Here is a 230,686-nt window from a genome sequence, read left to right on the forward strand (position 1 = left end):
TTATTGTTTCAAATATATTTGCCGCTATCCAAGCCCGTGCTGGCAACTGTAGGTCTATTTTATGCTGTTGGATATTGGAATACCTTCCAAAGAGCTGTACTTTTCTTACGCGATCCGAATTTATGGCCATTGCAATTGCGACTTAGGGCTTATTTCACATCACCTGAGGAATTGGCGGCGGTCGATCTTATTATGGGAGACTATGATTTTAATACAACCACATTAAAAGCGGCAACGATCATTTTTGCAACGGTACCAATTATTTTGGTATATCCATATCTACAAAGATATTTTGTGAAGGGGGCTGTACTTGGTTCACTTAAAGAATAGTAATATGAATCTATAAAAAAAATCCGAGGGGGAAGGTTTATGTCGAAAATGATTAGCAAACCATTTATCTTATTAACACTTGCTTTGGTGTTTGTTTTTATTACCACTGTGGCATGTAGCAGTAAAACAGACAAAGTAGATAATTCAGCAGAAGGTGATAGTGGAAAAGGTGAAGATCTTGTAAAAATAAGAGTATACAAAAGTCATTTAGGAAAGGGAACCATCCCAGGAAGTGATGACGCACATGTCCAGTATGTAGCTGAGAAAACGGGTGTGGAATATGAATTGATGACTACCCCGGCAGGCTCAGATCCAACTGAACAATTAAATTTGATGATTGCATCGGAGGATATGCCCGATATACTCCGGCCAATAGGCGGTATTGAGCAAACATTAATTAAACAAGGTGGTGCATTGCCACTAGATGAACTCCTACCAAAATATGCTCCACATGTCTGGGAAAGTATACCTGAAGAAGCATGGGATGTAGTAAGGACTGCTTCTGACGATGGCAAAATATATTATATACCAAAAGTATTTCTTGTTCCTGAACGGGCACCATTAATTCGTCAAGATTGGATAGACGCTGTTGGGCTTGAAATGCCAAAATCGATTGAGGATTATAAAGAGTTACTCATTGCATTTCGTGATAAAGATCCAAATGGGAACGGAAAGAAGGATGAGCTACCAACCTCTGGTAGAGAATTTGGCAAATGGATGGATCACCTATTCGCTATTTATGGTGTGGCGATGTGGGAAGGAGTTCCAGAATGGGATATATATGATGGGAAAATAAATTATGCAGGGACTTCAGAAAATATGAAGGAAGCAATCGTATTTATTCGCGAATTATATGAGGAAAAATTACTTGATAATGAAACCTTTTTAAACAAAGGTGAAGTTTGGACCGCGAAAATAAATAATAACGTAGTTGGTAGTTGGTATCACTTACCTGCTAATTTGCGTGATCGTTATAATGCGATGAAAGAAGGAGCACCAGATGCGTACGTGGTAGGTATGCCTTTACCCAAAGTGGAAGGATTTGAGGGATATGTTACCCAAAAGAGCATGGGGGAGGCTGAATGGATGATTCCTACGATTTCTGAGGGGAAGGCTGCTGATGCGCTCAAACTACTAGATTTCTTTTACAATAATGATAATGAAGACTTCCTTCGTTTTGGAATAGAGGGAGCACAGCACAAAGTGGAGGATGGAAAAAAATCGCTAATTCCCGCAACAGATGAAACACCAATCGCATTGGGGATGCGAAATTTAACTACAGACGAAGATATGCAAAAACGGATTGAAGAAACGATCCCAGAAGATCAACAGCAAATGGTAAAAGACATTTTTGTTGTCAGTACTGCAGATGCAAGAAGAATAGCAGGGGATGGTTTGCCGAGTACAGTTTATGAAGGATTCCCCGACATACAATCGCATAAATTATTTCAAGAGTATTTAACAAAAATTATCATTGGTCAATGGCCGATAGAAAAGTTTGATGAATTTGTAGAAAGATGGAAGCAAGCGGGCGGTGATGCTGTAACTGAGCGAGTTCAGGAATGGTATGAAAAAGTAAATTAATATATTGAAGCCTTGATATCTGATTATAATACGGAGATTCACCTGCCGCGGATGTATTAGGAAGGGGATCTCCATACAAAAGTTCACCAATCCATATGAAAATAAAATATATTTTTTAGTGGAGGTATAAAATGAAGAGATCTCTGTTACTAATCTTATCTATTGTTCTATGTTTTTCTTTTTTTTCAATGCCAATTACTACAGTAAAAGCGGATAATAGCTTGCTACCCGCATTTCCGGGTGCGGAAGGGTTTGGATATGCCTCAAAAGGGGGACGTGGTGGAGAGGTTTACCATGTCACTAGTTATGAGCTTACTGGCCCGGGTACATTTTATGACGCACTGATGACAGCAGGGGATGTTCCTCGTACGGTTGTTTTTGATATATCAGGTGAAATTACGATCCCAAAAACGGTTGTAAAGAATAAAGCAAATATCACCATTGCTGGTCAAACTGCACCCGGGGACGGTGTAACAATACGAGGAGAAACGATCCGTTTCATTAATTCTAACGATATCGTTATAAGGTATTTACGTTTTCGCCCGGGATCCCCAGAGAATTTTAACGATGATGCGATGTATATTGAGGATAGTCCAAATGTGATCATCGATCATTGTAGTTTTTCATGGGGAGGGGATGAAGTATTATCCATCAAAAGTAAGAATTATGAAGATCCGAAATCTAAAAATATAACCGTACAATGGACGATGATGTCTGAGGGTCTTCTTACTCACTCTATGGGTGGATTGATTGAGATGAATACGATCACGATGCACCACAATTTGTATGCCCATAATAATGATAGAAATCCAAAAACAAAAGGTCAAATGGACTTTGTCAATAACATCGTTTATAACTGGGGACAATTCGCCTATGTTGCTGGGGGGGAGTCTGGAACGAAAGGCTATGGAAATGTTGTTGGTAATTACTTTATAGCTGGTTTAAATACGAAAGACCCTCAATATGCGATTGTCCGTGGGAATGAAAATTATAATGTATACATGGAAAACAATCGGATAGATAGTAATAAAAATGGAACTTTAGATGGTACTGATACAGGAACAGATATGATTGAAAAGGAAAGACCTGCTAATGTAGTTTCGGAAAGATATGAATACCCATTAGTTCATACCCAAGAACCTCAGGAAGCATATGAATATATTTTGGATTATGCTGGGGCATCTATATTCCGAGATGCAGTAGATGAGCGTGTTATTAATAGTGTAAGAGATCAAACAGGAACGATTATTGGTCATGAAAATGATGTAGGAGGATATCCTGCATTAGAAAAAGGAACCCTTCTTCCAGATTCAGATGGAGATGGGATGCCTGATGAATGGGAGTTAGCAAATGGATTGAATCCTTTTGATCCAGAGGATAGAAATGGAGATATGAAAGGACAGGGTTATACAAATCTAGAATATTACTTGAATGAACTTGCAGAACCAGGATTTCCTTCTGATTATCCAATGTCTCCGCCAAAATGGGATGGTCCAGTATTTACACCACCGACTGAACCGACTACAGATCCTGATCCTGTTCCAGAGACCGTAAAGAGTATGGATGGGGATATTTTAAGAAATGTTATGATCAATGATAATAGCAGTAAAGGAATCGAAAATGCAAAAAAATGGACTGTTGAAAAGAATTTACAGATAGGTGATATTGTCGCAGCAGATCGAGCTACTGGAAGCAATGTTTACAGATTTACCACGATTCCAGATGAAGTTTTAGGTTCAGAATGGATTCGAACAGCGGTTGAATCCAGAGGTGCTACAAGCGATGATTTAATTTCTTTTTACTTGGCAGCAGATGCGGATGTCTATGTTGCACATGATTCAAGGATTACCTCAAAGCCCGAGTGGTTAAAAGCCAACTATGAAGATACTGGCGAGACCATGATTGATAGTCAGCCTGTGAATTTTGAATTATATAAAAAGCATTATCCTGCTGGATCATTTGTTAAAATGGGACCGAATAATAGCACATCTCGAATGAATTATTTTGTGATGATTAAACCAACAGGTTCACAAGGGGAGCGTCCTGTGAATCCACCAATGGATTTGGTAGCTGAAATAACCTCAGATGATTCTATTGCCCTTAATTGGTCACCTGTAAATGAAGCGGAAACTTATTTAATTTATCGTTCTTCAATGGTAGATAACAATTTTAAAGTGATCGGTAGTTCTAAAAATAAGGAATATATAGATGAGACTTTTGAATTAGGAATAACATATAATTACAAAGTTTCTGCAGTAAACGCAGGCGGTGAATCCCCGCAATCTCTATCCGCGGAGGTATTTCCTTTTGATTCAACAGAACCGGTCCCTTCTGCGCCTAAAGGATTAACGGTACCGGTAGTAAAGAGTACGTTTACTGAATTAGATTGGGATTCGGTAGAAAAAGCAGTCTTTTATAATGTATATAGGGCAACAGAACTAGATGGTCCTTATAATAAAATCGCTAGTTCATTTAATCCAAAATATACGGATAAGACAGTTACCCCTTCTACAACGTATTACTATAAAGTATCGGCCAATGGCATTGGTGGAAAGTCGAAAAAGTCAGACAGTGTGGAGATAAAGACAACACAAGCAGTGAATGTACCAGAAGTTCCAAGAGGTTTAGCTGCGAAGAAAGTCGCAACTTCTAGCATTGAGATTGATTGGGATACAGTTAAAGATGCGGAAACTTATAACATATATAGGAAAGCGGATGGCGATGATTCGTTTACGCTAATAAACGAAACTTCATCGACTACCTATATTGACCAATCCATTGATACCAAGAAAACTGGTTACACGTATGTAATCACAGCAGTCAATGAGATGGGGGAATCAGAACCGTCAGAAGAATTAAGTACTACAATGCCATTACCCTTAGCCCCATCTAATCTGTTCGTTGGATTAGCGGGAGAGTCTTTTGTGGGATTAATTTGGCAAGAAGGGGGAGGAGGTAGCCAATATATTATTTATCGGGAAGCGAATGGTAAAGTTGAACAGGTAGGAGCTTCCAAGGTAAATACTTTTTATGATCGGACACCAGAGGTTGGCGTTGAATATACCTATTATATCAAAGCTGAGAATGGAGCAGGTGAATCTGAAAAGTCTAATGCTGTGAAAATTATTCCAAGTGTTGTTAGTGCAGATAGTATGAAGACGCTAGTAGAGCTATTTGAGAAAGAAGGGGAATTCAAAAATAAAGGTTCCGCACAAAGTTTGAAAATGCACCTTACAGCTATTAGCCTTTATGAAAAGCGAGAAGCTAAAGATAAAATAGTTAAGCATATGCAAAGCTTTCATCAGTTAATTAATATGCAAAATGAAAATGCTTTAATATCCAATTCTGCATATAACATTTTGAAACACTATGCGATATCAATGGATAAAAAGTGGCAGTAAAATAATCTTTGATTCTCTTGGGGGCCAAAACCCCCAAGAATTTACTAAAGGGTTCGGGAAAGTCAAATGGAAATGATAGGAAATCAAGTTCATATGTATCCTGATATGAATATTTACCGTATTCGGAAAAATGGGCATGTAGTATAATGTAAAGTACGAAAAGAGGGAAAAATACATGCCTAATTTTATCCGAAGATGGTTTGGATATAATTTACTCAATACTCAGACAAGGCTTTTATTGTTTTTAACCATTGCTATTTTCCTTATCATTTTAATTGTCAGTATTACCTCTTACAAGACATCAAAGTCTGTGCTCCAAGAACAATTAAATGATCCGCAACAGCAGATGCTTCAAATTAGTATGAATTTTATTGATGAAGCAATTAAGGAAAGTGACAGAAGTGCCATTGAAGTCGCATTAAATGATCATGTTTACCGTTTTCTCACGAATAATATGCAAAAAAATCCTTATGAAAACATTACAGAAATTTACAAGTTATTATCAACATTAATCGATAATTCATCGATTATAAAAAGTATATATATATACGATATTGACAAAGGAAGCTTTGTTACTATTCCACAGGGCTATAGTTCGACAAAATTGACATTCATTGATTCCGAATGGACTAGTGTTGCGGCGGCTGATCTTAACGAAAAGATGATGGTAGTGAAAAAAAGAGATGTGCCTGAAGGGGCTAAAAACAGTGGATCAGCAATCACTCTATTTAGAAAAATTATGATTCAAGGTGAGTTTAAAGGAATTGTCGCAATTAACTTAAAAGAAGCAGAATTATTCGCAAAAATTAATCCTCCAGAGCTGACAAATTTGAATAGTATGCGTTTTATCATTGATGAGCAAAAAGAAGTGCTTTACTCTACTTCGAATTATCCTTTTGATAAAGCTGCAATGGAACATGGACTCTCGGAGCTAAGAAAAGAAAGATTAGGTGATTTCACATATAAAGGTGAGACGCTTTTAGCTAGCCAGCTACAATCTTCAATTACGGGCTGGCAATATGTTTCCCTCGTAACACAAGATAGTATCCTTGCTAAATCCAGGAAAGTTGGAAGCGTTGTATTTCTAGTTTCGCTTATTGCCCTTTTCATTGGAGCCATTGTGATTATCTATATTAATGTTAAAGTTTTTCGCCCAGTTTTTCGACTAAAACAGCTATTTAGAACAAAGGGGCAGGATATGAGTCATCATGATTTAAGTTATTTGGAGAATTTAGCAGGTGAGTTATTATATGATCGTGCCCATTTATCTAAATTACTTGACGCTGCTAAAGCAGAGGCTTCTTCAAAATTTATTTACGATATTTATCGAGGAAATATAAAAAATGGAGTCGAAATTAGAGAAAAATGGGGTGGCTACTTTAAAGAATGGAATAATGAAAGCTTGATAGTGGCTATTATATCGATAGACAATTTTACTGAATGGGGAATTCAATTTCCAAATTCAGATCATTCACTGTTAAAATTTGCACTTAAAAATATTATATCGGAGGTACTTACGGATCGGTCGTATAATGAATGTGTTGATTTTGGTAAGGATAAAATCGCAATATTACTTCAACCAAATGGTAGCGATGAGGTGCTATACCACGACTTAATGAAAGCGCTATCCGTTTCAGAGCGCTTGCTAGGCTTTAGCGCTTCAGTTGGTATAAGCTATCCTAAAACGGAACCAGAAGAGATTCAAGGGGCGGTATTTGAAGCTGAAACGGCTCTTGGATATAGATTATATAAGGGTTATGGAAGTGTAATAAAAATTAGTGATTGTAAAATTGTTGATCATAATAATTCAACGGTAAAGGATAATGCCCTAGAACAATTATCTGAGTCAATGATTGGGGGGGATGTATCACGATCATTGAAAATAGTTGAAGATAAGATTCAAAAGCTAAGAAACAATCAATTCTTACCTTCAATTGCTTTATCTTTATTAAATGAAATGAGATCTGTCATTTGGAATATGGAACAGGAAAAGCATGTAGACAGCATAGAGCAACAAGCTTGGAATAGAAAACTAGAATCAATTTCTCTAGATGACGTTGAGATGTTTTTAAGGAAGGGTGTATTAGAAGAGACTGAAAAAAGGAGAGTATTTATTCAGAACAAAGAAATTATATTATGTGAGAAAATGATTACTTATATGAAGGAAAATTTAAATGAAGCAATTGGCATTACTGAAATTGCCGATTCTACCGGAATTAGTGTAAGTTTAGCGAGTCAAATCTTTAAAGAAAAAACAGATGAAACGATCTATGGATATTTTACGAGATTGAGAATAGAGCGTGCCGAAGATCTTTTATTAAATACAGACGAAAAAGTATCGTCCATTGCATTTAAGGTGGGGTACCAGCATGAAAATAGCTTTATTCGAGTATTTCGCAAATATAAAAATATCACACCTGGTAAATATCGTGAAATGTTAAAAGACAAAAAAAGGACCATTGGCTGAGTAAACACATCAGCAAGCTGAAACATCGGGGAATGAATCAGGTGATCATAAACCCTGAGAAAGATTCAAGATAAAATGGTACATAAAAAAATGAGGTGTAATTATGGATAAGAAAAAAATCATTGAAAAACATAATCCTATTATTAATAAAGTTGAACCACTTTCTCCTCTATCAATTGGAAATGGAGAATTTGGTTTTAGCTTTGATTTTACTGGACTACAGACTTATCCTGAAGCATATGAAAGTCCATTAGGAACACAATCAAATTGGGGATGGCATTATTCAGGTGGTCGAGACGTTTTTACAGATAAGGATATTAGATTTCAAAGCTTTGATACTCACGGACGTCAAGTGCCTTACCCAATGAAGCCAGAAGATAAAGAGGAAGCTTATCATTGGCTAAGGCAAAACCCGCATCGATTGCAACTTGGAAGGATATCTTTCCGTTTTTTAAATACAGATCAATGTGAAATACCAGTTGCCGCGATTGAAGGTGTTCATCAGAAGCATGACTTATGGACAGGTGTTGTAGACAGTAAATATACAGTTGATGGCGAACCAGTGATAGTGAAAACCGCATGTCATCCGACACAAGATATCATTAGTGTAAACATAAAATCGCCTTTACTTAGTAAAAATAGACTTCAAGTTTTCACCCTATTTCCCGCACCAGATATTGCTCATAATAGTTGGTCAAAAGCAATTTTTCCTGACTGGGATTGTGATGACAGACATATAACTGAGATTACACAAAGAACTGATAAATCAGTAGTTTTAAGACGAGCCATGGATGATGATTCCTATCAAGTACACTGGCAGTGGGATCATGGAATTTTTGATCAAACAGATACACATGAATTTACTTTATGTTCAAATGGGGAATCAGATGAGTTAACCTTTACTGTAGCATTTTCTGCTGAAGTGCCCACTCCGGTTTGTGCAGGGGAAGTATTTTTAGAAAGTGAACAATATTGGAGAACTTTTTGGGAAAATGGTGGTGCGATTGATTTCTCGGAATGCACTGACTATAGAGCTGTTGAATTAGAAAGACGGGTAATCTTATCTCAGTATTTATGTGCTATCCATAGCGGAGGTTCATTGCCGCCGCAAGAAACAGGTTATATGTATAATAGTTGGTTTGGAAAGTTTCATTTAGAAATGCACTGGTGGCATGCTGCACATTTTCCGTTATGGGGACGTGCTGATATTTTGAAGAAAAGTCTGGATTGGTATGAAACGATTTTATCTTTAGCAACGGAATTAGCAAGCACCCAAGGATACACGGGTGCACGTTGGCCCAAAATGGTCGGTATTGATGGAAAGCAAAGCCCTTCCACAGTTGCTCCCGGATTAATCTGGCAGCAACCACATCCTATAGCGATGGCTGAATTGTACTATCAAGCAAAGCCAGATCATAAAACATTAGAAAAATATAAAAGCATCATATTTGAATCAGCCGACTTCATGGCTTCCTATGCCCATTGGAATGAGATAAGCCAATCATATGTACTCGGTCCACCTTTAATTCCGGCTCAGGAATGTCATTATATTTATGAAAGTATGAATCCACCATATGAATTAGAGTATTGGAAATATGGACTGGAAATTGCAATTAAATGGGCCGAAAGATTAAACGAGAAGGCGAATCCAACCTGGTTAAAAGTTGCTAATGCAATGGCAAAACCCCCACAAGAAAATGGAGTATATCTAGCACATGAAAATTGCCATAACTCCTTCACGGAGAAAAATCACGATCATCCATCAATGTTGGGAGCAATGGGAATCCTTCCTGGTAGCTTAGTAGATCCAGAGATTATGAGGAATACTCTGAATAAGGTGAAAGAGGTTTGGAATTGGGAATCAGCTTGGGGATGGGATTTCCCTATGTGTGCAATGACTGCCGCAAGATTAGGTGAAAGAGAGATGGCCATAGACTTTTTAATGATGGAGGCAACAAAGAATACGTATTTACCAAATGGCCATAATTATCAAAGACCGGGATTGACAGCATATTTACCTGGCAATGGTGGTTTGCTGACCGCCGTTGCGATGATGGCATCTGGCTGGAAAGATTCCACAGATAAAGATTGCCCTGGTTTCCCCAACGATGGTAGTTGGACGATTAAATACGAAGGATTACATGCTTGGTTATAAGTGCGTGTTCAAAAAGGAGCCATATTAGAAACAAGAAGTTCGAGGCGAGAAGGTTTTGAGGATCAGAGCGTATGCATTTAATAAGTGAGAACCGGACTTGCTACACGACGTGCTGACATCTGTGTTACTCACAGGACGCACTTGCACACGATGTGCTGGCCTCTGTATTGCTCACAGGACGTGAGCGATCTTAACAGTGGTTCCTTTCAGAGGATCCTTTTCCTTAGTATAAGTACCTAATAGCCAACGAAGAAATTCGGCGATTATCATTTGGTGACTTTTTGAACATCCTCTATAAGTAAATAAAGCATAAATACTAAGTTGAGAATATAGATACAAATAAATGATCATTAAAGAGTTGATTATATATCGTCAATGTTCTTCCTATCACTTGTCTATGGACAAGTGATATTTTCATTAATTACATGCAAATTTTACCTAGCAGTATGAGAATCCGGAAACAGAACTATCCTTATTTCTTAATCCCAACTAGAGGTTAATCGGAATACTAAATGATGTCACTCCATTCTAGCCAATGGCTAAGGTATTGTAATATGATGAAGGAAGATGAAAGCTTTTCCTTGAAAGGAGAATTATATTGAAATATATCATTATTGGTGGAGACGCAGCAGGCATGAGTGCAGCTATGCAAATTGTCCGGAACGACAAAAAAGCGGAAATAATTACACTTGAAAAAGGCGGGATTTATTCATACGGGCAATGTGGTCTTCCTTATACGATAAGTGGGATTATTCCTTCTACTGATGCGCTTATAGCCCGAAGCTTCGATACATTTCGTAATAAATATGGCATTAATGCAAAGATTTATCATGAGGTAAATAAGGTGGACCCGGAGAAAAAAATTGTATATGGAATTAATACCTTAACATCGGAAAAGTTCAAATATACATATGATAAATTATTAATCGCTACAGGGGCAAGCCCTCTTATACCAGATTGGAAAGGAAGAGAACTCGAGCGTGTACATTCGCTCAAAACTATTCCTGATGCAGAAAAGATCATCAAGAACATACAAGATGATATAAAAGATGTCACGATTGTTGGCGGCGGATATATTGGTTTAGAAATGGCGGAAAGCTTCAAAGAAATTGGTAAACACGTTCGTATCATTCAACGCGGTCAACAACTCGCCAAAATATTTGACGAGGATATGGCATTTCTGATCCAAAAAGAAGCAATGAAACATGAAATTGATGTATTAACAAATGAGAATGTATTGGCACTTAAAGGAAAACAAACCGTCGGCTCTGTTCAAACTGACCGGAACGAATATAATACAGATCTCGTATTAATTGCTATCGGTATGAAGCCTAACACAGGTTTTCTTAAAGATACAGGCATTATATTGGGTGTAAAAGATGCCATTCAAGTAAATCGAAATATGGAAACAAATATAAAGGATATTTATGCAGCTGGAGATTGTGCAGTTCATTATCATATCGTGAAAGAAATGGATGATTATATTCCACTAGGCACAACAGCAAATAAGCAGGGGAGAATTGCAGGATTAAATATGGTTGGAAATCAAAGATCTTTTGCAGGAGTGACTGGTTCATCCATCATTAAATTTATGGATTTATCTCTAGGCAAGACAGGTCTTTCTGAAAAGGAAGCACATTCATTAAATATCCCCTTTGAAATAGTCAAATTGGAAACAAATAATATTGCTGGATATTATCCAGGGGGGAAACCAATTCATATTAAGTTAGTTTATCGAAAAGATAATCATTCATTACTTGGTGGACAAGTGATCGGAGAAGCGGGGGTAGATAAGCGAATTGATGTTTTATCTACTGCACTTTTTAATCGTATGACGATGAGAAGTCTAGAAGATCTAGATCTCTGTTATGCACCTCCTTATAATAGTACATGGGATCCAATCCAGCAGGCTGCAAGAAGACATAGCCCCAAGTGAACTCGTTTCAGTTAACTGAAACATCGGGGAATCAGGTGAGGTCTTTCCTTCACTTATAAAAAGAAAACGCTAAAACATTTTGAATGAAAGCGATTGACATGGTGTATAATTGATGGTATTATCTTCCTTCTGATTGTCATTTAAAGGAGGGGAAATACTTGATTACTATTGATGGTTTAAGTAAGTCTTTCAAAGTTGCGAAGCGCTCCACTGGATTGAGGAATTCAGTGAAAGCGCTATTTCATCGTGAGCATACGATTGTTCAAGCGTTGAATGATATTTCTTTTTCTATTGAACCAGGAGAAATTGTCGGGTATATTGGTCCAAACGGCGCTGGGAAGTCTACAACGATCAAAGTCATGAGTGGTATTTTGGTCCCAGATAGTGGAAGTTGCACAATTATGGGATACACTCCTTGGAAGGAACGAGTACATTACGTCAAAAATATCGGAGTCGTCTTTGGACAACGTTCACAACTATGGTGGGATGTGCCTGTAATTGATTCTTTCATGTTACTTCGCGATATTTACAAAATCCCTCAATCCGAGTACAAGTCAAATATCGATCTGCTCGTCGAAACGCTTGATCTACAAACGCTTATTTATACGCCCGTACGCCAGTTAAGCTTAGGTCAACGGATGAGGTGTGAAATCGCAGCATCTCTTTTACATAGTCCGAGTGTCTTATTTTTAGACGAGCCAACAATTGGACTTGATGCACTATCAAAAATTGCCGTCCGACAGTTTATTAAAACCATCAATAAAGAAAAAGGAGTCACGGTTATTCTTACCACGCACGATATGAATGACATCGAAGCACTTGCTGACAGAGTCCTTTTAATCGGCAAAGGAAGTTTACTGTATGATGGAAAGCTAGAGGAACTAAGGAAAAAATATGGGTCACATAAAATACTTACCGCAGATTATCAGGAAAATTCACAATCATTTGACATTAATGGTGTTACCGTACATTCTCAGACAATAGAAAGGGCTGTTCTTAGCATTGATACGGAAAAAGTAATGATTGCCGAAGTCATCACAAAATTATCTGAAATGGTAGAGTTGTTGGATGTCTCTATCGAAGCACAACCAATCGAAGAGATTATTGTACAGCTCTATAAGGAATACCAAATATGAATGCATACATCTCTGTATTAAAATTGAGACTTCTGAATGGAATGCAGTATCGGGCAGCCGCATTTGCTGGGGTGGCAACACAATTTTTTTGGGGATTTATGTATATTATGATTTTTGAAGCGTTCTACCAACATGCCATCCAAACACCACCTATTTCATTCCAAGCATTGATTACTTATATTTGGTTGCAACAGGCATTCCTTGCATTCATTATGCTGTGGTTTCGTGACAATGAATTATTTGATCTGATTACTAGCGGAAATATCGCATATGAACTTTGTAGACCTTGTGGAATCTATGGATTTTGGTATGCAAAACTACTTGCACAACGATTGTCGAGTGCCATGCTTCGTAGCTTTCCGATACTGATCGTGGCTTTTTTATTACCACAACCATATAAGATGACTTTGCCACCAAATGTAACAACCTTTCTATTATTTTTATCATCTATGATTTTAGGATTATTGCTTTTAGTAGCTATTTCCATGTTTATTTATATTTCAGTCTTTATTACGATGTCTCCAGTAGGATCTTTGCTTGTTTTTGGCGTAATTGGCGAGTTTTTTGCCGGATTAACGATCCCGATTCCGTTTATGCCTATATGGCTTCAAAATATTGCATATATGCTGCCATTTCGTTTAACAGCAGATTTTCCATTTCGCGTTTACTCGGGACATATTCCACAAGATGAGGCAATCAGTGGGATACTTGCCCAGTTAATTTGGCTGCTCGTTCTAGTTTTACTTGGGAGATTTGCTTTTAATAAAGCATTAAAAAGGGTGGTCGTACAAGGAGGGTGAACAGTTTGAATCTTTATTTTAAGTATCTCCAAATTCTCTTTAAATCTCAAATGCAATATAGAACATCATTTTTACTTTTATCTCTTGGTCAGTTTTTCATCCCTCTATCAGTCTTCGCGGGATTATATTTTTTATTCGAGCGTTTTGGACAAATTAAAGGTTGGACTTTTTTCGAAGTTGCACTTTGCTTTGCAGTCATTCATATGGCTTTTTCAATTAGTGAGTGCTTCGCTCGTGGATTTGATGCTTTCTCCAGCCTTGTGAGAGATGGGAATTTTGATCGCCTACTTGTCCGTCCAAGAAGTACAATCATCCAAGTGATGGGTTCACAATTCGAGTTTACGAGGTTTGGCAGACTAATTCAGAGTTTGATTGTGTTAATTTGGGCAATAAGTAATTTGCCTATTGAATGGAGCATTATTAAAGCTTGCATCCTCGTACTAATGATTATTAGTGGCGTATTTATATTCACTGGAATTTTTATCCTTGCAGCAACAATGTGCTTTTGGACGATTCAAGGCCTCGAAGTGGTTAATATATTTACAGATGGTGGAAGGGAGATGGCGCAATATCCACTAAATATTTATCACAAGTGGGTATCAAAGTTTTTTACATTCGTCATCCCTTTTGGCTGCGTCAATTACTTACCGTTAATGTATTTACTAGATAAAAACGAAGGAAATTCCATTGTGTACATGATGGCACCTGTAGCTGGAATTATATTTATTCTTCCTTGTTTATTTGTTTGGGAATTTGGTGTTAAACGTTACCGATCGACAGGGTCTTAACAATATATAGATCTTTAAATCAGGGGGTGTTATTTAATAGCAGAGGGAGACAATAGCAAAAAATCAATTTCCTATAATTCGAAACAACAAGAGGGAACATGCGTTTTAGTGCTTGGAAAGATATAATGAAAAAAGCAATAGAATAGATTTCTCAAGGGTGGTCGGCACATCCCCAAGTGAAAGGGGGTGATGCTGGTGACAGTTTTTCAGGGCATTAATGTTTGGAACGATTAAACAAAAGAAGGGCATGGGAAATAGCCTCCACAAACACTCTAGGAAGTGTATTTTTATAGACCCTTTTTGAAAAGTAAGCTTTTTTCATTCCACGCACATCCTGAACATATATTCGCCAATTTAATTATAACAAAATGGAAACGACTTGAATTGCCTAACCAACATATTTTTCAAGTAATGATAAGCAGCGATTCATCTCCCTCCTAAATCTTTCGGATTTTGAGGAGGGAGATGAATCGCCAAGGTTGATAAACTTTGATATCTTTTATAAATTCTTATTTTAAATCATGTACAATCATCAGTACCATTAATCCAAACTCATTCAACTTATGTTAAATCTTTATTCTTTTTCTTTCTTTTTACACTAAAATAAATAATTGCCCCAACAATTAGCACAATCAAAATAACCGGTAAGTTTCCAATTGAAAATACGATCAAACCAGAAGAAGCGGTAAGGATAAAGTTCATACTTGTAGCAAGTTGTTTTTTCGTTTTTTCCCATGTATTTAAATTTTTACTATCTATACCTGGAACGATCACGCGATTCTCCTGCATTGATATGTCAATGGTAGAATAAGATGTTTGATTCTCTAAAAATTTAAGCTGTCCAACGATCACTTCAATTTCTTCTTGTACAGTAGATAAATCATTGGAAATTTTCAATAAATCTTCTGTTTTGCTTGCCTTGCTCATAAAATCAAGCAATCTTTCTTCCACCACTCGTTTCGATTTCAATCTAGACTCGAGATCAACATACTGTTCTGTAACATCCTGACCAGTTACATTCCGCTCTATCACTTCGGCTGCTTCTCCTTCGGCATCCTTTAGAAATTGTTGAAAATGTTTTTCGGGAATTCGGACTGTGATCATACCACTCATAACGTCCTCATTTTCCCGATATACATTCGATTCTACAATGTACCCACCGTAATCATTTACTTTTTTCTCAAATGTAAGCTGAGCTTTTTCTAGATTTTTCACATTTAAACGTAATTGCGCTTGATGAATAATCATTCTGTTTGAAGTGATTTCATTTGTTTTTTTATCAGCTACTTCTTCTGATTCAGAAAAATTTTTCCCTTGATCCATTTCGGTTTGTATCGCAACTTCTTCAGAGCTTTGAGATGGATCATCCATCTTGGCATTTTCACTCGAATCATTCGAGCTACAACCAGCCAATAATCCAAAAAAGCATGATAATAGTAAAAAAGTAATTCCTTTTCTCATCATTGATTGCCCCCTATCTGTTAAATATGTAGACGTTCACATTTTTAAAAGGTTACATATAATTAATCTTATTAATGCGTTATATCCCGGTGAGGGGGGGAGGAAGCGAGGAGTGCCATTGAACAATGAAACTTTTACAAGATTATATAGCTAACGAAAAAATGAAATTCGATAAATAACTTAATTAATAACTTATTCCACGTTCAAGTGGTGAATTATGAGAATGTGAAAAGAAGCAATGTATTAAATACTATTGCAAGCATATTAAATAAAAAAAATCTTGCAATTATTGGAAGAACGTGTTACATTAGGTTTACAATTTTCTGAACGGGGGATTTTATTAAAATGGCATTTATTAGATTCCGATTTACTTCAACTTTGCTTGGCTAATTGAATAGCTTTGAAAGGCTCTACTTGTGTGTAGAGTATTCGGAATTGGTCTGCCTTTTTAAGAAAAATCCAAATAATTATAATGGGGGAGAGAGACTGCTCTCTCTTTTTGTTTCTTAAAATATCATTATCAGAGTTGTTCATATGAATGTATCTGATTCAATATTTCCTAATTAGGTTAACTCCTTTTCGTCTACTTTTAACACATGTTAGAAATTGTGATTTAAAAACAATGTAGACAGAAGGAGTTTTTTGTATATGAAAGATAATAATAATGAACCAAAGAAATATGAATATTTGGCGGATAATCCAAATTTCAAGGTTTTACCCATTATGCTCTCCCTAATTATCGGTGCTTTTTTTGCGATATTAAATGAAACACTATTAAATATTGCGCTTATTACGTTAATGGACGAATTTTCGATATCGTTAACTACTGTGCAGTGGATGGCAACAGGATTTATGCTCGTGATGGGGGTTGTAATTCCCATATCCGCTTTGTTATTGCAATGGTATACGACTCGACAATTATTTCTAAGTACAATGATTGTTTTTACCATTGGGACAATAATATGTGCTATTGCACCGTCTTTTCCCATTTTGTTAGTAGGACGGTTAACACAGGCTGTTGGAACAGGTTTATTAATGCCAATTATATTTAATGTGTTTCTATTAATTTTTCCACCGCATAAGCGTGGTAAAATAATGGGATTAATAGGTCTTGTTATCATGTTCGCTCCTGCTATTGGACCAACACTTTCCGGGATTATTGTTGAATATTTAGGATGGCGCTATTTATTTATTATCGTTATCCCATTTGCTATATTTTCTATTGCATTTGCTTATAAATACTTAATCAATGTTTCAGAAGTGACAAAGCCGAAGATTGACATATTATCCATTATTTTTTCTTCTATTGGTTTTGGATCCATTGTATATGGCTTCAGTGCTGTAGGAGAAAGTGCCGCTGGATTTTTAAGTCCAAATGTGGCGATTGCGATTACCATTGGAGTCATAGGAATTGTCTTATTTTCAATGAGGCAACTAAAACTTGATGAACCGATAATGGATTTAAGGGTTTTTAAATATCCGATGTTTACACATGCTGTATTGATGTTCTTAATTATCATCATGACAATGTTTGCTTCAGAGATTATTTTACCGATTTATATGCAAGGCCCTTTAGCTTTAACAGCTGCAACAGCCGGACTCATCCTATTGCCGGGTAGTATTTTAAATGGAATCATGTCACCATTTATGGGGCATCTCTTTGACAAATTTGGCCCTAGAGTATTAATGATTCCAGCAACAATTGTATTAAGTGGGACGATGTTCATGATGAGCAGATTAACTTCTGATACAGCCTTATGGGTTGTCATTCTTGGATATATCCTAATAATGCTAACTGTTTCAGCTATAATGATGCCTGCAGAAACAAACGGATTAAATCAGCTTCCTAAACGATTATATCCACACGGAACGGCAGTCATGTCGACGTTACAGCCTGTTGCAGGGGCAATTGGTGTTTCGGTGTTTATCAGTATAATGAACGCAAGACAGCTTAAATTTTTACAAAATGCAGATACCCCTAAAGATCCAGCAACAATAAATGAAGCAATGGTGGCTGGTGTTGAACTTGTATATTTTCTTGCTTTTGCCATGTCTATCGTAGCGGTGATTTTAGCATTTACTGTGTACCGTGCGGAGCCAAAAGAGGATGACCTACCGCAAAAAGAAGGATAAGAATACTATTAACATAAATGATGTAATGAACAACTTTAATTATGAGAAAACTAAATTTAAGTAAAAAAAACGTCATCCAACATTTAAGGGATGACGTTTTTTTATTTCATATCGAATGAAGAATGTAGGCATATTGTTTTCGGGGATACAAGGCGATATACCAAATTGACAATTCAGTTCAAAACACGTTTACCACGATACAATAATCCACCCATCTTTTTGATAGATAAAATAGCCTTCATACTCACTTAATTCCACGTTTACTTCTTCACCTGTTTTTAAGACATGATCAATATTCTCAGATAAATTTTTAAATTCCTCAAATCCTCCCAATGCAAATGCTTCAGAAAGTATATTAACATGGTCAACATTAACTGCTTTAACGCCAGTGCTCATTTGGAAAATCGGGGTTCCATCTTTTACAATTGCTAAACTGCCACTATTTGGTATGGCATATAGTTGCGCATCATTGCTACGTGCAATTTTACTTAAATCTGCAAATTTCTCATCATCCATGATATTAACATATAATTCATCATCGATGATCATCTCGTCTACAGCCTGTTTACTATCAAGGTTAGAACTTTCACGATTTGAATGCTGCATTTCACTATTTTCTTTCTGTTTATCCATATTCTGTTGATTGATAGAAGACTTTTCACCATTATCTATTGCATTAACTTCATCGCTGTTTTCGGTTGCATTGGCTCTGCTTTGCGAACCTTCATAATGAAAGGCACCAGCAGCTAATAAAAATAAAGACATCAAAATAATCGCATAAAATTTATTTTTCATTTTTTATCACCCTTTCAGAGGCTATATATAAATAGACGTTTAACTAATGGAAATAGTTTCACCATACTAACAATCTCTATATTAATTATTACGAAAAGAGATGATTATCAAATCTAAACATAAGACTATTTTTACTACAGTAATCAAGTATACTGCGTTTTCCTTAATCTTTCCCCGCAAATTCTACTATCCAAACATATAAAAGATAAAAAACATGGTTGATCAATAGAATTATTACTAAATAAGACTTACTGGTCTACTAGAAATGATAAGCAAGTCTTATTTCGGTAGCACGGTGCTATTTGTTCAATATCTATTAATTGTGATTTTAGAATAAGTCAAATATTTATGTTAATTACTATTGCTAAATGGCGATATTTATACTAAACTCTAAACAGGAGTGATTATCATTCTCAATTAAAGTGTAAATGTATATAGAACCATAAGGAGGGAAGTAATTATGATGATGCTGCATAATTGCCTAGTGCGGAACACATCATAATAGAGAACTAGATTATATTTATCGAAGAAATGAGAAAGAATTATACATAAAAGGAGAAAGTGAACATGAGGAAGTTATTTATTTTAGTCATTGCTATGTTATTTGCTTTAACAGCATGTGCCGAAAAAGGGCAAGTTGTTAAGGATGATAGTGGAAGTAAAATGGACGAAAAAATTGAAATAAAACACGCTCTAGGTACAGAAACCTTTGATAAAGCACCAGAACGTGTAGTTGCATTGGAATGGAATTATGTGGAGGAACTACTTGCCTTGGATATTCAGCCAGTGGGAGTTGCGGATATCGAAGGTTTTAATAAATGGGTTAAAATTGATAAACAGCTAGACGATGATGTAGTCGATGTCGGCACGCGACAAGAACCCAATTTAGAAGAAATTGCAAAGCTTAAACCAGATGCAATTATTACACTCGCTAATAATCATGAGAGTATAAAGAATGATTTAGAAAAAATCGCTCCTACAATTTTTTATGATACAACATCTAAAAAAGCGTCTAAAGATCTTTATCAAACTTCAATAGATTCATTCAAAACTACATCAAAATTATTGCAAAAGGAAAAGGAAGCCGAAGAAGTTATTAGTCAATTGGAAGATAAGTATGCTAAAGCGAAAAATGAAATAGAGGGACTGAATTTAACAACGAAAAACTTTGTCTTTACACAAGCATTTACTGTAAATCAGGCCCCATCCTTCCGTTTGTTTACTAAGAACTCTATGGTTAGCCATGTGCTAGAAAAAGTAGGTCTTGAAAATCAAATTACAGACAATGAGGATGCGGAATGGGGTTTTATTGAAGCCAATATTGAGGGAGTTTCGAAATATCAGGATTCTCTTTTCATTCATGCCGTTCAAAAAGACGATCCACTTTTTGAAAATGTCAAAAACAATAAAGCTTGGAATGATTTCACCTTTGTAAAGGAAAATCATATCTATGATATTGGCGGTGACACTTGGACTTTTGGCGGAGTTTTATCTGCTAATACACTAGTAAATAATCTGCTTAAAGCTTTAAAACAATAATATGATGAATGACAAATTAAAAATATGGTTGTATATGGTCGGATGTATCATTATATTTTTGATTCTCGCATCCATTCACATAAGTCAGGGACAGTCTTCATCAGGTTATTTTTCCTTTTGGCAACAACTTAAGCATAATAACCAGCAAATGAACTTTTTCTTATATAATCGTTTACCGCGTTTTGCAATAGGTTGTATAGCAGGAGCAGCATTGGCTGTCGCTGGGATGATTATGCAATCTATAACGAAAAATCCGTTAGCAAGTGCAAGTACATTAGGTATACATTCAGGGGCATATTTTTTTGTTGTAGCTTGTGCGATTTTCTTTCCAAAAGCGAGTGGGAATTTCCCTTTAGTTATTGCCTTCGGTGGAGGACTTGTAGCGGCAATGCTCGTATGGAGTCTGGTTGGGAAAACACTTGATCCCGTTCGTGTTGCACTAACGGGTTTGATTGTCAGTATGTTGTTTTCATCTTTTACTGGAGCCTTGCAACTATTTTACTCCAATGAAGTAGCTGGTTTATTTCTATGGGGGTCTGGCTCACTATTACAATTGGATTGGTCAGGAGTTCAATTTGCTTGGCCTTGGTTTACTGTAACGATTATTATAGCATTATTGCTAAGCCGTAAATTAGATGTACTGTTGCTTGGGGAAGAGGCGGCAATAGGTCTCGGAGAGAAAGTTGGAGGCATTAAAGCGCTTGGTTGGATAATCGCCATCTTATTGGCATCTATTACTGTAGCTGTCGTTGGTCCCATTGGTTTTGTAGGCATCATCGCTCCACATATTGTGCGTTTATTAGGATTCAGACTCCACTTTTCTATGATCCTAGGCAATATTATAGTAGGTGCGACACTGTTAATCGGCGCAGATGTGCTTGTTCGTCTAATCACTCAAACTCAAGAATTACCAGTTGGAGCAATGACTGCTATTATTGGTGGTCCCTTACTCATCTATTTAGCTATTAAAATGAGCAAAGGGAAAAGAGAAAAAGCTTCCGCTTTGAATGGACACGACTTTTTCTCCCGGAAATGGCTTGTCGTCCTTTGTATATCATTAATTGCATTACTCGTCTTATTCATAAGCGTCTTATTTGGGGGCACAGAGTTTACTCCGATAAATAACATTGTTCAGGAATTAGCACATAATATATATGTATGGGATTTTCGTGTACCTCGAATACTAGTTAGCTTTCTAGTAGGCATGCTCATGGCAGCAGGAGGTATGATTTTACAATCCGTATTGCGTAATCCTCTGGCCGATGCTTCTGTACTAGGTGTGACTTCTGGGGCAGGTATGGTAGCGATGATCTTCCTCATTATGTTCCCGGGGATTCCATTCTATTTCATTCCTGTAGGAGCAATTATCGGTGCTTTGTTGGCGATGGGGATTATATTAATATTCAGTTTTCGTAGCGGTTTTCAACCAATTATGCTTGTATTAATTGGTATATCGATTTCTGCAATATGCTCGGCCATCATTCAGATACTTGTAGTGAAATCAAAACTGAATGTCACGCAAGCTTTAACATGGTTATCAGGTAGTACATATGGTAGTTCCTGGGATCACGTACTGATTGCCGCGCTTACTTTGATCTTATTTTTCCCGATTATTTATTATTTTTCAAGAACGTATGATGTACTTTTATTCGGAGATGAATTGGCAATTGGCTTTGGTTTAAAAACACAAAAGGTACGTTTGTATATGATTGTCTTAGGTGTTATATTATCGGCAATTAGTGTTGCCATTGTCGGTACAATCGGCTTTATTGGATTGTTAGCTCCACATGCAGCTAGGAGAATGGTCGGAATAAAACATCAGCATATATTTCCTGTTACTGTCTTGCTTGGTGGAATTCTTTTAATTATTGCAGATTTTCTTGGACGTTATCTATTGGCACCGAAAGATGTACCTGCAGGGCTATTGGTTTCCCTTGTAGGAGCACCTTATTTGCTTTATTTATTAAAGATGACTGGGAAAATATCTGTTAAATAATTTGTAATAGCTGTTATATAAAAAATCGACGTTATTTGTTACGTCGATTTTTTTGAAAGCTTTCAGACATTTTCAGATTAATAGACAAAAAAAGGATGTATAGATCTCTCTACAGTTCTCTACAGTTCTCTACAGTTCACTAAATACATATTTTAAAATAAAATACGATAAAAAAATTAAAAATTAATTATATGACATTCTTGATTTTCGCTATGTTGAAAAAAATAGAGCCAATGGAAAATAACCAAGTATTTGAGATCAAGACTGCGTTTTGGGACCTAATTTTATATTTGCAATTGTCAAAGAAAATCATTGAAAACAAATTAAGCATACTGTATACTATTCAATAATGAGAATGATTATCATTATTGAATTTAATCAAGAAAGGTGATATATATATGTCAACTCTTACAGTCGACCAAGTTGCAGTTGGTTATTCAAATACAATGATAATAAACGGGCTAAGTGTTAAGATTCCCGAAAAAAAAATTACAACGATTATCGGTCCAAATGGATGTGGGAAGTCTACATTACTTAAAACGATTGCCCGTATTTTGAAAACACAAAATGGCGCTGTGTTTTTAGATGGACGCGCCATACAACAGTTACCGACAAGGGAAATTGCGAAAAAAATGGCGATCTTGCCACAGGGTGCAGAAGCACCACCGGGCCTTACTATATTTGAATTGGTTTCATACGGAAGATTTCCGCATCAACGAGGATTCGGCACTTTAAAAAAAGAAGATCTAAAGCATATCCATTGGGCTATTGAAGTTACTGGATTAAAAGAATTGCAGGATCGACCTGTAGAAGCTTTATCAGGAGGACAACGACAGCGTGTATGGATTGCGATGGCTCTTGCACAGGATACAGAAATTCTTATTTTGGATGAGCCAACGACGTATTTAGATATGGCGCATCAATTGGATATTCTCTTATTGCTTAAACAATTAAATGAGGAAGAAGGAAAAACGATTGTAATGGTGCTTCACGATTTAAATCACGCTTCGCGTTTTTCACATTATATGATTGCAATGAAAGATGGTGCGATCATTACTGAGGGCTTGCCTGAGAAAGTAATGACATGCGCAAATCTACAATCTGTATTTGATATTAATGCGACAATGATGGCTTGCCCATTTAGTGAAAATCCTATTTGTCTTTCTTATCAATTGAATAAAGAAACGGAATGCTTATTGCGAACTGCTGAACAAACATAAGGAGTAACTATGGCAGTTTCATTAAAAACAAAAAACGCCATGAACATATTTATTGAATCACGTCCAATCGAGCCCCCTCATCCTAATCGAAGGCTTAATCGAAATCTATGATAAGTACTTACATAGATTTCGACGCAGTAGATAAGTTATTATAACCGTGTGTTCTGCTTTGTTCCATTTCAAATCAAAAATGACAAATCACCTAAAGGTTTTGTTGCAAAAATTATATCCGGCTCCATGATGCAAGGGACGCTCTCCCTTGCATCATGGAGCCTTTTAGGTTTAAACCGGAGAAAAAATTAATTTTGAAGAATCTGCGAGATGTGTGAAACAAAAATGATTCCTAGTTCGTGTAAGGGATGAAGAAATAGCTATAAGAGGAGAATTTATATGAATACAGTAAGGATAGATGGATTACAGAAAAACTATCGGAAATTTCAAGCGTTAAAAGATGTTCATCTGCAAATAGATAAAGGATTATTCGGATTACTTGGACCTAATGGCGCCGGCAAGACGACTTTAATGAAAATTCTTAGTACGATCCTTCCATTTAAAGATGGAGAAGTAACGATCTATGATTTTGATTTGTTGAAGGAAGGGGACAAGGTTCGTGAAATTCTTGGTTACTTACCGCAAGATTTCCATGCTCCTGGACAATTTACCGGGAGAGAATTTTTACATTATGTTAGCTCAATGAAAGGCGTCATTGATAAACAAGATAGAAAAACTCAGGTTGAAAAAGTACTAGATGAGGTAAATTTGCTCACACATGCTGATAAAAAAATTAAAAGTTACTCGGGTGGGATGAAAAGAAGACTGGGTATTGCACAAGCATTGCTTGGTCATCCAAAATTAATCATCCTCGATGAGCCGACCGCTGGACTGGACCCATCCGAGCGAATTCGCTTCCGTAATGTCATTGAAAAACTGAGTAAAGATTATTCAATTATTTTATCGACTCACATTATTAGTGATATTGAATCAAGCTGTGAAAAACTGGCAGTTTTAAATAATGGTCAATTGTTATTTCAAGGGACGACCGCTGGATTGGCAAAAAAAGCCGAAAATTATGTGTGGGAGTTTCAAGTGCCATATACTGATTATGATATGGTCGAAAAGGAACATTTAATTATTTCAAGTAGAAGAGAAGCGGGCAATGCTGTCTTTCGCGTCATTGATAAGGAACCTCCACATGAAAATGCAACTGCTATACAGCCTTCGATTGAAGATGGCTATATGGCGGTGATCAACGGGGTGATTCAATGAACATGATTAACCTTATTTATCGCAATGAACTACTGCAATTATCCCGTAATAAATTTTCAGCCATCCCACTTATTATTAATCTACTATGTTGGGGTTATATCATTATCTCATATGAAATACAACCCGTTCATTATGAAGAGCGTGCTGCTGCTTTTTATCAAGGATTTATGTGGATGTTGATGCTTAATCTATTAATGAGCGGCTTGTTTGCTGTATATATGGCAAGTAAAGATCGGGAAAATGAATTTGAATCTTTAGTTGTGACCTATCAGGTGAAAAACGTCGAATGGATTGTGGGGAAATGGTTGGTCGCACAATTATATGGTCTTGGCATCACCTTCATCACAATACTTGTTCAAGTCAGTTGGCTTGTGATAGGAAAAATATCTTTTGGAGATTTAGTTAAAAACGTCATCTATGTATTTATTCAAATGGAAGGCGCATTATTTTTACTCATTTCTCTTGGTTTCTTATTTGGCATCATATTGAAAAATATGTTTGCCTATATTTTTATTCCGGCTATTTTAGTACTAACTTTAGGAGTTCCCTTTGATTATACAGGTGTTGCATCGACATTTGATAATCCGAGATTACACTTATTGACGCCATTCGATTATATGTTTGTTCAATCTCCTTATGAAAGTATGTGGGGAATCGATCGGGTATTTGAAACAACGATATTGCACCAAATCATCGTTTTATTACTCGGGGGCATTTTTATACTTGCGACACTTTTATTATTTCGCTCTAACCGCAGGATACAGAGCGAAAAAAAGATTGTACCCATATTGATTGCAATACTACTCATACCGACAATTATATTAAGTGGTATTCGTTATGTGCAATATGATCAGGCATTTAAACAATATGTCACAACAGGGGAGCATTATGTAACTGGATTTGAGGGTAGGGATGAAAAGGCATTATCTGAATGGGAATGGGAAAATTCATATTATGATACATATCTAGATAATAAAAAATTTGAGTTTTCAATGGAGCAGACGGATTTATCCGTTCAACTGCAAACAGATAATTCGATAAAGGTCAGGAGTCGATTAACGATTAAGCATAACGGTGATGCTCCCGTTAAAGATGTATATCTGACATTACATCAGGCATTAAATGTGACGGAATGCTCCAGCAGTTTAGGTATTACTTGTTCACGTGAAAAGGATTTTATTATTGTCCACTTTGATCAGATGATAAAACCAGATGAACAGTTCGACTTAAACTTGGATTATCACGGAAGTATTTTACAATATCGTGATGAAGGCTATGTGGAGCATGCTTTTATTAAGAATAATAGAGTGTATCTTCCAAAAGAAGCAGGTTGGTATCCACTTATTGGAGAGCGCCAATTGGTGATCGCACGAGAGCATAATAATCGTTATGTGCAATTTGAACTAAGGAATGCCAGACTAGTTGAGGATTTTCCTACGGCATTTACTGTTGAAATTTCCCATGAAAATAGTAAACTGCCACTTGCTCTGACGATTCCTGAAGTAGAAGCTGGCATCTTTCAAGGAACTTCACAATATGGTTTGTCTTTAGTTGGAGGAACTTTGAAAGAAGTGCAGGTTGATCAAATTCGATTGGTTGGTCATCCGGAAGTTCTCAACGGTGCTAAAAAAGTGATTAAGAAATATCAAGAAGCCTGGAACTTTATTGAAGATTGGCTGGATATCCCAATGACACCGTCCATCATTTATATATTAAATGATGATCATTATTATCTTACCCGATCTACACCTAGTCAGGATTTTCTTGTTTGGTATGCTGGAGATCTTAAATATGTGGAGGATTCGATTATTGCCTATAGAGCAGTTGATTATCTAACAAGCGAACATCGAACATGGGATATGGAAAATGATTTGTATTTACTGAATCAGGTAATTACGTGGTCGATTTTAAGTGAATTGCAAGATGAGGTTGGTTTTAAGAAATGGTATTCACCAATGCGAGAACCAATGGAAGAAACAAAGTCGATAGATATTTTAAATGAATATGAAGAACAAGGCATAGACAAGTTTAATGAAGTCGTTAAATTTCTTTACACACAATACGATCAATTTGAAAACAAGAATGAATTTAAGATAGAAGCTGCTTTACAATTGTACGAAGGAGAAACAGATAAATGAGCGGATTTTCGATTAGACAAAGGCTTTTTCTGAAAATATGGTTTACATCGTTCTATTCAATTTTGGTGATGTTACTTATTCCGATTGCAGCGTATGTTATCAATAGTTCGGGATCGTATACAATTGAAGAGTTATCTAGCATAATTTATGAAGAAGCAGCGCCAATCTGGTTTGTGCTTATATTGCAATGGTGTTTTTCGATTGATTTTGATTCGAAATTTTATCATCAATTGATGACATATCCTGTTTCTAGATGGAAATTCATTATGGAAAGATTCCTATTTTCAGCTTTCATTTTTATTGGTTTATTAAGTGTGGTAACACTCGTTTTAACACCGACTATGGGAGTTTTTGTATGGCAAGGCTTAGCCTTTACGATTCCAGTATACATAGCAATTGTTGGATTTGTAGTCGCAGGTACGGTGATTGGAAAACATTCAATTGGCGGTTTATTGGCTGGGATTCTTTTTTGGATGATTTCAGAATTTAGCGGTATATTTTTGGGAGATCTAAATGTGATTTTACTTAAATATGGCAGTGTGTATACATTTGTTCATGGTGAGAGTGCTTTGTTTGCGGTTGAAAATCATTGGATTTTTTACAATCGATTATTTTATATGGGGATTGGCGTACTACTTATTGGATTAGCGATGTTACAATTAAATCGAAAAACTGTTTAGAAATTCGGAGGGGACGGAATGCAAGACGAAGATTATATGCGCCAGGTGTCACATGGTAATGACTCGGCATTAGATACACTTGTTTTCCGGTATCATAAACCTCTATATGGTTATGTGTACCGTCTATTACAGGATGAAAAACTCGCTGAAGATTTCGTCCAGGATACTTTTCTAAAAATCTATCAACAAGGGAAAAAGGGCTTTGTTCCAGATCATTTTAAACCCTGGATGTACAAAATAGCGACAAATAGTTGTAAAGACTACTGGAAAAAGTCTTCTACAAAGCGAGAGTTTTTTACGGACAAGGATGTAGAAGAAGAAGGGCAGATCCATCACATTATCGATCGCCAATTGGAACGGCAATGGATGGTAGATTCTTTAAATCAATTATCCATAGATTATCGAACAGTTCTTTATTTAAGGTTTTACCAAGATTTGAAATATGCGGAAATCGCTTTTACATTAGATATTTCCATTAATACTGTAAAAACCCGCATTACGCGTGGATTAAAGCAGCTTGAGGGCGTATTGTTAGATGATGAGAGAAAAGGAGTGGGGGTAAATGAGTGAAGACCAAGAGTTATCACGCTTAGAAAACGAGTGGAAACAACGTTTTGATCGATATACAGCCCCAGAGCCAACGAGAGAAAATACAATGAATTTGATTCAAAAGATAAAAGAAGTAGAAGAAATCAAGCCTGTCGATTTAAGAGCTGAGTTTGAAGCCACTCAAGCCACACAAACGATGAAGGAAAAAGTGACCAATGCATTTTTATCACAATGGAATTTTCACGGAAGTGCTAGTTGGATACTGACTGGCATTGTCATGCTCGTCTTAACGATCACTATTAGTCAAAATACACAAAATGAAATGACTGGTTTTTTAGCTTGGATTAAATGGATTACACTTATTATAATAGCTGTCATGGGCTATGCCTTTCGCTCTAAAAACGAAGGGAATCAGATCATTGAAACGTTAAGTTATTATCCTTTAATCCAGCAAATGTTTACACGATTTATTTTTGTTATGGGATTACAATTAGTAATCACGCTACCACTAAGTATTTTCATACTTGGAAATGCCAGTTCTGTTCTGTATTTAATTTGTGCGTTTACACCTATTTTTTTCTTTGGTGTATTTGGTTTTGTTAGTACGATGTGGTTCGGGCAAAAGATCGGTGTTTTTCTTACGATATTTGTGTGGTCTACGCAAATCTTAATCGACAAGCAATTCCAGTCAACTTCCTTGTTCCAATTGCCTAAAAATGACTATTTCTTATTAATAAATACTGGCATATTCACAGCTTCTATTCTTTTATTAAGTAGCATATTACTAAAACGACGTTTTCTGAGGAAAGAGCAATGAGGATTACGGTAAACGATGTAACATATGTGAAAGAAAAAATGACAATTATCCATGAGATTAGTTGTACATTTACAGCAGGCATCACGTATGTTGTTGGGAAAAATGGAGCTGGAAAAAGCTCGCTTCTAAAACTGCTTGCCACTGGAGTATATCCCAATAAAGGAATGATCAATTATTCTACGTTGATAAGGGATGATGAGATTGGTAAATATCGTAAACAGTTAAGCGTAGATGAAATAAGAACAATGATTGGGTTCATGCCCCAGCATTTCACAGGTCACTCGGAAATGACCGTCACAAGGTATTTAACATATATAGCGTATCATAAAGGAATACCGCATAAGTTAGTTAAATCTACAGTTGAAAAATGGTTAATTGAAACGAATTTGACTAAATGCAACAGACGGAAACTCGGTAAACTTTCGGGGGGACAATTACAAAAAGTAGGATTGATTCAAGCGCTCATAAACCAACCGAGAATTTGCATTCTTGATGAACCATTTGCAGGATTGGACACGCAAGAAAGCTTATTTTTCAAACGGAAAATTCAAAGACTTTCCTTTCATAGCGTGGTGATCATTAGCACCCATTTACTAGAAGATATTGAGCAATCAGAAGATCTGAGCTTATTGTATATGGAAAATGGGGATTTAAGATATTGCGGAGGAACAAATGAGCTTAATCAAGTAATGGAAGGATTGAACCAAATAACTGAAAATATATGAACCTATATTTGAACGAATCACAAATACTGAATAGATTCTTATTTTAAGGTTGATAAGGGAGGATAAAATGCAGTTTTATATGGATTCCGGTGATACTAATTTTATAGGAGTGGTAAATGCCGAGCAATACAAATCGTTTGTAGATGAGGATTGGGAGTTAGACTCTCTACTGCAGCATTTTACTAAATGAAATGAAGATGGACATATTTTGGTGTTCCAGATGACAGAAGAAGGTATTGAACATTCTTGGAATGTCGAAGTAAAAATAGGAACAAATGTAACAGAGCAAAAATGCTTTAGACAAGCGGAAGGCTATATAAAAGTAACCGATAATCAATTATATATAGTTGATTATGACTGTCTTACCATGGCTGCCCAATTCGAGAGTGAGAAAGTACCTGATATAAATTGTTCAACTTATAAAATTGATATTGAAAATGGAATATATAAAGTCGATATTATTCAATATTATAATGTTAATAAACATGAATACATTGGAAAGAATGACGAAGATATTTTGCTTCATTTTATAAAAGCATCTGACTTCCAACAATTAGTTGAACATGTTTTATGGTGCAACTTTTAACATTCAACAAAAAGTAAAATGTCTACTGTGATAGTAAGGGTGGAGTAATATCTCCCCAAGATAGAAAGCCATGATAACTTTTTAAGCTATTTGCCTCTCATTATCACCATTCGGTCATTTAATAATAATTAAAAGTGAAACCACCCTTAGCTTGGCAGAGCATTAAAGGGCGGTTTCTATAATAATTCACTCTCCCGTTAATTTACAAATGATCAATAATCATTGTATTTACATTCTATAGATTTATCCTGTCGATTAATCCACCCCCTTAAGCCGTGAGTCGAAATTGCATTATACGTCTCCTCAATGAGCGGAGACGCCTTTTTAATATCTGAGAAAAACCCAAACCGTAGTGTATAGAGCTTCCAATTCATAAATTGGCTAATCAGATTGTTTCATTTATGATAGTAATATAACATCGACTTTTTATCTTAAAGGAGACTTAACATTTTGAATGCCAAATGTGTTACATTTTACGAGTTTGGAAGTCCTGAAAATGTATTGAAAGTTGAAAATAAAAATATTCAGCAACCTATGAATGGGGAAGTTCTTGTTCGAATGACCATGCGTCCGATAAATCCATCCGACTTATTACCGATTTATGGTGCATATTCTCATCGTATTTCTTTGCCATCCATACCTGGCTATGAAGGGGTTGGTATTGTTGAAGAGGTAGGATCTTCCGTTTCTCATGAATTAATCGGGAGACGCGTTCTACCTTTGCGTGGGGAAGGCACATGGCAAGATTTTGTAAAAACATCTGCAAATTTAGCAGTTCCCATACCGCGTTCCATTTGTGATGATATTGCTGCACAATTATACATAAATCCGCTAACTGCTTGGCTAATTTGTACAAATGTTCTAGCATTAAAACCGGATGATATATTACTTGTAAATGCTGGGGGATCTTCAATTGGCCGTATCTTAGCACAGTTAGCTAAAATTCTTGGATTTAGACTAATTGCTATAACAAGAAATAATTTATACAGGGAAGAACTACTTCAATTAGGTGCTTCATATGTAATAAATACATTAGATTCATCATTTCGACAAACTATTATGGAATTAACGAAAGGGCGTGGAGCAAGTGCTGCCATTGACTCTGTAGGTGGAATAGATGGTACTGAGTTAGCTTTTTGTCTTAAACCTAATAGTATTCTATTAACCATTGGTCTTTTATCAGGGCACCCTGTAAATTGGGCTAAAGTTTCACAACAAACAAAAGTAATAGTTAAAATGTTTCATTTACGACATTGGAATCGACAAGTATCTGTGGAAACTTGGCAAGATACATTTAACCTTCTAATCACATTAATAAACGATAAAAAGTTGAAACTTATGACACCTGATTCTCATTACGAACTATCGCAAGTACACGAAGCTGTTTGTAATGCTGAATTCTCTAAAGACAATAAAGGAAAAACTTTTCTATCCAGCTAAAGGAACAATGTAAGTTTTGGAAATAGATATACAATTCTAGAGAAAACAGGAAAGTTTTGTCAAAGTATTGTATAATCTTCATATATCTATCAATTTAGGAGGAATTAAATGGCGTTTAGCTTATTTGCTTTTGTACCTATTATTTTATATTTAGCAATTATTGTTTTTGGCATTTATTTTGTTATTAAAGTAATTAAATTCATGAACGAGAAGACAAAATCAGACCGAGAAAAAAATGAAAGGCTTAATGAATTAATTCAAGTTATCAGTAAAAGTGAAAAAAAGAATAATTAAATCTCCCTTTGTAAGAAGGGGGATAATTTTTGTTTTAAACATAAATTGATCACTCAAATAAGGATAATTTGATAGAATTGTAACAACTTATGTTTATATTTTCTATATGTTAAATACAAGGAGGAGTTTGTGATGCTGAAAAATAAAATGACTGAACTTCTGCAAATTGAGTACCCAATTATTCAGGCCCCTATGGCTGGTGGAATCACAACTTCGACATTAGTAGCCGCCGTTTCAAATAGTGGCGGACTGGGAACTATTGGAGCAGGGTATATGAGCCCCGCACACATACGTGAACAAATCAGGGAAGTACGGCAGTTAACACCAAATAATTTTGGAGTAAACCTATTTGTTCCCTATGAATTTAATGCTTCACATAATGAAGTAAAATTAGCTAACCAATTATTACAACCTATTCGTGACCGATTGAATGTAGGTAAAGACCACATTGAACCTCCTACATATATAGATGTTTTGGAAACGTTTAATGAACAAATTAAAGTTGTGGTTGAGGAAAAGGTCCCTGTTTGCTCTTTTACTTTTGGTGTTCCTCCTAAAGAAATAATAACTGAGTTAAAAAAATATGGCATTATTTTGATAGGAACAGCTACAACTGTGAGGGAAGCAATTGAAATAGCGGATATCGGAATGGATTTTGTTGTTGTTCAAGGTAGTGAGGCAGGCGGTCATCGCGGGAACTTTATCAATGATTCCCAGGAAAGCTTCATTGGTTTAATGTCGCTTATACCACAGGTTGTTGACAATGTTAATATCCCAGTGATTGCTGCTGGTGGAATTATGGATGGACGAGGTTTAATGGCATCTATTTGCTTAGGTGCGAAAGGAGTACAAATGGGTACAGCTTTCTTAACTTGTATGGAGAGTGGGGCTCATAAGGAACATAAAGAAGCAATTCTTCATTCTAGCGAGGATCAGACGGTTTTAACTCGAACTTTTTCCGGTAAATGGGCTAGAGGGATTAAAAATAAATTTATTGTTGAGATGCAGGAACACGAAAAGGCTTTTCCGGATTTCCCAATTCAAAATACACTTACTCAATCTATTAGAAAGACTGCCACTTTACAAAATAATCAAGATTTCATGTCACTTTGGTCCGGGCAAAGTCCGAGATTGGCTAAATATCAAACCGCTGAAACATTAATTAACAATATGATCACTGAGGCTATAAAAATAATTAAACTATAATGATTTGCAGACCTCTTTTTTTGATGTGCAAAGTAATCTACACCTAACTCAAATTAAGATTGACTATTTTTATCCTAAACAAGAAGCGTCACTTCTGCTGGCTTCAGATCCCGTCCTAGGGAGTTTTGCAACATTTGCATATAATCCCTTTAAACATACATTACCCACACCTTAAACAAAGCGTTAAAGACCTTAATTAACGCGAATATTATATCTGAATACTAAACTCAAAACCTACATATTATGTTATAATTATAGGAGATAAAATAAAAGGAAAAACTAGACTTTAAAGATGAAAAAGCATAATTTAGCGAAAATATCATTCCAGCTTTTTTATGCATTTTCTTTTATTACAATCTAAAATATAACTAATAGAGGGAGCTAAGTAATTTGAGTTTATTAAAATTTATGAATAGTGAATTTAAGGGTAATGTTGGGGTTCTTAAGGGGGCTAAGTAGTGTCTGTAACGATTATTTTATTAGTAGTAGCTGCAGTATTTGTTGGCGCATTAATGAGAACAATGTTTGGTTTTGGGGAAGCAATTGTGAGCATGCCCCTGCTTGCACTCCTCCCGATTCCTCTAAATACTTCTGTTTCTTTGATTGGACTGGCTGGTCTTACCGTCGCTTCACTTACTGTAGTCAATGGCTGGCGTCATATTGAACGTCCTGTTTTGATCCGATTAGCAGTTTCTACAGTTATTGGAATCCCTGCAGGACTTATCATGCTTCATCTAACTCCTGCAAACGTTATTACGACTGGACTCGGTATTTTTTTGATTGCTTACGGGGGCTATTCAATGATTAAGAAAAAACTTTTAAAAGCGATTGATCGCCCATTACTAAACTCCAAAGGTTGGGTGTTACCGTTCGGTTTTGCTTCAGGAGCATTGGGCAGTGCTTATAACTTTAATGGGGTACCGGTTGTTGTCTATGGAACTTTACGTCAATGGAATCCAGATCGCTTTCGTGGTACATTGCAAGCTCATTTTCTGATATCCGGCGTTCTGGTTGTAACTGGACATGCTCTCGGTGGGCTATGGACGATTGACTCACTAATCCTATTTGGTTATTCTATTCCAGCTATTCTTTTAGCTACAATGCTAGGTATATTTTTTAATAAGCGAATTCCTGCTAAGAAATTTGAAAGTTATTTATTTCTTATTATCACTATACTTGGCATAATATTGTTAGTACCTAACGGACAACACTAATAACATTCTAACAACATAATGAAAACATTATGTCATACATTTAGTTATATAAAAGCCTGTATCAACGTAATCATTGATACAGGCCTTTTCTATTTGTTACAGCTTGATTAAAAGGATGGGCTACAAATAAAATTCGATCTCTACCCTATAAAAATGTTAAAATTCAACATTTATTCACATTTAACATCATAATCACCTTGAATTCATTTCCAAAAACAAATAACCTTAAATGATAGAAGCATTATTTGGTAAGGATTAGGAACAGGAGGTGAAATTATGTTACCAATTGAACGACAACAACAAATTTTAACATGGTTAAAACAAGAGGAGACCCTGCGAATTTCTGAAATTAGCAATAGATTAAACGTGTCTGAAATGACGGTTTATCGGGACTTAAAACCATTAATTGATAAGAAGAAGGTATTAAAAACATCAAACGGGATTACACTTTCAGTAGAAAATTATGCTTCTTCTAACACTTGTACATATTGCCATAAACCTTCAAATTCTCGACTATCAGTTCAGCTTATTAAGGTTAATCAACAAGTGGAGAACACCTGTTGTGCCCATTGTGGTTTATTGCGATATCAAGATATAAAACAGGATGTTGCGCAAATAATTTGCCATGACTTCTTAAAAGACACGACAATAAGTGCAAAGATGGCAGCATTTGTTATGGATGCGGATCTCGCCCTTAATTGCTGTCAACCTCAAGTTATTCCTTTTGATTCTTTACATCAAGCAGAACAATTCCAATTAGGATTTGGAGGAAACATTTACAACTTTGAAAATGCAATTAATGCCATAAATATAGAAATGAATGGAAAAACTTCTTGCCATTCAAAAAAGGAATAAAAATCAATCTTGTCATAAAAAAGGGAAGCAATTGCGGATTGTCCTAGAGATAAAGTTGTCCGATTTTAACAAATCTTAAATGCTATAAAAGCTGCATCAAAAAAGTATGAGATAAATTTTACATTATTGAATAGTATTTATTCCAATCTGATTTAATAAACTAATAGGGTGAGGTAATACATTATGAAAAAAAATATCTGGATGTTTTTGCTAGTGTTCGTTTTAGTTATGTTATCAGCATGTAACGGAAATAAAGTAGAGGAATCTGAAATGCCAGAGATAATAGAAGTACAGCTTGAAGTGGCTGAAAGTATTGACGTAAATGAAAAGGTTATAATGAAAGCAGTTGTTACACAAGGGGAAGAAAAAGTTGCAGATGCAAATGAGGTTGAGTTCGAAGTATGGGAAAACGGAAAAAAAGAAGAATCTAGTTTGATTGAAGCAAAAAATAATAATGACGGCACATATGACGCAGAAACAACATTTGAACATGATGGTGTTTTTACAGTACAAGTGCACGTAACAGCAAGAGGACTTCACACAATGCCGAAAAAAGAGGTAACTGTAGGAACGGGTGCGACGCATGAAGTAGATCATGAAGTAGGACAGGAAGAAACGCATCAGGATCACGGCGAACATGCAGATGGATTCAATATGCATTTTATAAAACCGGAGGACGTAAAAGTTGAAAAAGAAACAGAATTCACTGTCCATTTACAAAATGAAGATGCGCCTCTAGAGAAAGCAAGTGTACGCTATGAAATATGGAATGACGATATTTCCGAAAAACATGACTGGGTAGATACAAAAGAATCAAATCCCGGTGAATATACAACTACGCATACTTTCAAGGAAGCTGGTACTTTCACAGTTCAAATTCATGTCACTAATGATGATGGGTTACACGAACATGAAGAGCATGAAATCGAAGTGAAAAAATAAAATTATAACAATATCCAATGACTAAAATTCCGGTTTGATAATAAAACCGGAATTTTTTTCGTTCACATGAAAGATAGAACAGTTATCATCAAGAAAGATTGCTATAATCTATTTATATAACGTTTCCATTAACAAAGGACAGGGAGTAATAATTATATACATATTTTACTAAATTGGAGTGATTTAAGCCCTTTACGAATAGGTTGTAACTTTTTCCATGTCTAAACAGTCTAAATAATAAAAGGATGTGATGGATTTGATGAAAAAAATGATCGTTCCACTACTATTAGCTAGTACCATTGTATTAGCAGTAGGTTGCGGAACTAAAAATGGCCCAGATAGTTCGGAGGTCTCAAGTAAGGTAGACTTTGGTAAAGAAGATTACAAAAAAATTGTTGCCTCTAACAATGAATTAGGATTCAAATTATTAGGAAAAGTGGGTGCAGATGAAAATGATAACACATTCATTTCACCTACAAGTTTGTTGATGGCATTGTCCATGGTTTATAACGGGGCGGATGGTGTGACCAAAGAAGAAATTGCGAAGACAATACAGGCTGATGGAATTGATGTAAATGAGTTAAATAAAGCGAATCTTTCGTTAGTGACCAAGCTTCAAAAAGACTCAGATCAAATTCATCTGAATGTTGCCAACTCCATTTGGTTAAACGAAAATTTTCATTTTCAAAATGATTTTGCTCAACATAATAAAGATTATTTTAATGCAGAGTTACAGGAAATTGATATATCTGATAGTAAGTCTCCAAAAACGATAAATGATTGGGTTAAAAAGTCGACGAACGAGAAGATTGACGAGGTTGTGGAATCCCCCTTAGATCCTAACTTAGTAGCAATGATTATTAACGCGATTTACTTTAAAGGTGCTTGGACGTATGAATTTGACAAAAGTAAAACAGAGAATCGAACATTCCAGCTAGCAGATGGAACAAAAAAAGATGTGCCATTAATGACGCTGACGAAAGAATTAGATTATATAGAAAACGAAAACTTTCAGGCAGTCACACTTCCATACGGTGACGGAGAGATGAGTATGAAAGTATTTCTTCCGAAAGAAAACTCCAGTTTAGACGAATTCAAGAAATCACTTACAAATGAAAATTGGAAAAAGTGGAACTCGGATTTTCATAAAAAAGAAGGTACGATTATCATACCTAAATTTAAATTGGAATACGAAGTTCTATTAAGTGAATCATTAAAAAGTTTCGGTATGATCAAGGCTTTTGCGAAAGATGCAGATTTCACGAAAATGATTAAAGAAAAAGATCCATTATGGATAAGTGAAATTAAACAAAAAACATTCGTTGATGTTAATGAAAAAGGAACGGAAGCAGCAGCAGTAACTTCCATAGAAATGAGAACAACGTCCATATCTGTAGATGAACCATTCCATATGGAAGTTAATAGGCCATTCTTCCTAGCAATCACGGATGACGAAACAGATACGATCTTATTTATGGGTTCCATCTCCAATCCGCCGGAAGGAAATTAAATACTTAATAAATGGAAAGGGGAATTTAAATGCAAAAAGATTATGTAATTGGATTAGAAGGTGGAGGTACTAAAACTCGCGTGATGGTTGCTGATTTGAAAGGAAATGTGATCGGCTATAAAGAGTCTGGTAGTGCCCACCCAGATAAAGACCCATTTGCTAAGAAACATATACGAGAGTCCGTTTTAGGAGCTTTAAAAAATGCTAAAGTCGAATTAAATCAGGTACAGTTTTTTATTGCGGGACTTCCTGGCTATCATAAAAAGGAAGATCTTGAATGGGCAATACCATTAATAAATATAGATGGATTAACCTCTCCTAGATTAATAGTTAATGATTCTGAAGTGGGTCATGCAGGTGCCTTCTTGTTTGAACCGGGAATTATGACTATATCTGGAACAGGATCGAATATAATGGGAAGTACGGAAAATGGGCGAATCATATTTAATGGTTCTTTTGGTCACTATGCACCCACAGCAGCACGCTTTCTATCTTATGATGCAGTCTATAGAATATTAGCTGGTCAGACTCTACCAGAAGACCAACCACTAGTAAGTAAGTTTATGGATTTTTGGGATATTCAACTGGAGCATGAATTTCGAGAGCGTGCTTCACAACAGTTTATTAACGATCGAATGGAGCGCGACCGCCAATTTGGATTAATGGCACCAATGTTGACTGAAGCGGCCCTCGAAGGTGTACCATTAGCAAAAAAAGTTTGTGAAAATGCGGTTCGATCATTAGAGAACGGTATTCGATTAGTTGGAGGTTCTTTTCATGAACAACGCGTAAAAGTTTGTTTTGTTGGTAGCGTAATTCGGAGTACATATATTCGTAATCAATTAACAACGGTTCTGCAAGAGACTTCAAATAAAGACTATCAAGTCATTGAACCAATACTATCTCCCGTTGCCGGTGCTGTCGCAATGGCGCTTAAAAAGTGCGGAATAAAAATGGGAGAAGATTTGCTCGCTAGTTTATTGCAACATCCACAGTCCAAAGTTGAGTAATCTAAATAATTTCATTTGAACATTCGAGTACAATAGACGAAGTATGTTTAAATTCAAATTCGAAATAAAGACAATATATTGTTTGAAACCCTAAACCTCTATAGTATCTTTTAGGATACTATGGCACTCTCAAGTGCGTTCTTCCCATTTAGGTTTATTTGATCTATAATAACAAAAGAGGAAAGATATAAATCATAATTTAAGGGAGTTTTACAACATGGCAATCAAAGTAAAAGCAATTATCGGTAGTACAAGTTCAACTTCATTCAACTTAAAAATCGTTGAACATATAAGAAATCGATACGCAGACCAATTGGATATTACACCTGTCTATATCAATGACCTTGAAACTTTTTCAATTGATATAGAAAGCGCCCCACCAGCAAACGTAAAAGCTTTTAAAGATAATGTCAAAGATTCGGACGCTGTATTATTTGCAGTACCTGAATATAACTACTCCATTCCAGGGGCTTTAAAAAATGCAATCGACTGGTTATCACGTGGCGGAGATTTCACAATAAAAGATAAACCTGGATTCATCGTAGGATCTTCTATGGGTGTATTAGGAAGTATCAGAGCGCAAATCCACTTAAGAGAAATTCTTTCCAACCCAGCGTTAGCACCTGTTCTACTACCAGGTAACGAAGTTTACATTGGTTCTGTTCACGAAAAAGTAAATGAAGCTGGCGAACTAACTGATCAAAATACGATAAACTTCTTGGATCAAGTAGTTAATAACTTCATTGAATTTTATAAAAAAAAATAATGCAACAGCTCTCGTTTAAGTAAATTAACATCTAAAAAGCTACTCTTCGGGAATGTATAAAAGGCTGTCGAGAAAATCTCGGCAGCCTTTTATACATTTGAGCTATAAGTAGAACTCAGCTTTAGATAACAACCACCTAAACGGCTTTACCTAGTAACAAGAAAACGAATTAGACAGAAAGAAGAAATATTCGACGCCTAATCCGTTATAAAGTTCTACTGGTTATTGCACTTCGCTTATATTCTTGTTATCACTTTTCTTTTGCATGTGAACGGTATGAGCAGTTCCCCACTTATGCATCATATCTAATACTGGCTGCAAACTTCTCCCATATTCAGATATAGAATACTCCACTTTAGGAGGGATCTGTGGATAAATAACTCTGTTAACAATATCTTCATCTTCCAATTCCCTTAATTGTTTGGTCAACATTTTTTGTGTAATATCCGGCATTAATCTTTTAAGTTCACTAAACCTCAGAGTCCCTTCAGTAAGTAAATGCAGTAAAATAATCGGCTTCCACTTTCCTACTAAAATGCCTAAAGCTTCGTTCACATTACATAATTCAGGCTTTATCTCCATATTTACCTCCATTAGTATCTATTTGTATACTATAGCACTTTGAAGCACCTACTCCCCATAATGTCGGGCATATTTATAATAACACATATCACGATTCATTACTTTCAATGCTAGAAAAATCGGTGAGTGCAATTATTGTTCCAAAAGCTGAAACAGTCTTGTATAATTCAGCTTTATCGTGTGATTAATAGCAATTACACTTGCAGTTACCAGTCCATACTGAACAATAACATCAAGTTGATTATGTTTTGATATCAATTCTATACTGGTCATTGTGAGTTATTTCCAGAAATAATTGGGATTCCCGAGGTATTATTAAGTCAAAGGTATCGAATATATGTTATATCAAAATGCGACGCCCAGTATGTACTGGATATTTGATAGGATAGGAATTCGTAAATACTTTGATTCTATAATTCTTTCTGCCATTGCGAATGAAGTAACAGGAAAAGCCAATTATAATATCACTCTCGACCATTTACATCTAAAAAAAGAGAAAAGTGTATTTATTAATAATAAAACTGAAAATATTGAAGGAGCCGAACAGGTTAAGATTAAAGGTCTTTATTTGGTTAGAGAAAAGTTTGATTTCCAAGAAATATTAAAAGAACAAACGTTATTGTAAGTATATAAAAAGAGGCTGTCTCCGAAAAAATATTTAGTTTACGGGCTCTTACTCCAACCAAACTAAGGTAAAGTACCTTTTTCTTATTCAAGGAAAAAGACAGTTTGATTATACAATGAAATTAACCCCTTAATGTCACATTAGCCGTAAAATGTGACATTAAGAAATACAATTAATCCGCAGTATATTTAGTTAATTTATCAAATTCTTTACCAGAGATATACCGATGCTTGTAGGTAATGACACTATAATTGGTATATTTCTCCCCAGGTATGCGAATAGTCATACGAATTAACTTATAAGGCGGGTTAAGTGGTCCTTCAAATCCAATAACTCGTATTGACACATCATATGAATCATTTTCAATATCTCTTGATACTTTTTCAATCCTACTAAAAGTAAATAACTGGAAATCGCCGTATTTATTCATAATTTCGTGTATGGTGGTTACCCCCAAGTACCTTAGATAAGCTAATTCCATTATGGAAGGAGGCTGATTTTGAGGAATTATTTCTGTTGTGGTTTTTGCTTCACTAACACTAGTGTACGAAATGAAAATGATAAGAAATAATAGGGCTGTTTTTCTCATTATTAAGTCTCCCTGTAAATTATTAACTTATTTTTTACAAGAAGATGGATTTTATTCATAAAAACTTTTGGATAGAGGATGTTAAAGCTGAAGAAATTAATTCTGTGATTGGTGAATAAACTTACCCGTCTGCTTTACTATGTAGTGATACAGCCAGCAACTACAAGAAATTTTCTACAAAGAAGTAACTACAACAGGAAACGGTTAATGAATGCAAAAAAGAACGAGTGAAAAAGGGGATTTTAACCGGTAAAAAAGTTGGATGTGCGTTCAAAGTGTGGCGACTAAATATTTGAATAATTACCTTTCTTGTTCTGTTTGCACCATGATTTAGGGAAAATTTTTACATTTGAAAAACTGGTAAAACGAAGGCTTAGTTCAACGTGTCAAAAATGCATATTACTATAGTTAATATATTGAGGAATGCTTAAAATAGACCCTAATTTAAAGGGTTATAGTGAAGTTTAATAATGCCAAGAATTTGGTTGTGTCGCCTTCAAATGTGAAGAAATACGGTCTGTTTTCATCGTCAAAAACCATCAAATATGGGTTTTCTTGACCGGGAAATATGATTATTACTTCATCAGCAAGGTCATTAAACCATTGATTTTTCACCATAATATTAGGTTTTAAAGGGATCTTTATCATAAATCCTTTATTTGGAATAGGGTTGGATTTAACATATACGCCTGTTATTTCTTCGAGAAACTTTTTTACTTCTTGTTGCAAATCGGTATCCGATTGAACACTCATAATAACTGTTCCTCGATCTATATCAAAAATTTCAATTTGTTGATTAGTTTGGGCCGTAGCAATTGTAGAAGTTAATTGAAAAGCTATAATAACTTCTAATACCTTTTTAATCACCTGAACCACCTCAAAGGTATTATCCCCTGATAATCAAGTTGTATAAGAGAAACCAATTATTTTCAAAAATAAAAACGACAACAGTCCTTAATATTAGCGGATAACTGGAAAGAAAATGCAATCCAAACTATTGAAAAAGGCTTTTGACGAAAATGATTTGAATTTATGCAAATGTTATATAGTAGGAGATTGATGAGAGATATGATAACAGTGAAAATGTCGGCATAACAAAAATATTGGTTATAACAGGAAAAGGACAAAGCTCTTGAAAGAGTATCCAACATATATTCAGAAAAACTAACGTCAACAGGTGCAGGAGTTAAGAATGGAACTTTTTGCGACTCTGGCTTACCACATAATACCATCGAACTGTGATTTAACATTCTCTATCTACCAACTTATCAATATGTTAAAATTTACTAATAAGGGTGGTGATAGAGTGAATTCATTTTCTTACAAAATACTAGGATTTATTTTTTTATTAGCATCGGGACTAATCTATGCATTAGAGGACTTATCCTCAGTATTATCTACAAGTATTATCCAAGCTGGGTTCTTTTCTGGACAAATGAGTGGATCAGTACCAGAAGTAGAAAAAGCACATTTATTTGATAACTTATTTGTTCCCTTATTCTTCCTAATAAGTTTGGTTTTATTAGTCTATGGGTTTAAGAAAAGAGAATAGTCGCTGCTTGCCCGCTATTTGCTGGTTTTTTTAATTAAATCTATGAGACTTAATGTGTCAACTGTGCATGCATCTTAAATCCGTCTAGAATGAAGTAAGTGTAAAATCTTGGCTGTGATATAGTGGTAATTTGTCTAGGAGTATTCCTCAGCTAACTGGGAAGGTTACTGCAGTAACCTTTTTCCACGTCAACGAAAGGGCAGGTTAGTTGAATAACCAATTAAAAATAAAATTCCTCCATTTTCAATAAAGATTTTATTAGTCGCTAGTGTAAGGGCTAGAGGAGATCGAACGGTAGCTATTTTTTTCTTATTGTAATAAAGGATGCAGTTTAGTTCAATAACGAATGGATGTTATACTTTAAACGAATTATAAAAATTCGATGCTCAGCTATTTAATAAAGACTAAGATTATTTATGTAAGTGAGGTATTCAAAATAATGATGAAAATAGTACCACCTAAGCCTTTTTTCTATAAAGGTGGAGAGAAAGCCGTATTATTATTACATTCTTTTACAAGCAATACGATCGATATGAAAAAGTTAGGGAAATATTTGCAAAAGGACAATTATTCTTGCTATGCACCATTATACAGTGGACATGGTTTAACAGCAGAAGAAATTCTCACATATAGACCGTCAGATTGGTGGCAAGATGTACTAAACGGTTACCAGTTGTTGAAAAATGAAGGTTTTGAAAAAATAACTGTGATTGGTCTTTCTCTTGGTGGTGTGTTTGCATTAAAAGTTGCTCAAGAGTTGGAGATAAATGGAGTTGTGACAATGTCAGTGCCAATACATAGGGAAGCTACTTTTCTAAAAAAGCGTGTCTTTCATTATGCAAAAAGATACAAACGACTTGAAGGGAAAAATGAAGAACAAATAAATTTAGAAATGAAACTTCTTCAAAATATGTCTATCTATTCATTAGTTGAGTTCCAACAGTTTATTGATATAACGATGGATAAATTAGCTCTTTTAACGTCACCAATTCGTATATTATATGGTGAATTAGATGAACCGCTGTATAAAGAAAGTGCAGAGATAATTTTTCAAAGCGTTGCGACGAATCAAAAAACAATAAAGGGATACCCGAACGCTAAACACTTGATGACATTAGGAACGGACATTAACGACGTGAACAAAGATATTCTTACATTCTTAAATGATTTAACTTGGTAGTTTAAATGAATCTTCAACTAACAGTAGCTTTACTTCAAGAAGGAGTAACGCTGTTTCCTTATTCAACGGGTGCTTTCCTTTAATAAAAAATTCATTTTCTACATTATGGCGGTCTTTTTACTCGGGGCAGGATAGTCAAGGAAAGCTGAAAAAAATAATGATTACGATTATAATTCAAGAATTCAATAAAACACTTGAATAGAAAGCAGGTGATTTAAAATGATAAATGAACGATATTTAAAGTATTTATTGTATCATGAATTTTCCAGAATAGGTAAAAGTATCTCTAGTCCAAAACGATTGGAGATTCTTGATATTTTATCTCAAGGTCCAAAGTCGGTGGAGGCACTATCAAAAGCAACTACTATGTCTGTAGCAAATGTATCTCAACATTTACAAACCCTTTCCAAGTCTAGAATGGTAAAGTTTCAGAAGAAAGGAAACTATGTGATTTACGAACTAGCAGATGTAGCCATTTCAGATTTTTTAAATTCCTTGCATACATTATCAGAAAAACAGTTTGTACAAGTTCAACAAATAAAACAAGATTTCTTAAATGCTAATCTCGGCATGGATGGGGTTTCGCTTTTAGAACTGAAAGAACGGATGGAGAAAGGTGAAGTCATTTTGTTGGATGTGAGACCTAAAGAGGAATATGAAGAAGCTCATATTCCAGGTGCTGTTTCTATGCCTATTGAAGAATTAAGAGAGAAACTTTCTACTTTACCAACCAATTGTGATGTTGTAGCTTATTGCCGAGGCAGTTACTGTTTAATGTCGGTGGAAGCTGTTGAACTTTTAAAGTCCAGAGGTGTTAATGCCTTTCGTTTAGAGGAAGGTGTACATGATTGGATAAAATTAACAGAACTATAAATAACTTGGGGGTTAAAAAATGATATTGGGAATCAAGGTAATAAACAATGTCTAGTAATGCCGATGAATTAAACCAAGGTTATCTAAATTCTCAAGAAAAACAAAAAGCGTTATATAAGCGCACACTAATCATTGTAAGTATTTCACAGATTTTTGGTGGCGCAGGTCTAGCAGCAGGAATTACTGTAGGTGCGCTTCTGGCTGAGCAAATGCTTGGAACTAATGCGTTTGCAGGACTTCCAGCTGCTTTATTTACTTTAGGGTCTGCAGGAGCAGCTCTAATAGTGGGAAGGATTTCACAACGGTATGGACGTAGAACAGGACTTACAACAGGCTTTATAACTGGTGGTATTGGCGCGATTGGTGTTGTGATTGCAGCATTGATAAATAGTATTTTTCTTTTATTTGCCTCCCTTCTGATATATGGTGCAGGTACAGCGACTAATTTACAAGCCCGTTATGCAGGAACTGATTTAGCCAATAAAAAACAGCGAGCAACTGCTATTAGTATTACAATGGTTATGACTACATTTGGTGCAGTTGCAGGTCCCAACTTAGTAGATGTAATGGGAAAATTTGCCCTATCTATTGGAGTTCCTGCACTTGCAGGTCCCTTTATTTTATCAGCAGTAGCTTTTATCTTAGCAGGTCTTGTACTTTTTATAATGCTTCGTCCAGATCCATTAGATATTGCAAAAAGGTTAGACGTTTATAAACAAGAACATGAGTATGAAGATGGTTCAGAACCCGTTGATATCAAAAATAAAAGAGGCGTTATTGTTGGTGCCACTGTTATGGTACTTACCCAAATTGTGATGGTTGCTATTATGACAATGACACCAGTCCATATGAAACATCATGGTTATGCCTTAAGTGATGTCGGTCTTGTTATCGGTTTTCATATTGGGGCAATGTACCTTCCATCACTCTTCACGGGGATACTTGTTGATAAAATCGGTCGAACAGCCATGAGTATTGTTTCTGGGTTTACACTATTACTTGCTGGTTTTATAGCAGCACTTGCACCAAGTGACTCTATGATTCTCTTAGTTATTGCTCTTTCTTTACTTGGCCTGGGATGGAACTTTGGCTTGATTAGTGGAACAGCACAAATTGTTGATTCAACTGAATCTTCTACACGTGCAAAGACTCAAGGTACAGTGGATGTTTTTGTTGCATTAGCTGGGGCTTCTGGTGGAGCCTTGTCTGGAATGATTGTGGCTAATTCAAGTTATTCAACATTATCATTTATTGGAGGTATTTTATCCTTATTACTGATTCCAGTCGTGTTCTGGTCTCGTGGGGATAAAAAATAATTATGAATTATAACCGTTTATAATACCCTCTAATTTAAAGGAGGAAAGGGAGCAAGCAAAGAATAAATCCGGGGAACGACAATATTAAAATTGTACATTAAAGGAAAAGCCCACTGTTCTTGTAGGCTTTGCCACTATGAGCAGTATTACTCAATTCGAAAACTCAAAATGGGCAGCCATGAAGAACGAAATAGACAATTAAGTCTATTTCGTTTTTAGAACGTTTATTTGTAAATATAAATGTCTGTTACCCAATGTGACTAAAGTAATCTGGTTAGTATTACATAGAAAACAATAGACAAGGAGGATACAATGGAGAAATTTTATGTTGCATCAAGTTTTAAAAACATAGTTGCAGTTCGTTGCGTTAGTAAGCAGTTAATAAATAAAGGCTACATTCAAACATATGATTGGACGAACAATGCAAGATCTTCAACACTTGAAAATTTAAAAGAAATAGGACAAGAAGAAAAAAATGCTGTAATGGAGGCAGACTTTATCATAGTTTTATTACCAGCTGGAAAAGGAAGCCACATTGAATTAGGTATTGCACTTGGACAAGGCAAAAGAATATTTCTATATTCACCGAATAACGAAGTAAGTAATTTTGAATCAACCAGTACGTTTTATCATTTACCTGAAATTGAAAAATGCTTTGGAACCATAGATGAGTTGGTAGATTTTGTTGATTTGAAGTCAAAAAGTTTATTAAGCGACGGAAATGATAGTTTGAAAAGGATTTGATGGTGGAAGTCAAAATCGAATAAATCTGAAATTCCTATTCATTCATTTACTATCCTTATCCCTATAAAATATTAATTATTGTTACTAAGGAGTTTTAGAATTAGATTAACCGTTCAAAAATAAGCATAATTATATAAATGAGGAAAGAATAGAAAGAGTGACATTTTATAATAAAATCCACAAAATGCAATTACAAAGAAAAGTTTAAGCTAGTGAAAATTGATATCGAACACTTAAACAGAAGTAATCTCTTTACAAAGAACAGAAATAATAAGCCATCGTCATTTTACAGAGGTTAAAATGTTTGGTGACTAAAATACAGGTTCATACTTAAGAAACACTACATATCATGTTATACGCTGGGCAACATATGGGAGTATAAGCGGTAGCTCTTGGTCCGTTTCTAATTAATTCAGAAGAAGGGATCGTGCATAAAGAAAAGATTGTATAGACGGGAAGATTAGGTGTAATTCGAAGTTCTTGAAGCATTGAAAATGAATAATGACATCTGTTTTTAATTTTTATAGATGTATATCTTAAACATCTCATTTTAAAATATAGCCGCAAATAACTTTCATTCTAGAAAATGTATTATTAATAGCTGCATTTTGTTAAAAATTAGTTTATTATTTAAAAAGTCATAATTAACTCTTAACTGACGTATTGATCCCGTTCGTGAGATAATGCACTAAGAATGTGAGGTTGAATTAGTATGATATTTCAAGACTTTGGTTTAAGTAAGGAGATTACACGGGCGCTAGACGGACTCGGTTATTCTTCAGCAACAGAAGTACAAGAGAAGGTAATTCCCGCTGCGTTAGATAGCATCGATTTGGTCGTTAAATCACAGACTGGAAGCGGGAAGACAGCAGCTTTTGGCATTCCTATTTGTGAATTAGTGAAATGGGATGAGAATAAACCACAGGCACTTATTTTAACACCGACACGCGAACTTGCAGATCAGGTTAAAGAAGATATGACAAACATTGGTCGGTTCAAGCGAATTAAAGCAGCTGCAGTATACGGTAAGCAGCCATTTGCTTATCAAAAGGAAGAATTGAAGCAGAAATGCCATGTTGTTGTCGGAACACCTGGGCGCGTATTTGATCATATTGAGCGTGGAACCATTGCGCTTGAACAAATTAAATATTTGGTTCTTGATGAAGCAGACGAAATGCTTAAAATGGGATTCATTGATCAAGTTGAAGCGATTATCAATAAATTGCCTAAACAGAGAGTGACATTGCTTTTTTCTGCAACAATTCCAGAGAACATCAAAAAACTATGTCATAAATATATGCAGAATCCGAAGAATATCGAGATTGCCTCAACCATCACATTAACTGATAAAATTGACCATTCCCTTATCGTGGTAGAGGAACAGCGAAAATTTGCTTTGTTACGCGACTTGACAGTTGTTGAAAATCCGGATAGCTGTATCATATTTTGCCGTACAAAGGATCAGGTAGATGTGGTAACGGATCAGCTTGAAAAACTTCATTATACATGTGATAAACTGCACGGAGGCATGTTTCAGGAAGATCGATTCGCAGTGATGGAAGAGTTTAAGCTCGGTAAATTCCGCTACTTAGTGGCTACTGACGTTGCAGCAAGAGGAATTGATATTGATAGTATCACGCACGTCATCAACTACGATATCCCTTTAGAGAACGAAAGCTATGTACACAGGGTAGGGCGAACTGGACGAGCAGGTAAAAGAGGGAAGGCGATTTCGTTTGTCACACCATACGAAGATAAGTTCTTAGCAGAAATCGAAGCCTACATCGGTTTTGAAATACAGCGCCGCAATGCACCGTCTCAGAAATCAGTAGACGAAGCGATGGAAGCATTCGTTGAAAAGTTAGAAAGAATACCAGAATTGAAAAAGAACAAAAACGAAATGGTGAATAAAGATATACTTAAGCTTTATTTCAACGGTGGAAAAAAGAAAAAGCTACGTGCTCTCGACTTTGTTGGGACAATCACAAGCATTCCAGGAGTTACTGCTGAAGACATTGGAATCATTAAGATCCAAGACGCCATGACGTATATTGACATACTCAATGGCAAAGGCGGGCTGGTTATGAATAAGATGAAAACGAAAACTGTTAAAGGTAAGTTATTGAAAGTGCATATTGCGAATAAATGATTATTGACCATTTTTATGCTTTACTGCGTGAAAATAGGAATAGCATTCTTTTCAGGAAGATTGGATTTAATCAATCTTCCTTTTTATTTTTTAAAAATCAAGTTGGTTTTAAGGTGAAAACGAGTTAGTGTCGTATATCATTCTATCTTCAACCATATTAAAAATGAATATTATTTTATAAGGCCATCTATCAAAAATGAACCGCCCTTATTCAAGGCGGTTGTCTTTTATGATTCTAGAACATTTGGAACGTTTTTAGGAACCACTTTATTTTTATCTGAGAGAGACTTCAACTTATGATTATAAATGAATAACGCGATAGCAGTTATTGCCTCCGCTATAGGAAACGCGAGCCATATGAAATCTGTACCGAATACAGTTGGTAGTAGCCATAGTAACGGTAAAAATAAAATGATACTTCGAGTTACTATGATAATAGTAGATAATTTGATCTTTCTGACAGCTTGATAAAACTCCGCATAAATTAAGTTATAGGCTAAAAACAAATAGCCAATAAAGTACATGGATATTCCTTTCATTAGATAAGAAGAAACCTCTTTTGATGTCACACCAAATAATGACACAATAAAATCTCCAAATACCCAACCTACAATAAGGATAAGCATTCCTAAAGCAATTCCAGTTTTAACAGCTAACTTTAAAAATCCTTGTAGTCTGTCTAATAAATTTGCTCCGTAGTGGAAACTTACAATGGGCTGAAGGGCTGCACCGATACTAATAAATAACATTAAAAATACGACGTGTAAATAATTCACTACTGCATATGCAGTTACGCCAATCTCGCCTACAAAGTGCATAAATGTAATATTATAAGCAATGATGATAATAGCTGCCGAGCTTTCCACAATAAAACTAGGAACTCCTATTTTTAATATATCGCTCATAATAGAATACTCAAACTTCAAACGGACAAATTTTAATACACTTTCCTTACGCAAGAAATGAATTAAAAGTATAAGTAACCCAATTGCAGTAGAAAGGGCAGTAGCATATGCTACACCACTAACACCTAGCTTATATACAAATATAAATAAGTAATTAAAAAAGATGTTTAAAAGAGAGGTGGTGATCAAACCTAGCATTGCTAACTTTGGATTCCCGTCATTTCTTATAAAGATGCTTAGTACATTTTCAATAACATATAAAATACCGAATACTAATATGATATGAAGGTAATCTAGTACATACGGTAATATTTGATCATTTGCGCCAAATAAATACGCTAATTCTTTTTGTTTCCACAAACCTAAAATGACTAGCACGCCAACAATTAATAGAACCAGAATAAATGATTGGGTAAAGATAGACCTCGCTTTTTGAATATTATTTTGTCCTAAAGAAATCGAATATAATGTTGCGCCACCCATCCCGATCCATAGAGAAATCGAAAGTAAGATCGAAAAGATAGGTACTGAGATATTAATTCCGGCTAGTGCTTCAGGTCCAATTCCGTTGCTAACAAAAATACCATCGACTAATATGTTAATTGCCATCAACATCATACCTAATACTGAGGGAATCAAATAGGAGATAAACAGTTTTTTAGTTGGAGTATTTCTTAATTTTATTGATGTTTCATTCATAAAAATTCACCTTTATATTTCAAGTATTATTTGGACACACTTATTGTTTTCACCATAATCTTTTCATCATTAACATCAGATTCCCCATTTAGATGAAAATCAAATTTTTCATACAAATGAAGTGCCCTTTTATTATTTCCAACTATACTTAGGTACAGTTTCTGACACGAAAATTCCTCCGTGATTTTGTCTATTAATTCTTTCAACAAGATTGTACCTAAACCACAACCTTGATACTTCTTATCAATTAAAAAACGATCTAGCCATATCCTACCATTTTTACTTTCATCTGAAAAAAATCCATACATTGCAAAACCAACAAGATTATTATCTGAATAAAGACCAACTGGTTTGTAAATTGCACACTCCTTCGCTTCTTTTAAACATTGTTCTGTCGTTTCAATGAAAGTTGTTTGTGTTTCATCAACACTTAAACTTAAAATATCTGGAACGATTTCATTCGTCACATCTCGAATAGATATATTCATGACTTCAATTTCCTTTCTATATTTTTAACCACAATTACTAATGCTCATGCACAAACTTATTTCTGAGTCATAGACGCCTTTTAATGGTATAGTTACATCGTAAAGTATACGGTAACCGGATAGTCAAGGGGGGAATGTCGAATGAGTGAAAATCTACGGAAATACTTTACAACGGGTGAATTTGCGAAAATATGCAATGTAAAAAAACAGACACTTTTTCATTATGATGAAATTGGGCTCCTTTCACCCGAATATAAAAGTGAAAAAGGATACCGGTATTATTCATATCAGCAATTTGACGTCTTTACCGTTATTGAACTTTTAAAAGAAGTGGATATGCCTTTAAAAGAGATTAAATTATTCCTTAATAAAAAATCTCCTTCAGAATTGATTGAACTTTTGAAGAAAAAATCGTTGGAGATTGAAAAGAAGATAGAGAATCTAAACAGAATACGAAAGATTATTGATACGAAGATATCTTTAACGGAAAAGGCGTTAACGATTGATTATTCGAAAATAAGATTAGAAATCCAAGAGGAGGAGCAATTGATCCTAAGTAGTTCCATTTTAAATTGTTCTGATCGCGAGTTTTTGAAATTAGTTTCTCAATTTATTTATTTCAGTAATATTAATAAATTATATATTGGATATCCTATTGGGGCTTTGTTAAGTAAGGAAAAGATGATACAAGGGGATTATGAAAACTATTCATTCTTATATACGAAAATAATAGATAATCCCGAAGGTACTATTATAACGATAAAACCAAAGGGACTATATGTGATTGCCTACCATATAGGTAGTTATAAAAAAGTGGCACATACTTATGAAAAAATCTTAACATTTATTGATGAAAATAATCTGGAGATCAAAAGCGGTGCATATGAGGAGTATGTATTAGATGAGATTTCTGTCAGTGGTTATGATAATTACGTAACACAAATAGCGATAAAAGTGGCCACCCTTTAAGTGTATTTTCATGATTTGTCAGTTTTCATATTATATTTAGCGCGATACATATATTAACGATATATAGTAAAGACGACAAAATTTTAAATTAATTGGAATAGAAGGGTGGTACTGATACAGAAGTATCATCTTTGCCTTTTACTATATGAATGGTTATTCCATTAATGCTTCTGTAGTTCAATAATTACCTATACCGAGGTAACTACATATATCAAAAACCCATGCCGACCAAATTGTAATTCTTAACGGCATTCCAAGATCCAGATAAGACATTTTATAAATGTACGCCGTCTTGAAAATTCAACATTTTTGTGTCAAGATATGTATATAATTCTCAAATGATTTTAGAACGCCCGTTTGTTGGTTAAATCTAAACCATAAGGAATGTCTCGAATGAAACAAAATCTTTATTATGTAACGTAAAACACTCCTCAGCTACGCCAACAAATAAAACAGAAAATGTTTCGACTAGAATGGTGAAACAAATAGGAAATTCATAGGTCTAGTGGACAGGACCTAAATCTACGTAGTATTTAGCAAGATGAAACCAATCAAGTTGAAAAAGATGTTCTACAAAATAACAATAACGAGAGAGGATAAATACATGTGCCGAAACATTAAAACACTTTATAACTTTGATCCTCCAGCTACCGAAGATGAAATTTATGCAGCTTCACTTCAATATGTGCGAAAGGTCTCTGGTTTCAACAAGCCTTCAATGGCAAATGAGGACGCTTTTAACCATGCTGTTGAAGAAATAGCTATCATTACACAAAACCTACTAAACATACTTGTATCCAGTGCCGATCCTCGTGATCGAGAAGTTGAGGCCGAACGGGCACGGGTTAGAAATGCAAAAAGATTTGGAACTGAGAAGAATTAAGCGGGGATCGCTTATATCATATGTCTTTTACCCAGGAGATCATTAGAAATGGAAATGATCTCCTTTGGGTCATATATTAAAAAAATTACAGATGTTGACACGTAGTAAATTGCGCGGCGTGGAATCTCTTCCGCATGGGAACGATGGAGACAAATACTGAAAGCACATTGTTATGGTGTACCAATGGTTGGAACATCCTGTAACATTGTCAATAAATTAAAAACGAACTCCGACTGGGTTCGTTTTTTCAATGGTCCTTCAATAATTTTGTATTAGTACACCAAAGCGCAGTAGTAGAACGCCAGGGGTAAAGGAATTTTATGCTTCTATTATGTACATTGGATAATCCATTTATAAAATCTCATTTCCAAGTTCTATAGGTTGCAGTCAATCCGTAACGTTTTAGATGTATTGTTTGTTGTACAAAATGACTTCATAGAAAGAGAGGATGTACTTAATGAGAATCCATCAAAACGGGTAGTAATAGCTGTCACCATTTTATTAATCACAGCTGTTTTTTTTACTGCTTATTACTCGAATAACGACGAAGAACAAATAAAAGATAATAAATATAAGGGTTGGAAGATAGGGAAATCAATTATAAGCTGCTAACGACGAAGAAAATGGAGGTTAGTGATACAAAGCGTAGTGGCTGAATTGGAAAAGGGTAAGGGAGTTGTTGGATTTGTAATGATTTTTACTGATTGAGGGATAATGGGATTATATCCTTTTAAAATTGGAGGTAGAATAATGCCAGAATTACCAGAGATGGAAACATATAAATCCCTACTGCAACAAATGATCGTTGATCATACGATAACAAATGTTGCAATCAATCGGCAAAAATCAATCAATGTGCCAACCGAACATTTTATTCATCATGTACTAAATCAGAAAGTTGAATCCGTTGATAGAAGAGCCAAATATCTGATTTTCAAACTACAAAATGGCTCCTGTTTACTGTTGCACCTGATGCTTGGTGGTTGGATGTTTTATGGGAATGCAGACGACAAACCGGATCGGACGATACAAGTACAGCTATCATTTGGACATTATCACCTTTATTTCATTGGACTTCGATTAGGCTATTTGCATCTTTTATCACATGATATGCTTAATAAAGAATTTGAGGAGATCGGTCCTGAACCACTTGATACGAATTTTTCACTGGATGCTTTTCTCGGTACCATCAAAAATAGAAAAGGTGGATTAAAAACAACATTAATTAATCAAGAATACTTAGCGGGGATCGGAAATCGTTATTCGGATGAAGTTCTCTGGCATGCGCAATTGCTACCAGAAAGAAAGATAATTGAACTAAACCACGGTAATAAAGTTTGTTTGTACGAATCAATTAAATTTATTCTTCAACAAGCCATTCAAAACGGGGGTTATATGGACGAACCTTTTTTCCCCGGGGACAGCAAAACAGGTCGTAACAAAAACAAGATGTACGTGCATGGTCGTGAAGGAAAGGAATGTAAACGATGTCGCTCGCCAATTGTAAAAGTAGAGATTTCCTCTCGTAAAACATTTTACTGTCAAGTCTGTCAACATTAGACTTACCTAAGGAGCATTCATATGAAATTCGGTTGTCATCTTTCTATTAGAGAGGGCTATTTGGGAGCTGCAAAACATGCGTTCGCAATGAAAGCCGCTGCTTTTCAATATTTCCCTAAAAACCCAAAAAGCTTAGCAATAAAACATTTTAGCCATGATGATGCTAGGCTATGTAAGGAATTTTGTGCTGAAAAATCACTTATTTCTGTTAGCCATTCACCTTATCCAACTAGTTTGACACCCCTTAATGAAAAAAAGCGAGACCAGGTGATTCACTCTTTGCTAAATGATCTGGAAATTGCTGAGGCTTGTGGTTCTATTGGCGTTGTCGTTCATTTTGGCAAACAGATTAGCCATACTTCCCCAATTGCAAGCTATCAACTTATCATCGAAATGTTGAATGAAATTCTTCAACTATGGCAAGGAAATGCTAAGGTTTTACTTGAAAATAATGCTGGTTTACCCGGAGCAATTGGAACTACCTTGGAAGAACTGGTCCAAATCCGTAATTTATGTAATGATCCTGAAAAAATTAGATTTTGTTTTGACACCTGTCATGCTTTTGCTTGTGGTTTATGGGATGGCGAAAACTGGGATGATCTACTAATGAAAGGGATGGAACTTGGATATTTCGATGCGTTAAGCCTTATTCATTTTAATAATTCGAAGTATGAAGCCCGGTCGGGAAAAGATCGTCATGCTCCTATTTTTGGACCTGGGTATATAACAGAGACGCAATTTGATCAGCTAATGAAAACATCTCAACTTATAAACGTTCCTTTTATATTGGAAACACCAAAAGAAAATATGTCACACCAAAAGGAACTAAAGCGATTACAGGAAAGATGGGGTGAAATTGAATAGGCGGCTGTACTTGGTACACACCAAGAGCAAAAATTCGGTAAAGAAATTCGGACTTTATTCCGCCACTAGAAGTTGAATAGCTATAATGTTTATACACAAAGGTTAATAGAGTATAAATAGATTACCAAAGGAACTTACTATAAAAAACAATATATTGATGTTATGATAAGGTAAGAAACTTTTATTTCGGGGGTGAAAATATATGGACTCTCGTTTAACAACTAGAGAAAAATTACTTGATTTGCTAAAAAAGGAAACCCAAATGACAGTGAATCAAATGTCTCAACGACTGAATATTACAGAAATGGCCGTGAGAAAGCATCTTAATATTCTTGATCGAGACTCTTTTATCCAAGTCTCTGAAATAAAGCAGCCTATGGGTCGTCCTGTCCAAGTTTTTTCCTTAACAAAGGAAGCGGAAGTGTTGTTTCCTAAAAACTACGAAAACCTTACGGTAGACTTCCTTCATGATCTCCAACAACTTCAAGGAGATGAAATTATAGACCAGCTTTTTGAAAACAGAAGTAAACGATTGGCGGATAAATACGCATCATATGTGAAAAATACCTTATCAAATAAAGAAAAATTAGAGACCCTGACCAACATCCAAAGTCAAAAAGGATATATGGCTGAGCTTAATCAGATAGATACAAATCAATTTGAATTAATTGAGTATAATTGTCCTATTTTTGAGGTGTCAAAGAATTTTAAACAGGCATGTACATGTGAAACGAAGATGTTTAAAAAAATATTGAATACAAAACATGTGCAACGAACCAGTTGTAAGGCTGATGGAGAAAATCATTGCCATTTCCTTATTCATTTTGATGAGCCTAATGAAAATAAAAGCTTACTTATTCAAAAAGATACAAAAGAAAGGTCAACTGTTATGTAAAAACATGACAGTTGCCTTTCTTTTTTGTTATCATATTTTCTCCGTAATGACAGATTAAATCAAGTGGACTTTTTAATTGAGCAAATTAATTGCTTTCTTTAGAGTGTCTATTATACTATCAACTTATACTTAATAAACCATAAAGTATAAAAACTATTAGGAGGAATAAAAATGGCGAAATACACACTACCCGCTTTAAGTTTTGCTTTTAATGCATTAGAACCAATCATTGATCAACAAACAATGGAAATACATCACGGGAAGCATCATCAAACCTATGTAAACAACTTGAATACTACTTTGGAAGGATACGAAAATTTACATAACAAATCTTTGCAAGAACTACTAACAAATTTAGATGCTTTGCCTGAATCCATTAGAACGGCTGTTAGAAATAATGGTGGTGGCCATTTAAACCATTCTCTGTTCTGGGAAATTCTAGCTTCACCTTCAGAAGGCAATGCTCCTACAGGCAACCTAGCAATAGCTATTAATAATAGTTTTGGCAGTTTTGAAAACTTTAAAGATGAGTTTTCGAAGAGTGCTATAAGCAGATTTGGTTCAGGTTGGGCTTGGTTAGCTGTTAACTCCGAAAAAAGACTTGAAATAACAAGTACGCCAAATCAAGATAATCCAATTATAGAAGGAAAAACTGCAATCTTAGGCTTAGATGTATGGGAACACGCATATTATTTAGCTTACCAAAACAGAAGACCAGATTATATTTCAAATTTCTTTAAAGTTATTAATTGGGATGCAGTCTCCATTAATTTTTCAAACACATTGAATGCTTAATCAATAAGGGATAAGGGGATAAGTGATATGGGATAAGTGCCTTAACGCCCTTATCCTATTAGAAAACATTATCAGCTAAAATGTAATGTCGTACATAATTAACCATTACTGTAATCACTATACCAACCAACCATTTTAAATATAAAAGTATAAGGGGGGACCCAGTTGAAAGAAAGTTCACCTAGTGGTCCGCAATTTAATATCCTTAAAAACGATCCTACAAGGGGCGAAGGTGGCTACGGAGTCGGGACAATTTCTTTAGAAAATATTACTCCCGTTATCATCGATCCTGAAGAGACACTAGCGTTTATTGATATCGATGCTTTACATGGTAGAAGTTGTGTAGAAAGAAAAGTTAGATTTGGGCCGACAAAAGACAATTTAATAGAACCGCGATTATACTGGATTGTCTGGGTATCACTTGAACTCGGAGATATTGGCCCATTTTACTCAGGTATAGGTGCATGCGAAATATTAATTTCCAGGGAAGAACGAAGAATCCGACCTGGTTATAAATCTATGCCTGAACATGTCAATACTTTAGATCAGGTATTGAAAAACAAAATTCTAATTAGTCATATGGATGCAAAATCCAAAGAACTACTCAAACGTTTTTTGATAAAATTTAATTATAGCTACTGGGAACATTCGAATGAAGAAGTTAAAAAAAGCTTTTCCTAAGAGTGGAATTAAGTTCTTTAAATTAGTAAAAGGGCGTGATTATAAATGGCTTTTGTAATAACTTCTCCTTGTATAGCTGAACTTGCAGCAGATTGTGTCGAGGTTTGCCCTGTCGACTGTATTGTAAAGGGAGAAGATCAATATTTTATAGATCCTGAAGTATGTATTGATTGTGGAGCGTGTGAGACCGCTTGTCCGGTAGAAGCAATTTATCATGAAGAAGAAATGCTAGAAGAAGATATTGTTTTTGTTGAAAAAGCAAAAAGCTTCTTTAACATATAAATTAACTCTGTCGTATACAATCTTTTTCAAACCCTTACAAGACATAGTCTTTGTCAACAAACGTTGAAGTTAAATAGAAAACGACATTCTATTTGATAATATTTGTGTCACCTGAGGATGACTAAATTAGATATTAATTATGCGAATGATAACAATTACAAAGGAGTACTTATATGGGGAAGAATGCAGAAAATATAACTAGCTTTAAAGAAGCAATGGGGAATTACCCTACAGGGGTGACCGTCGTTACAGCTTTTGATCAGAATGATAACCCTTTGGGGATTACTGTTAATTCATTCGCGTCTGTATCTTTAGAGCCTTTACTTATTTTATGGTCCATTGACAAAAAGGTCAGCACTTATGACGCTTTCCTCCAAACTGATACATTCGCAGTAAATATTTTAGCTGAGGATCAAAGTGAACTATGCACACTCTTTGCTAGTAAAGTAAATGATCGATTCAGTCAATGTGACTGGAAAGAGTCGGATCTCAAACTTCCCATTTTAGCTAATTCTCTAGCGGTTCTGCAGTGTAAAACTTATCAGAAAGTTAATGCTGGTGACCATACGATATTAATTGGCGAAGTTGTAGATATTAAGAACGAAAGTAAAGGACCTCTCATGTATCATAGAAGAGCTATGGGACCAATTCCGAAAGTGTTTTATAACTAGACGAGAACCTAGTAAGAAATGAGGTATCCCGCGCTTCGAATAGAAAGGCATCGCAAAAGACACTAAACTTCGTGATGCCTTTTTTTCAAGGATTTTAGGAACTGTGATTTCTGCTATTTAATAGTTACTAATCTAAATTCTGATTGTGAAAGAAAATCCTCCTGCCGTACAGTTAAGTACATGTATACTCATTAATTATTGAAAGCTTTACTTTTAAAAGATGCAAGGAATAATAGATAAATAAGCAAGGATAACATTAACGCTGACCCTAACTGGAATACTGGATTTGTATTACCGATAGACCTATATATGATTAATCCTCCACAACCCATTAGCATACCTGATAACAAAACTTTTACAAAATCCAGTAGATTTAGATTAAATCCAATTAGTTTTGAAACGGTTATAAGATGTAGTAAGGTACCTAACACTACGCCTACATTCATCGCAATCGCTACTCCTTTGATCTCGAATGTAGGATTAGAGGTTAGGATAAATATAATCGGAAGAGTAATGACTGAAGAAACTAAGTTGTTGAACATAACCGCTTTCGCTTTTCCTAATCCAATTAGTACTGCTTGTAATGGTGCATGGAAATAATGTAAAAGAAAAAATGGTGCCATTATTTTCACAAAGATAGCTGCTTCAGGTGATTTATATATGAGCGTAGTTAATGGTTCCGCAAAAAGATATACAATGATTGTCCAAGGTACGCCGACGATTAACCCAATCCGGATCGCTTGTTGGATACTCCTATGTATGAGCAAATGATCTTTTTTCTCATGGGCTTCACTTATAACCGGAACCAAGGGAACAGATAATGAGTGAGTGACAAATCCGGGAAGTAAAATTAAAGGCGCAGCATAGCCAACCAAAATCCCAAACTGTTTAGTAGCAAGGGGTGTCTCCACACCAGCAATGGATAAACTTTGTGTAATTAGCACGGGCATTGCCATCCCTATGATCGAAAGTATTAAACCGTCTCCGGTTGTGGGAAGTCCAGTTTGCAATAGGTCCGTAAAAATCTTTTTACCATTTCTGGCATGCCTTATGAAGGAATTCCCCAATGTAAAGTTCTTATCTTTTTCCTTTTTAAACAATAATAGTATATAAAATAAAGAAAATATTTCCCCAATAACGCTTCCTAACACTGCGCCAGCTGTTGCAAATTCAATTCCATAAGGTAGTAGCCCTTGGACCAAAATGAAAATAAATCCAATCGTAATAACCTGTTCAAAAACTTGAGAAGATGCAATCGGAGTCATATTTTGTTTTCCGCGAAAGTACCCCTTGAAAACAGCAGAAATCGCCACAATCGGGACCATTGGGATGACGGCAAGAAAAGAATAATACGCTCTTTTGTCCGTTAACAAAATCGAAGATAAAAAGTTGGCACAAAAGAAAGTAGCAATCATGACAACGATACTTAATAAACCAATAGTCGTTAAAGAAACAATGAGAATTTTTTTGACACGCAGCTTGTCTTCTCTTATCTCAGCTTCGGCAACAAGTTTGGATATCGCTAAGGGAAGACCCAAGGTAGTTAAGGTAAATAATAGACCCACAATTGGCATTGCCATCATCATAAGTCCAACGCCTTCAGGTCCAAGAATATTGGCTAGCATAATCCCATTGGCAAATCCCAATAATTTCGTAATAAAGGCTGCTACAGTTAAAATGATCGTTCCTTTTATAAGACTTTGTTTTGTCATATATTCCATCCTTTATCTTGTCTTAGTAAATATATATGCAGTAAAGCATTAATTATTGACGTTTCTAAGATAGGCGGATGAAATATATTATTAAAATAAATGAGCTAGGATACTTTTTTTTCACTAAAAAAGGAAGTGCAAAAGTTTCCTCTTAATTCCCGGCATTTAGTTATTGATACCAATATCTTTACGTTAGCAATGATAATAAAGCCTCGATTGTTAAGTAATTATTTGTTAAACATGAAGTATTGACAAATATTTAAGTGTATTTTTTGTTTTAAAGTTTTAATGAAAGGTATAATGTCTTTTTGATGATAAAAAGAAAGATTGATATGTGCTTTGTGAGGTGGGAACATAATGTTAGCAGAGTTACTTCATGGAATTGTATTGACCTTCGGGTTAATCTTTCCCTTGGTGCACAGAATGTATTTAATTCTAATCATGGGCATCACAATCAATATTCAGACGAGCAATTCCAGTCATTATTATAGCTTCCTTGTGATACTTTACTCATTTTATCAGCAGTGTTGGGAGTTTCCATCATCGTGTTAACAGTTCGGATATTGCAAATAGTCCTATTTTCTATTGGACTATTGTTTCTACTATATTTTGGGTGGTCTATTTGGAATAGTGATCCCGCAAACTTAAGTCAAAAGGAAGCGGCGATGCCAACTAAAAAACAGATCATGTTTGCTGTTTCAGTATCCCTACTTAATCCTCCTAACATCCTTTTTTTTAATAGATGAATAAATAATTCTCATGAAGACAAACTTTAAGTACATTAATAAATATAAATTGAACAAGTTGTGAGCCGATAAAAATATTATTAAAACTTAAACTAAACTATTTACTAGCAATATTGGTGATGATATATCGTAAAAAAGAGAGTTAAAGGGAGGTGCGTGTCTGTGAAGAATGAAAGTTGCAATTTTTCACCAATGAAACAGATATTAAAAGAGGATATTCGCCAAGTAATTACAGCATTACAGAATAACTTAGAAGCAATGGGGAATGAAAACTATTGCCTTCTTGGAAATTTCGAAAAAATTAAAGAAAAGTTTGTGTACATTGAAATGAAAGCTGCTACTTTTTATTTAAACTGTTATTTGTCTCCGTTTACGGACAAGTATCCGGAATTATCAATTTGCGTACAAAACATGTCCAATCTGAGACATGGTGGATTAATTGTGATTCAACGGGAAGATTCTCTTGAATCTTTGATTCAACCGGGTATTTCAATAGGAGCAGAGTTAACCCATTCTTTATTAGAATCAATTTTTTTCCCCGGAAATCCACTCCATGATGGTGCTGTATTGGTAAGTCTAAATCAGATCGATTCCGTAGCAAATGTCCTTCCACTTTCAGACAGATATACAGGTGAAAAAAAACTTGGTACACGACATCGCGCTGCTTTAGGTTTAACTGAACGAAGTGATGCTCTTGTACTAGTTGTATCTGAGGAAACAGGTAGAGTTTCATTTTCCTTAAATGGAAACCTTTACCCAATTACTATTCATGGGTCTCTATAGAGATAATTTTTTTAAAAAGGTATATGTCTTTTCTAATAAAACATTCTGTTTATTAATTACAGTCAATTTGCTCAATGGTCTGTAAAAGCTGGGAAGAAATTGATTTGAAAAAGAGGGTAATCGATATGATCAAAACAATTAGCCTTATTTAGGCAGCTTAAGAAAAGAATCATATATTCAAATCAAAGCTAAGGCATATCCAGACCTGGATGATTCCATATATCAAGTTTATAATAAGAAGAAACCCGAAGCTGCCTGAATATTCCTGTTAAATTAACACCACCTTTTAAAGAAGATGAGCTTAAAAATACTTTTTTTGTAAAAAGCTAATATGTATTTTATCTTACATATTTGAATCAAAATACAAAATAATTCAAAACATTGCAGAGTGATATTCCTTTATTAACAACGAATAAGGTCCGCTTTCACAAGAATAAATGTATATGTAATCACAACATGAAGGAATCTATTGTTAGTTCAAGAAGGGAAAAAAATGCTTATAGGGGAAATTGTTAAGTTCAAATTCGAGATTTTCAGGTTGATACTTTTGTAAATCGAGGAGTTGAAGGATCAATAAAAGATGCAGCGAAGACAGATGAAAAAAAGGCAATTATGTACATTGATCTTGTTAATTTTAAAGCAATCAATGATTCACTAGGACACAATGTTGGAGATGAATTTCTATTACGTCTAAAGAATATTGCGAATTATGAAAAAGTAGAAGAAATCGATATGAGGATGCAATCTATTTTTAAAGTGCATGGGACAATGATAAGATATTTAATTTCCCATGCAGATAAAGCGTTATATAAAGCAAAGGAAAAGGAAAGCAGAAATAAATATGTTTTTTATTCATAGGACAAAGTTGTAATGAGGTAACATATTTTATTGGGAAATAAATCTCGAAATTGAGACTTAAAATTTGACTTCTCGTCAATTGATTGGTAAAGTGATGTTAGATTGAGAGAGAATTTGAAATATATAATAGCACGATGGGGTCGTTAATTTAGTTATCTAATTATGATTTCCGAACGATATTAACTAAGAAAACGAAAGCTATAAGCTTTTAAAAGAAATGTGCGGCGATGTTATCAAATAGGTGTTTTTTTACTCTTTCACTTGATTAATCAAGTAGGAAGAGAGGAAGTCACGGAATATAATCTTAGAAGTAAACGAGGAGCGTATAAATGAATCATTTTTATAGCGATATCATTCAGTTTAAAGGGAATCATTATGATTTCGGCTATATGCAAGGGGAGTTGTTAAAGGAGTCTCCTATCCTGTTCAATCGTGAAAAGCAATGGGCCTCAATGAAAAAACGTCATTTTAATATCAATCAAAAAGACGCGATTCATCTATTCTCCAAATTTATTCCTAGTATGTTGGATGAGCTACATGGGTTAGCGGATGCGCTAAACTGGACGATGGAGGATGCCTTAAGAGACTTTGGAGGTTATTATGTTGAGTATGAGAAAAGTGGATGCTCTATTTTAACAGGATCTGAATTTTTAATTAGAAATTATGATAGCCATCCCGGTTACTATGAAGGAAGGTATACAATTTATAACCCAACAGATACGGGCTATGCTGTTATAGGTCCTTCAATGCAAATAACAGGTCGTACCGATGGAATGAATGAAAAAGGGCTTGCGATGGGCTATAACTTTATTAACCGAGTTGGCTCAGAAAATGGATTTGTATGTAATATGATTGGTCGTATTATTTTAGAAACTTGTGCTAATGTAGGTGAAGCTATCTCTTTATTAAAGGAAATTCCCCACCGAACGTCATTTAGTTATGTATTGTTAGATCCGAGTGGTGAAACATTTGTTGTAGAAGCTTCACCAAGAAAGGTAGTAGCTAGAAAATCGAATATTAGTACGAATCATTTTGAAGTGTTAACAGAAGAAAACCGCTATCGAATGAATGACTCATTAAGGCGAAAGAAGGAATTGGAAGGAAAGCAAAGTGATGATCTAGATGTATATGAGGCATATCGAATATTGAACGATAAAGAAAAAGATATATTTTCTAGCAAATATGCTACTTCGGCCGGAACAATACACACATCTGCTTACATTCCGAGAGAAAGGAAGGTTTTGTTTGCAATTGGCGGCAATCGAATGCCAGTTATCTTTGATTTTAATCGCTATTTAGAAGATGAAAAAATAAATATTAAACAGGTCAAAGGCATTCTTGATTACCATACGCCATTTGTTAATATGGATAGGTTTTAACCTGTACTTGTTATAGTAATATAGTGTTTAATACACAATTTGTATGAATAAATTGATACATCTAGATATTTTTTAATATAAATGTTAGTTATGACTAACTAACATTTATAAAGTAGAACTAAAATGCAAATCTATTCAAAAATTAATTTGGAGGGAAGAGGATGCAAAATACCTCAGATAAAATACTTCAGGCAGCATTAACTCTAATGCAAGATAGAGGCTATCAAACAGTTTCTATAAAGGAAATAGCCCAATATGCTGAAGTAAGTGAAATGACAGTCTTTCGACACTTTAAAACTAAAATGGGTGTTTTTGAATCAGCCGTAGAAAAGTTTTCTTATATTCCACGTTTTGAAGAAATTTTTACGAATCATATTGTTTGGGACTTGGAGACGGATTTGACTTTAATAGCAAAGTCTTACCTTGAGTCGATGAATAGAAATAAATCCATTTTTTTAATTGCGATTCAAGAAAGAAGCGATTTTCCAGAGTTAAATCAAGCAATCGCCAAAAATACAATGAAGCTTAAAAGTTTAATCATCTCTTATTTTACTTCTATGCAAGAGAGAAGCCAAATGAAGGAAGTGAACGTAGAAGCACAGGCCATTATTTTTTTAACAACTTTATATGGTTATTTTTCATCCACCTCTTTATGGAAAGACCATTTCCTGCATGACTGGGAGGAATCTTTTTTACTCAATACAATCGATTTGTTTTGTGAAGCATTTAAAAAATAAGTTTAGTTGATAGGAGCTTAAAATAGATGATATCTGAAAAACAGTCATTTAACCGAAACCTTATTATTGGAATCTTGTTATCCGCGTCTTTTGTTACCATTTTGAATCAAACGTTAATCATTATAGCCATTCCTCCTATAATGAGTGATTTTCAAATTAATCCAAGCCAGGCCCAGTGGCTGACAACGGCGTTTATGTTAACGAACGGAATATTAATACCGGTCACAGCATTTTTTATAGAAAGGTTTTCAAGCAAACATCTTTTAGTTGCTGCGTTAAGTATTTTTTCACTCGGAACGTTGATAGGCGCAATCGCACCTAGTTTTTCTGTTTTGCTTTTAGCAAGAATTGTTCAAGCCGTTGGAGCTGGGATTATGATGCCCTTAATGCAGACGGTTATGCTTACCCTTTTTCCACCTGAAAAAAGAGGAGCTGCAATGGGGCTGGTTGGTCTTGTCACGGGGTTTGCCCCTGCAATAGGTCCATCATTAGCGGGCTGGCTCATTGTTCACTTCTCGTGGCGATCCCTATTTTACACTGTGCTTCCAGTTTCTTTGATTGTTCTACTTTTAGCAATAGTCCTAATGAAAAATGTAACCGAACAAAAGCAAGTACAAATAGATCTTGTATCTGTTGTTTTTTCCACTTTTGGATGGGGAGGTCTACTTTATGGATTTAGTATCGCTGGTACAGCTGGATGGACGAGCGCGCAAGTTATTGGGGCAATTAGCGTTGGGGCGGTAGCATTATTCATCTTTATCTTAAGACAATTGAAGCTGAAACAGCCGATGTTGGAATTCCGTGTCTTTAACTCACCCATGTTTACGGTCACAACAATATTGTCTGTCTTAGTATTTGCGATCATGGTAGGAACGCAAACACTATTACCAATTTACGCACAGGATGTAGTAAGCTTTACCGCTCTTGAATCGGGCTTAATGCTGCTTCCAGGGGCACTGATCATGGGCTTTATGTCTCCGGTAACTGGGAGGATATTTGATAGATTTGGTGGTAAGTGGCTTTCTGTAAGTGGTTTTTCCTTAATTTCGGTGTCGTTGATTTTGTATACAAACTTGTCACTCGATACATCTATCGTATGGATTGCGACGATATTTTTCATAATGATGATTGGTATCTCGATGATGATGATGCCGTTAATGACAGCTGGCATTAATGCCTTGCCGCCCCATCTCATTCCTCACGGTACGGCAATGAGCAATACATTCCGGATGGTTGGCGGATCAATTGGAACTGCAATCCTAGTTTCTGTTATGAGTAATGCATCCTTAAACACATCACTTCAACAACCTAAACAAGCAGCAATGGATGGAATTCAAGATGCATTTATGATTGCATCCATAGTGGGGATTTTAGGTGTTTTATTGTCGTTCCGTGTAAAAAGCAAGAAAGATAAAGAAAAAGTGATAAGCGAATAAAATTGAGTTAGTTTGTTGATATTACATTTAGTAAAGAAGTTTTATTCAAATGAATTTTTTGTGGGTTATAGCAATAAGTAATGAATTAATAATATTGAAATCTGTAGAAGCAACTGGAATGGAAATATTGATTATTGCAGGTAGCTGTATGTGTGTAGTAGTTACGGGGAACAGAGTATGATATAGTTCTATTCGCTAGCGAGATACAAGTAAGCTGGTCGTTAAGACCAGTTTACTAATTTTTTCACATAAATAAAAATGGAATTACAGATAATCACTTGACATATTATCAGTTGAGTAGTAAAGTGATAGTAAGGTTAGTAAAGGGGAGGGGAGTAAAATACGTAATAATACAATTGGATCGTTAATCTGGCTACGTTTAGTACGTTTTACAAACCAAAGTAACCAAATGTCGAATGATTTTTTAAAGCGATTTGATTTAACAACTGCCCAATTTGATGTACTTGTTCAGATTCAAATATATCAGCCACTCACACAAAGCGAGTTAGCAGAGAAGGTAACGGTCACACAAGGTGGTATATCCCGGATGCTCTCAAGGCTAGAAAAAGAAGACTATATTACTCGTAAACAAGACTGGAAAACGAAAACGATTAGTCTAACAGAGAAGGCAGAATTAGTATTAAAAGAGGCAATGCCAGCACAACTTGAATTCCAATCGTCATTTTTTGATGATGTTTTAACTGAAGAAGAAAAGAAAACATTGTATACACTTATAACACGAGTGCACAAACACAGCCAAATAAAAAAATTACCGTCTGAGTAATTTTTTTACATTGTCACTTGATTAGTCAAGTTAAAAAGGAGGAAGCAATATGTTTAAAGTACCTGGTCATCATCATATTTCGATGATGACGAAAAACGCTCAAATAAATAATCAATTTTATCAAAAAGTATTAGGACTACGCAGAGTGAAAAAGACTGTAAATCAAGACGATCCTTCGATGTATCACTTATTTTACGGCGATTTAACCGGTAGTGCGGGAACTGAGCTATCATTTTTTGAAATGCCTCTTGTAGGAAGGACACACCGTGGCACAAATGCTATTACTCAAATCGGCTTACTTGTTCCATCATTTGAAAGTCTCGTATATTGGAAAAAGCGTTTTGAGTCAATGAATGTTAAGCATGATGAAATTACAAAATATGTTGGACGGGATGCGCTCCATTTTGAAGACTCTGAAGGACTGCGAATGATCTTAATAAATAATAACGGTGAATATATTCCTGATTATTGGTCAGCGTGGGGAGATTCTTTCGTCGAAGAAAAGCACCGTATCTTAGGAATGGGGGCAGTCGAAATAACAGTCCGCCATTTGGATAAAACAGCCAAAATGCTACGAGATATCTTTGGTTACTTTGAAGTAAGCCGTTCAGATACAGAAGCAATTTATCAGTCTATTGCAGGGCAATCATTAGGAGAAATTGTCATTAAACAGCAAGATGGGGAAAGAGAAAAACCTGGTAGAGGAAGCATCCATCATCTGGCAATTCGTGTGAACAATGAGGAGGAATTACGTTATTGGGATGGGATCGTTAAAGAGCGTGGCTTTCACTCAACTGGAATTGTCGATCGTTTTTATTTTAAGAGTTTATATTTCCGTGAATCCAATGGCATTCTATTTGAGATTGCGACGGATGGTCCTGGATTTACTGTAGATTCGACAGTTGAAGAATTAGGGAAAATATTAGATTTACCACCATTTTTAGAAAAACGACGTACAGAAATTGAAGCGAAATTAGTACCAATAGATTAAGAAGGAGAGAGTGAACATGGAGCAATATCGTATCAATCAAAGTAAAGGAATTGAATTCGGTTTATATTCGATTGGGGATCATCTATTTAATCCACATACAGGCGCTATGATTAGCGCCGAACAGCGAATTCAAGAATTAATTGACGCTAGTATGCTTGCTGATGAGGCAGGAATTGATGTATTTGCAGTCGGCGAAAGTCATCAAACTCATTTTACAACTCAGGCACATACAGTCATTTTAGGGGCCATTGCGCAAGCGACAAAAAATATTAAAATTGCCAGCTCAGCAACGGTATTAAGCGTATCAGATCCCGTTCGTGTGTATGAAGACTTTGCCACAATTGATTTAATATCAAAGGGGCGAGCGGAAATTGTCGCTGGACGAGGTTCGCGTACAGGGGCATATGATTTGCTCGGATATAATGTACGTGACTATGAGGAATTATTTGAAGAAAAAATGGAACTTTTGATGAAGTTGAATAAGGAAGAAAAAGTTACTTGGGAAGGTCAATACCGTGCACCGCTTAAAAATGCAATGATTCTCCCGCAGCCTTTAAACAGTCATTTACCAATTTGGCGTGCAGTTGGGGGCCCACCTGCTAGTGCAATTAAAGCGGGTTATGCAGGAGTACCGATGATGCTGACAACGCTAGGTGGTCCCGCAATTAACTTTAAGGCTTCAGTGGATGCGTATCGTGGGGCAGCTGAGCGTAGCGGTTTTGATCCTGCGACGTTGCCAATCGCAACGACGAGTTTATTTTATACAGCAGCAACTTCTCAAGATGCACTAAGAGAATCCTACCCACACTTGAATGCTGGTATGATTGCGTTAAGAGGTGGCGGCTATCCAAAACAACAATTTGCGCAAGCTACTGATTATCGAGATGCGCTAATGATAGGCAGTCCACAACAAATTATTGAAAAGATGATTTACCAATATGAACTATATGGTCAACAACGCTTTATGGCTCAGATTGATTTTGGTGGCGTGCCATTTGCTAAGATTGCGAGAAATATTGAGTTAATCGCTACAGAAATTATGCCAGTGGTTAAGAAATATACGAGGGGGGATTAATATTAAAATTGTAGGAATCTCGGGCTCAAATGTTGGATCCAAGACAAGAGTAGCGATGGATCATACACTTAATAAAGCTTCTGAAAAGTACCCAGAAGCGGAGATTACATTACTAGATTTAGCTGAATATGAAATGGTCTTTAGTGATGGGCGTAATTACTGGGAATATGATGGTGATACAAAGTATGTAACGGAGACGATCATGGGAGCAGACGCTATTATTATTGGTACTCCTGTATTTCAAGCATCCATTCCTGCCACTATCCATAGTAACCTGATATTTTGTTGCAATTGAGAAAATGGATTCCCCAATCTTAACTATATAAATAAACATATATCTACCTCTTTCCCAAGCTAGTCATTAAGTTAAATATATATGATGTTTATTGATTCATAACCCATTGAGTTAACCATTGATAATCAAAAAACCACTCAAAAAGGAGAGAGTGGTTAAGTAGCTTATATTTTGTTTTTGATATTAAATGCCAATTTAGTCAGCTGGTCTTGGACCAGCTGACTTTCCAGTATTTTCTACTGTCATAATTGGGCGAACGGTAATATCTCCATTCACAAGAATTTGACATGATAAACGCAAACAATCTTCGAATAATTGGTCATCAATGCCTTTATTCGAAAAGGCTTTTTTTTCGTTATTGGTTACCTCGAAAAAGTCACCTGCCAATACTTCTACTCTGCAAGTTGTACATATTGCTTTGCCTCCGCAGCGATGGAGAATATTTACTTCGTTGTCTTCCAGTGCTAAAACTAACTTTTTTCCCATTTCCACTTCAAAAGTTCCTTGTCCAAATACAGTTACGTAAGGCATTTTGTACCTCCACATATAAAATCATAAATCAAATGGTCTTTAATATAGTTATTCTCTTACCTAGCATCCTGTATACATGAAATGTAAATCATTTCTATAATGTTCAAAAGGTGAAAACGAGGATACAAAAGAGTTTGCGTTTCCAGCTGATTCTTACCTTTATCATTGGTTTTGTAGGATCAGGTGCTGTGTTAAGCGTAACATTCGTCATATTTTACAATATGACGAAAACTCCACGTATAGATTACCAAAGTAGCATGGAAGAAATTGAACGGGAGGCATTGTGGATTGTTGACCTAATTGAGACACAGCAAGAAAAAATCACTCAAGATTCCTTATTTCTTCAGAAAGCGATAAATGATACTGCTGAAAATGAAAATTTAAAAATATTAATCGTTGATAAGAATGGTAGAGTTGTATTTAAACCCAAACATGCACCAGAAATGCAAATTAATATCCATAAAATTATTCAGCAATCAATAAACATAAAACGGAATAAATATATGGACGAAAACTTTGAAAACGGCAAACAACAATTCCATAGTATTTACCCCGTTACGATTAACGATCAAGATGAATATGTAGTTGTCTCTGGTGTTATTAACGGTAGATCAAGCTTTTCAGCAACATCAGGTTGGGAACCGATTCCGTTGTTTTTCGCGCTAATAGCTTTTATTTTCTTATTTTATCTTCTTACCAGAAAAAAAATAAAGTATCTCAAAGAACTAACAGAGGGATTATGGACTATTTCAAAAGGCGATCTTGCTTTTCGAGTGGAACCAAAAAGCAAGGATGAACTAGGTGTATTTGCTAACACCATTAATCATATGGCAGGAGAGCTACAAACAAAAATTGAACGGGAACGACAGCTTGAAAAAACGAAAAGTGTATTAATCACCAACGTATCTCATGATTTAAGGACTCCACTTACATCAATGATTGGTTATTTGAAGCTAGTAATTGATAAAAAATACAAAAATATCAATCAGATGGAATCTTATATTCAGATTGCCTACGGTCAAACAGATAAATTAAAAATGTTGGTTGAAGATTTATTTGAGTATACGAAGCTCACAGATAATAACACTATTCTAGAGAAGCAAAAGATTTGTCTAAATGAACTTTTGGAACAACTTATAGAGGAATTGGTACCTGTTTGCACTGAAAACGACATAGTAATGGTTAAGGAGCTTTACAAAGAAAAAGTTTTTATGCTGGCTGATCCGGATAAACTGGTAAGAGTCTTTGAAAATTTACTAACCAACGCGTTAAGGTATAGCCAGAAGCCTGGAGAAATAAAAGTACGATTGGTAAAAGAAGAAAATAGTATAATTATTTCTATTCATAATAATGGAGAAGTAATTCCAGAAGAAGATTTACCACGTATATTTAATCGATTTTACCGTGTTGAAAAATCTAGAACAGCTTCTCAAGGTGGATCAGGGTTAGGATTAGCCATTTCGAAAAGTATTATTGATCTACACGGGGGGCATATATGGGCTGAAAGCTCCACATGTGAGACCAAGTTTTCTGTACAGTTTAACATAGTTGATTTAAAAACTGAGATTCGAACAACAGAGAACAGCTTTACTTAATAATAATTAATAAATCAGACGAAAAATAGTATCAAATGACATCATGGTAATCTTTATCTTCTTTACTTTTCCGGAATCGAGCGCTTTTCTAAAGTAAGAAACGGGCTTTTTTATAAACTGAACCATTTAAATATTCTAGAAATAACGAAAGGATATTCCAAGAAGAATAGGAAATATGATCAACACACACCGATAAAAATTACAAAAACAAATAAAAAGCTAGATGAAATTTCTTTTAGTTCTTTCATTGATATACCTTCATTCTTTTAAGATTTGTAGATAGTCGAAATTGGAATTAAAATATAATTGCAACTGAACAGGTATCCATGAACGGTTTTATGTGTGTTTCCATTTAATTGGATTGTTTATAATGTACTCAATTTTGTATCTTAATAGGGCAGAGTATAGTTTAGTTTAGACTTTTCAGTCTCAATTGTTTTGCATAAGCGGAAGTTTAGACTTTTTTGTCCAAATTGTTTAGACTTTCTTGTTTTTGTACATGAAAACTGGATGACGGAAAATTAATACATAAAACAATAAGTACAAAAGAACATCATTCAGAAAAACAAATATCAGTCAAGCAGTCTTAGAGTCATTAAAAATAAAAGCTCTGGAACATGATACATATATTAATTATTGATGGAAAATGGATTAGAAAATCTTTTGATACAAGATTTTACTACATGTAATAAAATCGCGAACCTGTAGATCGAATTCAATATAAAACGACATACGATAGGGGCTTATTAGCTGAGTATCCTAAGCTACTCCTTTTGAATTTTTCTAGTTTACATAATATATATTATCGGAAGCTGAAACTAATTAAGAAACAAGGTCTCATATCATAAGTATACTACTAATATTGAGACGGAATTTATTTTATTCTTATATTCATTTTTTTTTAAAAAAATCATTATTCTGGTCACTCAACTTGCGTTTGTTTACGTTTATTTACTCCATAGCGTGTTTAAACCAAATTCTTATACTAATATTAACAGCACTTACAAAATTGGATTCTGGTTATGGTGGTTAGATTTGTTTACAAACCTTTTTATTAATGCCTGTAATCACTATTTTTCACTTCATTAAATGGATTTACATTCATTGATGAACACACTTTTCTGTTAGACAAGCTTTTTTCTCTGTTCCTAACTTCATAACACAAAAAAACTAAACTTACTTATTCATCCACTTTTCTAGAAGTTCATGAAATGTTTCATTTTTCGTTATAATAACATACCAAAGAAACAAACTTATTATTATTGTTAAAAAGCGCGGCTGTCCTTCGAAATAAATTTGTACAGGAATAACATAAACAAGGCTAACTATACCGAATGATATCGCTAATAATTCAATATAAAAACGATATTTTAAAAAATCCATTGGACAGCCCCTTTCTTGTGTCTAATTTACATATGTGAATGTAATCATTTAATAAGAGAGATACAAACCGAGCCTTGGATTTTATGTAATCTATTTGGAAAATACACCACTAAATCACCTTTTATACATACCAATTATTTTAGTATAGCCATTTTTGTACTATTTAGCTACCGCGAACATTCGTTCTCTAGTGGAGTAAATGGCATTTTCTTATGGTCCACCTTTGCTTCAATATATAATAAAAAGCTCAGCACATAACTGAAGCATGTCGCTGAACTTTTTGCATATACTCTAATAATTATTATTTAAATAACTTCGTGGTGTGCCAACTTGCTTTATCACATTATAATGCGGTATATGCGAATCGTATGTTATATAAATTGGTGCATCTAGTAACCACGGAACATGCCTGTAGAGAGCTGAATCTCCTTTAATAAGGGTTTGTATCATTTCTGGAAGATTGTCTTGAAGTTGATTATAACGGTTTAATGCCGCCACTTCATCATACTCATTTCCGCCTATAAATACTTTGCCAGATAAGGTGTATTCTCCGAGCTTTGGCATCCACTCAGCTGTAAGGATGTCTTCGCATCGAACATTTTCCGCATTCATTGCATATTTTGTATCAATTGTCAGTATACGTGATCCATCTGTTTCTTTGCTTGTTAGTGTGTATTTCCTTCCATCGACAGGTCCATACTTCGTTGCAGGTGGCATTATTTTAACAGTGAATAAGTAGGATCGTAGTTTTTCCATCGTGCAGGTCCTCCCTTATATTGTTTACTGTATTATATGGAAAATGCCTACATATGGTGAACCTGCCCCTATTTTATTCTTGCATTAATGCAACCATTATTGCTTTTTGGACATGAAGGCGATTTTCGGCTTCTTCAAAAACAAATGACTGTGGTCCATCTATTACTTCTGCTGTTACCTCTTCTCCACGCTTAGCTGGGAGACAATGCAGGAATATCGCGTCTTGATTTGCATGGCCCATGAGCTCACTATTTACTTGATACGGTTGGAAAGCTTCTAACCTTACCGCTTCTTCCTCTTCCCAGCCCATACTAGTCCAAACGTCCGTGTAAACTGCATCAGCGTCTACTACTGCTGCTTGTGGATCATGTGTAATTTCTATTACGGCTCCTGTTTGTTTCGCGATTTCCTTTGCCTTTTCAATTATTTCTTCCTTAGGTTCATAGCCTTTTGGCGTTGCCACTGAACAGTTTACACCCGTTTTCGCACAACCAAGGATTAAAGAATGAGCAACATTATTTCCATCACCAACATATGCTAGTTTTTTTCCAGTTAATGTTCCTTTTTCTTCGAATAAGGTCAATAAATCTGCAAGTGCCTGACATGGATGATAGTCATCCGTTAACCCATTTATAACAGGAACAGTTGAATTAGCTGCCAAATCCTCTACCGCTTCATGACTATAGGCACGGATCATAATGCCATCCACGTAGCGTGATAACACTTTTGCAGTATCTGCAACAGATTCCCCTCTACCGATTTGAATATCGTCACGACTTAAAAATAGTGCATGCCCTCCTAGTTGGTGCATACCAACTTCAAATGATACTCGTGTTCTAGTCGATGATTTTTCAAAAATCATTCCAAGTGTTTTTCCTTTTAAAAGATGGTGACATTCACCTTGCTTTTGCTTTGCTTTTAATTCTTTAGCGAGCTCCAAAATATCCATTATTTCATCTGTTGATAAATCTATTAAAGTTAATAAATGTTTACTATCTGTTAAAATCGTCATTAAATCACCTTTTCCTTTCCAGATACTTTTTTCTGCCAATCTTGAAGTGATTTGGGACCAACTAGCTGTTCGCTGCACGCGGATAAATACTTTTCCAACGTTTCTATTTCTGTAATTACCATAAATTGTGAAGTGGAAGCAGTCTTTCTATTCGCTTCAGATGTTTCTGTTTGTGCTAGGCTAACTAATATAGAACCGCGGTTTTCTTTCAACCATTGTGAGAATGGGATAGCATCTAGATTTGTCGATACTGTTGCACCGTGTGAATCGAGCAATTCCTTTAACCTTGGAAGCTGATTTTCTTCGACATCTAGATAGACCCCAAGCTTTTCATTAAAATTAGCTTCATTATTCCATTTAATCGCTTTACTAAATGCTTCTATCACACTTTCGCCAAATGCGATTAATTCTCCAGTCGATTTCATTTCAGGTGTTAAAACAGGATCAACACCATCTAATTTTCCAGTTGAAAATACCGGGTTTTTCACTGCGTAATATGTTTGCTTATTTTGTTGCTGTGGGATTAATTTAGAACCAGTTAATATTTTCACACATTCATTAATTAAATTATTTCCCGTGATTTTACTGATGATCGGTACTGTTCGGGAAGCTCTAGGGTTTACTTCTAGTACATATACTTGTTCATTATAAATGACAAACTGAACGTTAAAGATCCCTTTAAAGGCTAGTTTTCTAGCTATTTTTTCTGAAAACAAGTGTGCATCTTGCATATGCTTTTCTGAGATCGATATCGGTGGTGTGATTGCCATGCTATCCCCAGAATGAACACCAGCTTTTTCAATATGTTCAAAATATCCTGGAATGATAATTTCTTCTCCATCTGTAAGTACATCAACTTCCATTTCCGTTCCTGGGTAATATGCATCGACCAACACTGGAAATTTAATTTGTTGTAAGCTTGCTTGCAATTCACTTTCATTATGAATAACAATCATGCCCTGGCCACCAATCACATAGGAAGGCCTTAGTAAAAGCGGAAAACCAATGTCGGTTATTTTCCCAAATAAGTCTTGTTCGTTTTCTGCAGTTACTCCCGGAATATGCGGGATATGAAGCCCTTGAAGTAGTGTATAAAAACGTTCGCGATCTTCTACTATATCAATTTGATCTTGCGTAATTCCCAGTAATGGAACGCCATGATCTTCTAAATCTTTTGCCAGATTAATCGCTGTTTGACCACCAAACTGAACGATTACTCCATCAGGCTTTTCATGTTCTAATATATTAAGCACATCTTCTGTCTGTAAAGGTTCAAAATAAAGTTTATCTGCTATTTGAAAATCTGTACTAACCGTTCCCGGGTTATTATTGATCAAGATTGTTTCATAACCCGCTTCTTTCAATGCAAGTACTCCTTGAACAGTACAAAAATCAAATTCGATTCCTTGCCCGATACGAACTGGACCTGAGCCAATAATAGCAATCCGTTTTTGCTGACTTTGTTTTACCGTATCCCCTTCACCTTTCCAAGTAGAGTAAAAATACGGCGTTTCAGCCGGAAATTCACCAGCACAGGAATCGACCATATTGTATACAGGTAATATATCATGTAATTTCCGTTTATTCCGAATTTGAATCGTTTCTGTTTTCCAAACATCTGCCAACCATTCATCAGAAAAACCATTTATTTTAAGCTGGGTAAGAAACTCAGAACTCACTGTTTCTATCGTTTCTTTTCTAGCTTGATTTTCGAATTCAATTAAATCCGCTAAACATTCTAGGAAATATATATTTATTTTTGTTGTTTCATGAATTTGTTCAGATGTTGTTCCTCTTCTCATTAATTCTAATATCGCAAAAAAGCGCATATCATCCGGTAAGCGTAATGATTCCCAAAGTTTGGTTTCCTCATAAGTAGAAATGCCTATCCATTCTAAACCAATCGTTTTAACTTCTAATGATCGAATGGCTTTTTGGAATGCAGCAGGTAAATGGCTTTCTATAGCCATAATTTCCCCCGTCGCTTTCATTTGTGTTCCTAGTTTTCTATCTGCATTCGGAAACTTATCAAACGGCCAACGTGGCATTTTAACAACAGTATAGTCTAGAACAGGCTCAAAGCTCGCAAATGTAGTACCAGTGACTGGATTGATTAATTCATGGAGTAAATACCCCATGCTCAGCTTAGCGGCAATTTTCGCAATTGGATAGCCTGCAGCTTTGGATGCAAGTGCAGATGAACGACTTAATCTAGGATTGACTTCAATTAAGTAGTATTGATCACTATGAGGATCTTGGGCAAATTGAATATTACAGCCACCGATTATTTTTAATGCACGGATAATTTTCACTGCAGATGTATATAGTGCCTCATACTCATTACCTGATAATGTTTGCTGTGGTGCAATTACAATTGAATCACCCGTGTGCACCCCAACTGGATCGAAATTCTCCATATTACAAATGGTAATACATGTATCGTTTTCATCTCTCATCATTTCAAATTCAAGTTCTTTAAAACCGGCAATACTTTTCTCGATTAAACATTGAGAAATCGGACTAGCATCCAGCCCTTTTTTAACGACCGAAATTAATTTATCTTCATTGGAAACAATTCCTCCACCACCGCCACCTAGCGTATATGCCGGTCTTACTATAACGGGGTATCCTGTCGAATTAGCAAATGCTACTGCTTCATCAACTGTATGGATAATTTCACTATCAGGTACAGGTTCACCTAGCTCATGCATTAATGCTCTAAATGCTTCCCTATCCTCACCTTGAATGATGGACTCTGGTGTAGTCCCCATAACCGTAACATTATATTTATCAAGGATTCCGAGTTGATACAATTCAACGGTTAAGTTAAGGCCTGTTTGCCCACCTACCGTACCGAGAATTCCATCAGGACGTTCTTTTTTAATAATTTCCGTTACACTATTTGCAGTCATAGGTTCAAAATAGACTGTATCTGCAAATTGTTCGTCTGTCATGATCGTAGCTGGATTATTATTTAATAAAATAACTTTGCAGCCCTCTTCTTTAAGTGCCATGCAAGCTTGTGTACCTGCATAGTCAAATTCCGCCGCTTGCCCAATCACAATCGGGCCGGAACCTATTACTAAAACTGTTTTTATGTCACTTCGCTTCGGCATATAACGTTACTCCTTTTTGCTCGTTCAACTGATGGAAGAAAGAGTCAAGTATCATAGATTCGAGCTCTGTATTTTTCCCATCAGGATGGAATTGATAGGTGGTAATTGGGTATTGATCATGAATTAGACCGTCCACAGATCCATCTTGCACAGATTTATATAAAATAGAAAAACCAGTCTCTTTTAGGCTCTGTTCTTCTACGGAAAACCCATGATTTTGAATGGATAAAAACACTTTATTCGTAACTGTATGAATAATAGGCTGTTTAAAACTTCTATGCCCTCTAGTTAGCTTTTTAATCGTTGCCCCAAATGAACTGGCTATAATTTGATGGCCTAGCCCAAATCCAATCGTAGGGTGTTTTTCAGCTATTTTTTTATATTCTTGATAGAATTGCATCCAGAGGTCAGGATTACCAGGTCCTCCTGAAAAAACAATTCCATCTGGATTTAATGCCGACAACTCTTCTACCATGATATTTGGCGCGACGATCGTTAATTTAAAGTTTTCTGCTGTTAGCCAGTTAATCAACGACTTTTTCATGCCAAAATCAATGATAACTATATGCTTATTGCCCGAGTGATTCATTTTTTTATGTGTAGATTCCGATTTGACTTTTGATACATTAGATACAACAACCTTTAATTCATCTTGAGTTACCATCTGCGCTGGCATCTCTCCACCCGTACGCAGGCGTTTCATAATCGCTCGGGTATCCATATTCGCCATGAAAGGTACACCTTGTTGTATGCATAATCCTGCGATACTCTTTTTATCTTGATGGTTTAACGGCAATATTTGTTGCGTGATCACTCCGGCTGCCTGTATATAATCACTTTCAAATTTATTTGCATCAATACTGCCATTCAATATCCCTGGATAGGTAGAAAGAACAATCTTCTCTTTAACAGCGGGGTCTGTTAAAAACTCAAGAAAATTACCCATTCCAGTATAGTGAATAACTTCTCCATAACACTCGTGGATTTCTCCATGCCAATCACCGTTAAATATATCCCCATTCGCGAGTTTCAAGGAACCTTGCATCATCTTTCATCTCCTATCTCCGTATTTTTATTTTAAATAATGCATCTTTATACATTATATTCAAAAAAATATATCATGTTAATTGTTTTAATTCCAATAATGTGTGATGAACAATCTTGAGTGCTTCATTTATTTCCTCATATGTCACCGTAAGTGGAGGCAGTAACCTAATGACATTCGGTCCCGCAGTTATTACTAATAAACCATTTTTTCTTAATAATGATACCACGGTACTCACTTCTGTACTAAATTCGAATCCCATGATCAAACCTTTATGTCGGTTGGCCATAAACTCAGGAATATCAGCAAATATATCAGCAAGTTTTTCAGAGAGATAATATCCTTTTTCTTCTACTTCCGCTAAAAAAGTTTCGTTCATTACAATATCTAATGTCGCATTTGCCGCAGCCATAGCAAGCGGATTGCCACCAAATGTAGATCCATGACTTCCAGGATTAAAAGCTGTTTTAACTTTATCTGTTCCGATCATTGCTCCGGTTGGAAATCCGTTACCGAGACCTTTAGCTGAAGTAATGATATCAGGAGAAATATGATAATGCTGATATCCAAAAGCTTTACCAGTACGACCGATTCCTGTCTGTACCTCATCAACTATAAGTAAGATATCTTTTTCCTTACAAAGTTTATCTACTCCTTGTATAAATGCTTCCTCAGCGGGATTGACTCCACCTTCGCCTTGAATTACTTCCAACATAACTGCTGCTGTTTCATGATCAAGTTCATTTTCTAAAGCTGCCAAATCATTAAAGGGCAGATGGATAAATGTTTCAAGTAATGGCCCAAAACCTTCCTTGACTTTATCTTGACCTGTAGCTGCAATTGTTCCAAGTGTTCTCCCGTGAAAGGACTGATTAAAAGTAATGATCTTCGACTTTCCAGTATACTTCCTAGCTAGTTTGATCGCTGCCTCATTGGCTTCTGCTCCGCTATTACAAAAGAACACCGCAGATCCCATTGAATGTTGTACAAGCTTTCCAGCAACTTCTTCTTGTAGTGAATGGATAAATAAATTAGAAGTATGCCAAAGCTTATTTATTTGTGCTTCCATCGCGGCTACTACTTGTGGATTACAATGACCGACATTACATACGCCAATACCAGATGTAAAATCAAGATATTCTTTCTCTTCCGCATCATAGACCTTTGTGCCACTACCACTAACTATCTCGATATCCCATCTACCATAGTTTTCAAACAGATTGCTCATAAATTTCTTCAACCTCCACTTCTTTTCGGATAATTGTTCCTAGCATATCTGCTCCTTCGATTAGAGGCGTTTTTCCGCTGACAATTACCGCTTCATTCATACCGCCTTCTAAGCCTTGGATAGCAGCCATTACCTTTGGTATCATGCCACCATAAATTGTTCCATCATCAATTAATGCCAATATTTCTTTATTCGTTGCATCTTTAATCATTTCTCCATCTTTTAATACTCCTGGTACATCTGTCACGAATAAAAGCTTATATGCCTCTAAAGCGACTGCAATTTCACCTGCTGCTGTATCCGCATTAATATTATAACAATCGACTCCATCTATACCGATAGCAATCGGAGAAATAACAGGGACCATGTTAATGGATAGTAATTTATTAATTACATCTTTATTAATTTTTGTGATCTGACCTACAAAACCTAAATTATCTTTGTCTTTTGCTTCTGCATATAGGAGACCATTATCAGCACCATTAATGCCAATCGACGGTATTCCATGCGCTTGTAACTGACGAACAAGTTTGTTTGCGATAGAACCTGATAGAACCATTTCAACGACATCCATTACTTCGCTCGTTGTTTTCCGTAATCCATTCACAAATTCTGACTGTATCTTCATTTTATCAAGCATAGAATTGATAGCTGGACCACCACCGTGAACAATAACGGGTTGATATCCAAGCGTTTGTAGGTTTTTGATACTTTCATAAAACTCATCTGTAAGGGATTCAATCATACTCCCCCCACATTTAATAACGATGATTTTTCCCATTTCTCGTTTCCTCCTTTACTTCATTTCGGCGATTATGTTCTGTAACTAGCATTGATTCGTACATAATCATATGTTAGATCACAACCCCAAGCTTTTCCTGCTCCAAAACCAATGTTTAAATTAATGTTAATTATTACTTTTTCATTATTTAAATACTTAGTAAGTTCTGATTCCGCATAATTAGTAGGCTCACTCTGAAATAATAGAGTATGATCGCCTAGTGCAATATCGATTTTATTTGGATCTATCTTAACACCGCTTTTTCCTACTGCCATCATGACTCTACCCCAGTTAGGATCAGAACCAAAGACCATTGTTTTTACAAGATCTGAACCAACAACAGATTTAGCTACTATTCCTGCTTCTTCGTTCGTATGAGCTCCCGTTACTAGAACTTCAATTAGCTTTGTAGCTCCTTCACCATCTCTAGCAATCATGACCGCTAAGTCTTCACATACTTGCTTTAGTAGACGATGGAAGGTTTCCCATTCACTATGTTCAGGTGTAAGTGAGTCATTTCCTGCCATACCACTGGCCATTACAAGAACCATATCATTCGTTGACGTATCTCCATCGACAGTAATTCGATTAAAGGTTTCGTCTGTTACTTCTTTTAATGCAGTTTGTAAACACTCATTTGAGATATTAGCATCTGTAGTAATAAAGCCAAGCATCGTAGCCATATTCGGTGCAATCATGCCTGACCCTTTAGCAGACCCTGCCATCTTTACTTTCACACCATTTATCTCTACTTCATAACATGTAGATTTCATTATTGTATCTGTCGTCAAAATGGATTCATTAAAGGATAATGCGGCTTCGTCATTTTTCTTTGGTAAAAGTTGAGATATACCAGGAGTGATTTTATCCATTGGCATATTTTCTCCAATAATACCTGTAGAGGCTACTGCGACATAATTATTTTTTATTGAAAATTGTTTTGCAACCGTATCACGCATTGTATAGGCATCAAGCATGCCTTGGCTTCCCGTGCATGCATTAGCGTTCCCACTATTAATCACTACTGCCTGGATTTTCCCTTCTGAAGCAATGCTTTCCTTCGTGACTGTCAATGGAGCAGCAATAATTTGATTTAGTGTGTATACTGCTGCTGTTTCAGCCGGTACATCACAAAAAATTAATCCTAAATCTTTGCGCTTGCGCTTCACTTTCGTATGGATGCCTGCTGCGGTAAAGCCAAGTGGTGATACAATTGTTCCTTCTTTTATTTTCGTCATTTGCTGTTGATATTCCATTTGCATTTTCTTCACTCCTTTAAAAATTATGGATATACAGGGCTGTATGTTAGACCGGCAGTCTCTTCATACCCTAGTAATATATTTGCATTTTGAATCGCTTGGCCAGCAGCACCCTTCATCAAATTATCAATAACAGATACAATCGTGACTCTTCCTGTCCGCTTATCCAAAGTCACACCAATATCACAGTAGTTTGATCCTGAAACCTCTTTAGTAGCGGGGAATTTGCCTGGATCTCTCAATCTCACAAATGGTTCATTCTCATAAAAATCTTCGTATAACTTATACAGACGATCTTCTGTTATCGTATCATTTAATGATGTATAAATAGTTGCCATAATCCCTCGAGTCATCGGCACAAGATGGGTATGAAATGTGATTGGAGAAGTTTGGCCCCAATGCTGAAGCATTTGTTCTATTTCCGGTATATGCTGATGTTCATTTACTTTATAAATCTTTAAATTTTCATTTAATTCATTATAAATCGTGCCAAAACTAGCTGTTTGTCCTGCACCAGATACACCAGATTTCGCATCAATAATAATGGAGTCTTCTTTTAGTAGGTTTGCTTTTGCTAAAGGTGCTAACCCCAATAATGTAGCTGTTGGGTAGCAACCTGGATTCGAGATAAATTTCGTATCTTTCAGCTCTTGTCTGTTTAATTCTGGAATGCAATAGACTGCTTGATCAAGCCAAGCTTTAGGAGCTGCTTTTTTCTTGTACCAATTTTCATATTCATCAGACTCTTTCAAACGAAAATCACCTGACAAATCAATGACAGTGCAACCAGCCTCTAAGAGCTGTGGAGCCAAGGTAGAAGCGATACCTGAAGGAACTGCTAAAAAAATGATATCTGTTTGTTGTGCCATTTTTGTCGGGTTAATATCTTCAAGCTTCATTGGAAAGTTTGCCTGAAGATGTGGATAATGATCGGTAATATTTTCACCATTTTTGGTTGAACTATATAATGATGTAACTTTTATATGTGGATGTGTATGCAAAATCCGAAGCAGTTCAGCTCCGCCATAACCTGTTGCACCAACTACGCCTGCTCTCATTACATTCACTCCTATGTTTATTCAATCATTTCTTCTGAAAATACATTTAAATACGTAAAAATGCATAAACGATGTGAAATATGTGATGTTTTCTATTATACGTTGAATAAAAATAAATTCAACAGTATATTTATAATTTTTTCAAAAAAAAGAAAGCCCTTTTTAAAAACAAGGACCTTCTGATAAAAAATAACTAATAATTGGTGGTTATTAGTCAATTTATAGATTTCTTCTTAGTCTTAAAACATCGCCACTAACCGTTTCATCGGTAACAAATGATCCATTTGAATATCGATCAGTGAACCTTAATGAACTTGGGGAAATTTCTTCATCTTTCCCTTTAGTCATTTCTAGTGTAAAACTCAAATCATTTTCGATAATTTTCATGCCTGCTATTCTATGTGGGTTTTTCTTTAGTTCACGTAACATAACAAGCCCGCGTTTATTACGGCTGCCTTTTTCAAACTCAGTTATTTTCATTTTTTTAACTGCTCCACGCTGTGTGGCAATGAATATGGACGTACTGTCTTTAGTTGTAAAGGTTTCCCCGTTAACGACATAGTCATCATCTTTTAAATTGATTCCTTTTACACCTGCTGCCCTTATACCGACAAGGCCAATTTCCTCTTCAGAAAACCACAGACCATATCCATGATGGGTTGCAATAAATATATCCGCGCTACCATCCGTTATGTGAACATCTACTAACGCATCATTCTTTTTCACATTTACAGCAACTAGTGGCCGTGAATAACGTTGTACTTTATATAATTGCAGTTCTGTTTTTTTAATCATCCCATGCTTCGTAATAAAGAGAAGATTAACTTTTTGTTCAAAGTCAGCGATCGGAATGGCTTTTATCACTTCTTCATCATTTGCAATCGGAAGTAAGCTAGCAATATGCTGACCTAAATCCTTCCAACGAATATCAGGAAGTTCATGTACAGGGAAATACAAAAAGTTTCCTTTGTTTGTGAATAATAAAATGGTATCTGTTGTATTTATTTCCGACTGCAGCAATAAGTGATCGGACTCTTTCATCGCTAGGTCTTGTCCATTAGAAGCAGTGTATGACCTTACACTCGTCCGTTTGATATAGCCTTCCTTCGTAACAGTTACAATCACATCTTCACTTGGAATCATTGCCTCAAGATTTATTTTAATTTCTGATATTTTATCTTGAATAATTGTTCGACGCTCATCATTATACTTTTTCTTGATTTCTTTCAGCTCTTTTTTAATGACGTTTAACAATTTTTGCTCGCTTTCTAAAATTGCTGTTAACGATTCTATTGCCTGCGAGAGTTGATCCGCTTCTGCTTGTAATGCCGTAATATCTGTATTTGTTAAGCGATAAAGTTGCAAGGATACGATTGCTTCCGCTTGTTCTTCAGTAAATTGAAATGCTGTGATTAAGTTATCCTTTGCATTACGCTTATCTTTAGAACCACGAATTGTAGCAATAACTTCGTCTAAAATGGAGAGAGCTTTCATTAAACCTTCAACGATATGTTGTCTTTCTATCGCTTTTTCAAGGTCATGGCGAGAGCGGTTAGCAACTATTTCTTTCTGATGAGCAATATATGCATCAAGCAAGTCAAGCAATCCCATTAATTTTGGTCTTTTATTTACAATTGCCACCATATTAAAGTTATATGTAACTTGTAGATCACTGTTTTTAAATAAATAGTTTAGAATGCTTTCTGTATCAGCTTCTTTTTTTAACTCAACAACGATGCGCATCCCTGTTCTATCTGTTTCATCTCTCACTTCAGCGATACTTTCCAGCTTCCGATCTAATCTAAACTCATCCATGCGTTTAACGAGATTAGCTTTATTGACATCATACGGTATTTCCGTAATCACAATTTGCTGACGCCCGCCCCGCATAGTTTCAATCTCTGTCTTCCCTCTAACAATCATTCTCCCTTTGCCGGTTTCATATGCTTTCTGAATGCCATCCACACCTTGAATAATTCCTCCAGTAGGAAAATCAGGGCCTTTTATAACAGTCATCAGTTTTTCCACACTACAATTAGAATGATCCATTCGCATCACTACTGCATCTATTACTTCACCGAGATGATGAGGAGGGATGTCAGTGGCATATCCAGCTGAAATTCCTGTTGAGCCATTGACTAGTAGATTGGGAAATCTTGCAGGCAAAACGGTAGGTTCAGATGAGGTGTCATCGAAATTCGGGATGAAGTCTACTGTACTTTTTTCAATATCTCGTAATAATTCAGATGATACTTGTGACAATCTTGCTTCTGTATATCTCATTGCTGCCGGAGGATCTCCATCTACACTTCCGTTATTACCGTGCATTTCGACAAGCATTTTTCTGCCTTTCCACGATTGGCTCATTCTTACCATCGCATCATACACAGATGTGTCCCCATGGGGATGATAATTACCAATTACATTTCCGACTGTTTTAGCTGACTTTCTAAATCCTTTTTCCGCTGTATTACCTTCTGTATGCATTGCAAATAGAATCCGACGCTGAACAGGCTTTAAACCGTCTCTAGCATCCGGCAAAGCACGCTCTTGAATAATGTATTTACTATAGCGGCCAAAGCGATCGCTAATAACATCTTCAAGCGGTAAATCTTGAAAAATTTCTTCTTTGTTCATAAGAACTTATTGCCTCCTATCGGTAATCAAATTATCGTTTTCTAATATACTTTGATCCTCTTCCATACCAAATTGGACATTACCTTCAATCCATTTCCTGCGGGGCTCTACCTTATCGCCCATCAATGTTGTAACTCTTCTTTCTGCTCGTGCAGCATCATCAATTAACACTCGTATCAGCGTTCTTGTTTCAGGATTCATCGTTGTGTCCCAAAGTTGATCGGCGTTCATTTCACCAAGCCCTTTGTAACGTTGGAGCATATACCCTTTACCAACCTTTTTTATCACACCACCGAGTTCTTCATCTGTCCAAGCATATTGAATCACTTCTTTTTTACCGCTTCCTTTACTGACTTTATATAAAGGTGGTAAAGCGATGAAGATTTTACCTGCTTCAAGTAATGGCTTCATATATCGGTAAAAGAAGGTAAGTAATAGTACTTGAATATGAGCACCATCTGTATCAGCATCTGTCATGATAACAATTTTGTCATAGTTTGTATCTCCAACGACAAAATCAGTTCCAACACCTGCACCGATCGTATGAATAATCGTATTGATTTCTTCATTTTTGAAAATATCCTGTAGCTTAGCCTTTTCCGTATTAATAACCTTACCTCGTAGTGGCAGGACTGCTTGAAAGCGTCTATCCCGTCCTTGCTTTGCTGACCCACCAGCAGAGTCACCTTCCACTAGGTATAATTCATTTTTTTCCGGATTTCTAGATTGAGCAGGTGTCAGCTTGCCAGATAATAGTGCATCTGATTTTCTACGGTTTTTACCACTTCTCGCTGCTTCACGCGCTTTACGTGCTGCTTCACGAGCTTGGGAAGCTTTAACCGCTTTTTTAACGAGTAATGTACTAACAGCATGATTTTCAGCTAAAAAATAGGCCAAATGCTCTGATACAACTGTATCAACGGCTGAGCGTGCTTCACTGGTTCCGAGTTTCCCCTTTGTTTGTCCTTCAAACTGAAGCATTTTTTCCGGGATTCTTACAGATACAATGGCAGCAAGACCTTCTCTTATATCTGAACCTTCGAGATTTTTATCTTTCTCTTTTAATAATCCAGTTCTGCGCGCATGTTCATTAAATACCCTTGTCATTGCCGTTCTAGCACCTATTTCATGTGTGCCTCCGTCTTTCGTACGAACATTATTGACAAAAGAAAGCATATTTTCCGAATATCCGTCATTAAATTGAAAAGCAAAATCCACTTCTATTTCATTTGATTTTCCTTCTAATGATGCAACTTGATGTAGCACATCTTTTTCGCCATTTAAATATTCCACAAATGCTTCCACGCCGTTTTCATAGCAAAACACATCTTGTACATCATTACGCAAGTCATATAATTCTATTTTAAAGCCTTTTAACAAAAAGGCGGATTCTCGTAAACGCTCACTCAAAGAATCATAATTATATACTAATGTGCTGAATATGGATGGGTCAGGTTTAAAATGTATCGTTGTTCCAGTCTGTTTTGTTTTTCCGATCTTTTCTAGCGTTGTTTTCGGTTTGCCACCATGATGAAATTGTTGTTCATATATAACTCCATCTTTTTTAACGGTAACGGTTAACCATTCCGATAATGCGTTTACTACGGAAGCACCAACACCATGTAATCCACCGCTCGTTTTGTAGCCACCTTGACCAAACTTTCCACCAGCATGTAATACAGTCAAAATGACCTCAGTAGTCGGTTTTCCAGTTGCGTGCATTCCCGTCGGCATACCTCTACCATTATCTTCTACACTTATACTATTATCTTTATGAATTTTTATAATAATATCATTTCCATGACCTGCTAGTGCCTCATCTACCGAGTTATCGACAATCTCATATACAAGGTGATGTAATCCCCTTGTATCTGTCGAACCAATATACATCCCTGGCCGCTTTCTAACAGCCTCTAAACCTTCTAATACTTGGATGGATTCATCATTATAGTCAAATTCTATCTTATTTTGTGCCACTCATATTCCCCTTTCAGCAACAGGCTTTCCGCCTTAAAACAAACATTTGTTCGCATAATTATATCACATAATTTTATACATGGTATTTCTATTTTATATCCCAGACGATAGTTTTGGCAAATAGGCACCTTATTATTACTTATCTACGATGATTATTAGCTAAAGAAAAGTATATGGCACCAACTTATCGACGACAAGTATATGTATAGAAAGCCGACTAGAGAACTTCACCCCAAGCATAGTCAACCTATTCGTCAAAATTAGACACGGATTACCTGATTTCTAATTTTATCGAAAGAACATAAGATTCCTATCCAGAAAAAAAGCAAGCGCAGCGTGGCGCTTGCAGTTCCGTTATTTTGTTAGAGCATGTTCCACTTTAATGCATCGATCCATAACAACAGTATAACCTTTCTCTTTCAAAAACGTGTAAGCTTCTTCATTTTCTACTCCGAGTTGTGCCCAAAATACATCTGCATCGATTTCTGAAAACTCTTTTGCAATCTCGGGTAAAAATTCTGAACGTCTAAATACATTAACAATGTCAACATGACCATCTATATCTTTTAATGATGCAACAGCTTTTACGCCAAAGACTTCCTTAACCTGTGGGTTAACCGGAATGATTTCATAACCAACATACTTCATTGCTTCAGATACAGTATAAGATGTCCGATCTGGATTATCACTTAGGCCTACAACTGCAATTCTTTTCGCTTTTTTTAATATTTGACCAAGTTCTTGTCTATCAGGATTTTCTACTGGCATTATTTATTTCCTCCCTTGTTCCACCTTTGTCTCTCTATCGTAAATCAGGATTATCTTTGTTGCAACTAATGATCTTTATTTTTTCGTAAATTGATATAGAGGATGTTCAAAAAGTTACCAAATGATAAGCGGCGAATTTCTTCGTTTGGCATAGGTACAACTTCTACTAAAAGCGCCCACTTCCTGTTGGCAACGTAGAAGTCAGCACATCATGTTGCAGGTCCGATCTTCAAAACCTTCTCGCCTCGAACTTCTTGTTTCTAATTTAGCACCTTTTTGAACACGCACTAAAAAACTTTTTTCATTTACAGAATCTTCATGGTACAATCAATGAACAGGATTCGCGCAAAGGAGTTAAGAATATGTTGTATGCACTCATACTTGTAATAGCTTATTTATTAGGATCAATTCCATCAGGGTTAATTGTCGGGAAGTTATTTTACGGGAAAGATATTAGACAGCATGGAAGTGGAAATCTCGGTGCAACTAATACATTTAGAACATTGGGTATGAAGGCAGGGATAGCTGTCACACTCACGGACATATTGAAGGGTACATTCGCTACATTTCTTCCATTCATTTTTGGCATGGACATGGTTATCCATCCCTTGCTTCCTGGAATATTAGCTGTAATTGGTCATATGTTCCCTATTTTCGCTGGGTTTCGAGGTGGTAAAGCAGTAGCCACGTCTGCGGGCATTCTATTGGGTTTTCAACCACTTCTGTTTTTATTAGTTATTGCCGTTTTCTTAATCAGTCTAAAAATATCCAAATATGTATCTTTATCATCGATCATCGCAGGAATTTTTGCATTCTTATACAGTCTCATATTTGAATTTGGCGAATGGCCGTTAATAGCAGTTGTATCTGCATTAGCTTTTTTCGTTATTTATCGGCACCGCGCTAATATTCAGCGGATTAAAAATAAAACAGAGCCTAAAGTAAAATGGATCTAGACAGAAGGTACATAATAGAGGATTGTTCAAAAAGTGACCAAATGATAAACGGCGAATTTCTTCGTTGCTCCATTTTTCCGGTTCCTAATTTTGCACCTTTTTGATTACGCACTAATAAGAGACTAATATTGTATTAAAAAAACCTACAGAAATGAATGAATAATTATGAAGATGAACCGAAACTTATGGATATTATTAACCATTATATTGTTGGCTTCCATCACTGCTTTATTACTTATTCAAAAGAAACAAGCTTCCACGTCTCAACATGCTTTATCCTTCCATCAAAATAAGGCATTAAAAGTAGCGACGAAAAACTTTTATTCCGAAGCAACCATTGGTGGAATTGGTGATATTTTAATTCATGATACGGTTTATGAAGATGCAAAAACAAATGATGGCTATGATTTTAACCCAGCACTCAAACCCGTCCATTCATTACTTCAAAAACCTGACTTTTTAATTGCAAATCAAGAATCAATACCAGGAGGAACGGAAATCGGAATATCTAATTATCCTTCTTTTAACAGTCCTCAAGAAATAATCGACGCACTCATGAATGCTGGAGTGGATATGGTGACGACCGCTAATAATCATTCCCTTGATAGAGGGGAACGTGCCATTTTAAGTGCAATTAATTATTACGAAAAGAAAAAACTACCTTATACAGGGACATTCAAAAGCCCTGAAGATAAAGCAAATATGCGAGTAATTACTGTAAATGGGATTCGAATAGCGGTCCTAGCATATGCAACTCATTTTAATGGAATAAATATTCCTAAAGGAAAAGACTATCTTGTCAGTGTGCTTGACCGTTCACAAGTACTTGCTGATATCGAAAAAGCGAAACCACAAGCAGATCTAGTCTTATTAGCTCTACATTGGGGTGATGAGTACGTACGCCAACCAAATCAAATTCAAAAAGACCAAGCGAAAGAATTTATACAGGCCGGGGCGGATATCATTTTAGGACATCACCCGCATGTATTGCAACCGATGGAATGGATTGAACAACCCGATGGAAAAAAAGGACTTGTCATCTATTCATTAGGTAACTTTTTATCCGGGCAAATATGGGATTATAAAGATATTGGTGGAATGGTAGAAATAAAGATTAAGAAGGAACATAATGGCAGTGAAACAGTTACTACCGTTCAAGAAGCCGAGCTTCATCCGACATTTACAACTAGTACTAATTTCCGACAATATCGTGTATATCCATTAGATGAGGCAAGAGACAAAGGATTAACGACAGAAACTAGTGAAACCATAAAAAAATTTTTTCAATCTGTACAGTAAATAGTAAAGCGGAGTCGAATAATGATTTGACTCCGCTTTACGTGTATATAAATGCGTATTCAAAAAGGTGCCAAATTAGAAACAAGAAGTTCGAGGCGTGAAAGTTTTGAGGATCACAGCGTATGCTTTTAATACGTGAGAACCGGAAAAACCGAGCAACGAAGAAATTCGCTGTTTATCATTTGGTGACTTTTTGAACATCCTCTATAAGCGATTATTTATATTCATATATTGGACCATCTGTAATCTCATCATAATCAACGAGCAGATCATACTTATCAAAATACCATATATCTCTTTCTTCGACGTAATAAATAATTCCATCTTGTCTATGCTCTACACCTATATCCATAGGCTCTTCTTTATTCACACCAAGGGAAAACCCTTCATGAATGGGACTTGAACCCCCGTACCGAACATAAAAACGAACAAAGTCTCCTTCATTTAGAAACATTTCGTCTTGAAACCATGCAGAAGCTCTAGTTGTCAGTGCAATATTCATTTCCCGTTGCCTCCCATTACGTACGTTTAATTCTTCTCATTTATTTAACAGGTCCTGTAATTGTTCTATAAGTCCTTCGGTTGTTAATACTTCCACTTGCTTTTTTCCAAGCAAGTCAAAATGCGAATAGCCATCTGGGCGAAAATGTATCCATTCATGCTTTAAACCGTGCATTTTCCCCCATTCTATTAGTTGCCGCTCATCACTACAGCCTACTTTTGTTACTGTAGTTATGCCAGGAAAACGTTCGTCGATCCAGAAATGTGTGAGAAAAGCTACATCTCCTTGATCAATGGCACTTTTCCAATCAGTCAATTTTTTTCTTGATATTCCGAAAGCCATTTGATTAATACCTCTCGTTTACCTTTGTTTTTTTTGCATTCTCGTATGCTTCATGCCATTTAGGATTTGTTTTCCGGAGTGACACGGGACGGAAGCTATCACTTTTCACGCATACATGTTCTGTAAACCCAAAAACAGCTAACTTTCCGTCTTCAGTAAATATTTCATAACCGTAAGTAGCTCTTAATCCATCATATTTTTCTATCCAAGTGGTTATACGTACGTTATCTGCATATCTAACCGGATGTTTATATGTAACCCGGACCTCAGTCACAGGAGCTAGTATGCCATCCCTTTCCATTTCCGCATAATTAAATCCGATATCTTCAATTAGTTTCGTTCTTCCAATTTCCATCCAAACTAAATAATTAGCATGGTATACAATCCCCATCTGATCTGTTTCAGCATAACGAACCTCTATCTTAGTTTCAGAAATAACCATTGCTTTATCCACCTTATCTATATAGATATCCTTATCTTATCACTTATTGGCTATCCTTCGAAAGAAAAACGCCTCCCATGTATAAGTTTGGAAACCACATCTCGTGGATAGGAATTAAGGGAATAAAAACGCAAAGTACACTACTAGTACTTAGACAAATTGGATAAAAAATATGAAACTTGAACGTTGAGCACAAAATGCGTTTGCGTGTAACATTCTCGAAGTCTCTATATAGGAATGACTTTATTATGTAAAATATTATATGTAACATGGATAGAGTTAATAAACCGATATTCACCATGTAGGCTTTAACGCATGGAGAATGGCCTGCCCAATTATAGGAAACTGAAAATTCAAAACTAGGATAATTCCAATATGTGGATAGCGCTGAAGCTGAGTGGCATGTTACTACCAATATCATATTCAATATCACGGATAGATGTTGATTACCACATATTTATCATTTGAAAAAGCAAGGATAAGTGCAAATAGGTTTAAAATAGCTGTCGAGACTTTCTCGACAGCCTAAATTGGCTTTAGCTACCTTTTTCTTACTGATATTTATTATTTTGAGCATTCGTTTCATCTTGTATTTCTGCTTTCATTCCTTCTATACTAGCACGGCGTTTTTCATTTTTATCCTTAATTTTTTGGATATTTTCTCCGTCTGAAAATTGAATTGTTTCTTCCGCTTTTTCAATGTTTTCATACGTATTTTGAACCATCTGTTCCAGTTTCTCTGCATTATCACTACGATCATCGGGTTTTGCTTTATTGTAGTCCATCATGAGCACCTCTTAGTTGTTTGTCTATGTTGGTTGTTGGTTTATTCACCTTTCGTTTGGATTACGATAGGTTCTTTATCTGTTTTATTTGCCATTTGCTCTCCTTTATTACTAATTGAGGCATTTCTTTTTTCCCCAAGATTATCAGGAGTATAATTTTGTTGACTTCTTTTTGGATTACCCATCTCTTCACTCCTCCCTTCTATATCATTATTACCGAGCGGGGAGGAATTATGAAAAAATGTTATGCTTTACGTACATGCTTTTCTTCCAGTTTATCTTCTATCTTTTTTAATGCAGTGGCATCATTTAACAGTGCTTGCCGATTTTCTTGAACAAGATCGTTAAAAGTTTTTTTACCTACTCTTCTCATGATTTATCACTCCTTATAAATATACTACTTATAGTATTCGCATAATTCCACTCCATTAAACCAAATTTTCAAACTTTTTGATGTTTTATTATATTTACGACATTTTATGGACATATTTCATTCCAAAACAAAGCAATGCTGCCCTTCAGTTTGCATCTATGGCGTTAACCAAAGACCAAAAAGCACTTCTTAAGATTCTCCTTTTTATAGAATAAAAAAAACACTTTGCTGTTTTATGCAGCAAAGTGTTTTCACTTTTATTAGTTGACAAGTTTTCCACGTAAAACCATCGGCAAAATTCCACCATTACGATAATAATCGATTTCAACATCAGAATCAAAACGAACAAGTACGTCAAATTCCTTTTTATTGCCATCCTCATCTGTTGCTGTAGCTTTGACAATATCACGTGGTTTGATATTTTCATCAATGTGGACATTAATTACTTCTTTACCCGTCAATCCAAGTACATCGGCATTTTCGCCTTTCTTGAATTGAAGCGGTAGAACACCCATTAATGCAAGGTTTGAACGATGAATCCTTTCAAAACTTTCAGCAATAACTGTTTTAATACCTAACAGTGTAGTACCTTTCGCTGCCCAGTCACGTGAAGAGCCCATTCCATAATCCTTACCAGCAAGTACAACAAGATCAGTACCATCATCTTTATAACGCATGCAAGTGTCATATATAGAATCAACTTCTCCAGTTGGCCAATAAGTGGAGAATCCACCTTCTGTGCCTGGAGCAACTTGGTTACGAATACGAATATTTGCGAAAGTTCCACGCATCATTACTTCATGGTTACCACGACGGGAACCGTATGAGTTAAAGTCGCGAGGTTGTACGCCATTTTCTAGTAAATATTTCCCTGCTGGTGTGTCTTTACCAATTGCACCTGCTGGTGAAATATGGTCAGTCGTAACAGAATCGCCAAACTTACCAACAATACGTAATCCTGATAATGGCTTAATTGTATCAAGATCAGTTGATAGGTTTTCAAAAAACGGCGGGTTTTGAATATAAGTAGAATCATTATTCCAAGTATACAATGGTTCATTCGTTGTTTTAATTTCATTCCAACGTTTGTTATCATCAAACACATGCTCATATTCTTTTCTAAACAACTCAGGTGTTACTGTTTTTTGAACAACTGCAACAATTTCTTCTTTAGTTGGCCAAATATCTTTCATAAATACATCATTACCATCTTTATCTTTGCCCAATGGCTCATTATTTAAGTCGATATCTACTGTCCCTGCTAGTGCATATGCAACAACTAGCGGAGGTGAAGCAAGATAGTTTCCTCTTACTAACGGATGGATTCTACCTTCAAAGTTTCGATTACCTGAGAGAACAGATGTAACGAGCAAATCACTTTCAGTAATTGCTTCTTCAATCTCATCTTTCAATGGTCCAGAGTTCCCGATACAAGTTGTACAACCATAGCCAACTAAATCGAAACCAAGTTTTGATAAGTATTCCATTAAACCTGCATCACGTAAATAACCAGTTACTACTTTGGACCCTGGAGCTAAAGATGTTTTCACATACTTAGGAACTTCGAGGCCTTTTTCTACCGCCTTTTGTGCAAGTAAACCAGCCCCCAACATTACGTATGGGTTAGATGTATTTGTACAGCTAGTAATTGCGGCAATGGCTATAGCACCTGTTTTCATCGTTGCTTCATCGCCATTATTAAATTTAACTTTTACTAATTTCGTAATTTCAGCCGGCTCTAAACCAAAACCTTGATTCCCTACAGGAGATTGCATTGCTTCTTTGAAGGACTTTTGCATCTGTGATAGTGGGATTAAATCTTGTGGACGTTTAGGTCCTGATAAGTTTGCTTCAATTACAGAAAGGTCTATTTCTACAATGTCTTTATAAACAGGATCTTCTTTATCCGTCGTAAAGAACATATCATTTTCTTTTAAATAAACTTCTACTAGCTTAATTTGTTCTTCGTCGCGTCCAGTTAAATGTAAATAATTTAATGCTTCTTCATCAACGGGGAAAAATCCGCATGTAGCACCGTATTCCGGAGCCATATTAGCAATAGTCGCTCTATCTGCAAGCGGCAAGCTCGCAACGCCTTCACCATAAAACTCGACAAATTTCCCAACCACTCCATGAGAACGAAGTACTTGAGTAACTTTCAATGCCAAATCTGTTGCTGTAGCACCATTAGGTAGTTCTCCTGTTAATTTTACGCCAACCACTTCAGGAATTGGGAAATATGAAGGCTGACCAAGCATTCCAGCTTCCGCTTCGATTCCACCAACACCCCAACCTAATACACCGATACCGTTAATCATCGTAGTATGAGAGTCTGTTCCAAAAAGTGTATCCGGATATGCTTCATAATCACCTGATGGTGTTTCAATTGCATGTACAACGTTTGCTAAATACTCCAAATTAACTTGATGAACAATACCAGTAGCTGGTGGAACTGCGCGATAATTGTCAAATGCTTTTTGTGCCCAACTTAAGAATTGGTAGCGTTCAGCATTACGTTCAAATTCATAATCCATATTGACTTGTAATGCAGATGGAGATCCATAAGTGTCTACTTGTACTGAGTGGTCAATAACTAAGTCTACAGGTATTTCAGGATTGATTTTCTCCGCATCTCCGCCTAGATCTGACATCGCTTTTCTTAGTGAAGCAAGATCCACAACAGCCGGTACTCCTGTAAAGTCTTGAAGAATTACACGGGATGGTTTAAATGGAACTTCTCCATCTACCACTTCATCAGTAGCCCATTTTGCTAAGTTTTCAACATGTTCTTTCGTAATAACACGTCCGTCCATTTGTCGAAGAACAGATTCCAATAATACTTTAATAGAATAAGGCAAGTTTGAAACTTTTGCCACACCAGCTTCTTCTAAAGCTGCTAGGCGATAATAATGATAACGTTTTCCGCCGACATCAAAAGAAGTGCGTGCGTTAAAAACATCAGTTTTAGATTGTGTCATGCCAATCCCCCTCTTTTAAAATACTCACAATAAATAATCATGTAATAAAACTAATCATTCTTCCCTATTAGTTTATAATAATCTCACCAATAAGTAAATAACGAGAATGTTATGGTTTTTAATAAGTAAATCTTATCAAACCATATTTAGCTCTACATATAAAAATTCCACCTTTAATCATATCAAATAATCCTCAAAAATAATATAATTTAATATGATAAATTGACATATTTCATTTTATTTTTTACTTTTGGGAAGCCCGAAAACCTGCATCTACTGCCTCTTTTTCAGTACAAAACCACATTTCTGGAATAACTTGATCATAATATTGTCCTGTCGGCAAATGATAAATCTTGTCTTTTTTGCTATTAATATTCCCTTTGATTTGACAATCTTTATTTGATGCTATTTCTTTGTCCACCGAATTATAGCCTTTTTCATGGGCATAGTTTTCTAATGACCATATTCCGATTTCTTTTGACCTAGCAATATTTTGTACTTCCTCAAACTCATCTACATACTTAATATCTGGGGGAAATATTGCAACCCGTGCTAATCCTTCCTCTACAAGCACTTTATTGAAATTTTCACCGTCCGCCCAAACATAGGCTAGTAGTCTTCCATATCTATCTCTTTCAGAAACATCGAGTTCTAACCTTACTTCTTTGTCCGTTAAAAATTCTTTTGTAAAATCAGATGCTTCTATACCAAATGGTTGTACTCCTAAACGTGGATGTTTTGTTTCTGGGGTGTCAATTAATATCATTCTTACTTTTTCAATGTCGCCATTATTCATTTTCACTTCGATCGTATCCCCATCTACCGTCCGGACAACGGTACCCATCAAACTGTTTGAATCATTATTTACTGAACATCCTAATAACAAAAAAATACATGAACATAAAAATAAAAGCTTCTTACCCAACTCTTATGCACTTCCTTATACAATTTTTTATTTATATGAACTCCCAAAAATCCATTCGATTTTAAATAAATGTTTATCCAGAGACATAACAGGTAATAATATAACCAAGCAAAAAATTAATGAAATTCAAAAAGGAGATGGATATAAATGGGCTTTTTATTATATCTTATCGTAGGTGGGATAATAGGTTGGTTAGCAGGTTTGATTTTAGGTAAAGATATTCCTGGTGGCATTATTGGGAACATTATTGCAGGTATTATTGGCGCTTGGCTTGGCGGAGCTATCTTCGGAAATTGGGGACCAGATGTCGCTGGAATCGCTATTGTACCAGCGTTAATTGGTGCATTACTACTCGTATTCATCTTGAGTCTAATTTTGGGTTCAATGGCGAGAGGCCGTAAACACAGCTAAGAAATCTATATAAACTTTTTTAAAAAAACGGGAGCATTGCTTCCGTTTTTTTAATTGATCAAATCTTTATATATATTTACGTAATAAAGTACATCATCTACATATTTTTCACTGTGGTTGTAGGCATATATTGCCTTTTTTATGTCCCCATCTGCAGCACCATATTTTGATAAAAAATTAGCTGCACTAAAAATAGCATCTTCAATATCATATGGATCGGCTATGCCATCTCCATTTGCATCCACCCCATACCCACCATATTTTTTAATAATAGCAGGGTCTGATTTTTCTTTTTCAGGAATTTCTCCTTGTCCAAGTCCCTCACAAGTTGGATGTGTCCATCCTACAAAAGTGCAAGGCATAAATTGCATATGCCCTTCTGCTCCCGCAGGAGATAGCAAAGGATCCATCGTAGAAAAAATAGTTTCCACTCGATGATGCGCCGCTAATAAATAAGCAGGTACACCGTACTCTTTTTCAGCTGCCTTATATATTGGAATATATTCAGGTGGAATTTCAGGTGTCTTCACTTGTTCTTTTATTTTGGGATTGCTATACATGATAAAAAATAGCAACAAAATTAACGGAACAAAAAACATCAGCAAAACGAGACGCTTTCTATTGGATTGAGCCCGAGCTGTAGTTGGTCCTTTTTTGCCTGTCTTTTTCATATCGAGTCGTCTCCTTGCATCAAAAAATCCCGGCAGTGTACCCGGTGGTTATTTTCATAATTAAATTCAGTTACAATTTCCGTAAATACATAATAGCTTGATGCAAATGTGCAAAAGTTTTCATCTTTGAAAAATCTACTCCAAGACTTATGCTTGTTTGAGCAATTTCTGGTCTTATCCCAGTAAGCATCATTTCTATCCCTAGTAAATTAAAAGTATCTCCTAATTGGAAAATTTGATTCGCTACCATTGTATCAATTACTGGTACGCCAGACAAATCAAGAATAACATTTTCTAATTGCATATTACTAGCCTTCTGTACACTCTGCTCCATTATTTTAGATGCTCTGTATGTATCAATCTCTCCGACAAGCGGGATAATTCCAAGTCCTTCATCTACTTTGATCACCGGTGTACCTAACACGAGAATCATCTCTTGCTGTGAAGAAAGAATATATTCGTAATCATGAATATACTTTTTTGTGACAAGCTCCGTAGCTTCATCAAATTTGCTACTAATCGCTTTTACCCAACTGATCACCGTTTTACCGGATACCTCATTATTGCTAGATATAAACTGTTCAAGATAGGAATAATAAATACCTCGAAAAAGAGAAAAATTAACTATTACATCATATAATGGCGTCTCTGTGCTTGAACGACTAGATGCAATCGCATCTGCCCATTCCTTTAGATAAGTCTCTTCCCCAAACAAACTTTCCGTTACAGCATTGTTGAATTTGTAATTCATTTCCCTCATTTGTTTATATGTTTCTGAATCCTTTGGTTGTGCATATACACCGACACCACTTGAAAAAACTTGATTAAACCAGTCGGTCGTCATATTTGACACATTATCTTTCATAAACTGATGCAATTTCTTTTCAATATTCTCCATCCCTTTGCTCTGCTCCTTTACTTACGAATAATCCATTTTTCATAAAAACATATTTCATATATAAGTATGGGAAATTCACTTACATTTCGCAAGCTTTAAAGCATTAAATTTAAAAAACAAAGAACACCGCTATTAAAGATTGCGGTGTTTTTTGATGTATTATTGCTGTTACTCTCCATTTTCTAAGAAAAGAATAATCCTGCCTTTATTTAAGTCCTCAATATATTCTTCAGCCGAATATTCATCCATTCCCATCGTCGTAAACATTTTTTTTAGCTCTTCATAACTACCACCAGAGAAAGTCGAGGCTATTGGTCCAGCAGCTACATATGGCCCAATAGCAGGGGTTGCTATTCCGGGGACATATAGACCTCCACCAATACCAGCTAAAAAGCCACCAATTATGCCGAAAGCACCTTCATTTGCGGGCTCTTTTTCTTCTACATCTGTTTTATCATGAATAAATTCTGTTGTATCTTCATCCCTTGCCATAACCGAAAATTGATTTGGATCCATTCCGTCCGATTGATATTGTTTAATTTTAATCACAACCTCTTGTTGATCCTCAAAAACACCTATCACTTTTGCAGCCAAAATGATCCCTCCTCTATATAATATAGAATACCCCATATTATTATCTTCAAAACAAATTTAGTATTTATTACTCTCCAGAAACCAATGTTGAACCCCCACCATTTTTTATTAAAAGTCACTTTTTCTTCCTACATAATTACAATTAGGTTGCACATACTGACAATAGTACAATTTACTACCAATGAGGGATAGAAAATGCCAGTATGGAACCGAAAAAAGTATAGACAGAGCAACAAACAAGAGATAGAGCAAGTTCCACATAAGACACTACAGGAGCTAAAACAGCAAGATTTAAAAGAAAAATTAGAGGATACAATTGATTTTATAAGCAGTTTACTAGGAGAAAGTGACGACTTTATAATCAGGAGATTTTCAATATTTGGAACACAGTCCGCTGCTATATTCTATATTTCAAATTTAGTTGATCATACTGTAATAAATAATGATATTTTAAAACCACTTATGTCATCACCAGAACATGTAAGTAAAAAGATAAATAATCACAAGATCCCTCAAATTTTGCTAGAAGAAGTCCTTTATCACAGTGAAGTACAACTTGAAGTAAATCTAGTAAAACTAGTTGAAGCAATAATTGCCGGCGAAACAGTCATCGTCATTAATGGTGCTTTACACGCTCTCCATGTCGATACACGTAATGTTGAAAAAAGGGCTGTTACTCAGCCTGAAACAGAGCAAGTCATTATCGGTCCACGAGAAGGATTTATTGAACGACTTGGAACTAATATCGGTCTATTGCGATATCGTTTGCCAACATCAGATTTTTGTGTAAAAACGATGAAGGTTGGGCGACTTACAAAATCAAAAGTAGCTATATGCTATATGAAGGGGATTACAAACCAAGCATTGGTAGACGAGGTTGAACATCGTTTATCGAAAATTGATATTGATGCCATACTTGATGTCGGTTATCTGGAACAGTTTATTGAAGATAATCATTTTTCTCCTTTTCCACAAACTTTATTAACTGAACGTCCGGATAGTGCGGTTGGTAACTTGATTGAAGGACGAGTAGCAGTTCTTGTTGATGGATCTCCCTTTGCTTTACTTGTACCCGTTGTCTTTAATCAGTTTTATCAGGCAACAGAAGATTATTCAACTCGTTTTTTACTCGGAAGTTTTACAAGATTGGTTCGTATATTAGCACTCGTCTTCTCATTAATTGTTCCATCCCTATATGTCTCGTTTATTTCGTTTAATCCTGAGTTGCTGCCTACCGAATTTGCGGTTGCGGTTGCAGGCGGACGAGCAGGGGTTCCTTTCCCAGCTGTTGTTGAAGTATTAATAATGGAAGGTGCCATGGAAATATTACGAGAAGCGACCGTGCGCCTTCCAAAACAAATTGGTGGTGCTTTGTCGATTGTAGGTGTTTTAGTAATTGGAGATGCAGCAGTAGCAGCTGGACTTGCAAGCCCTATTACAGTTGTCGTTATTGCAATCACCACGATTGGATCTTTTGCCACTCCTGTATACAATGCGTCATTTGCTTTACGTATGTTACGTTTTCCTTTGGCGATCCTTGCAGGAATCTTTGGTCTTTATGGTGTAATGATAGGTATCATTGTAATCCTCAATCACATGCTTTCATTAAAATCATTTGGCGTCCCATATATGAGCCCAGTCTCTCCCGGGAATGCTCAAGGAATGAAGGACGTTGTGATTAGATTCCCTTTTTGGTGGATGCCAAAAAGGCCTGAATTTCTCCATAGCCCAAATACAATTCGAGCGGGATTAAACAAAGAAACGAAAACAGTACCAACCAATCCATTAGAATCGGCAAATGTAAGCAATGAACGTTCGGAGGTAGACGAAGATGGCACATCTGCGAGAAATAACAATCGTTCAAACGGCAACAATACTAATTAGTACAATCATTGGAGTGGGCGTATTACGGCTTCCACTTATTTCTGTTCGCATTGCCGACACAGGGGCTCCTTTTGTCACATTTTTAGCGGTTATCGTCTTTTTTATTGGACTATGGGTGATTACTAAATTGGGAATACGCTTTTCGAATCAATCCATTATTGAATATAGTGAAGTCATTCTTGGGAAATGGCTAGGTCGCATGTACGGCTTGGCCATAATCGCTTTCTTTTTGATCTTAACGGGATTTGCTTCAAGAGAATTTGGTGCAGTAGTAGTCACTGCTGTTTTGAAAGAGACCCCTCTGGAAGTAACTGTTCTTGCCATGTTATTGTTGGCCGCCATTTTTACTCGCGACAATTTAAATACATTCGCCTATATCCATAATTTTTATGTTCCTGCTATCTTAATTCCTGCATTAGTCATTGTGGCAGTATCATTAAAGAATGCCAATTCTCTTTATCTACAACCACTTTTTGGTAATGGACCAAGCGGAATGTTTTCTGGAGTGATAACCATAGCAGCTTTGTTTCAAACTGCTTTTATTTTGACAATTATTATTCCTCATATGAAAAGACCCGAAAAAGCGATGAAAGCAGCTGTCTGGGGAACCATCATATCAGGAGTCTTATATATAATGATTGTAATAGCAACGCTTGCTGTCTTCGGGCCAGAAGAAATGAAAAAAACCATGTGGCCCACCCTAGAACTTGCAAGAGCCACTTCCTTGCCTGGAAACCTTTTACAACGCTTGGATGTTGTTTTTTTAGCCATTTGGGTGACAGCTGTTTTTACAACAATTTATTCAAGCTATATGCTTACCATACAAGTCATAAAGCAATTATTCGGCTTGAAAGATCATAAAATGTTCTCGTTTTTTTTACTACCTATTGTTTTTGTAATCGCAATGTTTCCTGAAAATACCCTGCAAATGTATGACCTTATTGGTATTGTTGGGAGATTAGGACTTCTTGTCACAATCGTTTTTCCGATATTTTTATTGATTACAGCTAAAATCCGCAAAGTAACTATGAGGAAAGGCGGAAATTAAAATGTTCGGCAAATCGATGTGTCCGTTTTATGTAATTTTATTTTGTATTCCTCTCTTAACTGGGTGTTGGGATAGTATAGATATTGAAAAAAGAGCAACAGTTCTCGGTCTTGCCATTGATGAAGCAGATCCGGAAGCCGCCGAAAAAGAAGATTATATCACCCACTTTCGCCAAAATCTCCCTAGGTCAGATCAGGATATGATTCGTTTGACCGCTCAAATCTCTGTGCCTGGTCGCATCCCTTTAGGTCCACAAACTGGTGGTGGTGGAGGAGAACAAGAACCCGTTTGGGTGCTAAGTAGCTATGGACATACAATTGACGATGCTTTACTAAATTTACAGCAGGAGTTAGCAGATGAACTATTCTTGGGCCATTTACGAATTATCGTGGTAAATGAGAAATTAGCAAAAAAAGGCATTGAACGATTTAATGATTACTTGCGTCGTCAACCAGAAGTCAGACGGACCGCTTGGATGGCTGTTTCGAAAGAGGAGGCATCAAAATATATGGAAATAGCACCGAAGTTAGAACGTGTTCCAACGCTATATCTTACAAGCATGGTTTCAAATGCCGTTGATTTAGGTAAATTTCCACATGATGATGTGGGAATATTTTGGAGGAATCTTTCAAGTAAAGGGCAAGATGGCTATCTTCCATATTTACAAATAAAAGGTTCTGAAAATGTTGAAATTAAAGGTCTTGCATATTTTAATGGAAATAAAATGCAAGGGACGATTGATCCAATTGAAATAGGAGGTCATATGTCTGTCATTGGAGAAAAAGAAGGCGGATACGGGGCCTTCGTTTCAGTCCCCGGTACGGAGGAAAAAGTTTTAGTTCGTGCTGAAAGACGGAAATCTAAAATGAAAACAACAATTAAGGATGGGAAGCCAGTCATTCGAATAAAAATACGGTATGAAAGTGAAATTGAAGAAAAAGAGAATCATAAAATCAAATTAAATGATCCGAAAATCATTCAACAAATTGAAAAACAAGCTACTAAAGATACAACTAAGTCGCTCGTAAATTTAATTAAAAAAATGCAGAAAGAGAAATCTGACATATTCGGTTTTGGCGAACATATTCGCGCCAAACATCCAGCATATTGGCGTAAGGTAGTGAAAACAAAAGAAAATTGGCGCAACATCTATAAAGATGTGGAAGTTCATATCGAAATGGACACACATATACGTAGGGTGGGTATGAAAGCGAAATAGAAAGCGTGGAGAAGTTGTATATGCTAGATATCGGCTATGCTAATTATATTATCGTCCTATTGATCATTACAGGAATTCTCATATTACTCCTTGATGTAAAAGCATTTAATGAGGCTAAAATGAAAAAAGAGAAAAAGTTCTCGCAATTCCTTGGATGGATAAATATTACCATCGGGGTTGGATTATTTGTTGCTAACTGGACATATCAAAACTTGTTGTGGTAATCTATGTGGTTAAATTCAGATAATTTTATTCGTATCCTTTATCACTCTCATTTTAAAACAGAAAAAAATCCGGCTAATATGCCGGATTTAACTTTAATTTAAAACTTTTATTTTTACAGTCTGTACACCGTAGTTTATTGCATCAGATTTCGATGGTATGAATATATCTATCTTATTCCCTTTAATGGCTCCACCTACGTCACCTGCGATGGCTACACCATATCCCTCTACTTCTACTTTTGATCCGAGCGGAATAATCGTAGGATCCACAGCAATTACTTTTTGATCGGGGTTAGCGCGAAGGTCTTGACCAGTCGCTGTTACTCCTGAACACCCTTCACAGGATGCCGTGTATGCTGTAGCACTTACAGTCAATTCTTTTCCCTTAACTGATGTTTCAGCAGGTGGTTGGGTTGCTTCTGCCTTTGCTTGAGTTGCTTCCGCCTTTGGTTGTGTTGATACTTCCTCTTGTGGATTAGAATTCAATGTACTATCAGGTTGCGCTTTAGCACTATTATTGCTTCCTGCACCCTTTTGAACAATCAATGTATCACCAGGGTGAATTAAATCTGACTTTAGCTGATTCAATTGTACGATATCCCCTACTGTAGTACCATAAGCTACCGAAATACCCCACAGTGTATCTCCTTCTACCACCGTATATTTTTCGCTTTCCTTATTTTCGCTAACGACTAGCTTTTGTCCAGGAAGTATCAATTCTGATGTAAGCTCATTTAATGTTTGTATGTGACCAACACTTGAGCCTTGATCTTGCGATATGCTCCACAATGAGTCACCAGGTTGGACTTCATATGTAGTTGCGGATGCTCCTCCAGCTACAATACCTGTAAAAGTTGCTACCGCTGCAAAAGCAATTAGAGTTTTTCTCATTCATATCCTCCTTTTTTTGTTAGCTAAGATTAACTAACACTGTCTAGACTAACAGAAAGTTGTTGCAAAGGAATATCAATCAGATGTTCATCTAATTACAGTTTTATTTCATAGAATCAATTATTGGATTACTGTAGGATTATACCCGCAATCATTTTAGCCATTATTATTTTGAGCAATCCCAATACTTTCCTTACTAGCTCTTATAGTAAAGATAATAACGATTAGGAAAAAACAGCTTGATATTCGAAATAAATGATCAATTCCTACAAAATTTGCAATTCCACCAAAAATTAACCCACTCAAACCAATACCTAGGTCAATTGCAGAATAAAACATACCATTTGCTACTCCTCTTCGTAATCTAGGGGTTTTGGCGAGTACCCACGCTTGAAGCGCCGGGATTAAAGAACCGTAACCCGCTCCAAAGAAAATACCTGAAATGACGATACCAACCCAAGTGGTAGAGTAGGAAAGAACCCACATAGCGATGAATGTAAATAACGAGCAATATATTACCAATCCTTTTGGACCATTCCGATCAAACCATCTACCCGTAATTGGTCGAATGATTGTAGCCATCACTGCGTTTACTAGATAAAAAAGAAATATTTGTTTGATATCTCTTTCTTCCGCAAAAATCACGATAAACGTGACAATTGTTCCATAACCAAAGGTTGCTAATAAAGTTACGAACGCGGGATACCAACTAGATTTCTCAATTAAGGAACCAAAAAAGGAAAACTTCACATCCTTACGCGTCAATTTTTTCACGTCCTCAGGAGTTTTATACTCTATGAGGGATAACAAAATAAATGCAATCGTACCGAGTATAGCCGAAATAACAATAATTACAGAAAAGTTGTAGTTTTGATAAATATAAATGCCTAAACTAGGCGCGATGATCATACCTATTGTCATCGATAATCCAAAATAACCCATGCCCTCTCCTAGCCTAGAGTTAGGCACAACATCAACTGCAGCTGTTCCATTCACAGTTGTCGACCAGCCCCACATCACCCCGTGCGCCATACGGATTAGCATGAGAAGCATGACTATCTGAGTGAGTGGATAAATAATAGTCATTATTAATAATGCTGCGGCACCAAATAAAACAAGGTATTTTCTAGCACTAAACTCTAATAAATACCCAATAAACGGTCTGATGATCACAGCTCCAATCGAAAACATTGCTGTAATAAGGCCAATTTCAAATCCAGATGCACCCAATGATTTCACATACGGAGGTAATGTTGGAATCAACATTTGAAAGCTCATAAACACGAATAAATTCGCGATCACTATCATCGTAAAAGATTTAGTCCATAAACGTGCATTTAATTGTTTTATTCCTTGCATGATAGCACCTACATTTCCTTATAAATCAATGAATCTACTTATTCTTACATCTATTAAACATATAGCGAAAAAATAAAAAAAACAAGCAAACTAATTCGGATTACGGAATATCGATAAATAGCTACATATAAAAAGGCGCCAGCGCCATGTAGGAAAAGGAAAATGCAATATCGGATAGACCGGATGTTCTAACCTGGCTCACACTGCACATCTCAGGTTAGATAAAGATGAGCCGCTTGGCGCGATAACTAAATTATATTTGTATCCCAAAGGTATACCCTTCTACTGGGACTAAATAATACATATTAACCTATTCTATAAAATCAGGGTAAATATACGTATCCATCGTAATTTTTTCCCTTCACGCGCTTGAAGAAGGTGTCTTCTTTCGGTAAACAGATAAATAATAAGACGCGACATCTAAAACATGCTATAATACTTTGGATAATCTATATGGTTAGTAAACGACATTAAATATACTGTTATAAATATTGATGTATCAACGTTTTAAGTAAATTACCTTTTTTTATGCTTTGTAAAATAACCCTATCTTAATTAAGTAATTGGGGGTACTTTGGGGGCAGTTTTGGGTTGAATATATTGTGGGCAGACGCTTACTTAAAATAAAAACCCCCTCTCAATCGAGAAGGGGATTTAATATTCAGGAGTATTTATTTAACTCCTATATAGACACTTGCAACTTTTATTTTGCACTATACACTCTCTTTAAATTCATTAATTAATCCTAAGAATCCCCCCAAATGATACTTTTTTCAAGGAGTAAACTATCTCTTATACTAATATCTAATACCATTGCTGTTACTTGAGATACAGCTAAATCTAATGCATAAGCGAATTGCTTTAGTCTTTCATGGTCGTATCGAGTAAATCGTGTTGATACTCGACTTCTTGTCCCACCAACTTTTATAAACTATCGGTAGCTTAGTATTGAACAAAATATACTTATTCCGATTCCAACACTCTCTTAGTGCCAAAATGGATCCGAATGAGAGTATCTAGACTCACTTTACCATCCCGGATGATGAACTCCTCGAATCCTTTTCCAGTCCTGATATACGTCTCCTGCTGTTCAAACCATTTACAAAATGCTTTTCCTGTCGGCTCCAGCATACGATGAAGCGCAGGCGTGACGACGTACAATCCTCCGTCGCAATCCATCAGGTTGATCCGTGGATCCTCTGTTATCGACACATCTTTCCCTGTAACGTCCATTTGAACCCCGTAAAAGAAGTCCTCGTCCGGTGCACCGCCGTTGTTATACGCCCGAATCCGCAAATCGGAGCGGTCAAATCCTTGCGTTAATGCCCAGGTGATCATGACGTCAAATGCTTCTTTCTTTACCTGATGCCATCTCCTACCCTTTTTGCCAACAGCTTTGTAATAAGCTGCCCGGTACGGTTGCAGTTCAATAATCTCTTTGGTTTCCGTAATGACCGGTTCAATTGGAATGTAGATATCCATTTCGTGCAGCTCCGGCGGTATACCGAGGTGGGTAGCGCAACGCAAGTCATAATGTTCCATGATCGGACCTGAAGCTGTTTGATACGACGAGCTTGGAAACCACTCCTTGAAAATATAGTCATACGTCCGCCCAATTGACTCCCCGACCGGTCCAATTGCCGTAAACCTTGCATACTTCGTTTTTGATATGATCCGTGCTACTGTCCCGGGGGGCACGTGGTCTACACTTGTCACTTCGATTCCGATAAAATAAGTGAATCCGCTTTCGTCACGATCTACTGTCAATGCATAATCCATGTCTTTTTCCGGCTCTACCCGTAGATGTTCGATGCTGCCGAACGTATCCTTCCAATTATCGAAATATTGCTTCCATAAATCAGGCGATGCCAAACCTTCTTCCATTCGGCATTCGATGCCAATCAATTTCATAGCTGGTTTCGTTACAATTACTTTAGGAGTATTATTTTCTACCATCGTTACGGCTCCTTTTCTCTGCTGTGCGAGATTAACAGCGTGGAATGCGGGCAGGAGGAACCGTCTCCTCCGACATTTTTCTGGCGTTATGCCATACGCGCGTTTGAAAGCTCTTCCGAAAACGTCATGGGACTCAAAGCCGTAATCATATGCGATGTCGGCGATTTTGTCCTTGCTTTGGCTAACCCGTTCGGCAGCCAGATGCAGTCTGCGGCCTCTTACATACGCCATGACCGTAGAGCCTGTAAACGCCACAAATACGCGAAAAAAATGTGATTTGGAGAAGCCAGCCAACGCTGCAAGCGTCTCACACGCAATGTCATCCTGCACATGCTCCTCAATATAACGAAGTACAGATTGAATTCTTTGCTCATAATCCATGAATGTACACCTCCACGGTATTGATTGTATCATGGTAAACGATTAGGCTTCTCGATGTTTTTTCTCTTATTCCGTTTTATTTATCAGGGCTTAAATAGTTTTCGTTGCCTTAATGGCAATTATATATCTACCTCAACTTGATAATCTTAGTTCTTTTCTTATAGGAATTGCGTATGAAATGCATCGAGAACTTCTGCTTAATACAAATCAAACCCTAACTGTCTTAATAGTTAGGGTTTGATTTATTCATTTCGGATTCATATATTATTTTCTAACAGTTTCATAAATGATTTTCTGGTTACCATTACTCGGTTGTTTACCATATTCGAAATCCGCAGATATTACAACGTCAGAAAAACCCACACTCTCTAACACGAATTTGAATTCCTCTACTCCATACCAACGTAATGCAAACCGTTGTAATTCAGTTTGAATTAATTCGCCGTAACGCCATTTCTCGTATTTGAGATAAGAAACTTTGTATTGACTAAAAATATCCGATTAAACTTGTTGGATTGTGTACGTTTTAATTTTTAACAAAAAGGCCTTCCAAATTAAGAGGAGGTTATCGCAATGTGAGAAAAAAGGAGGGTTGATAACCGTATTGCTTATAACGTTTTTCTTAAACCTATTCTGGCTATTCTTATGAGATAATAAAGTGTAAGAATATCTTTGTTCAACTAACTGGCAGTTTAGTTGAAGAAAAAGTATTACTATTATTTGTTAATCGATGATAGAATAAATAAAATTTAGGTTTTGAACAGGAGAGTGTTTTATGCGGGAAAATCTATATTTAACAAAACCATCAGTAGATTTAGAGGGGGAATATCTCTCATTTTATAAAGAATGGTTAGATAGTGGGGAGAATATGATACCTTGGGTTATAGAAAAAGACCCATCAAACTTTGAGAAGATGGTTCAGTTTTTAATAGATAACGAAAAGGGTGTAAATCTCCCAGAAGGATGGGTACCTGATTCGACTTATTGGTTACTAAACAATGATAGAAGAATAATTGGGGTTGTAAATATACGTCATCAATTATCAGAGTTTTTATTGAATAGTGGTGGGCATATTGGCTATGGTATTCGGCCTTCTGAAAGACGAAAAGGTTTTGCCACTAAACTCTTGTCTTTATCTCTTGAAAAATCTAAAGATTTAGGCATTAATAAGGTTCTGGTTGTATGCGATAAAACTAATATAGGTTCGTTTAAAGTTATTACTAAAAATGGCGGAAATCCCGATTCGGACTTTATAGAGGAAAATGGAAACATTGTAAAAAGATTTTGGATAGAATGATAAACAATATTTTCTTATTGAACTATCGCGTGCTTTAGTTCAATAAGAAGAGACCGCCAATTAAAAGCTAAAGCGACCCATCCACATAGGACAGGGCGCTTTGTCTTATTTACTGTACATCCGATGTTTTCACCCACGAATAAATCTCTTTAAGTAAAACTCTATCCGGTTTAACTTGCTGGATCGTGTATGTCTTATTTTTTATGAAAAAAAGCCCCCTCAATTAAGAGGAGGCTCGCGCAAATGTGAGAAAAAAGGAGGATTGGTATCAGTATTGCTCATGACGTTTTTCTTAAACCTACCTGGGCTAACAATGTGTAAAAATATCTTTGTTCAACTGACTGGGCTGTTTAGTTCAATAAACTTTTAGAGGAGAATTATGTATAAACACGAATAAATACATTATTACCCTATAACTAAGGAAGGTGACTCTATGTTGGAGTTTATTGAGCTAAATAATGAAGGACTCGAAATTTTAGAAGAGTGGTATAAAGATAAAGAGGTATTGAATAGACTGGGGGGCAAATTACCTTTGCAGCGATGGTTCCAGTATGTGCAACAAAACCCAAATTATTTTGCATGGATGGTATTTGAAAAAAATAGTCCAGTTGGACAAATCGAAGTCGAAATTTATTCTTATAATTCTGCTTCAATAGGTATTATGACGAACCCTCCGTAATAAAGGATATGGTAAGAAGATGTTAAATACCTTGATTCAAAAATCAGAGCTTTCTTCTGTTCAAATTATTAAAGTAAGTATAGAACCTGATAATATAGCAAGTCTCCATTGTTTTAAACAAGCTGGTTTTATCGAAGAAGGCTTAGACAAAGAAGGATTTATAACCTTGTCATTAAACCTTAACAAATAGTCAGAAAGAGGTGTTTCTTCAACTAACGGGTGCGATGCTTCGAAGGAGTAAAGCGTTTTTCTTATTCAATTAACGGGGCAAGATTGTGTAATAAGATTAGTTTATTGAATATTGAAACACCATAGTAATTATATTCGTATATATAAGTAATTAAAATCAGTTTCAAGGGGAGTTGCTGCTTTATTAAAAGGTTTTTATATTATTTCGGTTGGACAGTCGTTATTGGATTTATTATTTACTTGGGAACTAAATATCAGGTTCGATTGGAAGAAGGAGCTAGTAAGTATTTCGATCTAATGCCTGTTGTATTATTTAATTCAATATATCCTTTTGTTATTGGAATTTTTCTGAGATTACCAAAGTTGATAATTGAAATTAAACAGCAAAAACAATGGACATTTGATTGGGTTAAGTTTATTGCAATTGGAATCCCGTCTCTTTATATAGCAATGATACCAATTTTGTCTATTTATTTCGGGATGAATTTATTATTCACAAAAGAGTTTCTGTTTCTGCTGTTAGGAAGTGCTACATTCACATCAACAGCTGGTATTGTATTTGGTTATGTTTTGTTAGATAGCTTAAAGAATAACAATTCCTCAACTAACGGGGCAGGTTTGTAGAAATTAGAACCCTGTAAAAGAATTAGGCTTAATTTAGAAAATCATGAACAACATGGGAGCGTAATAAATGGAGAAAACAAATAGTAAGTCTGTTGCTGCATTAACATTAGGGGTACTTTCATTAATTATACCTTTTATCGGTTTAATTCTCGGGGTAATTGGAATAGTTCTATCATCTAAAAGTATTACGGAAATTGATAATTCAAATGAAATTGGTAGGGGTTTAGCTATCTCTGGTAAGGTTTGTAGCATTGTAGGTATATGTCTTCAAATTATTATGATTTTATTCGTTATTTTATCATTTGTATTATTTAATACTACCACCTTTGAGTTGCAATAATTGCATTAACAGGTGCTTTACTTGAACCAGAGGAGATCATCAATAACAATCTAAAAAAGCGAACCGTCCATATAAGTCGCTATTAACCGTTAAGCCCGGTACAGACTGGGCATTTTTTATACGATAATAATGTGTAAAAATATCTTTGTTCAACTAACGCGGCAGTTTAGTTGAAGAATGATTTGCATCCGAAGTTAAAGAATAACTAATGAAATACATTTTACAAGGAGTAATTTTAAAGTGATTAATGAGGAAGAAATCGTTTCGCTTATTAGAGAAGATAAATGGATGATGGAAATTTTAGAATCTGCCAAATCATTGAATTTGCCTGATTGGTGGATATGTGCTGGATTTATCCGATCAAAGGTCTGGGATGTGTTACACGATTTTAGCGAAAGAACAACTATTCCAGATATTGATGTGATCTATTTTGATTCAACAAATATTGACAAATTAGAAGAAAAGAAAATCGAAAAAAAACTAAAATCCCTTATACCCAATATCCCTTGGTCGGTAAAGAATGAAGCGAGAATGCATGTTAAAAGTAATATGCCTCCTTATTCTTCGTCTGTTGATGCTATATCGAAGTTTCCAGAAACAGCAACAGCTTTAGGAGTAAAGTTAGATGAAAATGACAATGTAATATTAACAGCCCCTTGTGGAATTAGTGATGTAATTAATTTAGAGGTAAAACCAACACCTTATTTTAAAGAGACTAAAGAGCGAGTGGAAATTTACGAAGATCGCATAACAAAAAAGAATTGGAAATCAACTTGGAATAAGATAAAAGTTAACCACATTAAAATCCATTATTAAGCTAACGGAGCAGGTTGAATAAGCATTGTGAGAGATATAAATTGAAATTGATACTTTAAAGGGGGGAAGACGTATGGAAAATGAACAATTAAATATTTTTGATGAATACAGAAATCAAATAGGTGTTGCTACTCGTGCAGATGTACATAGACTTGGATATTGGCACGAAGGTTTTCACTGTTGGTTTATTAGTAAAGAAAAGAGGGCTGATTATCTTTATTTACAACTCCGTAGTGATACAAAAAAGGACTATCCAAATCTTTTGGATATTACGGCTGCTGGGCATTTACTGGATAATGAGACTGTTCAAGATGGTGTAAGAGAAATTAAGGAAGAAGTTGGGATTGATGTTTCCTTTCAGGAATTAATACCGTTAGGAATAATAGATTACTGTGTAATAAAAGAAGATTTTATAGATAAGGAATTAGCAAACGTATTTTTGTATAAAAGTGAAAAATCTTTTGATGACTTTACTCTTCAAAAAGAAGAAGTTGCAGGCATTGTGAAAGTTGAATTTAACCATTTTGTTGAACTCTGGTTCGGTGAAAGAGAAACAGTAAGGATAAGAGGATTTAAAATAAAACAAAATGGCAATAAAACTTTAATTGATGAAAATGTAGGGAGGGATAAATTTGTACCTCATCAATTAAAATTTTATAAGACTGTTATTCAAAAAATTAAAGAAAAGATTTAATTGCCAAACCTTCTTCAGCTAACGAGGCAGTTTAGCAAAAGAAGGAAATAATAAAATCTGAAAGATATTTAGTATGTAAATAGTAATCCCAAGGGAGGAACAAGATGAACTTACCAAATAAGATAACGATAACTAGGATATTTTTTATTCCTATATTCCTAATTTTTTTGTTAGCTCCAATTCCTTTAGGAGAGGTACAAATAAAAGGAATAGATATTCCCATAGCACATTTTATTGCAGCAATACTTTTTATTATTGCGTCAATAACTGATGGATTAGATGGATACTACGCCCGGAAATATAATTTAATTACAGACTTAGGTAAGTTTTTGGACCCATTAGCGGACAAGCTATTAGTAGCCGCAGCATTAATAGCTCTAGTGGAGCTACAAATAGCACCAGGTTGGATTGCTGTCATTATTTTAAGTAGGGAGTTTGCAGTTACAGGACTTAGACTGATTGCAGTTCAAGAAGGAATAGTAATAGCTGCGAGTAACATTGCAAAATGGAAAACTCGAATTCAAATAATTTCTATCTCAGCCTTACTCCTGCATAATTATCCTTTTATGTATATTGGTATTCCTTTTGATATTTTATCTTTATGGATAGCAATGTTTATTACGCTATATTCGGGATGGGATTACTTCGTTAAAAATAAACATATTTTTCTTAAAAGTATTTAGTGATAGCTTGTTCAACTACGGGTGCTTTAGTTAAAAAGAAGAGACCGCCAATTAAAAGCAAAAATAGCGACCCGTCCACAAAATGGATAGGTCGCTTTTTTAAAAATGCCGGAAGTAATACTATTATTGACTAATTACATTTTATTTAATCACTGCACAAGTATCTTTACCCACATAAATATTTCGTTTACCACGACTTGTATTGATCGTAACCACATCAGCATATGGCCTACCCACAATATCGTATGTTAAGCCACCGAATGCACTAGGAGTTAAACTCCAATCGCTATTAGCTTTAACGGGCTGTACATTTGTTTTATATGTGCGCCATGTTTTAGCGCTTTTCGGCAAATGCACAGTGTTTTTCTTTTGTACTGGTTTTGTAACTGATTTATCCACTGGCTTATTGACAACACCCCTGCCTTTCAATATATTCAACAACTCCGTATTTTGATCCGCAGATCCACTGTAGTTCTCAATGTCGTACTTTTTAGCAAGTTTTGCACGATTGCTATAGCTAGAATCCATTTTGTTGATATTCATCCAATCAACAATACCGTGACCTGTATTAGGTGTAGACGGCTTTCCTGCTGATGGTTTATTTTGCACTGGACCAGATTCGCTCTTAGGTGGGGTAACGCCTACAGGCTTATTCTCTACCGGCTGCTTTAGTTCAATTAATTTCATAAATCCTAGCCAGTTAATCCCCTTCGATCCATTACGTAAATTTGTAGGACAATTTTTTCCGCTCCATCGATTGTGCTGTACAACATTAGTAAGTGGGATGTTATGCTTTTTCATTAAGTGTTTAACAAGATCTGCTGCATTCGCAACTGCCTTCTTAAAGTCACTATCTGGATTAACGCAAATTTCGATACCTATGGATTCCATATTCCCTTTGCCGCCGCCATCCCCTGCATGCCAGCAGCGTACGCTATCCGGATATGATTGTATAATCTCTTTATCATCGACCTGATACTGCCAAGATGCAGTGAATCCATTAGTCTGTAGATCGGCATGCCTTTGAGCGCCAACGCCTTTATCATAATTTCCTGTTTCGTGAATTGTAATGAAATTGCAGGGATTACCCTCACCTGATGTGATTGTTCGACTTGATACTAATTGCTGTATGATTGCTACCATTGACTATCATCCTTCCAAATTTAAAATAAAAAAGAGCAACGATTTACTCGCCGCCCTCTAACTCATTTTTCCTATTTGCCGCCCGTTTCAATTTTGATTCCAATTCTTCTTTAACCCAATCTGTTATTCTTGTAAGTATCCAGTCTGGAAAAGAATCTCCCCATCCTGCACGTATTGCATTTGCTGTCATCGATTGCAAGGTGTGATATAAAACGCCAAATGCCAACATGCCAAAAATAACATCCGGCGCACCGAGCACTACATCTAATAAATGACCACCTGCAGGTAGTGCCAAAACAAAAAATGTGCGGAATATACCGTCGATACCGTATTTACTCACATACGTATTATCTTTCTTTGCTGCTCTCGTTCCTGATATCCAATCCATCACGATAAAAAATATCAACGCCGTCATGACCGATGCAACAACGTGGCTGTCTCCGTATAAAAATTTAAAACCAGGTCCGATAATTGCACCAATAACACCCGATATAATTGCTCCTGTTTGTGTATATATTTTATCCATTTCAACACTCCTCATTTACTTCAAAATAAAAAGGACTGAATATCAGCCCTTGAGTAATAAAATAAAAAAGCCTACGCTTCGTATGGCTCTTCCTGTTCATCTCTCGCTTTTTGTTCTGCTATTTCTTGTTCCACAATATTTGTGATAACTGTGATCATATCCTCCTCTGAAGCTTCTAAACCTAAAACATCTGGAGTTAGTCGGAATAGCCTCTCTTCTCCTTCAACACTTGCAGTAATATTCCTCCCGAAGAAATGTTCCGGTATTGCCTTCGATGCTTTACCTATCTGCGGGTTCTTAAATTGAATGCGTGTACTTTTAATGATAATATTCATCATATTGCCTCCTCAGAAATTTCAGTCACTTCCACGATTTCGTCTAGTTCGAACACATAAGTTTCGCCTGTCCACGATTCTCCGATCTCACGCTCTACACCTTTTATGTGCCAGTTCTGTACGCTATCGTGCTTGTCGTTCCTTGTGCCAATAACCAGCACTTTGTATTCCCCAGCTAGCTCACAGGTTACTTTCAGTGTATCGCCTTCTACTTCACCAAACGCTCTTCCAAAGTGACGGTGCCCATTTACCCAAACATCGACGTCCTTGTTAAGGTACTGGAAGTAGTCAGGCAACTCCAGCACTACTGTTTCATTAGGCGAGGTTGCTTCAATGGTGAAACGGTATAAAGTATCCCCCGCTGTTGGACTCTCTACTGCACCATGCCTAAGTACGTGAGTATCTTCTTTATCAGGATGAGGGTGAGGTATTTCAAAGTTCTTAGTACCGCCAACAGAGAATGAGCCTGGGACTTTCCAAATATTAGTATCGAGTGAAGAAGAATCACCGAGTATTCCTTCACTTTGATTAAGCGAAGAGACACCTCTGCCTATCGCTATTGAAGATCGCGCAGAGGCTTTGGCTCTAAACCCAAGAGCGATACTACCATATTCCAAAGCCTCAGAATATGTCCCTATTGCTATGGCCCCCTCTTTTAGGATCGTTACTCCTGTGCCTAGTGCGACACGGAAGGCTTCTCTTTCTGTACCGCCATCTATATCAGCACCTACTAGAGTACTCCCAGATCCGGAGAATCCTTGTTTGACGAATCCGATTTTGACTTCATTCGAATCAGCTGCCCAATGCCTGCCTAAATGAATTCTCTTTATGCTTTCGTTTATCCTTAAAGCCTTAGAGGGATAAGTTATCCCAGTAATATCCATTATTCCCAGCATCGCGTACTGTGCGGCTGATAAATGTATTGTAGTATTACCAGCATGAGCATCTACCTTCGCTTGTGCATCTGTCGGCATTTCTTTAGAGTTAATTTCTTGACCAATTTGATTCATATCCTCAGGTTTTACAATTTCACCATACTGCCAATCTGTCTTTGCCACCTTATACCCCCTCCCTTACTAATATCGATTGAACTATCACAGTATCCGTCGTAATCGGGACATTGACATCATTTGTTGAGATTACGATGTTTTGAGCCCCCATTAACTCAATCTTTGTAATAGTAGTCAACGCACCAAACGGGACGATATAGTTCAATAATGCGGACGATCCATTCACTTCTTTGATAGTAAAATCTGGTATTTCATAGACTCCATTTAACATCACTTTTTCAATACTATGGTTAACCTGACCGGCTATATCGATTAAAAAATCAGTAGCAATCATTTAATTACCTCCCCCGGACCAAGAGTCGCAAAAGGTTTTTCACCTAGCCCCCATGACCCATCGAGTGTGTAGTTCCAAAGCAAATCGTATTTTTTTACACTTTCTTTTAGTTCAATGACGTCCTCTATACCAGTGTTGTGTTGATAAATAAGGTTTGCGGGCTTGATTCTATTTACTGTAAATTGCACTTCTTTAAACACATTTGCATCATCAATATTTGCTGTAATAGTAAATATAAAATGTTGAGCATCGACAATGACTACCGCTTTTCCTTCTCCAACCAAGAAATCGAGTTGTTGTTGTAAATACCGAATAGTAAAAGGCGGCTTTGTTTGATAACGGTTAAGAATCCTTTTTTTACGAAAGTCTAAACTTTCGGCAGATGGATCCGCCTGTATTCTAAGCATTCGTTCTCTACGTTCAATGGCTATCTCACTTGCACTAAGCACAAATTGATCATTATAGATCTGATCAATAGCAGCTGATACTAGATCAAGTTCAATCGTTTCCGTTTTGTCTATCTCTAAAAAGTCTAAAATGTCTCGGTAAAAATCAGGTAGGTGCCGTATAATACGTTCAGCCATTAATGGTCACCGTCCCTACATTCGGCACTTCCTCTTCTCCGAATGTGATGTTGTCAGCGGATCCGTTTAATTTTGTACTTGAAACATCCTCAATACTAGCAATGGTTAACATTCGAGAATCAATTTGTGAAGTACGCACTACTAATTGCCCTTGTCCTGCCCATTCTTTTCTCAATGTAAGCAAGTATTCCTTGATCACATTTTCGATCTCTGACTGTATCTGACCGATCGTCACACCAGTTTGAAGTGTAACCGTTGTTTCTACATTAATAACTAAGCCTTGCACGCCTGTTATCGTTACTTGATGACCGATTGGAGCAATGCCAATCCCCATACCTTGGTTAACTTCTGGATCAACATACGTTTGAACCGACTCAATCAATTGAGATGTAGGAGTGCTGTAATCACTTGCGATAAAGGTACACTTAACTGTGCCACCACCTTGCCATGCAGGGAAAACTTTCGTGCCGCCCACACCATCTATTGCATTTATCTTCCGTTTATAATCAGAAATATTCCCACCAAATGCTGGTTCATTGACCACTTCGAAGTAGCGGTCCCTGAGATCTTCGTCTGTTTCTTCATCTGCACCAGGTATTAACACTTCAGCTAGCTCCGCACGTCCTAGACGATCGATTGGTTCAACGGGTATTAAATCACCAAAGTCATTATTCCCTATAGCCCCTGCTGTTCTCGCCAGCACTTTATAGTTTCCAGCATCGATCATTTCAGTAATTTGATACGTAATATCATTCAAACGGAAGAGACTTCCGACTGGAACGCTGTCATGGAGACCGCCATCATCATTAGTAATCAAGGCTATTCGAACGGCAAAGGTTGCTTCTTCTCGAATGACCCCGAATTCCCCTACACGCTTATCAAGGTCTTCGCCATCTGCTGTATCTGCAAATGTTCTTTGGAGTAATAAATCCATGTAAAAATAAGTTTCTGCCAATTCCATTGCTGCGGGAGCTAAGGCGTCATAGATGACAGAACCTTCTCTTTTATCCACATCTGCAGTTACGGTGTCTAGCATATCTTGTAAAATATTTTCGAATGTTTTATGTTCAAACAAAAGGAATCCCCTCCCTCAACACCTCCACGTCCTCGTAAATCGTAATCGCCGTGAACGTGACTAATACTTCATCTTTATTAAATTCAAGTTGCATATCCTCAATTGACATGATTCGTTCGTCCTGAAGCAAAGACTCTTCAATTCTTCGTGGAAGCTCGCCTCGAACAAACAATTCTTCATGGCCAATCATATTTTCAAATCCATAATCATCGGAATAGATAAGATGGGCAAAACGTATAGTTTGCAGAATTTTAAAGATTGCCTGTTCCATTGCTTCTCGACCATCTACCATGCCTACGCATCTTCCTCGATGAAAATCCAGGTTATACGTTAAAGTAGGAAGGTCCGCTTCTTCAATAACTTCCAGATCTTCCGTGATTAATATGTCACCTACTGGTAGAACCATGATTAAACCACCACCTTATCTAGCACTACGAATTGATGGCCCCCTTGCACCCTAATCAGGACAACACGATCACCATTAGATAAATCTTTTGCGGCTTCACTCTGCACTAAAAATTCTTTTGTTAATTTCAACTTTTGGTGGATCTCAACCTCCAACGGTTTTACTTTAACTACTTTTCCGAACAACACATTAACAGGATTGGTGGCATCATTTGCCCCAATGGCTGCTCTCTTTACTAAATCCAACATACTCACCTTTAAATCACCTTCACTTTCAAACTCATCGTGTGGATCCCTTCGGACCACTCGTGAGAACACTCATCAACAAGGAAGTATTCCTTTATGCCAAGCTTTTCGATATAAATATAAACAAAGCAACCGGCTCGTACTTTCCACTGGCCAAGACACTCCAACTCAAGTGTTTTGATTTCACGATTTAATAACTTAATCATCTTATCTGATAAATCTTTGATTTGAGCTGCCGTCATATTCGCATCGACTTTTCTAAATTTCTGCAACCTACCCCACTTGGCAATATTTTTAGAGTCTTGGACAATGTAGACTTCCCTTTTGCTTGTCTTCTCGTTATCATGGACAAGCTTCACACGGTTTGCGGTTTCTTTATCGATAGATTTTGTGTAGTCAAAAGCAAAAAGCAGGCTATCTTCACCAATATAGAAGTCGTCTGCCGGGATAGCTATATCATGAATATTTCGTAAAGCAAGTGCACCAAAATCATCGTAGAGTACGAAGTTTTGATTTGTTGCAATTAGCGTTGAATCTAAGTATTTAGAAACTACGTCAAGCGCCTGTTTATCATCCTCGACGACACCCGGCACCACGTACCCGGTATTCGTGATAGTTCCCAACTTCAAACCAAAATCAGAAGCGATTTTCTTAATCGCGTTAGAAGCTGTTGTTGCTGGTAAAACGAAAGTGTCTTGGTTCATTAAATAACGTAATTGATCATAAGCTTTAACTGACACTTCCCCATCCTTGGTATAATTACTTTCAAATACATAGCCATAGAATATTTTCTGTTTTTTATCCATTGCCCGCAGGACCGCACCATTCACAATAGGGTATTTAGCAGGATCCTCTAATACAAGTGAAGCTTCAAAGGATCCCGCTTTACCGATTCTTTCAGTCTTCCATTCTATCGATGCGACAGGAATATCTAGCACTGTTCCATTTCGGTTATCAATCAATACTTCCATTCAGACACCTCATTTCTTTGTCCAATTAGGAGGTATTTTCAATTTTAATCCGATAGGCAAACGGGTTATTTGACTATTTTTGATACCATTTAGTTTTTGTAGCGCTGGATAGTTGGTACCTTTACCCGTGAATTTTTGGGCTACTTTCCAAAGACTATCGCCTTTCACAAGAGAATATGTTTTCGGCTGTGCTTTTGTATTCTGCCGTGGTGGGGCTTTTTTCTTCACTACTTTTGGTTTCGGGGCTGGCTTTGGTTTTGGTGACGGTTTAGGCTTTGGAGGTAAAGCCACTTTCATCTTCTTCGGACCAAAAGCCACGTATTTTAACAAACTTAATGAGTAGTTTACATCTTTAATGCCGAAAGACTCATCATATTCAAAGGATTCAATGGTAACCAACTCGTTAATAACAAAGGAACCATTTACATACACATAACGAACTGGTAATTTCTTTTCTTGCCAACGTTCAAGTTTTTGAATGTAATACTTCGGTTGCTTGAATTCAGAAACTAGGAAGTGATATTTTTGAGACGGGAAGAAAGATTCAAGTTCAAACTCCTTCAATTCAACATCTTTCGGTATGTTCACACTACCTAGCTTAGCAATTTTAAATTGCTCACCGTCTCCTGCTCTTGAGACACTCACTTTCTCAGGGTTTACCGGGAGACGGAATCCCTCTGAGTCGTTATTTACGCTTAAATAGATACCGTACATCACGGATAAACCCCCTTTGCACTTCTTGAAATTTCTTCTTCGAGCATTTTTTCAATTTTACGGATTATCTTATCAATATCAGCTTCTTCTCTTACTGTCATATCTCCCGAAAACGAGACTTGTGGAGTAAGCGTAACAAAATTCTGGATAGATCGTATATCCGCTAATTCACGAAGCATTTTCAAATCTTCATCTGCGATATTGATTTCATCATCGATTTTACCGACAGAATCTAATTTTCCACCAGTCGGGTTATTCCCTTTCTTCCCTGCTGCACCAGGAGCCTTTTTGCCACCACTTCCTGGGGCTTTTTTATCCGCTCCTCCTGGTGCGGTTGCTCCACCAAGGGTGGGATCGAAATCCCCAATTTTAAAATCATCAGCACTAGGTGGACCAGGTTGATCTTTAGCGCTGAATAGCCCTGTTACTTTATCGACGGCCCCCGTTAACTTTTCTGAAGCTTTCATTGAAGCCTTCGCTCCTGTGGCAAACCCTTTACCATAAGCAGCAGTTGTGTTTTTGTACTCTAAGCGATCAAAAGAAGCTTTTTGCGGTGCCGATGGCATGGTGATATTTTTAGCATAGTTTCCTGCTGAATCTAACCTGCCTAGATTTGTTGATTTTGGCGCTGTGGGCATTGTTACGCTATTCGCATACGCTCCGGCAGTGTTCATTTTTCCTAAACTCACATTAGCCGCCTTTACAGGGGCTGCGAGACTTTTCCCGATATTAGCAGCAAAGTCTGAAACTCCTCCACCCAACTTTAAATCTACGGTACCAATCGTACTAATGTTCACGCCAGGTATATTATTAATCATGCCTATCAAAGAATTAATCCCTGATGCCACTGAATTGATTAAATTCGAAATAGAACTTAGTGCAGCGTTCACCATTCCAACGGAGGCACTTGCGACTCCGCTCGCTATAGAAGTAACAAACGTTCCCATTTGATAAAAAGCCTTTTGGACGTCATACACGCCATCATTCCACGTATTTGCAAACCATTCAGCTGCTTTTATGCCTGCATTTACTATTGCGTCTAGTACCATCCGAGTAAGAAGGTTTAACGCTATCCAACTCATCTGAACGTTATAGATTGATTGGCTCCACGCATTTATGAACCACTCTGCTACCGCTAAAGCATAATTCCCTATAGCGTCGAGTACCATAAAGGTTAGTAACTTTAGTCCAATCCACCCCAATTGAACTATATATACTGCTTGATGCCATGTATTTACGAACCATTCTGCAACCATAATGCCGAAATTGGCGATCCCTATAAGAACGTTGTAGAAAACTGCTCCTAGCCAATAGAGTGAGCCAACGATTGCACCTATAGCAATTGCGGTTTGATCACTCCAAGCGACCATGGCATAGATAACGAGTGCGATAACTCCGACAATGATAAGTAAAATCCATACAATTGGATTAGAGAAATAAGCTTTATTTACAAGCCACTGTACGGCAGCCCATGCTAACGTTGCTAATCGAATAAGACCTAATATTGTGTACTGCACAGCTAGCATTGCGACAAGAGCTGCAAGCATAGATCCCATGACAGTTAAGATGGGTGCAATCCATGACCAGTTATCTGCAAAAATTCCGGCCACCCACAAAGCTGTTTGTCCAAACCGTGATAAAATATGAGCAATTAACGTTATCGAAGCACCGACAGCTGCGAAAATACCATCAAAGCGATTTCCGGCGAACGTTTCGTTGAACATATCGATTAAAGGAAGGAAAGCTGCTACGGCAGGACCAATATAGACGGGAATTTTTTTGATTAAATCAGTTACGACACCGATACCTTTTGTTAAGGGTTCAATGTAGCTTTCCATCATTTTGTCTCCAGCATTTCTGATTGATGACTTAAAGGAGTCAAATGCACCTAATATTGTACCTTTAACGCCAGCCATTCCGCCCTTAAACTGCTTGTTCATGCCTTTAACTAAACCATCGATAGCCTGTCCTGCTCCAATTGCCCCTGAGGATATTTGTTTTTTCATTTCTTCAGCGGAAACACCTGCAGCTTCGCCTAGCATTTTATAACTGTCTACTCCAAAGCGAGCTAAACGATTTACTTCCATCCCCGTGATTCTTCCTTGAGCCTGGATCATACCGAATATGTCTGCTGCGTCCGCGATATCGGCATTACTCCCTCCTACAGAGGCTACTGCATCACCCACTGCCTGCATTATCGGGAAAGTATTTTCCGCTTCAATTCCAAATGCAATCAAATTTCTGCTTGACGAGAGTAAATCAGGATATGCAAAAGGCGTCTTCAAAGCAAATGCATACATATCATCCATATATGCTTTTGCTTTTTTGGCATCTCCTAGGAAGGTTGTGAATGCCGATTGTGATGACTGCTTTAATGCCTGGAACTGTATTCCTTGTGAAAACATATTTCCCAAAAAGTTCTTGGCCGCACCGAAAGCTTTATAGGCCCCAACTACACCTAACAGTCCTGTAGCAAGACTTTTAATTCCTGGTAGCCCTGAATTTACAGATTGATTAAATTTATCTTGCTGACTCGCTGCTTTGTCCGCACTATCCCCAGCACTTTTCATGATGTTCCTTAAACGCTCCAAGATAGACGATGGTCGAAGTTGCTGCATAACTGCATTAAATTTTGATTGTTTTGTTGTCGCTGTATCAGTCTCATTACCCATATTCTTAAACAGGTTTCGTATGCGCTCTAATATTGTAGGTGGCTTCATTGCGTTCAAAGTTTTGTTAAACTGATCTTGCCCTTTAGTCGCCTTCTCCGCGCTTGAAGCAGCTGTATCCATAGCCTTAGCCAGACCTTGCGTTTTAGCAGGTGAAGGGCTGCTGTTCACTGCTGCATTTAGCTTATTTTGCTGTTCCGCCGCTTTCCCAGCGCTAGTCCCCACATTATTAAGAGAAGATTCTAGGCTACCGGCATTTGTTGAAGAGGTAAGCTTTTCGACAGCCCCATTCAATTTGTTCTGCTGTTCTTCAGCCTTCTGTGCACTACCGCCAGCGTTGTCCATTGATGAACGTAAGCGTTCAAAATCTGCTGAAGCATTCGTGATGTTTTTACGTGCATTTGCCAAGCTTTTTTGGTCTAAGTTGTTTGTAGCCGCGTCCATCTGCTCCATGACTCTGACCGTACTGTCCATTGCCTTCATCATTTTCATAAGAGGCCCGGTTAATTTATCCTGAAGCGCCAGCGTTGTTTGTGCTCCTGACATATTCTCACCTACCTTTCTTATAAACAACAGAAAAAAACACCCAGTTGGGTGTTTTTACATGGTTGTACTTATATTCCGAAACTATTCTTCAAAAGCATCAGGGTAAACTACTGTATTAAAGATATTTCCTGTATCCACGTTTTTATAAAAAACGGTAACTTTGTAATCGTCTGAATCCACACCTATAAACGCTTGGTAAAATAGAGCAGATATAGCAAGACCAAATACTGCAATCCCATCAAAACTATCTTCAAATGCTTCTTGATCCACAACCAATGTAAATTCCGAAAAGTCCTTATTATGAGTTATATCTTTGATAGAGGCGGCTTCAGTATCAATTTTTACGTCATCCACATATTCCAACAAATTAGATTCCAACTCTTTTAATATCTCTTTATGTTTCGCTTTAGGCATTTTATAAGTGAGAGAACCATCATCATTAAGTTTTACTTCATTCACACCGTCATTTTTTGCTTCTGCGATAACCTCATCTATATCTTGTCCTTCAAATAGTGAAGGTGGTAATGTGATTTCAACATTTAAAATACCTTTATCTACCTCGATTGCTTGGTCTTTTGATTCCTCTGGATTTTCTTCCAGTAGAACTTCCTTAGATCCCTCTGGTGTTTTCTTCTTGTTTTCGCTTTCTGCTTTTGAATCACATGCTGTCATTACCAATAATAATGTAAGTAACAATAATAGTGTTTTTTTCATCCTGCACCCCCTTAGGTATTCTATACTATTCTACCAAAACACCATAAAGAGTGGAAATATTTACTATCTTTTCCTCTTAATTTGCTTTGCTTCCTCCTTCTCTTCGTCGGTACGTATCTGAATACTAGCAATCACGAAAGCTTTTTCTTTTCGGTCCATTTCAAAAAACTCACGCGGTCTAATTCGTAAACGGTGGAGGGCATAGTGGGCATACACCGCTTCAGTGTCTACCTCATCTTTCCCCCCACCAATTAGTTTTTTGCTTCTTCTATATCTTCATCGATAGTCGTATCTAAACCGCTGATCTCAGAGACCTTTTCAAGAATTTGAGCAGCCTCACCAAGTAAGAATAGGATAGAATATAAATTCTCCGCACCTCTCACACCGTAAGACTCTTGCAGAGCCGCATCGTCTAAATCAGGATATATAATTGAGGCAGTACAAACCCCTCGGTTATATCTTACAACATCAAAGGTACGTTCCATTCTCCCTTTGATTCCGGGCTTATTCACGAAACACCTATCATTGATTTTATCAGCCTCACCAGAAGTAAGCGGGCGTAAAAGAATCTTCTCATCAAAGCGATCAAGCTTCAACGAGACGTTTTCTACTTCTTTTACATTACCTTTCATAAACGCATTAAAATTACTCATTCAAAAAACCTCCAGTTATTTTCTATTAATTATTCAAAACCTTAAATTGATTTAAGAAATCAAAATCATCGAACGTGAAATCAGTCTCATCCTTTAGTAAGTCTTCGCTGTCACCGTCAAGAGCCGCCAATAATGCCCCATCCGGAACAACATTTTTGATAAGCGTTGTTTGTTTCCCTGCTCTTGACGTAATATCAGCATTAATAACTTGGACATCCATCACTGGAGATTTACCTGTCTTCAGGTATTGCAGGGCCATACGGCGCATTTCTGGTCGATGGTAATGAATCTCCATGGAGCCTGTCCCCTCTGCTCCTACAATCTTACTCCCTTTCATCCTTTTCCCTATCGATTTCACATCTGCCTTTGTGTAATCGATACGCGCTTCAAATTTAACTAATTCTGCATACTCATGCACAGTACCATCAATCGTGATAAATACTGTTCCTTCTTTCGCGGAAATCGCATCACTGTTTTGCATGATTCTACCCATTTACTCCACCTCCATTATTTACATTCAACTGTCATATATAGTTTTTCCATCGCGTCATTAAACTTGATAGACAATCGAGCTAGAACGGCATCTTTCTCATTACCTTGCTCCACAATAAATTCATCTGGATCGTAAGGTTCAATCGCCCCTCGGCTAACCAGTCCGTCTAATACTGCGGTCATTACTTGCCCCTTAAATAAATTTCTGCCATCCTCATCGTTATTCACTTTCCCAATAAAGGTACGTGAATAAATGTGCTGCACATTATCACTTAGAATATCAATAGAGCGAATAATCTTGTTTTTCCTAAAATCTTGGTTTTTCTTTACTGTAAACGTTCTGAATGTGTTAATGTCTTGTTCGATAACGATTCGATCAATGCCATCCAAACCTTGTTGGAATGTAAAGACAATGTGACCGTCTTTTAGAGCTTTGACAATCTCCTCATGTGACAAGCGTTCACAGTCAATGGCTCCTGGATACTCCGTATATGTTAAGGAATTAGTATCTGCAGTCGCATATGCAGCCGCGTACCAGTAAACTGCATTTTCTGCCTCAATCACTTCATATCCATCAAGCACGACAGAGTTTTTAACTGAAACCACACCTTCATGATCTGCAGCATTGTAATTATTCGTTACGAAGGTTACGTTTTTGCCTTCATCTTCTCTCCAATGAATCACCTTTGCGGAAAATAGCGTTTTGATAGAATCATCATCTGTCCCTACAGCCACCACCTTAAAGGATTGAGAGTCTAACCCTTCGGCAAAACTAGCATATGAATCATTCGTTGCACCTGTTGTGCTGCCTCCTGATAAGGATAAAGTGGCATCCTCTTCAGGTAACTCCCCGCTAAACGTTACAAAAGCATTTGCTTCTAGTTCAGCTGCACTTTCCACTGTTTGGGCATCCATTTGAGTAGATCCGTAGAATGTTTTAACGGTTGCCCCATCATCTAAACCGACAGACACTGTGACAGTGATTTTATTGCCTTCAATGCCCCCGTATAGAGCCGTGGCTTCAAACGTTCCACTTGTCGTTGTAGCCTTTGTTCCTTCTCCACTTAAATTGTAAATGAGCACCTGACTTGTTCCTTTAAACGCTTCACGAACAGGAATGAGTTCACTTAGACTTTTCCCGAAGAGTTCGATAAAGTTCGTATTCGGACTAACTTCTGTAAATGCTTTAGGTTTCCCCCAATCAAGGGCTAAAGGGATTGCAACAGGACCTGCAGAATCGACCCCAGCACCTGCTAAATCATTTGTTTCGAAGTTGATATATGCACCAGGGCGCACTTTATTTTGAGTTTCCCAATGTCCACCTGTCATTATTTTTTAACCTCCTTATGTTTCCATGCTTTTTCCAGTTTCTTGACTTCTTCTTTTGTGTAACTTTTCTCGTCTTCCAAAATTACACCGAGTAATATTTTCTTGTTCGAGCTGTCCTCTGCTTCAATAAATGCACTCTTACTATATTTCTTTTGTTTCCTTGGCTTTGTTTCCTTATCTATCATTTCTTTACTCACTGGCCACGCCTCCATAATGTAATTCTTCCATTTTTGTCTCTTTAAAGATTTCTTTTACTAATTTCTTTACGGTAAATGAAATTACCAAAGTGCCATCGGACTTGGTAGCTTTTAATCTATTAACATGGAACGTATTCCCTATATATCTGAAATTTTCTTTAAAGGTTTGACTGACTCTATCATTTTCTGTATAAGCGTTCCGATCATCTTCTGGAAAGTACGTTACATTAATTAAGTACTCCCACTCCGACAAGCTCCCGAGCTTTCTTTCTTGCTCATCTTCAACAATAAGCACCAAAAAGGCAGGAGTCTGCAGCCCCTGCCTAACCGGTTCGTCATACACTTTCATTGATGTTCCATAAACTTCTTTAATTTGTTGGATGATGAGTGTTTTCAATTCAGCTTCCAAAGATGCGTCTCATCTCCTTCTCTACTTCAATTTTCCACATATTTGGAGCGATTTTTTCCATTTCATTTTCGGTCAGTTCAAGCATGAAACGCCCTTCGACCCATCCGACAGTTTTCCCCGCAACAACTATCCTGTGACCTTTCTCAACGAATGATGCATACTCTAGTTGGTTGTAAATAACGATGATATACGTATCACCTTTTTTAATCACATCATATTTCCAATTGTTTCGAAGATCGCCATTATCAACAGGAGTCATCTTCTTTACTTTCCGGATAGCAAGTTGGGCGACACGTTTTGCGACTTTTAAATGAATGGCGTGAGAAGCTTTATTCAACTCAATAATATTTGCCTTGATATTAAATACTTCACTGAATTCAAATCCCATTATGCATACCCTTTGTACTCAAGTAGGACCTCTTGATGAGATACATAAACAAAAGGTTTTTTTGTTGATTCGTACTTTTCACCATTAACGATGAGAATATCCCCCGCCCTAATCTCGATATGGCTAGAGAGAAACATTTTTACATCATAGTTAATAGCGTTCGCTTCACCTTGCGCTGTATTGTCTAATTTCGAACTTGAAAGACGGCATGGTACGTCAGAATGTTTCGTTATCCATTCCATCCCATCCGCACCGTTCTGCTTAACTATTTCCTCATAACGTTTTATCTCAGCCTCTTTGTCATACATAAACTCAACTGCTCCAGTAGCTTTCGCCATGATGCTTTGGATGTTCATACTACCACCTCAACTTCCGAAAACTGTTCAGTTGCTTCGAATAATCAAAGATTAATTTTTCAGTAGCTCTTTCACGCGATTCAACCTTTGCAGAGCCGAACGTCACTTGGATGTCACCCTCTTTTATGGCAGATACAGACGATTGACTATCAGGATCCGCTTTTCTTTCTTCACCTGTAATTAAATCAATGACCATATTTGCATGAACGTATCGCAAATCAGAAGGGATATCACTTCTGTTGCAATAAGTCATTATTGACTGGCCAACTTCTTCGATGTACATGTTTAACTCAATATCAGAAGGTTTCGGATCAGTTAATTTCATTTTAACAATATCGATTATGTTCATAATTACTCACTGTCGCCTTCAATTAGAGCGAGTAAGGCATCAACTTGTTCAGGAGTAAATTGTGGTTCAGCGTTTTGACCTGGTGGGCCGTCTGATCCTGTAGGTCCCCTACCACCGGGATCGCCTTTATTTCCTTTTAATGAATCTAACCATTCCTGTTCAGAGCCGCTGAAGCCATTTTCCACAGCGATTTCATAAGCAGATGGTCCCGGTGGCCCTTGTTCACCTGTTCCGCCCCCTCCAATAGGTAAGGGATTCTCTTTAGATACAGTGATGGTCTTCTTCTGCTCCGGATCCCAATATTGCATGACAGACATTACTCATCACCTTCTTGATCATTGCCTTCTGGTTCGTCATTTTCAAAATTTCGAATAGCTTCCAATATTTCTTCTTTCTTTTTGGCATCTTTGAAATCAATGTCATTCTCAGCTGCATACTCTTTTAATTCAGGAACCGTCATTTCTTCAATTGACTTTGGGGCTTGCTCAACTTCTCCGGTAATCTTCACCAGAGTTTCATTTACGTGTTCATCTTCCATTTCAAAAAATTCGCCTGTCCGGTAAGTGACGCCATTATACCGGACAGAGATATCAATAACTTGTACTATTTTCATGATTGTACCTCCTTATGCAATAGGTTGTGCTTGGAACACTTCATCAGCAGCAGGGAAAGATGGAATTGCAGTAGCAACTGCTTTCGTCCACGTACTCACTGGATCAAGTGATTCCTCGTATACCATAGCAAGTACATTCCCAATATTATTTACCTCAACAGCAGGATCACGTACTAAACGATTTTCTTCTGGTGTTGGGCCATATAGCGTTTCACCTAAAGTACCATCACCAAACATAACGAATTTGTTATTTGGGAAGTAACGGTGTTTAGTATACGTTCCATTCGCATTTTGCTTTCGATACTGATTATTGTAAGTGCCAATAACAGGTAGTTCATGTTGCTGCATAAATGCGTTTAAATCCGCACGTGTAGCAACTCGCATGGAGTCTTTGCCAAACAATGCCCCTATGATACGAGGATGGCGCAATAGAGCTGTCAATACCGCACTGGATGTAAGTGCTCTTGTCGGTTTTGCATCTAGCGTGTCAGCCCATCGTAGAAGATCTTCTATCGGATCAGAATCAGGATTCGTCCATAATCCTGTACCTGAAAGTGCTTCTTTATTTTCAGCTGGCACTTGGTAATCAACAGTCATATCAAGACCGTTTTCGTCAAGCGTAACAGTTCCGTTTGCCAATGCTTCCATACGCATTGCTTCAACACGTGCTTTTACACCAGCCACAAGGACATCCACATCGTTAAATACTTCTTTCATCAAATATTCCTGCTCTGCAGCATTACGAGGACTTTCGATCGCAATGATATCTTTTTCTTTCAGTTGCAATTTACGTTTAATAAACGCAAGCTCTATAGCCATCTTACTTGCTTCACGGCTACCGATTTCTGCTTCAGTATCGAACGCATGAACAGAAGCAATTACAGGCAAAGAGCTACCACCCTTAATCATGTCGAATTCTAGAGATTGCTTTTTTACTTCCGGGAAAAGTGTTTCGCCTAAAAGTGCTGGGAATTCACGAGCTTTTAAATAGTTAAGTACATCCTTCTGATTAAATAGTTCTAAAATGCTTGGCATATTATCGTCTCCATTTCTATTCGTTTATCGATATTTAATTTCTGTCATAGCTTCTTTTGCTTCTTCAGATGGCGCAATCGGAAGACGTGCTTCAAGGACATAAGCTTCAACCAAAACGGCACCTGGCTGTGGTCCTTCTGTGACGTCGACATCCGTGTAGATGATACCTTTTGCTGTTGCATCGTTCTTAGGATAGATCGTACCCGCCTTTACGATTTTACGGCCATTAGCATCTGCCGTTACCCCTACGTTGCTAATCTGATGCGTGAACGATTGGACATTGGCACTTGCTAGGAAATTGATTTCTTCTGCTTTTCCGTAGTTTTTTACGTACATGATATATCTCCTCTCTTATCCCCAAATTGTATTTTGTACTGGTTCTGCTTGCTTATTGGCTTGCTGTGCAAATCCTGCACCAATACTAGAAGGTGGCGTTCCTGGTGGATTACCCTCAGCTGGTTTCGCTCCTTTAAATTCAGGAGCCGGATTGCTTTCTGGAACAAACAAAAAGGACTTCGATTCTTGCAGGGTTTTAATCTGCTCATCAAGTCCTTTGGCGACGTTCCCGTCTTTATCTAATTCAATTTTTTCTTTATCGATTTGGCTTATTGCATAATCTGCATCGTGGACCTTCCCTACAAGCGCTAATTTCAAAGCACTAGATAACTGGGTTTCTTTGATTTTTGTTTCATACAAACCCTTATCTGTGTCATATTGTTTTTGCAGATCAGTAAGCTTTGTTTGAAGATCTTCGCTGCCCTCAGCCTGTTTCTTTAAATCCTTCAGGTCCTTGTCCCGTTGGTCCAGTTGCCCTTGTAGATCATCAACGCTGGATGTTAGATCAGCGTTTTTCGCTTTATGAGATTCAACTGTTTTTCCATGTTCAGTCATAATGGATTCAATTTTCCCTTTTTCTAGTCCCAAACCTTCTAGAAATTCACGTTTCATAAATAGATTCCTCCTTGGTTACGATGATTTTACGTGGTTACGTCCACGACCAGCTTTGGTAGTTAACGTCCACAAATGCTAAAAAGACGAGATTTAATTGTTGCTTATAACTCTTTTTCCTCGGCGGGAAAAGTTACATTTACTGAATAACCTACAGAACCATCATCATACTTGGTTCTTTCTAGTTGAACCGTTTCAATGGCCTTAGGGTCAAATGCCGACAAAGTTTGGATAGCGATTTCCAGCATTTTCTCGTTCTCCAAGTTATCACCTACTTTCATGAACTTTTTTTATCGCAACATAAAAAGCACTCCCTACCAGTTACGGTTGAAAGTGCCTTTACTCAATGAATTCAATCTTTTTTACTTCTTTTTCATTAAAGTTAACTAATTGACCTTTAAGCGTTCCTTCTGTTGGTATAATTGTCAATTCCTGAATCAATTCATCGCTGTCGGCTGGCGATGTCCAGTGGTCAACAATGCCAATCAGACTTTGGCCATCAACAAAGGATACACTGATTTTTGTTCCTGAATCATAGTATATATCCACTCCTTACACCTCCTGATCAGTTTTAATAGGTACAATATGTGTACGTTTTTTAGAGTGATGTATTTTAAATTTATTTGTTTCGAATGCTTCATTTCTCGAAACCGCAATACCAATAATTTCATCGACATGAATAACCTCTTTATTAATACGGCTTCCAGTACGATTAGTTTCAACAATTCCAGTACCTGCATATTTATCAAATAGTTTTTGGACATCTACATCATCAAAAAAGTAACTTTTCCCTTCAATGACCGTTGACTTCATATGCGGTGATTGCTTCTCTTTGTTTATTACCGAACCAAACGATCCATTACTTAATCTAGATTTTACATAATAATTATCTTGAAGTTTGCTCCACTCTATAGCTTTAGTATACTTTAATTCTTGGAAGGCTGCAAAAGATCTAGGAGCATCTCCCCCAAGTATGTCCTTGTATTTCTTATGTTGATTCTTATCTGTTGATCGGTTCAGAATCATTTCCTCTGTAGCTACTCTTTCTAGATCATCTTCAACATACTTCTCATGCCACTCTTCATAAGACATAGAATCAATAAGCCCATCCGCCGATTGCCTTTTCTCATCCTGCATGTATTCCGATTCATCAAAATACGGAATGGTCGTGGACCTACATCTTACATGAAAAGGATTCGCTGTTACCCCCGGCTCATAGTCTTTCACATCATAAACTTTACCGTCCTGTTCCCTACAAATGGTAGATGTTCGACTATCCAATGTCGCTAAAACCTCGTACTTTTCAATCCCAGCATCGATGTAGCTGTTTTGTGCAGCCAGGCCATGGAAGAAGTTTGATTCAGTCCTAACTAACGCTTCAACTTTTGATTTACTTACATCTGTCGCATCCATAATTACCTTTGTCGTCTTTTGCATGGATCGACCAGATACAAAACTCTTTTCCAGTTCTCTCTTTATCGTCTGCAACGCACCAGATTGATGATCCCAAATACGTTTTGAAAATTCCTTTCCACTCCAATTATAAGTAAGGAATTCTTTCATTGTCGTATCAGAAACCGCTGCTACCGTACCTGCGATTGCTCCTTGCTTTGCAAGATCAAACATCGATTGATAATATGAATTTTGATATACCTCACCAAGGCCTGTATATGTATATTCCTGCAACCCATTCATACCACCGTACATTTCAATCATTCGCATTTCTATTTGCAGGTTCAATGCCTCTAGTCGAGAAATGCGGGTACGATAACTTATAGCATTCAGCAGCCTGTCGTGTTCAGGATTACTGGATAGTGACATTTCTCTAAATCGTTTTAAATCGATATTCATAAGATCTTTTAATTCTTTTGCTGTGAGATATTTTCGTGCTTCAGCAAGTGTTATTTCATTCTCTTTAGAATAACGACCGTAGAACGCTTCTATTTGCCGTAGGATGTCTTGTTGTGCTTCACGTAGACTTTCATCCATTCGAGCCAAGAACTTACTTGCAATGAGTTGTGATTCCATTTCGCGTTGCGCCGATCGACTTTCCCAATACTTATTCATCGACCTTCACTTCTTTCGGAAACACATCCTCATACCCGTCAATTTCCTTCTGGCGTTCCTTCTTTTGCTCCTCCAGCCGTGCTTCAACTTCTTCTGTATACCAAGGATGATTTTCCCGAATGGTCTTATCATCAAGAATACCGACTGATTTTGAAGTATTGTCAATTGCCTCTGTTTCAGCAATGATAATGTCACGATTGAAAATGATATTGACTTTCTCTTTCGTAAAATCTCCTTTACCTGTCATAAGTAAATGGTGATTAATGAACCACAGCATGTGCTCAATGGATGATTGGAACTCCGATTCAAGAATGTTACAATCCATATCTAAATCGCTGTAACGAAAGCGTAAGGCTACTCCTGAAGCATCTCGTAGGCCTTGCTCTCTTGTATCAACGCCGCGTCCAAACTCATAGATAGAATTACGGTTACGATCAATCTCTTTTTCAACGGCTTCTGTCTGGATATCAGCCTGCAGTTTGTCTACATCTCCATTTTCATCCAACTTAACGGCCATATATTCATTCAAATCTTTGATGAACTCAGCAAGATCAACCCCGCCATAGTTTATAAGTTTATAAATGAATTTCGGAACGTCTGCCAATATATCCGCATTCGTTGAAGCCTGCAGGTTGTAGTTGTCCACCAATGACTTGATGCTATCCACAAGAGGTTGCTCTTCCTCGTTATATTTAAAGTGTATTAATGGGATTCGTTCCCACACATATGGTTTCCCGTTAATTGTGAAATGATGGTTCTGTTCCAAGCCTGCAGGAACATCAGGTATTAGCTTTCCGGCTTCAAAGATGAAGAATTTAATGCCCTTTGATTGGTAATACTCAACCTTCTTCTGTTTAACCTTATCCCCATTCATATAGATACTTACATCGTAAACACGTAAGAATGACAGGACTTCCATATGTTCGTTATCAGCCCAGAACGGAATGATCTGTTCAGATGGGAACTTAGTAAAGGATAGATCTCCCCGCTCGTTAAAGTACGGATGGAGATAGGCAATTCCTTTGTTGATCGCTTCCTTGCCCACGTTCTTAATTTTCTTCAGCAAGCCCCGATCAAACGTATCTGTCATGATGCCACTATACGCTTTATTTTCAGTACCGAATGTTGGTTCTTTGGAAAGTAGATAGCCAATCTTCTGGTCTACAAGCTTTTTCGCAAAGCCATGTGCCAACTTCTGATTCGATTTCCATTTAATCTTTTGTTCTTTTTGAAGGATATCAGCTTTGTTCCGGTAATAGAGTTCACCAGTAAGCATATTCTTTCGAGTCTCACTCTTCTCCCAATCTTGAATCTCTTTTACTAGTATTTCATCATCAGTAATGACGTTATTTACCATGTCGCTTATGACACTCACCATCCTTTCATGCCAAGGTGCACGATACAGGTCCTCTATTAGCATTTACTCACCTCATTTCAACACGGATACAGACGGCCGTTTCATGTCCCTTTCAAATGCATAACGCGTGGCATCAATCGTATGATTGTCCTTATCCTCTAATCTCGGTAACGGATTGCCATCACGATCCGTCTGGTAATCGATGTTCTCAAATTCCCTAGCGATGTTTGGTGTTCGAGTGGGGTCGATGCAAATAAAATCTAAATCATCAAGCCATTCTTCCCCATATTGCACACTGTCAGGTCCCTTCTTAGCCCCTTTAATTCGTCTAATACCATGTTCGATTTTCAGTTCATCAATAGATTTTGGCTCCGCAGAGTCCGCAGTCATTTCTTCGGTATCATAACCCTTTCCCTTAATCCACTTGGCTGCATTCCGATTACTGATTTTTTGTCCATAGTGTTCATCCAATGCATAGATGCCGTTTTTCTTTTTATCGTAATGCCAGCGTACAAAAGAAAACGGATCTGGACCATACCCGAAGTCTAGACCTTGCCTGATATTATCAAACGTCTTCACCATTTCATCTGTGATGCTTCCTGCTTCGACAAGCAAGTTATCGAATGGTACAACACCAGAACCGATTGCCTTCCCACCATACTCCCAGTCATATCGTTGAGGACTTCGCTTCCTGGTCGCTTCTGCCTCTGCTACAAACTGTTTAGAGATAAATGGGTTGTCTAGGTATGTTGAGTGATGCACGAACGTATTTGACGGTTGGAATGATGTCTCATACTTCTTATTCACCCATGATTGTTTACGCTTTGGTGGGTTATAACTAAAGAAAAACTTATAAAAAAGACCATCGCTCAATTCTCCACGTAACAAGGAGTTGGTGATGGTCGTCACTTCATCTTCAGTTTTGAATTCGGCTAATTCTTCTACCCAGGCGAAAGCAAAGGGAAAGTTTGCTGACTTTAATGACTTGATTCGTTCAGGATCCTTAGCGCCACGGAATACCATGTAATTGCCTCGTGGTATGTAAGTGATTCGCATTGGAGACTTATTAACTTTAAATAGATCGGAAACGCCTTGTTCTGATATGGCCCACTTCATTTGTTCAAAGATAGAGAGTTCAATCGTATTGTCTACCTTCCTGATCCCGACTGCATTCACTGCATAGCGCATGAGTAACTGAACTATGATATGTGCAATATCGGATGACTTACCAGAACCACGGCCACCTTTGCAAACGATGTTTAAAATTTCTTCAGCTACTGCGGCTCTCCAAACTGGATGAAATGCTTTCGGAAGGAATTCAGATAACTTACGCTTCATCTTCATCACCAATATCATCAATAAACGTTACATTTACAGCACCTTCTACTTGTTGTTTATCAGTCCACAAGGCATAGCGTTTACCAATTAATTCAGCAGCCTTGATACGCTCAGCAACGGTCGGTTTCATATCCTTTTTCATGTATTGCTCTCCCATACCCATACCTACTAACGCCGCCCCATCTGCCTCACCTCGTAAAACCGCTGTTAATGTTTCCATTATTTCTTGTTGATCTGCGACTCGTTCCGACTTCAACTCTTCCATGCGTTCGGCTATATAGGAAGAAATGTTAGCATATGTTAGCAATCTACTTCCATTTGCTCTTGCTGTTGCTTCCTTCTTCACATTTGGATAAGCCTTTAAATACGCTTCTGTAGCATTCCCCAACTCAATGTAATAATCAGAAAACGCTTGTTGTTTTGGTGTTAGCTTCTTTTGTTTCATTACATATCACCTACACCCCCATATTTATTTTGGGCAAAAGAAAAAGCACCGCCAGGGGTGCTATAACTTGCTAATCAATTCTTTATTTCGTTTATACAAAGTTATATTTTCTAATTCCAACTTTTTAATCTCTAATCTTAGCTTATCATCCAAAATGTTTTCTTCTAATTGTTTTGATAACTCTAGAGATTTTTCTCGATTTGTTATTTGCTTTTCGGTCAACTTTTGCATTTGATGAACAATTTCCAACCGTTCTTCTAAACTCATTCAACCATCCCCTCCCACCGAACCAATTCGACACAAGGAGCCAAATTCCTTCTTTTCACTAATTCCCCTAACTCTACCCTTGTGCTATCATTAGCAAGTTACTTAAAGGAGAGATCATCATCGAAGCAGAAGAAAGGTACGATTTAAACGTAATTTATGATATAAGGAATCATCCCGATATAAACGGCGGCCGTTGCGATAATTGTGATCACGGCGGGTTTGCAAGTTACATCCAAGAAAATAAACTCATTCGAAAATGCAAGAATTGCGGAATGAGGAAAAATGTTTAACCCTATCATTTGATGGGGTTTTGTTTTTAGTATAAAAAAGCACCACGATAATTGCTTAAGTATTGCTTGCTTTGAATGTTGGCAATTTCGTTATTACTGGATGTACTCTGTCTATGAGTAATTGATAATTTCCGAAAATAGTACTGAGATCTTCCTCTGAAATTTTAATCCCTGTAGGATGACCTGATTCATTTCTAACTTGTCTCATAATATCTAAAAATGAAAAATGAAGATTAGAATTTTCTAACCCGATTTGTTTAAAAACATCTTCTGAGTTTTTCGTTTTCCCTAAAAAACCATCAAGTCTTGCATGTGCTTTTTTTGCTTCAACAACTTCAACTTTAAATTTTGTAATTTCTCTTTCACTTCCATTACCATTTTCTAAATAAGATAAATACGCATCACAAAGTTGAATTAGCAATCTTTCCGCCGCACATCCGATCATGGTGGCTGCGGCTAGTCTATAACCTCTTTGCCCACAATAACAAGCTTCTAGAATATAATTCTTTTCTATACTATCAATATGTTGCTTGTGTACTTTGGCTACAAGATTTTGATAAACTCGCCCCCCAGGCATTGAAACATCCGACAAATCCTCTTCTTCAGTCTCATCCCCTGTAAAATCCATTATTTTTACCCCTTTAATGACATTCAGCAAATCATGGTCTTTATCATCCGGGTAAAACTCTTTACTCAACTTAACTACTTCATCCCAAAATTCTTCCACCTTCTTCATAAGGGGTAACGGAATTCTTATATCTAATTCTAAACTAGTTTGATTCCATATACTATAAGTGAATTGACCTGTATCAGTGAGAATGAAATCACAAGATTTCATTATACTCGCTACTTCATTAAGATCTTTATACTCTAAGTATTCAATAAAATTCTTCTTAAATACATCATTACTTAAAACTGTCATGTAAACCCTCCTTTTACATCTACAATTCGACAAAAGTAGATATTTTCCTTCTTTTCATTACTTTTTACCCAATATAAAAACGCCTCCGTAAGGATGGCGCTAATTTACGTAACAACGTTCTCGACCAGAAAACCAAACCTGACCGACCCTCCCTCCATTTTAACCGCATTCCTTTTCTAATTGCAAAATAGCTGTAATCTGTCTACTTTGTCTAATCTGTCTTACGATGTCATTCTTTTGCTTTTGAACAAAATCTTTTGACATGGATAGATGCAGCGCTATTTGTCTGTACGTCATTTCATCAAGAAGGCAATCATAAATGATTTTCTGTCTTTCATCCTCTAGCACATCAATCGCTGTTTCTAGTGCATATACATTTCTTTGATAATCTTCCAACCTCCGAATCTGCTTCTCTTCTCGAATATCCATATCCCTTAATTCCGCATAACTCTTACCAGAACTTCCTCTTGGCATAGCTGCTTCATCACCGTATTGAGCAACACCCCATGATTTCATAGGAGAAGTGGATCCGTAAATGATTCGTTGAAGCCTAGCAATTTCTTTTTTCATCCAGTTATAATCCTTGATAAGCTGTGAAATTCTATCCATCAATGATCCCTCCTCATTTTTGTCTAACTCGACCGCCTACTCTTGTGTGTACTCTCATGTTTGCGCCCATAATATTTTTCCATTCAGAAGTGCTTAAACGCTCCTGTTTGCGCTTCTGCGCCTTTTTAGCCTGTGGTTTAACGTCTATCTGCATTAGTTGAGCTTTCGTTGATAGATTCATAGCTTCATCTCCTTTATAAGAAATAAAAAAAGAGGACAACAAATGACACAGCGTAATGCTGTAATCAATCGTTGTCCTCTGGATGGCCAGGGGGACTTATTAATTCAATTTTAATTCATTAAATAATTCGTCTACTTTCGCTTTATATATTTTATTTATCCTCAAAACATTTTCTTCATCATAAAGTTTTTTATCGCCTAACATCTTGTTTTTCAAAAAAGCATTATCGCTCAATTGTTGAGCAGCTATTCTTATCATCTTGACATCTTGATAATAATCAACCGGTACACTCTCTAAATCTATATTTTCTCTTATTACTCTTACGTGGTTTGAGATATCTCTAATCGTTAAATCAAGATCATCGGGTCTTAAGTCGCCTTTTGCAATTAAATTACTATGGTGACAAACACTCTCCAAATTTTTCTTATGAGTAAGAAGCAACCTTCTAAACTCCTCATAATTCCATAATTTATTTTCTTTTATTGTTAAATTAGCGGCATTAATTGCATATTTCCCTGCTAACCAAGCACCTAAAAAAGCACCACCAAGAGTACCTGTAAAACCTAATAATGAATCATGAAAAGGTTTAAATGAGAAATTGTTCGTAATAATAAATATCGTGAGTGCTAAAATGATTATTAGCAAGCTGCCAAGGACCGCATTATATACCAATTTGTCTATATCTCTCAAAAACCTTCCCCCTTCCTTTATATTTCGTTTCACTCTCCCTCACAAATAATGCTTAATACGTCATTTAGTGTCCTCAAGTGGATAGTAAAACTAATCATTTATATTTTTTATCTAGTTTTATACATTCTGCACTTATCCTATAATAACTATTTATGATATTTTTCTTAACTTCTATAATATTAGAGTAATCATCAATTGAATCTTTGTTAATGCTTCCTTCACTTTTTAAAATTAATGTTAACTCTTGATAATCAAAAGATAAATTGAACAAACTCTCTTTCAATATTAAAAAGTCACTATAATATTTATAAGGTATTGTTTCAACATTAACATCCTTTATAATACCTAAAGTATCATCGATGTGATTAAGAACAGTTAATGTATTGGCTAATTTTATTCTAATAGTATCGTTGGAAATTAAGCTATCCAATTCATCAATAATTAATTTTATATGTGTGCTGAAAGTACTAAATGTCTTTAAAAAACTTTTATTTATGTCATCCTTTAAACGTTTTTCTTGCTTCCTTATTTGTATTATTAGAATAATTATTGCTATTAATCCAGAAAGTAAAGCCCCGAACAAAGATCCCACAAAACTAGCATCATTAAAAAGAATCGAAATATACTCTCTCAAAACTCTCCCCCTCTACCTTCCCTATCCATCTTCCTTCTAAATTTCATTTTGTTAAAAGCTATTATTCTAAAACGTCCAAATCATCAATTTCAACAAATCCATTTCGGTTTGTATCAAGATATTTCACTTTAGCTCTCATCGGATCTTTTTCATCTTTTCGATTGAACCCTAAAATTTGAACGCTACGACCACGATTCCTTGTCGCTCTCTTATTTAAAGGTTGAATCCCTAGGGTACTTCCGACTCGAAATGTAAACTCCGAGATTTTTTCTTGACCAATATACCTTTCGACCTTTACCTTTTCTACCACATTCTCTTCGTTCACATAGAACTTTTTTCTAACGCCTCTCAAAACTCTTCCCCCTCTTCTCTTCTCATGCGCTTCACCTTCCCTTGATGCGTCACAATTTTATATTCACCATGTGGCGGCAATTCTCTTAATTTCGCCTTCCCGTCACAAATCACAATCACACAACTGGTTGGTATTTCCATTATATCAATCTCTAGTCTATTTGTCTCAGTCAATTCTATATCTTGTAGACTCATAGTAGAATCCCTCCTGTATATGGTATAATCAAGTTATCGAAGTTTGATTAGCCGGGAGGAATCCTGGCTATTTTTGTATACATATTTCCTCTTGCACTTTATACACAGGTATATTATCCTATTAAATAAGTAGTTCCTTTGCAGGAGGTGACAATAATGTCTATCAATGATGAAATTTTAATATTGATGCGAGAGCTCAAAAAAGTAATTGATGAATATTACCAAGCTCCAGATCACTTAAAACCTGAAATACAGGAAGATATCCTACTACTCAGTCAAGCAATCGACCCCCAACAACAATGATAATCCCACAACCTTGTCCACCTTAGATAAAATCACAATTTGAAATTGTACTAATTCATGACGCCTTCTTTAATACTGAATATGAGCGATCTATCATTTGAAGGCGTTCAACTTCCTTTTCTAGATCCACTATCCTAGCAACCACATATTGATTATGAATATCATCTGACTTACCCAGAAGATCCTTAATTGCTTCGTTCATTTTAGGATAAGTTTTCATCACCCGGATTCACCCATTCCCAATAGATTTTCCAATCTGGAGGATTCACGTTCAAGCAGCCTATGGTCATCCTTTATATCTTTTTGCAAGCGATCAGCTATAGGGACATGCTGACTGGTCCCTGCATCGCGTTCTGTTTTCAAACGATCAATCACGCTTTGATGTTCTTGGATGACAGCCTCTTTATAAAGCATGGACTCTCTCAATTCTTTAACTTCATTTTCAAGAGCAATCATTTTAGATACTGCAGCTGAACTTTCAACTTTCTTCTCCTTTGTTGAACTCTCACTTTTCAAAGACTTTGTAACATTCATTCCTGATCGCACTTTTTCCACATCCCACTTTTGACGATGATAGTTTATTGCAGATGGACTAACCCCGAACTCTTTTCCGATTTCAGCATATGTCATGCCTTTTGCTCTCATGGCATTGACTGCTTCTTCTGTAATTACGACTTTCACTTTTACAAGTGATTGGTTTTGAGCGCTGGACGCATCCTTCACCTTTGTCACCCACTTCACTTCCTTTACAGTCCTCTTTTCCTTTGTCTTTTCTTCACTTGGTTCTATAGCGTGCTGTATTCCTGAATAAACCATGTATTTCTGCCGTATCCTTTTTATATTTCGCGACACTTGGACTTGGCTTACACCGATCTTTTGAGCAATAATTGCTTGTGTCTGCCCGTCCATCAATCCTTTCGCTATGAATCTTTCCCTGTCGTCCAAACACTTCGAGAAATTCCTGTACAAACAATCTTGTAATATCGTCCGGTTCACCTATAAGATCTGAGACGTTTCTATCACCTTCTGAATCACGTACTGGTTGATCTAAACTACTCGGCTTTCCATGTCTTAAAAAATTCAGTGCATGAATGACTTTTTTTCTACCCTCCTCAAGTTCTGTTGATATTGCATCAATGGATAATTCATCCATTCCATTCGCTCGGATGCTAAAAGCTAATTCCTTAATTCCTCGTGAATAATTAACACCAGTACCACTTCCTCTTAAGACACGTTGAATTTCTCCGCGAATCATAGGTACTGCATATGTGGAAAAACGAACAGGAAATTTTTCCCCATCGAAGTAATCGAACGCTTTTATCAAACCCATAAAACCGATAGAAACAATATCCTCATAATCCTGCCCAACGCCCTTAGCCTGTTTTTTCAATTTATGACATTCCTTATGGACCAGTCCTTTGTGTTTTGTCACTATCGAATCCCGTGTGTGGACCTCCCCATTGATGACCTTTTCCATCTGACCCACCTTTTCAAATTTGCTATGGTTATCTATTGAAGCCCCTTCTGCTTCAAGGCCTGTCCTCTCGTGTGTAATTCATTAAGGAGAACATTCTTCATTTCACTTAAGAACGAAGAGTCATTTCCCTCAAAAACCGTACACATCTTGTTAAGCTTTTCAGTTGAGAATCGTTCAAACACTGTCGACCAAACTTCAAGGAAGGTCGAATCCGGCTGCAAGCTAACTTCTAACTTTTCACAAATATCGAACATCATTTTTCCTGCATACATAACAATCGCATCCTCATGTGTAGCCCAACTATCTGATTTACAGAGCACAAGCTTACTCATAGCTTTCAATCCTTTCTGCTTCCAACTCATGTTTTCGGGCTATTAATTCCATTTTCATAGGTTCATACATTGGAGTGGAGTTAATAACAAATTCCTCATAAAGTGAATAGACGTCTTCTTTATGCATTTGTTTAAGCGAAACTCTCCACCATTCACCAAGATCAGTGGTCGTTGGTATATCAATTCCGAAATGTTTTGAAAAGTTATAAATTGCTTTTGCAACGCGGTATTCAATTGAATTCATATCAATCTCTTTTTCCTTCATTTTTACCACCCTCTCAAAATGGAATATTGTTCATTCTCTTATCCTTGGTTTCTCTGAATACAACAAACTTCGGATTTCTGAACATTCTAGATACAAGTTTTTTGTCGTACATTTTAAATAACGTTTCACTTGATAGATTGGTAGTGATAAATGTTGATTTATCCTGTCTTGTTGTCGTGATTGCATACAGCACACGTTGAACGAAGTCTGTAGCAGTTTTATCCGTGCCGATCGCTCCTGTTTCAGCTCCAATATCATCCAGTGTCAGGTAATCAACCTCTGACATTAATTCCACAAAGTAATTTTCCGTATATTTGCTTTCTTTATTGTTGAACGTATCTTTAATTAACCGAAGCATACTTTCCACGTTTACAAATAAACATGAGGTATCTTGTCCATTCAGTTCTTGCAGCATTGCATAAGCTAAATGACTTTTCCCTGCCCCTTGATTACCTTGAAGCACCACATTAAAAACTTGTCCACTTCTCATTCGATCAATAGCTTCTAAAACAGTATGTTTGTTAGCTATCTCTTCTTTTGCTTTAGCTTCATAGTTTTCAAGAGTAGCTTTTATTAGCGTATTGTCCTGAATGATACTGCGCTTATAAAGAGTGTTATATTTCCGTTGTTCATTAGCTTTGTCATAATCACTCTGTATCGATGCTTGTAATTGCTGTTCTGTCTTTTCAGCTTCACAACGTGGACATAGCACCTCACTGTTAACAATCATCATCTGTATTGGCTTAATGACTTCTTGCCCATCTTTTATATAAGTGTGTTTTTCACAAACTTCAGAATGGAATGCCATTTTCTTTAGCCAATTTTGCGGCATCGTTATTTTTTCCACTTATAGAACCACCTTTCTGATTAAGGTAGGATTCAAACTTTGTACCAAACAGTGTTTCGGGCCTTAGGAATTTGTTCATTTTCTCATCCTTAATCCACTCGGCCGTCTTGGTATCTATTACGCTTTTAAAATCATGTAGCTCAAATCCTTCATTCCAACGTGCTTTTATTAGGTCTTTCGTTTTTCTAGTTGAAGAACGATATTTAGTAGAAGCCACATCGTTGAGATAATTTATTATCTCGACATAAGGTATTACTTCTCTTTCTTCTTTATCTTTTTCTTCTTCTTCTTCTTTATCTTCTTCTTTATCTTCTTCTTGTCCACGTATCGTGAACGTATCGTACAACTCCTTGATACCACTATGTTCTACCTGTTCACCTACGTAACTTATCAAATCTTCATCCTTCACTTCTTTTAGTTCAGAAAGAACACAATCAATCATCGGTTTACCACCACGATTCAAGTTGTATTTGCCCCAATTTCTAATTGCTATCTCTCTTGTTCCAGGGTTATAAACTACAATTTTATGATGTTTAATAAACCGATCTAGTAAAGAATTAATACTCTCCATTGAGTAACCAGTATCAAAAGCCATTTGTTTTTTAGTAATTTGATAGATGCCGATCTGAGTTGCATTGGAATTAGTTAACAAGTACAGGAAGAAGTATTTATCTTCCGGTGTCATTTCCTCAACAACTCGCGGATCGTTCCAAAACTCCGTATAAACCATTCTGAATTTAGCCATTCTTTTCACCCTTTTTATGAACTTTCCTATGGCAAGGTTCGCATAACGTCTGTCCGTTACTAACTTCAAACCTTAATTCTTCGTAACAGGCAAACGACTTGATGTGATGGGCGTTAAGCGATCCGCCTACTTGGTTACACATTTGACAGGTATATTTATCTCTTTCAAAAACGTCGGCTCTCCATAGCTTATATTCCGGTGAATTGCGCAACTCTTGATTAGTACGCCAAAACCGATTAATTTCTATAGTGTCACCATCTATTTTCATTACACCTACTTCAGTAAGCGCTGAAATCATCCTCCAAATAAACTGGATGTCTTTTTTCAATAAAACCGAAAGCAACTCTTCAGTTGAATGAGTATTATTAGCAAAGTTTTTCACTTTAAAGCTTCCATCCTTTGAAGACATAAGGAACAATTTGAACCAACACACTAATATAGTGTCAGCTTCCGGCATATTTTCAATCAGACGGATCTTCTCGTCTTCAAACATTTGAGTGCTTAATTTAATCCATTTCACGTTCATAATTTTTCACTTCCTGTTTATTAATTCTTAGAAGCGTGTTATACTTTCGGTAACTTATATTTACGGTAGTCCATTGTTGGCGCAATGGGCTTTTTTTTATTTCAATACTTTTAAATACTTTGGGCGCGGCTTTGTCACCTTCTCTACTTCCCCGGTGTCATTGTTCGTTAGATATTTATCACCCTTGTCATCCTTAGTCACCGTGTAAGTAGTAACACCTTGGTCTTCGAAAAACTCTTCCATGACCCCCTTACCACCTTCTGCTCGACGGATGGCACTCATTACGCACATTGTTTTAGAAGAAAATCTGGTTAGTTCCCAATTATGATAATCCCAATGGAACCTCGACATTTCTTCACCGATTACTCTGTCTTCGCCAAATTCTTCGATGTACTTTCTAGTAAAAAAGTAATCCTTCAACCCGTATTTCTCACCGTCATACTCTTTGGCTATTGGGAAAACCACTTGCAATTGACGTGGTGTTAAAGTACTCATAACCGCGTTTATCGATGAAATGATGCTGAATGTACTGACTAATAATCCATAATCCATCGAATCAATGTTTGTTGCATTAATTTTTTTCACACCGTACAAAACTAACTTTTTACGAATATCCAAATCTAGATTTTTGAAATCCTCCCATTTGTCCGTAATACTTTTGAGTGTGTTTATGAATGCATTTGAATACAACGAGCGATAATTCAGCTTTTCCTTCCTAATCCCCTCAATCACTTTTAACTTAGCCATTGATTCCACCATCCTGTTCTAAAAGTTGTAAGTGCTGCTGTCTGTTCAAAGTTCTAATTTCAAGACGAGTGCTCGTATCTGGCGACCATTCTTCAATAAAATGAAGTGATTCATCAAATCGAAGTTTCGGTAATTCTCCGTATCTAGGAATCTCAAAGTGTCGCTTGAACTCGTTCCAAAATTGAGAAAAAACTTTCTTACTTATTTCTTGATACGCCTTTGATTCCTTACCGCCTAAACACTTAACAACTTTACCTCTGCCGTTTTTATTAATTCTATGTTCCTGCGCCCCGTCGATCCGCATCGTGTCTTCCAGTGAGTTAATACGTCCCTCGACCACTCCGAGTCGTTGCTCTTGTTTTACGTTGAATTGTGCAATCGCTGCAATTATTTCAGCTTGCGTTTTAGGTTGTTCATCTCGCATTTTGAAGTATCCATCAAGAAGTTCATCGTATTTATCCCAAGCAAGATCGTCATCGAAAACTTTTAATAGTTTTGCGTAGCCTCTTTCGGAAAGTAGATAAATATTTTTAGCTCTATTAATCGCATTTTGAGTTAATATTCCGTTATTGCTCAAAGTGATAACGGAATCAGTTCCGGCTAAATCGAGTATGTCAATTCCATCTTTGAACCTTTTTCGGTTGCGATTGATATTTTGATTAACGAACATCAATTCCTTTTCATGAATTTCTGCAATATGCTGAACAAGCATCGATTTCTTACTCTCTCCAAAACCACCAGCAATGTTTGGAACTGAAATTCCACAAACTTCAGTAATACCTTTAATTGTTATACTATTCATTCTTCATCCTCCTTCAAGGCTGTTGCGAATAAGCACCCAAGACCAAATGATATAAGTATCAACATGAATGTCTCAGTAATCCCCATTTCGATTCCTTCGTTTCACCTTTGCATACATACCTGCAAAAAAAAGGCCAGTCTGTACCTACAACATTTGTGTTTAATATCCGTTCAATCGAGACTTTATGTTGTCCCTCCTAATTTCGAATCTCTATGTGATCAGATACTGTTAATTCGGTATAAACCGTTTTGTCTATAACATCTGACACTAAATGGACCTTGTTACCTTCGACGATCAAACGTCCAGTTAAATATCCATCTAGTCGATCGCTACTTTCTCTCATGTCTTCTGCTACTTTTGCAAACATAACTATCCCTCCTTCAAAACTTTCCTATTGAGCGTCTGTCCACGCATATTTTTTACCACTCGTCCATGATTTCTTGCATTACACCTAAACTAGCTTCATAAAACCAATACCGCTTTCCTTTCTCTTTCCGCCTTTCGATTAACTTCATCCGAGGATCGTGTAAAAATTCATTCTCTAGAAACGACTTACTCATGCATGTTCGCTTGACCATTTGTTCAATGTCCCAGGTAAATAGAGTTTGATTCAGAGCTTCATCCAACTTTTCATGGATATACTTTTTGATTTCATTCTGGTTGATATCAACGTTTATTTTTGCGATTGACAATTAGCTCTCACCTCTCTTTAGTTGAATTCATTTCTTCGCGTTCCATAATCGAACATTCTAGGGAACAATCCTATTACGCTATTTTCACTTCCAGACACTTAAGAAAAAACACGACCACTTACAAATGAATTGTCGTTTTAGGTTTCGGTTGTTGGTATTAATTGATCCGCTTTAATTCCTCCTTTATTTAGTTCCGGTATTTTAAATACCCTAAAAGATAAAAAACAAAATGGTATTGACAATACCACGTTTAGGACTTAAAATGTACATAAGGGTATTAGGAATACGAAATAAAAAATGTTACTTCATTAAGTCTTTGAAAAGGATATCCGGAGTTGAATCCAATTCACTACATATCTTGAACATTAAAGAAGTACTAGGGTTTGCGCGACCATACTCCATACTTCTCACATGTTCAGTGGATATATCAAGCTTTTCCGCGAAAGCAGTTTGGCTGTAACCCTTCTGCTTACGTGCATTGGACAAGGCTGTTCTTTTCATGAGTCTCACCTCACTTGCTTAAGTTGTAACCTCAGTATAAACGGTATTTTAAATACCGTCAAGTATTTTTAATACCATTATGCCATTTTTTTATAATTATACTGGAGGTACTAGAAATGTCCATAGGACAACGTGTAAAAAAATTAAGATTAAAACATAATTTAACGCAACTACAAATGGCTGAATTCCTCGGCATTGGGCGCTCTAATTTAGGTCACATTGAAAACGACCGCGTTGAGTTGGAAAGTAAATACGCTACAAAATTAGCAGAAAAGTTCAATACATCTGTTGAGTATATTTTAACTGGAGAGGGTGAAGCCGAAACAGATCCAGACATAAGAACCCTACATAGGGCGGCAAAAGATATGACTCCAGAACAGAGAAAGAAGGCAATAAAAATACTCGAAGCGACTTTTGAGGATTTATTCGATGATGAGGACTAAACCAAATTACGACAAAGCCAAAAGGGCCGCATATGACGCTTTGGAATATCATAGGATCAGTGATTTCCCTATCGATATTCTTACAATACTAGAATCATATGATGATATAAAGATAATTTCTTACAGTGAGATGGCTAAAAAGAGAGGATGTACTATAGAAGAGATTATTGCAGTCAACTCTTCCGAGGATGGGGTGATTCATTATTCCGGAAATAGGGGCAAATATTTTATAGCTTACAATGATGCAATAGGACATAAAGAGCGCGTATATTGGACTCTAGCCCATGAGTACGGACATTATCTTTTAGGTCATCATAAAGAGTCAAGTAAATCTAGCTTAGCTAGAAATGAAATGGTTGATGCGGAATATGATGTTCAGGAAGTAGAGGCTAATTTTTTTGCTCGATTCTTTTTATCTCCTCCTCCGATAATAGTTGAGGCCAAAATGAACGACCATAAAAAAATAATGGATTTTTTCGGAGTATCATTCACAGCAGCCTCGAACACTTTAAAATACATCGAGGACAGTTATAAAAAGGGCTTTCGATTTAATACACCTATAAAAATAGCAAAGTACATTAATAAATTTATTAGTAAAGTACAATTGGGGAAAACCTGTAGAAATTGTAGCGGGTTCTCTTATATAAGAAACGCCGAACATTGTGGAATTTGTGGCAGCAACGACTTTCATAACATCTATAAAGGAGAAGATATAGATATGATTTATGTAGGTATAAATGTAAATGAAAACGGCAAAGCGTTAGAATGTCCAGTGTGTGAAAACGAAGAAACCCATATAGAAGGGGAACATTGTGGACAATGTGGAACCTTTATTATAAACCTATGTTCAATTGAACTGGATGGTTGGAATGATGATCGTTACAGGCCTTGTCCTGATCCACTCCCCGGTAATCTAAGACATTGCACAAAGTGCGGAGCTGAGAGTACATTCTTAAAAACAGGGATATTGAAACCATGGACTCAAGAAAAAGAAGATATAAAGGAGTTTAATAAGCTGTTTCTTGCTTAATTAATAGTCTTTTAAACTATAAAGGAGGTGATGCCGAGCTATAGTAACTATCCCCCAGTGAGCGTCTGTCCACGCAACGAAAGGGAAATATAACTATGAAACTATATAAAACTAAAAAAGATCCGGAGTTGTACTATTACTATAATGCTCAAAAGCAGAAAAAATGGATGTACCGTCATAGGTATTATGATGATCTAGGATATCGTAGAGAAAAATCCAAACAAAACTTTGAAAAAGAAGCCGATGCATATAGAGAGTTATTAAAAATAAAAACTGACACCGCAAATGGACTTGTAAAGCAAGTTGAATATTCCGGTATATTAATATCTGAGTGGCTAGATATTTGGTACGAAACTAATCAAAATGAATGGGAAATACCAACTAGAATGCATCGTAAAAGAGTCATTACTCTACATTTAAAACCGTTGCTCGGTAAATATAAGCTAGCAGATTTGGATAACGCGACATACAGACGAGTCTTCATTAATAAGACTTTGAAAAGCTTTAAACCAAGCACAGTCGCAGAATATCATCGGCTTTTTAAAATTGCTGTTAATGCAGCTATTGATAATGAAATAATTTCACGAAATCGGTTCAAAAAAATAAAAATTGACCAAGATGAACCAGAAAATAACTTTCTCACTCCTGATGAGTTAAGTGAGTTTCTTTCGTATACAAAAAAGTATGAACGTATAACTATTTACACTTTAACACTTTTGTTAGCTTACACTGGATTCAGAAAAGGTGAAGCTTTAGGACTTACTTGGAATGACATCAATTTCAAAAATAAAACGATCACAGTGAATTGCACAAGAGACCAACATGGCGTACGTTCACCGAAAACAAAAAGGAGTTATCGAACGATCCATGTAGATCAATTGGTATTAGTACAATTGGAAAGTTACAAATTGTGGTCTAAGAAAGTTAAGCTATCATTTGGGGACCACTTGAAAAAAGAGGATTTTATTTTTATTAGTACAAAAGGTGCCCCATTGTATCACAACAATATCAATACGCGATTTAGACGAATTCTTAAGAAGAATCCGGACTTTACGGTTATTACTCCTCATGGATTGAGGCATACACACGCAACAATTTTAATTAGTAAGAGAATACCAGTTAGGACTATTGCCGATCGTTTAGGAAACACACCTCAGATGATTTACGATGTTTACGGACATTCTTTCGAAGCATTAGAATTAGAAAGCGTCAATGCATTTAGTGACAGTCTAAAGGAAGTTGGGGGCACTTCTGGGGGCGGTTTTTAAAACACCCGTGTAAAACTTAATGGTATTAAGGATTTCGGAAACATGCTATAATACTTTGGATAACGTTATATTGGAGGATGTGTTTAAGTTGATTACTGTTAATAATGTTGGTCTACGCTTTGGTGAGCGTAAATTATTCGAAGATATAAATATTAAATTTACTCACGGAAATTGCTATGGCTTGATTGGTGCAAATGGTGCCGGCAAGTCTACCTTTCTAAAGATATTATCAGGAGAACTCGAAGCTCAAACAGGTACTGTTTCTATGACACCTGGCGAGCGCCTTGCTGTATTAAAACAAGATCACTTTCAATATGAGGAAGAAGAAGTGTTAAAAGTGGTTGTTATGGGTCATACTCGCCTATATGAAATAATGCAGGAAAAAGATGCAATCTATATGAAAGCAGACTTTTCTGAGGAAGACGGAATGCGTGCTGCTGAACTAGAAGGCGAATTTGCAGAAATTAATGGTTGGGAAGCAGAGTCTGAAGCAGCCATTTTACTAAAAGGCCTAGGAATCGATGAAACTTTACATGATAAGAAAATGGCTGAACTTTCTGGTTCTGATAAAATCAAAGTATTACTTGCACAGGCTCTATTCGGTAAACCTGATGTCCTACTACTTGATGAGCCTACAAACCATCTTGATTTAAAAGCGATTCAATGGTTGGAAGAGTTTCTTATCAATTTTGACAATACGGTTATCGTTGTATCACATGACCGTTATTTCTTGAATAAAGTTTGTACACATATTGCTGACCTCGATTTCGCGAAAATTCAAGTATATGCTGGAAATTATGATTTCTGGTATGAATCAAGTCAATTAGCACAGCGTATGGCTTCAGATGCTAACAAAAAGAAAGAAGAAAAAATAAAAGAATTGCAGGCTTTCATTGCGCGCTTTAGTGCGAATGCTTCCAAATCTAAGCAAGCTACATCTCGGAAAAAGTCACTTGATAAGATTACATTAGATGATATTCAACCATCATCTCGTCGCTACCCTTTCGTTGGATTTAGCCCAGAAAGAGAAATTGGGAATGATCTACTAAGAATAGAGGGACTAACTAAGACGATAGACGGTGTTAAAGTACTTGATAACATTAGCTTTATTATGAATAAGGATGATAAGATTGCTCTCGTCGGTAAAAATGAAATTGCAAAAACTACGTTATTTAAAATTTTAACTGGGGAAATGGAACCAGATGAAGGCTCCTTTAAATGGGGCATCACTACTTCTCAAGCGTATTTCCCTAAAGATAACTCCGAATTTTTTGAAGGCAGTGAATTAAATCTTGTTGATTGGCTACGTCAATTCTCTCCACAAGATGATAGTGAAAGCTTCCTACGCGGTTTCTTAGGTAGAATGTTATTTTCTGGTGAGGAAGTATTGAAAAAAGCTTCTGTCTTATCTGGAGGCGAAAAAGTCAGATGTATGCTTTCAAAAATGATGTTAAGTGGAGCTAACGTCCTTTTGTTAGATGAGCCTACAAACCATCTAGACTTAGAATCGATTACAGCACTTAATGACGGACTCATTAGCTTTAAAGGCTCTTTGATGTTCGCATCACATGACCATCAGTTTATTCAAACGATTTCTAATCGCATCATTGATCTAACACCAAAAGGAATCATTGATAAATCAATGAATTACGATGAATACCTAGAAGATGCACAATTGCAAAAACAAGTAGAAGAAATGTACGCATAACAAAGAAAAGCGGGGCCGCTGTGCACCCTGAGCTAGACAATAAAGGAACAACAGCTAAGGAATGCCACGTCGTGTGGCAACACCGTTGTGACTCGCATCGTGCGAGCCCCCATTAAGCGCATATAGGCCTACTTAAAACCCTAAAGCATTCTCTTGCTTCTAGGGTTTTAAGTAGGCTTTCTATTCATTGGCAAGTAAGTGTTCCGATTTATTTATCACTTTTTCAAGTATCTCCGCGTTTTTCTTATACATTACTTTGGCTTCTTCTACATCGGTTTGTAGCTCAAAAGCTTCCATATCTGATTGACATTTTTTTAGGGCATTTAATAATTTCTTTCTTGGAGTTGCAGTTGGAATACTTATTTCATCATCGTAAGTATCAACTGTTAATGCTCCATACGAATCAACCTGACCAATATAAACGTTATCAAGTGCGACGTTTAGTTTTTCTAGCTCTACTTCCAGCCAAGCTCGCGTATGTCCCCCAGCAGCAAGTGCTGCATCCACTATTTCACCTTCTAGGATCACCGCTTGTGGTGCTTTTTCAGGAGCGACTTCCATTTGAATATCTTTTGGCGTTAAGGGTTGTTTTTCTTTTTTGAGTAATACATTTAATTCACCATCTGCTTCTAATAAAGCAAACTCAACATCCGTTACCTGAAAAGCATTTTTTTTCCTCAACAATTGCATTAATTCATCTACAGTATATTGTTCTTTCGCTAAATTCTCTTCATGAATCTTACCATTTTGAATTACAATCGTTGACGTACCCTCAATAAAGTTTCTTGCCTTTTTACTCTTTAAACCGATGAAACCGGCAATAAATGGTATAGCAGTCCAAACGATCAAACTATATAAGCCATGTGCAAAGCTATGTTCAAGACCGGTAGACATTTCAGCAGCAATACTACCGATTGTAATTCCCGCTACATATTCAAAGAATGACAAATGGGATAATTGTTTTTTTCCAAGCAATTTCATAAGTAGAAATAAAACAATTACTAAAGTGGAGGACCTGATAATAATAACTAGCCAATCAGGAAGATTCATTATTTCTTGCCTACCTTTCAAGAATTTCTATATTGCAGTTCCTCTGCTTTCATATACTCTATCCTTAAATGTAAATTTTGAACTACCTTTTCTACATCTAACATACATTCATGAAAGATGGCTCTCGCATCTTCATCTGCGGCAACTTGGGCAAGATGTGAAAATTCCGCTTGTATGCCTTTAGCATTTGCATGTGAAGCTTTTATATTAGCGATAATAGTCATTTATTCATCTCCTTTGTTGAAAAAGAACAGAGTGACGATACACCCTGTTCCTTAACAATAAATCATTGATTATATTGCGGCTCTTCTTGAATTACTTGTTGTACCCTAGGTTCCAACGAATTGATGATGGTTTGTGTTTGATCAGCAGCCAGCTTATATAACTGCTTTGCTTGCTCATTATCAGTAGAAAGTGAAAAACCCTCCAAGCTTGCTTGTGCACTTTTTAATCCGGAAACGGTTTGTTTAATATCACTAATTACTGTCATCATCCATCTCTCCATTCGTTTTAAGTTATTTTACAACGTTTCTATTTTATGAAAGATGGACGATATTATAAGTTGAAAAATTTTACAAAAAAAATAACCTGCAAAAGCAGATTATTTATTCGAGTCGAAGATAACGATATAGGTGACTTACAATGACCTTCAGTAATGCATATGTAGGTACAGCTAAGATTAATCCCAATAATCCACCAAACTGACCCGCTACAAGTAAAACAAAGATAATGGTCAGTGGATGCATATTTAATGCTTTCCCCATGACGAATGGTGAAATAAAATTGCTTTCTGTTTGCTGGGCAACAACAGCCACCAGCACAACTAATAACGCTTGTAATGGTGATGTAAATAAACCGACTATTAACGCTGGAAAAGTACCAATCCAAGGACCGACAAAAGGAATAACATTTGTTACCATTGCTAGAACGCCAAGCACAAGCGAATATTCGAGCCCAATAATTAAATACCCAATATATGCGAGCACGCCTACACAAAAACTTACAATTAATTGGCCCTGTATGTAGGAACTTAATGCATCATCCATTTCCTCCAATACATTCTCCGCTTCTTTTTGGTGTTTTTTCGGTAGGATTTTCATTAAAAATTTCGGAGCTTGTTTTCCATCCTTTAACATAAAAAATAAAACAAATGGAATTAAGAGAAGTACCATTACTATATTAGCAATAAATCCTACGGTTCCAGCTATGGTTGATCCAATATTTTGAATCAAACTCTGTGCATTTTTCTCAAATTGTGATGTTAATTTTTCAATGGAAAAGTAATCATTTTGAAGGCGTAAAAACCAATCGTTTTGTGATAAATTCGTCGCTTTTTCCTGTAGAACGTGAGCATAGCTTGGAAAGTTCTTAATTAAGGTATCAAATTGAGTTTGTAATTTAGGACCAACTAAAAACACTAGGCCTGTTATGACTCCACCAATTGCAATAAAAGTAATCAGTATTGCTAAGGTACGCGGTATTTTTTTTGCAATTAAATTTACGACTGGTCTCATTAAGTAATATAGAACACCAGCTAAAATAATCGGTGGAAATAAAGTTTGAAAAATAATAACTAGCGGTGTAAAAATAAAACTCACTTTAGTACCAAGCCAAATAATCAAAAAGATCATAATAATGGCTAAACCAAATTTAAACCATTTTTCACCTTTTTTCATAATTCCCCTCTTTTCTGTCTTTACCATTACTTGTTATTATCGCATGTATGGATTGAATTTCAATATATAACTTTAAAATGTAATAAAATATGCTGTTTAAAGTGACCATTGCTTGAAAAATAAAATCCCTAGCATCCATCAGGTTGGATACTAGGGATAAATCAATTTACAACCGGTTCTTTTTCAAGTAATTGTAGTCTGGCTTGAACCTCTTCTTCTGTTAGTTCATGCTCTTTAATATATAGATTTCTTGGATGAACTCGGCATTCATCTGTACAGCTTCTCATATATTTATGTTCATTCACTTCAGAACTTAAAAATTGTTTATTACATTCAGGATTCGCGCAGTTAATATATCGTTCACACGGTTCTCCATCGAAATAATCATGGCCAACAATAACATGCTCTTTTTGGTTTACAGGTACAGCAATTCTTTCATCAAAAACATAGCATTGACCATCCCATAAGTCACCTTGCACCTCAGGATCTTTACCATATGTGACTATTCCACCATGAAGCTGTGAAACATCTTCGAAGCCTTCTTCAAGCAGCCATCCAGAAAATTTTTCGCAACGAATGCCACCAGTGCAATACGTTAAAATTTTCTTCCCTTCAAATTTATGCTTGTTTTCTCTTACCCATTCAGGTAAATCGCGGAATGTGGCAATTTCCGGACGAACCGCTCCTCTGAAATGGCCAATATCAAATTCATAATCATTTCTTGCATCCAATACTACCGTATCTTCTTCTTGCATCGCATGATAAAACTCTTTCGGGCTTAAATGTTTCCCTGTCACTACTTTTGGATTAATGTCGTCTTCAAGTCTTAAAGTTACAAGCTCTGAACGAGGACGGACATGCATTTTTTTAAACGCATGTTTATCAGCATCATCTATTTTAAATGGCATATCAGCAAAACGTGGATCGTTATGCATCATTTCCATATAATGATCTGTCTGTTCTTGTGATCCCGATACTGTTCCGTTTATCCCTTCAGTCGCAACAAGAATACGTCCTCTTAATCCAAGCTCTTTACAAAATTTTAAATGTTCATTTGCAAATAGTTCCGGATCTTCGATTGTGACGTATTGATAATACAATAGCACTTTAAAATTTACATTTTCTGACACAAACAATTCCACCTATCGATTATATTTGCAAGATATGTTATCGATTGCTATAAAATTATATCAGCTTTTATTAAACCTTGCAAATCAATCAGAGCTTATACTTGGAATTCAAACTGCTTGGAATACAGGTGTGCAAACGCTCCATTGCGTGCAAGTAACGTATCGTGCGTACCTTGTTCCACAATACCGTCTTCCGTTAATACAATAATTCGTTCAGCATTGCGGATAGTGGAAAGACGATGGGCAATGACAATAGTTGTACGCCCTTTTGCTAACAATTCTAGGGATTCCTTGACGATACTTTCACTCTCATTATCTAATGCGCTTGTTGCCTCATCTAAAATGAGAACTGGTGGATTCTTTAAGAATACACGGGCGATACTTAGGCGTTGTTTTTGACCACCAGAAAGTTTGACACCTCTTTGCCCGATCTCAGAGTGATAGCCGTTTGGCAGGCTCATGATAAAGTTATGGGCATTCGCATGCTTAGCTGCGGCGATAATTTCTTCTTCACTTGCTGCTGGATTTCCGTAATGGATATTTTCCATCACCGTGCCCACAAAAAGGTAGACATCCTGCTGCACAATCCCTATTGCTTTTCTTAATGACTGCAAATCGATATCACGAACATTGATCCCGTCTAGTAACACATCCCCCTCTGTTACATCATAAAAACGAGAGATGAGTGAGCATAATGTAGTTTTTCCCGCACCAGACGGACCGACTAACGCAATGTATTCTCCCGGTTGTATGTGAAGAGACATGTTTACGAAGACATTATCCAAATGGCCTTCGTAACGGAAGGTAACTTGCCTGAACTCAATTTCACCGTGTACCTCCAGCAAGACCATGGCATTCAGTTTGTTTTCGATGGTCGGCTTCAGATTCATGATTTCCATAAATCGCTGGAAGCCAGTGATTCCTTCTTGGAACTGTGTGCTCATATGAGTTAGTTTTTGAATTGGCTCAATCATAAAGTTAATATACAGTAAAAAAGTAATTAAATCCGCTAAATCTAACGTGCTATTGACGATACTAGCGCTACCAAAGATAACCACAGTGATCGTAATTAGTTGAATGAACGTCTCAGCGCCATTATAAAAGTACGCTTCAGCCTTATACGTTTTTTTCCGACTATTGAGGAAACGATTATTTTCCTGGTTAAACTTCTCGATCTCTACATGTTCGTTGGTAAATGATTTTACTACTCGGATTCCCGATAGGCTATCCTCAATCTGTGCATTTATGTCCGCAATCCGCTCTTTGTTTCTTCTTAAAGCCTTGTTCAAGATTTTGTTAAAATACAAGGCAAAGACACCTAAGACAGGTAAAAAGCAGAACACAGCGATCGTTAACGGTGCATTAATAAAGAACAAAATGACAAATGCTCCAATAAAACGGACGAGATATTTGATGTAGTCTTCCGGACCATGATGGTACAGCTCTGAAAGCAGTAGCAGATCGTTCGTTATTCGGGACATGAGCATGCCCGTCTTTTCCTTATCGTAAAAGCTAAATGAAAGTTTTTGCATGTGTGCAAACAGCTCGCTACGCATATCAGTTTCCATACGAGCACCGATTTCGTGACCTTTGTAGTCTACAAAATAATTCCCGATATTTTGAATTGCGACTAAAACCAGCATTAGTCCGCCAATCCAGTAGACCTCACTTAGCGCAGTGGACAAATCCCCCGCCAGCACATCTTTCGTAATATGCCTAACGAGCAAAGGAAACGCTAAAGTCACTGTGGATACGATAAATGCGCACGTCAATATCGAAATAAATAACGCTAAGTACGGTTTGTAATAGGAGATAAATTTCTTTATTGGAAATTGCATGAGTTACCCCTTTTTGTGTTATTTAAATAAACACATATAAGGGGGTACACCGCTTACAATTTAAGAAAGTGTTCCACCCTTATATGTTTGTACGGTTTGATTTATCATGTTTTTCATGTTAAATTGCCTCCTTGTTCGTTAATACTTCCATTGTAGACGACTTCATACAGAATGAACAGTATTTTAAATGGAATTAATATCCTTTATAATAGGTGATTTTCAACAGGGGAGCCCCCGTATACTGTAACGGGGAAAAGAGATTTGAAAAAAATTAATCGGTCCTTTTATTGTTTTTGGCAAATTTATTCGAGGCGAAATAGGAAATTATAGCAGAAAGAATAGCAAAAATGAATGTAGAGAATAAGGAAAAGAAATTTTCACCAAAAACAACTTCTTGCGTTAAATTAGTATTCGAATGCCAAACTCCTGCTATATCCGGAATATATGTCAACGTTAGAAACAATCCACTGAAAAGCTGGAATAAGGAAAATAGAAGCAAAAAGCTAGTCGTAAATATGATATATTTTTTCATTTTGACAACTCCTATAATATTAATGTTTGATATAATCAAAACCTGTGGTTCCCTATATCTATTGTACCAACCTTATTAGTTGAGGAAAATGCATATACGTAGCTCGCCTTTCTTTATATAACCATTGCTAATATCGGAGTTTATTCTTTAAGCCACTCTAAAAATTCCATACGATTACCAAATGGGTCTGAAATATATAATCTTTTAGCTCCAGTAAATTTATCGTCTTCAGTAGGAATAACGCCATTTGTTATCAAATGTTTTTTTAATTCCTCTATATTTTCTACTTCAAATGCAGGATGCGCCTTTTTGGCTGGAGAAAACGGTTCTTCTATTCCTATATGTAATTGATAATCCCCAAACCCAAACCATACTCCACCACGTTTCTTTAATTCTTCTGGTTTTTCCATTTCATTAAAACCTAAAACATCCCGGAAAAAGCTTCTTGCAGTATCTTCACTACCTTTAGGAGCAGCCAGTTGAATATGGTGAATTGCTTTAATAATAAAAGACACTTATACCCTTCCTTTCAATTCGTAAATTTATCAAATCTATTCTTCCTCATCATTTTATATTAATTTCAATGATTAATAAATTCTGATTATTTTATCCAAGAACATAAAATTATCTTATTGAGATAACTGTAAACATTCTTATTAAAGTTCTACTCCGATCCCCTACAGCCATCTTTTTGTCTAAACGGCAAAGCCTTTTACCTAGAAATTAATCAGAAATGATTAGTTAATTAGCAGATTGAAAATCAAAGACTATCATCTTTTTTCCAATTAAAGTAGGTATCTTCATCTGTAATATTAATTGTTGTTCCATTGATGACTATAGAATCATTACCTTTCCATTCTATTGATATCTCATCTTCCGAAGGGTTTAACCAATATATAGTCTTATCATTAAATTCTTTCTTATTATCTTCTAAAAATTGGATAGAATACCATTGTCTATATTTTTTTGTATGTAATAATAAAATCCTGCTAATATTTCTGTCGGTAACTTTTCGTAAAAAGAAATCTCGTTAATATCCTGTTTTTTTAGATAACCGGTTCGGATTACTTTATGTAACTCACTAGTCTTTCTACTTTTGATAATGCTGAATACATCTTATGGCTTGAATGGTAAATCGCTAAGCCGAAAACCCATCTCATTTACCACCTTGGCAACCCTTGCAATACTTCCTAGATACACATATCTTTAATGATTTCTTTTAACATATTCACACGATGCCTTCCACCAAATTTTCAAATGCCTGAGGTTTCATAATCTTATTTTTATATGATCAACCGTTATAATGCTTCTCATAATTATCCCTCGTACATGTCAACATTCAACATATACGGAGGACGTTGAAGTAATAGCATTAAACCACAAACAAAATATTTCAGAATGAATGTATTCATATAACGACATTAACATATGCATATATTTTATAAATAACATATATGTGAATTAAGGAGTGGGTGATGAGTGGGTGTTGGTACGAAAAAGTGACAAGGTAAACACAGGTTGGGAACACATTCGAAAATAGTTGGAACTTTTTATTGGATGATATAAGGCTTTAGCTCTTTAACCAAATGATTAATACAATCATTCGTTTTAAACTTATCATCTTCGGCTAGGTATACCGTGAAATTTTCAACCTCATCATTATCGAATGTTAAACTCATTCCATTTAAACGGAGATACGTAATAAACGTAACAAGCGCTGTTCTTTTGTTTCCATTATGAAAAATATGGTCTTTTGCTATTGAATGGTAATAGCAGCAGCCTTTTTCTAAAACTGTAGGATATAACTCTACCCCAAAGTAATCTGATTTAGGCCTCTCTAACATAGACTCAAATCTATCTTGATATTTAATACCTGCTTGTTCTAAATCATTATGCCTGTTCATGGTGGTGTAATGAATGGCTAGTATTTGTTTTCCTGTTAGATATTGTGCTGACACTTCCGCAAATCCCCCTAAGCTCCACCATTTTAAAATTAACGGTCCTTCAGATTTTTAATCGCTTCGTCATAGTCATCTAATACCCCTCCGAGAATATCTAGGAATTCTAAGTCAATTCCGTCAGGTAAACGTTTTTCTTTTTTCTTTCTGAATATGATTTCATCCGAACCTTCCACATATACCGCTTCAAATTCCTGTCCTTTTTTGATTTTTAGATCCTCTACAATTTCTGCGGGAATTCCAACAGATAAGCTATTTCCTTGCTGATGTATCTTCCTTACAAAAAGTTTTTCCTTCGGCATATCATTCACACTCATTTCTGCATATCTCTCCTTTCAGCATTAACTTAATATATGCAGCTCATACGTTATAATGTTACACTACATTAACAGTTGTTACGTCTCTATATTATAGCACGATTGTTTACAAGGCGTCTCCTTTTCTTAGTGACTTAGTAATGTAATTCGATAAATTATCTATCACTCTCATTTATTACAGGGGTGCAGCCAACATTTTTACATAAAACCCACGTTAAGACAATTTTTGGAATAAAAAAGCCGATTTCTTAAACGCTATAGAAGTGACTTTTTTATTTGTCTTCTATTTTAACAGTTGAGGGAAGAAAGAAGATTGCTGGAACTATGCTTTTATGTAACAGGTGTAGCTAATTAAAAAGAATTACTTTTTAGAGAATACTCTCAACTATTAGCCTTGATATAATTAATCAAATACTCCGCATCCTTTCCAACTCCATGAAGGAGCGCAGAACCTCTATTATACTGCCACGGTAAACCTAAAAAATATAAACCGTCCATTAATGTAATACCTCTATGGTGAATTGGTAGACCCTTTTCATCAAATACTTCGGCTATGTCTATCCAACTATAATCAGAAACAAATCCTGTTGACCAAATTACGTTTTTAACCTGTACTTCACTATTATCTTCAAAAGTAATATTGTCATTATGTATTGATATTGTACGTGGCTTTAATATTACTTTTCCATACTTTATTAGGGATCTAAGCTCAAATCCAAAAATCGGGTCGTGTTGTTTTTTTATGTACTGACCTACTTTAGTATTCACACTTGCTGTATATATTCCTAATTGATCGAACCACCAGAAGATGCTTTTATTCATTATATCTTGTGATAAATACTTGATTTTATGACTAACAGATAAATATGTTTCTCTTTCTTTAGACAATTCAACAGCAATTTGTGCTCCGGAATTACCTCCACCAACTACTAATACAGGACCTTCTCTTAGTTGTTTTGGGTTCTTATATTGAGATGAATGAAGTTGTAAAACATTATCAGAAAGTTTATTTGCAAACTCTGGAATAAATGGATTCTGAAACGGTCCTGTTGCTATAACTACATTTTTAGCTATAAGTTCACCTTTATCTGTTATGATTCGAAATCTACCCTCATCTTTATATAAATTTCGAACTATAGTTTTTATCTTTAAGGGAAGTCTAAACATTTCAGCGTATAAAGATAAATACTCGGCTATTTCATCTTTTGTGGGGTAAACGCTCTGATTACCAGCTAACTTTAGTCCAGGTAGGCAACTGTAAGAACGTGGAGTAAATAATTTAAGAGAATCATATCTATTTTTCCAAACCTCTCCAATCCCTTCACTTTTATCAAGAATTAAAAAGGATAAATCAGTCTGCTTCAAGTAATATCCCATCGAAAGCCCAGCTTGTCCTGCGCCAATTATAACTACATCATAATTCATTAAATATCACATCCTATTCGAAATACGAGATGATTAAAGTTATATTAAGTGAAAATTATTTCTTTTAAGAAATCGACAAAAAGGCAATAAAAAATTGCCCTTTTCATTACTTATGTCTTTTTACAAAAACCATACACACGATAATAATAGTAAAGGCTGTTAAAGCTAAAATTGGGATAGTAACAAAGCCCAGCCAATTTATATATTGGGCATTACATGGTACTCCATTAACACAGGGCTTTATTTCAGCAAAACCAGGGACTTTCTGTATCAAATAGTGGTATAAAGAAATGAACCACCCAATAATAGCCATTGGTAATACAAATTTCTTACCAGAAGAGTCATTTTGGAATGTGCAAATTCCCAGTATTAGGGCTAATGGATACATTAAAATACGTTGATACCAACATAGTTCACATGGGATAAATCCACGTATTTCACTAAAATATAAACTCCCAAGTGTAGCTACAGTGGAAACGAGCCATGCTATATAGAGATAAATTTGTTTATTCAACCCTTTACCTGTTTCTTGCATTACTTATTACCACCCTCTAATTCTTTCTCAATAAGACTTTTAATTTTTTCATAATCAAAAGGGTCTTCAAGCTTAGTACCATTAACCATTATTGTTGGAGTCTGTTGTATACTAAACTCTTTAACTAATTCTACATCCTTATCTACTTCTTCTATCGCTGATTGTTCCTCAATATCCATTTTTAATTTTTCTACATCAATACTTGGGGAATTACTAGCTACTTCGAGAATTTTCTCTTGTGTAATCCATAATGCATCATGGTTTTCGCTAGGTTGCTCTTTAAAAAGCCCTTTATGAAAATCCCAATAGGCATCAGGTGAACTTTTAAATACGGATTCTGCTGCTAATGAACCTAATTCTGATTCTTCCCCATGAAATAATACATTTACATAAGAAAATTTAACTTTTCCAGTGTCGACATAATCTTTAACCAACTCTGGGAACACTCTTTCTCCCCATGCTTTACATGCTGGACATTTAAAATCACCAAACTCTACAACAGTTACAGGAGCATTGACTTCTCCTAAAATCGGTTGTCCTTTAGTAGGTGGTAACTTGCCAGAACTAGTTTCATTATTTGATTCTGAGTTCATGTTATTTATTACAACCAATGCTGTCATAAGCCCCAAAATAATAATTGTAAGTATAACTACGATTTTAAATCCCGAACTCTTCCTTTTCATTATGTATCACCTCTTGTATGTATTTAATGAAAATCCTGCAAGCTTTATTGGATGCTTACCATTAATGACAAGTAAGTAGCAACCACAAATAATACACTCATTGAGAAACCTAATAGGATAGGTGCTCTCTTTATATAAGAAACTATTGTTAATCCTAAGAATGATATGGCTGATACCAATAGCATTACACTGTTTAATTCAAGACCAAGAACTATTACTGAATCGCGTGTTATGTTTCCTTGGTAAAATAGGTCAAACAATTTAGATACTCCCGAAGATGCTAAAGTTGTTTTAATATCATGTGGCGGTTCTTGTTGCCCTAATACAGCCGTTGCAGAAAAAATAAGAAAAACTACTAAACTTTCAACTTTCGTCCAACGAATTGGATTAAAATTAGTATTCTTTTTAAGTTCTCTTCTAATCAAAAAACTATTGATAAAAGCATATACCATTAAAGGTATAATGAGCAGATGCTTTATTAAAAGTGCTTGTCCATGAGGAAGCATCCAAGAATTTGCATAATCTTTATAATCGACTACTATAGTCATTAAATAGAGTCCGGATAACACAGTTATCGTGAAACAAATTATTGCTACAGGCGTAAACCACCTTAAGAAGTTTTGCCAATTTAAATAATTTCTTGAAGACCAACTAACTACAAATAGTATTCCTACCCAAATCGTAACGGCAAGAAAATGCATAGTGTGTGCAAGGAATCCTTTCCATTGCTCTATTGAAGATGCATGGCTAGACCAACCTAATGCAAAAATTAACATGAGAGTAATGACCATTCCTATGTATGCATATTGTGGCTTCTTTCGATAATCAAACCAAACAATGTAAATAAATAATAGATTTGAAACAAGATAAGTAAATATCCACGCTTTCCCTACTTCAAAAGTAAAAAGAACCGATTTAAAGGTTTGTGCAAATCCAATATCTTCGTATAGATATAAAATCACTTGTAAAACAGGTACAAATGAAAATATTGCAATACCGGCTGTTGCGACCATTAGAATACCTTTAGGAACGTTAAATTCTGGTCTTGAAGTAGTTGGTACAATTCGCAGAAGAAAACTTCCGATTATGACAGAGAAACAAAGGTATAATAATGGCTCACTGAAGATTCCCATTAACTGCATTTGTTATTTCTTCCTCCTCATTAGCCAAAAGACACTTCCAGCAACTATTACAAATAAAACACCAGTAATGGAGGGAATCACATAAGAAGGCAAGTTACTATGTTCAACTTCCTGTTTTAATGGTTCAGTAGAACTTTCTTGGTTATCTTCTTCTTGTTTTGGGTCCTCTTCTTCAGTTTCAGTCAAATTTTTATCAGATTCTTCTTCAACAGGCACATCTACCGAAAAAGAAAAAGTACCTTCTATGGGATGTCCATCTGCACCAATGATAGACCATTCAACGTCATAGTTCCCATTCTCTAGGGTTGAAGGAAAGTTGTCCACATTTCATCATCTTCTATTACAAAGTTTCCTAGTGTAATAGATTCTCCATCTTTATTTACAACATTAATCTTACTTGTTTGTTCAACTTTTGTTCCAAAAATTAAACTTAATTCTTGTATAGGTTCTGTTACAACTTCACCATCTTTTGGTGTTGATTCTTGAAGCGAAGTGTGTGCTTTTGCTTGATGATTTGCTATAAAAGCGAACAAAATTAGAAATAATATTGAGACTTTTTTGGTCATTTTTCTTACTCCTTTACAGTTTGACACACATATTAGATATTGCTAATATGATGATAACAAAACATATTAGTTCTGTCTAATGTGTTAGGAGGTAAAATATGAAAAGTAAAAATCTTGACACAAAAGTAAAGCTGGTCCATGGATTTTCTAATAAAACAAGGCTTCAAATTCTCGAAAGCATAAAAGACCATGAAAAAACTGTATCTCAAATTGTAGAAGAGATTAATGGGAACCAATCAAATATTTCACAACATCTTGCGTGTTTAAAGGGATGTGGAATTATTGTTGGAAGAAATGAAGGAAAATACTGTTATTACAGCTTACGAAACCAACATATACGTGATTTGTTAACGATGTTCGACGTAGTTCTTGAAGATGTTCAAAATGATGTTGCATGTTGCGACAGTCATATAGAGTAGGGGTGTTTTTAGAATGGCTGATAAATGTTGTAGTACCAATAACAACACCGAAGAAACTAAAAAACAAGTATCAAGTTGTTGTTCAAGCAACAAAGATAAACTTGGTAGTTCTTCTTCAGTAACTGATTTTATAAAAAAAGAAAATAGTTGTTGCAGTAGTGAATCAACAAATGAAGAAGAGAAAGAAGTTGAAAAAACAAGCTGTTGCAGTAGCTCTAATTCAAGCGAAAATAAACAAGAAGCTAGCAGCAGTTGTTGTAGCAAAACGATTAAAGAAAATGGAGATATGGAAAAGTCTAGTTGCTGTAGTAGCAATGAACAAGATATAAAGAAATCAATTCCTGACTCCAATATTTCTGGTGAAAAGAAAGAATTTAGGGTTCACGGTATGGATTGTCCTGCTTGTGCTAAAACAATCGAAAAAGGATTAAACTCTTTAAAAGATATTCAAGAGGTAAAGGTCAATTACAGCACAGCTAAAATGCAGGTAATTGCAAATAACCCTTCTGCTTTTAATCCGATTGAAACTGAAATAAAAAAACTTGGATACTCAGTAGAGCAATTAAATCAAAATAAAAACATTAAAACGTACGATATTGAAGGAATGGACTGTGGCAGTTGTGCTAAAAGCATTGAAAATCATTTTAGTTCCCATCCATCCGTTAAAAACATCAGTGTTAATTTCTCTACAGGGAAAATGAAAATAGAGCATTCCAATAGTATTGAAGATATTATATCTGAGGTTTCTAAAATCGGTTATAAAGCTTCATTACAATCAAAAAATAAATCGACACAGACTCACAAAAATAAAAACGATAATGGATTAATTATCGTTTCTGGTGTAATAATTGCTCTTGGTTTTATTGGTTCTTTCACTGGAATTTCTACCTTGATGTACACATTGCTATATGCAATAGCGATGGTAATAAGTGGTTATAAACCTGTTAAGAGTGCTTATTATGCAATCAAAAGTCGTTCACTTGATATGAATGTTCTAATGTCTGCTGCTGCTATTGGAGCTGCACTTATAGGGGAATGGCTTGAAGGTGCTACCGTGGTTTGGCTATTTGCTATTGGTAATTTCCTACAAACTAAATCTATTGAAAGAACAAGGGATTCTATCCGCAACCTTATGGACTTAGCCCCTCCAGAAGCTTGGGTTAAAGTAGATTCTGAGGTTATTAAGAAGCCTGTTGAAGAAATATCTGTTGGTGAGATCATTATAGTTAAACCAGGAGATAAAATTCCACTAGACGGAGAAATTATTCAAGGAGAATCGAGCGTCAATCAGGCTCCTATTACAGGAGAATCTATTCCTGTAGATAAGGAAATTGGTGACACAGTTTACGCCGGTACTATAAATGAAAATGGGTCCCTTGAGATAAAGGTTACGAAATTAGTTGAAGATACAACCATATCAAAAATCATCCATTTGGTTGAAGAAGCACAAGAGCAAAAAGCACCAACAGAAGCTTTTGTAGATAAGTTTGCTAGTATTTATACACCAATAGTATTTATTCTAGCTTTAGCAATTATAATTTTGCCTCCACTAATTGGAATCGGCACTTGGGGAGATTGGTTTTATAAGGGTCTAGAACTATTAGTTGTAGCTTGTCCTTGTGCATTGGTAATTTCTACTCCTGTTGCAATAGTATCTGCCATAGGGAATGCTGCTAAGAACGGAGTCTTAATTAAAGGTGGAACTTTCTTAGAAATTGCAGGATCCATCAATGCAATTGCATTTGATAAAACAGGTACTCTGACTGAGGGGAAACCTAAAGTCTCAGAATTCAAGGCATTAAACACAACAGAAGAAGAATTGTTTTCAATAGCCTTAACACTAGAAGATTACTCAACACATCCTATAGCAAAAGCGATTGTTGAATATTCCAATGAAAAAGGAATTCAACCTAAAAATGGTGAGTTATTCAAAAGTATTGTTGGAAAAGGTGTTCAAGCCACAATTGAAGGAGACATCTTTTACGCAGGTAACCTTAAGTTGTTTGAAGAAATTAAAGTATCGTTAGATGATGTAAAGAAACGTGTTCAAGATATACAGAACAAAGGGAAAACTGTAGTTATTATAGGGACACAACATCAAATTATTGGTTTAATTGCAGTTTCTGATACAATACGTGAAACAACTTCTTCAGCTCTAGAAGCATTAAAACAAAGTGGAGTTAAACAAACTGTAATGTTGACTGGAGATAATGAAGGAACTGCTAAGATGATTGCATCAGAAGCGAATGTTAGTCGCTATTTCGCAGAATTACTGCCAGAGGATAAAGTAGATGCCATAAAGAAACTTCAAAATGAAGGATATAAGGTGGCAATGGTAGGAGACGGTATTAATGATGCTCCGGCACTTGCAACTGCTGATTTAGGGATAGCTATGGGTGGTGCAGGAACTGACACTGCAATGGAGACAGCAGATATTGTTTTAATGGCAGATAATCTTGACAAACTTCCTCATACAATGAAATTAAGCAGAAAAGCCTTAACTATTATCAAACAAAATATTTGGTTCTCAATAATTATTAAAATCATTGCATTAACCTTAATCTTTCCTGGTTGGCTCACTCTCTGGATGGCTGTATTAAGTGATACAGGTGCTGCCCTAATTGTTATTTTAAATTCAATAAGATTATTAAAATTTAAGAAGTAGATTATTATCGGGGAGTTTCTTCATAGAAACATCCCCTTTTTTACATTAAAGAGAATCTCTTGTTGTACTAACCTTTCAAAGTAAATAAAACATTCCCTAAAACGAACGTTTTAGGGAATGTTTTTCGCATGCTTATATTTACGTAATTTTATACTGTTTATCGTTCCCTAAACTATTCCCTTTAACTTTTTCCCTAAAATTGACGGTTCCGTATTAGGGAATAATTAATTTCAGGAGGGGAATAGAATGGGGAAAATTTTTGGATATGCCCGAGTTTCTACTCAAGATCAAAATTTAGAATTACAAATGGATGCCTTAAAAAAAGCTGGTGCAGTTGTTATCTACAAAGAAAAAATGACAGGAACAAAAAAAGAGCGTTTAGAATTAGTGCAACTCTTAAAAGCAATAAGTGAAGGAGATACAGTGGTTGTCTATAAACTAGATCGTATCTCAAGATCTACCAAGCACTTAATTGAATTAGCAGAAACCTTTGAGGAAAGAAAAGTGAATTTTGTTTCTATAAGTGACAAGATTGATACATCAACTGCAATGGGTCGTTTTTTCTTCCGTACCATGGCAAGTATTGCTGAACTAGAACGTGATATCATCAGTGAACGCACGAAAGCAGGCTTACAATCAGCAAGAATTAGAGGTAGAAATGGCGGTAGACCAATTAAGGATCCAAAATTAGTAGAAAGAGCATTAAAACTACATGCTTCTAAGGAGTACAGTATAAAAGAAATTTCTGATATGACCGGTGTTAGTAAATCCGTGTTGTATCGAGCTATAGATCGTATATAGAAATGAACAGGAGGAACTATCTTGTATTTGAGAGCAAGAGAACTACTTACACCCGAACAACGCATGGATTTCATGACAATTCCAGCTGATGTTAGCGAGTGGGAAATAGCTACCTCCTACACTTTATCCCCACATGATTTAGAAGTGATTAAACGTCGAAGACGAGACTATAATCGACTCGGATTTGCCGTTCAGTTATGTGTGTTTCGCTTTCCGGGATGGACATTATCGGATGTTAAAGAAATACCTAAGTCAGTTATACGGTTTATTGCCAATCAAATTAAGGTAGATCCCCTGGAATTTCAATCGTATGCAGAACGGGAACAAACTAAGCATGAACATATGGATGAAATTAGGAAAGAGTATGGTTATAAGAACTTCTCAGTAAAAGAATATCGAAACATCTCTTCTTCTTTACTAAGTCATGCAATGGAAAATGAGAACTCAATGTACTTGATTAGGACGGCTATCGAAGAAATGAAAAAGCAAAAAAATATTCTCCCAGCTATGTCGACGATTGAACGTCTGGTTTGGCAAACACGCCATCGAGCTGAACAAAAAATATATAAGATATTATCGCGGTCTCTATCCTCTTTACAAAAGGAAAGATTGATCCTAATGACGGAGTCTACTCTGGATAGTGGAAAAACACCCCTTGCTTGGTTAAAAGAAATCCCAGGACAATCTTCACCTGATGCCTTCTTAAAAGTCATTGAACGGTTAGAGTATATTAAAAAACTTGAGTTATCTATTGATTGTAATGACATACACCCGAACCGGCTTCTTCAATTGTCGCGTTTAGGTGCGCGATATGAACCTCATTCCTTCCGAAGATTTAATAAGACTAAAAAATATGCCATTCTTGTGGCTTATCTCTTAAATCTCAGTCAAGACTTAATCGATCAAGCCATTGAAATCCATGATCGCCAAATTATGATCTTGCAGTCAAAGGGCCGTAAGGCCCAAGAAGAAATGCAAAGACAAAACGGTAAATCAATTAATGAAAAAATCATACAGTTTGCTAACATCGGTGCTGCACTTATTAAAGCAAGGAATAAAGGATTGGATCCATTTACTACATTAGATACCGTCATGTCTTGGGAAAAAATGATTACATCGGTGGAAGAAGCCAAACAATTATCACGTCCCAACGACTATGATTATTTAGACTTTTAGAAAAACGATTTTTTTATCTTCGAAAATATACGCCTACCTTACTTAAATCACTAGAATTTCAAAATCGACCCAATCAGCCAAGCCATTAATGGAAGCATTAGATATTATTAAAAATATGAATGATTCAGGTAAACGAAAAGTTCCAGACGGAGCTCCTCTTGGTTTTGTCTCTAACCGTTGGCAGAAACACGTTTATGACGATGATGGAAGCATCAACCGTCATTATTATGAAATGGCTGCATTAACTGAATTACGAAATCATATTCGATCTGGAGATGTATCTGTTCGAGGCAGTAAACAACATAAAGATTTTGAAGAGTATCTAATTCCAAAAGAAGAATGGTTAGAAACTTGTTTACATCATAAAATCGCCTCGCTGTAAGCAGTTCGGCTGAAGAATATTTGACCGAAAGAATGGATTCTCTTCGAAAACGGCTGCAAGCCATGTCCAAAAATGTTGATGAACTAGAGGGTGTCAGTATAGAAAAGGGAAAATTTCGAATTGACCGCCTCGAAAAGGATACGCCCGAAGATGCAAAGGCGTTTAGTTCATCCCTATACAGCATGTTGCCTCGGATAAAACTAACGGATCTGCTAATGGAAGTCGCAAGTTGGACAGGTTTTGACGAACAATTTATTCATGTTTCTTCAAACCGTCCTCCCAAAGGAGAGGAAAAGTCGATCTTATTAGCAGCGCTTATGGCAATGGGGACAAACATTGGCTTAACAAAAATGGCAGATGCTACACCCGGAATTAACTATCACCAAATGGCTCATGCTTCACAGTGGCGTCTTTATGACGATGCAATGAATAAAGCTCAGGCAACACTTGTGAATTTCCATCACCAGCTTGCTTTATCTACGTATTGGGGAGATGGAAGTACTTCCTCTTCAGATGGTATGCGTGTGCAAGTTGGCGTGTCTTCTTTACATGAAGAATCAAATCCTCATTATGGTTCTGGTAAAGGAGCTACAATTTATCGATTCAAGAGTGATCAGTTTTCTTCATACTACACAAAAGTCATTAATACCAATGCTCGTGATGCCGTTCATGTGATAGACGGGTTGCTGCATCATGAATCTGAATTAAATATTGAAGAACATTACACAGACACGGCCGGTTATACTGATCAAGTTTTTGGACTGAGCCATCTACTTGGGTTCCGTTTTGCACCTCGCCTTCGAGATCTCTCTGATACTCGACTCTATGTAATAGATAAACCTGGTGAGTTTCCAACAATAGAAAAATTACTACGAGGACGCATAAATACAAAGGTTATTCTAGAAAACTATGATGACGTTTTACGTCTAGCCCACTCCATTCGGGAAGGGAAAGTTTCTGGTTCACTTATTATGGGAAAATTGGGGTCATATTCAAGGCAAAATCGTTTGGCTACAGCACTACGTGAAATAGGTAGGATTGAAAAAACGATCTTCATATTAGACTATATTTCAAATGAAGCGATACGTCGTCGAATTCAACGAGGATTAAACAAAGGAGAGGCTATGAATGCCTTAGCCCGAGCCTTATTTTTTGGAAAACGAGGCGAACTCAGGGAAAAAGCACTACAAGACCAGCTTCAGCGAGCAAGTGCTTTAAACATATTAATTAATGCGATAAGCGTTTGGAACACGGTTTACCTTACCGAAGCAACAAAAGTCATGAGTGAAAAAGGGGTATTACAAGATCAGATGATAAATCATATTACGCCATTAGGCTGGGAGCATATTAACTTTTTAGGAGAGTACAATTTTGATATAAAAAGAATGACAGGACTCAACTCTTTAAGACCATTAGATCGATAAAATCCTGAGCCGGTATCCTTAGAGTAAGGGATATCGGTTTTTCTATGGTAAAAAATGTCTTAGAGTGGGTTTTATGTCAAAATGTTGGTGTTACCCCTACTATGTAATAAAGAATTTTCATGAAATCACTCCTAAATTATAGTATTATATAATATATTCTAATTCATAATTCATTTCTCTCAATTTTATATCTTTCTTTCCTAATTCTGGATTAACTTTGGTAATACCTTTTTTGAATTTCAGTATTTCACTAACCTGCCCCATTAATTGAAGAAAACCTCTAAGGATCAAATGAATACTTTATACAAATCTAGTTTACATAATAGCATATTACCGGCATTAAAAAAGGATCTTCAATTTGAAGATCCCTTTTAATTGCTTGTTTAACTTTATGAACTTCTTATAAAGTTAGTTAGTAATTCTTTAACTTCTTGTAGAGATACTTCTTGCGTAACTATTTCATATACAAACTCATCTTTTTCTCCTTTAAGATGAATATTTGGTGTCCCGGTTATTTCGAATACACTCCATTTGATTTCTTCCAAAGTAAACTCTTTCTCTTCTCCGAGTTCAGAATTAAAGTCTCCTGTTGTTCTAACTACAGAGTCCCTAGGGTAAATCCTTGTATATAGTAACCGTGAACCCGATCCTTTTTCTGTATCTGGCTTGTCATAGCTATATACTACATAAGCTTGCTGTTGCCCTTTATACTCCTCAATACTAGCCGAAAAAGGCGTTACTATCGTATCGTTGAACTCATAAAAATACGGAATTGTTTCTCGCTGAATTTCCATTACTTTTTGTACACTACTTGGGATAGCATCAGCATGTTCAATAACTTCAATATCATTTTCTCTTTCATCATTTACAGTGGAATTTGGTATATATCTTTCTTTATATTTGTCTAATACAGGTAAAAACTCTTTCTCTCCATATACTTTATTAATAACAAGGGAAGACGGGTGTAAATAGCTTATTACATCTCCTGCATTGTTATAGATTTCCCTTTTCAGAATGATTCCTGTATCTTTGTCAACCCAAATACGAAAGCTTTTTTCATTTGGTTGCGCATAATTAGTCTCTTTAACACTCTCATCTATGTCACCATAAATAACCATCGTATTGTGGCCGAGGACTTCTTCGTTCTGTTTTTCAATCTCCCATTGGTCTTCGTACCTTAAATATTTTGCCACAAATTCATAATAGAATAGATTACCACTGACTGGTGGCTTTTCTCTGAACTCTTCTTCTGAATCATATATTTTATATAAATCAATTTGGAAGATATCATTTGCAATAACTTTATCTTTTTTACCACTTAATTCATAGTTTTGGGAAACATATTCATTCAAATTTAAATCTAAAGTCCACATTGTACCGTTGTTATAATAATACTCATTTTCATAGACTTCAGAATTAGGATTATTTTTATCGGGGTAGTTTATTATTTTTTCATATCCGCCAATTACACCTTTATTACTATATTTGTACTCTACTTTTGTCTTACTTGTTGAACCATCATAAAAAGAATCCAAAGTTTCAAAAGTTCCAGCTGCAGTTTCAAAATAATCTACTGAGTTAAGTAGTCTCGTTAATATATCTTCTTTTGACATATCCTCGAAGTTCTCTTTCGGTTCAGGGTGTGCAATAATCGAGGACTTCTCATTCCCTTTCGTTTCTTCTCTCTTTTCATTAATTGCAAGGTTCTTCTGTTCAGAGAGACCTTGTTTATTTATAACAAAGTAGCCGATACTTCCGAAAAAGAAAGTGGATAAGCATAAACTTAATATCAACCCGATATGCGGAAAACGTCTTTTCTTACTATGTACATACTTGTTACCAAAACTTTTTCTTACTGCTACTTTATTTTTTTCATTGAAATCTAATTCTTTTAGTACAGTATCGTCCATGTCTTCTTTTAAGCTTTTTAATATATCAGTCATTGCTACTACCTCCTTCTAACTTTTTTCTCAAAAGATTCCTTCCCCTATACAACCTAGATTTAATTGTTTGATTACTGATCCCTAATAGCTGAGTTATTTGGTGATAAGTTAATTCTTCATAATAGAATAGAATGATAACTTCACGGTACTTAACTGGTAATTCTAATACACACTGTGAAAGTTCTCTTCTAAACTCACTTTCCATTAAATCCGACTCTGGTGTTTTTTTACTGATCATATTATTGGAGAGGAAATTATTAATAACGATATTCCTAAAGTTCCAACTTCTCAATCTGTCCTTACATAAATTTACTGTAATAGAGTACAGCCAAGTTTGATAAGATGATTCTTTTCGGAAGGTATCTAACTTTTGATAACACTTAATGAAAACCTCCTGTGCAACATCCTCAGCAAGCTGCTCCTGTTTTAAATATGTAAATGCAAGTCTGACAATCTTTTTTCCGTGCTCATTCATCAACCATTCAACGGTTTCTTCTTTCGAATAAAAATTTGGATCCATTTCTAACCCCTTATTTTCTAACATGATTTACACCCTTTCAAACTTTAGACGGAGACCGAAACGAATGGTTGCAAAAAATTAAGTAAGGGGGAATCCTCCCCCCACAATAGTCTCATTAGTTTAAGTTCAATCTTAATACGGTCTTTGTTTTAACAAAAACATCCAGTTCCCTTCAAAGTAAGTTATTCAATTAAAAAATGGCTCGATTGTTGAATATTATCTCTCACATTTAGATGTATATTATATACAAACCTAGTTAACATAAAACTAATTTTAGGAAGTTAGAAAAAAGCCAAATTTGATATATCAAGGGATTGGCTTTTTTTTATTGGTTATACACGGTTTTATGCAAGACTTAATTTCAAAAATCGCTTCTAATGTACCACCGATTGGACTTGTTCGGAAGGTTGGAAAATAATCGGAATTAGGCTGTTTCCAGTAAATGTCGGATCTCTGTTTTTCACTCAATGGTTTTCTCTTCCTAGAGAATTGTCTTATGACAAGCAAAGCGAATTGATCCAGAACTTTATTCAATCTGAATTTGTTAATAAAGGCATGGTTTAATATGTAATAGATACAAATCGTGACGTAAGAATGAGGTGTTTCGTCTTCCCTTCTAATATAATTTTACGCATCCAAAGAGTTTTAAAAGATAATAATCTCGGACACTAAGGATAGATTCATTCCGAAAGTACTGCAACTGGTTTTGAAATGTATCGTAAGATATGTGTCATCGAGAGTCAAGAATCCCTTGCAAACGTGCTTTTTCTTTTGTATTGTTATATTTAAAGTTGGATGCGTAAAATTATTTATAAAGAGGGGTTATATGTCAGGCCTGCAGCCAAATTACATAAAAGATTATATTAATTCTCTACTCGAAAGCAATATTTATCTGATCTGAGTAAATTCCTTTTATGGATGAAGGTTTATAAAGGAGCGAATGAGTTAGAAACAATAAAGTCCTTAGATGATAGCGACATTGAAGCTTATGTTGCCTATTTATCCGATAAAAGCTATTCAGATGCTACTTTCAGAAGGCTCCTATCAGTCCTAAATAGCTTTTTAAAGCACTTCAATATCTATTCATCTATACTCCTGGATAAACCAAAGGAACGCCCGTTGAGATCCCTGAATGAAGATGACTTTATTTCTGATGATGAAATGAGTAAACTGCTTAAATCGATGAGAAAACCGAGTAAGTCTGAAGCTAGAAATCATTTGATAGAGCGAAACCTTGCTATTGTTTGCCTTGTGTGATATTACGGATTAACACCAAAGGATATTACTTCAATCAGGATGAATGCAGTAAATTTATTTCAACATACTATTCAAATTGATTCAAATGGATCTCCCTTGATAATCACTCTTCAGGACGAACATCTAGAGTACATTCGCGATTATTGGAACTCTATTGATAAGGAGATTAGACCTCGTTACCGATCAAATGATCCACTGTTTGTAGCATTTTTCAACCTAACATTTAGGTTCCATTTTAATTATGATACTGGTATGCCGCAGTCGTTATCAATTCGTGGCATTCAGGAAATGATAAAAGACGAGGTAAAGTTGGCCAAGTTGAGAAAGATTTCTGCAAAGCATTTGAGAAACAGTTGCATTTTAGATAACCTATCAAACGCTGAGTCGATTAATGATGTGATCTCTTATTTCAGACTTTCAGATCCATTTTCTATTCGGTGTTATCAAGCATATCTATCCAATAACAAGAAAACCGACAATTCATAAAGAACAAAATTAAGTGGGAATTAGTAGTGCTAAAGAGAAATATCCCCCTCTCAATCGAGAAGGGGTTTTAATCCGTTATAAAATCTAGATTAGTTATACTATCATATTTTATCTTGTGTAAATCATTCATCCTGTCCCTGATCCACACTAATTTATTTATCTCATCAAGCCTTTCGATCCTACCTTCTATCTCTTCGAAAAAGCCATCAAACCAAAGTTTAAATTTTATAGGTAAATGAAATTCTAACGCTGTGTGAATCTTTTCGTCTATCTCATATAGCTGATATTCATCAAGTGAAGGCTTACCCGTTTTATAATAGTCGTTATTCATTTCTTTCAACATGGCCACGTGCTCAGGCAACATCAAACCCGCCCATTTCTTATTTCCACGATCTTTAATGGTCATGTGTAGCCTTAAAATAAAGTTTGATTAAAAATATCTCGTAAGCCCACATTTTACGTTAAATGAAAATAATCCGTTTTGAAAAAAGATTGATCAAAACGGATTCATTCTTTGTGAAATACTATGCAATTTTTATAAAAAAGTTTGATCATTTTCTACTTATATTGTTCCACAAAAGTCAGCAATAGGTAAGCCTTTGATGTTATCTCCAGCTTTTCCCCTGCTCCACACGGAGCGTGCAAGTTTCCCTGCACTCCGCGTTCCATCTAACAAAATTCACTTGATTATAAGTTCCTCGTTACTTCACGATTAAGGTTCTTAGATAGACTCAAAGCTTACATTTTTTTCGAAAGCGGTTAACTTTTTCAATCATTGTCCCAGTAAGTTGAAGTCTACTTACAAGTTCATCAATCATCTTTTTATCCTTCGCACGAATCAATCGGTGTACATCTTTGTGGATAATGCGAAGGTTATTAAATTGGTCGCTTCCTCCATGGTTTAGCGGCATATTGGAGCGACTATTCTTTCGGGCCTCAAGAAATTCCGATAGGCTATAAAATGTTTGTACGACATACAGATGGCGCCACAATTGATATACAGCCCGTACTGTACGACAACACGATCCGGATGCCAGCCCATTAGCATCCTAGGTATTGGCGTTCTTTAAACTATTATCCTGCGCCTCTTTTTTTGACAATGAGCTCGAAAGGATAAGGGTAATCGCTATGGCTATCGCAACTCCCAATGCACCGAACCAAGTAACGGCAGCTAGTGACACACTTCCAACAGCAATGCCGCCAATACCTGCACCTACAGCCATCGCTAATTGCATTATGGACTGATTAAGTCCAAGTAATATAGCTGACGATTCAGGCTCAATTGTCGCCAAGAGATATTGCTGTGTCGGTGCAGTGGCCCATGCTGAAAACGACCATAATATTAATACGATCATAACCCCGACCACTGAATTCGTAACGAGTGACAATAGAATAAGCATAACTATATGCAGCGTCATAGTGCTAGTAAGTGTAAATGGAATACCCCAACGATCCGTACTGAATCCGCCAAACTTCGAACCAATAAGACTGGCAATTCCAAAAATAAGTAAAGTTGTACTAAGGAATTTGTCACTTATTCCTGATACATTTAACAGATAAGGAGAAAGATAGGTATATGCAATCGAATATCCTCCAAGCCAGAAAAGGGTGATTGATAAACCAAGGATAACTTTACGTTTTTTAAATAGAGCTAGCTGCTGATGTAAGGATACAGGTTTATCACCTTCTATATCCGGAATAGTAAGGTATATAACAACCATCGCAATTAATCCAAGAAGGGCAATTCCTCCAAATACAGATTGCCATCCAAATGCATTTGTCATTATCCTACCAATAGGTACTCCAATGATTAAGGAACTCGTTAATCCCATAGTTATTATTGCAATCGCACTAGCTTGCTTACCTGGCGGAGCAATTTTGGTAGAAATTATCAGTACAGTTACAATAGCTAATCCAGCACCAATACCCATGATCATGCGGGCAACAATCAGTATTCCATAATTTTGGGAAAGAAAAGACAGTATATTTGCTACTACAAATAGTCCTAATGAATACATTATTAGCTTTCTTCTACCCCACTTTGCCGTTAAAACCAGTATGATCGGTGTACAAATCGCATAGGCGAGTGAGAAAACTGTAACGAGCTGACCCGCTGCTGTCAAAGAAACATCTAGTGAATCCGCAATTTTATCCGAAATCCCTGCCACGACATACACAGATGTACCCACTATAAAACTGATAATTGCTAACATGTATATTTTCCAAGTGTTAGACAAAAAAATCACTCCTTAAACGTTTATTAATACATATGGTGATATGAATTGCTTGAAAAACAAAATATCCAAGTTTAGGTAACCGGCCAACACGCTTCATATACCGCATTTTCGCATTCTTCAGCATCGACGACTTGGTAGAAACCGGATCCGATGATCGGCATTTTTACTCTGTTATTTCAAAGTTAAGTTTGCATCGTAATTCCTCCTCCCATTGTTCAAATTTAAAACAACAAACGGCCGATTTGCATTATAATAAACCTATCACCTTCGTGTTACACGAAGTCAAGCCATTTTTTCAACAAATTTTTCCAAGGAGGATTACACATGCATACGGTTAAAGAAGCTGCCCTGATGACGGGACTCACCGAGCACGCCGTGCGCTTTTACACGGATAAAGGCCTGGTGCCGAGCGTACAGCGCAATAAAAACAACATTCGGCTGTTCGACGAAGAATCGATCAACTGGCTGTATGGCATCAAATGCCTCAAGCAGACCGGGATGCAGATTGAAAACATCAAAACATACGTCGGCCTCTGCCTCGAAGGTGATTCGACCGTTCCGCAGCGCTTTGCACTTATGAAGGAGTATAAAGAAATGGCACTTGTTCAGCTCGAAGAAGCCAAGCAGCGCGTCGCCCATTTGGAAGAAACAACTCACCATTATCAGGCCATTCTGGAGAACCGCATCCCGGACACAACCAATCCCAACAAATGGGAAATAGATCGGAAGGACGCGAGAAGTGGTCCGGTATTCCGGAAATAGAAAGAATCGCAGCCGCTTTACAGCAACAGTCCCCAGTGAAACTTAAGTCTATAACTTGCTTGTATCATTCGCTTTTTCAGCCGTTCCCTGGATATCCAATGCCGATTGACTGAAGAGACTGAAGGGGGCCTATCAACTGGATTGCCCCTATTATGAATAGTCAACGTGAAAGAGGGCCTGGTAGACGAAAATTGGTTAATAAAAGCACAAAAAACTCGTTGATGTTTGACGAGTTTTTTTGTAGTGCTTCTTTATATAAGTTCTATATAAGGCATATGTTGATTTAAAACAAAGTTTGATTAAGAAAGTGTCACGAACGTTGATTTTGTAATAGAATAAGCCCTTTTATTTTGAAAAAAGATTGATCAAAATAAGAGGGCTACGTTTTTCTATATAATTCCTTTCTTTATAAGAATAATATAGCTACCGGATTATCGACTAGATACCTAGCAAAAACTAGTATACCGTTTAATTAAATATCACAAGTTTTGATAATTTGAGTTATAGCTTGGTCAATTGATTTATAACTTATTCCGTCTCTTGCTTGTGTAGAAATTCCATACATAAAAGCTTCTATCAACGTGCACAAAACATCCGCTTTTACCTCTCTAGTTATATCGCCGTTTTCTTGCCCTCTTATTATACATTCTTCTAAATTCAACCGAACTAAAGAACGTTCTTTAAAGACAAGATCACGTACATGGTTATTTTTTTCTGAACAAACATTTGCTGATAATACCAACATACAACCAGTAGGATGGCTAGAATCTGTCTGCATTTTGGCTGTCTGTCTTAAAGTTTTTTCTATTGCTACTTTAGATTTAATCGACGTGTCAGATAAACAATCAGTCACTTTACCGTAAGAAGTGTTATATCGATCAATAACTTCTTTGAACAGGTTCTCTTTAGAACCAAACGCTGCATAAAAACTTGCAGATGATATACCCATCGCTTCTTTTAGCTGTGCAAGAGACGTAGACTCAAAACCATGCTCCCAATATAAAACCATCGCTTTTGAAATTGCTAATTCTTTGTCAAATACACGTGGTCGTCCTGTTCGAGCCATACATTCACCTCCTTGAATACTTACTTATATACTAATCGATCCATAAATGATTGACAAGTATGAAAGGAGCTTTAAAAATAAAAAAATAGAATAATAAAAAGGAGATAACTTAGCATGTCTGATATTAGTCACACTCAAGTTTCTAACCCTAAATTGCCATTGATTAGCTTATTGGCACTTTCAATGGCTGGTTTTATCTGTATAATGACCGAAACTGTTCCAGCCGGTTTACTTCCTCACATTAGTAACGGCTTAAATGTTTCTACTCCACTTGCAGGGCAGTTAGTTACCTTATATGCAATTGGATCACTTGTAGCCGCTATACCGGTCACATTTGCAACCCAAAGCTGGAAGAGAAAACCACTACTGCTTTTTGCAATCGGATTGTTTTTTATATTTAATACGATTACAGCTTTTTCTTCAAATTACACTTTAACTTTAGTTGCTCGATTTTTTGCAGGAGTAGGTGCTGGAATTGTCTGGAGCATGCTAACTGGATATGCAAGAAGGATGGTTGCCCCAGAATTAAAAGGTCGAGCTACAGCAATAGCTATGGTGGGAACACCTATTGCTCTGAGTTTAGGAGTACCAATCGGTACTATTTTAGGAGAATCCTTAGGTTGGAGAGCTGTTTTTATAATAATGTCGATATTAACTTTTATCTTAATTATTTGGATTATAGTAAAAGTTCCTGACTTCCCTGGTAATTCAAGTGGAAATCGGGTTAGTATATATAAAGTGTTCACCATACCTGGAGTACGTCCCATTTTATCTGTTGTTATCCTATGGATGATAGCTCATAACATTTTGTACACATATATTGCACCATTTCTTGTAGAGATGAACTTAGGTACGAAAGTAGGGATCTCATTATTTATCTTCGGTGCTCTTTCACTAATTGGTATATGGGTTACCGGTGTCTTAATTGATAAGAAACTCCGACTACTTGTCTTATTAAGTCTAATTGGTTTCTCATTGTCTACTTTGTTATTCCAATTCTCAGGTGGATATACTATTAGCATTTTTATTGGTATCGCCCTATGGGGAATAACGTTTGGTGGTGCTGCTACTTTATTACAAACTGCGCTAGCTCAATCAGTAGGAGAAAAAAATGTAGACACCGCAATGTCCATGAATACCACAGTTTGGAATGCTGCTATTGCAGGTGGAGGTATTATAGGAGGTATATTACTAGACTCATTTGGAAGTATCTCTTTTCCACTAACTATTCTTATACTAACCGTTCTAGCAATTGTTATCGTCGTCTCTAACAAAAAACACGCTTTCGTAAAACAATAATATCTATTCTCCAGACCTGACGAAAATTGTTTAAGACAAAATTGAATATTGCGGACGTTTAAGCCAGTGAGTGCGAGATAGGAAGCCATTGGAACAGTATCATTCCAATGGCTGTTTATATTATTTAAAGCTCTTATCCTCTAATTGGTTATTAATAATCTCAATGGCCCAACGAACGAGTTCATTATGATCTAAATCCTCTTCCTCGTTCCATATACAGGAAGGTAGTAATCTTTCTTCTACTTTTATCATCACTTCCTCGGGTAAATACCTGTGAAAAAATACTTTGCTATACGATTTTCAACCTCTATTGGAATCATCTAGGTTCCGCCAATCCATGCCGTTCTCTCATCGAAACTTCTCCATCTACTAGAATCTTATAGGAGTCGTGAACGATACGGTCAAGAATCGCATCAGCTACCTGAGCATGTCCTAACTTTGAGTGCTATCCTTCTGGTGGAAATTATGAACAGAAAATAGTGGATGCTTTCTTTAATCTTGATCTAATAATTTCCAATACATGAAGAAGTACACTTTCTTCCGCTTCCTACTGTACTTACAAATCCCGGAGCGCTGTTAAAAAAGTTGGAAAATGGCACAAAGGGGATTACCAAGTTCCGATTTGGTTTAATAATGTACATCCAGATGAGATTGAGGGCATTGTTATATTTTTCAAACAATGCCCTCAATCTGCAATGTTTTTATTATTCATTTTTTAAATGCAAAGATTCCCCTTGTAACTTAGAGAGATAACGTTTTGTCAGAAAACCTAAAAGGACCTCTACAAAAATTGCAAATAAAACAATAATATATACATGACCTGATAGGAAATCAAACAACACGCCATATAAAGATTGCCCAATTGGATAAGAACACATGACTATTGTTGAAACAACCGCACTTACCTTTCCTAGCATTGCATTGGGTGTCTCTGTTTGAATAAATGTTTGTGCGAAAATTGTGAATATCCCTACTGATGCTATACATAAAAAAGTACTTACACAAATGACAACATAGGCAATCATTGGTTGTATTTGTAAACCTGATACAAGTGCTATAGGTAATAATAAAATTCCTCCTAATAAGATAAATATATAAGAGTTATGAATGCTGAATTTTTTAGCCATTAATCCTATAAAAAGACCTGCTCCAATCGAACCGATAGCTAAGAAACCCTCAGCAATACCATATAGTTGAGAACTCAAACCAAGTTTTACTTTTATTAAATAAGGCAAACCAATCATTATCATCGATGAGAAAAACAAATTAATAGCAGCAACCAATAATAAAATCTTAAATAAAACCGGATTATCTTTACCGATAAATGTTATTGCCTGCTTTAAATCCATGATCACTGTATTTATTATTTTTCCATTTGAAGCTTGTTTAGTAAAAGGTATACGAATAAAGCCTTCTAGGACAGCGGAAATAAAGAAAGCAATCGCGCTAATTATAACAATTACTTTTAAATCCAAAAATCCGTACAACATACCGCCTAAAATAGGCCCTAAGAAATTAGCTAATGCGTTCATTTGAACAACAATACCATTCGCTTGCAGCAAATGATAGCTATCCACTAATATAGGAACGCTCGATTGTACAGCTGGTTGATACATAGACTGAATAATGGAGAGTACAATCATCACACCTGCCACTAAGAAAACAATCTGATTGCTACCTATTTGAGTAAGAAATAATAAACACACTAGTGAAGTAATCACATCTAAACCAACCATGATATTCCTTCGATTCACTCGATCTGCCAGCACGCCACCAAAGGGAGATAATAAAATTGTAGGAAGCATTGATACCGCAAGAACACCCCCAAAAGCTCCAGCTGAACCTGTCTCATCCAAAATATACAACGATAGAGAAAAACGTAGAATAGAATTTCCAAATAAAGATATAATCTGACCAATAATTAGTAATGTAAAATCCTTTTTAAATAGACTTTTTTTCATATAAATTCCTTTCTTTAACAAAAATATAAACAAACCAACCGACGGTATGTATTATTTAAATAATATACTGCCTTTTATAAGGCAGCTTATTATTTAAATATGCTTTTCAAATAACTATTCATCGCATTTAAAACTTCTTCATCCATAAACGGTATACCCATAAGTTCAGTAAGATTTTTTAAATATAAAATTCTACGTTCTAAATCTTCTTCACTTACTTGATCTATCATTGGGCTTAGCCAAACATTATTTAATAACAAGATAACCTCACTGGCACTTTTACTATCCTCCAAATTAATTGAGCCATCCTTTCTACCTTCTTCGATTAGCTCTTGAAAAATTGGCGTTCCGTATTTCAGAGTACCATTCAATAAGATACTAACGAATCTAGGATTTTCTGTTAATGATATGGCCATTTTATTAAACTGTTGCTTTTCAAGATTTTCAAATTCATTACTTATTATCTTCTTTAGTTTTTGCAATGCATTTAAATGGTTAAGATTCTTGTACAACTCAATTGTATCTGAATAATTACCCTTATCACCAATTGCATGTAAGATTTCTTCCTTTGACTTGAAGTGATGATAGATAGCGCCTTTACTCATGCCCAATTCATTAATAATGTCCTGTATCGTTGTTTGTTCATAACCCTTTTCTAAAAACAGTCGATACGAAATCGAAAGGATTTGTTTAACCGTTTTTTCAGGATATTTATTTCTAGCCATGCGTCCTCCTCTATACATACCGTTAGTATGTATAGAGGATATCACTTTGAAATTTATAAGTCAAATCCATGCAGAATCCAAGGTAGAGCCAAAAGTGACAGTATATTAGTCGAAACATACTCTTTAAATATAGCGAATAAATTTCAACTAGAAAAAGTAATCTTATGAAACTTTAATCTGGCCCTTTAATTGGGGGATAGCCAACATTTCGGAAATTTTGTACGCTAAGAAAAATTTGACACGTAAAAAGCCAAATTCCTGTACGTTAAGGGATTGGCTTATGTGATTGGTTAGTTTTTATTTAAGGTTCTTAGTGAATTAGCTGGTAATCTATTTGAATCAAATTTATATTCTCCTAGAAAATTAATATGTTCAGGAGTTGCTTCTGCCATTTTAGTTAATCCAATATTTGTACCCATCGCCATTAATGCAGCCATTACAATAGATCTTTCCTCACCTTTAGGTCGCTGATTAGAAGAAGCGTGAACAAATGACTCTTCAAATCCAGTCCATTCAGCCACCTCCATTAATAAATCGGTGAGTTTAATTCTTAGAAGCATATTATAAAGAGATAGACTGAAATTTCTAGATTCTTCAGGAGTATCTGCTTTTGGTAATGAGTTTTGGTTCTATCAATCATCTAAAATAGGTTGTTTTCTGATAAAGTGATTAGTAGTACCGTAAACGTCCGTTTTCGGTACTTTTTACGGATGAAAATTTGGGAGTATATGTTAATGTAGAAAAGAAATTGTAAAGCTAACGATTCAGTTTAATTAATCATAAAAATAAGTTATCCAGATATATACAACAGAACATATATTCGTGTTATAATTCTATTAATATTACAAAATTAGGGGGATTATATGAAATTAAAAGATATAAACATTCAAGAGCGTATGAAGCATTATAATGTGCTAGGTTTAAGCGTTACATTAATTGATAATAATCAAATCAGTTTTACAGAAAATTACGGTTTTCTAGAGGCAGGAAGTAATAAAAATGTAAATAAAGATTCTATTTTTAGTGCATGCTCAATTAGTAAATTCCTTACAGGAATGCTGGTGATAAAGTTAACAGAACAAGGTCTTCTTGATTTAGATGAGGATGTAAACAATAGACTTGTATCGTGGAAAGCACCTGATAATAATGATTTAACTAAAAATAAAACAGTTACATTGCGAAACTTGCTTAGTCATCAATCTGGGATTATAGACCCTGAAGATAGTTTTACTGAACTTAATTCAATTATAGGGATTCCTTCGATGGTTGAACTATTAGAGGGGAAAACTCCTTATTGTAAAAATCCTATCGAAGTGAAGTATGAACCTGAAAGTGAATTTCACTATTCAGATGCAGGTTATTGTATCATCCAGCAACTAATAGAAGATGTGACTGAAAAACCATTTCAGCAAGTTGTTAACGAACTAATATTTAAACCATTAGCAATGGAAAACAGCACATTAGACATGTCAATATTAGAAACGAACAGAGAAGGATTTTCCTGTGGTCATAACAAAAACGGCGAATTAGTAGAAGGAAAATATCCTATATATCCTTACCAAGCTGCTTCAGGACTATGGACAACTTCTTTAGATCTAGCACAGTTGGTCCTTGAATTAATAAATGCACTAAAAGGAGAAAGTAAGATCGGAATTTCTGCAAGTAAAGCAAAAGAAATGATCACTCCACAGGGAGGAAAATCGTGGACTGGGCTTGGTGTATTTCTAGAGGGTTCGGAAAAAGAACTTGAAATTACATCACTTGGTTGGGGAGTAGGTTTTCAATGTATGATGGTGACTTTCCCAAATTTAGTGAAAGGTGCGGTCATCATGACAAATGCAGAATTGGGTGTTCATCAAATGGAGGGGATTATAGGAGAAATATATAAATCTCTCATGTCTTAAGAAACGATAGTTTTGACGGGGGGTGAGAAGGATGCAGATAGCATTAGCCGATATAATCCATGCACCTCAAATCGTATCTTTCTTCAAAAAAAATTTAGATCGTAATAATAGTGCGGTTTATTCTGAAGAGTTTTTATGTCCCCTCGGAATTAAAGCAGCAATAAGAAGAAGACAAATGATTGTGGCGATAGTAGAGGGTCAAGTAGTAGGAGCTTTTCGATTTTACAGAAAAAAAACATCCAATAGCATTTCGCTATATCAATTCGCTATAAATGAGGTTTATCGTGGTCAAGGGTTGTTAAAAAAGATGTTAAAAACTATAAATGACTTACCAATCCTTGCGCTATGTCCAATAGAATCAAAATTCAATGAATACTATTTTAAGTCAGGTTGGCATCTACAAGAACAAAATGCAGAATTTAAAGTCTGGGCTTTTAACGACTAAAAATATTGGAAAAGTGTCATTGTGGGATATTTACCCATTAGGCCGTAAATGTCTTATGTCTTCTTCAACTATGGGTGATTTAGTGAAACAAGACAATCTAAAAAAGTCGGATCCTTAGCGTATGGGAATTCGACTTTTTTAGGCTAAAATTTTCTTAGCGTACAAAATTTCCGAAATGTTGGCGGTACCCCTACCTGCTAAATTTGATAAATCCTAACCTATAGGTTAGGATTTTCTTGTATTTTTCAAGAGATTTTGAAGATGAAGAGTTTAGCCATTAATTCATTAGTAAAAAAGGTTTTTTATTTAAAGGTGAATCAGGTATTGAAGGTTAAGAATATCCTTCTTTACTCCACAATCTGGCCCTTTAGTTGAACAAGATCTTCCAGCATCACATGAATACGTTATACAAACTAGTTAACATAAAGCTTCTTATCGGTATTGAAAAAGGATCTTCAACTGGAAGATCCTTTTAGCTGCTTGTTGAATTAAACCGGCACCCGTACTTGAACAACAATGTAAATTCAATTTAATTTTAGTGAGGTATTGAATTAGTTAAAAGATAAAAAACCATATATAAACTAAAACAACATAAAAGGATAAGAGTTGTAAAAAATATCTTTCTCCCTATATGTTCTATGAAATACACATTCACTAAAAAGTAATAGATAATAGTACTTCCAAAAATAAATAGTAAAAAATTTTTGATTTCATTCGAAGGAATTGGATTGGTTACCATTGTTAATGCTGATCCCCCAAAAATGAATATACCTATTACATTTAATAGTTTTCTCAAACTTACTTCTGTTTTGGTTACAATTTCTTCGTTTTGAGACGCTTGAATATTGGTTTCCAAAATAACACCCCACTTTATTAGACTTTAATAGTTTTACGAATTATTTGAAAAAACGTTTCGTAAATCCTATACATTTCTTATTGAACAATCCTGCCCGGTAGTAGCTCTTTTAGGGGTAGCGTCAGGAAAATGCGGATTTACAACGTTAAGGAAATTTCCATATATTAAAAAGCCCAATTTCTCAGCAGAAATAAAACAAGCCCTGAAATTCCTCAATCATATAGGAATCCCAGAGTCTGATATGTCTATTTTGTTTTAGTCCGGGTGTTCCTTCAAAATGTTGAAGAAACCCCTAATAATACAAGATTAATCTACAAAACCATCTAGAAATTTACTCGCATCACTATTGAATTTCCACATTACACCAAATTTGTCGATTAACATTCCAAAACTTGCTGACCATGGCGTAGAAGATATCGGCATTATCACAGTACCACCTTCCGAAAGCTTTTCGAAACATTGTTTATTCATTTCTGGATCAGCATCAATAATACTGATTAAGACGGTATTACCTGTTGTGATTTCGCCAGCCGCAGCTTGCATAAAAGGCGGAACGTCAGAGATCATTAAAATATTCCCTGAAAACTCAATACGAGATTCCATAATCATGTTTTGTTCTTCTACCGTTAATGGGGCATTTGGATCTTGACCAAAAGCACCAAATCTCACCATTTTTACATTTGCTGCTTGTAATGCCTTTTCATAAAAGGCTAATGCTTCTTCTGCTCTTCCACCAAATTGTAGATAAGATATTGCTTTCATAACTTAATTCCTCCTTTTCATATTTGAAGTATAATAGGACATAGGCGACAACTGTATGTCGTATATTGGAGGGAAATATGAAAAAAATTGAGCGACTTATCTCGATAGTGATGATTTTGTTACAAAAAGAAGTTGTTTCGGCATCAGAATTTAGCCGACTTTTTCATGTAACGAAACGAACGATTCAACGTGATATGGAAACATTAAGTTATGCAAATATCCCTATTTATGCGGAATATGGTGCTGAAGGGGGATATGCGCTAATGGAAGAGTATAAATTCGATAAACGATTACTAAATCACAAGGATATTGAAAATATTCTTGTAGCTTTAGGTGGCTTTGAGGGACTGATTACCAACCAAGAGATTCAAACGACTATTCAAAAAATCAAAGGAATGACCAGCGCAGATATTTCTCCAACACTTGATTTAACTTTCTATGATTGGCCGGGAAGAAGCCAAATCAACGAAGAAATTTTATTTATCAGGCAAGCAATTGAGAATAATTGGTTATTAAAATTTGAATATGTGGATCAAATAGGAAACAAAACGTACAGACTCGTAGAACCCTATAAGGTACATTTTAGGGAGATGCGTTGGTATCTATTTGGTTATAGTTTAGAACGGAAAGACTATCGAACATTTAAGTTGACGAGGATATTAAATATCCAAAAAGACGGTTTTTTTGTTCCAAGGACTGAACGGGAATTTAAACATGAAAAACAACACAATGAACAAAAAAAATTGGTTAATGTACAGCTATCGATAGATGTTGCTGTAAGAGATCAATTTATCGAAAGATACGGAAAAAATGCCGTTATAAAAGAAACTGCAAGAAGTTACCTTGCAACAATTGAATTGCCTGAGAATCAATATGCCTATCAATTTTTAGCCGGATTTGGTAATAAAGTTAAGATTATAAAGCCAAAAGGTTTTATTGCAAAATATGTAAACTTTTTGGAGGGAGCAGTGGAACTTTACAAATAAAATGTTAATAGTTGTACAAGGGAGTGTACATGATGAACATTTTCAATTCAATTTTCACTGCTATCCTCAATAATTGATTAGGCGACCATTATCATTCCACTGACCATACATTTTATTTTCTCTTGTATTTTCAATAAACTTATCTAGCCTTTTATTAAAAGTATCAGGCTCGTTTCTATAACTTTGTATTGTATCAATTCTAATCCTTCTGTATAGTTCAGGAAAATGAATGAAGTTCCGATATAATTGTTCATCTTCTTTCAGACAAGTTTCAATATCTTTATCTATAGTAAAGGATTCAGGTCGCATGTCAGGAAGTATTTTCAATCCTTCCTCTTTCATCAAACCTAATTTATCTAATCTTCTTACCCTTTCTTTATTTAATTCAGTCCAGTTGCTTGTTTTATTCCTTGGGGAAAGTCTTTGCGCTAGTTCAGTATCCGATATTTTCTTCTTTATACCATCAATCCAACCAAAACATAATGCTTCTTCAACTGCATCTAAATACTGTATGACCTCTGATTGCTTAGACATACTTACTATTACCCAACAAAATCTTTCTGTATTTGAATGTCCCTCAAGCCAATTTCTCAATTCCTGTCTTGTCTTAACTCCAACTAAATTCTTAATTTCCATTTTGAACATATCCTTTCCACGTCATAAAGGGTGGTTTTACCCAAAAATTTTTACTTTCATGATGGATGTTTTATTCCATAAACTTTACATTAATGGGATAAAGAAGGTCTTTTGTTTCCTTCTGATAGCTTTCTATATAATGAGGCTCTTGAGACATTGGTAATTTCACAAATTTGATTTACAGTCATATTTCTTTCCTTATAGGGGTCCTACCAACAAAAAGCGCAAAACATACGCTAAGCAAAAATCGACATAAAGAAAGCCGATGTTTCCTACGTTAAGGAAGTATCGGCTTTCTTATTGTACACTAAAGTAAAAGCCCATTTTTTATTTGACATTAACGTTGCGTAATACCTTAACCTTGTAATGTGGAGGTGAATTACGCTGCTTACAACTGGGGAAGTTTATAAAATAACTGGACTTACTGAACGCTCTATACGATACTATGCATGCTTTAAAATTATTTACATTTGAATTTTTAAAATATTGTTGTACAGAAACTCATCCATTTATGGACACGTAGTAACTAAACTATTTTTCTACCTGTCACTTTAGGAGTTACTTTGCATCGATTTCAAGTGTTATTTTGCACTATAATTAAATATGATAAAGCCCAATTTCTCAATTTTAATGATGAGAAATCGGACTTCTTTTGTGCAGCTATCGGTTTCAATAAAAACCCCCTCACAGTCAAGCCTCGTATGATTGTAAGGAATATGGCTTAATTTCTTGTATTTTCCCCTGCAAATTATGTATGAAACGCGATGGTTGTTTAAGCAAATTCTCAAGATACAGATTTTCGTAACGATAACATTCGTTAGGGAATGATTCGTCAAACTCAAATAATTCAAGAACATCTTTTTCGATTGCAATACCACCGATTTTAAATTTAAATACAGATACAATTCTTTAAGAAAGCTTACAAACCCTTCATATTCTTCTCTTTTTATACCAGTTTGGTCCCATTCAGGTTCATCAAGTTCATCCCCTACAAGCGCTCCCGATAATTGAATAACAGCCACTATACACCTGTTTCTCCATCCTCTTATGCAACCTATAAATTTTCTAACTCAAAAGTTTCAAGCTCTTGCAAATAAATAGGCAAACGTGATTCTATAGCTTTCTTATCTCCCATTCGCATATAAGTTTCTTTGTTAATCTCTTCTTGTAAAACCCTATAATTAGTGTGACATAAGGAAAACAACTGCAAAAACTGCTCAATTTTTAAGGATCTTTTTCTTTCGACCAGTCTGTCTGTATATCCTACCTCAAATCCGTCAGCCAGTGCATGTAGAACTTCTTTATGTTTATGAAATTGATGTTTCACGTATCGCGGAGATTTGTAATAGGTCGGAAAAAGAGTTTGATAGTTATTTACGTGATTTCCGGCAAAAACAAACCCGCTGTATAAAACTGGAAGAGGGTCAATCATTCGGACACGACCATCATGAATAATTAGATTCTCCGGTGAGGTATCTTGATTTGTCAAAGACACTAAGGAAAACGAACGATTTTCAAGACACTGTAACAATTTTTCTTGAATTAAAAATCGGTCAAAAGAAAGATTAGTATCTCGCAATTGCGTCCACTCCAATAGAAATTCATTTTTTTCATCAGTCATGAATTTCTGCCGTTCTACGTTATACTCACCCTTTAATTTACCATCTTCCCATATTAAATGGCCAAAACCAGTCAGATCCGGCTTCACATTATCCATTTTCCGAAAAAAATCACCAAGTTGAACACCGTATTCTCTACCCACGGAAGTATCCGTCGCTGATAGGTCAATGGGCTGCCCCATGTAGCTTTCAATCGTATAGGTGAGTTCAGGATCAACATGAAATTCATATTCTTCGGGGCAAATCCCGGGCATCACCGCGTTTGCTTGTTGATAATAAAGACCGTTTCCACTGTATTCAGAGAATATTTCCTGCCAATTGAAAGAGAGAGATTTTCCATAAGCCTGCATCTTCGGAAAGCGAATCACAAGACGATGATTCCCCTTTAATTTTAGCAAATAAGCCTTATGCCAAGCTCCTTCCCCTAACAAGCGGAAATCTTTATTTGATTGTAACCGCGAATAACCGCTGTTTTCTAACGCCAAATTGATTTATATATATATACCTTTCATGCAAATCCCCATTCAGTTTATTATTTCGAGTTATACCGGCACGCGCATCCAATCATCTTTTTTTACTTTTGTGTCATTATATTAGGGGTGTAAAATCGCATAGCTGTATTCATCCCACCACGTTTCTTTATGGGGAATTCATTGTTTAAAGAATCTCTCACGGCGCATACCGATCTCCTCCATGACACGATAAGAGGCTGTGTTTTCAGGCTGACAGGTAGCAACAACACATTGCACCCGCAGCTTTGGGATTGCCACGACTATGTTATTCAACATAAAAGAACGAATGAACTCGTTCGTCTATAATTTAAAATGACGGTAAACGCACGCCTTCAATTTTTAGTTTGGTACAACTATTTCAGATAAGATGTTCTGCCAAATGCTTGTGTCTTCAGTTAGGAAGTGTCCTGCTTGCGGTACAATGTGCAATTGTGCATTAGGAATTTGTCTTGCTACATCTTGAATACTTGAGGCTGGAGACATTGTATCCTCTGCGCCATGCCAAATAAAAGTAGGAGCTTGAATAGTTGCAAGGTTAAATCCCCAAGTTTTAGTTAATAGCTTAGGCTCGTTAATACACTCTTCAACATTTTGTTTTAATGCTTCCTCTAAATGTTTAGCAAATCCTTCAAATTGTTCTTGTGTTTGTAAGTATTGACGATCCCATTCATTCAAGTATTTACTGTTCTTTTTAAGTTGATCATAAAATTTAGTGCGATTTGTAACCAATGTCTTTTTTTGCGCTTGATAACTCACACGTAGAATGAATGGTAATTTCCGTGCCATAAAGAACGCCAATTTATTTTGCGTACTCATTTCTTTCGGAGCCTTTCCATTAATAAATGGTGTTGCACTACTAATGAGATGCAGTGAGGACACTTCATTAGGGTAACGGGCAGCACAAGCAGCTGCATACGAACCTCCACCTGACACGCCCAACACAGCATATTTCTGATAGCCTAACTGCTTAGCTAAAATATGAATATCCTCTGCAAAATCTAATAGTGTGCGATTCTTTTGTGAAGTTGAACCACCAAATCCTGGACGATCAGTTGCTATTAAATAAAGATTGGATTGCTGTACTACTTCATCTTCTTCCATGCCCCAAATACGTGAACCTGGTGTACCATGAAAGATAAAAACAGGGTATCCCTCAACTTTTCCATATGTACAAAAGGTAAGTCTTCTATCATCAGGTAATGTAATTGTTGTATCCATTTTAATCCTCCATATTGTCATAGATTCTCTTGTGGGTGACAGTAATGTTGTAAGTTAGTGAACTAAATTGTGAATTAAATAAATCATATTTAATACAATGTGTTGTATCAATAAATTCTTGTCCTTCTACATCTAACCGAGTAAACATCTCACAACGATTATTAGGATTTTCTTTACAAATAAATAAATAAATAACCCCTTACCATTTTAGAAATTAATTGGCTTTCACTCATATTTCGTGATTAGAAGTAGAGTTAGAAATGGTTAGTATTAAACCGCATACCATTAAAGGTTTTGCTGAACTCTTTTCTATTTGGTCACTTTAACTTCTATAAATGGAAGTTCGATGCTTCATACAATAGCTCCCCATTTAGATAGATGACTCCCACGCGCGCATCAACCATTTTTTTTTACTTTTGTGTCATTATATTCAGGTTGTAAAATCGCATAGCTGTATTCATCCCACCACGTATTTTTATAGGGAATACATTGTTTAAAGAACCCTTCACGGCGCATACCAATTTTCTCCATGACACGATAAGAGGCTGTGTTTTCAGGCTGACAGGTAGCAACAACACGGTGTAAGTTTAATGTTTCAAATGCATAAGCGATAATTGCTCCCGCAGCTTCTGTGGCATAACCATTGCTATGAAACATTTTGTTGAAAACCCAGCCAATCTCATACGTATGGTTGCCAAAGTATTTCTCGAAGATCATATGACCGATGACTTCATTTGTTTCTAGGAGAACGACAGAAAAAGCTTCGGGATTGTCACGACTATGTTTTTCAATAAACTTTTTTGTATCGTTCTCAGTGAAGGTATCTTCTGGTAAATAGTGCATCGTCTCCTCATCTGAGACATACGCATAAACGAAGGGAAAATCGCCTTGCTTGAACTGCCGAATAAGTAGTCGTTCCGTTGTAATCTGCATGTTTAAAACCCCTTTTATTCTCTGTTAATTATTGACGCTCTGCTGTTTGTACATCGGTACCATCAATAATCTTTACTAACTCCTTACCATCTTCTGTTGTAAAATCAACATCTATTGATAATCCTCTTAAGAAGAATTTTTTCTCTGTTTTAGCGTGTAATTCGAGTTTCATTGAACCGGGCATCTCGATAAAAAGTCTGTTGTTTACTAATGAAACATGAATGATTAAATCAGGATGTTCTGTTAGTGCATAATCACCGACAACACGCTTTAAAACATCTACTGGAATAACTCGGGCGCGTTCTAAAGGAGGTTTTTCCTCAGCAAGTTCATAAGGCTCATCGAAAGCAGCTTGCCAAATTGCATGTAAGACATGTTGTTCAAAATCGACATCTTGTTCTTTATTTTTTAATTCGATAACGACAATATCATGATCGATGAAACGTCTAAGGCTTGTCCGATAACCCGGCCAACCACCACTATGCCAAATGATTTGACCTTTTTGCTCATCATCCTCCAAGATCCAACCAAAACCATATTTAAATGGTGTTTCGGTTTCTGTCACTGCTGGTTTATAAGCTTCTTTTTGTAATTCATCATTGATTAAATTACCTGTGCTTAGAGCACGGTCATAAAGATAGAGATCCCTAACAGTTGATTGAATACCACCGTCACCAAGCATTCCATCTAAATAGGTAACCATTTTTGTCTCCTCAAAATCATCTGCCAAAACATACTCTCCTGCATATACATCGTAGACATAACCGTATGCATAATCGGCAATTTCGATATTTTCTTTTCTAATGCCAATAGCTTGAGTACGAGTCATTTTAAGTGGTTTAAAAATATTCTCTTGTAAAAAATCGGCAAAATCCATGTCAGTTACACGCTCGACAATGAGTGCGAGTAAAATATAGCCAGTATTGCTATATTCAACACGCTCATTTGGTGCAAAGAGACGCTCAGGTTTGTATTTAATTAAATACTTGATTAGGTCATCATTATCAGCGATTTTCTTTTTATCCCAGTTCAAATCAAATAGATCTAAATAATCAGGGAGTCCGCTTTTGGACGCCACATCCTTTTCAATGTATCCCTTATGTACTGCTTGCCTTTTATCAGATTTTCCAGTTCCATTTGCATAAAACTGTGCCATCCTCCGTATTTTTATTACAATTTTCGTTTCCTAAATTCAGAAGGGGAAAATCCTTCCTGCTGTTTAAACAGCCGGCTGAAATAATGAGATTCAATACCGACTTCAGAGGAGATCTTCGTCACAGACATCCCTGTCGAAGTCAGTAGCATTTTCGCCTTGTCTATTCTCATCCGATTTACGTATTGCATCGGGGAAAATCCAATTAAGTTTTTAAATATTTGAGTGGAAATAGTTTGGATGAAGGTGAACGACCTTTGCTAAATCTTCCACCGTAATATCATTCGATAGATTCCTCTCCATATATTTCACAACAGTTTCTACCTTTTCGTGGGATAGCGAACTTTTCAAATTGACTTGTTCAATACCAGAATGGGATAAATAGTAGTATACAAGTTCTAGTAAAACGGCTTTCGCTTTAATAGATGCAATCAAATCATCGCTTTGGTGGTAATTTACCAGGTCTTGAAATAGTTTGTTTACGGTGTCCTTATCCTTCACCTGGATGACAAAAGGGGTCTTAAGCATTTCGAACAAATTGATTTCGCCGATCATTGCATTGAAATGGCACCAATACTTTAATAATGTGCAATTGCTGATTGTAGCGTGAGATTGTGTTACCCCCGCAGGAATCAAATAAAGTTCGCCGGGTTTCGGATAAAAACATGAACCGTCAATGCTCAACCAACCTTCCCCTTCCATAATAAAGTAAAACTTGTTACATTCAGGCACGAAATTTGTGTTTCCCCAATTCCTTGGAACTTTGTTGATGTCCGTAATCAATATGTTGGTTTGCAGGTTGGACAAATATTGTTTCAGCAGATGTTGTTGATCATAAAATGGCACCATAGCATCCTCCAGATAAAGTAATTCTAAAAAAACTCAAGGTATTTTACCGCTATTAGACAAAGGTTTTATTATATTTTGTAAGATGTGCTTTACTATAGAGCAAGTACCAGAAAAAGGAAGTATTAGACTTCAATTCATTAGAATTGTATAAATCAAAAATAGTAAAACTGCCTTATAATAAGTTTATACAAAAAGGTAAAAGGGAGGTTACCTTGTTTTAATACTTACACAAAATGACCCCGCTTACAACATGAATGGTTATTAGCAGTTCTAAAGAAACATAAGGAGGATGTATTCATGATTACTAAGAATAGAGTAGCTGTTTTTGTTGCTATGTTTACCTTAATCTCCCTTTTGCTTATCGCTTGTGGATTGTCAACAGTAAACTGAACAAAAATTAAAGGTCTGTAATCTGTATTCTACTGGACTTTTGTAATCGAGTGTGCCGTGTATTCTAAACTTGTTGAACCAATTCACGTAATCTCTAAGTTCAAGTAGGAGCTGGTCAAGGCTTTCAAAGTGTGCACCATTCGCAAATTCCGTCTTGAACACTTTGAACATTGCTTCTGCCACTGCGTTATCGTAGGGGCAGCCTTTCATGCTTAAAGATCGTTCGATTCCAAAGGTTTTTAGGGCTCTATCTATTAATTTGTTTTTAAATTCATTCCCGCGATCAGTGTGGAATATTTGAATGTCATCTAGCCGTCTATCAATGCTTGATAACGCTTTGTAAACCAATTCAGCAGTTTTATTGGGACCCGCACTATGTCCAATGATTTCTCGGTTAAAAAGATCGACAAATAAACATACGTAATTCCACTTTCCGTTCACACGTACGTAGGTTAGATCGCTAACGACAACGGCCAATTCTTCTTGATCATTAAATTTTCTATTCAATACATTTTTCACAGGCTCTTCGTTACACTTTTCTTTGAATGGCTTGAATTGAGCTACAGTATAGTTCGATACAAGACCTTGCTCTCGCATAGTTCGGCCAATACGTCTTCTGGAAACAACGAAACCTAACTTTTCGAGTTCCACTTTGATTTTACGGGTCCCATAATTGCTTCGACTCGAGATGAAAATAGATCGAATTTGTTCGACGAGTTCGTCTTCGGGTGGTTTCTCAATAGGTTCATAGTAAAAAGTACTTCTTGGAATGGTAAGGACGTCACACATTGCTGATACCGAGTATTTGTGTCGGTTACTACGAATCACATCTACTTTCGTCCCATAATCAGCGCGGCTTGCTTTAAAATATCATTCTCCATCATCAGGCGTTGATTTTCCTTACGTAACTTGATTAACTCCGCCTCTTCAGGAGTTCGGTTGTCTTTCTCACTGAAGGATCCCGAAGACTGAGTTTGTTTCACCCATTTGTCGAATGCTGAAGCAGTCAAATCATATTCACGGATGATGTCAGCTCTTGGTTTTCCATTTTCAAAAAGTTGTACCATCTGGCCTTTAAATTCTTTTGTGAACGTTCTTCTGGCTCTTTTTTGGGTCATTGTAGATTCTCCTTATTTCTGTTAGTTGTATTCTACAAGACCTTAATTTTATTGTCTAACTTAGTGTAGCCCATCCACTTGTTCAAATGAACCTACTAGTAATGATACACCACAAAATAATGCCAATCTAGAGACGGAAACTCCCAAAAAGACGTTTTCTGATAATAAGGTTACATTGAAAGTAGCAACCCCATGGGGGGAAGAGGGGTTTATGGAGCGCATTGGGAATTATGTGGAAGAAAACTATCCTAATTTGACTATGGAGCATATTGATTGGGACGGGACATCTACGCAATTACAGGAAAACTATGGAAAGCAAATTATTCCAGATGTCTTGTTGGCATTTACCGGACAGCAACCATTGGAAGAATTGGATATGGTTTATCCATTAGAGGAAATGATAGAAGCATTTAATGTAGATCTAGACCAAATTGAACCGGTATTGCTCGATGAAATTCGTTCACGTGATAAAAGCAGCCGGCTTGTTGGTCTACCACAGGAAGTGGCCCAATTTGGACTGTATTATAATAAGGATATTTTCGACCTATTCGGTGTCCCCTATCCCAATCCCGATGAAAGTATGAGCTGGGATGAAGTATTGGAACTTGCAAAGAAAATGACAGGTAAACGTGGTGAAGCCACTTATTGTGGACTAGACTTTAATGAAGGTAGTTTGGCAATGGTTCCATTATGGCAACTTTCTGCGAATATGACTGACCCAGACACTGGTGAAGTTTTATTATTAAGTGATCCTAAATTCACAAAATATATGGATTTAATGGGTACTTATTATAATATACCAGGGATACAAGATGAATCTTGTAGTTTTATAAATAAGAATACAGCTATGATGATTAATTGGCACGGTTTCGCTGGGCTGAATATTGGTGATTCTACTGAGGAGGCCATTAAATATATTGAAAATATCGATGTTGTTCCTCTTCCAACATGGTCTGATCTTCCGAATGTAGGGCCAACTCCACAAGGAATACATCCTTGGGTTATAAATAACTATAGCGAACAAAAAGAAGCAGCACTGCAATTTATCTTAGCAGGGGTAACAAAAGAATATCAAATAAAACTTGCAAGTGTAGGAACCCCTTCCGTATTGAATATTCCTGAGGTAACAGAGCAGTACGGAGTAAACAAAGAGATTTTACAAGGAAAAAATACCGCTGCATTTTTACATAATACACCGGCGAAGCCTTCTGATAAGAAAAGTTATTGGGACCAGTACGTTAATTTAGATATGAAGGAATTTCTTGAATCTGGTTTGGATATTAAAGAGTTTTTGCGGGTAACAAGTGAAGCAGCTGAAGTAGCCATACAAGATGCAAAGGCTCAACAGGAGTAAATTAACAGGCCAAACCAATATAAATTTGTAATGTGTAGTACTTGGGAATCAGAGGAAGTATTATAGTTTATCGAATACAATTTAATCGAAGAACAGTGGATTGAATGAAAGGTTGGATGTTTATACATTTAACCTTTCCCGTACCGTATAACGTAATAAATTGTGGAAGTTTATGATCAATTAAAATAGTAATAGGAGTTGTTGAAGTTTTGACAAATAATCATGCAATTCTTCCATCTATAGAACAGCTGGAGTGGGCTGATGCTGAACTAGGAGTTATTATTCATTACGATATTCAGGCTTTCGAGCCTAGCTATTCGAACTGGAGAGAACATTGGGGATACCAGCCAGATCCGGCTATTTTTAACCCTGCTAAACTCGATACCGACCAATGGATTCAAACCGCCAAAGCGGCAGGTGCAAAATACGCAGTGCTTGTAGCCAAACATTGTAGCGGATTCAGTTTATGGCCAACTGAGGCACATGATTACAGTGTAAAAAGTTCACCATTGCACGATGGAAATGGTGATATAGTCCGGGATTTTATTAAATCCTGCGAGAAATATGACATTAAACCTGGCTTATATTATAGCACTTCGGCCAATGCGTATTATAAAGTAGATAATCCTGGATTGGTGAAATCTGGAGATCCTGATGTACAAAAACAATATAATGATATGGTTATCCAGCAAGTGACTGAGTTATGGTCAAATTACGGAAAACTATTTGAAATCTGGTTCGATGGAGGGACACTGCCGCCGGAACAAGGAGGGCCTGATGTAAAATCAGTACTGATGAGGTTGCAGGAGAATGCGGTTTGTTTTCAAGGCCCCAAGGACATTCCATCACTCATAAGATGGGTCGGAAACGAGGAAGGATTTGCTAAGTACCCATGCTGGAGCACGACTGAATATACAACCGACAACGGATTGCAGGGAGAATGCCCACGCATTGGCAGCGGATTAGCTGACGGTAAGCTATGGGCACCAGCAGAAGCGGACATGCCAAACCGGCGAAATCAATGGTTCTGGTACGATGGAGAAGATCATTTGCTATTGCCTGTCAAAGAATTGGTAGAATGTTACTATAGCACTGTAGGTCGTAACAGTAATTTTCTAGTTGGAATGGTCATTAATAATCTTGGATTAGTGCCTGATGCAGATGTTTTGCAGTTTACAGAGTTTGGTAAGGAAATTAAGAAGTCTTTCAGTAATATTCTAGGCGAGACTAGTGGAGTAGGTGAAGAGGTATTCCTTGATCTTAAATCCCCCACGATGGTGAACCAGCTCGTTGTTATGGAGAATATTGCTTTAGGAGAACGCATACGTGAATATCAAATTGACTGTCTTACTGAGAAGGGATGGCAAACAATTTGCCAAGGTCAATCCATCGGGCACAAAAGAATTGAAAGGTTCGAAACAGTACAGACTTCTAAGATTAGATTAACAATTACAGAAACAACAGATATACCACATATTAGTAGTTTTGCAGCATTCCTTGCGTAGTAAGGGGTCCTGCCGACAAAACGCAGATATTATACGCTAAGAAATTTGCAAACTAAAAAAGTCGAATTCCTTTACGTTAAGGAACCGACTTTTTTAATTTGGCTTGTTGCCATTCCATTCGTAAAGGAACGGTCTCTGTTATTTAAGGGGGGTTCTATGTCACACCAGCAGCCAAATTACTTTCGAGATTATATTGACACTCTAATCTCGAAAGGGATTAAAGAGTCTACTCGGAAGCAATATTCCTCTGATCTGCATAAATTCCTTGTATGGATGAAGGATTATAAAGGATCGAGTGAGTTAGAAACACTAAAAACCTTTAATGATCGAGATGTAGAAGCTTATGTTACCTATTTATCCGATAAAAGCTATTCAGATGCTACTTTCAGAAGGCTCCTATCGGTTCTAAATAGCTTTTTAAAGTACTTCAATATCTATTCAACTGTACTCATGGATAAACCAAAAGAACTTCCGTTGAGATCCTTACATGAAAGTGACTTTATTTCTGATAACGAAATGGGCAGACTCCTTGATTCTATGAGTAAGCCGAGCAAGTCAGAAGCTAGAAATCATTTAATCAAACGAAACCTATCCATTGTTTGCCTTGCGCGATATTACGGATTAACACCAAAGGATACTTCTTCCATCAGGATGAATGCAGTAAATTTATTTCAGAATACGATTCAAATAAATTCAAATGGATCTCCCTTGATAATCACTCTTCATAATGAACACCTACAGTATATACGAGAGTATTGGAATTCTATTGATATGGAAATTAGACCTCGTTACTGGTCAAATGATCCACTTTTTGTAGCATTTTATAACCTAACATTCAGGTTCCGTTTTAATTATGATACTGGTATACCGCAACCCTTATCAATTCGGGGGATTCAGGAAATGATAAAAGACGAGGTAAAGTTGGCCAAGTTGAGAAAGATTTCAGCAAAGCATTTGAGAAACAGTTGCATCTTAGACCGTCTATCAAACGCTGAATCTATTAATAGTGTACTCTCTTATTTCAGGCTTTCAGATCCATTTTCTATTCGTCGTTATCAAGAGTATCTGTCCAACAAGGGGTAGCGTCAGGAAACCGCATTTATCTTAACTTCGATGTGAGAACTATTGGAATATCAATGGTTCTCACATCGTTTACATGTGTTTAATGTAAATATTAATATAAAAAAGTTTGATCATTTATTATGTCTTATTATTTTAACGTTAGTTCATTCAAACCAAATGAAACTAAATAAAACAAGGACGCAGATATTTGGGGAAGGTTCACTACTTGCCCAAATATCTGATTTTTTTTAAGAATCGCTCTTTTTTTATTTTCGAGCAACAAATCCCTCTCAAAATTTCAACATAAATTTCTCCTCTCTTTGTTTGTTCAAAGTGTTTTCCAATTACCATATGCATTAATATAATAATCTATAGGCGCAAGTTCCATATTAATGTTTTCTATTTAAAAGATATACATCTACTTTTTTTGGTAGTTTTGCAGATGAATTTATTTCGTAATTGTGAAAATCTAATTAATAATACTTGCGTATAATCACTCGGATATAGGGATTCAGGAATATATAAAAAGACAAACTCTACAGCAAATTCCTTGGTTATTTTCAAATCTAGAAACTGTTAAATTATTAATTTCTATTTTTTTAGCAATACACGTTCTATGTTGACCATCAGAAAATGAAACATGACCACATTAATTTTGAAACATAGTTATTCCGGTATCTTGTTTAAAAAGATCATTTTTAATTAAATACCGAGCAAACTCTCTGCAATAGTCAATACTTCCATCTTTATAAGTTGAGGTAAAGGGTTTAAAATATTTATATTCTTCTTCTGAAAGCTCTAAAGAACATCTTCCAGTTAGAACTTTAAAACAATCATAAATCCCCAATCTAAACGAATAAGAATAATCTTGTGGATTGATTACTTTTGTCATTTTTCAGCCTCTTCTATTTTATTTCGAAATTTACATCAAATCTACAAATTAAATTTCCTTTAATTCTTTTACTTTTCTATAGAAAGTAGTTTTGGACATATTGGCTGTAGCTTTGAAACAAAGTTTGATCAAAAATCACGCATAAACCTTCATTTTACGGAAAATTTAAAGAATCCATTTTGAAAAAAGATCAATCAAAATGGATTCTACAGATTTAAATATAGATGGAATTTTTATAAAAAAGTTTGATCATTTTAAGTCCATTTTGTTGAACATTACCTCATTGGTTGAAGAAAAATGGTCTATGATATTCACCTAAATAGCTATTTAGTAATTACACCAATAATGATGATAACAATTCGGTTAATAGCAAATAAAAAACTATATGATACCATTAACATTCCAGTACCAAATCCACCGAGGTCAAAAGGGCTTACACTAATACCTGTAAAAAAAAAGACTAATGGCGTTAAAAGCAAAATAATTAATCCAACCCAAATTCTTTTCTTTCTATTTTTCCCAGTGATTACGGCCAAAGGAATGTACCACTTCTGTCATTTTTTTTACCGGTGATTGCCACAAGAATTACCACTTAGTGCCACCGCATTTACCAAAGGGGTAACGGTTAGGATTTTGAAAGTTAAAAAGCTAAATTCCTCGTTATTTATAGCGAAGAATTTAGCTTTTGTTTTTCAACAATCGCGCCCTTTTGCTGAACAATGTACAAGGCATCATCTATTAAATCTCCCCATTATATCGGTAAGAATGCAACTACAGTTATATCAAGGGCTAAAGGGGTAGTAACAATAGAGTCAACGATTACAAAAACTCGTAATTAAAATCAAAATACAAAACAAAGAGATTCCTTATGGCCCTACTTCGCTTGGATATATCCCTCTTCCTTGAGCAGTTCAGCGATCAACACGGCTCCGCCTGCTGCTCCGCGCAAGGTATTATGAGAGAGCCCCACAAATTTAAAATCGTAAATGGAATCCTCGCGCAATCTGCCAACCGAAACTCCCATACCTTGTTCAATGTCACGATCCAGTCTCGTTTGTGGCCGATCTTCTTCTTCAAAATACGTGATGAATTGTTTAGGTGCGCTCGGCAACTCAAGCTCCTGCGGCCGCCCTTTGTACTGAGACCAACGGGTAAGAATTTCTTCTTTTGAAGGGGTATCTTTAAACGATACAAATACTTTAGCCAAATGTCCATCCGTAACCGGAACACGGATACACTGTGCAGTAATGATAGGTTCGCTCGCCTTTACGATTTCTCCATCCTCGACCCTACCCCATATCCGCAGCGGTTCCTGCTCGCTCTTTTCTTCCTCGCCCCTGATATACGGGACGACATTATCCAATATTTCTGGCCAATCGTTAAAGTTTTTCCCTGCTCCGGAAATCGCCTGATAAGTCGACACTATTACTTCAGAAGGTTTATAATCCAAAAGTGCGTGAAGCGCCGGCACATAGCTCTGAATCGAACAATTCGGTTTTACTGCGATAAATCCGGTGGAAGTCCCCAGGCGCTTCCTCTGTGCATCGATCACTTTTATATGCCCCGGGTTAATTTCCGGTATGACCATCGGTACATCGGGTGTCCAACGATGCGCCAAATTATTGGACACAACGGGCGTACCGGTTTTAGCATAAGCTTCTTCCAATGCTTTCACTTCATCCTGCTTCATATCTACCGCACAAAAAATAAAGTCAATTCCTGACGCAACCTCTTCCACTTTCGAAGCGTCCTGAACAATGATATTCTTCACAGGTTCGGGAATCGGACCTGTCATTTTCCATCTGTTTTGCACAGCTTCTTCATACGTTTTACCCGCCGAACCTGCACTGGCCGCAATAGCCTCCACTTCAAACCAAGGATGCCGGTCCAACAGTTGAACAAACCGCTGGCCCACCATTCCTGTTCCCCCAACTATACCAACTTTCAGTTTTTGATTCATAAAAAATTCATCTCCTATATAAATACCGTATTATTTGATGGACACTGTGCTCCGCCTTTTTCAAAAAAATCCCTTCCCAAAGATTTAATATAGCTCGGGTTGGTTGCATTCCTACCGTTGTAAATCGCGGATTCCTGATGCTACCACTAATAAAAGTTTGAGAATTTCCTGTCTATGTTGCTCAACAATCTGGGCCGATTGTTGAAGACAGTTCTTATTGAAAATCAATCAAATTAGTACAATAAGTATAGCATTTATTATTCAATATACGTATGGCATTTGGCATTTTAACCTTTATCATTCAGAAGATGTAAGGTCGTAATCACCTGTCATTTACTGGTACATTTCTTGTCATTCGGTGGTAAAAATTATCAGCGTTGGTACATTTCATTGGCTGTAATCATCCCAGAAACTTTGAAAGCAATAAAGTTTGTTATACATGTCACTTTAGGAGTTATTTTGCATCTATTTTAAGTGCTATTTTGCACTATGAATAAATATAAAAAGTCCAATTTCTCAATATTAAAATTAAGGAATTGGACCAGTAGCTTACTTCACAAACGCGCTCGTTTGCTTAATACTAAGTATTTCAATTACTTGAAATACCATTTGAGAGCATTCGTATACAGGATTTTATCGGTAGCTTGTTCATCAAACACCTGTTGGATCAATTCTATATCTTCATACCCAAAACGCCTTTTTGCTCTTGTAGATGGTAAATCCGTTCCAAACATAAGAGCATCTGGATTAATCTTATAAATCGATTTTAAGACATTCTTAACATTCAAACCTACACGTCCAAAACCAGTAGCTTTTACATGTACCCCTTTATCTACTAGCTTTAATAAATGTGGTAGTCCTTCTTCAGATAACCCTAAATGGTCGATTGATATTGCTGGTAATTTTTCAATAGTTGATGCAATCTCGGGTAACCTTTTTGCATCAATATACAACTCACTATGCCACCCTACTAAATCATGAACTCTTCTAGCAAAGTAATCCAACTTCGATAAATCTTCCGAACCGCCCCTCTTAATATTAAAGCGTAATGCTTTAACCCCGCATTCATTTAAATTTAGTATTTCTTTCTCCGTAACTGTAAATGGTAATTGTGTTACTCCACAAAATGATGAACCCATCTGTTTAAGTGCCTTTAATAAATATTCTTGATCAAATCCTTGGAATGACCCAGATACAATAGCTCCACCTAGTACATTTAAATCAGCGATTTCATTTTTATAATCTTCTACAACATAACTCGGAGGCATATATCCTTGGTTTTCGATAATTGGAAAGTCAAAATCAATAATATGAAAATGTGCATCAAAAATTCTCATTACAATTCCCCTTTCTTTTCTTTAATGTAGCTTTAGAATAAAGATTGATTAAAACGTTCTCTTCAACCTTTATTTAACAACAAATAGAAAAACTCCATTTTGAAAAAAGATTGATCAAAATGGAGTTTCTTTTATAGCTAGGTACGAGTTTTTTATAAAAAAGTTTGATTATTTTAATACTCCTTATTGTACTAACGCACCTGTAATAAATAGTTTCTCAACACATTAATGCTCCTTATGTCTTTTCAATAAAAATTCATAGCGCATTGTATGGCTTACATCTTTGAATCCTTGCTTTTCATATAAAGTAATAGCGCCAATATTTTCAGACAGTACATTTAACTCTAAGTAATCTAAATTTCGATTTTTAGCCCATTTGTTTGCTTCTAATAACAAAGCGGAACCAATTCCTTGATTTTGATATTTGGTTCCAACAATTATATCAGTAATAAAAGCGTATTTATGTTCAACCAAACACGTATAGGATGGTGTGATTAGTTCTTGAATAAGTAAAAAACCTACTGTACAGTTATCGATTTCAGCTATTAAAATATCCGAATCCTTTTCATTGATTGTCTTCCTGATAAACTCTACATCCTGCTTAGCAGGCTTTATATATTTCGGCTGAAAGTTTGACATTTTTAAAAAAAGTTCTTGATATAAAATTTCTATTTGATTAACTTCATCTAGCGTAGCTAACTTTATTTTCATATTATTCCTCCAAAGAATTTTTAATATTAGATAAGCAATATACTCTTGGACTACATTGTAACATGTTTCAAAATATTAAATTAGCTATTCGGAATCTGATATTTAATGAGCTAATCTGCTCCGTTAGTGAAATAAGAAATCCTATTAATTCTTAAAGCTAATAGGATTTCTTATCAATCTTTTTTATAAATGATCAGACTTTGTTTTAAATTATCAAACTTAATTTTAAAACCACAGCTGTAAACATTGATTATATATATAGAAGAAACCCACGCGCTTTGAAAAAAGATTGATCAAAATGAGTGGGTTTTATTTTGGAATGAATTTGTTTTTTATAAAAAAGATTGATTAAAATCAACTATTACAAGCCTTATTAGGTCTTAACATTATAATTATTTAAAACCATGACTTTTGTTTTTGACTGCCATATTACAAAACTTAAACATAGCTCCTGCAACAGTTTTAACTTCTTCGTTAAAAATAGCCATAGTCTCAAGTATGTTGGCTGGTTGAATATTAATTTCCTCTAAATCATCCCTTACTTCTTTTCCTACTCCTTTTACAACTAATTGAATTAGTGTGAAATTCTTCTTGCGAATAGCAATAATATCATATCCTTCTTGTGAAATTTGCACGTACTTTGAAGAAGTAAATTCTGAAGACAAGAAATTGTAACTAGAAAGAAATGAATTTTCCATAAATATATACATCTGTCTATCATTCAAATTTTGATGTAACATATCTTTGTATCTTGTATAGATTTTACTTTGAGAAAAAACAATAGGGTTATTTACATTTTTTATAATAGAAGTGATTTCTTCTAAATTATATTGACTAGTCGTTATCTTTAACTCAGAATCCTCAATAGAAATACACGATAAAAGAGCAACCTTTTCCAAACCAGCTAATAAATGATTAAATTGTAGTATAGATTTATTATCATTTTTTAATTTATTTAAGGTAGTATTAACCTTTGCAAATTCTTGACTATAATTCAAATCTATATTGTACAGTATGGGAAAAGCAGTAAGTGCCATTACGTGATTCATCTTTTCATAATCAAATTCATTAAATTGGAACTTAGAAACTCTTTCACGTATTATATTCAAACCTTTAGAATCACTATAAATTTTATTAATTGCATTTATACAAACATTTAGAGTATCGCTTTCTGAATATGTATTCTCTAAAACTTTTTCTGCTTGATTTTTGTATTTTGAGCTTCCATCGAATTCCCATTTGATTAAAGCTTCAAACCTTTTATTTGGATTAAACTTTAAAGTAGTTTCATTTTTAGAAAAATAACGTTGTATATCTTTTTTTCCGCTCCATTCATCAAAGGGTAACTTAGCTATTTCAACATTAGAACTTAATATTGAAATAGCTTTAATTGTATTTATAATTTCTTTAACTGATTCCTTATTTAAAAAATGTTCTTCTTTTAAATATTCATAAATAAAAGAAAAATACTTGTAATATGTCTTATTAGTATTTTTTAATTCTTCGACTCTTCTGTTAAATTCTTCTATACCCTCTTCTCGAATAATATCAAAGTACTCAATAAAAGTTGCAGTTCGCTCTTGCATTTTATTAAAAATATCTAATAATTCATTAAACAACCATATCTTTCTATTGTCGACTATACTAGCCTTTTCCATCATTACCAATAACATGCCATATGTAGATATACTAACTGTTTCTTTATGAACAAATTCATGTTTTAATATTTGTTTCAGATTATTTTTTTCATTCGCCACACTAATATGAGTATCATTTGAAAATGCATAATTTCCTTCTCTCATTAATTACCATCACCTATTCTTTTTTTAGTAAACATAATCTATATGAATATTAACCAGGAAAACTTTAAGGTTGAAGGAAACTTTTACTTAGAATTATATAAAAAATCACTTTCTTCTTTCACCAACCTGCTGCATTAGTGGAAGAAGTAATCCTAACTAACAGGATTTCTTATCAAAGCCTTTTTTATAAATGATCAGACATTGTTTAAAAGAAGCGACCTGTCTTAAGTCGCTTCTTACTTATAAAAATAAAATTTTCTAGACTAAGAAACACGAGAATAGGAAATTAAATTTCCTTTAATTCTTTTACTTTTCTATAAAAAGTAGTTTTTGACATATTGGCCATCTTCATTGCTGCAACGGCTGTGATCTCTTTATTTATCCATTGTTTATGTGCTTGTAAAAATTCAGGTGTAATTACAGCATGAGGCCTACCTAAATGCTTTCCTTTATCCTTCGCAGCTTGAATACCTTCAGCTTGTCTAATTTTGCTGTCAATCCGTTCTTTTTCAGCAAATGCTGCTAAGACGGTTAAAATAACTTTTTGTATTGCTACCTTTATTATATCATCTTGTTCATCGGAAGTATTAATCATGGGTTCTTTGATAAATTTCAATTGGATTCCGTTCTCCACAAACCATTCATACTCTTTTAATGTTTCATTCATAGTCCGCCCCATACGTGTGATGGAATCAAAAACTATTTCATCACCATTTCGGACCAACTGCTTCAATAATTGATATTTCGGCCGATCAAAATTTTTCCCACTCATTTTTTCAATAAATACGTCTCGATCATCTATACCTTCCTTTTTCATAGTTTGTACTTGTCGATCTTCATTTTGGTCTTTATCAGAAACACGTATGTAAGCAAACCGTTTCATTCTTTACATCCCTCTTTTCTATAATACTATAATTATATCAAATAATGTCCCTAAAGGTGTTGCGTGTTTAAGGGACGTATCTAAAGTGAATATCACACCTTTTGAAACGATTAGAAACCTTGTACTACAAGAACATTATTAAAGGATAAAAAGGTACACCTTTTGGAACGATGGATCAAACCAAAATATGGAATGAAATAAATTGATGAAACTAAGTTAGAATGCTGAGATTATTTTATTTATAGCTTTTTGTGATTTCTATATATTTCAGTTTTTTTCATTTGTTTATTTTGATAATAGTCTTAATATTATTTTAAGGGAAATTATTGGTTATTTAATTAGATACCATTGTATCAAATGAATACTTTATACAAACTTAATTAACATAATTGGATGTTATTGGCATTAAAAAGGATCTTCCAGTTGGAGATCCTTTTTTAATGCTTGTTCAATTAAATACTCTCATAGGGGTTACTGGACGACCAAGGGGCGAATGTTGTATCTCTTTTATTCCACAATCGCGCCCGATTGCTGAACAAACTATTGCAAGTTTCTTTTGGAAGATAAAGTAACCTACTAACCGTTTACTCATAAAAGTCAATTTCATATTACTCTAACTATTTGAAACTTATTACCTCGTTACATTTTGAAAGATATATTAATAAATAAAAGGAAGTTCATTTACATATACAGTCTTTTTGCGTTTCTGAAAGAAGAATTCTCATAAACCTTTCGGGTTCTTCCCACATAGGAGAGTGCGCGGAATTTTCAAACATAGTCCAATGTTTTTCGGGAGCCTCTATTTCATTAAAAAATTTTTCAGTTGGTTCATATGGTATAGTTAAATCATGTTTTCCCATTATAAAATGTATTGGTAAATTCACTTGATCAATGCTTTCCATTAAATTCATTTCTATCATTTCCTCTTGCAAGTTTTTCATGCTGAAAAACTGTCCTTGCAAAAAGCTTATACAGTCACGTAATGTGTATTCTTTACTTGTTAATAAATTCAGCAATATCTTTTGCACCATTTTTCCATCATTAGTGATTCCTCCTCCGAAAGCCTCGATATGTTTTTGATGAATTCGGTCATGCTCTAAATCGTTCCATGGAGGAGGACCTTTGAGATAATGCCTCATATGCTTTTTTATTATTTGCTATTTGTGTTTTTTCCAGCAGTTTTGTATAAGAAAGTCTATCACTCGACTTAACATGAGTAACTTGAGCTACTCCAAAGTATCGTTTATATAATTGGGGAGCATGTGTTATTGCTAACATACCTAATATTGTTCCCCAAGAATGTCCAACTAAATAAAGTTGCGGTCTATCTAAACGATTTAAAATATATTTAGTTACCTCAATCGTATCCTGAACAAATTGATCGATATTCATCGACTCAAGTGGTATTTTTTTGGAATAGGATAAACCCGATCCTCTTTGATCCCATTGGACAACGACAAAATGTTGTTCAAGTTCCATCTGAAACTTGCGAATAAATCCTATTTGTCCTGTCCCTGGACCACCATGAAGCATAAGAAGAATTGGTTTATTTCTATTTTTACCTCGAATATAAATCCATTGGTCAACACCATTGATTGTAACTACATTTAATTCAGAAATAGCTTTATCCCCTGTGATTTTAGGAGCACTCCTTATAAACATTAAAATCGCGTTCCCCTCATCTTTTTTTATTTGCTATAACATTCTATGTTCAGCAATATGGCCCGTTGTTGAAAAACTTTATTTAATAAAATAATTTTTACGTTCCCAATTCCACATAGCAACTATTGAAAAACCATCTTCATCAGCTTTTTCTTTATCATCTGTATGAATTAAATCCCCATCTTCTGCATCATCAAGATTCAATTCTTTATGAATTACTTTTAAAAATCCACCATATGAAATAAGTCGTTTTCGGTAAGTTCAGATCTATTTCATTTACTCTAACACATATTGAGAATCTCCCATTCAGTTCAACAAAATCTCAAAGTCTATAATGAATACTTTATACAAATCTAGTTAACATAATAGCATGTTATCGGCATTGAAAAAGGATCTCCAATTGTTATGCCAAATGGACCAAAAGGGGATATATAATCAAATGTACCAATCATTAACGTGCCAGATGCTTTTTCTACAAATCGATGTGTATGAATGAAAGAACTGAAAGCTCCCTTCAGCATAATATCTACAAACATATTAGGTTTCTCCATTTGGATTACTTTAGCAGTTAGTTTTTGTTTAATACCAAAGTGAATTCCTTCCCAGGTGACGGTATCTCCTTCTTTTAATAACCCCTCCGTCACTCCACCGACAACTTTTTCTTTTGTTTTAGACATAGTTTTAGTATGTATATTTACGTTTCTTGCAAGATCAAAGCAAATATTTACAGGGGATTGGATAAATTGCTCATGTCTTATAATAGGCATCTATTTACTCCTTTTATAAAATTCTTATTAATTTATAATAGGTAACTTTACATTAGACTATTATAATGTTAAATTTTACAATAGGATAATTTGTAACAAAAGGGTTATATTGTATTTTACTCGGAAGAATAAGGATAGTAGGAGGAAATGTTAATATGAAAAAAAATTTTTTGTGGGGAATAGTTCTTGGGTTAGTTTTATTTTTCTCTGTAAATAATGCTAGTGCGGCATCAAATCTTGAGGTAAATTATCAAACTACTAAGAATAGTATTCAAATTTCCTGGAAGTCAGATGCAGCTTATTTTCAGCTTTATAGTGGCAAAGAACTAATTTGGGAAGGCGAAGATAATGAATATAAGCAACACGAATTAAATCCTGAAAAACAGTATAAATATTATCTGTTTGCTTTAAATAAGGATAAACAGGTTATCGACCAAACTGAATTAAGGGTTATAACTAAGAAAGATGATGAAAAGGTTAGGACTAGTGTGAATTCTAAGTCTAATCAAAAAGAAGGTAAATTAGACGGGGTTACCATTGATGCTATTATAAGTAAGGATAGAGTTAAAATAAAATGGGATGAAAATCTACCTGATGAAGATGGAATTGTAGAATTATATAGAGATGACAAATTTATAGGTGAGATTGCTAGTAATGAGTATGAAGATAAAAGCATAGAACCTGATAAGTATTATACATATAGAGTATTAAGTAAAGAAAAACGTAGTGCCGATGAAATAAAAAAGATGATTAATGAATTAGAATCGAAAGGTCTTGAGATTACTAATGAAATATTAGAAGAAATTACTTATGAACAATTTGACCTTGGTAAAATTGTAAAGACATTTAGTTTTGAAGAAATGAATATTAAAAGTTTAGTTCAAGCAAAAGCTTATGCTGCGGCTGCCGCAATTCCACAAAGATATAACTTTAGATATACTACATTTATTGCTGATGCAATAGCTAAAGTACCTGGAAATCCACTTTCTTGTCCTACTTTCCGTGGAGACGATAGATCATATTCATTTGATCATAGTAAATATCGTACTCGAACAGAAGTATCTGTTTATTTTAATGGGACTACTACTGCATCACCAAGTTGGGTAACAAGTAAGGTAGGTCAAAGTGCAAGATATAATTGTAATGGCACTATGGATACTACTACTCAAACAAAATATACAATGTCAAAAACTAATCTTGAGGCAACTTCTAAATTTGCTTCATTTAGAGTTGTTCATGCAGTAGGAGATCCTTTTGATCTTCTCGGAATATTAACTCCACCAGTAATTGATTACACGTATACTGCTAACGTGAGCCATGCCGGAGATATCCAAGTGTTTGGAGATCATGATCAAGCTCCTCATCATGAAATGTATGTATATATTCCAAATTCCGATGCAATGGCAGTTATCTTTAGACATGCAAGTAAAGGATTAGCATATCTTGCTCCCGGTACTACAAAGGCAAAAATTCAATTTAGCATTTTCAACTAATAAGAAAGATACCCGAACAATTAAGTTAGTTATGTTCGGGTATCTTTCTTATTTTTAAAGTATTCATCTATGAAAAAATATAAAATCGCGCTAATAAAAGCATAAATAAGATATATTAGGGGAGGAGAAAAATAGGCAAATATTATTAAAGATGATAAATAGACCAAAGATTTAACCAAAATACGTTTCATTCGTAATACTCTTATTAAACTCAGTAATTCAGCAATTATTGAAGCAGATACCCCATATAATAGAATAAATATAAATGTATATAAGAATATAAACCATAATGTATTAAAGATACCAGTATTACTTTGTATAAAAATTGGTAATAAAACAATAGCTAAAATGATAGAAACAATAAATGTATTTAATACGTTTCTTATAATAAATCTTTTCAAAAAATTCACCTACCTTTTCCCCTATTATACCTAAAGTTTGTTAATTTTTATCAATAAAAATTAATATTATATACAAATTTAGTTAACATAAAGTTTCTTATCGGCATTAAAAAGGGATCTTCAAATCGAGGATGCTTGTTTGCTGCGGAATTTCAGGGGTATGATAAAAGAGTCAGTGGCTGTGGCATTATCTAATATAGGGGCACAGCCAACATTTTGACATAAAACCCACGTTAAGACATTTTTTACCATATAAAAAACCGATATCCTTTACTCTAAGGGTACCGGCTCAGGAGTTTATCGATCTAATGGTCTTAAAGAGTTGAGTCCTGTCATTTTTTTTATGTCAAAAGTATACTCTCCTAAGAAATTAATGTGTTCCCATCCTAATGGTGAAATATGTTTTATCATTTGCTCTCGTAGTATCCCTTTTTCACTTAGAACTTTTGTTGCTTCTGTGAGATAAACTGTATTCCATACAGTGATCGCATTAATGATGATATTTAATGCACTTGCACGTTGAAGCTGGTCTTGTAACGCTCTTTCCCTGAGTTCACCTCGTTTTCCAAAAAATAAGGCTCGTGCTAAGGCATTCATAGCCTCCCCTTTGTTTAACCCTCGTTGAATTCGACGACGTATTGCTTCATTTGAAATATAGTCTAATATGAAGATTGTTTTTTCAATCCTACCCATTTCACGGAGTGCTGTAGCCAAACGATTTTGCCTTGAATAGGACCCCAACTTTCCCATAATAAGTGAACCAGAAACTTTCCCTTCCCGAATGGAGTGGGCTAGACGTAAAACATCATCATAGTTTTCTAGAATAACCTTTGTATTAATACGCCCTCGTAGTAATTTTTCTATTGTTGGAAACTCACCAGGTTTATCTATTACATATAGTCGGGTATCAGACAGATCTCGAAGGCGAGGTGCAAAACGAAAACCAAGTAGATGGCTCAGTCCAAAAACTTGATCGGTATAACCAGCCGTGTCTGTATAATGTTCTTCAATATTCAATTCAGATTCATGGTGCAGCAACCCATCTATCACATGAACTGCGTCACGAGCGTTGGTATTAATGACTTTTGTGTAGTAAGAAGAAAACTGATCACTTGTAAAGCGATAAATCGTAGCTCCTTTACCAGAACCATAATGAGGATTTGATTCTGCATGTAGAGAAGACACGCCAACTTGTACTCTCATACCATCTGAAGAGGAAGTACTTCCATCTCCCCAATATGAAGATAAAGCAAGCTGATGATGGAAATTCACAAGTGTTGCCTGAGCTTTATTCATCGCATCATCATAAAGACGCCACTGAGAAGCATGAGCCATTTGGTGATAGGTAATTCCGGGTGTAGCATCTGCCATCTTTGTTAAGCCAATATTTGTCCCCATCGCCATTAGCGTGGCCAATAAGATCGACTTTTCCTCTCCTTTGGGAGGACTGCTTGAAGAAGCATGAATAAATTGTTCATCAAAACCTGTCCAACTTGCAACTTCCATTAGCAGATCCGTTAGTTTTATCCGTGGCAACATGCTGTATAGGGATGAACTAAACGTCTTGGCTTCTTCTGGAGTATCCTTTTCGAGACGGTCAATGCGAAATTTTCCCTTATCTATACTGACACCCTCTAGTTCATCAACGTTATCGGACATGGCTTGCAGCCGTTTTCGTAGAGAATCCATTCTTTCGGTCAAATATTCTTCAGCAGAACTGCCTACAGCAAGGCGATTATGATGTAATCCAGTTTCTAACCATTCTTCTTTTGGAATTAGATACTCTTCAAAATCTTTATGTTGTTTACTGCCTCGAACAGATACATCTCCAGATCGAATATGATTTCGTAATTCAGTTAATGCTGCCATTTCATAATAATGTCGATTGATGCTTCCATCCTCGTCATATACGTGTTTCTGCCACCGGTTAGAGACAAACCCAAGAGGAGCTCCTTCTGGAACTTTTCGTTTACCTGAATCATTCATATTTTTAATAATATCTAGTGCTTCTATCAATGGTTTTGCTGATTGGGTCGATTGAAATTCTAGTGATTTAAGTAAGGTAGGCGTATATTTTCGAAGATAAAAAAATCGTCTTTCTAAAAGATCTAAATAATCATAGTCGATAGGACGTGATAATTGTTTGGCCTCTTCCACCGATGCAATCATTTTCTCCCAGGACATGACGGTTTCCAATGTAGTAAACGGATCCAATCCTTCATTTCTTGCCTTTATTAGTGCAGCACCGATGTCAGCAAACTGTATGATTTTTTCATTAATTGTTTTACCGTTTTGTCTCTGCATTTCTTCTTGGGCCTTACGGCCCTTTGACTGCAAGATCATAATTTGGCGATCGTGGATTTCAATGGCTTGATCAATTAAGTCTTGACTGAGATTTAAGAGATAAGCCACAAGAATGGCATATTTTAGCCTCATTAAATCTTCGGAAGGAATGAGGTTCATATCGCGCACCTAAACGCGACAATTGAAGAAGCCTGTTCGGGTGTATGTCATTACAATCAATAGATAACTCAAGTTTTTTCACATACTCTAATCGTTCAATGACTTTTAAGAAGGCATCAGGTGAAGATTGTCCTGGGATTTCTTTTAACCAAGCAAGAGGTGTTTTTCCACTATCCAGAGTAGGCTCCGTCATTAGGATCAAACTTTCCTTTTGCAAAGAGGATAGAGACCGCGATAATATCTTATATATTTTTTGTTCAGCTCGATGACGTGTTTGCCAAACCAGACGTTCAATAGTCGACATAGCTGGAAGAATAATTTTTCGCTTCTTCATTTCTTCGATAGCTGTCCTAATCAAATACATTGAGTTCTCATTTTCCATTGCATGACTTAGTAAAGAAGAAGAGATGTTACGATATTCTCTTGTTGAGAAGTTCTTATAACCATACTCTTTCCGAATTTCAACCATATGTTCATGCTTAGTTTGTTCCCGTTCGGCATATGATTGAAATTCCAAGGGGTCAACCTTAATTTGATTGGCAATAAACCGTAAAACTGACTTAGGTATTTCTTTAACATCCGATAATGTCCATCCCGGAAAGCGAAACAGACATAACTGAACGGCAAATCCAAGTCGATTATAGTCTCGTCTTCGACGTTTAATCACTTCTAAATCATGTGGTGATAAAGTGTAGGAGGTAGCTATTTCCCACTCACTAATATCAGCTGGAATTGTCATGAAATCTATGCGTTGTTCAGGTGTAAGTAGTTCTCTTGCTCTCAAATACAAGATAGTGCCTCCTGTTCATTTCTATATACGTTCTATAGCTCGATACAACACAGATTTACTAACACCAGTCATATCTGAAATCTCTTTTATACTGTACTCCTTAGAAGCATGTAGTTTTAATGCTCGTTCTACTAATTTTGGATCCTTAATTGGTCTTCCGCCATTTCTACCTCTAATCCTTGCAGATTGTAATCCTGCTTTAGTGCGTTCACTGATGATATCCCGTTCTAACTCAGCAATACTTGCCATGGTACGGAAGAAAAAACGACCCATTGCAGTTGACGTATCAATGTTGTCACTTATAGAAACAAAATTCACTTTTCTTTCCTCAAAGGTTTCTGCTAATTCAATTAAGTGCTTGGTAGATCTTGAGATACGATCTAGTTTATAGACAACCACTGTATCTCCTTCACTTATTGCTTTTAAGAGTTGCTCTAATTCTAAACGCTCTTTTTTTGTGCCCGTCATTTTTTCCTTGTAGATAACAGCTGCACCAGCTTTTTGTAAGGCATCCATTTGTAATTCTAAATTTTGATCTTGAGTAGAAACTCGGGCATATCCAAAAATTTTTCCCATTCTATTCCCCTCCTGAAATTAATTATTCCCTAATACGGATGTACCGTCAATTTTAGGGAAAAAGTTAAAGGGAATAGTTTAGGGAACGGTAAACAGTTCAAAACTATGTAAATATAAGTGTGCAAAAAAATCCCTAAAACGTTCGTTTGTGGGACTTTTTTGTAATAGAGAAGAGATTGTGAAGAAATGTACTTAAGCTAACGTGGCAGTTTAATTTAAGTGCTATTATTCACAATCTGTATTATTAAATGTCCTTTTCTTCCACACAAAAAGACTCCCACCACATGAAAAAGGAGAATGAATTCATTATGAAATCATCCCCTCAAATAGTTTGAATATGCTTATACTGATATTATTCATCAATGACTTGCTAAACGTTTTTCAAAATTCGCCTTAAACAACAGAATAGCATCAATATTTACAGCAAAATCGTGGTCACTGATATTAAAATTAGTTGTAAACTCGTCAGACTTCTCACGAACCATAATTGTCGGACGGATATTGTCTCCAATAGCGTCCTTAGTTACAGCACTTCCATAGAAATACCAGTTAGTTTGAGTAGGCACATTTGCTGCATTCTTAGATAAGTCATTTTTTATTAATTCGCATAATTGAACCATAAAATCTTCATTAAGCTTAATGGTTTTTCCATGCTGACCATCAACAGATATATCAGCATATCCATACCAAATATTCCTGCTTGTATACTTTCCGTCATTTGAAGTGTATGTTTCATCAAACAAAATCTTCATTTCATTACCCTCCGTTAGTATAAAATTTCTTTACACTATTATACACCAATTAGAAAATGCAAAATAGCTTGCTGTTAGTCTCACTAAACTTGTAAGAGTTAGGCAAAGCTAACGTCATGGTAGGGTTCATTCTAAAGTTGTGAGTTAGAAACAAGCAATTCTGTACGAAAATGAATCGACTTTTAGAATAAGACAAACAAGATAAAAAGAAGCCGTTTTCCTTAGCGTAGGAGAAAACGGCTTTTTGTTTCCAAAAAAATGTATTAGCGTGGGTTTTATGTCAAAATGTTGGCTGTACCCCATATAAGACAAGTGCATTTAGAAATGGCATTACCACGGTTATTACGACGTATAAAACTACTATGTAAATGACATTTCCGTTAAGTAGTGCCTGCCAATTCTTTTTCCTTAGTTGATAAATATAGTTAGCAACCAAAAGTAATAGTAAGAAAATTACAGGAGCTAGGATTGCAGGGCTTAAAGGTGACAATGAACCTGCTGATGGATTGGAAAAAAAAGCAAGTGAAACAAATCCTACTACAACTAGGAAGAAAAAATTTATAACATGTACTACTATGTAATAAAGAATTTTCATGAACTCACTCCTAAATTTTAGTATTATATAATATATTCTAATTCATAATTCATTTCTCTCAATTTTATATCTTTCTTTCCTAATTCTGGATTAACTTTGGTAAAACCTTTTTTGAATTTCAGTATTTCACTAACCTGCCCCATTAATTGGGGTAGCGTCGGGAAATTGCGGATTTACAACGTTAAGGAAATTTCAATATTAAAAAGCCTAATTTTTTAATTTAATGTGAAGAAATTAGGCTTTTTTCATTGCTCCATTAAAGAGCCCGATTGCTGAATATATAGGATATAATAATTTTCCGACAAATTATTGTATTGCATCTTGTAATTTACCCTTATATATTATCTATTTTTGAATGATGGATTAATTCGTGATTTATAAAGCAAGAAATCATTGTTCTATATACTTTTTCAATAATATCAGGATTTACATTATTTTCATCAGCAATTGTTCTAACTTTTTTAATTACAGCTTCAACTCTTTTTGGTGCTTTAACATCTTCAGTATCCTTTTTGAATTTTGCAGCTTGTTCAACGTATCTACTTCTTTCACTAATTAACTTAACTATTTGATTATCAAGATAATCAATATTTATGTCGTAATTAGAGGTGTTCAGAGGGCTCAATCTGAATAGAATTCAAATGTTTCATTCGGTTTATGACAGATAATACTTCATTAATTCTAGGTAATTCAAGCCATCTTTCGAAACCAGGGAAAAAGGAAGAAAATACAATATCCACTCCTTCTCTCTCCATATCTTCGAGAGCTTTTTTGATCTTTTCATGAAGAAAGATGGGGCGACCCTGATTACTTATAGCCATTTTTCGAATTAAAAAGGCTATAGCTGCAAGCTGGGCGTGTGATGTGATATTGTAAAGCCCTCTGATATCAATTTGTTCATCACCTATCATCATGTATCCCATGGTTGAAACCATCAGCTTTTCTGTACCACTGCCCTGTGGATAGCTCGAAAAGTGATCGGTGGTTATTTTTCTTTCTATCTCCCATTTTGTAAGGGGGATACGTTCGCGTGGTTCACATAAATTTTTTGCTTCCTGGGTTACGTTTTTTGGTACAAAATTGTCCATTAGGATGATTTGATCGGCTACGGATAAAAATTCACTGCTACCTCCAATAACAAGAACGGAAGATACGCCAACAGCCTCATAAAGCTCCCTGACGCGTTCCGTAAAAGGTGTAATGGGTCCATGCTTGATTAATGAACGCATTTTGATGTCTTGAATCATAAAGTTGGTCGCACTTCTGTCTTCATCAATAAGAAGAAGCTTACACCCGAAGTTGATTGCCTCCATAATATTTGCGGCTTGAGATGTGGAACCTGAGGCGTAGTCAGTCGAAAACTGTTCAGCCGAACTATTGGGTATCCATTTTATAAAAGGCGTAATATTGATATTTTTTATGCTACGGCCCTCCTCTGCAGATATTTCCATTGCACTTTGATCTGTAATCACAAATTCTCGTCCGTCGCCTATGATGTGATTGTAAATCCCCGAATTTAGTGCATCCAGCAATGTGCTTTTACCCGAATAACCACCGCCGGTGATGACCGTCACACCATGTTTTATTCCCATTCCTCGCAAACCACAAATTTCAACTTCAACATCTTCCGGGGATGTAAAAGGCAAGGCACCTTCTAGTGGCCCGCTGTTGTCTTTATTTCTTGGGAAAATGCTGCCATTCCCAATAAACGCACAATATCCACTGGATTTTAGCCATTCGCGAATCATATTTTGTTTTTTTACCAATTCATAGGCAGTATTTAATTTCATGAGATCAAACTTGGCAGTAAACTCCTCCACTTTTTTTGGAAGCATTTTGCAGAGCATGCGCATAGCTTTATTATTATCCTTGATTGGAAGTTGAACTGTAATCATTAAGCATAAATACCATTTTTCCGAGATGACTTCGACATAGGATGCATTACGTTGCAACAACACATTGGTTGGACGAAAACAATAAAAAGCACCATTTTCTTTATCAGAACGTGACCGGTTATAAATCAATTCATTTAATGCCTCAATATGATCAACCCATTCTCTTAATGCAAAATCTGAGAGAACAACTTGATCCATATTTTCATCTAAGCCGAGACGGTCAAAAGGTATTTTTATGGTGATACATGGTTTATCCGGTGTGAGTTTATTTGTCCTTTCAATGTAATAGGCAACATCATTATTCCAATAGATTGGGTCTTCATAAATCTTACTGTAAGATGACTGTCCGGATTGTAATGAGCGAAAATATTGAGCGAGTCTTTTAATAAAGCATCATCCTTTCATATTTGAAAATCAGCGAATAACGGAAAACGATTCCGAAGTTGAAACGCTATCTCAAGAAGGGGGCCCTTATCCTTTGGAACAAAGTAACGACAAAACGGATCGACCCAAATCTCCAGGTATAAGCCTGCTCAAACTTAAACCGGCACTGTTTGAAATTTTCTGTGAAAAATAAATACCATCCTAAGTAATTCAAGTTGAATACATAACCCCCTAATAGAGTTCAGATCAATTTGTAAGAAAAAGATTAAACCCTTACCAATATCAAAATAAAACTAATATTGTTGCCTTGACCAACTTTTTGTCCTAAAAAAATGACAGCCACTCTGTAAGTGGCTGTCATAGATCGGCAAGAAAGCTTAAACGTTCCTTTTGCCTAAATATAAAAGCCCTGAGAGTAAATCCTACCCTCAGAGCCTAGTGTATTAGTAAAAAAATAACTAAAAAGCAATATGATGAGGATAAGACGTATATTTTTTTGTTTTCATTGTCCTCACCTCGTTACGATTTATTTTTACAGCAAATCAATCCTAACACAAATTTTACCATTTGACAAAAGGTGCATCGTGTCCTGGTTTTTTTGCAAAAAAATTAATAACTTTTTGTGACCGACAAACCTTGATTTAACGCAGTTTCTTCAACTTTCTAAACGGTTACTTACCGAATTCAAGTTAAAGCTATTTCAAAGAGGGGTATCGTCAGGAAAATGGGCTTAGCGTTGTAAATCCGCATTTTCCTGACGATACCCCAAGAAGAAGTGAATCAGAGTTTAGATAATACTTCGTTAAGGTTATCCCATTCGTATATAAGAAGATTCAATTCTGCACCTGCAATTGTTGTCTCTTCGGATTTAAGTAAATTAGCACCATAATACTCATAGAAATAACGGGTTTTATTGTCTTCTAATACTTCCACAAAAACTCTATTGAATTCGAGTTCTTTAAATTGAAGAAAAAGTTGTTTCAATAATTGTTTTCCGACTCCTGTTCCTTGATATTCTTCAAGGAGATAAATAGATGTTAAGTCACCAGAATTATCAACATTATTACCATCTCTTTTTCCACAATCTGCAAATCCTACGATTTCTCTCTCATTATTTTCTGCGACAAAGACGTAATTTCCCTCTTTAGAGATATTGCGATTCCACAAGTCAGTTCGTTGGTCATATGATAGTTTCTTTAAAAATTCATCTGGAATAATGCTTTTATAAGTAGATTTCCAACTATCAACGTGGACTTTCGCAATACCCTTTGCATCGGATAAAGCAGCTTTTCTTATGTTCATTGAATCCACCTCCTAAAGCTATATATTCCATTTTAATAAGAATTAATCCTCCATCTTATTGAACTAACCTGCTAGTTAGTTTAATAAGATCCCAATTTATATCAAATGAATACTTTATACAAACCTTGTTAACATAATAGCAATTTTGGGAAGCTGATGAAACAAACCCATTGTCCCTCAAGGGGGTTTCACGTGTCTGTTTTTATTGGTTATGCATGCTTTTATACAACGCTGATAGATCAGGGTTTTCGGGTTCTTTAGAAGCATGGTGGCTGTATGAAAAAGAGGGGTTTTATGCAAGCTCTTTTTCACTAAAGCATCAGATAGTTGAAGAAGAAAATATTGTTTATAATTCTATCCAAAATCTTTTTACAATGTTTCCATTTTCCTCTATAAAGTCCGAATCGAGATTTCCACCATTTTTAGTAATAACTTTAAACGAACCTATATTAGTTTTATCGCATACAACCAGAACCTTATTAATGCCTAAATCTTTAGCTTTTTCAAGAGATAAAGACAAGAGTTTAGTGGCAAAACCTTTTCGTCTTTCAGAAGGCCGAATACCATAGCCAATATGCCCACCACTATTCAATAAAAACTCTGATAGTTGATGACGTATATTTACAACCCCAATTATTCTTCTATCATTGTTTAGTAACCAATAAGTCGAATCAGGTACCCATCCTTCTGGGAGATTTACACCCTTTTCGTTATGTATTAAAGACTGAACCATCTTCTCAAAGTTTGATGGGTCTTTTTCTATAACCCAAGGTATCATATTTTCCCCACTATCTAACCATTCTTTATAAAACGAGAGATATTCCCCCTCTAAATCTACTGATGGTTTTGTTAAATATAGATTTTCCCGCATAAAACACTCTCCTGTTCAAAACCTAAATTTTATTTATTCTATCATCGATTAACAAATAATAGTAATACTTTTTCTTCAACTAAAGTGCCCGTTAGCTCATTTACTCACTATTTTAATTTTAACACAAAATTCCATTTATTTTCCTCGGAAAAATAGGACCTTTTCGTTAAGGTCCTACTTGGCATCTTCAATTATTGCACCCGTTACTTCCCTGTTTGCCATTCCTAATTCCTTTAATGAAAAAGCACTTTTACTTTTTCATTAAACAAAACTGCCCGTTAATTAAAGTGCATTTCTTCACAATCTACCATATATCTTTTCAATTTTTCTATAAATTCAGTTTACAATAAACTACTTATTTAAGAAAATCCTTTCAAAGATTTATTTAACGCTCATTTCTAATAAAAAAATCCTGCGTTGAACAGGATTTTTTATCAAACTTTATTATAAATGATCAATCTTTATTTAAAATTATCGATCTATATTATTAATTATCAGTAATGAGATATTTTATATATTCTTTTACTTTCTTTTACATTGCTCATTTTAATCCCCTTTATTTATTAGCAAATTCAATCCAATTTTTATCTAAATTAAAAATCACATTGGCTTTATAAGCTTTTCCTTGTTTGGATTTCAAATTAACTTTGATTATTTTTCCTGAAAAGAGCTTACCGGCTTCAGTTTTTGTTACTGTCTTTTTACCTAACTTCTCTAAAGCATTTTTCCAAAGTGTTGTTTTGCATCCTTCTTTAAAACCTGAACAAGAGTATGCTTTGCTGTTCTCATAAACAGCCTTTTTACATTTCGGACAAAGCGCAATAGCTTCTTTTCCCGGATTTGCTGCTGTAGAAAGAGTCTTTACATTTCCTTTAATTTCTTCAGCCGTTCGTTTAACTAGACCTTCAAGTTCTTCATAAAATGTTTCTTCTTTTAATTCTCCATGCTCAACTTGGGACAACATCGTTTCAAAAAAGGCAGTTAGTTTAACACTATATAAAGAAAAATCTTCCGGCATCATATCAATTAATTCTTGGCCAAGTGTCGTTGAGATAATTTGATTTTTCTTTTTCTCAACAAACCCACGTTCAACTAACTTCTCAATAATATCGGATCTTGTAGCTGTAGTTCCGATCCCTTCAACTGACTTTATCATTTTTTTATCTGAAGCTTCATCTAGGAACTTAGCTGCATGTTGCATATCGTGCAATAGCGTTCCCTCTGTATAGCGTTTAGGTGGCTTGGTTTCTTTTTGTATTAAAGCATAATCTCCTATGTCATTTAATGTAGTATGCTTTAATGAGGCTTCCTGAAGCACTTCACCATAAAGGTCTCTCCATCCAGCCTTTACTAATACCGTTTCTTTAGCCTTGAATGTATGTTCTTGATCCATAAATGTAGACGTATTTTCTTCTTTAATTGAATATGGATAGAAAGCAGCCAAAAACCTTGTAAATATCACATCATATAGTATAGCTTCGTCATCCGAAAGATTGTTGGCCAATTTGGATGTAATTACAATTGCTTCATGGTCAGTAACCTTTGACGGATCAACAAATGAGGGTTCGATCTTATACCCGTTAGAAATTATATTATTAACCCAATTATGAGCAGAATGTTGTTCTAAAAGTGCAGGAAGCTCAGAATCATTCGCTATATATTGAGAGCTAGTACGTGGATATGTAACATATTTTTTCTCATACAAAGCTTGTGTAGTCTTCAGCGTATGATCTGCACTCCACTTTTTCTTCTCATTCATGAATTTCTGCAACCCGGTTAAATCAAACAACTTTTCAGGTTTTTCTTCTTTATTCTTAGAAACAATATCAAATGCTTTTCGGTCTCCGAGTGAATCTAAAATGACTTGTGCAGCATCTTTCGTTAAATGAGTATCTTTTTCTAATAAAAGCTCATATTTCGCTCCATTTTTATCTGTCGCTGCAATTGAGTAATGAACCACCTTCGAAAAATTCCCGATTGTTTTATCTCGATTAACCACCATTGCAAGAGTAGGTGTTTGAACACGCCCTAATGAAAGAACTTTAGGACTCTTACTCAATTTTATGACCATCATTGTACTATTTATCCCAATAAGGAGATCCGACTCTTCTCTTAATTTCCCAGCGATAGCTAACCCTTCATAAAGAGATCCATCTTTAGCATTTTCAAAAGCTTTTATGAGCCCTTCTTTAGTCATGTCTTGAATCCACATACGTTTCAACGGCTTCTGAACCCCACTCATTGAGTAAATTTTCCGGAAGATGTGTTCTCCTTCTCTTCCTGCATCAGTTGAAATATAGACTACCTACTATTTCTTGTCTTAAAACCAGATGTAATAATCGAGGTTAGCATTTCACCTATGTCAACATATGAATTTTGACCTTTTATAATTTAACTTGTTCTTTATCCATTAAAAGAATACTGTAAGCTACATCCATAGACTGGAGCATATCATTTAAAGTAGGTCTTTATTCTTTAATTTTCAATCCCAACATTGTAGCAAATCCGATTGCTTGTGTAGGTGAAACTACGCATCCATTTAAATCCTCCAATGATACTCCAAGATTATGGAATGTGGAACTACTAATATCAATTCCTTTAAGTGGTGTTCGGGAAAAATTCACATCATTCAAATCACAATGATGAAATGCCACTTTATTAAATTTGCATTCGTAGTAATCAGCGTTTTGCAATGAACAATTTACAAAATTCACTTGCCTTAGACCTCCATAGCCAAAAGCACTTAAATTTAAATTGCAATGATCAAACAAGACATTTCTGAAACTTGACTCTGCTAGATTGATACCTAATATTTTTGATTCTTTAAACTCTACTCTATGAATGCTTGCTCCCATAAAATCGGCATTTGACAAATCGCAGTTTTCAAAAACAACATCTGTTAACTCAATATTTCTAAATGATACCTCACTGAATGTTACGTTTTTAAAAATCACTTGCGAAAATTCAATTTTGTCCATTTTTTCTCTATCAATCGTACAATTAGATATTATACAATTCATAAGATAGGGTTCATCTTGATAATATATTTCTTGAAAATTAGCTGGAGTTAGATTTTCTGAGACTTTTGGCTTTTCAATTTTTACTATCTTCGACATTCAATCACCTTTTTGTATATATTTTGAAACGATTTGAATTATTATCTAGACTGCTCAATCCTCCCATTTAGGGTACGGCTCAGCAACAGTGGCGAACTAATGTATTATAATCAGTCGTTTTTTAATATCCTCTCTACCTCTTCCATAACATCAAATGCACCTGAGGAAGCATTTGAACACACAACCAATGTAGTATTTGATACAGGATAATATGCAGAATGGAAGCTAACGCCTGGGTCATATCCCATAATATGATATTTGGAAATCGTCTCATTCGTCTTCTCTATCCATATTCCATACCCATAATATTCGTTATCCTCATTTTTAACATATGGCGTTAATAACTTTTGGGTATATTTTACACCTAAGAGATTATATGTAAGTAAAGCTTTCCACAACAAAGCCATGTCTTCCACAGTTATGTATGCTCCGCCATCAGAACCTCCTATAACAGGAAGGGAATAGATATTGGTTTTCCATGTTCCATCTTCAAAATCAATATAACCCTGAGCTGTTTTATTAGGTAAAGAATCAAATGAAAAATAGCCGGAGTTATTCATACCCGCTTTTTTTAAGATATTCTCTTTTATATAATCAGTAAAAATTAATCCACTCACTTTTTCTACTATTAAACCTAATAATATAAATCCAGATTATTATAATGAAATTGTTTTCCTGGTGAAAATTTCATTTTTTCATTTTGAAAAAAAGGTAAAAAGTTTTCTAAATGACGAATACTGTACATGGGGGTATTTTTCCATAAATCTTCGTAATCATCCATTACTTCCTCATCAAAATAATCTGGTACTCCTGACGTATGGGTTAGTAAATGGTGTACTGTTATGTTTTTCGAAAAATACGGAAAATGATCGTCCAAGCATTCTGAAAGTCTTGTATCGAATGAAATTTTTCCTTCGACAAGTTGAAAAATAGCAATGGCAGTGAAAAGTTTACATCCAGAGGCAATGCCATAACGCGTTCCAGATTGATTGTTTATTTCTTCTGCTCGATTTGCATAATCACGGCTGGATATAATCGGTGCTTCACCATCTTGAATTATAAGTGTAGTGCCTGAAAATTTTATAGACTCATGAATATCCATAACGACTGATAACATTTTCTGTTGCATTTCTCGTCCTCCAAGAATCTTATTTGCTCCAACTGGATGCAAACATAATACCTAGTTTCAATACTAACGTATTTAATAGGACTGTACAAAGATTAATTGTATACAAATATTTTCGATTATATAGTTAACTTTATAGTATGCTTGTTTTTTAAGCTTACTATGATAGCTTTGCCATTTCCTTTATTTATGTGAAGGGTTTTTTACTACTAATAAAGAATATATTAGTAACATGTTTTTTAGAAAGAGGGATAGAAATGAAGGTTGAAAAACTGGACAAAGATATGGGAATAAAAACGGTGCAGGAAAATTCAGTAATTTGGTATGATCCTAGGGATTCCCCATTCAAATTAAGTGGTTTTGCATGGTTTGATCAAGAAAGACGGTACCGAAGATTACCACAACAACCTACGTTAGGGATTCCTGATCCGGTAGATATACTAGCTAACTGTACTGCTGGTGGGCAAATCCGCTTCCAAACAGATGCTACTAAGCTAGCAATTAAAGTAAAACTTATTGGAAAAGCGAATATGAGTCATATGCCAGCTACAGGGCAATGCGGTTTTGATTGTTATATAGGAGAAGCTAGTCAACAACAGTTTTGTAATGTAACGAGATATGATCATACACACGAGGATTATGAAATTACTATTTTTGAAAGACAAGATAATAATTTCATCGAAATTACACTGAATTTCCCGCTTTATCAAGGAGTAGAAAAAATTGAAATCGGAATAAATAATAACGCTCAAGTAGGAGCTCCACCTGATTATGATAGTGATAAAAAAGTAATATTCTATGGTACTTCTATTACTCAAGGTGGATGTGCATCACGACCAGGTATGGCGTATACAAATATATTAAGTCGGCGAATAAATATGGAATTTATTAATCTCGGATTTTCTGGAAATGGGAAAGGCGAGCCGAATATGGCCAGGTTAATTAGTAAAATTGAAAATCCGGCATGTTTGGTTTTAGATTATGAACCGAATTGTGTGAGCACGTCTTTATATAAGGAAACATTACCTGAGTTTATTCGTATTTACCGCGAATCTCATCCCGACATACCTATTTTAGTTCTATCGCAATTTCCATATGCTGTGGAAATTGTAAATAACGATATAAATCATGATCGTCTTGAACGATTAGATTTCCAAAAAAAATTAATTAATCAACTAAAACAAGATGGGGACAAGCAGCTTTATTTTTACGAAGGAACGGATTTATTAGGCGAACATCAAGTGGAAGGCACTGTAGATGGAACACATCCCAATGACCTTGGTTTTATGAGTATCGCAAATAAATTAACACCCGTTTTGCGTAAGATTCTTTAAATTGATTTATTCATCCAATATACTTAGATCAATGTGGCAGTATCCACCAGGGTTCTTCTCTAAATAATCCTGGTGATATTCCTCAGCTAAGAAATAATTATTCAGTGGTAAAACTTCCGTAACGATCTTTTCGTCATATTTTTTCTGTTCTTGTTTTATTAACGCTGAAATGATCGAGGCATTCTGTTCATCAACATAGTAAATACCTGTTCGATACTGGATGCCTTTGTCATTTCCTTGCCTATTTACACTTGTAGGATCGACTACTTTGAAGTAATAGGTTAACAACTCTGTAAGCGATACGCGCTGTGGATCATATTCCACGAGGACAGTTTCAACAAATCCTTGATCTCCTTTTATAACCTCTTCATATTCCGGATTTTCACCAGAACCATTAGCGTACCCAGATGTGGTATTACTAACACCATATATACGAGCAAAATACGCCTCAACACCCCAAAAACATCCTCCAGCTAAATAAATTTTTTCGAGTTTACTGTGTGAATAATCTACGTCTTGATTTGGATTACTGGATAATGATTTCGTGTTTGAGCCATGCTTATTTTCGATATTAGGTGAACAGGCAGTAATCAGTGCTATGAGAAAAAATAATAAACAAACGGAAAGTAACTGCTTCATACTGGAATCCCCCATCCATTAAAGATGTTAAGTTGTTCTAGTTATTGGACTTCCTTTTGCACATTTAACCGCAATTTTTGTAATGATTCCATTTGGATCAAACAAAGGTATATTGAAATCAATCTTTAATTTGGCCTGTCAT

234 protein-coding genes and 13 pseudogenes (2 of these 247 running past the window's edge) are annotated in these 230,686 nt (G+C 35.9%); 94 read left to right on the forward strand and 153 right to left on the reverse strand.

The genetic code is table 11. The annotated features are described in order from the left end of the window. The 9 genes from MHB53_RS02835 to MHB53_RS02875 form a co-directional block, all read left to right on the forward strand. Positions 1 to 330: the final stretch of a carbohydrate ABC transporter permease gene (locus MHB53_RS02835; RefSeq protein WP_340915637.1), read on the forward strand. Its footprint begins 540 nt before the window's first position; 330 of the gene's 870 nt are visible here — the last part of the coding sequence; its start codon lies off the left edge, out of view; the stop codon is at positions 328 to 330. A 39-nt stretch (positions 331 to 369) separates the two neighbouring features. After that, the gene (locus MHB53_RS02840; RefSeq protein ID WP_340915638.1) at positions 370 to 1,914 is read left to right on the forward strand and encodes an extracellular solute-binding protein; all 1,545 of its coding nucleotides are present in this window, start codon (positions 370 to 372) and stop codon (positions 1,912 to 1,914) included. A 131-nt stretch (positions 1,915 to 2,045) separates the two neighbouring features. Beyond that, positions 2,046 to 5,315, forward strand: coding sequence for an FIMAH domain-containing protein (locus MHB53_RS02845; protein WP_340915639.1), 3,270 nt, complete (start codon positions 2,046 to 2,048; stop codon positions 5,313 to 5,315). A 175-nt stretch (positions 5,316 to 5,490) separates the two neighbouring features. After that, on the forward strand, positions 5,491 to 7,782 hold the full coding sequence (locus MHB53_RS02850) for an AraC family transcriptional regulator (RefSeq protein WP_340915640.1): 2,292 nt from the start codon (positions 5,491 to 5,493) through the stop codon (positions 7,780 to 7,782). Between the two features lie 103 nt (positions 7,783 to 7,885). Continuing rightward, entirely contained in the window at positions 7,886 to 9,937 is a 2,052-nt protein-coding gene (locus MHB53_RS02855) for a glycoside hydrolase family 65 (protein WP_340915641.1), read from the forward strand. A 598-nt stretch (positions 9,938 to 10,535) separates the two neighbouring features. After that, positions 10,536 to 11,873, forward strand: a complete 1,338-nt coding sequence (locus MHB53_RS02860) for a CoA-disulfide reductase (protein ID WP_340915642.1) — start codon at positions 10,536 to 10,538, stop codon at positions 11,871 to 11,873. 158 nt (positions 11,874 to 12,031) lie between these two features. Beyond that, a complete protein-coding gene (locus MHB53_RS02865; protein ID WP_340915643.1) occupies positions 12,032 to 13,009 on the forward strand; it encodes an ABC transporter ATP-binding protein in 978 nt (325 codons plus the stop codon). After that, positions 13,006 to 13,809, forward strand: coding sequence for an ABC transporter permease (locus tag MHB53_RS02870; protein WP_340915644.1), 804 nt, complete (start codon positions 13,006 to 13,008; stop codon positions 13,807 to 13,809). The genes MHB53_RS02865 and MHB53_RS02870 overlap by 4 nt, the downstream gene beginning before the upstream one ends. Before the next feature lie 5 nt (positions 13,810 to 13,814). Beyond that, a complete protein-coding gene (locus tag MHB53_RS02875) occupies positions 13,815 to 14,597 on the forward strand; it encodes an ABC transporter permease (protein ID WP_340915645.1) in 783 nt (260 codons plus the stop codon). A 561-nt stretch (positions 14,598 to 15,158) separates the two neighbouring features. On the opposite strand, the gene MHB53_RS02880 is transcribed toward MHB53_RS02875, so the two are convergent. After that, positions 15,159 to 16,061: a DUF4349 domain-containing protein gene (locus MHB53_RS02880; RefSeq protein WP_340915646.1), complete on the reverse strand. Its 903-nt coding sequence runs from the start codon at positions 16,059 to 16,061 to the stop codon at positions 15,159 to 15,161. Between the two features lie 645 nt (positions 16,062 to 16,706). Here MHB53_RS02880 and MHB53_RS02885 point away from each other — a divergent pair. Further along, entirely contained in the window at positions 16,707 to 18,191 is a 1,485-nt protein-coding gene (locus tag MHB53_RS02885; RefSeq protein WP_340915647.1) for an MDR family MFS transporter, read from the forward strand. A 189-nt stretch (positions 18,192 to 18,380) separates the two neighbouring features. Here MHB53_RS02885 and MHB53_RS02890 read toward each other — a convergent pair whose 3' ends face one another. Continuing rightward, on the reverse strand, positions 18,381 to 18,986 hold the full coding sequence (locus MHB53_RS02890; RefSeq protein ID WP_340915648.1) for a hypothetical protein: 606 nt from the start codon (positions 18,984 to 18,986) through the stop codon (positions 18,381 to 18,383). Between the two features lie 567 nt (positions 18,987 to 19,553). Here MHB53_RS02890 and MHB53_RS02895 point away from each other — a divergent pair. The 19 genes and pseudogenes from MHB53_RS02895 to MHB53_RS02985 all read left to right on the forward strand — a co-directional run bounded on the left by MHB53_RS02895 (position 19,554) and on the right by MHB53_RS02985 (position 39,739). Next, entirely contained in the window at positions 19,554 to 20,525 is a 972-nt protein-coding gene (locus MHB53_RS02895; protein ID WP_340915649.1) for an ABC transporter substrate-binding protein, read from the forward strand. A 1-nt stretch (position 20,526) separates the two neighbouring features. Then, entirely contained in the window at positions 20,527 to 22,521 is a 1,995-nt protein-coding gene (locus MHB53_RS02900) for an iron ABC transporter permease (RefSeq protein WP_340915650.1), read from the forward strand. A gap of 398 nt (positions 22,522 to 22,919) precedes the next feature. Continuing rightward, positions 22,920 to 23,741 (forward strand): ABC transporter ATP-binding protein, encoded by an 822-nt coding sequence (locus MHB53_RS02905; RefSeq protein ID WP_340915651.1) that lies wholly within the window; start codon positions 22,920 to 22,922, stop codon positions 23,739 to 23,741. A 390-nt stretch (positions 23,742 to 24,131) separates the two neighbouring features. Then, a complete protein-coding gene (locus tag MHB53_RS02910) occupies positions 24,132 to 25,007 on the forward strand; it encodes an ABC transporter ATP-binding protein (RefSeq protein WP_340915652.1) in 876 nt (291 codons plus the stop codon). Continuing rightward, entirely contained in the window at positions 25,004 to 27,145 is a 2,142-nt protein-coding gene (locus tag MHB53_RS02915; RefSeq protein ID WP_340915653.1) for an ABC transporter permease, read from the forward strand. Before MHB53_RS02910 ends, MHB53_RS02915 begins: the two co-directional genes overlap by 4 nt. After that, positions 27,142 to 27,825: a hypothetical protein gene (locus tag MHB53_RS02920; RefSeq protein ID WP_340915654.1), complete on the forward strand. Its 684-nt coding sequence runs from the start codon at positions 27,142 to 27,144 to the stop codon at positions 27,823 to 27,825. The genes MHB53_RS02915 and MHB53_RS02920 overlap by 4 nt, the downstream gene beginning before the upstream one ends. 18 nt (positions 27,826 to 27,843) lie before the next feature. Continuing rightward, positions 27,844 to 28,395: an RNA polymerase sigma factor gene (locus MHB53_RS02925; protein ID WP_340915655.1), complete on the forward strand. Its 552-nt coding sequence runs from the start codon at positions 27,844 to 27,846 to the stop codon at positions 28,393 to 28,395. Continuing rightward, complete coding sequence (locus MHB53_RS02930; protein WP_340915656.1) at positions 28,388 to 29,191, forward strand: hypothetical protein; 804 nt, start codon at positions 28,388 to 28,390, stop codon at positions 29,189 to 29,191. The genes MHB53_RS02925 and MHB53_RS02930 overlap by 8 nt, the downstream gene beginning before the upstream one ends. Further along, the gene (locus MHB53_RS02935; RefSeq protein WP_340915657.1) at positions 29,188 to 29,916 is read left to right on the forward strand and encodes an ATP-binding cassette domain-containing protein; all 729 of its coding nucleotides are present in this window, start codon (positions 29,188 to 29,190) and stop codon (positions 29,914 to 29,916) included. The genes MHB53_RS02930 and MHB53_RS02935 overlap by 4 nt, the downstream gene beginning before the upstream one ends. A gap of 220 nt (positions 29,917 to 30,136) precedes the next feature. Further along, positions 30,137 to 30,502, forward strand: a complete 366-nt coding sequence (locus tag MHB53_RS02940) for a hypothetical protein (RefSeq protein WP_445661394.1) — start codon at positions 30,137 to 30,139, stop codon at positions 30,500 to 30,502. 450 nt (positions 30,503 to 30,952) lie between these two features. Then, on the forward strand, positions 30,953 to 31,942 hold the full coding sequence (locus tag MHB53_RS02945) for a zinc-dependent alcohol dehydrogenase family protein (protein ID WP_340915658.1): 990 nt from the start codon (positions 30,953 to 30,955) through the stop codon (positions 31,940 to 31,942). Between the two features lie 108 nt (positions 31,943 to 32,050). Continuing rightward, on the forward strand, positions 32,051 to 32,236 hold the full coding sequence (locus MHB53_RS02950) for a hypothetical protein (protein ID WP_340915659.1): 186 nt from the start codon (positions 32,051 to 32,053) through the stop codon (positions 32,234 to 32,236). Between the two features lie 117 nt (positions 32,237 to 32,353). Then, positions 32,354 to 33,442 (forward strand): annotated as a pseudogene (locus tag MHB53_RS02955) (NAD(P)H-dependent flavin oxidoreductase); the annotation flags it as partial. Positions 33,443 to 33,900: 458 nt separating this feature from the next. Then, entirely contained in the window at positions 33,901 to 34,656 is a 756-nt protein-coding gene (locus tag MHB53_RS02960) for a sulfite exporter TauE/SafE family protein (RefSeq protein ID WP_340915660.1), read from the forward strand. Between the two features lie 276 nt (positions 34,657 to 34,932). Next, complete coding sequence (locus MHB53_RS02965) at positions 34,933 to 35,511, forward strand: DeoR family transcriptional regulator (protein WP_340915661.1); 579 nt, start codon at positions 34,933 to 34,935, stop codon at positions 35,509 to 35,511. Between the two features lie 183 nt (positions 35,512 to 35,694). Beyond that, complete coding sequence (locus MHB53_RS02970; protein ID WP_340915662.1) at positions 35,695 to 36,453, forward strand: FixH family protein; 759 nt, start codon at positions 35,695 to 35,697, stop codon at positions 36,451 to 36,453. A 259-nt stretch (positions 36,454 to 36,712) separates the two neighbouring features. After that, entirely contained in the window at positions 36,713 to 37,963 is a 1,251-nt protein-coding gene (locus MHB53_RS02975; RefSeq protein ID WP_340924438.1) for a serpin family protein, read from the forward strand. Positions 37,964 to 37,992: 29 nt separating this feature from the next. Next, positions 37,993 to 38,973, forward strand: a complete 981-nt coding sequence (locus tag MHB53_RS02980; RefSeq protein WP_340915663.1) for an ATPase — start codon at positions 37,993 to 37,995, stop codon at positions 38,971 to 38,973. A gap of 217 nt (positions 38,974 to 39,190) precedes the next feature. Beyond that, a complete protein-coding gene (locus MHB53_RS02985) occupies positions 39,191 to 39,739 on the forward strand; it encodes an NADPH-dependent FMN reductase (protein ID WP_340915664.1) in 549 nt (182 codons plus the stop codon). 222 nt (positions 39,740 to 39,961) lie between these two features. Here the strand turns inward: MHB53_RS02985 and MHB53_RS02990 are convergent, their stop codons facing one another. After that, entirely contained in the window at positions 39,962 to 40,321 is a 360-nt protein-coding gene (locus MHB53_RS02990) for a winged helix-turn-helix transcriptional regulator (RefSeq protein WP_340915666.1), read from the reverse strand. A 132-nt stretch (positions 40,322 to 40,453) separates the two neighbouring features. Next, positions 40,454 to 40,594: a hypothetical protein gene (locus tag MHB53_RS02995; RefSeq protein ID WP_340915667.1), complete on the reverse strand. Its 141-nt coding sequence runs from the start codon at positions 40,592 to 40,594 to the stop codon at positions 40,454 to 40,456. A 64-nt stretch (positions 40,595 to 40,658) separates the two neighbouring features. Between MHB53_RS02995 and MHB53_RS03000 the strand changes: the two genes are divergently transcribed. Then, positions 40,659 to 40,946: a hypothetical protein gene (locus MHB53_RS03000; RefSeq protein WP_340915668.1), complete on the forward strand. Its 288-nt coding sequence runs from the start codon at positions 40,659 to 40,661 to the stop codon at positions 40,944 to 40,946. A gap of 172 nt (positions 40,947 to 41,118) precedes the next feature. On the opposite strand, the gene MHB53_RS03005 is transcribed toward MHB53_RS03000, so the two are convergent. Then, positions 41,119 to 41,535 (reverse strand): hypothetical protein, encoded by a 417-nt coding sequence (locus MHB53_RS03005; RefSeq protein WP_340915669.1) that lies wholly within the window; start codon positions 41,533 to 41,535, stop codon positions 41,119 to 41,121. A 128-nt stretch (positions 41,536 to 41,663) separates the two neighbouring features. Between MHB53_RS03005 and MHB53_RS26205 the strand changes: the two are divergent. Continuing rightward, a pseudogene (locus tag MHB53_RS26205) lies at positions 41,664 to 41,842 on the forward strand (IS1595 family transposase); the annotation flags it as partial. A gap of 137 nt (positions 41,843 to 41,979) precedes the next feature. Here the strand turns inward: MHB53_RS26205 and MHB53_RS03015 are convergent. After that, positions 41,980 to 42,402, reverse strand: a complete 423-nt coding sequence (locus tag MHB53_RS03015) for a hypothetical protein (protein WP_340915670.1) — start codon at positions 42,400 to 42,402, stop codon at positions 41,980 to 41,982. Positions 42,403 to 42,841: 439 nt separating this feature from the next. Between MHB53_RS03015 and MHB53_RS03020 the strand changes: the two genes are divergently transcribed. From MHB53_RS03020 to MHB53_RS03045, 6 genes are all read left to right on the forward strand, one after another. Continuing rightward, a complete protein-coding gene (locus MHB53_RS03020) occupies positions 42,842 to 43,087 on the forward strand; it encodes a hypothetical protein (RefSeq protein ID WP_340915671.1) in 246 nt (81 codons plus the stop codon). A gap of 439 nt (positions 43,088 to 43,526) precedes the next feature. Further along, positions 43,527 to 44,267 (forward strand): alpha/beta hydrolase, encoded by a 741-nt coding sequence (locus MHB53_RS03025; RefSeq protein ID WP_340915672.1) that lies wholly within the window; start codon positions 43,527 to 43,529, stop codon positions 44,265 to 44,267. Positions 44,268 to 44,489: 222 nt separating this feature from the next. Next, the gene (locus MHB53_RS03030; RefSeq protein ID WP_340924440.1) at positions 44,490 to 45,140 is read left to right on the forward strand and encodes an ArsR/SmtB family transcription factor; all 651 of its coding nucleotides are present in this window, start codon (positions 44,490 to 44,492) and stop codon (positions 45,138 to 45,140) included. 47 nt (positions 45,141 to 45,187) lie between these two features. Then, on the forward strand, positions 45,188 to 46,456 hold the full coding sequence (locus tag MHB53_RS03035; RefSeq protein WP_340915673.1) for an MFS transporter: 1,269 nt from the start codon (positions 45,188 to 45,190) through the stop codon (positions 46,454 to 46,456). A gap of 312 nt (positions 46,457 to 46,768) precedes the next feature. Next, positions 46,769 to 47,200 carry a group-specific protein gene (locus tag MHB53_RS03040; RefSeq protein ID WP_340915674.1) on the forward strand — a complete coding sequence of 144 codons (432 nt, stop codon included), beginning with the start codon at positions 46,769 to 46,771 and terminating at the stop codon, positions 47,198 to 47,200. A gap of 712 nt (positions 47,201 to 47,912) precedes the next feature. Then, positions 47,913 to 49,349, forward strand: coding sequence for a DEAD/DEAH box helicase (locus MHB53_RS03045; RefSeq protein ID WP_340915675.1), 1,437 nt, complete (start codon positions 47,913 to 47,915; stop codon positions 49,347 to 49,349). A gap of 227 nt (positions 49,350 to 49,576) precedes the next feature. Here the strand turns inward: MHB53_RS03045 and MHB53_RS03050 are convergent, their stop codons facing one another. Next, positions 49,577 to 50,953 carry an MATE family efflux transporter gene (locus MHB53_RS03050; protein WP_340915676.1) on the reverse strand — a complete coding sequence of 459 codons (1,377 nt, stop codon included), beginning with the start codon at positions 50,951 to 50,953 and terminating at the stop codon, positions 49,577 to 49,579. A gap of 26 nt (positions 50,954 to 50,979) precedes the next feature. Then, positions 50,980 to 51,441: a GNAT family N-acetyltransferase gene (locus tag MHB53_RS03055; protein ID WP_340915677.1), complete on the reverse strand. Its 462-nt coding sequence runs from the start codon at positions 51,439 to 51,441 to the stop codon at positions 50,980 to 50,982. A gap of 141 nt (positions 51,442 to 51,582) precedes the next feature. Between MHB53_RS03055 and MHB53_RS03060 the strand changes: the two genes are divergently transcribed. The 9 genes from MHB53_RS03060 (at position 51,583) to MHB53_RS03100 (ending at position 59,041) form a co-directional block, all read left to right on the forward strand. Then, entirely contained in the window at positions 51,583 to 52,410 is an 828-nt protein-coding gene (locus tag MHB53_RS03060; protein WP_340915678.1) for a MerR family transcriptional regulator, read from the forward strand. Between the two features lie 604 nt (positions 52,411 to 53,014). Further along, complete coding sequence (locus MHB53_RS03065; protein ID WP_340915679.1) at positions 53,015 to 53,293, forward strand: DUF2277 domain-containing protein; 279 nt, start codon at positions 53,015 to 53,017, stop codon at positions 53,291 to 53,293. 750 nt (positions 53,294 to 54,043) lie between these two features. Continuing rightward, positions 54,044 to 54,853, forward strand: a complete 810-nt coding sequence (locus MHB53_RS03070; protein ID WP_340915680.1) for an Fpg/Nei family DNA glycosylase — start codon at positions 54,044 to 54,046, stop codon at positions 54,851 to 54,853. A 21-nt stretch (positions 54,854 to 54,874) separates the two neighbouring features. Continuing rightward, on the forward strand, positions 54,875 to 55,717 hold the full coding sequence (locus MHB53_RS03075; RefSeq protein ID WP_340915681.1) for a deoxyribonuclease IV: 843 nt from the start codon (positions 54,875 to 54,877) through the stop codon (positions 55,715 to 55,717). 202 nt (positions 55,718 to 55,919) lie between these two features. Next, complete coding sequence (locus tag MHB53_RS03080) at positions 55,920 to 56,612, forward strand: helix-turn-helix transcriptional regulator (RefSeq protein ID WP_340915682.1); 693 nt, start codon at positions 55,920 to 55,922, stop codon at positions 56,610 to 56,612. 171 nt (positions 56,613 to 56,783) lie between these two features. Beyond that, positions 56,784 to 57,407, forward strand: a complete 624-nt coding sequence (locus tag MHB53_RS03085; protein ID WP_340915683.1) for a superoxide dismutase — start codon at positions 56,784 to 56,786, stop codon at positions 57,405 to 57,407. 165 nt (positions 57,408 to 57,572) lie between these two features. Continuing rightward, a complete protein-coding gene (locus MHB53_RS03090) occupies positions 57,573 to 58,088 on the forward strand; it encodes a YwhD family protein (protein ID WP_340915684.1) in 516 nt (171 codons plus the stop codon). Between the two features lie 45 nt (positions 58,089 to 58,133). Then, positions 58,134 to 58,370 (forward strand): indolepyruvate ferredoxin oxidoreductase subunit alpha, encoded by a 237-nt coding sequence (locus MHB53_RS03095; RefSeq protein WP_340915685.1) that lies wholly within the window; start codon positions 58,134 to 58,136, stop codon positions 58,368 to 58,370. A 173-nt stretch (positions 58,371 to 58,543) separates the two neighbouring features. Continuing rightward, complete coding sequence (locus tag MHB53_RS03100) at positions 58,544 to 59,041, forward strand: flavin reductase family protein (protein WP_340915686.1); 498 nt, start codon at positions 58,544 to 58,546, stop codon at positions 59,039 to 59,041. 191 nt (positions 59,042 to 59,232) lie between these two features. On the opposite strand, the gene spoVB is transcribed toward MHB53_RS03100, so the two are convergent. Beyond that, positions 59,233 to 60,753: a stage V sporulation protein B gene (spoVB, locus tag MHB53_RS03105; protein ID WP_340915687.1), complete on the reverse strand. Its 1,521-nt coding sequence runs from the start codon at positions 60,751 to 60,753 to the stop codon at positions 59,233 to 59,235. A gap of 545 nt (positions 60,754 to 61,298) precedes the next feature. Here spoVB and MHB53_RS03110 point away from each other — a divergent pair. The 11 genes and pseudogenes from MHB53_RS03110 to MHB53_RS03160 form a co-directional block, all read left to right on the forward strand. Beyond that, the gene (locus tag MHB53_RS03110) at positions 61,299 to 61,499 is read left to right on the forward strand and encodes a LysE family transporter (protein WP_340915688.1); all 201 of its coding nucleotides are present in this window, start codon (positions 61,299 to 61,301) and stop codon (positions 61,497 to 61,499) included. Between the two features lie 162 nt (positions 61,500 to 61,661). Next, positions 61,662 to 62,282, forward strand: a complete 621-nt coding sequence (cdaS, locus tag MHB53_RS03115; RefSeq protein WP_340915689.1) for a sporulation-specific diadenylate cyclase CdaS — start codon at positions 61,662 to 61,664, stop codon at positions 62,280 to 62,282. 573 nt (positions 62,283 to 62,855) lie between these two features. Continuing rightward, positions 62,856 to 63,140 carry a diguanylate cyclase domain-containing protein gene (locus MHB53_RS03120; RefSeq protein ID WP_340924443.1) on the forward strand — a complete coding sequence of 95 codons (285 nt, stop codon included), beginning with the start codon at positions 62,856 to 62,858 and terminating at the stop codon, positions 63,138 to 63,140. A gap of 329 nt (positions 63,141 to 63,469) precedes the next feature. Beyond that, a complete protein-coding gene (locus tag MHB53_RS03125) occupies positions 63,470 to 64,519 on the forward strand; it encodes a C45 family peptidase (protein ID WP_340915690.1) in 1,050 nt (349 codons plus the stop codon). Between the two features lie 161 nt (positions 64,520 to 64,680). Beyond that, the gene (locus MHB53_RS03130) at positions 64,681 to 65,256 is read left to right on the forward strand and encodes a TetR/AcrR family transcriptional regulator (protein WP_340915691.1); all 576 of its coding nucleotides are present in this window, start codon (positions 64,681 to 64,683) and stop codon (positions 65,254 to 65,256) included. 26 nt (positions 65,257 to 65,282) lie between these two features. Then, on the forward strand, positions 65,283 to 66,692 hold the full coding sequence (locus MHB53_RS03135; protein ID WP_340915692.1) for an MDR family MFS transporter: 1,410 nt from the start codon (positions 65,283 to 65,285) through the stop codon (positions 66,690 to 66,692). A 49-nt stretch (positions 66,693 to 66,741) separates the two neighbouring features. Beyond that, on the forward strand, positions 66,742 to 66,873 hold the full coding sequence (locus tag MHB53_RS03140; protein ID WP_340915693.1) for a hypothetical protein: 132 nt from the start codon (positions 66,742 to 66,744) through the stop codon (positions 66,871 to 66,873). A gap of 159 nt (positions 66,874 to 67,032) precedes the next feature. Beyond that, the gene (locus MHB53_RS03145) at positions 67,033 to 67,476 is read left to right on the forward strand and encodes a MarR family winged helix-turn-helix transcriptional regulator (protein WP_340924446.1); all 444 of its coding nucleotides are present in this window, start codon (positions 67,033 to 67,035) and stop codon (positions 67,474 to 67,476) included. A 49-nt stretch (positions 67,477 to 67,525) separates the two neighbouring features. Then, complete coding sequence (locus MHB53_RS03150) at positions 67,526 to 68,467, forward strand: ring-cleaving dioxygenase (RefSeq protein ID WP_340915694.1); 942 nt, start codon at positions 67,526 to 67,528, stop codon at positions 68,465 to 68,467. Positions 68,468 to 68,483: 16 nt separating this feature from the next. Continuing rightward, positions 68,484 to 69,542, forward strand: a complete 1,059-nt coding sequence (locus MHB53_RS03155) for an LLM class flavin-dependent oxidoreductase (RefSeq protein WP_340915695.1) — start codon at positions 68,484 to 68,486, stop codon at positions 69,540 to 69,542. A gap of 1 nt (position 69,543) precedes the next feature. Continuing rightward, a pseudogene (locus MHB53_RS03160) lies at positions 69,544 to 69,807 on the forward strand (NADPH-dependent FMN reductase); the annotation flags it as partial. 225 nt (positions 69,808 to 70,032) lie between these two features. On the opposite strand, the gene MHB53_RS03165 reads toward MHB53_RS03160, so the two are convergent. Beyond that, the gene (locus MHB53_RS03165; RefSeq protein WP_340915696.1) at positions 70,033 to 70,368 is read right to left on the reverse strand and encodes a 2Fe-2S iron-sulfur cluster-binding protein; all 336 of its coding nucleotides are present in this window, start codon (positions 70,366 to 70,368) and stop codon (positions 70,033 to 70,035) included. A gap of 134 nt (positions 70,369 to 70,502) precedes the next feature. On the opposite strand from MHB53_RS03165, the gene MHB53_RS03170 reads away from it, so the two are divergent. Beyond that, the gene (locus tag MHB53_RS03170; protein WP_340915697.1) at positions 70,503 to 71,963 is read left to right on the forward strand and encodes a sensor histidine kinase; all 1,461 of its coding nucleotides are present in this window, start codon (positions 70,503 to 70,505) and stop codon (positions 71,961 to 71,963) included. Positions 71,964 to 73,139: 1,176 nt separating this feature from the next. On the opposite strand, the gene MHB53_RS03175 is transcribed toward MHB53_RS03170, so the two are convergent. From MHB53_RS03175 to MHB53_RS03230, 12 genes are all read right to left on the reverse strand, one after another. Further along, complete coding sequence (locus tag MHB53_RS03175; protein WP_340915698.1) at positions 73,140 to 73,346, reverse strand: hypothetical protein; 207 nt, start codon at positions 73,344 to 73,346, stop codon at positions 73,140 to 73,142. Positions 73,347 to 73,637: 291 nt separating this feature from the next. Then, on the reverse strand, positions 73,638 to 74,102 hold the full coding sequence (locus tag MHB53_RS03180) for a staygreen family protein (protein ID WP_340915699.1): 465 nt from the start codon (positions 74,100 to 74,102) through the stop codon (positions 73,638 to 73,640). A 73-nt stretch (positions 74,103 to 74,175) separates the two neighbouring features. Then, on the reverse strand, positions 74,176 to 75,114 hold the full coding sequence (gene argF, locus MHB53_RS03185; RefSeq protein WP_340915700.1) for an ornithine carbamoyltransferase: 939 nt from the start codon (positions 75,112 to 75,114) through the stop codon (positions 74,176 to 74,178). Then, on the reverse strand, positions 75,114 to 78,230 hold the full coding sequence (locus MHB53_RS03190) for a carbamoyl phosphate synthase large subunit (protein ID WP_340915701.1): 3,117 nt from the start codon (positions 78,228 to 78,230) through the stop codon (positions 75,114 to 75,116). The genes argF and MHB53_RS03190 overlap by 1 nt, the downstream gene beginning before the upstream one ends. Next, positions 78,214 to 79,278: a carbamoyl phosphate synthase small subunit gene (locus MHB53_RS03195; protein ID WP_340915702.1), complete on the reverse strand. Its 1,065-nt coding sequence runs from the start codon at positions 79,276 to 79,278 to the stop codon at positions 78,214 to 78,216. Before MHB53_RS03195 ends, MHB53_RS03190 begins: the two co-directional genes overlap by 17 nt. Before the next feature lie 70 nt (positions 79,279 to 79,348). Continuing rightward, positions 79,349 to 80,503 (reverse strand): acetylornithine transaminase, encoded by a 1,155-nt coding sequence (locus tag MHB53_RS03200; protein WP_340915703.1) that lies wholly within the window; start codon positions 80,501 to 80,503, stop codon positions 79,349 to 79,351. Continuing rightward, the gene (gene argB, locus MHB53_RS03205; protein ID WP_340915704.1) at positions 80,487 to 81,284 is read right to left on the reverse strand and encodes an acetylglutamate kinase; all 798 of its coding nucleotides are present in this window, start codon (positions 81,282 to 81,284) and stop codon (positions 80,487 to 80,489) included. Before argB ends, MHB53_RS03200 begins: the two co-directional genes overlap by 17 nt. 32 nt (positions 81,285 to 81,316) lie before the next feature. Beyond that, positions 81,317 to 82,546, reverse strand: a complete 1,230-nt coding sequence (gene argJ, locus MHB53_RS03210; protein WP_340915705.1) for a bifunctional glutamate N-acetyltransferase/amino-acid acetyltransferase ArgJ — start codon at positions 82,544 to 82,546, stop codon at positions 81,317 to 81,319. 20 nt (positions 82,547 to 82,566) lie between these two features. After that, positions 82,567 to 83,601, reverse strand: a complete 1,035-nt coding sequence (argC, locus tag MHB53_RS03215) for an N-acetyl-gamma-glutamyl-phosphate reductase (protein WP_340915706.1) — start codon at positions 83,599 to 83,601, stop codon at positions 82,567 to 82,569. A gap of 219 nt (positions 83,602 to 83,820) precedes the next feature. Further along, complete coding sequence (parC, locus tag MHB53_RS03220; RefSeq protein ID WP_340915707.1) at positions 83,821 to 86,238, reverse strand: DNA topoisomerase IV subunit A; 2,418 nt, start codon at positions 86,236 to 86,238, stop codon at positions 83,821 to 83,823. A gap of 6 nt (positions 86,239 to 86,244) precedes the next feature. Then, positions 86,245 to 88,215, reverse strand: a complete 1,971-nt coding sequence (parE, locus tag MHB53_RS03225) for a DNA topoisomerase IV subunit B (protein ID WP_340915708.1) — start codon at positions 88,213 to 88,215, stop codon at positions 86,245 to 86,247. A gap of 354 nt (positions 88,216 to 88,569) precedes the next feature. Further along, a complete protein-coding gene (locus MHB53_RS03230) occupies positions 88,570 to 88,983 on the reverse strand; it encodes a CoA-binding protein (protein ID WP_340915709.1) in 414 nt (137 codons plus the stop codon). Positions 88,984 to 89,345: 362 nt separating this feature from the next. On the opposite strand from MHB53_RS03230, the gene plsY reads away from it, so the two are divergent. Together plsY and MHB53_RS03240 are read left to right on the forward strand one after the other, a co-directional pair. Next, positions 89,346 to 89,939 carry a glycerol-3-phosphate 1-O-acyltransferase PlsY gene (gene plsY / locus MHB53_RS03235; RefSeq protein ID WP_340915710.1) on the forward strand — a complete coding sequence of 198 codons (594 nt, stop codon included), beginning with the start codon at positions 89,346 to 89,348 and terminating at the stop codon, positions 89,937 to 89,939. A 165-nt stretch (positions 89,940 to 90,104) separates the two neighbouring features. Continuing rightward, complete coding sequence (locus MHB53_RS03240; RefSeq protein ID WP_340915711.1) at positions 90,105 to 91,238, forward strand: CapA family protein; 1,134 nt, start codon at positions 90,105 to 90,107, stop codon at positions 91,236 to 91,238. Positions 91,239 to 91,452: 214 nt separating this feature from the next. Here the strand turns inward: MHB53_RS03240 and MHB53_RS03245 are convergent, their stop codons facing one another. The 8 genes from MHB53_RS03245 to MHB53_RS03280 form a co-directional block, all read right to left on the reverse strand. Continuing rightward, entirely contained in the window at positions 91,453 to 91,740 is a 288-nt protein-coding gene (locus MHB53_RS03245; RefSeq protein WP_340915712.1) for a HesB/YadR/YfhF family protein, read from the reverse strand. Between the two features lie 36 nt (positions 91,741 to 91,776). Continuing rightward, positions 91,777 to 92,082 carry a hypothetical protein gene (locus tag MHB53_RS03250; RefSeq protein ID WP_340915713.1) on the reverse strand — a complete coding sequence of 102 codons (306 nt, stop codon included), beginning with the start codon at positions 92,080 to 92,082 and terminating at the stop codon, positions 91,777 to 91,779. Between the two features lie 4 nt (positions 92,083 to 92,086). After that, positions 92,087 to 92,524, reverse strand: a complete 438-nt coding sequence (locus tag MHB53_RS03255) for an acyl-CoA thioesterase (RefSeq protein ID WP_340915714.1) — start codon at positions 92,522 to 92,524, stop codon at positions 92,087 to 92,089. Between the two features lie 551 nt (positions 92,525 to 93,075). After that, positions 93,076 to 93,309, reverse strand: coding sequence for a small acid-soluble spore protein Tlp (gene tlp / locus MHB53_RS03260; protein ID WP_340915715.1), 234 nt, complete (start codon positions 93,307 to 93,309; stop codon positions 93,076 to 93,078). Between the two features lie 41 nt (positions 93,310 to 93,350). Then, positions 93,351 to 93,494, reverse strand: a complete 144-nt coding sequence (gene sspN / locus MHB53_RS03265) for a small acid-soluble spore protein N (protein WP_340915716.1) — start codon at positions 93,492 to 93,494, stop codon at positions 93,351 to 93,353. 59 nt (positions 93,495 to 93,553) lie between these two features. After that, entirely contained in the window at positions 93,554 to 93,682 is a 129-nt protein-coding gene (locus tag MHB53_RS03270) for an FbpB family small basic protein (protein ID WP_340915717.1), read from the reverse strand. 260 nt (positions 93,683 to 93,942) lie between these two features. Next, positions 93,943 to 96,660: an aconitate hydratase AcnA gene (acnA, locus tag MHB53_RS03275; RefSeq protein ID WP_340915718.1), complete on the reverse strand. Its 2,718-nt coding sequence runs from the start codon at positions 96,658 to 96,660 to the stop codon at positions 93,943 to 93,945. Positions 96,661 to 96,904: 244 nt separating this feature from the next. Next, the gene (locus MHB53_RS03280; protein ID WP_340915719.1) at positions 96,905 to 97,585 is read right to left on the reverse strand and encodes a thermonuclease family protein; all 681 of its coding nucleotides are present in this window, start codon (positions 97,583 to 97,585) and stop codon (positions 96,905 to 96,907) included. Positions 97,586 to 97,732: 147 nt separating this feature from the next. Here MHB53_RS03280 and MHB53_RS03285 point away from each other — a divergent pair, with 147 nt between their 5' ends. Further along, positions 97,733 to 97,996, forward strand: coding sequence for a GlsB/YeaQ/YmgE family stress response membrane protein (locus tag MHB53_RS03285; RefSeq protein ID WP_340915720.1), 264 nt, complete (start codon positions 97,733 to 97,735; stop codon positions 97,994 to 97,996). A 50-nt stretch (positions 97,997 to 98,046) separates the two neighbouring features. Here the strand turns inward: MHB53_RS03285 and MHB53_RS03290 are convergent, their stop codons facing one another. From MHB53_RS03290 to MHB53_RS03300, 3 genes are all read right to left on the reverse strand, one after another. Then, entirely contained in the window at positions 98,047 to 98,667 is a 621-nt protein-coding gene (locus MHB53_RS03290; protein WP_340915721.1) for a lytic transglycosylase domain-containing protein, read from the reverse strand. A 70-nt stretch (positions 98,668 to 98,737) separates the two neighbouring features. Next, on the reverse strand, positions 98,738 to 99,565 hold the full coding sequence (locus tag MHB53_RS03295) for an STAS domain-containing protein (protein WP_340915722.1): 828 nt from the start codon (positions 99,563 to 99,565) through the stop codon (positions 98,738 to 98,740). Positions 99,566 to 99,733: 168 nt separating this feature from the next. After that, positions 99,734 to 100,159 carry a general stress protein gene (locus MHB53_RS03300; RefSeq protein ID WP_340915723.1) on the reverse strand — a complete coding sequence of 142 codons (426 nt, stop codon included), beginning with the start codon at positions 100,157 to 100,159 and terminating at the stop codon, positions 99,734 to 99,736. Positions 100,160 to 100,354: 195 nt separating this feature from the next. Here MHB53_RS03300 and MHB53_RS03305 point away from each other — a divergent pair, with 195 nt between their 5' ends. The 4 genes from MHB53_RS03305 to MHB53_RS03320 are packed head-to-tail and all read left to right on the forward strand — an operon-like array spanning position 100,355 to position 104,534. Continuing rightward, positions 100,355 to 102,043, forward strand: a complete 1,689-nt coding sequence (locus MHB53_RS03305; protein ID WP_340915724.1) for a spore germination protein — start codon at positions 100,355 to 100,357, stop codon at positions 102,041 to 102,043. After that, positions 101,991 to 103,091, forward strand: a complete 1,101-nt coding sequence (locus MHB53_RS03310; protein WP_340915725.1) for a GerAB/ArcD/ProY family transporter — start codon at positions 101,991 to 101,993, stop codon at positions 103,089 to 103,091. Before MHB53_RS03305 ends, MHB53_RS03310 begins: the two co-directional genes overlap by 53 nt. 1 nt (position 103,092) lies before the next feature. After that, on the forward strand, positions 103,093 to 104,310 hold the full coding sequence (locus MHB53_RS03315) for a Ger(x)C family spore germination protein (RefSeq protein ID WP_340915726.1): 1,218 nt from the start codon (positions 103,093 to 103,095) through the stop codon (positions 104,308 to 104,310). Positions 104,311 to 104,330: 20 nt separating this feature from the next. Further along, entirely contained in the window at positions 104,331 to 104,534 is a 204-nt protein-coding gene (locus MHB53_RS03320) for a CLC_0170 family protein (protein ID WP_340915727.1), read from the forward strand. A gap of 93 nt (positions 104,535 to 104,627) precedes the next feature. On the opposite strand, the gene MHB53_RS03325 is transcribed toward MHB53_RS03320, so the two are convergent. The 4 genes and pseudogenes from MHB53_RS03325 to MHB53_RS03340 all read right to left on the reverse strand — a co-directional run. Beyond that, positions 104,628 to 105,425, reverse strand: a complete 798-nt coding sequence (locus MHB53_RS03325; protein WP_340915728.1) for a LysM peptidoglycan-binding and 3D domain-containing protein — start codon at positions 105,423 to 105,425, stop codon at positions 104,628 to 104,630. A gap of 156 nt (positions 105,426 to 105,581) precedes the next feature. Continuing rightward, on the reverse strand, positions 105,582 to 106,784 hold the full coding sequence (locus MHB53_RS03330) for an MFS transporter (RefSeq protein WP_340915729.1): 1,203 nt from the start codon (positions 106,782 to 106,784) through the stop codon (positions 105,582 to 105,584). Between the two features lie 963 nt (positions 106,785 to 107,747). Next, entirely contained in the window at positions 107,748 to 109,121 is a 1,374-nt protein-coding gene (locus MHB53_RS03335) for an AraC family transcriptional regulator (RefSeq protein ID WP_340915730.1), read from the reverse strand. A gap of 264 nt (positions 109,122 to 109,385) precedes the next feature. Next, a pseudogene (locus tag MHB53_RS03340) lies at positions 109,386 to 109,619 on the reverse strand (class I SAM-dependent methyltransferase); the annotation flags it as partial. Positions 109,620 to 109,896: 277 nt separating this feature from the next. On the opposite strand from MHB53_RS03340, the gene MHB53_RS03345 reads away from it, so the two are divergent. The 8 genes from MHB53_RS03345 (at position 109,897) to pgsA (ending at position 114,443) form a co-directional block, all read left to right on the forward strand. Continuing rightward, positions 109,897 to 110,418: a GNAT family N-acetyltransferase gene (locus MHB53_RS03345; RefSeq protein WP_340915731.1), complete on the forward strand. Its 522-nt coding sequence runs from the start codon at positions 109,897 to 109,899 to the stop codon at positions 110,416 to 110,418. A gap of 433 nt (positions 110,419 to 110,851) precedes the next feature. After that, positions 110,852 to 111,097: a hypothetical protein gene (locus MHB53_RS03350; RefSeq protein ID WP_340915732.1), complete on the forward strand. Its 246-nt coding sequence runs from the start codon at positions 110,852 to 110,854 to the stop codon at positions 111,095 to 111,097. A gap of 19 nt (positions 111,098 to 111,116) precedes the next feature. Continuing rightward, complete coding sequence (locus MHB53_RS03355) at positions 111,117 to 111,287, forward strand: hypothetical protein (protein WP_340915733.1); 171 nt, start codon at positions 111,117 to 111,119, stop codon at positions 111,285 to 111,287. Positions 111,288 to 111,526: 239 nt separating this feature from the next. After that, positions 111,527 to 111,910, forward strand: a complete 384-nt coding sequence (locus tag MHB53_RS03360) for a hypothetical protein (RefSeq protein ID WP_340915734.1) — start codon at positions 111,527 to 111,529, stop codon at positions 111,908 to 111,910. 67 nt (positions 111,911 to 111,977) lie between these two features. Further along, positions 111,978 to 112,250, forward strand: coding sequence for a DUF4190 domain-containing protein (locus MHB53_RS03365; protein WP_340915735.1), 273 nt, complete (start codon positions 111,978 to 111,980; stop codon positions 112,248 to 112,250). Positions 112,251 to 112,538: 288 nt separating this feature from the next. Further along, positions 112,539 to 113,066: a nucleotidyltransferase family protein gene (locus MHB53_RS03370; RefSeq protein ID WP_340924448.1), complete on the forward strand. Its 528-nt coding sequence runs from the start codon at positions 112,539 to 112,541 to the stop codon at positions 113,064 to 113,066. Between the two features lie 73 nt (positions 113,067 to 113,139). After that, a complete protein-coding gene (locus MHB53_RS03375) occupies positions 113,140 to 113,760 on the forward strand; it encodes an NUDIX hydrolase (RefSeq protein WP_340915736.1) in 621 nt (206 codons plus the stop codon). Positions 113,761 to 113,864: 104 nt separating this feature from the next. Next, the gene (gene pgsA / locus MHB53_RS03380; protein ID WP_340915737.1) at positions 113,865 to 114,443 is read left to right on the forward strand and encodes a CDP-diacylglycerol--glycerol-3-phosphate 3-phosphatidyltransferase; all 579 of its coding nucleotides are present in this window, start codon (positions 113,865 to 113,867) and stop codon (positions 114,441 to 114,443) included. Positions 114,444 to 114,584: 141 nt separating this feature from the next. Here pgsA and MHB53_RS03385 read toward each other — a convergent pair whose 3' ends face one another. The 40 genes from MHB53_RS03385 to MHB53_RS03580 all read right to left on the reverse strand — a co-directional run bounded on the left by MHB53_RS03385 (position 114,585) and on the right by MHB53_RS03580 (position 141,830). Beyond that, positions 114,585 to 115,586, reverse strand: coding sequence for an N-acetylmuramoyl-L-alanine amidase (locus MHB53_RS03385; protein ID WP_340915738.1), 1,002 nt, complete (start codon positions 115,584 to 115,586; stop codon positions 114,585 to 114,587). Between the two features lie 43 nt (positions 115,587 to 115,629). Beyond that, on the reverse strand, positions 115,630 to 116,112 hold the full coding sequence (locus MHB53_RS03390; RefSeq protein WP_340915739.1) for a phage holin family protein: 483 nt from the start codon (positions 116,110 to 116,112) through the stop codon (positions 115,630 to 115,632). A gap of 71 nt (positions 116,113 to 116,183) precedes the next feature. Beyond that, positions 116,184 to 116,447 (reverse strand): hypothetical protein, encoded by a 264-nt coding sequence (locus MHB53_RS03395; RefSeq protein ID WP_340915740.1) that lies wholly within the window; start codon positions 116,445 to 116,447, stop codon positions 116,184 to 116,186. After that, a complete protein-coding gene (locus tag MHB53_RS03400) occupies positions 116,447 to 117,505 on the reverse strand; it encodes a hypothetical protein (RefSeq protein ID WP_340915741.1) in 1,059 nt (352 codons plus the stop codon). The genes MHB53_RS03395 and MHB53_RS03400 overlap by 1 nt, the downstream gene beginning before the upstream one ends. 1 nt (position 117,506) lies before the next feature. Beyond that, positions 117,507 to 117,791 (reverse strand): ketopantoate hydroxymethyltransferase, encoded by a 285-nt coding sequence (locus MHB53_RS03405; protein WP_340915742.1) that lies wholly within the window; start codon positions 117,789 to 117,791, stop codon positions 117,507 to 117,509. Beyond that, a complete protein-coding gene (locus MHB53_RS03410) occupies positions 117,788 to 118,375 on the reverse strand; it encodes a putative phage tail protein (RefSeq protein ID WP_340915743.1) in 588 nt (195 codons plus the stop codon). Before MHB53_RS03410 ends, MHB53_RS03405 begins: the two co-directional genes overlap by 4 nt. Further along, on the reverse strand, positions 118,368 to 119,450 hold the full coding sequence (locus MHB53_RS03415; RefSeq protein ID WP_340915744.1) for a baseplate J/gp47 family protein: 1,083 nt from the start codon (positions 119,448 to 119,450) through the stop codon (positions 118,368 to 118,370). Before MHB53_RS03415 ends, MHB53_RS03410 begins: the two co-directional genes overlap by 8 nt. Next, positions 119,443 to 119,856: a DUF2634 domain-containing protein gene (locus tag MHB53_RS03420; RefSeq protein WP_340915745.1), complete on the reverse strand. Its 414-nt coding sequence runs from the start codon at positions 119,854 to 119,856 to the stop codon at positions 119,443 to 119,445. Before MHB53_RS03420 ends, MHB53_RS03415 begins: the two co-directional genes overlap by 8 nt. A 2-nt stretch (positions 119,857 to 119,858) precedes the next feature. Continuing rightward, entirely contained in the window at positions 119,859 to 120,104 is a 246-nt protein-coding gene (locus MHB53_RS03425) for a DUF2577 domain-containing protein (RefSeq protein ID WP_340924450.1), read from the reverse strand. Positions 120,105 to 120,112: 8 nt separating this feature from the next. After that, a complete protein-coding gene (locus tag MHB53_RS03430) occupies positions 120,113 to 121,072 on the reverse strand; it encodes an XkdQ/YqbQ family protein (protein ID WP_340915746.1) in 960 nt (319 codons plus the stop codon). A gap of 9 nt (positions 121,073 to 121,081) precedes the next feature. Further along, positions 121,082 to 121,786, reverse strand: a complete 705-nt coding sequence (locus MHB53_RS03435) for a LysM peptidoglycan-binding domain-containing protein (RefSeq protein WP_340924451.1) — start codon at positions 121,784 to 121,786, stop codon at positions 121,082 to 121,084. Further along, the gene (locus MHB53_RS03440) at positions 121,786 to 125,028 is read right to left on the reverse strand and encodes a tape measure protein (protein WP_340915747.1); all 3,243 of its coding nucleotides are present in this window, start codon (positions 125,026 to 125,028) and stop codon (positions 121,786 to 121,788) included. Before MHB53_RS03440 ends, MHB53_RS03435 begins: the two co-directional genes overlap by 1 nt. Before the next feature lie 54 nt (positions 125,029 to 125,082). Further along, positions 125,083 to 125,715 (reverse strand): hypothetical protein, encoded by a 633-nt coding sequence (locus MHB53_RS03445; RefSeq protein ID WP_340915748.1) that lies wholly within the window; start codon positions 125,713 to 125,715, stop codon positions 125,083 to 125,085. Positions 125,716 to 125,966: 251 nt separating this feature from the next. Beyond that, positions 125,967 to 126,368, reverse strand: a complete 402-nt coding sequence (locus MHB53_RS03450) for a phage tail assembly chaperone (RefSeq protein WP_340915749.1) — start codon at positions 126,366 to 126,368, stop codon at positions 125,967 to 125,969. Between the two features lie 25 nt (positions 126,369 to 126,393). Then, positions 126,394 to 126,861: a phage tail tube protein gene (locus MHB53_RS03455; protein ID WP_340915750.1), complete on the reverse strand. Its 468-nt coding sequence runs from the start codon at positions 126,859 to 126,861 to the stop codon at positions 126,394 to 126,396. Positions 126,862 to 126,875: 14 nt separating this feature from the next. Next, on the reverse strand, positions 126,876 to 128,189 hold the full coding sequence (locus MHB53_RS03460) for a phage tail sheath subtilisin-like domain-containing protein (RefSeq protein ID WP_340915751.1): 1,314 nt from the start codon (positions 128,187 to 128,189) through the stop codon (positions 126,876 to 126,878). Continuing rightward, positions 128,189 to 128,386, reverse strand: coding sequence for a hypothetical protein (locus tag MHB53_RS03465; protein ID WP_340915752.1), 198 nt, complete (start codon positions 128,384 to 128,386; stop codon positions 128,189 to 128,191). The genes MHB53_RS03460 and MHB53_RS03465 overlap by 1 nt, the downstream gene beginning before the upstream one ends. Continuing rightward, positions 128,379 to 128,795: a phage tail terminator family protein gene (locus MHB53_RS03470; protein ID WP_340915753.1), complete on the reverse strand. Its 417-nt coding sequence runs from the start codon at positions 128,793 to 128,795 to the stop codon at positions 128,379 to 128,381. The genes MHB53_RS03465 and MHB53_RS03470 overlap by 8 nt, the downstream gene beginning before the upstream one ends. After that, complete coding sequence (locus MHB53_RS03475; RefSeq protein ID WP_340915754.1) at positions 128,785 to 129,183, reverse strand: HK97 gp10 family phage protein; 399 nt, start codon at positions 129,181 to 129,183, stop codon at positions 128,785 to 128,787. The genes MHB53_RS03470 and MHB53_RS03475 overlap by 11 nt, the downstream gene beginning before the upstream one ends. Next, positions 129,183 to 129,539, reverse strand: a complete 357-nt coding sequence (locus tag MHB53_RS03480) for a hypothetical protein (RefSeq protein ID WP_340915755.1) — start codon at positions 129,537 to 129,539, stop codon at positions 129,183 to 129,185. The genes MHB53_RS03475 and MHB53_RS03480 overlap by 1 nt, the downstream gene beginning before the upstream one ends. 1 nt (position 129,540) lies before the next feature. Then, positions 129,541 to 129,888, reverse strand: a complete 348-nt coding sequence (locus MHB53_RS03485; RefSeq protein WP_340915756.1) for a hypothetical protein — start codon at positions 129,886 to 129,888, stop codon at positions 129,541 to 129,543. Positions 129,889 to 129,890: 2 nt separating this feature from the next. Next, positions 129,891 to 130,205, reverse strand: a complete 315-nt coding sequence (locus tag MHB53_RS03490) for a hypothetical protein (protein ID WP_340915757.1) — start codon at positions 130,203 to 130,205, stop codon at positions 129,891 to 129,893. Next, positions 130,205 to 130,501 carry a hypothetical protein gene (locus MHB53_RS03495; protein ID WP_340915758.1) on the reverse strand — a complete coding sequence of 99 codons (297 nt, stop codon included), beginning with the start codon at positions 130,499 to 130,501 and terminating at the stop codon, positions 130,205 to 130,207. Before MHB53_RS03495 ends, MHB53_RS03490 begins: the two co-directional genes overlap by 1 nt. A gap of 12 nt (positions 130,502 to 130,513) precedes the next feature. Further along, positions 130,514 to 131,536: a major capsid protein gene (locus tag MHB53_RS03500; protein ID WP_340915759.1), complete on the reverse strand. Its 1,023-nt coding sequence runs from the start codon at positions 131,534 to 131,536 to the stop codon at positions 130,514 to 130,516. Positions 131,537 to 131,560: 24 nt separating this feature from the next. Further along, positions 131,561 to 131,872: a hypothetical protein gene (locus MHB53_RS03505; protein ID WP_340915760.1), complete on the reverse strand. Its 312-nt coding sequence runs from the start codon at positions 131,870 to 131,872 to the stop codon at positions 131,561 to 131,563. A 15-nt stretch (positions 131,873 to 131,887) separates the two neighbouring features. After that, positions 131,888 to 132,484, reverse strand: a complete 597-nt coding sequence (locus tag MHB53_RS03510) for a phage scaffolding protein (protein ID WP_340915761.1) — start codon at positions 132,482 to 132,484, stop codon at positions 131,888 to 131,890. A 104-nt stretch (positions 132,485 to 132,588) separates the two neighbouring features. Beyond that, a complete protein-coding gene (locus tag MHB53_RS03515; RefSeq protein WP_340915762.1) occupies positions 132,589 to 132,747 on the reverse strand; it encodes a hypothetical protein in 159 nt (52 codons plus the stop codon). Between the two features lie 76 nt (positions 132,748 to 132,823). Beyond that, positions 132,824 to 133,033, reverse strand: coding sequence for a hypothetical protein (locus MHB53_RS03520; protein WP_340915763.1), 210 nt, complete (start codon positions 133,031 to 133,033; stop codon positions 132,824 to 132,826). Positions 133,034 to 133,036: 3 nt separating this feature from the next. Beyond that, the gene (locus MHB53_RS03525; RefSeq protein ID WP_340915764.1) at positions 133,037 to 134,551 is read right to left on the reverse strand and encodes a minor capsid protein; all 1,515 of its coding nucleotides are present in this window, start codon (positions 134,549 to 134,551) and stop codon (positions 133,037 to 133,039) included. Continuing rightward, positions 134,544 to 135,971, reverse strand: a complete 1,428-nt coding sequence (locus MHB53_RS03530; RefSeq protein ID WP_340915765.1) for a phage portal protein — start codon at positions 135,969 to 135,971, stop codon at positions 134,544 to 134,546. The genes MHB53_RS03525 and MHB53_RS03530 overlap by 8 nt, the downstream gene beginning before the upstream one ends. 9 nt (positions 135,972 to 135,980) lie before the next feature. Next, complete coding sequence (locus MHB53_RS03535; protein ID WP_340915766.1) at positions 135,981 to 137,252, reverse strand: PBSX family phage terminase large subunit; 1,272 nt, start codon at positions 137,250 to 137,252, stop codon at positions 135,981 to 135,983. After that, entirely contained in the window at positions 137,236 to 137,691 is a 456-nt protein-coding gene (locus MHB53_RS03540; RefSeq protein ID WP_340915767.1) for a terminase small subunit, read from the reverse strand. The genes MHB53_RS03535 and MHB53_RS03540 overlap by 17 nt, the downstream gene beginning before the upstream one ends. A 60-nt stretch (positions 137,692 to 137,751) precedes the next feature. Continuing rightward, entirely contained in the window at positions 137,752 to 137,958 is a 207-nt protein-coding gene (locus MHB53_RS03545) for a hypothetical protein (protein ID WP_340915768.1), read from the reverse strand. 345 nt (positions 137,959 to 138,303) lie between these two features. Beyond that, positions 138,304 to 139,170 (reverse strand): hypothetical protein, encoded by an 867-nt coding sequence (locus MHB53_RS03550; protein ID WP_340915769.1) that lies wholly within the window; start codon positions 139,168 to 139,170, stop codon positions 138,304 to 138,306. A gap of 159 nt (positions 139,171 to 139,329) precedes the next feature. Next, on the reverse strand, positions 139,330 to 139,779 hold the full coding sequence (locus MHB53_RS03555) for a sigma-70 family RNA polymerase sigma factor (protein ID WP_340915770.1): 450 nt from the start codon (positions 139,777 to 139,779) through the stop codon (positions 139,330 to 139,332). A gap of 13 nt (positions 139,780 to 139,792) precedes the next feature. Beyond that, a complete protein-coding gene (locus MHB53_RS03560; RefSeq protein ID WP_340915771.1) occupies positions 139,793 to 139,960 on the reverse strand; it encodes a hypothetical protein in 168 nt (55 codons plus the stop codon). Positions 139,961 to 140,059: 99 nt separating this feature from the next. Continuing rightward, complete coding sequence (locus MHB53_RS03565; protein WP_340915772.1) at positions 140,060 to 140,650, reverse strand: hypothetical protein; 591 nt, start codon at positions 140,648 to 140,650, stop codon at positions 140,060 to 140,062. A gap of 94 nt (positions 140,651 to 140,744) precedes the next feature. Beyond that, positions 140,745 to 141,284, reverse strand: coding sequence for a hypothetical protein (locus MHB53_RS03570; RefSeq protein ID WP_340915773.1), 540 nt, complete (start codon positions 141,282 to 141,284; stop codon positions 140,745 to 140,747). 61 nt (positions 141,285 to 141,345) lie between these two features. Next, the gene (locus MHB53_RS03575; protein ID WP_340915774.1) at positions 141,346 to 141,636 is read right to left on the reverse strand and encodes a hypothetical protein; all 291 of its coding nucleotides are present in this window, start codon (positions 141,634 to 141,636) and stop codon (positions 141,346 to 141,348) included. After that, on the reverse strand, positions 141,633 to 141,830 hold the full coding sequence (locus MHB53_RS03580) for an XtrA/YqaO family protein (protein WP_340915775.1): 198 nt from the start codon (positions 141,828 to 141,830) through the stop codon (positions 141,633 to 141,635). The genes MHB53_RS03575 and MHB53_RS03580 overlap by 4 nt, the downstream gene beginning before the upstream one ends. 156 nt (positions 141,831 to 141,986) lie before the next feature. Here MHB53_RS03580 and MHB53_RS03585 point away from each other — a divergent pair, with 156 nt between their 5' ends. Further along, positions 141,987 to 142,133, forward strand: a complete 147-nt coding sequence (locus MHB53_RS03585; RefSeq protein WP_340915776.1) for a hypothetical protein — start codon at positions 141,987 to 141,989, stop codon at positions 142,131 to 142,133. A 55-nt stretch (positions 142,134 to 142,188) separates the two neighbouring features. Here the strand turns inward: MHB53_RS03585 and MHB53_RS03590 are convergent, their stop codons facing one another. From MHB53_RS03590 to MHB53_RS03655, 13 genes are all read right to left on the reverse strand, one after another. Beyond that, entirely contained in the window at positions 142,189 to 142,353 is a 165-nt protein-coding gene (locus MHB53_RS03590; RefSeq protein ID WP_340915777.1) for a hypothetical protein, read from the reverse strand. Beyond that, entirely contained in the window at positions 142,353 to 142,865 is a 513-nt protein-coding gene (locus MHB53_RS03595; protein ID WP_340915778.1) for a hypothetical protein, read from the reverse strand. The genes MHB53_RS03590 and MHB53_RS03595 overlap by 1 nt, the downstream gene beginning before the upstream one ends. A 43-nt stretch (positions 142,866 to 142,908) precedes the next feature. Continuing rightward, positions 142,909 to 143,610, reverse strand: a complete 702-nt coding sequence (locus MHB53_RS03600) for a sigma-70 family RNA polymerase sigma factor (protein ID WP_340915779.1) — start codon at positions 143,608 to 143,610, stop codon at positions 142,909 to 142,911. Between the two features lie 32 nt (positions 143,611 to 143,642). Further along, positions 143,643 to 143,942: a hypothetical protein gene (locus MHB53_RS03605; protein ID WP_340915780.1), complete on the reverse strand. Its 300-nt coding sequence runs from the start codon at positions 143,940 to 143,942 to the stop codon at positions 143,643 to 143,645. After that, a complete protein-coding gene (locus MHB53_RS03610; protein ID WP_340915781.1) occupies positions 143,935 to 144,207 on the reverse strand; it encodes a hypothetical protein in 273 nt (90 codons plus the stop codon). Before MHB53_RS03610 ends, MHB53_RS03605 begins: the two co-directional genes overlap by 8 nt. Before the next feature lie 13 nt (positions 144,208 to 144,220). Further along, positions 144,221 to 145,054 carry an ATP-binding protein gene (locus MHB53_RS03615; RefSeq protein WP_340915782.1) on the reverse strand — a complete coding sequence of 278 codons (834 nt, stop codon included), beginning with the start codon at positions 145,052 to 145,054 and terminating at the stop codon, positions 144,221 to 144,223. Continuing rightward, the gene (locus tag MHB53_RS03620; protein ID WP_340915783.1) at positions 144,999 to 145,799 is read right to left on the reverse strand and encodes a conserved phage C-terminal domain-containing protein; all 801 of its coding nucleotides are present in this window, start codon (positions 145,797 to 145,799) and stop codon (positions 144,999 to 145,001) included. The genes MHB53_RS03615 and MHB53_RS03620 overlap by 56 nt, the downstream gene beginning before the upstream one ends. Beyond that, the gene (locus tag MHB53_RS26210; RefSeq protein ID WP_445661395.1) at positions 145,792 to 146,325 is read right to left on the reverse strand and encodes a phage replisome organizer N-terminal domain-containing protein; all 534 of its coding nucleotides are present in this window, start codon (positions 146,323 to 146,325) and stop codon (positions 145,792 to 145,794) included. The genes MHB53_RS03620 and MHB53_RS26210 overlap by 8 nt, the downstream gene beginning before the upstream one ends. Positions 146,326 to 146,421: 96 nt before the next feature. Then, the gene (locus tag MHB53_RS03635; protein WP_340915784.1) at positions 146,422 to 147,072 is read right to left on the reverse strand and encodes a hypothetical protein; all 651 of its coding nucleotides are present in this window, start codon (positions 147,070 to 147,072) and stop codon (positions 146,422 to 146,424) included. Beyond that, positions 147,065 to 147,874 carry an ORF6C domain-containing protein gene (locus tag MHB53_RS03640; protein ID WP_340915785.1) on the reverse strand — a complete coding sequence of 270 codons (810 nt, stop codon included), beginning with the start codon at positions 147,872 to 147,874 and terminating at the stop codon, positions 147,065 to 147,067. The genes MHB53_RS03635 and MHB53_RS03640 overlap by 8 nt, the downstream gene beginning before the upstream one ends. Positions 147,875 to 148,070: 196 nt before the next feature. Beyond that, entirely contained in the window at positions 148,071 to 148,241 is a 171-nt protein-coding gene (locus tag MHB53_RS03645) for a hypothetical protein (protein WP_340915786.1), read from the reverse strand. Positions 148,242 to 148,293: 52 nt separating this feature from the next. Continuing rightward, the gene (locus MHB53_RS03650) at positions 148,294 to 148,566 is read right to left on the reverse strand and encodes a hypothetical protein (protein WP_340915787.1); all 273 of its coding nucleotides are present in this window, start codon (positions 148,564 to 148,566) and stop codon (positions 148,294 to 148,296) included. Between the two features lie 300 nt (positions 148,567 to 148,866). Then, positions 148,867 to 149,067: a helix-turn-helix transcriptional regulator gene (locus MHB53_RS03655; RefSeq protein ID WP_340915788.1), complete on the reverse strand. Its 201-nt coding sequence runs from the start codon at positions 149,065 to 149,067 to the stop codon at positions 148,867 to 148,869. A 116-nt stretch (positions 149,068 to 149,183) separates the two neighbouring features. On the opposite strand from MHB53_RS03655, the gene MHB53_RS03660 reads away from it, so the two are divergent. The 4 genes from MHB53_RS03660 (at position 149,184) to MHB53_RS03675 (ending at position 153,516) form a co-directional block, all read left to right on the forward strand. Continuing rightward, a complete protein-coding gene (locus tag MHB53_RS03660; protein ID WP_340915789.1) occupies positions 149,184 to 149,510 on the forward strand; it encodes a helix-turn-helix domain-containing protein in 327 nt (108 codons plus the stop codon). Then, a complete protein-coding gene (locus MHB53_RS03665; protein ID WP_340915790.1) occupies positions 149,497 to 150,540 on the forward strand; it encodes an ImmA/IrrE family metallo-endopeptidase in 1,044 nt (347 codons plus the stop codon). Before MHB53_RS03660 ends, MHB53_RS03665 begins: the two co-directional genes overlap by 14 nt. Before the next feature lie 95 nt (positions 150,541 to 150,635). After that, a complete protein-coding gene (locus tag MHB53_RS03670; protein ID WP_340915791.1) occupies positions 150,636 to 151,808 on the forward strand; it encodes a tyrosine-type recombinase/integrase in 1,173 nt (390 codons plus the stop codon). A gap of 88 nt (positions 151,809 to 151,896) precedes the next feature. Further along, complete coding sequence (locus MHB53_RS03675) at positions 151,897 to 153,516, forward strand: ABC-F family ATP-binding cassette domain-containing protein (RefSeq protein ID WP_340915793.1); 1,620 nt, start codon at positions 151,897 to 151,899, stop codon at positions 153,514 to 153,516. 180 nt (positions 153,517 to 153,696) lie between these two features. Here the strand turns inward: MHB53_RS03675 and MHB53_RS03680 are convergent, their stop codons facing one another. From MHB53_RS03680 to MHB53_RS03755, 17 genes are all read right to left on the reverse strand, one after another. Next, positions 153,697 to 154,569 carry a DUF421 domain-containing protein gene (locus MHB53_RS03680; RefSeq protein ID WP_340924456.1) on the reverse strand — a complete coding sequence of 291 codons (873 nt, stop codon included), beginning with the start codon at positions 154,567 to 154,569 and terminating at the stop codon, positions 153,697 to 153,699. A 14-nt stretch (positions 154,570 to 154,583) separates the two neighbouring features. Beyond that, the gene (locus MHB53_RS03685; RefSeq protein WP_340915795.1) at positions 154,584 to 154,790 is read right to left on the reverse strand and encodes a DUF1657 domain-containing protein; all 207 of its coding nucleotides are present in this window, start codon (positions 154,788 to 154,790) and stop codon (positions 154,584 to 154,586) included. A gap of 62 nt (positions 154,791 to 154,852) precedes the next feature. Next, entirely contained in the window at positions 154,853 to 155,056 is a 204-nt protein-coding gene (locus tag MHB53_RS03690; RefSeq protein ID WP_340924459.1) for a DUF1657 domain-containing protein, read from the reverse strand. 115 nt (positions 155,057 to 155,171) lie between these two features. Next, positions 155,172 to 156,242: an AI-2E family transporter gene (locus MHB53_RS03695; protein ID WP_340915797.1), complete on the reverse strand. Its 1,071-nt coding sequence runs from the start codon at positions 156,240 to 156,242 to the stop codon at positions 155,172 to 155,174. A gap of 161 nt (positions 156,243 to 156,403) precedes the next feature. Next, positions 156,404 to 157,372 (reverse strand): oxygen-dependent tRNA uridine(34) hydroxylase TrhO, encoded by a 969-nt coding sequence (gene trhO / locus MHB53_RS03700; RefSeq protein WP_340915798.1) that lies wholly within the window; start codon positions 157,370 to 157,372, stop codon positions 156,404 to 156,406. Between the two features lie 95 nt (positions 157,373 to 157,467). Continuing rightward, positions 157,468 to 159,210 carry an ABC transporter ATP-binding protein gene (locus tag MHB53_RS03705; RefSeq protein WP_340915799.1) on the reverse strand — a complete coding sequence of 581 codons (1,743 nt, stop codon included), beginning with the start codon at positions 159,208 to 159,210 and terminating at the stop codon, positions 157,468 to 157,470. A 271-nt stretch (positions 159,211 to 159,481) separates the two neighbouring features. Beyond that, positions 159,482 to 159,742 (reverse strand): hypothetical protein, encoded by a 261-nt coding sequence (locus MHB53_RS03710; protein ID WP_340915800.1) that lies wholly within the window; start codon positions 159,740 to 159,742, stop codon positions 159,482 to 159,484. A 140-nt stretch (positions 159,743 to 159,882) separates the two neighbouring features. After that, entirely contained in the window at positions 159,883 to 160,257 is a 375-nt protein-coding gene (locus MHB53_RS03715) for a VOC family protein (protein ID WP_340915801.1), read from the reverse strand. Between the two features lie 245 nt (positions 160,258 to 160,502). Next, on the reverse strand, positions 160,503 to 160,736 hold the full coding sequence (locus tag MHB53_RS26215; RefSeq protein WP_445661495.1) for a DUF5412 family protein: 234 nt from the start codon (positions 160,734 to 160,736) through the stop codon (positions 160,503 to 160,505). Positions 160,737 to 161,292: 556 nt separating this feature from the next. Then, positions 161,293 to 161,700: a type II toxin-antitoxin system death-on-curing family toxin gene (locus MHB53_RS03720; RefSeq protein WP_340915803.1), complete on the reverse strand. Its 408-nt coding sequence runs from the start codon at positions 161,698 to 161,700 to the stop codon at positions 161,293 to 161,295. A gap of 35 nt (positions 161,701 to 161,735) precedes the next feature. Next, positions 161,736 to 162,017 carry an AbrB/MazE/SpoVT family DNA-binding domain-containing protein gene (locus MHB53_RS03725; RefSeq protein ID WP_340915804.1) on the reverse strand — a complete coding sequence of 94 codons (282 nt, stop codon included), beginning with the start codon at positions 162,015 to 162,017 and terminating at the stop codon, positions 161,736 to 161,738. Between the two features lie 381 nt (positions 162,018 to 162,398). Beyond that, positions 162,399 to 163,442, reverse strand: a complete 1,044-nt coding sequence (locus tag MHB53_RS03730) for a flavin-containing monooxygenase (RefSeq protein ID WP_340915806.1) — start codon at positions 163,440 to 163,442, stop codon at positions 162,399 to 162,401. 106 nt (positions 163,443 to 163,548) lie between these two features. After that, entirely contained in the window at positions 163,549 to 163,977 is a 429-nt protein-coding gene (locus tag MHB53_RS03735; RefSeq protein ID WP_340915807.1) for a disulfide oxidoreductase, read from the reverse strand. Beyond that, a complete protein-coding gene (locus tag MHB53_RS03740) occupies positions 163,977 to 164,660 on the reverse strand; it encodes a DsbA family protein (RefSeq protein WP_340915808.1) in 684 nt (227 codons plus the stop codon). The genes MHB53_RS03735 and MHB53_RS03740 overlap by 1 nt, the downstream gene beginning before the upstream one ends. A gap of 44 nt (positions 164,661 to 164,704) precedes the next feature. After that, complete coding sequence (locus tag MHB53_RS03745) at positions 164,705 to 165,802, reverse strand: copper resistance D family protein (RefSeq protein WP_340915809.1); 1,098 nt, start codon at positions 165,800 to 165,802, stop codon at positions 164,705 to 164,707. A 3-nt stretch (positions 165,803 to 165,805) separates the two neighbouring features. After that, on the reverse strand, positions 165,806 to 166,126 hold the full coding sequence (locus tag MHB53_RS03750; RefSeq protein ID WP_340915811.1) for a copper resistance CopC family protein: 321 nt from the start codon (positions 166,124 to 166,126) through the stop codon (positions 165,806 to 165,808). Further along, positions 166,102 to 166,368, reverse strand: a complete 267-nt coding sequence (locus MHB53_RS03755) for a copper resistance CopC family protein (RefSeq protein ID WP_340915812.1) — start codon at positions 166,366 to 166,368, stop codon at positions 166,102 to 166,104. The genes MHB53_RS03750 and MHB53_RS03755 overlap by 25 nt, the downstream gene beginning before the upstream one ends. A gap of 98 nt (positions 166,369 to 166,466) precedes the next feature. Here MHB53_RS03755 and MHB53_RS03760 point away from each other — a divergent pair, with 98 nt between their 5' ends. From MHB53_RS03760 to MHB53_RS03775, 4 genes and pseudogenes are all read left to right on the forward strand, one after another. Continuing rightward, positions 166,467 to 166,787 (forward strand): ArsR/SmtB family transcription factor, encoded by a 321-nt coding sequence (locus tag MHB53_RS03760; protein WP_340915813.1) that lies wholly within the window; start codon positions 166,467 to 166,469, stop codon positions 166,785 to 166,787. Positions 166,788 to 166,800: 13 nt separating this feature from the next. Further along, positions 166,801 to 169,452, forward strand: coding sequence for a heavy metal translocating P-type ATPase (locus MHB53_RS03765; RefSeq protein ID WP_340915814.1), 2,652 nt, complete (start codon positions 166,801 to 166,803; stop codon positions 169,450 to 169,452). Positions 169,453 to 169,698: 246 nt separating this feature from the next. Then, positions 169,699 to 170,253: a recombinase family protein gene (locus MHB53_RS03770; protein WP_340915815.1), complete on the forward strand. Its 555-nt coding sequence runs from the start codon at positions 169,699 to 169,701 to the stop codon at positions 170,251 to 170,253. 21 nt (positions 170,254 to 170,274) lie between these two features. After that, a pseudogene (locus MHB53_RS03775) lies at positions 170,275 to 173,235 on the forward strand (Tn3 family transposase). Between the two features lie 389 nt (positions 173,236 to 173,624). Here MHB53_RS03775 and MHB53_RS03780 read toward each other — a convergent pair. Continuing rightward, on the reverse strand, positions 173,625 to 175,178 hold the full coding sequence (locus MHB53_RS03780) for a hypothetical protein (RefSeq protein WP_340915817.1): 1,554 nt from the start codon (positions 175,176 to 175,178) through the stop codon (positions 173,625 to 173,627). Further along, complete coding sequence (locus MHB53_RS03785) at positions 175,171 to 175,722, reverse strand: sigma-70 family RNA polymerase sigma factor (protein ID WP_340915819.1); 552 nt, start codon at positions 175,720 to 175,722, stop codon at positions 175,171 to 175,173. Before MHB53_RS03785 ends, MHB53_RS03780 begins: the two co-directional genes overlap by 8 nt. Before the next feature lie 858 nt (positions 175,723 to 176,580). On the opposite strand from MHB53_RS03785, the pseudogene MHB53_RS26220 reads away from it, so the two are divergent. Beyond that, positions 176,581 to 176,955: pseudogene (locus MHB53_RS26220) on the forward strand (site-specific integrase); the annotation flags it as partial. Between the two features lie 39 nt (positions 176,956 to 176,994). Continuing rightward, positions 176,995 to 177,441, forward strand: a complete 447-nt coding sequence (locus MHB53_RS03790) for a hypothetical protein (protein ID WP_340915821.1) — start codon at positions 176,995 to 176,997, stop codon at positions 177,439 to 177,441. 67 nt (positions 177,442 to 177,508) lie between these two features. On the opposite strand, the gene MHB53_RS03795 is transcribed toward MHB53_RS03790, so the two are convergent. Both MHB53_RS03795 and MHB53_RS03800 read right to left on the reverse strand, forming a co-directional pair. After that, the gene (locus MHB53_RS03795) at positions 177,509 to 177,847 is read right to left on the reverse strand and encodes a YolD-like family protein (RefSeq protein WP_340915823.1); all 339 of its coding nucleotides are present in this window, start codon (positions 177,845 to 177,847) and stop codon (positions 177,509 to 177,511) included. Positions 177,848 to 178,490: 643 nt separating this feature from the next. After that, positions 178,491 to 179,678, reverse strand: coding sequence for an MFS transporter (locus MHB53_RS03800; protein ID WP_340915825.1), 1,188 nt, complete (start codon positions 179,676 to 179,678; stop codon positions 178,491 to 178,493). Positions 179,679 to 180,002: 324 nt separating this feature from the next. On the opposite strand from MHB53_RS03800, the gene MHB53_RS03805 reads away from it, so the two are divergent. Further along, a complete protein-coding gene (locus MHB53_RS03805) occupies positions 180,003 to 180,440 on the forward strand; it encodes a MerR family transcriptional regulator (protein WP_340915826.1) in 438 nt (145 codons plus the stop codon). Between the two features lie 472 nt (positions 180,441 to 180,912). Here MHB53_RS03805 and MHB53_RS03810 read toward each other — a convergent pair whose 3' ends face one another. Further along, positions 180,913 to 181,506, reverse strand: a complete 594-nt coding sequence (locus MHB53_RS03810) for a TetR/AcrR family transcriptional regulator (protein WP_340915827.1) — start codon at positions 181,504 to 181,506, stop codon at positions 180,913 to 180,915. A gap of 114 nt (positions 181,507 to 181,620) precedes the next feature. Between MHB53_RS03810 and MHB53_RS03815 the strand changes: the two genes are divergently transcribed. After that, the gene (locus MHB53_RS03815; RefSeq protein ID WP_340915828.1) at positions 181,621 to 182,805 is read left to right on the forward strand and encodes an MFS transporter; all 1,185 of its coding nucleotides are present in this window, start codon (positions 181,621 to 181,623) and stop codon (positions 182,803 to 182,805) included. A gap of 120 nt (positions 182,806 to 182,925) precedes the next feature. Here MHB53_RS03815 and MHB53_RS03820 read toward each other — a convergent pair whose 3' ends face one another. The 5 genes and pseudogenes from MHB53_RS03820 to MHB53_RS26225 all read right to left on the reverse strand — a co-directional run. After that, entirely contained in the window at positions 182,926 to 183,057 is a 132-nt protein-coding gene (locus MHB53_RS03820; RefSeq protein WP_340915829.1) for a hypothetical protein, read from the reverse strand. Positions 183,058 to 183,121: 64 nt separating this feature from the next. Beyond that, a pseudogene (locus tag MHB53_RS03825) lies at positions 183,122 to 183,337 on the reverse strand (ATP-binding protein); the annotation flags it as partial. 172 nt (positions 183,338 to 183,509) lie between these two features. Next, positions 183,510 to 184,766, reverse strand: coding sequence for an MFS transporter (locus MHB53_RS03830; protein WP_340915830.1), 1,257 nt, complete (start codon positions 184,764 to 184,766; stop codon positions 183,510 to 183,512). A gap of 89 nt (positions 184,767 to 184,855) precedes the next feature. Further along, positions 184,856 to 185,491 (reverse strand): TetR/AcrR family transcriptional regulator, encoded by a 636-nt coding sequence (locus tag MHB53_RS03835; RefSeq protein ID WP_340915831.1) that lies wholly within the window; start codon positions 185,489 to 185,491, stop codon positions 184,856 to 184,858. Between the two features lie 374 nt (positions 185,492 to 185,865). Continuing rightward, a pseudogene (locus MHB53_RS26225) lies at positions 185,866 to 186,096 on the reverse strand (Tn3 family transposase); the annotation flags it as partial. 258 nt (positions 186,097 to 186,354) lie between these two features. Between MHB53_RS26225 and MHB53_RS03845 the strand changes: the two are divergent. Next, positions 186,355 to 187,395: a serine hydrolase domain-containing protein gene (locus MHB53_RS03845; RefSeq protein WP_340915834.1), complete on the forward strand. Its 1,041-nt coding sequence runs from the start codon at positions 186,355 to 186,357 to the stop codon at positions 187,393 to 187,395. A gap of 31 nt (positions 187,396 to 187,426) precedes the next feature. After that, positions 187,427 to 187,840, forward strand: a complete 414-nt coding sequence (locus tag MHB53_RS03850) for a GNAT family N-acetyltransferase (protein ID WP_340915836.1) — start codon at positions 187,427 to 187,429, stop codon at positions 187,838 to 187,840. Positions 187,841 to 189,002: 1,162 nt separating this feature from the next. Here the strand turns inward: MHB53_RS03850 and MHB53_RS03855 are convergent. Beyond that, positions 189,003 to 189,458 (reverse strand): VOC family protein, encoded by a 456-nt coding sequence (locus MHB53_RS03855; RefSeq protein ID WP_340915838.1) that lies wholly within the window; start codon positions 189,456 to 189,458, stop codon positions 189,003 to 189,005. 77 nt (positions 189,459 to 189,535) lie between these two features. On the opposite strand from MHB53_RS03855, the gene MHB53_RS03860 reads away from it, so the two are divergent. Further along, positions 189,536 to 190,444, forward strand: a complete 909-nt coding sequence (locus MHB53_RS03860) for a helix-turn-helix transcriptional regulator (protein ID WP_340915840.1) — start codon at positions 189,536 to 189,538, stop codon at positions 190,442 to 190,444. Positions 190,445 to 190,510: 66 nt separating this feature from the next. Here MHB53_RS03860 and MHB53_RS03865 read toward each other — a convergent pair whose 3' ends face one another. The 11 genes and pseudogenes from MHB53_RS03865 to MHB53_RS03910 all read right to left on the reverse strand — a co-directional run bounded on the left by MHB53_RS03865 (position 190,511) and on the right by MHB53_RS03910 (position 198,872). Continuing rightward, positions 190,511 to 191,080, reverse strand: coding sequence for a YdeI/OmpD-associated family protein (locus tag MHB53_RS03865; RefSeq protein WP_340915842.1), 570 nt, complete (start codon positions 191,078 to 191,080; stop codon positions 190,511 to 190,513). 89 nt (positions 191,081 to 191,169) lie between these two features. Continuing rightward, positions 191,170 to 191,283 (reverse strand): annotated as a pseudogene (locus tag MHB53_RS03870) (helix-turn-helix domain-containing protein); the annotation flags it as partial. Between the two features lie 378 nt (positions 191,284 to 191,661). Beyond that, positions 191,662 to 192,102 carry a hypothetical protein gene (locus tag MHB53_RS03875; RefSeq protein WP_340915843.1) on the reverse strand — a complete coding sequence of 147 codons (441 nt, stop codon included), beginning with the start codon at positions 192,100 to 192,102 and terminating at the stop codon, positions 191,662 to 191,664. A gap of 32 nt (positions 192,103 to 192,134) precedes the next feature. After that, positions 192,135 to 193,184, reverse strand: coding sequence for a hypothetical protein (locus MHB53_RS03880; RefSeq protein ID WP_340915844.1), 1,050 nt, complete (start codon positions 193,182 to 193,184; stop codon positions 192,135 to 192,137). A gap of 165 nt (positions 193,185 to 193,349) precedes the next feature. Further along, positions 193,350 to 193,436, reverse strand: a pseudogene (locus MHB53_RS03885) (GNAT family N-acetyltransferase); the annotation flags it as partial. Positions 193,437 to 193,550: 114 nt separating this feature from the next. Further along, positions 193,551 to 194,429 (reverse strand): alpha/beta fold hydrolase, encoded by an 879-nt coding sequence (locus MHB53_RS03890; RefSeq protein WP_340915845.1) that lies wholly within the window; start codon positions 194,427 to 194,429, stop codon positions 193,551 to 193,553. Between the two features lie 396 nt (positions 194,430 to 194,825). Beyond that, a complete protein-coding gene (locus MHB53_RS03895) occupies positions 194,826 to 195,362 on the reverse strand; it encodes a GNAT family N-acetyltransferase (protein WP_340915846.1) in 537 nt (178 codons plus the stop codon). 28 nt (positions 195,363 to 195,390) lie between these two features. Continuing rightward, positions 195,391 to 196,518 carry a serine hydrolase domain-containing protein gene (locus MHB53_RS03900; RefSeq protein WP_340915847.1) on the reverse strand — a complete coding sequence of 376 codons (1,128 nt, stop codon included), beginning with the start codon at positions 196,516 to 196,518 and terminating at the stop codon, positions 195,391 to 195,393. A gap of 14 nt (positions 196,519 to 196,532) precedes the next feature. Continuing rightward, positions 196,533 to 196,706: a helix-turn-helix domain-containing protein gene (locus tag MHB53_RS26230; protein WP_445661396.1), complete on the reverse strand. Its 174-nt coding sequence runs from the start codon at positions 196,704 to 196,706 to the stop codon at positions 196,533 to 196,535. Positions 196,707 to 196,728: 22 nt separating this feature from the next. Further along, on the reverse strand, positions 196,729 to 197,361 hold the full coding sequence (locus MHB53_RS03905) for an AraC family transcriptional regulator (protein WP_340915848.1): 633 nt from the start codon (positions 197,359 to 197,361) through the stop codon (positions 196,729 to 196,731). Between the two features lie 378 nt (positions 197,362 to 197,739). Next, positions 197,740 to 198,872, reverse strand: a protein-coding gene (locus MHB53_RS03910; RefSeq protein WP_340915849.1) for an IS3 family transposase whose coding sequence is annotated in 2 segments (ribosomal slippage) — positions 197,740 to 198,620 and positions 198,620 to 198,872 — 1,134 coding nt in all. Because the reading frame shifts where the segments join, the coding sequence is not laid out codon by codon here. 211 nt (positions 198,873 to 199,083) lie between these two features. Between MHB53_RS03910 and MHB53_RS03915 the strand changes: the two genes are divergently transcribed. The 3 genes from MHB53_RS03915 to MHB53_RS03925 all read left to right on the forward strand — a co-directional run bounded on the left by MHB53_RS03915 (position 199,084) and on the right by MHB53_RS03925 (position 202,814). Beyond that, on the forward strand, positions 199,084 to 200,226 hold the full coding sequence (locus MHB53_RS03915) for an ABC transporter substrate-binding protein (protein WP_340915850.1): 1,143 nt from the start codon (positions 199,084 to 199,086) through the stop codon (positions 200,224 to 200,226). Between the two features lie 209 nt (positions 200,227 to 200,435). Continuing rightward, entirely contained in the window at positions 200,436 to 201,731 is a 1,296-nt protein-coding gene (locus tag MHB53_RS03920; protein WP_340915851.1) for an alpha-L-fucosidase, read from the forward strand. 156 nt (positions 201,732 to 201,887) lie between these two features. Continuing rightward, the gene (locus MHB53_RS03925; protein ID WP_340915852.1) at positions 201,888 to 202,814 is read left to right on the forward strand and encodes a tyrosine-type recombinase/integrase; all 927 of its coding nucleotides are present in this window, start codon (positions 201,888 to 201,890) and stop codon (positions 202,812 to 202,814) included. 628 nt (positions 202,815 to 203,442) lie between these two features. On the opposite strand, the gene MHB53_RS03930 is transcribed toward MHB53_RS03925, so the two are convergent. From MHB53_RS03930 to MHB53_RS03980, 11 genes and pseudogenes are all read right to left on the reverse strand, one after another. After that, a complete protein-coding gene (locus MHB53_RS03930; RefSeq protein ID WP_340915853.1) occupies positions 203,443 to 203,685 on the reverse strand; it encodes a hypothetical protein in 243 nt (80 codons plus the stop codon). A gap of 323 nt (positions 203,686 to 204,008) precedes the next feature. After that, positions 204,009 to 204,221, reverse strand: a complete 213-nt coding sequence (locus tag MHB53_RS03935; RefSeq protein WP_340915854.1) for a hypothetical protein — start codon at positions 204,219 to 204,221, stop codon at positions 204,009 to 204,011. Between the two features lie 338 nt (positions 204,222 to 204,559). Beyond that, positions 204,560 to 205,645 carry an aspartate-semialdehyde dehydrogenase gene (asd, locus tag MHB53_RS03940; RefSeq protein WP_340915855.1) on the reverse strand — a complete coding sequence of 362 codons (1,086 nt, stop codon included), beginning with the start codon at positions 205,643 to 205,645 and terminating at the stop codon, positions 204,560 to 204,562. 593 nt (positions 205,646 to 206,238) lie between these two features. Then, a complete protein-coding gene (locus tag MHB53_RS03945) occupies positions 206,239 to 206,982 on the reverse strand; it encodes an amidohydrolase family protein (protein ID WP_340915856.1) in 744 nt (247 codons plus the stop codon). 225 nt (positions 206,983 to 207,207) lie between these two features. Further along, the gene (locus MHB53_RS03950; protein WP_340915857.1) at positions 207,208 to 207,693 is read right to left on the reverse strand and encodes a GNAT family N-acetyltransferase; all 486 of its coding nucleotides are present in this window, start codon (positions 207,691 to 207,693) and stop codon (positions 207,208 to 207,210) included. Positions 207,694 to 208,085: 392 nt separating this feature from the next. Continuing rightward, on the reverse strand, positions 208,086 to 209,495 hold the full coding sequence (locus MHB53_RS03955; protein WP_340915858.1) for a hypothetical protein: 1,410 nt from the start codon (positions 209,493 to 209,495) through the stop codon (positions 208,086 to 208,088). 286 nt (positions 209,496 to 209,781) lie between these two features. Next, positions 209,782 to 210,378: a recombinase family protein gene (locus MHB53_RS03960; RefSeq protein WP_340915859.1), complete on the reverse strand. Its 597-nt coding sequence runs from the start codon at positions 210,376 to 210,378 to the stop codon at positions 209,782 to 209,784. A 677-nt stretch (positions 210,379 to 211,055) separates the two neighbouring features. Beyond that, positions 211,056 to 211,394 carry an alpha/beta fold hydrolase gene (locus MHB53_RS03965; protein ID WP_340915860.1) on the reverse strand — a complete coding sequence of 113 codons (339 nt, stop codon included), beginning with the start codon at positions 211,392 to 211,394 and terminating at the stop codon, positions 211,056 to 211,058. A gap of 73 nt (positions 211,395 to 211,467) precedes the next feature. Then, positions 211,468 to 212,040, reverse strand: coding sequence for an alpha/beta fold hydrolase (locus MHB53_RS03970; RefSeq protein ID WP_340915862.1), 573 nt, complete (start codon positions 212,038 to 212,040; stop codon positions 211,468 to 211,470). A 78-nt stretch (positions 212,041 to 212,118) separates the two neighbouring features. Beyond that, positions 212,119 to 212,298: pseudogene (locus MHB53_RS03975) on the reverse strand (protein rep); the annotation flags it as partial. Between the two features lie 95 nt (positions 212,299 to 212,393). After that, complete coding sequence (locus MHB53_RS03980) at positions 212,394 to 212,807, reverse strand: SRPBCC family protein (protein ID WP_340915863.1); 414 nt, start codon at positions 212,805 to 212,807, stop codon at positions 212,394 to 212,396. Between the two features lie 155 nt (positions 212,808 to 212,962). Here MHB53_RS03980 and MHB53_RS03985 point away from each other — a divergent pair, with 155 nt between their 5' ends. Continuing rightward, a complete protein-coding gene (locus MHB53_RS03985; RefSeq protein ID WP_340915864.1) occupies positions 212,963 to 214,300 on the forward strand; it encodes a hypothetical protein in 1,338 nt (445 codons plus the stop codon). Between the two features lie 698 nt (positions 214,301 to 214,998). On the opposite strand, the pseudogene MHB53_RS03990 reads toward MHB53_RS03985, so the two are convergent. The 11 genes and pseudogenes from MHB53_RS03990 to MHB53_RS04040 form a co-directional block, all read right to left on the reverse strand. After that, positions 214,999 to 217,954 (reverse strand): annotated as a pseudogene (locus tag MHB53_RS03990) (Tn3 family transposase). Positions 217,955 to 217,975: 21 nt separating this feature from the next. Next, a complete protein-coding gene (locus MHB53_RS03995) occupies positions 217,976 to 218,530 on the reverse strand; it encodes a recombinase family protein (protein WP_017154440.1) in 555 nt (184 codons plus the stop codon). A 359-nt stretch (positions 218,531 to 218,889) separates the two neighbouring features. Next, complete coding sequence (locus MHB53_RS04000; RefSeq protein WP_340915865.1) at positions 218,890 to 219,282, reverse strand: hypothetical protein; 393 nt, start codon at positions 219,280 to 219,282, stop codon at positions 218,890 to 218,892. Between the two features lie 280 nt (positions 219,283 to 219,562). Continuing rightward, entirely contained in the window at positions 219,563 to 219,877 is a 315-nt protein-coding gene (locus MHB53_RS04005; RefSeq protein ID WP_340915866.1) for a hypothetical protein, read from the reverse strand. Between the two features lie 334 nt (positions 219,878 to 220,211). Further along, positions 220,212 to 220,502, reverse strand: coding sequence for a chorismate mutase (locus MHB53_RS04010; protein ID WP_340915867.1), 291 nt, complete (start codon positions 220,500 to 220,502; stop codon positions 220,212 to 220,214). Beyond that, positions 220,480 to 221,970 (reverse strand): P-loop domain-containing protein, encoded by a 1,491-nt coding sequence (locus MHB53_RS04015; protein WP_340915868.1) that lies wholly within the window; start codon positions 221,968 to 221,970, stop codon positions 220,480 to 220,482. The genes MHB53_RS04010 and MHB53_RS04015 overlap by 23 nt, the downstream gene beginning before the upstream one ends. A gap of 966 nt (positions 221,971 to 222,936) precedes the next feature. Then, positions 222,937 to 223,458 carry a GNAT family N-acetyltransferase gene (locus MHB53_RS04020; protein WP_340915869.1) on the reverse strand — a complete coding sequence of 174 codons (522 nt, stop codon included), beginning with the start codon at positions 223,456 to 223,458 and terminating at the stop codon, positions 222,937 to 222,939. 346 nt (positions 223,459 to 223,804) lie between these two features. Further along, the gene (locus MHB53_RS04025; RefSeq protein WP_340915870.1) at positions 223,805 to 224,329 is read right to left on the reverse strand and encodes a GNAT family N-acetyltransferase; all 525 of its coding nucleotides are present in this window, start codon (positions 224,327 to 224,329) and stop codon (positions 223,805 to 223,807) included. Positions 224,330 to 224,885: 556 nt separating this feature from the next. Further along, the gene (locus MHB53_RS04030) at positions 224,886 to 226,541 is read right to left on the reverse strand and encodes a DNA topoisomerase (RefSeq protein WP_340924461.1); all 1,656 of its coding nucleotides are present in this window, start codon (positions 226,539 to 226,541) and stop codon (positions 224,886 to 224,888) included. Between the two features lie 256 nt (positions 226,542 to 226,797). Continuing rightward, a complete protein-coding gene (locus MHB53_RS04035) occupies positions 226,798 to 227,445 on the reverse strand; it encodes a pentapeptide repeat-containing protein (RefSeq protein ID WP_340915871.1) in 648 nt (215 codons plus the stop codon). A 110-nt stretch (positions 227,446 to 227,555) separates the two neighbouring features. Further along, positions 227,556 to 228,574 (reverse strand): annotated as a pseudogene (locus MHB53_RS04040) (serine hydrolase domain-containing protein). A gap of 254 nt (positions 228,575 to 228,828) precedes the next feature. On the opposite strand from MHB53_RS04040, the gene MHB53_RS04045 reads away from it, so the two are divergent. Further along, entirely contained in the window at positions 228,829 to 229,905 is a 1,077-nt protein-coding gene (locus tag MHB53_RS04045) for an SGNH/GDSL hydrolase family protein (protein ID WP_340915872.1), read from the forward strand. Between the two features lie 6 nt (positions 229,906 to 229,911). Here MHB53_RS04045 and msrA read toward each other — a convergent pair whose 3' ends face one another. Continuing rightward, positions 229,912 to 230,544, reverse strand: a complete 633-nt coding sequence (gene msrA / locus MHB53_RS04050; protein ID WP_340915873.1) for a peptide-methionine (S)-S-oxide reductase MsrA — start codon at positions 230,542 to 230,544, stop codon at positions 229,912 to 229,914. A 138-nt stretch (positions 230,545 to 230,682) separates the two neighbouring features. After that, positions 230,683 to 230,686 carry the 3' portion of a DUF3307 domain-containing protein gene (locus tag MHB53_RS04055; protein WP_340915874.1) on the reverse strand. The gene runs 881 nt beyond the window's last position, so only the last 4 of its 885 coding nucleotides appear in the window; its start codon lies off the right edge, out of view; it ends in the stop codon at positions 230,683 to 230,685.

The organism is Bacillus sp. FSL K6-3431 (assembly GCF_038002605.1).
In the GTDB taxonomy this organism is placed as follows: Bacteria; Bacillota; Bacilli; order Bacillales; family Bacillaceae_C; genus Lederbergia.

Excerpts from the sequence above, each read along its gene's own strand:
- MHB53_RS02840 (WP_340915638.1), top strand. The coding sequence starts at position 370 with ATGTCGAAAATGATTAGCAAACCATTTATCTTATTAACACTTGCTTTG.
- MHB53_RS02845 (WP_340915639.1), top strand. The coding sequence starts at position 2,046 with ATGAAGAGATCTCTGTTACTAATCTTATCTATTGTTCTATGTTTTTCT.
- MHB53_RS02850 (WP_340915640.1), top strand. The coding sequence starts at position 5,491 with ATGCCTAATTTTATCCGAAGATGGTTTGGATATAATTTACTCAATACT.
- MHB53_RS02855 (WP_340915641.1), top strand. The coding sequence starts at position 7,886 with ATGGATAAGAAAAAAATCATTGAAAAACATAATCCTATTATTAATAAA.
- MHB53_RS02870 (WP_340915644.1), top strand. The coding sequence starts at position 13,006 with ATGAATGCATACATCTCTGTATTAAAATTGAGACTTCTGAATGGAATG.
- MHB53_RS02880 (WP_340915646.1), bottom strand. The coding sequence starts at position 16,061 with ATGATGAGAAAAGGAATTACTTTTTTACTATTATCATGCTTTTTTGGA.
- MHB53_RS02885 (WP_340915647.1), top strand. The coding sequence starts at position 16,707 with ATGAAAGATAATAATAATGAACCAAAGAAATATGAATATTTGGCGGAT.
- MHB53_RS02890 (WP_340915648.1), bottom strand. The coding sequence starts at position 18,986 with ATGAAAAATAAATTTTATGCGATTATTTTGATGTCTTTATTTTTATTA.
- MHB53_RS02895 (WP_340915649.1), top strand. The coding sequence starts at position 19,554 with ATGAGGAAGTTATTTATTTTAGTCATTGCTATGTTATTTGCTTTAACA.
- MHB53_RS02900 (WP_340915650.1), top strand. The coding sequence starts at position 20,527 with ATGATGAATGACAAATTAAAAATATGGTTGTATATGGTCGGATGTATC.
- MHB53_RS02905 (WP_340915651.1), top strand. The coding sequence starts at position 22,920 with ATGTCAACTCTTACAGTCGACCAAGTTGCAGTTGGTTATTCAAATACA.
- MHB53_RS02910 (WP_340915652.1), top strand. The coding sequence starts at position 24,132 with ATGAATACAGTAAGGATAGATGGATTACAGAAAAACTATCGGAAATTT.
- MHB53_RS02915 (WP_340915653.1), top strand. The coding sequence starts at position 25,004 with ATGAACATGATTAACCTTATTTATCGCAATGAACTACTGCAATTATCC.
- MHB53_RS02920 (WP_340915654.1), top strand. The coding sequence starts at position 27,142 with ATGAGCGGATTTTCGATTAGACAAAGGCTTTTTCTGAAAATATGGTTT.
- MHB53_RS02925 (WP_340915655.1), top strand. The coding sequence starts at position 27,844 with ATGCAAGACGAAGATTATATGCGCCAGGTGTCACATGGTAATGACTCG.
- MHB53_RS02930 (WP_340915656.1), top strand. The coding sequence starts at position 28,388 with ATGAGTGAAGACCAAGAGTTATCACGCTTAGAAAACGAGTGGAAACAA.
- MHB53_RS02935 (WP_340915657.1), top strand. The coding sequence starts at position 29,188 with ATGAGGATTACGGTAAACGATGTAACATATGTGAAAGAAAAAATGACA.
- MHB53_RS02940 (WP_445661394.1), top strand. The coding sequence starts at position 30,137 with ATGACAGAAGAAGGTATTGAACATTCTTGGAATGTCGAAGTAAAAATA.
- MHB53_RS02950 (WP_340915659.1), top strand. The coding sequence starts at position 32,051 with ATGGCGTTTAGCTTATTTGCTTTTGTACCTATTATTTTATATTTAGCA.
- MHB53_RS02965 (WP_340915661.1), top strand. The coding sequence starts at position 34,933 with ATGTTACCAATTGAACGACAACAACAAATTTTAACATGGTTAAAACAA.
- MHB53_RS02970 (WP_340915662.1), top strand. The coding sequence starts at position 35,695 with ATGAAAAAAAATATCTGGATGTTTTTGCTAGTGTTCGTTTTAGTTATG.
- MHB53_RS02975 (WP_340924438.1), top strand. The coding sequence starts at position 36,713 with ATGAAAAAAATGATCGTTCCACTACTATTAGCTAGTACCATTGTATTA.
- MHB53_RS02980 (WP_340915663.1), top strand. The coding sequence starts at position 37,993 with ATGCAAAAAGATTATGTAATTGGATTAGAAGGTGGAGGTACTAAAACT.
- MHB53_RS02985 (WP_340915664.1), top strand. The coding sequence starts at position 39,191 with ATGGCAATCAAAGTAAAAGCAATTATCGGTAGTACAAGTTCAACTTCA.
- MHB53_RS02990 (WP_340915666.1), bottom strand. The coding sequence starts at position 40,321 with ATGGAGATAAAGCCTGAATTATGTAATGTGAACGAAGCTTTAGGCATT.
- MHB53_RS02995 (WP_340915667.1), bottom strand. The coding sequence starts at position 40,594 with ATGACCAGTATAGAATTGATATCAAAACATAATCAACTTGATGTTATT.
- MHB53_RS03000 (WP_340915668.1), top strand. The coding sequence starts at position 40,659 with ATGTTATATCAAAATGCGACGCCCAGTATGTACTGGATATTTGATAGG.
- MHB53_RS03005 (WP_340915669.1), bottom strand. The coding sequence starts at position 41,535 with ATGAGAAAAACAGCCCTATTATTTCTTATCATTTTCATTTCGTACACT.
- MHB53_RS03025 (WP_340915672.1), top strand. The coding sequence starts at position 43,527 with ATGATGAAAATAGTACCACCTAAGCCTTTTTTCTATAAAGGTGGAGAG.
- MHB53_RS03035 (WP_340915673.1), top strand. The coding sequence starts at position 45,188 with ATGTCTAGTAATGCCGATGAATTAAACCAAGGTTATCTAAATTCTCAA.
- MHB53_RS03040 (WP_340915674.1), top strand. The coding sequence starts at position 46,769 with ATGGAGAAATTTTATGTTGCATCAAGTTTTAAAAACATAGTTGCAGTT.
- MHB53_RS03045 (WP_340915675.1), top strand. The coding sequence starts at position 47,913 with ATGATATTTCAAGACTTTGGTTTAAGTAAGGAGATTACACGGGCGCTA.
- MHB53_RS03050 (WP_340915676.1), bottom strand. The coding sequence starts at position 50,953 with ATGAATGAAACATCAATAAAATTAAGAAATACTCCAACTAAAAAACTG.
- MHB53_RS03055 (WP_340915677.1), bottom strand. The coding sequence starts at position 51,441 with ATGAATATATCTATTCGAGATGTGACGAATGAAATCGTTCCAGATATT.
- MHB53_RS03060 (WP_340915678.1), top strand. The coding sequence starts at position 51,583 with ATGAGTGAAAATCTACGGAAATACTTTACAACGGGTGAATTTGCGAAA.
- MHB53_RS03065 (WP_340915679.1), top strand. The coding sequence starts at position 53,015 with ATGTGCCGAAACATTAAAACACTTTATAACTTTGATCCTCCAGCTACC.
- MHB53_RS03070 (WP_340915680.1), top strand. The coding sequence starts at position 54,044 with ATGCCAGAATTACCAGAGATGGAAACATATAAATCCCTACTGCAACAA.
- MHB53_RS03075 (WP_340915681.1), top strand. The coding sequence starts at position 54,875 with ATGAAATTCGGTTGTCATCTTTCTATTAGAGAGGGCTATTTGGGAGCT.
- MHB53_RS03080 (WP_340915682.1), top strand. The coding sequence starts at position 55,920 with ATGGACTCTCGTTTAACAACTAGAGAAAAATTACTTGATTTGCTAAAA.
- MHB53_RS03085 (WP_340915683.1), top strand. The coding sequence starts at position 56,784 with ATGGCGAAATACACACTACCCGCTTTAAGTTTTGCTTTTAATGCATTA.
- MHB53_RS03095 (WP_340915685.1), top strand. The coding sequence starts at position 58,134 with ATGGCTTTTGTAATAACTTCTCCTTGTATAGCTGAACTTGCAGCAGAT.
- MHB53_RS03100 (WP_340915686.1), top strand. The coding sequence starts at position 58,544 with ATGGGGAAGAATGCAGAAAATATAACTAGCTTTAAAGAAGCAATGGGG.
- spoVB (WP_340915687.1), bottom strand. The coding sequence starts at position 60,753 with ATGACAAAACAAAGTCTTATAAAAGGAACGATCATTTTAACTGTAGCA.
- MHB53_RS03125 (WP_340915690.1), top strand. The coding sequence starts at position 63,470 with ATGAATCATTTTTATAGCGATATCATTCAGTTTAAAGGGAATCATTAT.
- MHB53_RS03130 (WP_340915691.1), top strand. The coding sequence starts at position 64,681 with ATGCAAAATACCTCAGATAAAATACTTCAGGCAGCATTAACTCTAATG.
- MHB53_RS03135 (WP_340915692.1), top strand. The coding sequence starts at position 65,283 with ATGATATCTGAAAAACAGTCATTTAACCGAAACCTTATTATTGGAATC.
- MHB53_RS03140 (WP_340915693.1), top strand. The coding sequence starts at position 66,742 with ATGAATTTTTTGTGGGTTATAGCAATAAGTAATGAATTAATAATATTG.
- MHB53_RS03150 (WP_340915694.1), top strand. The coding sequence starts at position 67,526 with ATGTTTAAAGTACCTGGTCATCATCATATTTCGATGATGACGAAAAAC.
- MHB53_RS03155 (WP_340915695.1), top strand. The coding sequence starts at position 68,484 with ATGGAGCAATATCGTATCAATCAAAGTAAAGGAATTGAATTCGGTTTA.
- MHB53_RS03165 (WP_340915696.1), bottom strand. The coding sequence starts at position 70,368 with ATGCCTTACGTAACTGTATTTGGACAAGGAACTTTTGAAGTGGAAATG.
- MHB53_RS03175 (WP_340915698.1), bottom strand. The coding sequence starts at position 73,346 with ATGGATTTTTTAAAATATCGTTTTTATATTGAATTATTAGCGATATCA.
- MHB53_RS03180 (WP_340915699.1), bottom strand. The coding sequence starts at position 74,102 with ATGGAAAAACTACGATCCTACTTATTCACTGTTAAAATAATGCCACCT.
- argF (WP_340915700.1), bottom strand. The coding sequence starts at position 75,114 with ATGACGATTTTAACAGATAGTAAACATTTATTAACTTTAATAGATTTA.
- MHB53_RS03190 (WP_340915701.1), bottom strand. The coding sequence starts at position 78,230 with ATGCCGAAGCGAAGTGACATAAAAACAGTTTTAGTAATAGGTTCCGGC.
- MHB53_RS03195 (WP_340915702.1), bottom strand. The coding sequence starts at position 79,278 with ATGATGCAAGGTTCCTTGAAACTCGCGAATGGGGATATATTTAACGGT.
- MHB53_RS03200 (WP_340915703.1), bottom strand. The coding sequence starts at position 80,503 with ATGAGCAATCTGTTTGAAAACTATGGTAGATGGGATATCGAGATAGTT.
- argB (WP_340915704.1), bottom strand. The coding sequence starts at position 81,284 with ATGGGAAAAATCATCGTTATTAAATGTGGGGGGAGTATGATTGAATCC.
- argJ (WP_340915705.1), bottom strand. The coding sequence starts at position 82,546 with ATGCAAATGGAATATCAACAGCAAATGACGAAAATAAAAGAAGGAACA.
- argC (WP_340915706.1), bottom strand. The coding sequence starts at position 83,601 with ATGAGAGCAGGCGTAGTTGGTGCAACAGGTTATGGCGGAGCTGAACTG.
- parC (WP_340915707.1), bottom strand. The coding sequence starts at position 86,238 with ATGAACAAAGAAGAAATTTTTCAAGATTTACCGCTTGAAGATGTTATT.
- MHB53_RS03230 (WP_340915709.1), bottom strand. The coding sequence starts at position 88,983 with ATGCCAGTAGAAAATCCTGATAGACAAGAACTTGGTCAAATATTAAAA.
- plsY (WP_340915710.1), top strand. The coding sequence starts at position 89,346 with ATGTTGTATGCACTCATACTTGTAATAGCTTATTTATTAGGATCAATT.
- MHB53_RS03240 (WP_340915711.1), top strand. The coding sequence starts at position 90,105 with ATGAAGATGAACCGAAACTTATGGATATTATTAACCATTATATTGTTG.
- MHB53_RS03245 (WP_340915712.1), bottom strand. The coding sequence starts at position 91,740 with ATGAATATTGCACTGACAACTAGAGCTTCTGCATGGTTTCAAGACGAA.
- MHB53_RS03250 (WP_340915713.1), bottom strand. The coding sequence starts at position 92,082 with ATGGCTTTCGGAATATCAAGAAAAAAATTGACTGATTGGAAAAGTGCC.
- MHB53_RS03255 (WP_340915714.1), bottom strand. The coding sequence starts at position 92,524 with ATGGTTATTTCTGAAACTAAGATAGAGGTTCGTTATGCTGAAACAGAT.
- tlp (WP_340915715.1), bottom strand. The coding sequence starts at position 93,309 with ATGGACTACAATAAAGCAAAACCCGATGATCGTAGTGATAATGCAGAG.
- sspN (WP_340915716.1), bottom strand. The coding sequence starts at position 93,494 with ATGGGTAATCCAAAAAGAAGTCAACAAAATTATACTCCTGATAATCTT.
- MHB53_RS03270 (WP_340915717.1), bottom strand. The coding sequence starts at position 93,682 with ATGAGAAGAGTAGGTAAAAAAACTTTTAACGATCTTGTTCAAGAAAAT.
- acnA (WP_340915718.1), bottom strand. The coding sequence starts at position 96,660 with ATGACACAATCTAAAACTGATGTTTTTAACGCACGCACTTCTTTTGAT.
- MHB53_RS03285 (WP_340915720.1), top strand. The coding sequence starts at position 97,733 with ATGGGCTTTTTATTATATCTTATCGTAGGTGGGATAATAGGTTGGTTA.
- MHB53_RS03290 (WP_340915721.1), bottom strand. The coding sequence starts at position 98,667 with ATGAAAAAGACAGGCAAAAAAGGACCAACTACAGCTCGGGCTCAATCC.
- MHB53_RS03295 (WP_340915722.1), bottom strand. The coding sequence starts at position 99,565 with ATGGAGAATATTGAAAAGAAATTGCATCAGTTTATGAAAGATAATGTG.
- MHB53_RS03305 (WP_340915724.1), top strand. The coding sequence starts at position 100,355 with ATGCCAGTATGGAACCGAAAAAAGTATAGACAGAGCAACAAACAAGAG.
- MHB53_RS03310 (WP_340915725.1), top strand. The coding sequence starts at position 101,991 with ATGGCACATCTGCGAGAAATAACAATCGTTCAAACGGCAACAATACTA.
- MHB53_RS03315 (WP_340915726.1), top strand. The coding sequence starts at position 103,093 with ATGTTCGGCAAATCGATGTGTCCGTTTTATGTAATTTTATTTTGTATT.
- MHB53_RS03320 (WP_340915727.1), top strand. The coding sequence starts at position 104,331 with ATGCTAGATATCGGCTATGCTAATTATATTATCGTCCTATTGATCATT.
- MHB53_RS03325 (WP_340915728.1), bottom strand. The coding sequence starts at position 105,425 with ATGAGAAAAACTCTAATTGCTTTTGCAGCGGTAGCAACTTTTACAGGT.
- MHB53_RS03330 (WP_340915729.1), bottom strand. The coding sequence starts at position 106,784 with ATGCAAGGAATAAAACAATTAAATGCACGTTTATGGACTAAATCTTTT.
- MHB53_RS03335 (WP_340915730.1), bottom strand. The coding sequence starts at position 109,121 with ATGGATTATGAGCAAAGAATTCAATCTGTACTTCGTTATATTGAGGAG.
- MHB53_RS03345 (WP_340915731.1), top strand. The coding sequence starts at position 109,897 with ATGCGGGAAAATCTATATTTAACAAAACCATCAGTAGATTTAGAGGGG.
- MHB53_RS03350 (WP_340915732.1), top strand. The coding sequence starts at position 110,852 with ATGTTGGAGTTTATTGAGCTAAATAATGAAGGACTCGAAATTTTAGAA.
- MHB53_RS03355 (WP_340915733.1), top strand. The coding sequence starts at position 111,117 with ATGTTAAATACCTTGATTCAAAAATCAGAGCTTTCTTCTGTTCAAATT.
- MHB53_RS03365 (WP_340915735.1), top strand. The coding sequence starts at position 111,978 with ATGGAGAAAACAAATAGTAAGTCTGTTGCTGCATTAACATTAGGGGTA.
- MHB53_RS03370 (WP_340924448.1), top strand. The coding sequence starts at position 112,539 with ATGATGGAAATTTTAGAATCTGCCAAATCATTGAATTTGCCTGATTGG.
- MHB53_RS03375 (WP_340915736.1), top strand. The coding sequence starts at position 113,140 with ATGGAAAATGAACAATTAAATATTTTTGATGAATACAGAAATCAAATA.
- pgsA (WP_340915737.1), top strand. The coding sequence starts at position 113,865 with ATGAACTTACCAAATAAGATAACGATAACTAGGATATTTTTTATTCCT.
- MHB53_RS03385 (WP_340915738.1), bottom strand. The coding sequence starts at position 115,586 with ATGGTAGCAATCATACAGCAATTAGTATCAAGTCGAACAATCACATCA.
- MHB53_RS03390 (WP_340915739.1), bottom strand. The coding sequence starts at position 116,112 with ATGGATAAAATATATACACAAACAGGAGCAATTATATCGGGTGTTATT.
- MHB53_RS03395 (WP_340915740.1), bottom strand. The coding sequence starts at position 116,447 with ATGAATATTATCATTAAAAGTACACGCATTCAATTTAAGAACCCGCAG.
- MHB53_RS03405 (WP_340915742.1), bottom strand. The coding sequence starts at position 117,791 with ATGATTGCTACTGATTTTTTAATCGATATAGCCGGTCAGGTTAACCAT.
- MHB53_RS03410 (WP_340915743.1), bottom strand. The coding sequence starts at position 118,375 with ATGGCTGAACGTATTATACGGCACCTACCTGATTTTTACCGAGACATT.
- MHB53_RS03420 (WP_340915745.1), bottom strand. The coding sequence starts at position 119,856 with ATGGTTCTACCAGTAGGTGACATATTAATCACGGAAGATCTGGAAGTT.
- MHB53_RS03425 (WP_340924450.1), bottom strand. The coding sequence starts at position 120,104 with ATGTTGGATTTAGTAAAGAGAGCAGCCATTGGGGCAAATGATGCCACC.
- MHB53_RS03430 (WP_340915746.1), bottom strand. The coding sequence starts at position 121,072 with ATGGAAGTATTGATTGATAACCGAAATGGAACAGTGCTAGATATTCCT.
- MHB53_RS03435 (WP_340924451.1), bottom strand. The coding sequence starts at position 121,786 with ATGTACGGTATCTATTTAAGCGTAAATAACGACTCAGAGGGATTCCGT.
- MHB53_RS03445 (WP_340915748.1), bottom strand. The coding sequence starts at position 125,715 with ATGAAAAAAACACTATTATTGTTACTTACATTATTATTGGTAATGACA.
- MHB53_RS03450 (WP_340915749.1), bottom strand. The coding sequence starts at position 126,368 with ATGAGTAATTTTAATGCGTTTATGAAAGGTAATGTAAAAGAAGTAGAA.
- MHB53_RS03455 (WP_340915750.1), bottom strand. The coding sequence starts at position 126,861 with ATGGGTAGAATCATGCAAAACAGTGATGCGATTTCCGCGAAAGAAGGA.
- MHB53_RS03460 (WP_340915751.1), bottom strand. The coding sequence starts at position 128,189 with ATGACAGGTGGACATTGGGAAACTCAAAATAAAGTGCGCCCTGGTGCA.
- MHB53_RS03475 (WP_340915754.1), bottom strand. The coding sequence starts at position 129,183 with ATGGGATTTGAATTCAGTGAAGTATTTAATATCAAGGCAAATATTATT.
- MHB53_RS03480 (WP_340915755.1), bottom strand. The coding sequence starts at position 129,539 with ATGAACATCCAAAGCATCATGGCGAAAGCTACTGGAGCAGTTGAGTTT.
- MHB53_RS03485 (WP_340915756.1), bottom strand. The coding sequence starts at position 129,888 with ATGAACATAATCGATATTGTTAAAATGAAATTAACTGATCCGAAACCT.
- MHB53_RS03490 (WP_340915757.1), bottom strand. The coding sequence starts at position 130,205 with ATGTCTGTCATGCAATATTGGGATCCGGAGCAGAAGAAGACCATCACT.
- MHB53_RS03495 (WP_340915758.1), bottom strand. The coding sequence starts at position 130,501 with ATGAAAATAGTACAAGTTATTGATATCTCTGTCCGGTATAATGGCGTC.
- MHB53_RS03500 (WP_340915759.1), bottom strand. The coding sequence starts at position 131,536 with ATGCCAAGCATTTTAGAACTATTTAATCAGAAGGATGTACTTAACTAT.
- MHB53_RS03505 (WP_340915760.1), bottom strand. The coding sequence starts at position 131,872 with ATGTACGTAAAAAACTACGGAAAAGCAGAAGAAATCAATTTCCTAGCA.
- MHB53_RS03510 (WP_340915761.1), bottom strand. The coding sequence starts at position 132,484 with ATGAAACGTGAATTTCTAGAAGGTTTGGGACTAGAAAAAGGGAAAATT.
- MHB53_RS03525 (WP_340915764.1), bottom strand. The coding sequence starts at position 134,551 with ATGAATAAGTATTGGGAAAGTCGATCGGCGCAACGCGAAATGGAATCA.
- MHB53_RS03530 (WP_340915765.1), bottom strand. The coding sequence starts at position 135,971 with ATGCTAATAGAGGACCTGTATCGTGCACCTTGGCATGAAAGGATGGTG.
- MHB53_RS03535 (WP_340915766.1), bottom strand. The coding sequence starts at position 137,252 with ATGAAGATGAAGCGTAAGTTATCTGAATTCCTTCCGAAAGCATTTCAT.
- MHB53_RS03540 (WP_340915767.1), bottom strand. The coding sequence starts at position 137,691 with ATGAAACAAAAGAAGCTAACACCAAAACAACAAGCGTTTTCTGATTAT.
- MHB53_RS03545 (WP_340915768.1), bottom strand. The coding sequence starts at position 137,958 with ATGAGTTTAGAAGAACGGTTGGAAATTGTTCATCAAATGCAAAAGTTG.
- MHB53_RS03550 (WP_340915769.1), bottom strand. The coding sequence starts at position 139,170 with ATGACAGTTTTAAGTAATGATGTATTTAAGAAGAATTTTATTGAATAC.
- MHB53_RS03555 (WP_340915770.1), bottom strand. The coding sequence starts at position 139,779 with ATGGATAGAATTTCACAGCTTATCAAGGATTATAACTGGATGAAAAAA.
- MHB53_RS03560 (WP_340915771.1), bottom strand. The coding sequence starts at position 139,960 with ATGAATCTATCAACGAAAGCTCAACTAATGCAGATAGACGTTAAACCA.
- MHB53_RS03580 (WP_340915775.1), bottom strand. The coding sequence starts at position 141,830 with ATGAGTCTACAAGATATAGAATTGACTGAGACAAATAGACTAGAGATT.
- MHB53_RS03585 (WP_340915776.1), top strand. The coding sequence starts at position 141,987 with ATGTCTATCAATGATGAAATTTTAATATTGATGCGAGAGCTCAAAAAA.
- MHB53_RS03590 (WP_340915777.1), bottom strand. The coding sequence starts at position 142,353 with ATGAAAACTTATCCTAAAATGAACGAAGCAATTAAGGATCTTCTGGGT.
- MHB53_RS03600 (WP_340915779.1), bottom strand. The coding sequence starts at position 143,610 with ATGGAAAAGGTCATCAATGGGGAGGTCCACACACGGGATTCGATAGTG.
- MHB53_RS03605 (WP_340915780.1), bottom strand. The coding sequence starts at position 143,942 with ATGAGTAAGCTTGTGCTCTGTAAATCAGATAGTTGGGCTACACATGAG.
- MHB53_RS03610 (WP_340915781.1), bottom strand. The coding sequence starts at position 144,207 with ATGAAGGAAAAAGAGATTGATATGAATTCAATTGAATACCGCGTTGCA.
- MHB53_RS03620 (WP_340915783.1), bottom strand. The coding sequence starts at position 145,799 with ATGGCTAAATTCAGAATGGTTTATACGGAGTTTTGGAACGATCCGCGA.
- MHB53_RS26210 (WP_445661395.1), bottom strand. The coding sequence starts at position 146,325 with ATGAACGTGAAATGGATTAAATTAAGCACTCAAATGTTTGAAGACGAG.
- MHB53_RS03635 (WP_340915784.1), bottom strand. The coding sequence starts at position 147,072 with ATGGCTAAGTTAAAAGTGATTGAGGGGATTAGGAAGGAAAAGCTGAAT.
- MHB53_RS03640 (WP_340915785.1), bottom strand. The coding sequence starts at position 147,874 with ATGAATAGTATAACAATTAAAGGTATTACTGAAGTTTGTGGAATTTCA.
- MHB53_RS03645 (WP_340915786.1), bottom strand. The coding sequence starts at position 148,241 with ATGTTTGCAAAAGTAGCAGAAGACATGAGAGAAAGTAGCGATCGACTA.
- MHB53_RS03655 (WP_340915788.1), bottom strand. The coding sequence starts at position 149,067 with ATGAAAAGAACAGCCTTGTCCAATGCACGTAAGCAGAAGGGTTACAGC.
- MHB53_RS03660 (WP_340915789.1), top strand. The coding sequence starts at position 149,184 with ATGTCCATAGGACAACGTGTAAAAAAATTAAGATTAAAACATAATTTA.
- MHB53_RS03665 (WP_340915790.1), top strand. The coding sequence starts at position 149,497 with ATGATGAGGACTAAACCAAATTACGACAAAGCCAAAAGGGCCGCATAT.
- MHB53_RS03670 (WP_340915791.1), top strand. The coding sequence starts at position 150,636 with ATGAAACTATATAAAACTAAAAAAGATCCGGAGTTGTACTATTACTAT.
- MHB53_RS03685 (WP_340915795.1), bottom strand. The coding sequence starts at position 154,790 with ATGACTATTATCGCTAATATAAAAGCTTCACATGCAAATGCTAAAGGC.
- MHB53_RS03690 (WP_340924459.1), bottom strand. The coding sequence starts at position 155,056 with ATGACAGTAATTAGTGATATTAAACAAACCGTTTCCGGATTAAAAAGT.
- MHB53_RS03695 (WP_340915797.1), bottom strand. The coding sequence starts at position 156,242 with ATGAAAAAAGGTGAAAAATGGTTTAAATTTGGTTTAGCCATTATTATG.
- MHB53_RS03705 (WP_340915799.1), bottom strand. The coding sequence starts at position 159,210 with ATGCAATTTCCAATAAAGAAATTTATCTCCTATTACAAACCGTACTTA.
- MHB53_RS03710 (WP_340915800.1), bottom strand. The coding sequence starts at position 159,742 with ATGAAAAAATATATCATATTTACGACTAGCTTTTTGCTTCTATTTTCC.
- MHB53_RS03725 (WP_340915804.1), bottom strand. The coding sequence starts at position 162,017 with ATGAGTGTGAATGATATGCCGAAGGAAAAACTTTTTGTAAGGAAGATA.
- MHB53_RS03730 (WP_340915806.1), bottom strand. The coding sequence starts at position 163,442 with ATGAATTATGATGTAGTTATAATTGGCGCAGGACAAGCTGGGCTTTCG.
- MHB53_RS03735 (WP_340915807.1), bottom strand. The coding sequence starts at position 163,977 with ATGCAAGAAACAGGTAAAGGGTTGAATAAACAAATTTATCTCTATATA.
- MHB53_RS03740 (WP_340915808.1), bottom strand. The coding sequence starts at position 164,660 with ATGAAAAGGAAGAGTTCGGGATTTAAAATCGTAGTTATACTTACAATT.
- MHB53_RS03745 (WP_340915809.1), bottom strand. The coding sequence starts at position 165,802 with ATGCAGTTAATGGGAATCTTCAGTGAGCCATTATTATACCTTTGTTTC.
- MHB53_RS03755 (WP_340915812.1), bottom strand. The coding sequence starts at position 166,368 with ATGACCAAAAAAGTCTCAATATTATTTCTAATTTTGTTCGCTTTTATA.
- MHB53_RS03760 (WP_340915813.1), top strand. The coding sequence starts at position 166,467 with ATGAAAAGTAAAAATCTTGACACAAAAGTAAAGCTGGTCCATGGATTT.
- MHB53_RS03765 (WP_340915814.1), top strand. The coding sequence starts at position 166,801 with ATGGCTGATAAATGTTGTAGTACCAATAACAACACCGAAGAAACTAAA.
- MHB53_RS03770 (WP_340915815.1), top strand. The coding sequence starts at position 169,699 with ATGGGGAAAATTTTTGGATATGCCCGAGTTTCTACTCAAGATCAAAAT.
- MHB53_RS03780 (WP_340915817.1), bottom strand. The coding sequence starts at position 175,178 with ATGACTGATATATTAAAAAGCTTAAAAGAAGACATGGACGATACTGTA.
- MHB53_RS03785 (WP_340915819.1), bottom strand. The coding sequence starts at position 175,722 with ATGTTAGAAAATAAGGGGTTAGAAATGGATCCAAATTTTTATTCGAAA.
- MHB53_RS03790 (WP_340915821.1), top strand. The coding sequence starts at position 176,995 with ATGAATGCAGTAAATTTATTTCAACATACTATTCAAATTGATTCAAAT.
- MHB53_RS03795 (WP_340915823.1), bottom strand. The coding sequence starts at position 177,847 with ATGACCATTAAAGATCGTGGAAATAAGAAATGGGCGGGTTTGATGTTG.
- MHB53_RS03805 (WP_340915826.1), top strand. The coding sequence starts at position 180,003 with ATGCATACGGTTAAAGAAGCTGCCCTGATGACGGGACTCACCGAGCAC.
- MHB53_RS03810 (WP_340915827.1), bottom strand. The coding sequence starts at position 181,506 with ATGGCTCGAACAGGACGACCACGTGTATTTGACAAAGAATTAGCAATT.
- MHB53_RS03815 (WP_340915828.1), top strand. The coding sequence starts at position 181,621 with ATGTCTGATATTAGTCACACTCAAGTTTCTAACCCTAAATTGCCATTG.
- MHB53_RS03820 (WP_340915829.1), bottom strand. The coding sequence starts at position 183,057 with ATGATAAAAGTAGAAGAAAGATTACTACCTTCCTGTATATGGAACGAG.
- MHB53_RS03830 (WP_340915830.1), bottom strand. The coding sequence starts at position 184,766 with ATGAAAAAAAGTCTATTTAAAAAGGATTTTACATTACTAATTATTGGT.
- MHB53_RS03835 (WP_340915831.1), bottom strand. The coding sequence starts at position 185,491 with ATGGCTAGAAATAAATATCCTGAAAAAACGGTTAAACAAATCCTTTCG.
- MHB53_RS03845 (WP_340915834.1), top strand. The coding sequence starts at position 186,355 with ATGAAATTAAAAGATATAAACATTCAAGAGCGTATGAAGCATTATAAT.
- MHB53_RS03850 (WP_340915836.1), top strand. The coding sequence starts at position 187,427 with ATGCAGATAGCATTAGCCGATATAATCCATGCACCTCAAATCGTATCT.
- MHB53_RS03855 (WP_340915838.1), bottom strand. The coding sequence starts at position 189,458 with ATGAAAGCAATATCTTATCTACAATTTGGTGGAAGAGCAGAAGAAGCA.
- MHB53_RS03860 (WP_340915840.1), top strand. The coding sequence starts at position 189,536 with ATGAAAAAAATTGAGCGACTTATCTCGATAGTGATGATTTTGTTACAA.
- MHB53_RS03865 (WP_340915842.1), bottom strand. The coding sequence starts at position 191,080 with ATGGAAATTAAGAATTTAGTTGGAGTTAAGACAAGACAGGAATTGAGA.
- MHB53_RS03890 (WP_340915845.1), bottom strand. The coding sequence starts at position 194,429 with ATGGATACAACAATTACATTACCTGATGATAGAAGACTTACCTTTTGT.
- MHB53_RS03895 (WP_340915846.1), bottom strand. The coding sequence starts at position 195,362 with ATGCAGATTACAACGGAACGACTACTTATTCGGCAGTTCAAGCAAGGC.
- MHB53_RS03900 (WP_340915847.1), bottom strand. The coding sequence starts at position 196,518 with ATGGCACAGTTTTATGCAAATGGAACTGGAAAATCTGATAAAAGGCAA.
- MHB53_RS26230 (WP_445661396.1), bottom strand. The coding sequence starts at position 196,706 with ATGCAATACGTAAATCGGATGAGAATAGACAAGGCGAAAATGCTACTG.
- MHB53_RS03915 (WP_340915850.1), top strand. The coding sequence starts at position 199,084 with ATGGAGCGCATTGGGAATTATGTGGAAGAAAACTATCCTAATTTGACT.
- MHB53_RS03925 (WP_340915852.1), top strand. The coding sequence starts at position 201,888 with ATGTCACACCAGCAGCCAAATTACTTTCGAGATTATATTGACACTCTA.
- MHB53_RS03930 (WP_340915853.1), bottom strand. The coding sequence starts at position 203,685 with ATGACAAAAGTAATCAATCCACAAGATTATTCTTATTCGTTTAGATTG.
- asd (WP_340915855.1), bottom strand. The coding sequence starts at position 205,645 with ATGAATCAAAAACTGAAAGTTGGTATAGTTGGGGGAACAGGAATGGTG.
- MHB53_RS03945 (WP_340915856.1), bottom strand. The coding sequence starts at position 206,982 with ATGAGAATTTTTGATGCACATTTTCATATTATTGATTTTGACTTTCCA.
- MHB53_RS03950 (WP_340915857.1), bottom strand. The coding sequence starts at position 207,693 with ATGAAAATAAAGTTAGCTACGCTAGATGAAGTTAATCAAATAGAAATT.
- MHB53_RS03955 (WP_340915858.1), bottom strand. The coding sequence starts at position 209,495 with ATGAGAGAAGGAAATTATGCATTTTCAAATGATACTCATATTAGTGTG.
- MHB53_RS03960 (WP_340915859.1), bottom strand. The coding sequence starts at position 210,378 with ATGAAACGGTTTGCTTACATACGTGTTTCTGATAAAGACCAAAATGAA.
- MHB53_RS03970 (WP_340915862.1), bottom strand. The coding sequence starts at position 212,040 with ATGTTTATAAGGAGTGCTCCTAAAATCACAGGGGATAAAGCTATTTCT.
- MHB53_RS03980 (WP_340915863.1), bottom strand. The coding sequence starts at position 212,807 with ATGCCTATTATAAGACATGAGCAATTTATCCAATCCCCTGTAAATATT.
- MHB53_RS03985 (WP_340915864.1), top strand. The coding sequence starts at position 212,963 with ATGAAAAAAAATTTTTTGTGGGGAATAGTTCTTGGGTTAGTTTTATTT.
- MHB53_RS03995 (WP_017154440.1), bottom strand. The coding sequence starts at position 218,530 with ATGGGAAAAATTTTTGGATATGCCCGAGTTTCTACTCAAGATCAAAAT.
- MHB53_RS04000 (WP_340915865.1), bottom strand. The coding sequence starts at position 219,282 with ATGAAGATTTTGTTTGATGAAACATACACTTCAAATGACGGAAAGTAT.
- MHB53_RS04005 (WP_340915866.1), bottom strand. The coding sequence starts at position 219,877 with ATGAAAATTCTTTATTACATAGTAGTACATGTTATAAATTTTTTCTTC.
- MHB53_RS04015 (WP_340915868.1), bottom strand. The coding sequence starts at position 221,970 with ATGGATCAAGTTGTTCTCTCAGATTTTGCATTAAGAGAATGGGTTGAT.
- MHB53_RS04020 (WP_340915869.1), bottom strand. The coding sequence starts at position 223,458 with ATGAACATAAGAAAAGCTGCTTTATCCGATGCAAAGGGTATTGCGAAA.
- MHB53_RS04025 (WP_340915870.1), bottom strand. The coding sequence starts at position 224,329 with ATGCGGGAAAATCTATATTTAACAAAACCATCAGTAGATTTAGAGGGG.
- MHB53_RS04030 (WP_340924461.1), bottom strand. The coding sequence starts at position 226,541 with ATGTGGATTCAAGACATGACTAAAGAAGGGCTCATAAAAGCTTTTGAA.
- MHB53_RS04035 (WP_340915871.1), bottom strand. The coding sequence starts at position 227,445 with ATGTCGAAGATAGTAAAAATTGAAAAGCCAAAAGTCTCAGAAAATCTA.
- MHB53_RS04045 (WP_340915872.1), top strand. The coding sequence starts at position 228,829 with ATGAAGGTTGAAAAACTGGACAAAGATATGGGAATAAAAACGGTGCAG.
- msrA (WP_340915873.1), bottom strand. The coding sequence starts at position 230,544 with ATGAAGCAGTTACTTTCCGTTTGTTTATTATTTTTTCTCATAGCACTG.